The sequence below is a fragment of the Symbioplanes lichenis genome (genome assembly GCF_030709675.1).
Classification (GTDB): Bacteria; Actinomycetota; Actinomycetes; order Mycobacteriales; family Micromonosporaceae; genus Actinoplanes; species Actinoplanes lichenis.
In genome coordinates this window covers 54749-282004 of sequence record NZ_JAUZQD010000005.1, presented here as the reverse complement: position 1 = coordinate 282004, position 227256 = coordinate 54749, and the positions used below count along the sequence as shown (strand labels likewise).

The following is a 227256-nucleotide window of genomic DNA, read 5'->3' as shown; positions in this document are numbered from 1 at the left end:
CGCCTCCAGCCTGGCTCCGCGCCCGAGACACGCCTTCAGGCCAGCCCCGCGGCCGAGACTCGCGTGCAGCCGGCGGCCGGAGGTCGCCCGCAGACCGATCCGGCAGCCGAGACCCGGGTGCAGCCGGCTCCCCGCAAGCCGGCCGCCGCCACCACGACAGACCTGACGGCCACCAAGTCGAAGAAGCCGCCCGTCGCCGCGCCGGCCGCAGCGGCACCCGTCGCCGAGCCGGTCCCCGCGCCCGCGACGCCCACGCCCCCGGCCGCCCCCGAGGCATCGGCTGTCGCGGAGGCGCCGGCCGCCCCGGAGATCGCAGCCGCCCCGGACACGGCCATCCCGCCGACATCGCTGGTCCCGACCACAGCTGTCCCCTCGCCGACCACCGAGGGCAAGACGACGGCAAGCACAACGGCCGGAAGCCCCACAGCCGGAAGCGCCACAGCTGAAAGCACGACGGCTGGAAGCACCAAAGCCGGAAGCCCACCCGCCGAGAACGCGACAGCCGACGCTCCGGCGGGCGCAGTGGCCGACACTTCCGGCGCTGTCGACACGCCGAACGACGCCGCAGCAGCAGAAGGCGTCAGCGCAGAAGGTGTCCCCGCGGAAGTCGTCACCGCAGGAGATGCCACCGCAGAAGGCGCCGCAGCAACAGACGTCGCAGCAGGCGACGGCGCCGAGAGCAGCACCTCGTCCCAGGCGCAGTCGATCAAGCAAGCGCCTCCGGACGAGCAGGCGCCCTTGGACGAGCCAGTCGGCGCAGCCGCCACGTCCGAAGCGAATGCCGCCTCACCGGCCGCCAACGCAGACGCCGATGCATCCACCACGGACGCAGAAGCCACACCCACCGCAGCCGGTGAAGCCGCATCCACCACGGACGGTGGAACCGGTTCCACGGCGGACAGCTCGGCGGCGGAGGCCGCGTCCCCGAGCGGCACGGTCACGAGCGGCACGTCCACGAGCAGCACCTCCACGCCCGCTGCCGCCGAGGTGCCCGCGTCCGACACAGCCCTCGAAGATGAAGCCGCTACCGCACCCGCCGAAGACGCGTCGGCCGTCGCAGCCACGGTAGACGCCGACACCGCCCCCTCCCCGAGCGTGACGGCCCCGGACAGCGGGCAGACCGGCGACAGAGAGGCGAGCAACGGGTCGGCCGACTCCACCTCCGCGACCGGCAGCACCCCGGACGGCGTTGAGGCGGCATCGTCGCGCTCGGCGGCTACGGACGGCGCGCCCAGCACCGCCCTCCCGGAAGAGATGCCGGACGGGAAAGCGACCGAGGTAGCAGGCGAGAAGGCGAGCGACAAGCAGCTCGCCGGCACGTCAACGTCCGCCGAGCCGGCTGCCACGCCCGAGCCGACCGGCACAACCTCAGCGGCCAGCAGTGCGCCCGCGAGCAGCAAGCCCGAGCCGACCGGCGCGACTCCGGCGGCCAGCAGCGCATCCACGAGCGGCGCGCCTGCGGAGATCCAACCCGCAGACGTCAAGTCGACCGGCACCGGGCCGACCGACGCCAAGCCGGCGGACCCCAAGCCGGACGACGTCGCGCCGGCCGGGGCCAAGTCCCACGGCACGAATTCCGGGGCAGAGGTCGCCGACGCCACCGGCGCGAAGTCGTCGACCAGCTCCGTTGAGACCACCAGCAGCGCAAAGACCGGCGCCCCGAAGACCACCGGCACCGACTCGGCGGCGGGCGGGGGCAGGACCAGCGACACCCCGTCCCCGGCCGCCACCAGCAAGATCACTGGCGTTGACCCTTCGACCAGCGGGGTCATGCCGGGGGCGAACACGCCCAAGATCGCGGGGAGCCGGCCGCCGCGGCGGAATATCGCGGCGGCGGGGCTGGGGAGTGGCGGGCTCGCGGGGCGGGATGTGCCCGATGCGACCAGCAAGCTGCCGAATGCCACTCGGCCGATCTCCGGAGCGCCGGGGCTGGCGCCTTCGAACAGGCCGGCCTGGCAGCCGATGAACCTGCGTGAGCCGTCGGCCGGGCGCCGGGGGCTGACGGTTTTCGGGGTCACGCTGACGCGTCGGCAGACCGCGATCGGGATCGGGATCCTGGCCGTACTCCTGGTGCTTCTGATTGTTCTGATCCCGCAGCTGTTCGGGGGCGACGATGACAACGCCGCCGCGCCTGTGACCAGCGCGGCCCCGCAGCAGCAGCAGCCGGCGGCGGGCGGCGGGCAGAAGGGCGGCGGCAGCCCCGCCCCCGCGACGAGTGCGGCCGCCACGAAGCCCGCGAGCAGCGCACCGCCCAGCAGCCCGGCGGCGACGGGGTTCAAGCTTCCGGCCGGCTGGCAGATGTACGGGGGCGCGAGCACCGGCTTCTCCGTCCCGCTCCCCAAGGGTGTGACCGGGGACCCGCGCGGCAGCGGAGAGATCTACTTCGAGTTCGACAACCGGCTCCTGATCATCGCGCAGACCGACAAGCCGAAGCCGGACGCGCTCAAGGACTGGCAGGAGCAGGAGCGGAACAAGAACTACAGCCAGTATGAGCTGGTCCGGCTGGCCGCGGTGAAGTATCCGATCGCCACGTCGGCGGCCGACTGGGAGTTCTTCTACACGACGACGACCGGCAACCGGCAGCACGCGGTCAAGCGCAACTTCATCACCGGGCCGAAGCGGGCGTTCAGCATCAACTGGTACGTGTCGCCGGGCGACTGGAACGCCGCGAAGAAGGATCTTCAGGTCATCTACGACGGGTTCAAGCCGATGTGAGCATGGGATCACCGTCCACCGGGTACTGATCGGTGACCACGGATGGAGGTGCCCCATGATCCGACGACCCGGACGCAAGCCGACGCTGGCCCTGTGGATGCTCGTCGCCCTCGCCGACGTGGCCGTCCTCGTGGCCGCCCGTCCGGTGCCGGCCCTGCTCGCCCTGGTCGCAGCCGCCCTGCTCGCCGCCACCGTCGCCGTGCTGGCCGCCCGCACACCGGCCCCCGACGTCGCCCTGGCCGGCAGCCCGAGCACACCTGACCTGCCGACCACCCCATAGCCAAGAGCCGCGCCGGCCCGACGCGCCCCGGCAAGACCGAACCGACAGCGAAGCGCCCGGAGCCGGAAGCTCACCGCACGCTACGAGCGAACAACCGAGCAGCCCACACCACGGCCAGCACCGCCAGCACCGCCATGATCACCAGCCCCTGCCACACCGCCGGCGCCCCGAGATCGCCCCGGAACAAAGCCCGCACCCCGTCCACGGCCCACGAGAACGGGTTCCAGTCCGCGATCCCCTGCAGCCACCCCGGCGCGAACGTCAGCGGCAACAGGATCCCGGACAACAGCAGCACCGGCTGGGCGACCGTGTTCATCATCGGCGCCAGGACGTCCTCGGTCTTGACGGCCAGCGCCACCCCGTACGACACGGCCGACGTCATGAGCGAGATGAGCGCCAGCATCAGGTACGCCAGCAGCAGATTGCCCAGGAACACGCGCAGGTCGAACACCAGGGCGAGCAGCGTGATGATGACGGCTTGAGCGAGCAGTGACACGGTGTCCCGCAGCGACCGCCCCAGCAGCAGCGCCAGACGGCTCACCGGCGTAACGCGGGAGCGCTCGATGACGCCGGCCCGCAACTCGGCGATGAGACCGAACCCCTGGAACAGCCCGCCGAAGATCGCGAGCAGCACGAGCAGGCCCGGGACGAAGATCTCGTACGCCTCGGCGTTGGTCCGCACCCCGAGGGCCGGCTTGAGCAGCGGCGCGAAGAGCAGCAGGTACATGACCGGCTGGAACACGCCGACGATGATCCACACGGGGTTGCGCAGCAGCGCCCGCATCTGGTGCCAGAAGATCAGATAAGTGTCGCGCAGCAGCTTCACGGCTCAGCTCTCCCGCAGCGATCGACCGGTTTTGATCAGGAACACGTCGTCCAGGCTCGGGCGGTGCAGCTCCACCTTGGTCAGCTCGACCCCGGCGGCGTCGAGGGACCGGAGCACCTGCGGGATCGCGGTCGCGGCGTCGTCGACGTACAGGCGGATGCCGTCCTCCTGAGTCTCCAGCTTGCGCACGAAGTCGGCCGAGCCCAGGGCCTCGGCGGCCCGCGCGGGCGACGGCGCTCCGATGCGTACGACATCGCCGGAGATCTCGCGTTTGAGGGCCGCCGGCGTACCGGAGGCGACCAGGTCTCCATGATCCATGATGGAGACGCGGTCGCAGAGCGCGTCGGCCTCCTCCAGATAGTGCGTGGTGATGAACACAGTCATGCCGTCCGCGCGCAGCCGGCGGATCTCGTCCCACATGTGAGCGCGGCTCTGCGGGTCGAGGCCGGTGGTCGGCTCGTCGAGGAAGACCACCCGCGGCTGGTGGATGATGCCCAGCGCGATGTCGACCCGCCGCCGCTGACCGCCCGAGTAGGTCTTGCACTTGCGGTCGGCGAACTCCGACAACTGAAAAGCTTCCAGCGTACGGGCGGTGCGCGCGACCGCCTCCGCTTTGGACGCGCCGTAGAGCCGCGCCTGGAGCACCAGCTCCTCCCGCGCGATGGATTCGTCCTGGGTGCTGCCGCCCTGAGCCACGTAACCGATGCGGCGCCGCACCTCGCCCGGGTCCCGGCGCAGGTCGGCGCCCGCGATGACGGCGTCACCCCCGTCCGGCTCGATGAGCGTCGCGAGCATCCGCAGCGTCGTGGTCTTGCCGGCCCCGTTGGGGCCCAGGAAGCCGAAGATCTCACCCTCGTCGACGGTGAGATCGACGCCGCGTACGGCCTCGACGGTCTTCTTCTCCCGGCCCTGTCTCGTGATGAACGTCTTGCGCAGTCCTCTGGTCTCGATCATGTCGCTCCCCGTAGTCGGCGCGCTCGTGCGCAGCATAGGTCGTCCACGCGCTTTTGTCGGGGGGTGCCGTTAAGCTCAGGCCGTGCGCAAGGTATTGATCGCCAACCGTGGTGAGATCGCCGTCCGCGTCATCCGGGCCTGCCGGGACGCGGGGCTGACCAGCGTCGCTGTCTATGCCGACAGCGACCGTGACGCCCCGCCCGCGCGGCTGGCCGACGAGGCGTGGGCGCTCGACGGCGAGACCGCCGCCGACACCTATCTGCGCATCGACAAGCTGCTCGACATCGCGGCGCGCAGCGGCGCCGACGCCGTCCACCCCGGCTACGGCTTTCTCAGTGAGAATGCCGACTTCGCCCAGGCGGTGCTCGACGCCGGCCTGACCTGGATCGGCCCGACCCCGGCGGCAATCCGCGACCTCGGCGACAAGGTCACGGCCCGCCACATCGCCCAGCGCGCCGGGGCGCCCCTGGTCCCGGGCACGGCCGAGCCGGCCGCCGACGCGGAGGAGATCGTCGCCTTCGCCCGCGAGCACGGCCTGCCCGTCGCGATCAAGGCGGCCTTCGGCGGCGGCGGCCGCGGCCTCAAGGTCGCCCGCACGCTCGAGGAGATCCCCGCCCTCTTCGAGTCGGCCACCCGCGAGGCGATCGCGGCCTTCGGGCGCGGCGAGTGCTTCGTGGAGCGCTATCTCGACCGGCCCCGCCACGTCGAGGCACAGGTTCTGGCCGACACCCACGGCAACGTCATCGTGGTCGGCACCCGCGACTGCTCCCTGCAGCGCCGCCACCAGAAGCTCGTCGAGGAGGCCCCCGCGCCCTTCCTCACCGACGAGCAGCGCGCCCGCATCCACGAGAGCGCCAAGGCCATCTGCCGGGGCGCCGGCTATCACGGCGCCGGCACGGTCGAATACCTCGTCGGGCAGGACGGCACCATCTCGTTCCTCGAGGTCAACACCCGGCTCCAGGTCGAGCACCCGGTCAGCGAGGAGACGGCCGGCCTCGACCTGGTCCGCGAGCAGTTCCGCATCGCCGCCGGCGAGCCCCTCGCGCTGACCGACGACCCGCAGCCCCGCGGGCACGCCATCGAGTTCCGCATCAACGGCGAGGACGCCGGCCGCGGCTTCCTCCCGGCGCCCGGCTCGGTCACCGCGCTGACCTGGCCCTCCGGCCCCGGCGTCCGGGTCGACGCGGGCGTGGAGACGGGCAGCGTCATCGGCGGCAACTTCGACTCGATGCTCGCCAAGATCATTGTCACCGGCGCCACCCGCGCCGAGGCCCTCGAGCGCGCCCGCCGCGTCCTCGACGAGACGATCATCGAGGGCATCGCCACCGTGCTGCCCTTCCACCGCCTCGTCGTGCGCGACCCGGCCTTCACCACCGAGCCGTTCACCGTCCACACGCGCTGGATCGAGACCGAGTGGGCGGGCGGCGTCCCCGCCTTCACCGCGCCGGCCGCCGCCGCGCCCGAGACCCCCGAGCGGGAAACGGTGGTGGTCGAGGTCGGCGGCAAGCGCCTGGAGGTGCGCCTCCCGGCCGGTCTCACTTCCTCGGGTACGCCCACCAGCGCGCCGGTCCGTCCGAAGTCCCGCCGCACGGGCGCCCGGTCGGCCACCGCCGCGACGGCAGGCGCCGCCGCCCTGACCGCCCCGATGCAGGGCACCATCGTCAAGGTGGCCGCCGCCGACGGCGACACCGTGGCCGAGGGCGACGTCATCGTGGTCGTGGAAGCCATGAAAATGGAACAACCCCTCCACGCCCACCGCGCCGGCACCATCCACGGCCTGTCCGCCGAAGTGGGCGCCACCATCACCGCCGGCACCACCATCTGCACCATCGACGACTGACCCGCCCGCCCCGCAAGCCACCACACCCGGCCCGGCCTTGGACGCCGCGAGCCACCGGGCCCGCTCGCCTTGCAAGCCACGAGCCACGCACCCGGCCCAGCCCCGGACGCCACGAGCCACCGCACCCGGCCCAGCCCCGGACGCCACGAGCCACCGCACGCGCCCGTCCCGCAGGCCATGGAGCTACCGGGCCCGCTCCGACAGAACCGCGAGCCACCGCACCCGGCCCGCAAGCCATCAGCCCGACAGCGCCGTAAGGCACCGGACCCGCCCGCCGAAGTGAGCTCTGCCATCACCATTCGCGCCATCGACGCATAAGCCCGAGCGGCGGGGCGCGGCGCGTCAGGTGAGCTTGGCCATGACCGCGCGGGCGGTGTCGTCCGGGGATGCCGGGCAGGCCGGGAGGGCGCCGCCGTTCCAGAGGGTCGCCAGCCCGTGCGCGGCCGACCACAACGCCAGCCCGGCGGTCTCGGGGTTCGTGGCGGTGTCGGTCGCCGGGTTTGTGCCGAGGTGGAGCGCGCGGGTCACCCGGCCGCGGGCGTTGAGGAGACTCCGGTCGGTCGCGTGGCACAGGTCCGGGTGGAACATGACCTCGAAGTGGGCCCGGTGTCCCACGGCGTACCGGACGTAGGTGACGCCCAGCTCGAGCCGGCTCCGGTCGCGTACCCAGGAATCTTCGAGAGCCGCCGCCAGCCCTGTGAAGCCCTCCGCCGCCAGGGCCGTGAGCAGCCCTTTCTTGTCGCCGAAGTGATGGGTGGGCGCTGCGTGGGAGACCTCGGCGCGCCGGGCGATGTCGCGCAGGCTCAGGGCGGCGGGGCCCGCCTCCTCGATCGCGCGGGCGGCCTCGGCCAGCAGGACACGCCGCAGGTCGCCGTGGTGGTAGGTGTCCCTCACCATGGGCCGACCCTAACTAGGCAGTGGCTGGTCAACCAGCGCGAACGCACGGTCCCGGGCGCGTCGGCCCCGCCAGAGCCCCGCCGCCCCGCCGCCCCGGGCTCATCGTCCACCGCCGCCCTCGGGAGCCGTGCCGCCATCATCGGCGACGAGCACGCGCGGTCGCGCCCCGACGGGCAAGGAGCGTGCGCTTTGGGACACGTCATCGTAGGAGTGACGTGTTGCACAAATGGGCGCGTAGGTATCAGCTTGGTAAAGACGGGCCGTCGGTACGGGACCTACCGACGGCCCGGGCGCTCCAAGCCCGGTTGCACCAGGTGGGCGCCTTTCGCCCGACACCAGGAACGGGGGACCCGGTGTGCGTGGCAGCTACCAAGGTACGCGCGCGGCGGCCGCACCAGAAGCGGGGCAGCACCCGGCGGCACGGTGTGAGACAGTCGTCGCCTGGTGTCGCGTCTTGGACCCCCGGTGGCCGGCGAAGGACGTAGCGTGTCGGGCATCACCGTCAGCTGGGCCTGATCAGGGCGCATGCTGTACTCAGCCCATTCTCAGGTGCGCCCGCGGACAATGCCGTGGACCCTGGAGCCCGTGAGGTGACCGACCCGATGACGGACCTGTTGACCATTCTGGCAACACCGGCGTGGGCCTACCTTGCCATTTTCGGGTTCATCGCCGTCGACGCCATGGTCCCGGTCATGCCGATCCAGGCCATCATGATCACGTCGGGCGCCCTGACCGTCTACGGCAACCTCAACCTGCCGCTGGTCATCGCGGTGGGGGCGCTGGGCATGTTCGCGGGCGACTCGATCGCCTTCATGCTGGGCCGGGGCGCCGCGGGTCACAGCGGCGGCCGGTGGCTGAGCGGCAAGCTGGCCGCCATCCGCCGGCGTTTCTCCCCGAAGTCGGACGCGAAGCCGGAGGAAGGCGACAAGGAGTCGCGCACCAAGCGGGCCGCCGAGCGGTTCACCCGGGGCCTGCGCCGGCCGGGGCCGCTGGTGCTGCTGCTCTGCCGCTTCGTCCCGGGCGGCCGCATGGCGGCGGGGTGGCACGCCGGGCGCACCGGTTACCCCTTCAAGCTCTTCCTGCTGTACGACGGCGGGGCCGCCGTGGCCTGGGCGACCTACGGCGGCCTCGTGGGTCACGTCGGCGGCACGGCGATCACCCAGTCGGCCTGGCGGCTCTTCGCCATCGCGGCCACCGCGGCCGTGATCTTCGGCACGGCCGGCTGGATCCTGGCCCTCTTCGGCGGGCGCAAGGCGGTCGACGAGGAGCTCACGGAGGAGCTGGCCGAGGAGCTCGAAGCCGACGACGCCGCCACCGAGGACGAGCCCGTCCACGACGCCCCGTCCCTCCCCGACCGCCCCGCCCACCGCTGACCCGCCCGCACCGAAGATCGCCCGCCACCGCTGATCGCCCGGCCCGCTGCTGAACCCGGGGCGCCGAGCAGCAAAGCGCCGCGCCACCGAAAGGGCGCCGCACCGGGAAGAAGCCGGCGAAGGGCACCGCGCGGAAAAGGGCCGGCGAAGGGCGCCACGCGAAGAAGGACCGGCGAAGGGCACCGCGCGGAGAAGGGCCGGCGAACGGCACCACGCGGAAAAGGGCCGGCGAAGGGCACCATGGCGAGGCGGGCGGACACCGGGAATCAAGGGACGGCCCGGGACAGGGCGCCGCATCGAAACGTGCGACGCCCATGCCGTAGGCGCGGCGAGCCGGGCCGCGTTACTGCAGCTCGTGCTGCATCAGCTGCCGGGCCGCCTCGGCGATCGAGCCGGACAGCGACGGATAGATCGTGATGGTGTGCGCCAGCTGGTCGACGGTCAGGTTGTTCTCGACGGCCATGGTGATGGGAAGGATCAGCTCGCTGGCCTTCGGGGCGACGACCACGCCCCCGACGATCTGGCCCGTCGCCGGCCGGCAGAAGAGCTTGACGAAGCCGTCCTGCAGCCCCGCCATCTTCGCCCGGGCGTTGCCGGTCAGCGGGAGCATCACCTGCCGGGCCGGCACCTTGCCCTGGTCGACGTCGTTCTGGGAGACGCCGACGGTGGCCAGCTCGGGGTCGGTGAAGACGTTGGCGGAGACCGTGCGGAGGCGCAGCGGCGCGACCGCCTCGCCCATGGCGTGCCAGACGGCGATCCGGCCCTGCATCGCGGCGACGCTGGCCAGGGCGAGGACCCCCGTGCAGTCGCCGGCGGCATAGATCCCCGGCACGTTGGTGCGCGAGACCCGGTCGACGGTCACATAGCCGCCCGGGCCCAGGTCGACGCCGTACTCGCGGAGGCCCAGGTCGGCGGTGTTGGGCACCGCGCCGACCGTGATGAGGGCGTGGGAGCCCTCGACCGTACGCCCGTCGGACAGCGTGACCGTCACGCCGGAGCCGGTGTTGACGACCGAGTCGGCGCGGGACTGGTTGAGGATCTCCATGCCGCGCTCGCGGAAGACGCGCTCGATGGCCATGGCGGCGTCGGCGTCCTCGTGGGGCATGACGCGCTCGCGGCTGGAGACGAGCGTCACGCGGACGCCCATGGCGAGATAGGCGCTGGCGAACTCGGCGCCGGTCACGCCGGAGCCGATGACGACGAGGTGCTCGGGGAGCTCCTCGAGGTCGTAGACCTGACGCCAGTTGAGGATGCGCTCACCGTCCGGGACGGCGGTGGGCAGGACCCGCGGCGTGGCGCCGGTGGCGATCAGGACCGTGGTGGCGTCGACCGCGTACTCGTCGGCGCCGTGCGGGGTGATGAGCACCTGGTGGGTGTGGCCGAGGGTGTCCTCGCCGAGCCGGGCGGTGCCGTGCACGACGTCGACGCCGGCCTTGACCAGCTTGGCCTGGATGTCGCCGGACTGGGCCAGGGCGAGCTGCTTGACCCGCTTGTTCACCGCGGCGGCGTCGACCGAGACGGCGTCGAGGCCCGCCGACCGTACGCCGAAGCGGTCGTTGTGGCGGTAGCCGGTGACGATCTCCGAGCTGGCGATGAACGTCTTGGAGGGCACACAGTCGGAGAGCACGCACGCACCACCGGCCCCCTCGGCCTCGACGAGGGTCACGTCGGCGTCGAGCTGCGCGGCGACCAGCGCCGCCTCGTACCCGCCGGGGCCCCCACCGATGATCACGATGCGGCTCACGAGAAACAACCTCCAACGTCACGTACCGTAAGCTTCGTGCCGAAGAAGCTCGACACGCACGGCTTCTATTCTCCACCAACCATGAGTCGGGCTATCGTCATCGCCGTGGGTCATTACGCCGCGTACGGTGCAAACCTCGATCCGGCCCGGATGCGGGCCTATTGTCCGCACTCCCCGATGGTGGGGGTCGGCTGGGTCGAGGGCTGGCGGCTGACCTTCGCCGGCGAGGGCGAGCTGGGCTGGGAGGGCGCTGTCACCACGATCGTGCCGTCGCCCGGCGACCGGGTCTTCGTCGCGCTCTACGACGTGCACCAGTGGGACGCGGCCCAGCTCGAGGAGCTCGAGGGCGTCACCGCGGGCACCTATCAGAAGCTCACCGTGCGGGTGTCGACGCTGGAGGGTGACGTCAGCGCCGGGGTGTTCGTCTTCGACGGCTACGAGGGCGGCATGCCCACGGCGTGGTACCTCTCCGAGGTCGCCAACGCCGCCGAGAAGGCCGGCGCTCCCGACGACTATGTCCAGGAGCTGCGCCGCCGCCCGACCCGCACGTCGACGCCGGAGATCTAGACCGTCCGCTATGTCAGGACGTGCGGCCCCGCCCGGCCCGCACGTCGACGCCGGAGATCTGGACCGTCCGCTGATAGATGTCGGCCCGATAGAGCGGCGTCATGCCGACCCGGTGATAGAGCCGCGCGGCCCGGGTGGGATTCGCCATGTCCACGCCCAGCCCGGCCTTCGACCGCCCCTTGGCCGCATAGATCGCGAAGGCCCGCCGCAGCAGAGCTTCACCCACACCCCTCCGCCTGTACGCCCGGAGCACCGCCAGCGATCGCACCCACCCCTCGCCGTCGCCCGCCGACGAGTCCGACGACTGGAGCACGCCCGCCCATTCCCCGTCGACCAGCCCGACGAGCCACTCGTCCCACGACACGCTCGTCTCGGCGTGCACCCGGGCGAGCCACGTCTCGTAGTCGGTCGCGTGATGATCCGTGTCCCGGAACGCCTCCTCGATCGTCGCGTGGAAGCGCCGCAGCTCCGAAGGCAACACCGGGCGCACAGTCACGCCACCGGGCGACACGAAGCCCGCGGGCCCGGCCACCGTCCCCCCGTCGACCGCCGCGGGCCCGGCCACCTGGTCCCCGTCGACCGCCGCGGGCAGGGCATCGAGCGCCACCGTCATCCGCGCGTGCTGCTTGACGAAGCTGAACCCCGCGTCAGTCAGGGTCGCGATCCACGCCTGCTCGGTCGGGACCGCCCCCGCCCGTACGTGATAGGTGTCATGCCCGAAGGCGGCTCCCCGCTCGGCCGCCCGCGCGAGCAGCAGGTCGAGCAGCGGCCGCAGAGCGGGCTCCCCGCGCCCCGGCCACACGTAGACCTCGAGAAAATCCCGGTCGCCACGGTCCGCATTGCCCGGATAGCCCCAGCCCACGATGGCGCCGGCCGTGTCCAGCGCCACCCAGCAGTCCCGGCTCATGTCCGTGTTCGGCCCGGTCAAGCCCTCGCGAATGTCGTCGGGCGTGAAGTCCGGCTCCCCCACCGAGGCGAGGTCGCTGGCGTGGCAGAGCGCGAGCAGCTCATCGACATCGTCGAGCGTCGGCCGCCGCGTGCTCCACCCGGCGGGAAGAAACCCGGCGGGCAGAGACCCCGCGGGAGCAGCCCCGACGGGAAGCGACCCGGCGGGAAGAGGCCCCGCGGGAGGAGCCCCGACGGGAAGAGCCCCGGCGGAAAGGCCAGAGGGCGAAACCGCAGGCGAGGCGGGAGGCGCGACGGCAGGCGAGGCGGAGGACGCGACGGCAGGCGACGTGGAGGGAGAGCCGGAAGGCGAGGCGGGAGGTGAAGCGGAAGCCGAGGTGGAGGGCGAGACGGAGGGCCGGTCAGCGGGCACGCCGGAAGGCAGGTCGGAGGACACGCCGACAGCCTGCCTCAGGAGGTCAGCCGGTGCGACAGACTTTCGAGCAGCCCGCAGAACTCCACCCGCTCCGGCCCGTCGAGAGCCGCGTAGGCCTGCCCGCTCAACGAGTCCGCGATCGACTCGGCCCACATCCGGCGGCGCACGAGCGGCCCGGCCGGCGGATAGGGCGGCTGCCACCCGAACGCGACGGCCTCGGTCTCCCCGTCGGGCCCGGCGATGATCGCCTGCAGCGGTGTCATGCCGCTCGCCCGCACGGACACCACCTGCACGCCCAGCCGGTGCTCGTGCAGCAGGAACAGCAGGTGCGCCGCCTGCCCGCCCGGCGTCTCGGACGTCACGGGCACGGCTCGCCACGCCGCGAAGAGCGGCAGAGCGGAGATGTCCACGGCCGACACCACCCGACCGGCCAGCTCGGACAGACGCGCGAGCCGCGGGAAGGAGCCCAGCTCGGCGGCGCCCCACTGGCGGAGCTCGTGCAGGTGCCAGCCGGCCACCTCGGTGGGCGGGGTGACCTTGGCGGCGGCCTCCCAGCCGTCGTTGATCGCGTCGGGCGCGATGAAGCCGACGGCGGCGGCGACCGTCTCGGGGCGGACGTCGCCGAGGGCGCCCGCGCGGGCGGACACGTGGTAGGCCCAGCCGGACAGGCCCAGCAGCCGGGCGCGCTGCAGCGTGCGAGGCGACTCGGCGAACGCCCGGGCGACGGTCGCGAGCGCCGGACGGGCCTTGGCGGCTGCCTGTTCGGGGGTCACCGCCCGATTCTGCTCTTCATCCGGTGTTCAGGAAAACCGGCGGCTAGACCGGTTCATCGGCGTCCAGGTCTTCGATGGCTGCCTCGACGTCGCCCGTGCGCCGCCGGGCGGCCGATGCATCGCGTTCGGCGGAGCGTCGCGCCAGCTTGCGCCGGGACAGCTCGGCCTGCGCCACGATCCGCTGCCGTTCGAGCTCGGCGATCTGCTCCTCGATCTCATCGATGGAGTGGCCTGCGTCACTCTCAGCGCCGCGGGCCTGTTCCAGCGCGGCGGTCGCCTTCTCCTCCGCCCGCCGGGCCTGGGTCAGCTCCCGTTTCAGCTCCCGCCGCCGCGCCTCCCGCTCGGCCCGCGCCTTCTCCTCGGCCCGGCGACGCCGATCGTCCAGCGCCTTCTCCTCGGCCCGATGACGCCGCTCGTCCAGCTTGGAGACCGGCGCGGACCAGTCACCCAGCGCCGGATCCACATCGGGCTTGGCTGAGGAAGGCTCGGCCGACGCAGGCTCAGCGTCGGTGACCAGGCGCAACCGCGGCCGCGGCACCTCGCCGAACCCCGCGTACGTCGCCGCCTTCACCAACCGCCCGCTCCGCACCTGCGACGCGATCTCCGGCTCGGCCAGCGCGGCCGTCAGCGTCGCCTCCACCTCGCCGGTCGGCAGCTTGACCCGCTTCAACGCCGGATCCGAGGCCACGGCCAGCTTCTGCGCCTCGGCGACGAGCGACGACACCACCTGCCGCCGCTGCACCGACAACTCTCGCAGCTCGTCGCCCCGCAACCCACGCTGGGCGTCGCGCAGGGCCGTCGCCAGCTCCACGAGCTCGTCGATCAGCTCGGGCCGGCGCAGCGCGAGCAAGTTGACCAGCCACGCGGCCACGGTCGGCTTGCGCAGGGCAGCGATCTGCTTGGCCGCCTGCGGATCACCGGACTTCTTGGCGTCGGCCACGGCCGCGGAGCGTGCGGCGACGAAGCCGTCCGGCGGAGCCTCGTACAGCCGCCGGGCCAGCTCGTCCATGTCCACGACCACGCCTCAGCCCAGCGTGGTTTCCGGCGCCAGCTGCGCGTAGGACACTCCGCCGAGCCGCTCGAGGTGCCCGTTGGACACGCCGGCGCCGGTGGCCGTCAACAGAGCGTCGTGCAGCGCGTACGCCCGCCCGGGCTTGACCTTCCGCACGAAGTCGATCGCTTCGCTCAGTTTCATCCAGGGCGCGTTGAGCGGTACGAACAAAGTGTCCACATGCTCATCCGGCACCGTGAACGAGTCGCCCGGCGTGTAGACCGACTGAGCGCCGTCCGAGACCAGGAACCCGAGGTTGGCCACGCGCGGGATGTCCTCGTGGATCACGGCGTGCTGTCCCCCGTACGAGGAGATGGTGAAGCCGGCGGCCTCGAAGCGCGTGCCGGGCGGCACCGGGGTGACCACGTCGGAGAAGGCCGTCAGGGTGGGCAGCACGTCGGGGTGGGCGAAGACGCGCAGCCGCGGCCGGCGGGCGACAGCGTCGGCGAGCGCGTCCACGTCCAGGTGGTCCGCGTGCTCGTGGGTGATCAGCACGGCGTCGGCGTCGTTCAGCGCGGACCGCTCGCTCCACGCACCGGGATCGGCGACGAGCACCCCGTCGCCCTCGAAGCGCAGGCAGGAGTGGGTGTATTTCGTGATGCGCACAGGCTTCCTCCGCTGCCGAATCGTGACCACTAAGAGTGCAGTCTGCCGGAACCGCCCCGGGGGCGCCGCACGTCCCAGCGGGCAGACCGGAACGGGGAGCGGAGGAGCGATGCGCGGAACGACAATCGCAGCGGGACTGGCATTGGTGCTGGCGCTGGGGGCGTGCAGCAGTGGTGCCAGCGATCAGGCGGAGACGTCGGGAGCGGCCGGCGTGGCGGATCAGGCCGCGCCTCAGAAGGCCGAGGACCGACCCGCCAAGGCGCCCGACCTGAGCGTCGACCAGCGCGCGATCGTTTACACCGGATCCATCACCGTACGCGTGGACGACGTCAACGCCGCCGCCGCGCGCACCACCGGAATCGTCGCCGGGGCCAAGGGCTTCGTCGGCGGCGACCAGCGCACGAGCAACGGGGCCAACGGGTCGTCCGACGCCACGCTGACCCTGCGCGTGCCCGCGGCGAGCTTCGGCGGCGTCGTCGACCAGCTCGCCGGGCTGGGCACCGAGGAGAAGCGGGCGATCAGCACCGAGGACGTCACCGAGGAGTCCGTCGACCTGGACGCCCGGATCAAGACCCAGCAGGCCCGGGTCAACAGCGGGCGCACGCTGCTGGCCCGGGCCAAGGATCTCGAGGACCTGGTGATGCTGGAGCGCGAGGTGGCGACCCGCGAGTCCGACCTGGCGTCGTTGCAGGCCAAGCAGCGCCGGCTGGCCGACCTCACCGCGCTGTCCACGATCACGCTCGTCCTGCTCGACCCTTCGACGGAGACGGCCCCGGCGAGCGAATCAGGGCTGAGCAGCGGCTGGCACGGCTTTCTGACCTCGCTGAACGTGGTCGCAGTCGCGGTGGGCTTCCTGCTCCCGTGGCTGGTCATCCTCGCCATCCCCGTCGCCGTGATCGTCGTGCGCCGGAGAAAAGCCAAGACCGTCTAGAAGGCCGCCGTGGCGAGCGCGGCCAGCGCTGTGTGCACCATCACCCGCACCCCGTACCCGATGCAGCGCTCGTCCACGTCGAAGCCGCTCTGGTGCAGGTCCTGATGCTTCTCCGCGCCCGGCGTGCCGGTGCCGAGCCGGATCATCGCGCCCGGCACATGCTCCAGGTAGAACGCGAAGTCCTCGCCGCCCATGCTGATCTCGGCCTCGACGACGCGGTCGGCGCCGAGCGCGGCGCCCGCGGCCCCGGCGATGACGGCGGCGGCCATCCGGTCGTTGATCACCGGCGGGACGCCGCGGGTGTAGATGACCTCGGCCTCCGCGCCGGTCGCCGCGACCACGTCACGGATCAGGCGGGTGATCAGCTCGGGCGCCTCGCGCCAGGCCTCACGGTTGAGGATGCGGACCGTGCCGAGCACCTCGCCCTCGCCCGGGATCGCGTTGAACGCCTGGCCGGCGTGCACGGCGCCCCACACCATCGAGACGCCCGCGCGCGGGTCGACCCGGCGGCCCAGCAGCGACGGCACGTCGACGATCACCCGGCCGAGGGCGTGCACGAGGTCGGCGGTCAGGTGCGGGCGGGCGGTGTGGCCACCCGGCCCGGTCAGGCGGACCCTGACGGTGTCGGCGGCGGCGGTGAAGGGCCCCGACCGTACGCCCACGAGCCCGGCCGGCAACTGTGGGTAACAATGCAGCGCGTACACGGCGGCGACGTCCTTGAGCGCGCCGGCCTCGATCACGCTCGGGGCGCCCGAGGGCACCGCCTCCTCGGCCGGCTGGAAGATCAGGCGCACCCGGCCGGGCAGCTCGCCGGCCTCGTTGAGCTGAGCCAGCGCCAGGCCCAGCCCGAGCATCACCGTCGTGTGCACGTCGTGACCGCAGGCGTGGGTCACGTTGGGCACGGTCGAGCGGTAGGGCACGTCCTTGGTGTCCGGCAGCGGCAGCGCGTCGAGGTCCGCGCGGAAGGCGATGACCCGGTCACCCTCGCCGATGTCGCAGATCAGGCCGTTGCCGGCGGGCAGCAGCTCGGGGCGCAGCCCGGCCGCGGCGAGCTCCCGGGCGATCAGCTCGGCGGTCGCGAACTCGGAGTAGGACGGCTCCGGGTGGGCGTGGATGTGGCGGCGGATCGCCACCAGCTCCGTGCCGTGCGCGGTGAGCCAGCGGTCCAGCTGACCGGGCAGGGGTTCGGCTCCGGGGGGCGGGCCCGGGAACGGCGCCGCCGGGGCGCCCTCGGACGCCTTCACTGCACTCGACACGTGATGATCGCTTCCGTCGTCTCGTCTCTCCATGTTCCGCAACGCGCGACAGCTTAGACCCAAACTCGTAGCTGTCCGTTACGAATACCCTCGCAACGGATTTCCACCGCGTTCAGAAATGCTCTACCGGGTGATAGACGCCCCACACCCCGCGGAGGGTGTGGCAGACCTCTCCCACAGTGGCGCGGCGGCGCAACGCCTCGCGCATCGGCGGCAGGACGTTCTCCGTGCCCTCGGCGGCCTTGCGGAGATCGGCCAGGGCCGCCTCGACCGCGGCACCGTCCCGGTCGGAGCGCAGCGCGGCGAGCCGGGCGGCCTGGTCGGCCTCGATCTTCGGGTCCACCCGCAGCGGCTCGTAGTGCTCGTCGTCGTCGGAGACGAATCGGTTGACCCCGACGACCACGCGCTCCCCGCTGTCGATCTGCTGGGCGATCCGGTACGCCGACGACTCGATCTCCTGCTTCTGGAAGCCCTGCTCGATGGCCTCCACGGCGGACCCGTGGTCGAACACCCGCTCGATCAGGGCCGTGGCCGCCGCCTCCACCTCGTCGGTCATGGCCTCGATCACGTAGGAGCCGGCGAACGGGTCCACGGTCTCGACCAGCCCGCTCTCGTACGCGAGGACCTGCTGGGTGCGCAGCGCGAGCCGGGCCGCCTTCTCGGTGGGCAGGGCGATCGCTTCGTCGTACGAGTTGGTGTGCAGTGATTGCGTGCCGCCGGCGACCGCGCCCAGGGCTTGGACCGCGACCCGGACGAGGTTGACCTCGGGCTGCTGAGCCGTCAGCTGGACGCCGGCGGTCTGGGTGTGGAAGCGGAGCATGAGCGACTTCGGGTTGGTCGCGCCGAAGTCCTCGCGCATGATCCGGGCCCACATGCGGCGCGCGGCGCGGAACTTGGCGATCTCCTCCAGCAGCGTGGTGCGCGCCACGAAGAAGAACGAGAGCCGGGGTGCGAAGTCGTCGACCGCCAGGCCCGCGGCGACGGCGGCCCGGACGTACTCGATGCCGTTGGCCAGGGTGAAGGCGATCTCCTGCGCGGGCGTGGCCCCCGCCTCGGCCATGTGGTAGCCGGAGATCGAGATCGTGTTCCACCGCGGGATCTCGGTGCGGCAGTAGGCGAACGTGTCCGCGACCAGCCGCAGCGACGGCTTGGGCGGGAAGATGTACGTGCCCCGGGCGATGTATTCCTTGAGGATGTCGTTCTGGATCGTGCCCTGCAGGGCCGAGCCGGCGACGCCCTGCTCCTCGGCGACCAGCTGATAGAGCAGCAGGAGCACCGAGCCCGGCGCGTTGATCGTCATCGACGTCGACACCTGGTCGAGCGGGATGCCGTCGAAGAGGCGCCGCATGTCGTCGATCGAGTCGATGGCGACCCCGACCTTACCGACCTCGCCGTGGGCGATCGGGTCGTCGGAGTCGTACCCCATCTGGGTGGGCAGGTCGAAGGCCACGGAGAGGCCCATGGTCCCGGCCTTCAGCAGCTGGTGGTAACGCGCGTTGGACTCGGCCGCGGTGCCGAAGCCGGCGTACTGCCGCATCGTCCAGGGGCGCTTGGTGTACATCGTCGGATAGACGCCGCGGGTGTAGGGGTACTCACCCGGCCGCCCGAGCCGCTCCCCGACGTCGTCGGGGAGGTCGCCACTGTCATAGACCGGCTTGATCTCGAACCCAGACTCTGCGCTCACACCCGTGATCCTAAAGGGTGAGCCTTTTTGCACTCAGAGTCCGAAAAGTTCCACTCAATGCAACGAGACAATCACGCCCTGTCGAGCTTGTGCAAACAGTGGGCGACCGACTTCCGGAAACCGGGGGGTACCGGGCAAGATAGCGGGGTTGGCCGACCGCCCCTAAACCCCTTCGGTGGCATCTCTGTGACTCAGATCCCGACGTGGAGCAGTGGGAACACCGCTCCGACCAGCGGACGCGCAGCCCCGGGCACGCTCATCGGCGGGCGTTACACACTGCGGGCCGCGGTCGGCCACGGCGGCATGGGCACCGTGTGGCGGGCCGCCGACACGCTGCTCCGCCGCGACGTGGCGATCAAGGAGGTCATCCTCCCGCCCGGCCTGGCCCCCAGCGACCGCGACGCCATGTACGAGCGGACCATGCGCGAGGCCCGGGCCGCCGCCGCCCTGCAGCATCCCGCCGTCGTGCAGGTCTACGACGTCGTGCACGAGAACGGCCGGCCGTGGATCGTCATGGAGCTGCTCGAGGCGCGCAGCCTCGCGGACATGGTGATCGAGGACGGCCCGGTCAACCCGCGGGTCGTCGCCAAGATCGGCATCGCCCTGCTCGGCGCGCTCGAGGTCGCCCACGCGCACGGCGTGCTGCACCGCGACGTCAAGCCGGCCAACGTGCTGATCTGCACCGACGGCCGCTGCGTCCTGACCGACTTCGGCGTCGCCCGGATGCCCACCGACGTGCAGCTGACCACGCCCGGCATGGTGCTCGGCTCGCCGCACTTCATCTCGCCCGAGCGCGCGATGGGCAGCGACTTCGGCCCGCCCAGCGACCTCTTCTCACTCGGCGTGACACTCTTCACCGCGATCGAGGGCCGGCCGCCGTTCGACAAGGGCGACCCCATCGAGACCATGCACGCCGTCGTCGAGGACCCGCCGGCGCCCGCCGTCCGGGCCGGCTCGCTGGCCCCGGTGCTGATGGGCCTGCTCGAGAAGGACCCGGCGCGCCGCTTCGACGTGCAGACCGCGCGCACCATGCTCCGCCAGCAGCTGGCCGGCCCGCTGGCCAGCAAGGCCCCGCCGCACCTGCACACCGACCCTTACTCGGTGGTCCCGGCGCAGCGCCCGCCGGCGGCCGAGACCCAGCCGATCCCGCCCGCCCCGCCCAAGCCCAGCGGGCAGATCGGCGGCCGGGCCATGCTCGCGCCCGGCGAGTCGCTCTCCGGGCACCTGGCGAAGATCAAGAAGGGCGAGCGCCCCGCGTCCTCGCCGGCCCCGGCGACGCCGTCGGCCGACGTGAAGACCGGCGCCTACCCGCCGCCCCCGGCCCGCAGCGGCGACCGCACCTCGGTCATCCCGCCCGCCCCGGGCTCCGCCGACGCGACCGCCATGCTCCCGCCGCGCCGGCAGTGGGACGGCGCCCGGGCCGCCCGCGACCCGATGTCCCCCGCGCCCGGCGCGGGCGGCACCGTGGTGATGAGCCCCGGCGCCAAGCGCAAGCGGATGATCGACCAGACGGTCACCGCCGTGCGCGACACCTCCGCCAAGGCCGTCACCACGGTCAAGGGCTGGCCGCGCAACACCCAGATCATCGCCGCCAGCGCCGCCGCGCTCCTGGTGGTGCTGGTCATCGTGCTGGTCTCCACCGGCGGCGGCGACCCCGAGACCACCAACACCAGCGCACCCCAGGCCTCCGCGCCGGCCGCGGCCGCCGGGGCCACCCAGCAGTACAAGGGCCGGGGCACCTCGGTCGACGTGCCGCAGGGCTGGGAGAAGAAGACGGCCAGCGGCGCCACCTGGGTCGACTTCGTGGATCCGGACAACGACCGCAAGGTCCGGCTGCTGATCGAGGACGCCTCGTCCAAGGCCACGCCGCAGAGCTTCCTCAAGGTCGCCGAGAGCGGCCTGAAGAAGAAGGGCTCCAGCTGCCCGAAGCCCTACGCCCGGGTCGGCCTGGCCAACCAGGAGGTCAACGGGCAGCCGGGCGGAGTGCTGGAATACACCTGCTCCACCACCCGCCACGGGCTGTGGGGCGCGGTCATCCAGGACGGCAAGGCCTACTCGTTCTACATGACCAGCACCGAGGAGCAGTTCGCCGAGAGCCGGCCGGTCTTCGACGCCATGGTCAAGAGCTTCACCATCGGCTGAGCCGGGGGGCTTCGGCCCCTCGGCCGCGCCGGGTCCGCCGCCGTGCTATCCACAGAGCATGGCGACTGACGACCTCCGCACGCTGGCCACGACCTGGCTGGCCGACGACCCCGACCCGGCCGGCCGGGCCGAGCTGCAGGACCTGCTGGACCGGCTCCCGGCGACCGAGGCGGAGCTCGCCGACCGGTTCGCGGGCCCGCTCACCTTCGGCACCGCCGGGCTGCGCGGCCGGCTCCGGGCCGGGCCCAACGGCATGAACCTGGCCGTGGTCACCCGCGCCGCCGCCGGCCTGGTCGCCTGGCTCGCCGCCGGCGACGGCAAGGGCCCGCTGGTCATCGGCTACGACGCCCGCCACGGCTCCCGGGAGTTCGCCGAGCGGACCGCCCGGGTGGCCACCGGCGCCGGCCGGCCCGCGCTGCTACTCCCCCGCCCGCTGCCCACGCCGGTGCTGGCCTACGCCGTCCGGGAGCTCGGCGCGGTCGCGGGCGTCATGGTCACCGCGAGCCACAACCCGCCGCAGGACAACGGCTACAAGGTCTATCTGGGCGCGCAGCTCGGCGGACCGGCCGGGGCGGGCGCGCAGATCGTCCCGCCCGCCGACGCGGGCATCGAGGCCGCCATCCGGGCGGTCACCTCGGTCACCGAGGTGCCGCTGGGCGACCCCGGCGAGGTGCTGGGCGAAGAGCTCATCCAGGGGTACGCGACCAGCGCCGCCGCGGTCGCCGGGAGCGGCCCCCGGGAGCTCACTGTCGCGTACACGCCGCTGCACGGTGTCGGTGGCCCGGTGCTGACGGCGGCCTTCGCCGCGGCGGGGTTCAGCACTCCGGCGGTCGTGGCCGAGCAGGCGGAGCCCGACCCCGACTTCCCGACCGTCGCCTTCCCCAACCCCGAGGAGAAGGGCGCCATGGATCTGCTGCTGGCGCTGGCGGCCGAGACGGGCGCGGATCTCGCCATCGCCAATGACCCCGACGCGGACCGGTGCGCGGTGGCCGTACCCCTGGGGGAAAGCTGGCGCCCGCTCACCGGGGACGAGCTGGGAGTCCTCCTCGCGGATCACCTGATCCAGCGCGGCACCCCCGGCACCTACGCCACGACCATCGTCTCCTCCAGCCGCCTCGGCGCTCTCGCCCGGGCGCGCGGCGTGGCGTACGAGGAGACCCTCACCGGCTTCAAGTGGATCGTCCGGGCCGACGAGGACCTGGCCTTCGGCTACGAGGAGGCGCTCGGCTACTGCGTCGCCCCGGGCCTGGTCCGCGACAAGGACGGCATCACCGCGGCCCTCGTCGTCGCCGACCTCGCCGCGAGCCTCAAGGCCGCGGGCAAGACGCTGCTGAGCCGGCTCGACGAGCTCGACACCGAGTTCGGCGTCCACCGCACCGACCAGGTCTCCATCCGCGTCGACCGGCTCGACGAGATCGCCGCCATGATGGCCCACCTGCGCGCGAACCCGCCCAAGGAGCTGTCGGGCGAGCCGGTCACCGCCGTCGAGGACCGCGCGGCCGACAACGTGGTGACCCTGCGCACCGACCGCATCCGCGTGGTGGTCCGCCCGTCGGGCACCGAGCCGAAGCTCAAGGCCTACCTCGAGGTGATCGTCCCGGTCACCGGCAAGCTGATCAACGCCCAGTTCAAGGCGGGCGCCGAGATGGCCCAGCTGCGCGGCGAGGTCACCCGGGCCCTGGGCCGCTGACGCGGGCGCCCGGCGCGTCCTCCCCGCGCCGGGCCGCTCGCTTGCGGCGGGGGTCAGATGACCTTGGGGACGCCGAGGGCGGCGGTGATGGCCCGGCTCAGGGTGGCGACGACCAGGGCGACGCTCGGGCGGACGATCGAGTCCTCCAGGTTGCCGGTGCCCGAGAAGCCGGCGCCGCTGGCGATCTGCTCGAGGCGCTCGTGGGCCTTCACCGCCTCCTCCGGGGGCAGGCGCAGGGCGGGCTCCATGCGGGTGGCCACCAGCAGGGTGCAGAGGGCGGCCGTGCGCTCGTCCGGGATCTCGTTCGTGGTGAGCGCGTCGGCCAGCCGCTTGCGGATCTCCGCCTCGAAGGCCGGGTCGCAGGTCGGATAGCGGTGGACGTGGACGTAGCCGTCCATCTGGGTCTCGTCCACGTCCTGGACCACGCCGCGGGCGATGAGGTCGTCGAGCACGTGCTGGCGCAGGCGGTGCCGCAAACGCTGCACCCACTGGGCGGGGGTGTGCGGGTCGTCCGCGGCGGCCTTCTCGAGGATCCGGTCGGCGATCGGGTCGCCCGTCGGGGTGGGGTCGTTGACGACGAGGTTCCCGGCCACGTACGCGACCCGACCGGCCAGCGCGAGGTCGACCAGCACCGCCGCGGCCATGCCGAGGTCGAGTCCGATGCGGGAACCGGTCGCCTTGCCGGTCCGGTCGTCATACGCGAGGAGGAGGAGTTCCTCAGCGAGCGCGATGGAGGTCATGTCGCAAACGATAGTGGCCGGTGTCACCGGCGCAATGGCCGGAGGTCGGGGATCGGACTACTTGCGGACCACCTCGAGCGCTTCGGGCCAGGCGCCGCCCGCGAACACGTTTGCCCAGCTCTCGCTGATATGCCCCATGTCGACCGCCCAGCGGCCGCGCTGCGCGAGCCACGCGGCGACGAGCGTTCCGCACGGTCCGAGAGCGAGGAGATACAGCCTGTCGGGATCGTGGTCGCCGAGCTTGTCCAGAAGACGCGGCAGGTCCGAGTACGCATCCTTCGCCGCCGAGTACACGAAGTCGATCGACTTGGTGTTGCCGAAGAGCGCCGGCTCGAGGTGGAAGCGCGAGCCCTCCCCGGTGACGATCACGACCTGCTGCCCGTCCCACACGTCCCGCCACAACTGGGCGCCCCGGTGGCCGAGATGCGAGAAGTAGATCGGCCGGGACACGTGCGCGGTCCCGTACTGGACGTGCGGGTTGAGCAACGGCTTGACCTCGGGCCAGATGTCGAGCCAGACGGAGGTCCAGTGCGCGTCGCGGAAGGTGTACGGGAAGCCGACCAGCAACCGCTCCGGGTCGTACCCGTCCATCTCGAGCACCGCCCGCAGGTCCCCGGCCAACCCGGCCGACCACGGCTGGAAGCGCAGGTTGTACTGCGGCCGGAGCATGATCTTCAGCTCGCCGTCGCCGAAGCGGGCCAGGCTCACCCGGTCGTGCGCGACGCGGCGCATGGTGTCCTCGAAGCCCAGCTGCTGCGCCTCGGTGAACTCGCGGATCTCGGCGAACATCGCGGTGGACGCGAAGGCGCGGAACGCCTCGAGATATTTGCGCTGCTCCTTGAGCTCCCAGCGGATGTCGTAGAGCAGGGAGTTCGTCTGCTCGGCCGCCTTCAGCAGGCGCGGATCGGGCTCGAGCCGGCTCTTGATGACCTTCTTTGTCCGGCGCCAGACGCTCATCGGGCGGCCCCCAGCATCCGGTCGGCCAGCCGCGCGGCCGCGTGCCCGTCGTCGAGGTCGCTGGCCTTCGCGGCGAACGCGGCGTACCGGTCGGCGTAGCGCCCGGCCACGACGTCGATGTCCCGGACGGCGTCCACCACCTCGGCCGACGTGGCGAGCAGCGGGCCCGGCGCCTCGGCCTCGAAGTCGAAGTAGAAGCCGCGCAGCTCGTCGCGGTAGTAGGCGAGGTCGTACGTGAAGAAGAGCATGGGCCGTCCCGTGCTGGCGAAGTCGAACATCACCGACGAGTAGTCCGTGACGAGGATGTCGGCCGCGGCCAGCAGGTCGGCCATGTCCGGATAGCCCGACACGTCGTGGACGAAGCCGTCACCGGCGCCCGGGATCTCGTCGATCACGTTGGGGTGGCGGCGCACCAGCAGCACGTGGTCGGCCCCGAGGCGCGCCTCGGCGTCGGCCAGGTCGAGCTGCAGGCTCATCCGGTACGCGCCGCCGGCGTACTCGTCGTCGCGCCACGTGGGGGCGTACAGGATGATCTTGCGGCCGGGCGGGAGGCCGACGGCGGCCCGGACCCGCTCGGTGATTTCGGACCGGTCCTCGAAGAGCACGTCGTTGCGGGGGTAACCGATCTCCAAAATCTCCCCGCCGAACCGGAAGGCGCGGCGCAGCAACGGTGTGCTGAAGGTGTTCGGTGACACGAGGAAGCTCCAGTTCGGCGCCTCCTCGGTCAGCTTCTCCAGGTAACGACGATCGGTGAACTGCACGTCCTCGATGTCGAAGCCGATGCGCTTGAGCGGTGTCCCGTGCCACGTCTGCACGACCACCTGACCGTCCCGGCGGCGGAACCACTCGGGGAGATGCTGATTGGTGACGATGTAGCGGGACGTGGCCAGGGACTCGTACCAGCGCTTGCTCCACAGGGCCACGGGCTCGGCGCTGTGCGGCAGCGGCGCCTGGCCGTCGACGGACACCCATTGGTGCTCGAGCGGCAGGCTGCGGGCGAGGAGCTCGCGGTGGACAGCGCGGGGGCTGTCGGAGTACTGGCGGCCGGTGAAGCTGTTGTAGAGGACGACCTCGCGCAGGGGCTGCTTGCGGGTCGCCGGGTAGTGCCGCGTGCGGAGCTCGGCCTGGTGATGCTTGCCACGCTCCTCGTCCGCGAGCGCCGACCGGATGCGGAGCACCACGCGCTCGTCGCCCAGCCATTCGAGGGAGGTGCGCGGGGCGTCCCCGGCGAGCGGCAGGGGCAGGGCGGCGATGGCGGTCGCCGTGGCGGGCAGCGGTTCGGCCGGGCCCGTACCGGTGCGGCACAGGACCTGCCACGTGCCCGCGCGCATGCGGACCGCCGCCCCGAAGGCCGGGATCGCGACCGGGTCGACCTCGACGGCCCACGAGTCGCCGTCCGGGGTGACCGGGAAGGCTTTCAGGTCGCGGCCGTTGCCCGTACGCAGGATCAGCTGGAAGCCCTCCGCGGACCGGCCGTGCAGGCGGCCGCTGAACCGGAACCGGCGCCCCTCGGACGAGAGACCCGTCAGCACCGGACCGGTCGGCAGCGCGATCAGCACCGCCTCGCCGGTGCGCGACGCATGCAGGTGCATGGTGCGTCTCCGCATCTCGACGGGAGCGACCTCGCCCGCCATGGCGCACGCCCCGATGGTCCAGCGATCGGCCGGCTCACCGACTCGAAGCGCCGGCACCGCGCAACTAAGATCCGACGCGGGGATGCGGAAGTGGAAGCGCTCTCCCTCGCCCTCAGCCTGATAGCGGCGCCACACGACGCCCGGCACCCGGGACAGCGTGATTTCCCTCATGGCGCCCGTGCCCTCCACCACGAGGTCGTCCCCGTCGGCGCGCAGCCCGGTCACCCACGCCCGCACCCGCTCGACCCGCAGCCGCAGCCGCCCCTCGGCAATGTGCGGGACGATCCGCACGTCCCCGCGGTCCAGCGGCGTCAGCGCGACCGGCTGCGCGGGCTGCCCGATCTCCAGCGCGCCCTTGCTCTTGCGGCCCAGCCCGACCACGCCGACGACCACGGTCCAGTCCCCGTCGCGCCACTCGCCCCCGTCGGTGCGCAGGGCCTCGGGATCCAGAAGAGCTTCGAAGCCCGACCAGTCGTACGCGGTCCGTACCGAACCGTGGTCCGCCGTCGCATCGACGCACCGCCGCGTGACCAGCGGGATCCGGCGCGTGGTGCGGCCGCCGCCCACCTGTTTCATCCAGATCAGCCGCGACGTGCTGAACGGCAGGTTCGCGGGCTGGCCGGGAATGAAGGCGTGCCCGCGGATGCGCAGCTTGCCGTCGTCCCACGTGACGTCGTGCACCTTGCTGCGCGGGCGGGGAGTGCCGGCGAGGAACATCTCGGGCGGTAGCTGGGGCAGCTTGGCGTGCAGCAGGTCCATGTCGTGGTAGCGGCGCAGTCCCCGGCGGGCGATGCGGCGCTGGCGGCGTAGCTCGGGGACCATGTCGAGCAGCTGCGGAAGCATGCGGTTGCGGACCAATGTCCACAGCACGCGCTCGACGGCCGGCAGCTCCAGGATCGCTTCGGCGTCGATCGTGTCGAGGTAGGCATTGGTACGTTCGAGGAACACCTCGCGGTACTCGGCGTCGACCCGCGGGAGCACTCGGAGGAAGAGCATCAGGTCGCTGCGCAGGACCGACTCGTCGTACCGGCGCTTGAGGCCGTGGTGACCCGCCTCGCCGAGCACGCGGCTGACCTGCCAGCAGTTGGTCAGCCGGTCGATGAAGGCGGGCAGCTCCTCCCGGCGCTGGGTGATCGACTTGTCCGGGCCCTCGCGCTCGCGCCAGTAGTAGACCGGCGCCGCCAGCACGTCGACCGCTCGGGCCAGCACGTGCGCGGGCACGGTCACCGGGATGTCCTCGTAGAGCACGCCCTCGGGGAACCGGAAGCCGTGCGCGTCCCAGAACGTGCGGCGAAACACCTTGTTCCACGCCGTACGGTCGCCCAGCAGCACCGGCATCCGGCTGACGTGCGTGCTGAGGGCCGTCACGGCGAAGGGCGCCCGGTGCATCGGCGACTGGCTCAGCCCTCGGGTCGTCAGCCGCAGCACATTGGCGCAGGAGAAGTCGGAGCCCGTCTGCTCCAAACTGCCGACGAGCAGCTCCGCGGCGTACGGGGCCAGGACGTCGTCGCTGTCGGCGAACATCAGGAACTCGCCCGTCGCCTGAGCCGTGCCCGCGTTCCGGGCCGCTCCGAGGCCGGCGTTCGCCTGGCGGATCAGCTGGAACCGGCTGTCCCCGGCGACGAAGCGCTCGGCGATCGCGGCGCTCCCGTCGGTCGACCCGTCGTCGACCACGATGACTTCCAGCGCGTCGCGGTACTGCCCGGCCAGTGACGCCAGGCACTCCTCCAGATAGGGCGCCACGTTGTAGACGGGCACGACGACGCTGAGCACCGAACTCATTACGACAGGTTATGGCCCGGTCGTGGCTCGTTGCGGTGATTTGCCGGGTTCTACACTCAGCCGTGCAATCGATCCTGGCGACGCTCGGTTATGTGCTCTCGGCGGACGGCAAGCAGGTGCTGATGATCCGGCGGGACGCCCGCCCGGACGACCAGCACTTCGGGTACTACAACGGGCTCGGCGGCAAGCTGGAGCCGGACGAGGACGTGGTCGCCGGGATGCGCCGGGAGATCCTCGAGGAGTCGGGGCTGACCTGCGACGTCGTCGATTTCGCGGGCACGGTCTCGTGGCCGGGCTTCGGGCGTGACGGGGCGAACTGGTTCGGCTTCCTCTTCCGCGTGCCGGCGTGGAGCGGGACGCCGCTGACCGGGAACGACGAGGGCAGCCTGCACTGGGTGGACGTGTCCGCCGTGCTGGCCGGGGAGCTGCCGATGTGGGAGTCGGACCGGCACTTCCTGCCGCTGGTCTTCGCTTCGGAGCCGCGGCCGTTCCACGGGGTGATGCCCTTCGCGAACGGCCGAGCCCAATCCTGGTCGTTTTCTGCTTAGAAGCGGCGATGTCCGCCGAACTGGCGGTCGCCGGCGTCGCCGAGGCCCGGGACGATGTACATCTTCTCGTTCAGGCCCTCGTCGATGCTGGCCGTGACCAGGCGCAACGGCAGGCCCGAGTCGCGCAGCCGCGCGATGCCCTCGGGAGCGGCCAGCACGCAGCCGATGATGATGTCGGTGCAGCCGCGGTCGACCAGCAGCTGACAGCAGTGGATCAGCGAGCCGCCCGTCGCCACCATCGGGTCGAGCACCAGCACCGGCTGGCCGGAGAGGTCGGCCGGCAGCGACTCCATGTAGGCCCGCGGCTCGAAGGTCTGCTCGTCGCGGGCCAGGCCCACGAAGCCCATCGACGACTCGGGGATCAGCGCCAGCGCGGAGTCCGCCATGCCGAGGCCGGCGCGGAGCACGGGCACGATCAGCGGCGGGTTGGCCAGGCGGCTGCCCTGCGTCGGCGCGACCGGCGTCTCGATCGGGTAGCTCTCGGTGGCGAACGTGCGCGCGGCCTCGTAGACCACCATCGTCGTCAGCTCGTGCAGGGCCGCCCGGAAGACCCCGGGGTCGGTCTCGGCCTTGCGCATCGCGGTGAGTCGGGTCTGAGCCAGCGGGTGATCTACGACGAGTACGTCCACGCCGACAACCTACCGGGGTTCACCAAGATCAACTGTCGGTGGGCCGCGTAGAATTCCTCTCATGACTGTGACGACTCCGGCCGGACTCGATCTCCGGTCCCTCCTGCACGGGCTGCCCGGGGTCGACAAGGTCGGCCTGGAGTCCCGCGCCGCCGCGCTCGGCACCCGCTCGGTGAAGACGACCGCCAAGGCCGCCGCCATCGACCTGGCGATCCGGATGGTCGACCTGACCACGCTCGAGGGCGCCGACACCCCCGGCAAGGTGCAGGCTCTGGCCGCCAAGGCGCTGCGCCCCGACCCGGCCGACGCGTCCTGCCCACCGGTCGCCGCCGTCTGCGTCTATCCGGCCATGGTTCCGCCCGCGGCGGAGGTGCTGGCCGGCAGCGGAGTGCACCTGGCCAGCGTCGCGACCGCGTTCCCGTCCGGGCAGGCGCCGCTCGACGTCAAGCTCGCCGACACCCGCGACGCCGTCGCCGCCGGGGCCGACGAGATCGACATGGTCATCAGCCGCGGCGAGTTCCTGGCCGGGCACTACGACAAGGTCTTCGAGGAGATCGTCGCCGTCAAGGAGGCCTGCGGCGCCGCGCATCTCAAGGTCATCCTCGAGACGGGCGAGCTGGGCACCTACGACAACGTGCGCCGCGCCTCCTGGCTGGCCATGCTGGCCGGCGCCGACTTCATCAAGACCTCCACGGGCAAGGTGCCGCTGGCGGCCACGCTGCCCGTGACGCTGGTCATGCTCGAGGCGGTGCGGGACTTCCGGGCGAAAACGGGACGTCAGGTGGGTGTGAAGCCGGCCGGCGGCATCCGGACGACCAAGGACGCCGTCAAATACCTGGTGATGATCCACGAGACGGCGGGCGACGACTGGCTCGATCCCGACTGGTTCCGCTTCGGCGCGTCGTCCCTGCTCAACGATCTGCTCATGCAGCGCACCAAGCTCACGACCGGCCACTACGCCGGCCCCGACTACTTCACGCTGGACTGAGGCGCCATGTTCGAGTACGCCCCCGCTCCCGAGTCCCGGTCGGTCGTCGACATCGCCGGGTCGTACGGGCTCTTCATCGACGGTTCCTTCCGCGAGTCGGCCGCCGGCTCCTTCAAGACGGTCAATCCGGCCACCGAGGAGGTGCTGGCCGAGGTCGCGTCGGCCGGAGTCGAGGAGATCGACCTCGCCGTGGCCGCCGCCCGCCGCGCCTTCGGGCCGTGGTCCGCGCTGCCCGGCTCGGAGCGCGCCAAATACCTCTTCCGGATCGCCCGGATCATCCAGGAGCGCTCCCGCGAGCTGGCCGTACTCGAGTCGCTCGACAACGGCAAGCCGATCAAGGAGTCGCGCGACGTCGACCTGCCGCTGGTCGCCGCGCACTTCTTCCACTACGCGGGCTGGGCCGACAAGCTGAAATACGCGGGCTTCGGCGCCGACCCGCGCCCGCTCGGCGTGGCCGCGCAGGTCATCCCGTGGAACTTCCCGCTGCTCATGCTCGCGTGGAAGGTCGCCCCGGCGCTGGCCACCGGCAACACGGTCGTGCTCAAGCCGGCCGAGACCACGCCGCTGTCGGCGCTCTTCTTCGCCGACATCTGCCGCCAGGCCGACCTGCCGCCCGGCGTCGTGAACATCGTCACGGGCGCGGGCGACACCGGCCGCGCGCTGGTCGAGCACCCGGGCGTCGACAAGGTCGCCTTCACCGGCTCGACCGAGGTCGGCCGGCAGATCGCCCGCTCGGTCGCCGGCACCCGCAAGCGCCTCACGCTGGAGCTGGGCGGCAAGGCGGCCAACATCGTCTTCGACGACGCGCCGATCGACCAGGCCGTCGAGGGCATCGTCAACGGCATCTTCTTCAACCAGGGCCACGTGTGCTGCGCCGGCTCGCGGCTGCTGGTGCAGGAGTCGATCCGCGACGAGCTGCTCGAGTCGCTCAAGCGCCGGATGGCCACCCTGCGCGTCGGCGACCCCTTGGACAAGAACACTGACATCGGCGCGATCAACTCGGCCGAGCAGCTCGACCGCATCCGCACATTGGCCGACGCCGGCTCCGCGGAGGGCGCCGAGCGCTGGTCGCCGCCGTGCGAGCTGCCGGGTCAAGGCTTCTGGTTCGCGCCGACGATCTTCACCGGGGTCACGCAGGCGCACCGGATCGCCCGGGAGGAGATCTTCGGGCCGGTGCTGTCCGTGCTGACCTTCCGCACCCCGGCCGAGGCGATCGAGAAGGCCAACAACACGCCGTACGGGTTGTCGGCCGGCATCTGGTCCGACAAGGGCTCGCTGATCCTGGCCGTCGCCGACCAGCTGCGGGCCGGCGTGGTGTGGGCCAACACGTTCAACAAGTTCGACCCCGCGTCGCCGTTCGGTGGCTACAAGGAGTCCGGTTACGGCCGTGAAGGCGGTCGCCACGGCCTGGAGGCCTACCTTGCCTAAGAAGTCCTCTTCCGTCGCTGCCTCGCGGGCCGCCGCGTCCTCCAGCGGTTCGCCGGACGCACCCGCCGCGGCGTCTCCGGCTGCCTTGTCGCCGGCCGCCGCTTCTTCGACCGCCGACTTGTCGCCGGCTGCCGCCTCTTCGACCGCCGACTTGTCGCCGGCTGCCGCCTCTTCGACGGCCCCGGGTGCCGGGACTTCCGCGCGGCTCGCGGTGCGGAAGACGTACAAGCTGTTCATCGGCGGGGCGTTCCCCCGCAGTGAGTCGGGACGGACCTATCTCGTGGACGGCGACAACGTGGCGCTCGCCTCGCGCAAGGACGCCCGCGACGCCGTGACCGCGGCGCGCAAGGCCCAGCCGAAGTGGGCCGCCGCCACCGCCTACAACCGGGGCCAGGTGCTCTATCGCGTCGCCGAGATGCTGGAGGCCCGGCGCGCGGAGTTCGCCGCGGTGGGCGTCCCGGCGGCCGAGGTGGACGCCGCCGTCGACCGCTGGGTCTGGTACGCGGGCTGGTCCGACAAGATCACGCAGGTGCACGGCAGCGCCAACCCCGTCGCCGGGCCCTACTTCAACATCTCCGCGCCCGAGCCGACCGGCGTCGTCGCCGTGGTCGCGCCGGCGTCGTTCCTGGGACTGGTCAGCGTCGTCGCCCCGGCGATCGTCACGGGCAACACGGTGGTGGTGCTCGCCGGTGCCCCGCAGGCCGCGATCACGCTGGCCGAGGTGCTGGCCACGTCGGACGTACCCGGCGGGGTGGTGAACCTCCTGACCGGCGATCCCGCCGAGACCGCGCCGTGGCTGGCGTCGCACGACGACGTCAACGGGCTCGACCTCACCGGGGTCAGCGACACGGCGCTCGCCACCGAGCTCGAGCGGACCGCGGCGGGCAGCCTCAAGCGGGTGCGCCGGCCCGCCGGGACCGAGATCGATTTCTTCGCCGATCCCGGGGTAAAGGCGATGACGGCGTTCCTGGAGATCAAGACGGTCTGGCACACGAAGGGCTTCTGAGCCGTTCCGGCGGCGGTTCGTGACCGCGGTCGGGCGGCTCACAGGACAGGCCACTAAGGTGTGTGCCCAGACTCACCCGTCCGAACAGCTCGAGAGAACCAACCCGGAGGTCAGCGTGGCCAGCCAGACGCCCGAAGAGGCCGCGGAGGCGGCGGTGGAGGAGAGCGCGTCCAGCCCCTCCGGTCGTGAGCTGTGGGACGAGGTGCGCATCACCCCGGTCGAGATCGCGATGCCCGGTGGCGTGGCGCTGACCCTCCGGGCTTACCGGAAGGCCTCCGAGCTCACGCCCACCGAGATCGAGGCGGACGAGGACGACCCCTTCGAGGCCCGGGAGCGCGCGGCCGCCGCGCGCGCCGCCGAGGAGGAAGAGGTCTTCGTCGACGACGAGTTCGCGGCGCTGGTGGCCGAGGGCGAGGCCGACGCCAAGGGCAAGAAGTCGTCCGGCACCGAGCTGCGCAACGAGGACGGCGAGCTGGTCGAGGAGCCCGACCCCGAGGACTTCAAGGACGACGAGCCCGAGGCCGAGGCGGCCGAGGAGGCGTCGGACGAGGAAGTTCCGATGTTCCTCAGCCACCGCGGCAAGCTCCTCGCCTTCAAGACGCCCGAGTCGCTGGTGTCGTTCCTCCGTTCGGGCGCGCCGCACGACCTGGCCCAGCTCGACACCTGGCCGATCGTCGCCGAGCGGGTACAGTCGTCGGACATCGACCCGGCGGCGGACGACCGCTACGAGCTCGACCTCGTGGTGGAAAACCTGCGCGGCGGGCACGACACGTGGGATCTGCCGCTGCTCATCGGGGCGGGCGAGGTCGCCCGTGATCTGGGTCACGCACTCCGCCTCAAGCCGGTGATCCTGGCCCTCGCGCCCGGGTCACCGCTGGACGACCTCGACGAGTCCCTGCGGTCGGCCGAGAGTGGCGGAATGGGCGGTTTCTTCGGTCGCCGCAAGCTCCGTAAAATCGGGGCACAGCAGGCGAGTCTGGGGTGGCGTTCGGTGATCGGCAAGATCTCCGCGGCCGTGGACTGGCGCGACTGACCCCTCACCAGGGACCATCGGTCCTTGGCCTGACATTCGCAGTCCCGGGGAGGAGGACGACGCCGTGGCGCTCGTGCGCGTTTACTGCGGTCTGGCGTCGGCTGATGAGAGGGTGCGAGCGGCCTCGGCCGGTTCCGCACTGACCATCGCCGTGGTGGACGACGCGGGCCGGCTGCTCGGGGTCCACGAGATCAGCGACGACCCGGCGGGCTATGCCCAGCTGGGCACGCTGCTCGTGGAAAGGACGAGCGGCTTCGCCGAGTCCGCGGTGGCCGCCGACAGCGACGACCACATGGTCACCTCGCTGCTGACCGCCGCCGGGCGTCCTCTCGTGGTCGCGGACGACGACTCCGCCGACAAGTTCGCGGAGCGCTTCGCCGACGACGACTCCCCGGAGGAGCGGGCCGCGCCCCCGGCCGCCCGGCGCGCCGTGGGCCTGGCCCGGGCCCTGCAGGCGGGCGCCATCGCCGCCGTCACCATCCCGGCGCCGCGCGAGCTCACCAGCTACAAGCCGGTGCTCGCCGCCCACGTGGCCATGCTCAACGGCCGCCACGCCGCCGCCCTGGCGCTGCGCGAGGTGCTGCGCGAGCTCTATCCGGCGGCGCTGCGGGCCTACCCCGACCCGTCCCACCCGCTCGCCCTGGCCGTCCTCGACGCGCTGCCCGAGCCCGGCCGGCTCACCACCAACGGCAACCCCGAGCGGGTCGCCGAGGAGGTCGCCGCCGAGCTCACCCGGGCCGGCGCCGGCACCGAGGACCAGGTCGTCGCCGCCCTGACCGCGCTGGTCGTGGCGGTCAGCGAGTCCCCGCGCCGCGGCGGCGTCAACAAGTCGCTCGCCCCGGCCGCGGCCGACACCGTCCGCCACGCCATCGGCGCCGTCAAGTCGTGCGACGCTGCCTGCGAGGCCCTCGTCGGCACGCTCGCCGCCCGCGTCAGCCAGCAGGCGGCCGGTCTCGCCCCCGGGCGCCGCCAGGCGGGCTCCCGCCGGGCCGCCGACCCGGCTTCGACCGGCATCCAGTCGCTGCAGTCGATGCGCGCCGGCGACACCGGCACACGCCTGCGCCGCACCCGCCCCGAGCCGGCCGCCGCGAGTGGTGGACCCATCTCCCCCCACCCGCTGAACGCGCCGCCGCTCGCCCCCGACCCGCTCAACACGCCGCCCCTGGCGCCGCGCCCGCTCGCCTCGCCGCCCGGCATGCCCGCGGCCCCGGCGGCGAGCCTGCCCACGCGCCCGACCAGCAGCATGCCGACCCGGCCGACCAGTGGCCTGCCGACGCGTCCGACGAGCAGCATGCCGACGCGGCCCACCAGCAGCATGCCGTCCCGGCCCACCAGTGGTGGCCCGGAGGGTGGCCTGCCGACCCGGCCGACGAGCGGCACGCCCAGCCGGCCGGTCTCCGTGCCGCCGCCCCCGCCGGGCATGACGCCGATCACCCCGGGCACCCGCCCCGGCTCGGTGCCCCCGGCCGACGCCGGCGAGCCCTTCCGCCCGACCCTGACCAACGCCGCGCTCAACAGCGCCCGCGCCGAGCGTCAGCGCTCGGTCATCCCGCCGCGCCCGAACACCCGCCCCGGCGTCTCCCCCGCGGCCACCGGCGCGACCGACTTCTCGCTGCCCATGCCCACCCAGCGGGCCGCCGCCGAGCCGTCCGAGCCCGGCTCCCGCGCCAACTGGCCCCTGCTCAACCAGGGCGACGACGCCCCCGCCGCGCCGCCGGCCGAGGGCCGCGTCAAGCCCCCGTGGCAGGACATGCCCAAGGAGCCGGCGGCCCTGCGTCTGGTCGACGGGGTCAACGGCTTCGGCGACCCCGGCCCGGCCAGCGCCGACCCCCCGTCGCTCCGCCTCGTGGAGGGCCGCAACGGCCGCGCCCAGGCCCGCCGCACCCCCACCCTCACGGCCCTCGACCGCAGCACCACTCCGCCGGTCGCGGCCAACGAGGGCGACGGCGACCTGCTGATCTTCGCCGCCGCCCGCTCGGCCTGGTTCACCGGCCACAGCGACCCGTCCTCCGACAACGTCGAGTGGACCAGCCCGATGGACAGCGGCTGGCGCGCCGCGGAAAAGGCCGCCGCCCCCGAGATCTCCGAGGAGACCCCGGCCGGCCTGCCCAAGCGCGTCCCCCGGGCCAACCTGGTCCCCGGCTCCCCGCAGCGCGAGGAGCAGCGCCCCCTCCGCATCGTCCGCGACGCCGCCAGCATCGCCGCCCACACCACGGGCTACTTCCGGGGCTGGCGCCGGGGCCAGGAGATCGGCGGCTACGCCATCGGCGGCCGCCCGGGCCGCGAGTCGGCGGGCGGCTGGGACTTCAGCCGCGACGGCCAGCCCGAGGACGACGTCCGCAACGCGGGCTTCCCGAGCCGCTGACCCGCCCGCCCCACGACGCCACAGTCCCCTACGTCGCACGACCACGGCGTAGCAGCCCGCGGCGTCGCACGACCACGGCGTAACAGCCCGCGGGTCGCTCGTCTCGTAGCCCGGCATTCACCAAGTGCCGGGCTGCTGACTCTCTGGACCGCGCACCGGAGGGCCCGCGCCACCGAGCCCGCCACGGTGGATGTGCTCAGGTGGCGCTCGGCGTTGCCGATGGTGCGGCCCGTGGAAAGTACAGCGCTGCCGATGACGACCGTGGCGCCCAGCACGGCAGAGCTGATCAAGGCGTCTGTGCCGCACTGGGCGAGGGCAGCCGACGACGTGGACGCCTTTCGCACGGCGCTCGAGCTCGGGACAGTTGCCGACCGGTCCGCTGACGGAGACGGGACCCCGCTTGTCCTGGCCCGCCTTCTGCTGCTCGCCGGGCGTCCGCGAGACGCGTTGACGCTGCTGGCGCAGCAGCACATCACGCAGCTTCCGGCCGAGCCGATGGCGTCTTGGCCGCATCTGCTTCTGGCTGCGTGCCGAGCTGCCGACGGCGACCTTGGCGCCTACCGATGGTTACTTTCCGCGGTCGCTGCGCTACCGGGGTCCTGGGAGCTGCTGTATCTCGTCGGTGCCGCAGCCGAGCAGCGTGGAGACTACGGCCCGGCCGACCAGGCTTGGACCACGCTGGTGCAGGGGCACCAGATCGTCACGCGGTTCACCTTGGCCCGATATTGTGCCGCTGTTGTCGCGCGGCGCGACCCGAAGGAGCCCGCGTCAGCGGCGCAAACCCTGATCGACGTGGTCGAGGAGTTCCTGGCCCGTGATCCCGACCTGACCGAGTACCCGCAGCCCGTTCTGTCCGCCGCCGCGCACCTCCGGCGACGCGGGGACAACGCCGGTTCAGCTCTGCTCCTTCATGCTGCGTCTCAGCGACTCCCGCAAGCTCCAGCGCTGAAGGCCGCCGTGCAGGCCGTTGTTTCCCGGGTGGCGATGCGCTGCTACCGGCGCCGCAAGACGCTACTCGCGTGGGTCCACCTGCCCCTGTTGGCCCTGGCCGCGGCCGCTGCGGTGTGGTCCGACCTTCCGCCGCTGGTCCTGATCGGGATGGTGCCGGTGCTGCTGGTCCATCGCCTTGCCGCGGCCTCCGTGCCCGGATTCACTACGGCGGACAGCGCCGCGTGGCGTGCGGGTTCGCGACTTCGGCAGGGCCCTGCGGCTCGGTTACTGGATACCGAACAACGTTTCGCCTGCGCGATCGTGGTAGCAGCGGTGTTGACCGCGACAGTGCCGATCGCCGGCGCGCTGGCCGGAGCCGTGGTCGGCCGCGCCGACGCCATCGCCCGCACCGCATCCCACGCTGTCGTCAGCGGCGGCCTCTTCGCCGTACTGACCGCTGTGCTGACCGCGATCGGTTCAGGCCTGATGGCCATCATGCGGCGGCACAACTGGCAGTCCGCACGCCGCGTACGACACGAGGCGGACCGCCGCCGCCTCTCCGACGCCGGCGACTGCCGATGCTGGCGGACGAGCGCACTCGTCGGCAGCTATGCCGCCGCCTATCTGAACCGCCATCTGACATCCTCCGCCCCGGCCACCTGGGACAACGAACGATTCCCCGACGCCACCCTCGCCCGCTGCCCCGCCACCGGCACGCTGTGGCTGGCAACGACGGCCGGCGCGCAAGGAGAACTCCTGCTGCTCCGGGGCACCGACCGGGCAAGCACGGACTTCCCCGTTCCCGCACCGGCCACCGGCGGATACCTTTGACATCCCCGCCGCCCGGATCCGGGAAATGACTTCCGCTCACCTCGGCCAAGCCTGGCCAGATCGCGCCGCCCGGGTGGGGCCGAGCGGAACCGCCGAAATCAAACGCCGCCGCGCGAAGCTCGGCCGACGGAAAGCCCTCAGGCGGCGCCAGAGCCGCTGTGGCCCTATGACGCTCGCCGGGTGCGGGTTTGACCGTTCACGCCCGGAGAGGCCAACTGAGCCCCTTTTCGGAGTCGCCGGGCACCATCCCGGTAGGCGAGCGGTTCAGGTCGGCACGACCCGATCGGCGCCCGGTCACTGCTACGGCTCGGGGCGGTAGCACCAAGAGCGCCCGGCCAAGAGGGTGGCGCCGTGAGCGACCGGCCCTTGGCGGCCGGCGCGAGGAGCGGCCGGCCAAAGGCGGGCAGCAGCCGCTCGACGACGGCCGGCAGGAGCAGCGCGCCCGCGGGCCGACGGCGGGCAGCACGAACGCACGGCCGTCCCGGAACGGCCGTGAAGCATCCGCCGGCACCCCGGCGGGCACGCAAAAGTCCCGCTCTGTCGCCAGAGCGGGACCCGCGACGAACTGTCAGGCCGGCGCGACCGCGCGCGAGCGACGCATCGTCAGAACGTACTCGACCAGCGAGATCAGCACGTTCTTCGTCGACTCGCGGTTGCGGGCGTCGCAGCTCACGACCGGGACGTCGGACGAGATCGCGAGCGCGTCCCGCACGTCCTGGGCGTTGTGATACTGCATGCCGTCGAAGCAGTTTATGGCGACCAGGTACGGCAGCCGGCGGTGCTCGAAGAAGTCGATGGCGGCGAAGCAGTCGGCGAGCCGACGCGTGTCCACCATGACGACCGCCCCGATGGCACCGCGCACCAGCTCGTCCCACATGAACCAGAAGCGCGTCTGGCCCGGCGTTCCGAACAGGTACAGGATCAGGTCCCGGTCGATGCTGATGCGGCCGAAGTCCATGGCCACCGTGGTTGTCGTCTTCCCCGGCACCTGCCGGTTGTCGTCGACACCCACGCCGGCGGACGTCATGATGGCCTCGGTGGTCAGCGGAGTGATCTCCGAGACCGACCCCACCAGCGTCGTCTTACCGACACCGAACCCACCGGCAATCACGATCTTGGCCGAGGTCACGCGCCCGGCTGTCGGCCGGCGCGACATGTCAGAGCCTGCGAAGTCCACTCAGCACCCTTTCCAGCAGTTCCGTACCCACCGCATCGGTCTCATCGTCGAGCGATGTGGGCTCGTAGACCGCCACCAGCCCGTCATGGGCCATGTCGGCGACGATCACCCGGGCCACCCCGAGCGGTAGTTGCATGCGTGCGGCGATCTCTGCCAGCGACTGAACACGGCCGCCGTCACACATCGCTGCGATGTACTGGTGTTCGCTCCCGCCGCGGCCCGTACCGGTGCTCCGGCCACGAACGGTGGTCTCGACGAGCGCTTCCAGCGCTATCTCCAGCTTGGGCCGGGTACGGCCACGGGTCACGGCATACGGCCTGACCAGCGCGCCGGTCGGCTCATCACGTTCAGGCATCGTCACCGCTCACCTCATCCCTCGGCCCATAGAAGTTTCTCGCGTTGTCAAGGTTTTGGACAGATACCGGACGGATCCGGATCTTCACCCGTTCAGCCGAGGACCCCGGCGGCCGATCGCGGCGCCGGCGTCAAGGCCTCACCCACGCGGTCGACCAGCAGGGCCATCTCGTAGCCCACCTGGCCCACGTCGCAGCTGCGAGCGGCGAGGACGGCGAACGACGAACCGTCGGAGATCGACATCAGGAAGAGGAACCCGTTGTCCATCTCGACGACCGTCTGGAGCACCGCGCCGCCCTCGAAGCAGCGGGCGGCGCCCTGGGTCAGGCTGACCAGGCCGGAGGCGATGGCCGCCAGCTGGTCAGCACGGTCGCGGGGAAGGTCCCGCGAGGCCGCGAGCAGCAGACCGTCGGCGGAGACCGCGATCGCGTGCGCCACCCCGGGAACGCGGTCGGCAAAGTTGGCGAGGAGCCAACCAAGATCCTGCGTACTTGTCATGCCTCATGCTCCTTGCCAGCCTGCGAGGACTGCTGCCCTCCCGGAGAAAGCTCCGGGTTGGTCGTTTCCTTCGTGCGACCCCGTTGCACACCGCGGTGGTAGGCGGACAGGAGCCCGCGAACCGCCTCGGGAGTGCGGCGCTGCACCGAGGTCTCGGCCCGGTCGACGCCACCCGGCACGAGCTGTGCCATCGGCGTGCGGCGCGGGAGACCGGCGCCCGTCGTGGTGTCGACGGGCATCTCGGCCGCCTTGCGGGCCGCCGACCAGCCGTCGTCGGCCGCCGTGCGCCACGGGTTGTTGGCGTCGGCGCCCCCACCGGCAGCGCCGTTCATGCCGCCACCGTTGAGGCCACCACTCGACGCTACCGCGCCCACGGGCTCCGGGTCCCGGGCGGCGAAGACCTGCTCCTGGACGACCGGGGCGGCCGGGACGACCGGCGCCTGGACGACCGGGGCGGGCGGCGCCTGGACCACCGGCGCCGGCTCCGGCTGAGGGGCCGGGGCGGCGGGCGGAGGCGTGCGGACCGGCTCGCCGGTCGGAATCCGCTGGGCCGACAGGACCGACTCGTCCGAGGGGCCGGCCTGCGGCTCGGTCTCGGGCGCGGTCTTCGGCTTGGCCGGCTTCGCCGTCATGAACCAGGCCGACTCGAGCTCCCGGAAGATCGGCAGCTCCATCGTCTCGTCCGCGAACTGCGTCTCGACGTCACCCGCGGCGCGCTGACGAGCGGCGGCCTGGGCGGCGGCGATCTGCGCGGCCGCACTGGTCTGCTGCGGCGCCGTGACCGGCGCCACGGGGGTGCCGTTCTGCGGGACGCCGGGCGGCGCGACCTGTGGCTGCGGGCCCGTGCCGTTCGGCCGGTAGCGCGGCAGCTCGGCCGTCATGTCCAGGGCGGCCGCGAGGCTCTCCGGGACGTGCGGGGCGTTCTGGTCGCGCTCCGCCGACACCGGCGGCCAGGCCGGCGGCGCGGAGGGCACGGGCGGGGCCGACTGCGGCCGGGCCGGGCTCACGGGCTGCCCGAAGGCGGGCTGACCCGAGGTCGGCGGGGCCGACTGCGGCCGGACGGGCGGCGCCGAGATCGGCTGACCCGGGGCGGGCGGGGCCGAGGCCGGGCCGGCGAACGCGGAGGGCGCGGGCGGCGCGGAGATCGGCGGCACCGGGGGCGCCGAGACCGGCGGCACGAAGGGCGGACGGCCCTGCGTCTCCGGGCTGGGCGGCAGCTGACGCGGGATCGTGTGCCCGAAGGACACGGTCTCGTCCGGCCGCATGTTCTCGCCGTTGCGACGCTGCGGCAGGTTGTCGAAGCCCTGCGGTCCGGTCTGCGGCAGCGGCGGGATCGGCTCGTTGCTGCGCGGGCCGTGGAAGCCGTTGGCCCCCTGCGAGCCGTTGCTGCCGCCGCCGAAGCCGTTGGCGCCGCCGAACCCGTTGGCGCCGCCGCCGTTGACCCCGGCGAAGCCGTTGCTGCCGTTGGCGCCGCCGAAGCCGTTGCCGCCGCCACCGAAGCCGGTGGGGGCGTCGAAGCTGCCGGTCGGCGCGCCGGTGAGGTCAGACCACGCCGGCACCGAGCGGCCGGCGCCGGCCCCGATCATGCCGCCGTTGGGTCCGGGCGACTGCGGCTCGAACGGACGGCCGCCGCCGAACCCACCCCGGCCGTTGCCGCTCTCGAGCGCCAGCGGCGGCTCGGCGAAGGCGGGACGAGGCTGGTCGTCGGGCACGAAGCCGCTCTCGGCGGACGGCAGGCGGCCGGCCGCGCTGGACACCACGAGCACGCTCACGGGCAGGCCGACGTCGGCCACCGTGCCGCGCTCGCTGTCGGCCGGGCGCAGCTCGACCCGCACGCCGTGGCGGTTGGCCAGGCGGGCGACCACGACGAGGCCCATCATGCGGGAGACGGCGACGTCCACCATCGGCGGGTTGGCGAGCCGCTCGTTGAGATCGCGGAGCTGCTCGCGGCTGATGCCGATGCCGCGGTCCTCGACCGAGAGCACCGCGCCGTCGCCCAGGCGGCGCGCCTCGACGATGACGTGGCTGTTCGGCGGGGAGAACGCGGTCGCGTTGTCGAAGAGCTCGGCGACCAGGTGGACCATGTCGTTGACCGCGTGGGCGGCCACCTCGATGTCCCGGTCGATCGTGCCGAACTCGATGCGGGTGTAGTGCTCGACCTCGGACTGGGCGGCACGGAGCACGTCGATGAGGGCGGCGGGCTCGCGCTGCACGCGGGTCGAGTCGGCACCGGCGAGCACCAGGAGGTTTTCGTCGTTGCGGCGCATCCGGGTCGCCAGGTGGTCGAGCTGGAAGAGCTCGGCCAGGCGGTCCGGGTCCTCCTCGCCGCGCTCCAGCCGGTCGAGGTGACCGATGAGCCGGTCGACCAGGATCTGGGAGCGGCGGGCGAGGTTGACGAACATCGTCGCGACGGAGGCCCGCAGGGCGGCCTGCTCGGCCGCGGTGCGCACCGCCTCGAGGTGAACCGCGTTGAACGCCTCGGTCACCTGCCCGAACTCGTCCCGGCTGCGTACTGGGAGGGGCTCGGCGACCTGGTCGGCGACCTGGGCCGGGGTGAGCGAGCCGCTCAGCGCCGGGTCCCGCAGCCGCTCGACCGCCTGGGGCAGGCCGAACTGGGCGACGTTGAGGGCACCCTGGCGCAGCTCGCGCAGCGAGCGGGCCATCGACCGGGCGACGAGCCACGCGAACGCGATGGCCAGCAGCAGCATGCCCAGCAGCAGGCTGGACTCGATGATGACCTGGCGCTGCACGTCGTTTCGCAGGGTGGTGGCCTGGTCGACGATCTGGGCGTCGAGCCTGTTCTCCACACTGCGGAACAGGTCGTTGTAGCCGATCATCGCGGTTTCCCACGTGTCCCGGTTGAACGGGATCTTCTTCGTGTTGTCACCGCTGAGGCCGTCGAGCGGCTGGGTCAGGTTGGTGGCGGCCCGCTCGGCCGGACCGCTGATGACCTTGTCGATCAGGTTGAGGTCGTCGGTCGTCGCGACCTGGCGCATCGTCGAGTCGGCGATGTCGTAGCCGGCCACCGTCGTCAGGTACTTCTTGCGCATGGTGGCGTTGAAGTCACCGGCGCCGAGGGTCATGTGGCCCACGTCGCGCTGCTGCGAGATGTAGTCCTTGGCCCGGGCGACCGCGGCGACGACCCGGAGGCGGCCACCCAGGTCGGTGTCGTTGGCCTGCTGGGCGGCGACGTCACGCACGGTCAGCAGGTCGTCGATCAGCGGGCGGTAGGCGGTCTCGACGTCGTCGGCACCGAGGTCGCCGTTCGCCGCCTGGCTGCGGATGGAGGGCAGCTCCTCGAGGTTGCGGTCGAGGCGGGTCAGCAGAATCTGGGCCTGCTCGGGCAGGTCCTTGAGCGTGCTCTTCTGCTGCGAGTAGTTCTTCTTCGCCTCGTCGACCTTCGCGTGCTCGCGGCCGTAGGACGTGCCTGCGGACGTACGGTCGGCACTGCTCTTCGGGGTGGTCGCGATCTCCACGCCGAATGCGCGCTCGTTCTGCAGGTGGTCGACAAGTCCACCGGCGGCCTGCGAGAGCACGGACAGCGTGCGGGCGTTCTCGGCGTTGTCCGCCTCGTCGATGTGGTCGATGAGCCCGTTGGTGCCGACGATGATCGTCGCCAACGTCGGCACGAGCATGATCAGCCCGAGCTTCGACCAGATCGGTAGATCCCGCAACCGGCCGGCCGGCCGGCGGAGACGCGACATGACCGCGTTCGCCGTCTCAGGGCGCTTGCTCACGTCACCGTCCTCCTGATTCGGACCCGGCTTTCGGATCACCGGGCACCGCACACGGCCGACACACCGGGTCGGGCCCCCGAGATTCCATCACGACGAGTGTCAAAGAGAAAGAGCAGCCTGACCCGGACCGTTTGTGTGATGCGAAGTCGCGTCCCAAGGGAAGGACCTCGCCGGTGGATCATCACTGCTCGTATATTGGTGCTTCTCTAAGCGTCACTCTTTCGGGCGGGCCTTGCGGGGTCCCCACGATGGCCTCTCCGGCCGGATCGATCTGCGATCGCGGCAGCACAGACGATGGCTCGCGGGGACGCCGACGGCAAGGCAAGATGCCGGATTGTGCAGTGTTTGTAGGGACGAGACTGACCGAACGGCTGATCCGGCTGACCGAATCGCCAGTTTCGCCGGACGAAAGTACGCCCGTGTCGCTAATGCCCTGTCAATCCGGACATCACTGGACCAACTTCCCGTACGCCGGCTTGATCACGTCGTTGATGAGCGCGAGCCGCTCGTCGTACGGGATGAAGGCGGATTTCATCGCATTGATCGTGAGCCACTGCAGCTCACTCCAGCCCCATCCGAACGCCTCGGACAGCAGCGCCATCTCCCGCGACATGGAAGTGCCGCTCATGAGCCGGTTGTCCGTGTTGACCGTGACCCGGAACCGGAGGTCGTGCAGCAGCTTGATCGGGTGCGTCGCGATCGACTCGGCCGCCCCGGTCTGCACGTTGGAGGAGGGGCACAGCTCCAGGGGGATGCGCTTGTCCCGGACGTAGGACGCCAGCCGGCCCAGCTTCCCGCCGGTGACGTCGTCCACGATGCGCACACCGTGGCCCAGCCGGTCCGCCCCGCACCACTGGATCGCCTGCCAGATCGACGGCAGCCCGAAGGCCTCGCCCGCGTGGATGGTGAAGTGGAAGTTCTCCCGCTGCAGGTACTCGAAGGCGTCGAGGTGCCGGGTGGGCGGGAAGCCCGCCTCCGCCCCGGCGATGTCGAAGCCCACCACGCCGGTGTCCCGATAGCGCACGGCCAGCTCGGCGATCTCCTGCGAGCGCGCGGCGTGCCGCATGGCGGTCAGCAGGGTGCCGACCCGGATGCGGTGCCCGGCCGCGGCCGCCTCGGCGCATCCCTCCTGGAAGCCCGCGTGCACGGCGTCGACGACCGCGTCGAGGGTCAGGCCGCGCTCGAGGTGCTGCTCCGGGGCGTACCGGATCTCGGCGTAGACCACGCCGTCGGCGGCCAGGTCGAGCGCGCACTCCTTGGCCACGCGGTGCAGGCCCTCCTCGGTCTGCATCACCGCGACCGTGTGCGCGAAGGTCTCCAGGTAGCGTTCCAGCGACCCGGAGTCCGCCGCGGCGACGAACCACTCCCCGAGGCGCGCCGGGTCGGTCTCGGGCAGCTCGTGCCCGACGGCCTCCGCCAGCTCCACGATCGTGGCCGGCCGCAGCCCGCCGTCGAGGTGGTCGTGGAGGAGGGCCTTCGGCGCCTGCACGATGTCGGCGTGGGAAATGACAGCCATCACCAGATGCTAGAGGTAAGTACCGAATGATCGATGGAGCCTTGCCGTATTTGCGGTGCCCCGTGTGCGGCGACACATTGGCCCGCCCGGACCCGGCGATCCTGCGCTGCCCCCGGCGGCATTCCTTCGACATCGCGCGGCAGGGCTACGTGAACCTCACCACCGGCCGCTCCCCGCACGACGGCGACTCGGCCGAGATGGTGGCGGACCGGGTGGCCTTCCTGGGCGCGGGTCACTACGACTTCATCACCGAAGCCCTGATCTCCCAGGTACGCCCGGCGGGGCTGATCCTCGACGCGGGCACGGGCACGGGCCACTATCTCGCCCGGCTCCTCGACGCGTGGGAGAACACCACGGGACTCGGGCTCGACGTCTCCAAGCCGGCCCTGCGCCGGGCCGCCCGCGCGCATCCCCGGGCCGCCGCGGCGCTCGCCGACCTGTGGCGCCCATGGCCCGTCGCCGACGCGTCAGCCGCGCTGGTGCTCAATGTCTTCGCCCCGCGCAACGGCCCCGAGTTCCGCCGGGTGCTGCGCGCGGGCGGGACATTGATCGTGGTCACCCCGGCCCAGGATCATCTGGGCGAGCTGATCGCCGCGCACGACCTGATCCGCGTCGATCCCGGCAAGGCGGAACGCGTCGCCGGGTCGCTCGGCGGCGATTTCGCAACAAAGAGCACGAGCACCCACCGCCGGCTGCTCGACCTCACCGCCGCCGAGGCGCGCACCCTGGTCGGGATGACGCCGAGCGCCCGGCACGTACACCGGGACGAGATCGCCGGCCTGACCACAACGGCGGCCGTGGAAATAACCGTTTATCAGGCGATCTAGACCGACAGGTCGACTTCTTCCCACTCCGGCGGACCCTCGTGGTACGGACCGGTGAAGATCACTGCCCATTCGAGAGCCCACCGCCGCTGTCCGATGGCATTGCTGTCCACCTCGCCGGGCAGCGGCGCCCCGGTCCGCTCCGCCTCCTGGAACGCCCAGTCCAGGCAGTAGTAGAGGTCGAGCAGCACCGCCGCGTCGACCGCGTCCCGGGGCGCCGGCAGCACCCGGGACCGCCAGTCGTTGAAGAGCTCGTTGCCCGGCAGGTCCGGCATCCGGGTCATCATCTGCGGCTCGGGCGGCGCGGTGGGGTCGAGGTGCCGGCTCAGCCCGAGCAGCCAGGCCAGCGCGAAGACCGCGTCGTGGTGCAGCACGAACGACCGGTGGTCCCCCACGTCCCCGGCGACGAACTGCCACTCGGGCGGGGTGACCCAGTCGACGATCTTCGAGTTGAGCAGCCAGCTCATCGCGGCCTCGGTGGGGAAGCCGAAGCAGCAGGCGACGACCACGTGCAGCACCGCCGCCCGCGCCTCCAGCTCCGCCACGGGCCGCAGCTCGATGCCGTCGCCGGGCTCCCACACCAGCGGGAAGCTCGGCGGCGGCAACGGCAGGCCCAGTCGCTCCAGCTCGTCGAGGCTGGCGTCGCGGACCGCGCGGGGATCGGGGGCGGCCTTCATGACGGGTCAGGCTATGCGGTCGATCAGCAGCCGCTCACGGGTGGGCGCGCCCGGCGCCACGGTCACCGCCGCCCGCGCGTCGGCCAGCGCCGCCGGGATCCGGGCGGCCTCGTCCGTACGCAACTCCAGCAGCACATCCCCCGCCCGCACCGCGTCGCCGGGGCGTTTGTGCAGCACCACGCCCGCGCCGAAGCTCACCGGGTCCTCCTTGCGGGCCCGTCCCGCCCCGAGCCGCCACGCCGCCAGTCCGGTGCCGAGCGCGTCCACCGTGGCGACGACACCGTCCTCGGCCGCCCGCAGGACTTCCGTCTCCCGGGCGACGGGCAGCGCCGCCGCCGGGTCGCCGCCCTGCGCCCGGATCATGGCGTTCCAGGTGTCCATGGCCTTGCCGGACGCGAGCACCCGCGCCGGATCGGCGTCGATCCCGGCCGCGTCGAGCATCTCGCGGGCCAGCGCCACGGTGAGCTCCACCACGTCGGCGGGCCCGCCACCGGCCAGCACCTCGACCGACTCGGCCACCTCGACGGCGTTGCCGATCGTCAGGCCCAGCGGCGTGTTCATGTCGGTGAGCAGGGCGACGGTCTTCACACCGTGCGCCTTGCCGAGCTCCACCATCGTGCGGGCAAGCTCCCGGGCGTCGGCCTCGTCCTTCATGAACGCGCCGGTGCCCACCTTCACGTCGAGGACCAGGGCGCCCGTACCCTCGGCGATCTTCTTGCTCATGATCGAGCTGGCGATGAGCGGGATGGCCTCGACCGTGCCGGTGACGTCGCGCAGGGCGTAGAGCTTGCGGTCGGCCGGGGCGAGCCCCTCCCCCGCGGCGCAGATCACCGCGCCCACGTCGCTGAGCTGCCCGACGAACTCCTCGTTGCTCAGCCGGGCGCGCCAGCCGGGGATCGACTCCAGCTTGTCGAGCGTCCCGCCCGTGTGCCCGAGCCCGCGCCCGGACAGCTGCGGTACGGCCGCCCCGCACGCCGCCACGAGCGGGGTCAGCGGCAGCGTGATCTTGTCACCGACGCCACCCGTGGAGTGCTTGTCCACGGTCGGCCGGGGAACGGCGGAGAGGTCCAGCCGCTCCCCGCTCGCGATCATCGCCGCCGTCCACCGGGCGATCTCGCCGCCCGACATCCCGCGCAGCAGGATCGCCATGGCCAGCGCCGACATCTGCTCGTCGGCCACCACACCCCGGGTGTACGCGTCGACGACCCAGTCGATCTGCGCGTCGGACAGCGCGTGCCCGTCCCGTTTCGCCCGGATGACGTCGACCGCCGCGAATTCCCCGCTCACTCTTCCCACCTCGTACCGATGCCCTCGGGTGCCTCGCCCTCGCCGGCCCAGAACAGGCCACCCTCGGCGTCCACGACGACGATCCGGGAGGTCCGGATGCGCCCCCACGTGACCGCCTCGGCCGCGCTGGCGAAGTTCGGGCCCTCCTCGAGGACGCCCTTCTCGGCGTCGCTCTCCTCGGGGCTGCCGCCGGACCGCTCCCAGTAGCCGGTCCAGACCTGCGCGCCGCCGGAGAGGTCCGGGTGCACGAACACCGTCCCGCGCCCGCGCCACTTGGCCAGCTGCACCGGCACGTCCGGCACCGCCGCCGGCCCGTTGACCTTCTCCAGGTCGTCCGGCCCGAAGGCGTGTGGCAGCAGCTCGGCCATCGTCAGCGGCCGGGGCAGCGCCTCGACGAGCATGTCCTTGCCCCCGTGCTCGTAGAGCAGCTGCCGGCAGCGCCCGCACGGCATCAGCGGCTGGCCGTTGGCGTCGACGCACGACATCGCCACCAGCCGCCCGCCCCCCGTGGCGTGCAGCGAGCTGACCAGCCCGCACTCGGCGCAGAGGCCGACACCGTACGACGCGTTCTCCACGTTGCACCCGACGATCACGCGGCCGTCGTCCACCAGGGCGGCGACTCCCACGGGAAAGTCGGAGTAGGGCGCGTACGCATGCCGCATCGCCTCGACGGCCGCGGCCCGCAATGCTCCCCAGTCGATCTCCATGACGCCGATTCTGCCAGGTCAGCTCTTCACGTAGGGCTGGCCGTCGGCGGCCGGCGCCCGCACCCGCCCGACGAGCCCGGCGACCGCCACGATCGTCGCCAGATAGGGCAGCATGTTGAGGAACTGGCTCGGCACCGGGCTGCCGACCGCGCTCAGATAGGTCGCCAGCTTCTGCGCGAAGCCGAAGAAGAGCGCCGCGCCCAACGCCCCGAAGGGTGTCCACCGGCCGAAGATGAGGGCGGCCAGGGCGATGAAGCCGGCGCCGGCCGTCATGTTCTTGTTGAAGCTGCCCGTGGCCACGAGCGTGAAGTAGGCACCGCCCGCGCCCGCGATGAGCCCGCCGAGCAGCACGTTCAGGTAGCGCAGGCCGCGCACCCGGATGCCGACCGTGTCCGCCGCCGTGGGGTGCTCGCCGACCGCGCGGGTGCGCAGGCCCCAGCGGGTCCGGGTCAGGGCGAAGTGCACGACGAAGACCAGGATCAGCGCGAGCCACACCAGCAGGTTGGTGTCGAAGAGGACCGGGCCGACGACCGGGATGTCGGCCAGGCCGGGGATGCGCCACTCGGGCATCTTGGGCGGCTGGTTGTAGGACTGGGCGTTCGGCTGCATGAGCCGCTCGTAGAGGAAGCCGGTCACGCCCAGCGCCAGCAGGTTGAGCACGATGCCGACGACGGTCTGGTCGACCAGGTAGCGGATGGCCAGCACGGCGAGGATGCCCGCGATGATCACGCCGCCCACGGCCGCGCTGAACAGGCCGGCCCACACGCTGGTGGCCATCGTGCCGACCAGCGCCGCGAAGAAGGCGCCCATGAGGAACTGGCCCTCGATGGCCACGTTGATCACGCCGGAGCGCTCGCCCAGGACGCCCGCGAGGGCGCCCAGGATCAGCGGCACGGCCAGCTCGAGCGTGCCGCTGACGGTGTCGACGAGCGGCAGGAACTTGCCCGCCACCTGCCAGCACAGGAAGGACAGCACGAAGGCGAGGATGCCTAGCGACAGCATGCTCGTCTGGAAGCGGCGCCACAGGCCGGCCAGCAGCACCCCGCCGGCGGCCAGCGCGATCACGCCGAAGAGGATCGCGCCGAGCTGACCGTTGATGCTGAACGCGGCGCCCTCGGCGTCGTCGCTCAGGGTGAAGCGGGCGGTCTCCGACGGCGCGAGCGCCCCGAAGAGCACGACGGCGAGCAGGCCGATGACGACCACGCCGACGCCCAGCCGGCGCTGCCGGTCCCAGAACGGGGCCGCGGCCGAGGTCTCCGGCCGTTCCACGGTTGCGGTGGACACCCCGGTCACCAGCCCTTCGCGATCGAGGTTCCGAGCCGCGCGGCACGGGCGGCGCGGAGGTGGAAGATGGCCTTCACCAGCGCGGGGGCGGCGATGAAGATGACGATGAGGGCCTGGAGCACGGTCACCAGCTCCAGCGAGATGCCGGAGAAGGACTGCATGCGGTTACCGCCCGCGCGCAGCGCGCCGAAGAGCAGCGCCGCCCACAGCGTGCCCCACGGCCGGTTGCGGCCGAGCAGCGCGACGAGCAGGCCGTCGAAGCCGATGTTGCCCGCGACCGCCGGGGTCAGCGCATAGGCGGTGCCCAGCACCTGCGTCGCGCCGCCCAGGCCGGCCAGGGCGCCGGCCACGACCATGAGCAGGGTGTACGTCTTGGCGACGCTGATGCCCGCCGTCCGCGCGGCGTGCGAGTTGGCGCCCACCGCCCGCAGCTCGAAGCCGAAGGCCGAGCGGTTCAGCAGCCACGCGACCCCGGCCGTGGCCAGGACGGCAAGCACGATGCCGAGGTTGGCCCGCAGCTCGCCGCCGAACGACGGGAGCTGGGCCGAGCCCTTCACCGTCTCGCTGATCGCGTCGGAGCGGCCCTCCTGCTGCACGCCCTTCTGCAGGATCAGCCAGCCCAGGAAGAGGTTGGCCGTGTAGTTGAGCATGATGCAGACGATGACCTCGTGGGCGCCGGTCCGGGCCTTGAGGATGCCCGGCACGAAGCCCCAGAGCGCCCCGCCGATCGCGCCGGCCAGCAGCGCGGCGATCAGGTGGATGACCGGGGGCAGCGGCAGCGCGAAGCCCGCCACGCCCGCCAGGACCGTGCCCATGATCGCCTGACCCTGGCCGCCGATGTTGAACAGGCCGCCGCGGAACGCCAGGGCCACCGACAGGCCGGTGAAGACGAGCGGGGCCGCGTACGTCAGGGTCTCGGAGATCGGGAAGAACACCTGCTTCCAGGTGCCGCTGCCGTCCGCCGCCGCGGAGATCGCCGCCGGGTCGAGGATCGCACCCTTGAAGAGATCGGCGTACGCGTTGCTGACGATGTCCCAGCTGGCGGTGAGCGCGTCACTGGGCCGGGCGGTGAAGTAGCTGAACGTGTTGAGCACGTTCTCGTCGGAGACGATGATCAGCACCGCACCGATGATCATGGCCAGCACGATCGACAGCACCGTCACGGTGACCGTGTTCGCCGCCCACAGGTTGTGCAGGAAGTGGCTGAGGAAGGAATCCTCGCGCTTCTCCTCCGCCGGGGGCGCGGCCTTTTCCTCGGTGGTCACTCTGTCCCCTCATCAGCGGAAGCGGGCGAATCGCCGGCCTCGAAAACCGGCGCGGCCGGCGCGTCGCCGGTGATCCCGGCCATCAGCAGGCCGAGCTTGTCGCGCGGAGTGTCCGGCGGCACGATCGCCAGCACCTTGCCGCGGTACATCACGGCGATCCGGTCGGCGAGCCCCACGACCTCGTCCAGCTCGCTCGAGACCACCAGCACCGCGGTGCCCACGTCCCGCTCGCGCACGATGCGGCCGTGGATGAACTCGATCGAGCCGACGTCCACGCCGCGGGTCGGCTGGCTGGCGATGAAGAGCCGCAGCGGCCGCGACATCTCCCGGGCCACGACGACCTTCTGCTGGTTGCCGCCGGAGAGCGTGCCGACCGCGGTGCCCGTCGACGAGGCGCGGATGTCGAACTCGTCGACCAGCTCGCGCGCCTTGGTGCCGACCGCTGCCGAGTCCAGGCGCAGGGCGTTCCCGTACGGCTCCCGGTCGTACTGGTCGAGCACCAGGTTCTCCGCGACGGTGAACTCCTTGACCACCCCGTCGAGGCTGCGGTCCTCGGGCACGTAGCCGACGCCGGAGCGCAGGATCTGCTTGGTGCTCATGGCGGTGAGGTCCTCGTTGTCGACCTGGATCGACCCGGTGCGCACCGGGCGCAGCCCCATGACCGCCTCGACGAGCTCGGTCTGCCCGTTGCCCTGGACGCCCGCGATGCCGAGCACCTCGCCGGCCCGTACGGTCAGGTCGACGCCGTCGACGGCGCGCACGCCCCGGTCGTCGTCCACGACCAGGCCGGTGATGCTGAGCACCTCGCGGCCGGGCTCGGCGGGCTCCTTGGCCACCTCGAGCGAGACCGCCCGGCCGACCATGAGGGCCGCGAGCTCGTCCTCGGGGGTGTCCGGGGTGGCCGTGCCGACGGTCTGCCCGCGCCGGATCACGGTGATCCGGTCGGCGATGGCCTTGACCTCTTTGAGCTTGTGGGTGATGAAGACGATCGACTTGCCGGCCGCGCAGAGCCCGCGCATGACCGTGAGCAGCTCCTCGGTCTCCTGCGGGGTGAGCACCGCCGTCGGCTCGTCGAGGATGAGCAGGTCGACGTCGCGGGTGAGGGCCTTGACGATCTCGACCCGCTGCTGGGCGCCGACGGGGAGGTTCTCGACCAGGGCGTCGGGGTCGCAGGGCAGGCCGTAGCGCTCGGAGACCTCGAGCACCTCGCGGCGGGCCCGGCGCCGGTCGAGGAAGCCGAGGCGGGTCCGTTCGGAGCCGAGCGCGATGTTCTCCGCCACGGTGAAGACGGGGACCAGCATGAAGTGCTGGTGGACCATGCCGATGCCGGCGGCGATGGCGTCACGGGGGCTGCGGAAGGTCCGCGCCTCGCCGTCGACCAGGATCTCGCCCTCGTCCGGCTGCAGCAGGCCGTAGAGCTGGTTCATCAGGGTGGACTTGCCGGCACCGTTCTCGCCGAGGAGGGCGTGGACCTCGCCGGGCTCGACGGTCAGGTCGATGTGGTCGTTGGCCACCAGGTCGCCGAAGCGCTTGGTGATGCCACGCAGCTCGAGTCTCAGCGGGATCTCCTGGGGGCGAGGTGCCGATGCGTAACGCGAGGGACGTTATAACAGCCGGAGCAGAGCCGCCGCGCAGGTCGGGGAGGATGTGCCTCCCGCGACCCGCACGGCGGCGGGAACTACTGGTGGAGCAGCGTCACTTGGGCGCGTTGGGCGACTCGACCTTCACGGTGCCCGCGATGATGTCGGCCTTGAGCTTCTCGACCTCGGACTTGAGGGTCGCGTCGACCTTGCTGTCGAACTGGTTGTACGGCGCGAGGCCGACCCCGTCGTTCTTCAGGTCGCCCAGGTAGCCCGGGGTCGCGTTGAGGGCCTGGCCCTGCGCGCCCTGCGCCACGGCCTCCTTGACGGCCTCGTTGATGTTCTTGACGACGGTGGTCAGGAACACGTCGCAGTACTGCTCGGCGCTCTTGCAGCCGTCCTGGTCGACCCAGATGACCGTGGTCTTGCCGCCGGACGCCTTGGCGACGTCCGCGGTGCCCAGGCCGGTGCCGCCGGCGACCGGCATGATCACGTCGGCGCCCTGGGCGACGAACGTGTTGGTGATCGCCTTGCCCTTGTTCTGGTCGCCGAAGTTCTCGGCGAAGGTGCCGTTCTGCTTGGCCTTGTCCCAGCCGAGCACCTGGACGCTCTTGCTCTTCTGCTGGTTGAAGTACGCCACGCCGTCGGCGAAGCCGTCCATGAAGACGGTGACCGGCGGGATCTTCAGACCGCCGTAGGTCGCGACCTTGCCCGACTTCGAGTAACCCGCGGCGAGGTAGCCGGCGAGGAACGCGGCCTGGTCGGTGCGGAACTGCATCGGGTAGACGTTCTTGGCGTCCGCGATGGCGCTGTCCACGATGCCGAACTGCTGGTTGGCGTTCTCCGTGGCGACCTTCTTGGTGGCGTCGCCCATGAGGCCGCCGACCGAGAGGATGAAGTTGCACTTCTGCGTCACGAACTGGCGCAGGTTGGGCTCGTAGTCGGCCTCGGCGGTCGACGCGACGTACTTGGGGTCGACGTTGCTCGCCGACTCCTTGGCGGCCTGCAGGCCGGCCCACGCCGAGGCGTTGAAGGACCGGTCGTCGATGCCGCCGGTGTCGGTGACCATGCAGGCCTTGTAGGCCGCGGCGGCGCTCGCGCCGGAACCGGACGGGGAGTCCTCAGGGGCGTCGCCACAGGCCGCGGCGGCGAGCGTCAGCCCACCCGCCGCGAGAATCGCAACGATTCGCTTGGCACGTACTGGGCGCAACACGCCCTCCTTCCACAGCGCACCGCCGCTCGCGGTGCGTCACAGGACGGGAGCGTAGCCGCAGGCCAGGGCGACGGCAGGAAATCCGGCCGTACTGTTGGCGCACCGTTACCTGTCCGCAATCGCCGGTCCGATCCGGACTGTCCGGCGTTGCAGAAGGCACCAAATCGTCCGTTTTTCGCGTAACACGCCGTTAATCTTTCGGCGCACCGGCCCCAACGACCGACGAATCGTCGGTGACGCGCGGGCGGGGCCGGGCCGCTCGCCAGCCGCGGACACCGAGCACGCCGACCACGGTCCCGATGATCAGCGACGCCCCGATGAGGAGCGCGTGGATCGTCAGGAACGCGGTCGGCGATCCGTCGGTGAACGACCGCTCGTCGCGCCAGATCGCCAGGCCGAAGCGGGGCCAGATGAGCCAGGTCCACACGCCGACCGCGATCAGGAAGGCGGACCACCGCCGGGAGAGCATCACCGCTGAAGTATGCGCCGTCAGGCCGCCGGCACCGGCTGCGGCGTCGCCTCCGGCGTCTTGCCCGCGAGGCCCCGCGAGGCCAGGTCCGTGCCGCGGCGCCCGGCCGCGACGAGCAGCAGACCACCGAGGGCGTACGCCCCCAGCACCGCGAAGGCCAGGCCGGCCCCCGCCCCGTCGAAGTACGCGACCGCCCGCACGACGCTCGACCCCGCACCGATCGGCAGGTACTGCCCGACCGCGCCCCACGGCTGAGGCAGCAACTCGGGAGCCGCCGTCACCCCGGACAGCGGGTTGCCGATCAGGAAGATCGTGACCGCGGCGAGGGCGGCGCCGGGGCGATCGGCCACCGCACCGAGCCCGCACACCGTGGCCGCGACGGCCAGCGCGAACAACGCGAGTCCCCCGGCGACCGCGAAGTAGTTGCCGGGCAGGACGTCGAGCCAGAACTGCTGCACCGCGGCACCGGCCAGGCCCGCGCCGGTCGCGAAGAGGGTGACCGCCAGCAACCGCGCCGCCCGCCGCCGGACGAGCAGGAAGGCGAGCAGCCCGGCGACCAGGCTCGTCATCGCCAGGGGCAGGAACGCCGCGCCGAAGCCGGCACCCCGGGGGTCGGCGGCCATGGTCGGCACCACGTCGGTGACCGGCCGCCCGGGCGCGAGCTCGGCCGCCGCCTGGGTGAGCAGCGTCGCCACGGCGGGACTGGCGGCGGATGCGATGTGCATCTCCGGGCCGGCCGCGCCGAGGACGATCGACCCGTACACCTCGTGATCGCGCAGCGCGGCGTCGCCGTCCGGCACGATCCTGATGTCGAAGGCGCCGGGCCGGGCCGCCTCGAGGCGCGCGGCGAGCTGTCCGGCGGCGGGCTGCGGACCGGCGACGGCGAGCGGCAGGTCACGCGGGGCGAGATGGGTGGCCGGGCCGGCGAACAGGGGCACCAGCAGGGCTTGCACGGCGACGACGGCGACAGCGAGCAGCACGGCCAGCGTGACCGGCCGTCGGGTGGCGGACATGGCGATCTCCTTAAAACGAACGCTCGTTCTCTTGCGGAGAGCATGCGCCCCGGCGTCGCCCGCTGTCAACGAACGAGCGTTCGTTTTAAAGTTGGCGCATGCCCCGCGTCTCCGAGGACCACATGAACGCCCGCCGCGAGCAGATCCTCGCCGCGGCCCGCACCTGCTTCCTGCGCAACGGGATCCACAACACGTCGATGCAGGACCTGATCCAGGAGGCGGGGCTCTCGGTCGGCGCGGTCTACCGCTACTTCAAGTCGAAGACGGAGATCATCAACGCGATCTCGCAGACGTTCACCGGCGGCATCACCACCGGCCTCACCCAGGTGTCGGAGGACCCGGAGCTGGGTCTGCTGGATGCCATGAGCCAGGCCCTCGATCTGGTCGAGGCGCAGGTCGGCCCGGGCGGCATGTTCCCGCTGGGCATCCAGGTCTGGGGCGAGGCCATGCGCGACCCGGCCATCGCCGAGATCGTCAAGGCGCGCTACGGCGAGATGCGCACGCCTTTCGTGGCCGTCGCCCGGCGCGCCGTCGAGCGCGGTGAGCTGCCGGCGGGCACCGATCCCGAGGCGGTCGCGTCCGTACTGTTCGGCTCACTGCCCGGATTCGCCCTGCAACGCACGCTCATCGGCACGCCGGACAAGGCCACCTACCTCGCCGGACTCCACGCGCTGCTCGCTCGTTAGCCGCCGGACAGCTGGGCGGCGATGCGGGCGAAGCCCTCGCGGACCTCGGCCTCCGACGGCGGCCGGCCGGGCGTGGTGTGCCGGGGCTCCTCGTCGCCGAAGCTCTCCGCCTCGAGATCGTCGGGCTGCCCGGTCTTGGCCAGCGCCACCTCCTTGCGGATGGCCTCGGCGTCGGCGAGCGGCAGCAGCGGCTCGACGACGGCCATCAGCTCCTCGTCCGCGACGACGGCCTGCGCGAGGGCGAGCGCGTGCGGGCGCTCGTAGGGGCCGCAGACCAGCGGCTCCCACTCCTCGTCGTCGTTCAGCGCGCCGATGGTGATGATCCACGGCAGGTGCGCCACCGGTGAGTCCGGCGGCAGGTGCAGCGTCACGAGTGTGCCCACGGGCCTCATCATTCCGGGCGGTTGTGCCGAATCCAGGTATTTTGTCCCACCGGGGCAGTTTTATCGTCCGCCGAGAGGTCGACCACGCGACCGTGCGGACTGGTCGCTGCCCACGACGCCCCGAAGAGCAGCAACTGGTTGAAGACGTACAGGTAGACCAGCACGCCGACGGCGCTGGCCACCAGACCGTACGCCGGGTTGCGCTGGATCAGGCCGACGAAGGACTTGCCGACCGTGTTGAGCAGGTAGATGCCGATGCCGACCTGCAGGACCGGGGGCGCCATGCGGCGTACGGTCATCCGCAGCCGGGGCACCGCGGCCAGCAACGCCGCCGCCAGCAGCATGTCGATGCCCAGGGTGAGCAGCGTGCTGATCACCGACAGCACCGTGCCCGCCCGGCCGTCGGCCACCCAGGTCAGCAGCGTCTCCAGCCCGTAGACCGCGCCCACCGAGACGATGAGCAGCAGCAGGATGCCGACCAGCACCAGCAGGTCGACGGCCTGCCGGACGCCGATGTAGCCGGGCTGCTCGTTGAGCCGCCAGATCAGCCGCTGCGACGAGCGGATCGCCTCGATCCAGCCGATGCCGGTGAAGACCAGGCCGACCAGGCCCACGATGCCGACGGTCTTGCCGCTGTCGAGGATGGCCTGGATGTCGAGGAACGGCAGGTTCTCGCGCAGGAAGCGCTGCACGATGTCGAAGAGCCCGACGTTGGAGTCGATCAGGAAGCCGAAGACCGAGTAGCCGATCAGCGCCAGCGCGAAGACCGCGAAGAACCCGTAGTAGGCGATCGCCGCGGCGAGCCGCCCGCCGAGCACCTCGTCGTAGCGCAGGACGGCCCGCGCGAAGTGGTCGAAGTACGGCGAGCGGTGCCGCAGAGCGAGGATGCGCTGCTCGACCGCCGCGTACGCCCGGTCGATGGCGTTCACGCGCCCGACCGTACCGAAAGATCCACTAAGGGTGGCGCAGGCCACCCAATGTGTACTCGCGGCGGCGCTGCCACGGGCGCTCGCCGTCCGTGAGGTCGTGCGAGAACAGCGTGAACCCCGGCACCTCGAACCGCGCTTCGAACTCGGCGAGGTCGTCGAAGACCGCGTCCAGCGCCGCGCTCGGCACGTCCTGGGCCACGGTCACGTGCGGGTGATAGGGGAACCGGGAGTCGCGGTGCACCTCCTCGGCCGCCACGATCGCCTCGGCGAGCAGCTCGCACTCGCTGATGCCGGCGGCCAGGGTCACGAAGACCACCTCGGTGACCGGCCGGAACGTACCGGTGCCGCGCAGGTGGATTGTGAACGGCCGGTGCTCGGTCGCCACCGCCTCGAGGTGCTTCTCGATCCGGGGCAGCGCCTCGGGCTCGATCTCCGTGGGACCGAGCAGCGTGACGTGCGCCGGGGTCCAGGCCGCCTGCGGGTCACCGGCCTCCGCCCGGCGCCGGGTGAGCAGCGGCCCCCACGGCTCCGGGATGTCGATCGCCACCCCGATGCGGGTGACGGCCGGGTCGAGCGGGCCCACCGGCCTCAGGCCCCGCGCGCCGGCGCGAGGAAGCCGACGTTCTGATAGGCCTTGGCCAGGGTCGCCGCGGAGACGGCCCGCGCCTTCTCGGCCCCGATGGTGAGCACCTTGTCGAGGTGCGACGGGTCCTCGAGGTAGGCCCGGGTGCGCTCCTGGATCGGCTTGACGAACTCGACGACGATCTCGGCGAGGTCCTTCTTGAGATCGCCGTAACCGCGGCCGTCGTACGCCTCGAGCAGATCGTCTATGGTCCGCCCGGTGAGCGCCGCGTAGATCGTCAGCAGGTTGCTGATGCCCGGCTTGTTCACCTCGTCGTAGAGGATCTCGCGCCCGGTGTCGGTGACCGCCGACTTGATCTTCTTGGCCGACCGGCCGGGCTCCTCGAGCAGCTCGATGATGCCGTTGGGCGACGACGCCGACTTGCTCATCTTCGAGGTCGGGTCCTGCAGGTCGACGATCTTCGCGGTGTCCTTGACGATGTACGCCTCGGGCTGCGTGAAGGTCTTGCCGAACCGGCTGTTGAAGCGCTGCGCCAGGTCGCGTGTGAGCTCGAGGTGCTGCCGCTGATCCTCGCCGACCGGCACCGCGTCGGCCTGGTAGAGCAGGATGTCCGCCGCCTGCAGGATCGGGTAGGTGAAGAGGCCGACGCTGGCGCTGTCGGTGCCCTGCTTGGCCGACTTGTCCTTGAACTGCACCATGCGGCCGGCCTCGCCGAAGCCGGTGATGCAGCTCAGCACCCAGGCGAGCTGCGCGTGCTCGGGGACGTGCGACTGCACGAAGAGGGTGCAGCGCTCGGGGTCGAGCCCGACGGCGAGCAGCTGGGCGACCGAGAGACGCGTCCTGTTCCGCAGGGCCACGGGGTCGTGCCCGGCCGTGATGGCGTGCAGGTCGACCACGCAGTAGAACGCGTCGGCCGTCTCCTGCATCGCGACCCAGTTGCGCACCGCGCCCAGATAGTTGCCGAGGTGGAACGAGTCGGCGGTGGGCTGGATGCCGGAGAGCACCCGGGGACGGTGAGCGGCGTCGGACATGAGCGCCATCATTGCACTTTTCCCTCAGTCGGGGCTCGCCGGGCTTTGCGTGCCGGGCAATGTTCAACCATGTTGACTTCTGATCGATTTTGGTGGAATCTCGAACACAGGGTTCCCCGGGTGGGAGCACAGCAGGCCCGCCTACGCTGGGCGTGGCTGGTGTGGCGTGAACCGGAGGTCAATGTCGTGAAACTGCTCGTCACCGGAGGCGCCGGCTATGTCGGCAGCGTCACCAGCCGGCTGTTGCTGGAGGCCGGGCACGAGGTCACCGTCCTGGACAACCTCAGCAACGGGCACCGCGAGGCCGTCGCCCCGGGCGCGACCTTCGTCGAGGCGGACATCAAGGACGCGGCCACCGTGCTCACCCCCGGCGCCGGCTTCGACGCGGTGCTGCACTTCGCCGGGCTGATCCAGGCCGGCGAGTCGATGCACAAGCCGGAGCTCTACTGGGACCACAACGTCAAGCGCTCCCTGGCGCTGCTCGACGCGGTCCGGGCGGCCGGCGTCCGCCGCTTCGTCTTCTCCTCCACCGCCGCGGTCTACGGCAACCCCAGCGAGAATCCGATCACCGAGGGCGCGGCCAAGGCCCCGACCAACACGTACGGGGCCACGAAGCTCGCCTTCGACTACGCGCTCACCTCCGAGGCCTTCGCGCACGGGCTCGCCGCGGTGTCGCTGCGCTACTTCAACGTCGCCGGGGCCCTGATCCGCGAGGACGGCACCCAGGTCGGCGAGCGGCACGACCCCGAGACGCACATCATCCCGATCACCCTGCAGGTCGCCGCGGGCCGGCGGGACAAGCTGCAGCTCTTCGGCGACGACTACCCGACCGCCGACGGCACGTGCGTCCGCGACTACATCCACGTCCAGGACCTCGCCCGCGCCCACCTGCTGGCCCTCGACGCGGCCACTGCCGGCGAGCACAAGATCTACAACCTGGGCAACGGCAACGGCTTCTCCAACCGCCAGGTCGTCGAGGCGGCCCGCGAGGTCACCGGCGCGGAGATTCCGCTCGAGATCGCCCCGCCCCGCGAGGGCGACCCGGCCACCCTGGTCGCCTCGTCGCAGCGGGCCCGCGACGAGCTGGGCTGGGTCCCGGAGAAGAACACCCTGGCCGACATGATCGGGGACGCCTGGGCGTTCTACCGGTCGCACAACCTGGCGTGATGGGATCAAGCACATGACAGTCGCGTCCTCGGCCGCAGCGGCCTTCACCTCGACCTACGGCACCGAGCCGGCCGCGCTCTACGCGGCGCCCGGGCGGGTCAACCTGATCGGTGAGCACACCGACTACAACGACGGCTTCGTGCTGCCCTTCGCGCTGCCCCAGCAGGTCGTGGCCGCCGCGGCCCGGCACGACGAGCCCGGCTGGACCGTGTGCTCCGACTTCGCCGACGCCCCGGTCAGCTTCGGTGTGACCGAGCCGGGCGAGGTCAAGGACTGGGCCGCCTACATCGCCGGCGTCGTCTGGGCGCTGGGCGAAGCCGGATTCGACGTGCCGCCGGCGCGCATCGCGCTGTCGTCGGACGTACCCCTGGGGGCCGGTGTCTCCTCCTCCGCCGCGCTCGAGTCGGCCGTGCTGACCGCCCTGGTGGACCTCGGCGGCATCGACCTGCCCGTCGACAAGCGGCCCGCGGTGGCCCAGCGCGCGGAGAACGTCTACGTCGGCGCCCCGACCGGGATCATGGACCAGTCGGCTTCCATCCGCTGCCAGGAAGGCAAGGCGCTCTTCCTGGACTGCCGCTCCGAGGAGGTCGAGCAGATCCCGTTCGACCTGGCGGCCGCGGGGCTGGCCATGCTGATCATCAACAGCAACGCGCCGCACCAGCACGTCGACGGCGAGTACGGCGCCCGGCGCAAGTCGTGCGAGGAGGGCGCCCGCCTGCTCGGCGTCCCCGCCCTGCGCGACGTCGCGATCGGCGACCTGGAGGCCGCGCTGGCCCGGCTCGACGACGACGTGATCAAGCGCCGGGTCCGGCACATCGTCACCGAGAACCAGCGGGTGCTCGACACCGTGGCCCTGCTGCGCGAGGGCCGGGTCCGCGAGATCGGCCCCCTGCTCACCGCCTCCCACGCCTCCATGCGCGACGACTTCGAGATCACCGTCGCCCAGGTCGACGTGGCGGTCGAGGCGGCGCTGGCGGCGGGGGCCTACGGGGCGCGGATGACCGGCGGCGGCTTCGGCGGATGCGTGCTGGCGCTGGTCGACGCGGACCAGGCCGCTTCGACGACGGCGGCGGTCGAGCGGGCGTACGCGGAGAAGGGGTTCACCGCCCCCACCGTCTGGTCGGCTACGCCGGGGCCGGGTGCGCGCAAGCTCTGAGTTCTTTCCCCGCGGCCGGCATTCTCTCCGAGGGTGCCGGCCGCTGCCTTTCGCCATCCTTTTGTACGGCCCGGCGCTTTCGGCGCTTCGCGCGTGGCGGCGCTTTCGGCGCTTTGTGCGGGCCGGCGCTTTCACGGGTGGCGGATGGCGGCGTCGCATAGCGGGGGCTGGGCGTGGGTATGCGACGGTCATGACTGATCAGCGGGAAGAGAACCAGCCCAACGAGTTCGGCTTCGCGGGCGACGGCACCGCGCCCGAGCCGCAGCCGACCCGGGACCACAACAAGCAGCTGCACGACGAGGCCGAGAGCATCGCCGTGCCCGCCGGGGACATCACCGGGTCGGTCTCCGAGGCGATCGAGGAAGCTACCGAGCGAGACCGCTGAACCGCAGGTAGTCGAAGGAAGCCGTGACGGGCGGAGTGGCGCCGCCGTGCGCCACGAGCCCGATGCGCGGCTGCGGGCCCGCCGGCAGCGTCCACACGCCGCCCCACGTCCAGGTGCGGCCGTCGCGGCTCACCCCGGCGCGGTACTCGTGCTCGCCGTTGCGCGGATCGACCCGGTGGGCCAGGCGCAGCCACGTGGTGGTCAGGCCCGGCGGGCCGGCGATCGTGCCGCCGTACGAGGTCGTGCCCGCATAGGGGATCTCGTGACCGAATTCGACCTGCCGCGTGTTCCCGATCGCGACCGCGGACAGCCGGGCGAAGAGATCGTCGCCGGCATAGGCGATCAGGCCCGCCTGCTGATAGTTGCGGACGCTGTCCTCGCCCAATGGCAGCGTGAGCCTGGTCTCGGCGAGCCAGTCGCCGGGCGGCGCTGACCGGAGCAGCACCCCGGCGTCGTTCGAGTCACCGGTCAGGTCGGCATCCTGCACGGGCCACCGCAGCTGCCCTCCGGCAATCCCGACCGCGGGATCCGGGCGGACGAAGCTCCAGCCCCTCAACCGGCTCGAGAATTCGTCGGACCAGGCGGGCAGGGGGCGGCCGGGGCGCGGCTCGTGGGCGCTTCCCGAGTCACGGCCGTCGGAAGCCCCGGCACCGCCCCGTACGGTCGGCCAGCCCCCGATCCAGTCCAGCCGGTCGATCAGCATGGGCCGCTCGTTGATCCCGAACGGCTCGTCCAGGTACGGGTCCCCGCGGTCGATGGCGTGATAGACGAACCAATCCCGGTGTCCGTCACTGATCACCGCGTTGTGCCCGGTGCCGACCCAGCGGTTGCCGTTCGGCGCGACGACCGGGGTGCCGCCGGCGCGGGAGGTGTTCAACGGGCGGCCGAGCTTGTCCGCGAACGGGCCACGCGGGTCACGCGACCGCCCCACGGACACCGAGTAGCCCGTGGTGGGCCCGGCGCAGCAGTTGGCCGACGAGGCGAACAGGTAGTACCAGCCGGCGCGCCGGACGACGAATGAGCCCTCGAACTTGTTGTCGATCGCGACGCGGGTGGGCGTACCGGTGAGGTGCAGGCCGTCCGCGGTGAGCTCGCTGGTCCAGACACCGCCGAAGTAGCTGCCGTAGTAGAGAAACCGGCGTCCGTCCGGAGTGGTCACCTGCGCCGGGTCGAAGGTCCACCACCAGCCGCCGTCGCCGCTGGGCCGGGGCGCGACGACCGGCTCGTCCACGAAGGTCCACGGACCGGCCGGGGTGGGCGCGGTCGCCGCCCCGATGGCCGAGGCGCCGGGGGCGGTGGTCGTCTCGGTGACGGTGACGTACATGACCCAGCGGCCACCGATCCGGCGCACGTCCGGCGCCCAGTAGGACGCGGTGGCGGCGGCGTAAGAGGGCCGCTGGTCCGGGGTGAAGGCATCCCCCGCGTACGCCCAGGTCGTCAGGTTCTTCGAGCGGGCGATCGGGATGCGGTGCGGGGTGCGCTCGCCCTCCCGTAGCGGATCGGTGGTCCCGTAGGCATAGAACCAGCCGTCGCCGCCGCGCACGACCATCGGGTCGGCGAACGTGTCCGCGAAGCTCGCCGACACCGGGTTGTGCCCCGCCCCCGCCGGCCCCACGCCACCCGTTCCACGCAGCGCGGCGCCCTCCTCGCGCGGCTCAGTCTCCTCACCCTGCGGCGCGGCGCTCTCTCCACGCGGAGGGAGGGTCGCAGCGTTCGCCGCAGCCGGGGTGAGCAGCACGAGCATCGCGATGACCACAACCGGGAACCGTCGCATGTCCCGAGCCTGCTACACCCCAGGTGATCGACACCAGCCGATGCCCGCTATGTCCGGACACGACGGCGCCCGCCCCGCGACGAGCGGGACGGGCGCCGGGCGACGCGGAAGGGTCAGGCGGCCTCGATGATCATGCCGGCCCCGACCGTACGGTTGGTGGCCTCGTCGATCAGGATGAAGCCGCCGGTCGTGCGGTTGCGCCGGTATTCGTCGGCGAGCAGCGGCACCGTCGTGCGCAGCCGGACCCGGCCGATCTCGTTGAGCTTGAGCTCGGGCGCGTCCTCGTCGCGGTGCAGCGTGTTGACGTCCAGCTTGTACTGCAGGCCGCGGACGACCGTGCGGGCCGTGCGAGTGGTGTGCTTGATCGTGTACTTGCCGCCGACGCGCAACGGGGCGGTCTCGTCCATCCAGCAGACCATCGCCTCGATGTCCTGCGCGACCGCCGGGGCATTGTGCGGCCGGCAGATCATGTCGCCGCGCGAGATGTCGATCTCGTCGGTCAGCCGGACGGTCACCGACATGGGCGGGAAGGCCTCGTCGACCGGCCCGTCCGCGGTGTCGATCGCCGCGATCTTGCTGGTCATGCCCGAAGGCAGCACGAGCACGTCGTCGCCGGGCTTGAGCACGCCGGAGGCGACCTGACCCGCGTAGCCCCGGTAGTCGGTGACCGTGGTGGACTGCGGCCGGATCACGTATTGCACCGGGAAACGCACGTCGACCAGGTTGCGGTCGGAGGCGATGTGCACGTGCTCCAGGTGGTGCAGCAGCGACGGGCCCTCGTACCAGGGGCTCTTCTCGGAGCGAGAGGCGATGTTGTCGCCCTCGAGCGCGGAGATCGGGATGATCGTCAGGTCGGTGATGTCCAGCTTCGCCGCGAACGAGGTGAACTCGTCGGCGATCCGGTCGTACACCTCCTTGTCCCAGCCCACGAGGTCCATCTTGTTGATGCACAGCACCAGGTGCGGCACGCGCAGCAGGCTGGTGAGGAACGCGTGGCGGCGGGACTGCTCGACCAGGCCCTTGCGCGCGTCGACCAGGATCAGCGCCAGGTCGGCGGTGGAGGCGCCGGTGACCATGTTCCGGGTGTACTGGATGTGCCCCGGGGTGTCGGCGATGATGAACTTGCGCCGCGGCGTCGCGAAGTAGCGGTAGGCCACGTCGATGGTGATGCCCTGCTCCCGCTCGGCCCGCAGGCCGTCGGTGAGCAGCGCGAGGTTGGTGTATTCGTCGCCGCGCGAGGCGCTCGCGGCCTCGACCGCCTCGAGCTGGTCGGCGAAGATCGTCTTGGTGTCGTAGAGCAGCCGGCCGATCAAGGTCGACTTGCCGTCGTCGACGCTGCCCGCGGTGGCGAACCGCAGGATGTCCATGTTGCGGGCCGCCGCGGCCTCGGGCTCCAGCACTGACTGGCTCATCAGAAGTAACCTTCCCGCTTGCGGTCTTCCATGGCGGCCTCGCTGACCTTGTCGTCGCCCCGGGTCGCGCCGCGCTCGGTGATCCGGGTCGCGGCCACCTCGTCGATGACCTTCTCGACGGTGTCCGCGTCGGAGAGCACGGCGGCCGTCTGGGAGGCGTCGCCGACCGTGCGGTAGCGCACGCGGCGGGTCTCCACGGTCTCGCCGTCACGCGGCACGATGAACTCGTTGACCGCGTAGAACATGCCGTTGCGCTCCACGACGTCGCGGTCGTGGGCGTAATAGATGCTGGGGAGCTCGATGCGCTCCTTGGCGATGTAGTGCCAGACGTCCAGCTCGGTCCAGTTGGAGAGCGGGAAGACCCGGATCGACTCGCCGGGGTGGTGCCGCCCGTTGTAGAGCGACCACAGCTCGGGGCGCTGGTTCTTGGGGTCCCACTGGCCGAACTCGTCGCGGAAGCTGAACATCCGCTCCTTGGCCCGGGCCTTCTCCTCGTCGCGCCGGGCGCCGCCGAAGAGCGCGTCGAAGCGGTATTTCTCCACCGCCGCGAGCAGCACCGGGGTCTGGATCCGGTTGCGCGTGCCGTCGGGCAGCTCACGCACCGTGCCGGAGTCGATCGCCTCCTGCACGCTGGCGATCACCAGGTTGAGGCCGAGCTGGGCGACCCGCGCGTCCCGGTAGTCGAGGACCTCGGGGAAGTTGTGCCCGGTGTCCACGTGCATGACCGGGAACGGGATGCGCGCCGGCGAGAAGGCCTTCTCCGCCAGCCGCAGCATGACGATCGAGTCCTTGCCGCCGGAGAAGAGCAGCACCGGCCGCTCGAACTCGGCCATGACCTCGCGCATCACGAAGATGCTCTCAGCCTCGAGAGCGTCGAGATGGGAGACGCGATAGGGCTTCGCCTGGCTCACAGGTTCCCCAGCCTTTCGATTTCCGTGGCAGCTCAGGTTACGGGAGGTGGCGCTGCAGCGCTGCGAGCAACCGAGGAGCGAGATCCTTACGGCAGACCACCAGGTCGGGCAGCTTCGGGTCGGCCTGGTTGTATTCCAGTGCGCTGCCGTCGATCCGGGAAGCGTGCAGCCCTGTGGCGAGCGCCACAGCGACCGGGGCGGCGCTGTCCCACTCGTACTGGCCGCCGGCGTGGATGTAGGCGTCCGCCTCCCCGCTGACCACCGCGGCGATCTTGACCCCGGCCGATCCCATGGGGACCAGCTCGGCGCCGAGCTCCTCGGCCAGCGCGGTCACGAAGGCGGGCGGGCGGGTGCGGCTGGCGGCGATGCGGATCGGTCCCCCGGTCGCGGCGGCCAGCGGCAGCGGCGGATAGGCCGGCGGGTGGTCGGTGGCGAGCGTGCGGTGCTGGGCGGGCATCGCCACGGCGCCCGCGGCGAGACAGCTCGCACTCCCGCACTCCGCCGTCCAGAGCGCCACGTGCACGGCCCAGTCGGCCCGGCCCTCCTCGGAGAACTCGCGGGTGCCGTCGAGCGGGTCGACGATCCAGACGCGCGAGGCGTCGAGCCGGTCGGGGCGTACGACATCCTGGCCGTCGGCCCACGCGAGGCGGGACTGGTCGTCCTCCTCCGACAGCACGGCGTCGGCGGGGCGCCAGCGGGCGAGCTCAGCCCGGAGCAGGTCGTGGGCCGCCTTGTCGCCGGCCGTCTTCAGCGCCTTGCCGTCCGCGTGGCCCAGCTCCGCGCGGACCTGCAGCAGCACCTGACCGGCCCGGTCGGCCAGCCAGCGGGCGAAGGCCGAGTCGTTGACCGGCGGCGTGCCACCGGACTCGGGCTCACGCTGCCCCGCTATGCGCGCCGACGTCCCTGTCCGCTCGCTCATCGTCTCGCCTCGCCTCTCATGCCTAGTACGCCCCGGAGGACCGGACCACCGCGGTCATCGTCCGCAAAAGGATCACCAGATCCAAACTGAGCGACCAGTTCTCCACATAGCGCAGGTCCAGCCGGACCGCTTCCTCCCACGACAGGTCCGATCGTCCCGACACCTGCCACAGGCCCGTCATGCCCGGTTTGACCGCCAGCCGGCGCCGCACGTCGTCGGCATAGGCGGCGACCTCCGCGGGCAACGGCGGCCGCGGGCCGACCAGCGACATCTGGCCCAGCACGACATTGAGCAGCTGCGGCAGCTCGTCCAGCGAGAACCGGCGCAGCCACCGGCCGACCGGGGTCACACGCGGGTCGTCACGGATCTTGAAGAGCACGCCGTCGTGCTCGTTGAGGTGCCGGAGCTCGGCGAGCCGCGCCTCGGCGTCCACGTACATGCTGCGGAACTTGAAGATGCGGAACTCACTGCCGTCCCGCCCGACCCGAACCTGCCGAAAGAGTACCGGGCCCCGGGAGGTGAGCATCACACAGAGTGCGACGGTTAACAGGACAGGGCCGAAGAGCACGAGCAATGCCAGGGCCCCGAGCCGGTCGACCAGATCCTTGATCATCCGGGCGCCGCCGTGCAGCCGCGGGTGCTCGACGTGCAGCATCGGCAGGCCGTCGAAGGGCCGGATCGTGGTGCGGGCACCGGCGACGTCGATCAGCGTGCTCGCCACGATGAGATCGACCTCGTCGCGCTCCAGCCGCCAGGCCAGCCGGCGCAGCGCCACGCCGTCCAGCTCCGGACAGCTCAGCACCACCACGGTGTCCGCGTCGGCGGCGTCCACCGCGTCGGCCACGTCGTCGAACGTCCCGTACACGGGAAGGTCCACCACGCCGTCGTGCCGCGGCGGCAGACATGCGCCCACGACCTCCAGACCGTGATAACGCTCACGCCGGAGCTGACGCGTGATGCCGATGACGGACAGTTCGTGGCCGACCACGAGGACGCGGCGGAGGCTGGCGCCCCGTTCCCGTTCCAGGTGCAGATGCTTGCGCAGGGCGAACCGGAACACGACCGCCGAAACGACGGCCGTGGGTAGCGCCGCGAGGACATAGGAGCGGGCCAGGTCCAGTTCGAGGGCGTACGAGACAACGGCCGCGCCCGCGATCAGGCCCACGCCGCCCCGGATCACCCGCTGGTACTCGTCCGTGCCGACGAAGAGGAAGCGGCGCTCGTACGCCCGGCTGCCGATCAGCACCGCGAGCAGCGCGACCGGCAGCAGCGCCGAGAGCAGGAGATACCCCCGGTTGTACGCGGTCACCTCGTCGCCGAAGCGTACGGCGAACGTCATCGCGCCGGCCGCCACTCCGGCCAGCAGGTCACTGAGCACCAGCGAGCGCACGTACCGGCGCTCCCACCGCTGCCGGCGGGACATCGCCGCGTGCTTGCCCCGCACCCGCACGAACGGCCGGGTGGCCGGGCGGGCCGCCATCGACCGGTTCTGCCGCTCGGACCAGTGCCGGTCGACCGCCCGGTTGCGGGTCCGCTCGACCTCCGAGGTCCGGGGCGCCGCGTTGGGGTCGGCCGCCTCGCGGGACGCCGGGATCTTGTTGTTGCGCGCCCGGTCCCGGTGCGGCACCGACCGGTGCGGCCGGTGGTTCGCCGGCGGATGGTTCGCCGGGCCGTGGGTCTCCGGAACGTCCTGCCCGCGATCCGCCGTGCGCTTCTGCACAGTCGGCAGCGTCACGGTCGGCTCGTCGAGCGCGGTCTCCCGCCCCTCCGTCATCTCGCACCTCCCCTGCGCCGCCGATGATCACGCACCATCCGGGCGCTATGTGACCAACGCGCCAACCAAGTGCGGCGACACGGGAGTGCAGAAGGGCAAAACGGGCGAATTAATCTATTCGTTCCGCGGGTGATTCGTCACGTTCCGTGGTATTTGTTCTGCGCCCACTCGACGCCCTCGAGGATCACGGCCTCCGTCACGTCGGCCGCCCGATCCACGAGAAAGTCCAGCTCCTTGCGCTCGGTCGAGGAGAAGTCGGCCAGCACGAAGTCGGCCGCGTCCTGCCGGCCCGGCGGCCGCCCGATGCCGACCCGCACCCGGGCGTAGTCCTTGCTGCCGAGCGACTTCGACATCGACCGCAGCCCGTTGTGACCACCCTCACCGCCGCCACGCTTCGCGCGCACCTGCCCGTACGGCACGTCGAGCTCGTCGTGCACGGCGATGATGTGCTCCAGCGGCACCTTGAAGAACTGCGCCAGCGCCGACACGGGGGCGCCGGACAGGTTCATGTAGGTGAGCGGCTTCACGAGGATCAGCTTGGGGCCGCCGAACCCGAGCCGGCCCTCGGCCACCTCGGCGACGGCCCGCTTGTGCCGGCCGAACTTGCCGCTGACCCGGCTCGCCAGCAGGTCGGCCACCATGAAGCCGACGTTGTGCCGGTTGCCCGCGTACTCCCGGCCCGGATTGCCCAGCCCGGCCACCAGCCACGGCGCGTCGTCGGTCATGACCTGCTCTCTCCTCATACGGAAACAGGGAAAGTGCCGCGTGGCACTTTCCCTGTCGTGATCTTCCGGCAGCCCGGGGGCTCAGGCCGGCCTTTCTGTGCCTGGTGGGGCTCAGATCAGCTGGCGGATTCCTCGGTGGCCTCGGCCTCGGTGGCCTCACCCTCGCCGGCCTCGCCGCCCTCGAGCTGCTCGGCGGTCTGCGCCTGCGAGATGATCGCGAGCACGAAGTCGGGCTCGACGGCCAGCTCGGTGCCCTGCGGCAGGGTGACGTCGCCCGCGGTGACCTGCGAGCCGGCCTCGAGGCCCTCGATGGACACCTCGAGCTCGGCCGGCAGGTGCATGGCCTCGGCGGTGACGGCGAGCGTGTTGCTCTCGTTCACCACGAGCGTGTTGCGCGCGGCCTCGCCGGTCAGCGTCACGGGGACGTCGACCTGGACCTTTTCGCCACGCTTGACGATCAGCAGGTCCACGTGCTCGAACGTGTCCTTGATCGGGTCGCGCTGGATCGCCTTCGGCAGCGCCAGGATGGCGGAACCACCGGCGACGTCGAGGGTGAACACCTGGTTGAGACCGCCGTGCCGGATCGCGGCCGCGAACTCCCGCGCCGGCAGAGCGATGTGCTGCGGGGCCTCGCCGTGGCCGTAGAGCACGGCGGGCACGAGGCCGGCCCGGCGCGTGCGGCGGGCACCACCCTTGCCGAACTCGGTACGGGGCTCGGCGCTGATCTTTACCTCGGACACGGGGAAACTCCTGAAAATCTGATCGGGCTGCGTCTAAGTCGGCGGGCTGCGGGCTGTGTTCGGCGGGGCCGAGCGTGGGGTGGTGCTCATCTGCTCGGCAAGGGGCGCACGGGCACAGGCCCGGAACACCGCGTCGATCACGGTGCCTCAAGCGAACTCCGCTAACCTGCCGCAGACCGCGTGGCACCCTCGCCGTGGCAACCGCACCAGCTTACCTGCCCCGCGCGCACGACGACCGGCGGGTCCCGTCAGCTCGCTCTTCCCGCGAAAAGTTCACCCGCCCGATGCAAGATGCACGGTACCGGCCGGAGCGGTGCGGCAACACCCCGTGAACCGGCATGTCTCCCCTTAACCGCCCAGCGGGTCACAAAACTCCGGCACCGTGCCACCTTCGGCCGGCACCGGATCGAGACCGCCGTCGTCCGATCCACGCACCGCTGCCCATCCACTTTGCGCACCGACAGCCGCAGAGAAGAGCGTGGAAACGACGCTCGGGGTGGCGATGCCCGGGCCCCGCGCCTCTTACCGGAAGCGCCAGCCGCAGGAACGCAGGCCGACCAGCAGGAACCCGCGCCCCGCCGCCGGAATCAACGCCAGCCGCGGGAAGGGTAAGCCGCGCGGGAAGGGTAAGCCGCGCGGAGAAGGATCAGCCGCGCGGGAAAGGTCAGCCGCGCGGAAAGGTCAGCTCAGCCCGCCGAACAGCGTCGTCACCGAGCCGTCGTCGAACACCTCGCGGATGGCCCGCGCCAGCAGCGGGGCGATCGACAGGACCGTGATCTTGTCGAGGCGCTTCTCCGGGGGGAGCGGGAGCGTGTTGGTCACGACCAGCTCGGAGATGCGGCTGTTCTTGAGGCGCTCGGTCGCCGGGTCCGACAGGAGGGCGTGCGTGGAGGCGACGATCACATCGGCCGCGCCCGAGTCGAAGAGGATGTCGGCGGCCTTGGTGATGGTGCCGCCGGTGTCGATCATGTCGTCGACGATCAGGCACACGCGACCCTCGACCTCGCCGACCACGCGGTTGGCGACGACCTGGTTGGGCTTGAGCGGGTCGCGGGTCTTGTGGATGAAGGCCAGCGGGCATCCGCCCAGCCGGTCGGTCCAGCGCTCCGCCACCCGCACCCGGCCCGAGTCGGGCGCGACGACGGTCAGCGGCCGGCCCTCGAACTTGCGCTGCACGTGCTCGGCGAGGATGTCCATCGCGAAGAGGTGGTCGACCGGGCCGTCGAAGAAGCCCTGGATCTGCGCGGTGTGCAGGTCGACCGTGAGAATGCGGTTGGCGCCCGCCGTCTTGAGCAGGTCGGCGACCAGCCGGGCCGAGATCGGCTCGCGGCCGCGGTGCTTCTTGTCCTGCCGTGAGTAGGGGTAGAAGGGCATCACGACGGTGATCCGCTTGGCCGACCCCCGCTTGAGGGCGTCGATCATGATCAGGGTCTCCATGACCCAGCGGTTGATGCCCTCGGTCATCGACTGGACGACGAAGGCGTCGGATCCGCGCACCGAGTCGCGGTATCGGACGAAGATCTCACCGTTGGCGAACTCGTAGGAGTCGGACGGCGTCGGCGCGACGCCCAGCACCTGGCCGATCTCCTCGGCCAGCTCCGGGAAACCACGGCCGGAGAAAAGCATCAAACTCTTACGGTTCTCCGCGACGATGCTGCCCATGGGCTCGTCCGCTCCCGTGCAATCGAGGGGGTGTGTCACCTGAAGTATGACCCGAGGACGGCTGCCCGCCATATGCCGGAGGCCTCGCGTGGGATGCCTCACCCCAGCTTGCGCGCCCCCGGCCCGGCTGACCTCAATCCCGTTCCATCGATGACAGTAGATCAGGCCGCCGCCCGGCCCTCACGCACCGTCGCCGGGCTCCTCCGCCGCCTGCCCGGCCCGCTCCGCCGCCTCGGCCGACACCGTGCCCGGGCGCTTGCGCGCGACCCAGCCGTCGACCGATCGCTGCGGCGCCCGGGTCACGCCCAGGCTGCCCGGCGGCACGTCCTGGCCGATGGCACTGCCCGCGGCGACGTAGGCCCCCGGGCCGATCTCCACCGGCGCGATCAGCACCGTGTCGCTGCCCACGAAGGCCGCCTCGCCGACCGTGGTGTGGCTCTTGGTGACCCCGTCGTAGTTGGCGAAGATCGTGCCCGCCCCGATGTTCGCCTTGGGGCCGATCGTGGCGTCGCCCACATATGAGAGATGCGGCACCTTCGCGCCGGCGCCGAGCTCGGCGTTCTTGGTCTCGACGAACCCGCCGACCTTGGCCTTGCGGCCCAGCCGCGTGCCCGGCCGCAGATAGGAGAAGGGGCCGACCGTCGCGTCCGGCCCGACCTCGGCCCCGATCGCGTGCGTGCGCAGCACCGTCGCACCCTCGGCCACCACCGTGTCGGTCAGCGTCGTGTCCGGCCCGACCACGGCCCGGGCGCCGACGGCCGTCGCCCCCTGCAGCTGCGAGTTCTGGTCGATGACGGCGTCCGGCTCGAGCGTCACCGTGACATCGATCCAGGTGGTCGCCGGGTCGAGGATCGAGACGCCCGCCTTGAGCCAGGCGGTGTTGATCCGGTCGCGGAGCAGGCTCCGGAGCCGCGCCAGCTCGGCCCGGTCGTTGCAGCCCAGCGTCTCGAGCGCGTCCGCGGCCACGTGCACGCCCACCGGGTGGCCCACGGCGGCGAGCAGCCCGAACACGTCGGTGAGGTATTCCTCACCCTGATCGTTGTCGGTGGTCAGCTTGCCGAGCGCCTCGCGCAGCAGCGTGGCGTCGAAGACGTAGATCCCGGCGTTGATCTCCCGGATCGCCTTGATCTCCGGCGCCGCGTCCCGCTCCTCGACGATCCGCTCGAGGTCGCCCGCGGCGTCGCGCACGATGCGGCCCAGCCCGGTCGGATCGGTGACCTCGGCGGCCAGCACGGTCGCGCCGCGCTGCCCCGACTCGTGCGCGGCGACGAGCGCGTCGACCGTCTCCGGGCGCAGCAGCGGCACGTCGGCGTTGAGCACGACCACGGTGCCGGTGGCCTCGGGAATCGCGTCGAGCGCGATGCGCACCGCGTGCCCGGTGCCATTCTGCTCGGCCTGGAGCACCGGCGTCGCGCCCGGCGAGATCTCGGCGAGGTGCGCGCGCACCTGGTCGGCCTTGTGCCCGACCACCACGACCGTCCGGGAGGCCCGCACCGCCTCGGCGGCGTGCAGCACGTGGCCCAGCAGCGTCCGCCCGAGCAGCGGATGCAACATCTTCGGCGTCGCGGACTTCATCCGCTTGCCCTCACCGGCGGCGAGGACGACGACGGTACGGCTCGGAGACTGGCTCACGCATAACTCCAGGGGTCGCAGTGGTGCGATGTCGAAGAAGGCGGCGACGACTCAGCCGCGGAGAAAAGGCTCCCGGAAGAGGATTCGAACCCCTATAAACGGCACCAAAAGCCGCGGTCCTACCATTAGACGATCCGGGAGTGCAGAGCGGACATTCCGGCCGGGGCAATGCACGCGGCTCACATAGTAGCGTCCCCCGCGCCACGCCGCGGAAAGCCGACCCCTCGCATCCCACTCCCGTTCGTCCGGACGTCTCCGGTAAGCATCCCGCACGTACGCGCCGGCGGTGGACGCCTTGTGCGTCTTTCCCCCACCGAGCGGAGGAGTCCCCCCGGGCGGAGGAGTCCCCCCGGGCGGAGGAGTCCGATGGTGCAGGCCCCGCATGAACGACCGGTGAAGCCCGAGCAGACGCGAGCCGAGCACTGACACCGGCGCCGAAAGAACGCGACGCCGACGGCGGAGGGACGCGACACCGGACCCACCGGAGCAGCCCCCCGACCGGACCGGCGGGACTGGCAGGATGGCCAAGTGAGCGAGCAGACCGCGCCGGGCGAGCGCACCCCCCGCGTACGCATGTCCGCCACCCAGCGCCGCGAACAGCTGATCACCATCGGCCGCCGCCTCTTCGCCGAGCGCGGATTCGAAGCCACCTCGGTCGAGGAGGTCGCCACCCGGGCCGAGGTGTCCAAGCCGGTCGTCTACGAGCACTTCGGCGGCAAGGAGGGCCTCTACGCGGTCGTCGTCGACCGGGAGGTACGCGCCCTGCTCGACCGGATCGTCGCGGCGCTGACCGCGGGACATCCCCGGGAGCTGCTGGAGCAGGCGGCGCTGGCGCTGCTGGACTACATCGAGGAGGAGCCGCACGGGTTTCGCGTACTCGTCCGGCAATCGCCCTTGCTGCAGCAAGCGGGCAGCTTCTCGAGCGTCATGAGCGACGTGGCGCACCGGGTGGAGCACATCCTCGGCGCCGAGTTCGCGAGCCGCGGGCTGGAGCCGGGCTTCGCCGAGCTCTACTCGCAGGCGCTGGTCGGGATGGTCGCCCTGGTCGGCCAGTGGTGGCCGGAGGCGCCGGGGCCGCGCAAGGAGGAGGTGGCCGCGCAGCTGGTGAACCTCGCCTGGAACGGCCTGTCCCATCTGGAGGCGAGGCCCACCCTGCTGACGCGAGAGATGCCCTAGGTGCTGCTGAGCGTGCTCTCCTGCTCGGCGTGCTGCTGCTCCTCGCTGCCGACCTGCCCGTAGAGAGCGGCGGTCAGGACCACGAGCCCCAGCACGGTCCACACGACGACGGTTGCGACGGAGAAGCCGAGCACGTCGGCGTCCGTCCGCAGCATGGCCAGCATGACCATGGCGACGGCGAGCATGACCCAGCCCAGCACCAGGTTGACCCGGTGGTGCAGGTTGCCGCCGCGGACGGCGACCGCGAGCACGAGCAGCCCGACCAGCGTGGACACCCAGGCGCCGGCCGGGCTCAGGAGCTGACCCAGCGCCCGCTCGGCACCGGCGTGTCCGAAGAACTCGTTGCCCGCGGTCGCGATGATGCCGATCACGCCGGTGATCGCGACGAAGAGGCCCGACGCCGCGGCCAGCGCCCGGTAGGGCTGGCGCAGCTGGTGGTTGATCGGATAGTGAGCCATCAGGCCGAACGCGCCTCGCGCACCTGACGCGGGGCGCCCTGGCGCTCCTCGGGGGCGACCTTGCTGTAGAGGCCCGCGGTGATGAGGACGAGCGCCACCAGGTAGGTCACGATGACCGTGGCGATGCCGAAGTTGAGGAAGTTGGCGTCCGTGCGGCTCACGGCCAGGCAGTAGCTGCCGACGCCGACCAGGCCCCAGCCGAAGTACTTGTCGACCTCGACGTCCGCGTTCTTCCCGATCACCGCGGCGATCAGGACGATCGCGCCGATCAGCAGCGAGACGATCGACCAGAAGAGGTTGGAGCGCTGCCCCAGCACGAGGTCGTCGGGGTTGCCGAAGAGGCCGTCGCCGCCGGTGATGATGAGGCCGATGACGCCGAAGACGATCAGGTAGACCCCGGCCGCCGCGCCCAGGGCACGGTAGAGCGGCCGCAGGGGGTGATTCACCGGAGTGTGCGCCATGGTTCCGTCTCCAAGCTCGTTATGCGTCAGCAAGATTCTCGCGCATCGCGCCTGCGATCGCAGGAGCACCCCCGGATCTACGCGTCCCCGACCTGCTCGGCCAGCTCCAGCCAGGCCTCCTCGACCTGCGCCCGCTCGCCCTGCACGGCCTTGAGCTGCGCGTCCAGCTCCATGATCTTGTCGTAGTCGCTGCCGTGCTGCGCCAGCTGCTCGTTGATCTTGACGATCCGCTCCTCGAGCTTGCCGAGCTGCCGTTCCAACCGGTTCAGGTCCTTCTTCGCCGTCCGCAGGTCAGCCGCGGACAGGCCGGGGGCCTTTCTCGGGGCCGGGCCCGCGGCGACCGTCGCCCGGGGCATGCCGACCGCGCGGGCGAGGTATTCGTCGATACCGCCGGGCAGGTGCACCAGCCGGCCGTCGCCGAGCATCCCGTACGCCGTGTCGGTCACCCGCTCGACCAGATAGCGGTCGTGGCTGGCGACGATCATCGTGCCCGGCCAGGAGTCGAGCAGGTCCTCGAGCGACGCGAGGGTGTCGGTGTCCAGGTCGTTCGTCGGCTCGTCGAGCAGCAGGACGTTGGGCTCGGTGGCGAGCAGGCGCAGCAGCTGGAGCCGCCGCCGCTCGCCGCCGGACAGGTCGCTGACCGGGGTCCAGATGCGCTTGTCGGTGAAGCCGAACACCTCGGCGAGCTGGCCCGCGGAGAGCTCCCGGTCGCCGAGCTTGACCCGCTTGGCGACCTCCTCCACCGCCTCGAGCAGCCGCAACTCGCCCGGCAGCTCCTTGAGCTCCTGCGACAGGAACGCCGGCTTGACCGTCGATCCGGTCACCAGGCGGCCGCCGTCCGGGGTGGTGACCCCGGCGAGCAGGCGCAGCAGCGTGGTCTTGCCGGCCCCGTTGGCGCCCAGGATCGCGATCCGGTCGCCCGGGCCCACCTGCCACGTGAGGTCACCGAGGATGGTCTTGTCGCCGGCGCGCAGCGTGACGTTCTCCAGGTCGTACACCTGCTTGCCGAGCCGGGTCGTCGCCAGCCGCTGCAAGCTGACCGTGTCGCGCACCGGGGGCACGTCGGCGATCAGCGCGTTGGCGGCGTCGATGCGGAACTGCGGCTTCGAGGTGCGCGCGGGCGGGCCGCGGCGCAGCCAGGCGATCTCCTTGCGGAGCAGGTTCTGCCGGCGGGCCTCGACGGCGGCGGCCACGCGGAGCCGCTCGGCCCGGGCGAGGGTCCAGGCCGCATAGCCCCCCTCGTACGCGTACACCTGCTGGTCGACGACCTCCCAGGTGAGCGTGCAGACGGCGTCGAGGAACCATCGGTCGTGCGTGACGACGACCAGCGCGCCGCGCCGCCCGAGCAGGTAGCGGGCGAGCCAGTCCACGCCGGCGACGTCGAGGTGGTTCGTCGGCTCGTCGAGGATGAGCAGGTCGGACTCGCGGACGAGCAGGGCGGCCAGCGCCACCCGGCGGCGCTCGCCTCCGGACATCGGCCCGACCGGCGTGTCGAGGCCCAGGTGGGCCATGCCGAGACCGTCGAGGATCTCGCGCACCCCGGCGTCACCGGCCCACTCGTGCTCGGCGCCCATGCCCTCGGCGAGCCACGCGGTGCCCAGCACCACGTCGCGCACGGTGGCTTCCGCGGCGAGCGAGAAGGTCTGCGGGAGGGCGGCGACGCGCAGGTCCCGCCGGTGGGTGACCCGGCCGGAGTCGGGCTCCTCGAGCTTGGCGAGCATCCGGAGCAGCGTCGACTTGCCGGCGCCGTTGAGGCCGACGATGCCGACCCGGGCGTCGTCGTCGAGTCCGAGGGAGACGTCGGTGAGCAGTTGGCCGGCAGCGCCGTACCCCTTGTTCACCCGGTCGAGATTCACAATGTTGGCCACGATGCCGTCCAGCGTAGGTCAGACGGCGCGGGCACCGGGCATGGGTCCACGTGCGGTCACCGCGGTCCGGCAGACCCCGGAGGCCGACAGCTCCTGCGCCAGCTTCTCGGCGTGCGCGCCGTCCCGGGCCAGGAAGACACACGTCGGCCCGGACCCCGACACGATCCCGGCGACCGCTCCGGCCGCCTGACCAGCCTTGAGTACGTCCGCCAGCCCCGGCCGCAACGACAGAGCCGCCGCCTGCAGATCGTTCCCCAGCACCGCCCCGAGCACCTCGGGCCTGCGCTGCCGCAGGGCCGTCATCAGCGCGTCGGCGCTCTCCAGCGGCGTGGGACCGTCGGGAGCAGCCCGCAGCCGGTCGAGCTCTCGATAGACCGCCGGCGTCGACAACCCGCCGTCCGCCAGCGCGACGACCCAGTGCCAGGTGACCGGCCGGGCCAGGATCGGGCTGACCGCCTCGCCGTGCCCGGTGCCGAGCGCGGTGCCCCCGTGCAGCAGGAAGGGCACGTCCGAGCCGAGCTCCGCCCCGATCTCCGCCAGCTCGTCCTTGCTGTAGCCGGTGCCCCACAGCAGGTCGCAGGCAATCAGCGTGGCGGCCGCGTCGGCACTCCCGCCGGCCAGCCCGCCCGCGAGCGGGATCGCCTTGCGCAGGTGCAGCCGCGCGTGGGCCGGCACCCGCGCCTTCCGCGCCAGCGCCCGCGCCGCCCGGATGATCAGATTGTCCTCACCCAGCTCCAGCTCCCCGGCGCCCTCACCCTCCATGGTGAGCGCCAGGGTGTCCCCGCGCCGGGCCGTCAGCTCGTCGAACAGGCTGATCGCGTGATAGACGGTGTTCAGCTCATGAAACCCGTCGGACCGCAGCGGCCCCACGCCCAGATGCAGATTGATCTTCGCCGGCACCCGCACCCGCACGGGCCCGGCGAACCGCCGCGGCTTGTCGTCGTCCGGCCCCCACGCCTCCGTCACGGAGCGATGTCCCGCACCGGCAGCCGCATCTCGAACGGCGCGCTCAACATCAGCACATCCTCCAGCTCTGCCTTTGCGACCTGAACGTAACCGCCGTCGACAAGGTCGTGGGCAAGCACCTGGAGGGGCTGCTGCTCGACCAGCCAGAAATGCGGAATGCCCACCGACGCGTAGTCAGCGGGCTTGCGGAGCCGATCACGCTCCTCAGTGCCGGGCGACACCACCTCAACCGCGATCTGGACCTGTTCCGGCCGCACGAAGTGATTGTCCTTCCCGACCGGCACCTGGAGCACCATCACGTCGGGCTCGAACGTGTCTCGGAGGCCGGCTGCCAATCCGATCCGCGTGACGGCGGTGAAGCCCTCCGGCGCATTGTGGCGGAAGAACAACCACAGCAGCGCGGCCGTCTGCTGATGGCCGGCATTCGGGCGCGGGAGCGGCGATGCGACACCATGCCGCAGCTCAACGCGGGGAGCGCTGTCCGGCAGCAGGAGGACATCATCGAGGAAGTAACTGCTGTCGCGTTGCCTGACAGGATCGGGCGCCCACGCGTAGGCGAGACCCGTCATGGGTTCACCTCCTCGTGCTGCCTGCCGGACGGGCTCAGCCTACCGCCGAGGCCACGCTCCGCGGCGGCAGCAGCGACGGCGGCGAATTGCTCCACGGTCAGGGACTCGCCGCGGGCCTGGGGGCTGATGCCCGCCGCCACCAGGATCTCCTCCGCCTGGGCGGCGCCACCGGCCCACCCGGCCAGTGCTGCCCGCAACGTCTTGCGCCGCTGGGCGAAGGCCGCGTCGACCACCTGGAAGACGGCGGCGCGCGGGACGTCGGCGACCGGATCCCGGCGGGTGAAGGCCACCAGACCGGAGTCGACGTTGGGGACGGGCCAGAACACCGCCGGGGGTACGCGTCCCGCGGCGCGCGCCTCGGAGTACCACGCGAGCTTCACCGACGGGACGCCGTAGACCTTGGAGCCGGGGCCGGCGACGAGCCGGTCGGCGACCTCCTTCTGCACCATGACCAGCCCGCCGCGCAGGGTCGGCAGGGTGGCCAGCAGGTGCAGCACCACGGGGACGGCCACGTTGTAGGGCAGGTTGGCCACGAGCATCGTCGGCGCCGGGGTGAACCGGTCCGCGGCGACCTTGAGGGCGTCGTCGAGGTGCACGGACAGCCGGGCCGGGTCAGCGCGCTCGGCGACCGTGCCGGGGAGCGCGGCGGCGAGCACCGGGTCGATCTCGACGGCGTGCACGTGGGCGGCGGCGCCGAGCAGTCCGAGGGTGAGCGAGCCGAGGCCCGGCCCGACCTCCAGCACCACGTCGTCGGCGCGCAGCCCGGCGGCCGCCACGATGCGCCGGATGGTGTTGGGGTCGTGCAGGAAGTTCTGGCCGAGCTTCTTCGTGGGCGCGACCCCGAGGCGGGCGGCCAGCTCCCGGATCTCCGCCGGGCCGAGCAGTGCGTCAGCCATGACGCCACAGCCTACGGCGCCCCCGGCGGGCCGGTCCGCGGAGGGGAAAAGCTCCGGAAAGCCCGGCCTGCGCACCTGGGACAGCAGGAGGTGGCGCGGGCAGGGTAGAACCGACCCATGACCGAGCTGCTCGAGCTCCGGGGTGTGGTCGAGGCATCGCCCGACGAGGTGGCCGCCGTGCTGCTCGACGCACGGCCGGGCGGCCGGTCGCCGATCGCGGCCACCGGCACGGCCCGGCCGCAGCGGGGGGACGAGTTCACCGTCACCCGCGACGGCAGCGTGCTGACCGTGACGATCGACCGGGCGGCCCGGTCGATCGCGCAGCAGGGCGAGTGGTGGTACCGCGGCGTGACCAGCGTCGAGCCCGAGGATCGCGGCTCGCTGGTCGTCCACCGCATCTTCAACGTGGCGTCGGGCAACCGCTGGGCGGTGCGCTTCGTGTCGCGGGGGCCGATCAACGCCGCCCCGACCACGTTCACCAAGCTGCTCAGCGGCCTGGGCGACCAGCTCGACTGCGCGGCCTATCTGCTCGCGCCGTGACCAGGGGCCGGAAGACACAGGTCAGGACCAGGGGCCGAAGACCCGCTCCCCGTTCGCGGAGACGGCCGCGCAGAGCTCGTCCAGGTCGCGCCCGGTCGTCGCGGCCAGCGCCCGCATGGTGACAGGGATCAGGTACGACGCGTTGGGCCGCCCCCGCAGCGGCGCCGGCGTCAGATAGGGCGCATCCGTCTCCACGAGCATCTGCGACGACGGCGTCAGGGCCGCGGCCTCGCGCAGGTTGCCCGCGCTGCCGAAGGTCACCGTGCCGGCGAACGACAGCCAGTAGCCCCGCCGTACGCACTCGGCCGCAAACTCGGCGTCGCCGGAGAAGCAGTGCAGGACGACGACGTCCGGGGCGCCCTCCTCGTCGAGAACCCGGAGGACATCCTGATGGGCGTCGCGGTCGTGGATGATGAGCGGCTTGCCGTACCGCTTGGCGATCGCGATGTGCGCCCGGAAGCTGCGCTCCTGGGCCGCGCGCCCGTCCTCGCCGGTCCGGAAGGTGTCCAGGCCCGTCTCCCCCAGCCCGCGCACCCTCGGCTCGGCGGCCAGGGCTTCGATCTCGCGCAAGGCTTCGTCGAGGTCGGCCAGGCGCGGCGCCTCGTTCGGGTGCAGAGCCACGGCCGCCAGTACGGCCGGATGCCGCGCGGCCAGGGCGGCGCCCCACCGCGACGAGGCGACGTCGACGCCCACCTGCACCAGACGGTCCACGCCGGACTTGGCGGCGGCGCTGATCAGAGCCTCGACCGGGTCGGACGCGTCACCGGGCACGCCGGCCTCGTGGATGGTGATGTCGAGATGGGTGTGGCTGTCGAAGACCGGCACGGCCAGCGGCTCGGGCGGGGGCGGGAACTCCCCCGATCGGCGGGCCGCCTTGGCCGCGCGCTTCGCGGAAGGCTGTTCGGTGGTCATCGCTCCAAGGATCACACATCACGAATTCCGCCCCGGCGATGTGAGTAACCTTCCGTTAACCAGCTACCACTACGTTGCCGCGTGTGACCGTGACCGGGGATGCCCAGGTGGACGTCGATCCACTGGAACCACCTCTGATGGCACCACTACGCCGCGACTTCTCCTGGGAACGGGTCCAGGAGCTGAGTCAGTCCGCCGGGCACCAGCAGGATCCGGTGCTGCAGGGAATCCGGGCCACCGCTGCCGTGCACCGCGGCACCCGCATGATGAAACTGCTCTCGGCCGCCCAGCTGGCCGGGCATCTGGCCGGCTGGCTGCCGTACGGCTTCTGTTATCGGGCCTGTGACATCGCGCACCTGCGGACGCCCGACGAGCTCGCCATCCTCCGCACCGACGGCGTGCCCGAGGGCGATTCCGTCGCCTACGCCCTGCGCTGGCGGGCCACCGACCCGAGCGACTTTGAGATCCCCATGGGCGCGACCCAGGCCGGCCTCGCCGCGATCCCCGCGCACTCCCGGGTCGGCTCGATGGTGCTCGGGACCGGCTTCACGCCCAGCAGCGACGACCTGATCCCGGAGTTCGTGACCGCGGGCTTCGCCGATCTGCCCACGCCGGCCAACGCGCAACTGGTCGCCTATCCGGGCACCGGCGACGAGGTGGTCCTCTACACCTATCAGCCGGAGCAGCACGGCTGGCTGCGGCTGGCCGGCCCGCGCTGGCGGCACCTGCTCGAGGGCATCCCGGGCGTCAGTCCCGACCGCGAGTACGTGCCCTGCACCGACGCCGGCTCGGCCCGCCTGATCGGCCGGATCAAGGAGCACGAGTACCAGGCGGTCGCCGACCCGCCGTCCGAGTTCCGCGTCCGGGCGCTGACCCGGGCCGCCCGCTATCCGGTGGAGACGCTGAGCCGCCGGGCCGAGCTGGCCCGCTGGCGCACTGTCCCGGCCTGGGTGCTGCAGCGCGACGACAACTGGGCGCGGCTCCGGCTGACCCACCCGGACGCGGACACGATCGCCGCGGTGGGTGCCCGCTGTTACGAACGCGGCGTGTACGAGGTGTGGGCCCCCGTGCGTGAGCTGGCCGACCACCACATCGCCGAGTTCGCGTACGCCATCTGACCCGGAACACGAAAAAGGCCCGGCGCTCGCCGGGCCTTCCTCGTGCCGCTCGTCCGTCAGGACTTGCTGATCTTGCCCTTCACGGACGACCACTTGCTCTGGTGGTCGGCCCAGTCCCAGGTGATGGCGTCGACGTAGATCGTGCCGCCCTTGGGCAGGCTGCTCAGCTTGACCGACCACTTGCCCTTGCTGGGCTTGATCGACAGGCCGGCGCAGTTGTTGTACTGCTCCTGCGTGTAGACCCGCTTCCACTTCTTCTGCGGGGTGTAGCAGTAGACCTTGCTGCCGACGATCCGGCTGACCCACACATAGACGTACGGGGTGCCGGAGCCCTTGTCGGCGACGGTGCCCTTGACGGTCCGCCACGCCTTGGCGCTGGTCGACTTGGCCGGCTTGGTGACCTTGACGGTCGGCTTCCACGAGTCGGTCTTGACGTTGATCTGCGTCACGTAGAGCGCCGACGACGCGCCGTACTTGTTGTAGAACGTGGCCCGGACGGTGACCTTGCCCTTGATCAGGCCGCCGTTGAGCCGGTGGTAGTAGTAGCCCGAGATCGTCTGGTTCTTCCCGGCGATCCAGCCCTTGTAGCCGTCGCCCCAGTCGAACCAGATCTTCTGGGTGCCGGCCGGCACGCCGGTCAGCTTGAAGCTGAGCTTCTGGCCCGGCCACACGTTGTACGCGCTCGGCTTCCAGGTGCCCGGCTTGGTGACCTTGACCGTCTTGCTGGTGTAGCTGGAGTTGCCGGCCTTGTCGGTGACCGTGAACTTGATCGTGTAGGTCTTCGCCACCGTGTACTGCTTGTTGATCGGCGCCTGGCCCGCCTTGAGCGTGCTCGTGGTGCCGTCACCCCAGCTGACGACGCGCTTGACGTCGGTCACCGGGTTGTTGTCCTTGATGGTGCCCTGGGTCAGCGTGACCCGCTGACCCATCCAGATGGCGCCGGTGTTCAGCGTGAACGAGCCGGTCGGCTTCTGGGTGTCCGGCGCGGGCGGCGGCGTGGTCGTCGGCGGCGTGCTCGGCTCCTCGGACGCCGGCGGCGTGGTGGAGTCGGTCGGCTCCGGCGTCGGCGAGGTGACGGAGGGCTCCGGCGACGCGGGCGTCGTCGTCTCGCCCGGCGCGGGCTCGCTCGGCACCGGGTCGGTCGGCGTCGGCTCCGGCGAGGTGGTGTCGGAGGGGTCCGGCGTCGGGCTCTCGGCGGGCGGCGGCGTCGGGCTGGCCGGGTCGCTCGGCGTGGGCTCGTCGGCGAGGATCGAAGCCACGTCGGTGGCCGAGTCCCGCTCGTCGGCGAAGGCCGGCGTGCCGACGGCGAGACCGCCGGCCAGCAGCGCGCCACTGACCACCACGGCCAGCAGCGGGCGCTTCAGTCGTGCGTTCAAGGAAACTCCTTCGTGAGGGGTGACCTTGGACGGTGGAAGCGCCTCAATCGGTCAGGACGGACGAAACGCGCCCGTACCGATGAAACGCAACCGTTCCCCCGTGGTCGGCGCTGAACGTACTAGATCCGAGCCACCCTCATCAATCCCGTTCCGCGGCGCCCACGACAAAGCCCGCCGGCGCCTTCCGGCACCAGCGGGCTGACGTGCGTAAATACGTGACCGCGGCGGGCTCGGCCCACAGCTTGGCCACAGAAACCAGCCGTTCGGCCGAGGCCAGACAACCGCGCGGAGGAGCGAGCCGAGGCCGCGCGATCGCGCGGAAGAGGGGATCAGGAGCCGAGCCGCTCCAGCTCCTCCTCGATCACCGACGGGTCCAGCTTGCGGAAGACCGGCTTCGGCGCGGCCAGCGGCGTCCCGGCCACCAGCGGCACCGACTCCCAGCGCGCGCCCCCGGCATAGTCGCCGGTCAGCACCGGATAGGCCGGCCCTCCGTCCAGGTCCTCGACCTCCTCGATGCGCGGCATCGGGGCGTGCACTCCGGTGCCGCCGAGCAGCTCGTGCACCTTCTGCGCGGAGTGCGGCAGGAACGGCGTCAGCAGCGTGTTGGCGTCCCGCACCACCTGCAGGGCGACGTGCAGGATCGTGCCCATGCGCGGCTTCGAGGCCTCGTCCTTGAGCTTCCACGGCGCCTGGTCGGACAGGTACTTGTTGGCCTCGGCGACCACACGCATGGCCTCGCCGATCGCGGCCTTCTGCCGGTGCTTGCCGATGAGGTCGCCGACCGTCGCGAAGCCCGCCCGGGCCACCTCGAGCAGCGCCCGGTCGTCGTCGGTCAGGTCGACGGCCTCGGGGATGGCGCCGAAGTTCTTCGCGGCCATCGAGATCGACCGGTTGACCAGGTTGCCCCAGCCGGCCACCAGCTCGTCGTTGTTGCGCCGGACGAACTCGGCCCAGGTGAAGTCGGTGTCGTTGGACTCCGGACCGGCCGCCGCGATGAAGTAGCGCAGGGCGTCGGCGTCGTAGCGCTCGAGGAAGTCGCGGACGTAGATGACGACCTTGCGCGACGAGGAGAACTTCTTGCCCTCCATCGTCAGGTACTCGCTGGAGACCACCTCGGTCGGCAGGTTGAGCTCGCCCAGCGACCCCGGCTTGCCGCCCTTGTCGCCCTCGCCCGAATAGCCGAGCAGCAGGGCCGGCCAGATCACCGAGTGGAAGACGATGTTGTCCTTGCCCATGAAGTAGTAGCCGAGCGACTCCGGCCGCTGCCACCACTGGCGCCACGCGTCGGGGTCGCCGGAGCGCCGGGCCCACTCGATCGACGCCGACAGGTAGCCGGTGACCGCGTCGAACCACACGTAGATGCGCTTGTCGTTGCGGTCCTGCCAGCCCTCGAGCGGGATGGGGATGCCCCACTCCAGGTCGCGGGTGATCGCCCGGGGCTGGAGGTCCTCGAGGAGGTTGCGCGAGAACTTGAGGACGTTGGGCCGCCAGCCCTGCCGCGTGTCGAGCCACCGGCCGAGCGCCTCGGCGAAGGCGGGCAGGTCGAGGAAGAAGTGCTCGGTCTCGACGAACTTCGGTGTCTCGCCGTTGATCCGCGACCTCGGGTTGATCAGTTGCTCGGGGTCGAGCTGGTTGCCGCAGTTGTCGCACTGGTCGCCGCGTGCGCTCGCGTAGCCGCAGATGGGGCACGTGCCCTCGATGTAGCGGTCGGGCAGCGTACGCCCGGTGGAGGGCGAGATCGCACCCAGCGTGGTCTTGGCGACGATGTAGCCGTTGTCGTGCAGGCCCTTGAAGAGCTCCTGCACCACCGCGTAGTGGTTGCGGGTGGTCGTGCGCGTGAAGAGGTCGTAGGAGAGCCCGAGCCCGTGCAGATCCTCGACGATCACGCGGTTGTAGCGGTCGGCGAGCTCGCGCGCGGTGACCCCCTCCGCGTCGGCCTGGACCTGGATCGGGGTGCCGTGCTCGTCGGTGCCCGAGACCATGAGCACGTCGTGACCCGCCATGCGCATGTACCGGCTGAAAACGTCGGAGGGCACCCCGAAGCCGGAGACATGACCGATGTGGCGCGGGCCGTTGGCATAGGGCCAGGCGACCGCGGCGAGAACGTGACTCATGGACAACAAGCGTAGTGACTCTCGCGAACCGCCGGGCGCTCACCCTTTTTGTCCGACACGCCGTTTATGTCCGTGGATGGTGGCGAGCCCCGTAGTCCAATGGACCACATGACGGGAGACGCGCCTCAACCTGGGGAAACGTCACGCAGCCACGGCAATCCGTGGACCTGGTCCGACCCGGCCACCGGCGCGTGGTGGCGCGGCGACAGCGGCCCGGCCACGCTCACGCCCCCGAAGCCGGCCGAGCACAGCGGTCCGGCCGGCGTGGCGCACGAGGCCGGCATGGAGGACACCGCGGCCGCCCTCACCGGCAAGCCCGCGGAACCCAAGCCGAAACGCGCCCCCCGGGTACGCCGGACCGACGGGCCCAGAGACGTCGAGCACCCGCACGACGAGGTCGGCGCCGAGCGCTTCAACCCGGGCGGGACGGCCACGGCCTACCAGCCCCGGAGCCGGCCCGAGCCGCCGGTCACCGATCAGCCCGAGCCCACGATCGTGGACCTGCTCGCCGCGCTCCCGGTCGAAGACGCGCGGCCGGCCGAGGGCGCCCGGCCGCCCCGGCCCGCGGACGTGACGATCGACGGCGACGCGGTGGACGTACAGGAGGTGATGGTCTTGCCCGAGCCCGACCGCAACCGGCCGACGGTGCCCCTGGACCGCGGCCCGGTGCCCGGCCAGGCCCCGCCGAGCCGTCCGCGTCCCGGCCGGGCCCGCGAGGACGCGGCCCGGGCGGACCAGGCCCTGCAGGAGCGGGTACGCGCCGAGCGCACCGCCGCCCTGCTGGAGACCTCCCCGTTCTGGCTCTCCGAGGAGGAACGGGCCAAGCGGGCCGCCACTACCACGCCGCAGGAACGGGCCGCCCCGCGTCCGCCACGGCGCAAGATCCGGGACCCGCGCCGGCCGGCCACCGGGCTCGTGGCCCTGCTCGCCCTCGCGCTGGTCGCGGCGTTCTTCTCCTGGGTCAGCGCCGAGCCGTTCTGGCTCGCGGTCGGTCACGGACGCACCGGTACGGCCACCGTGGCCCGATGCGTCGGCGAAGGCGTCTCCCAGCGGTGCGCCGGCACTTTCACGCCCGCGGGCAGCGCCACCGCCGTCGAGGGCGTCGCCCTGCTCGGCGTCGGGTCCGCTCAGCGCGCCGGGGGCACCGCGACGCCCGCGCGCATGGTGAGCACGTCGAGCCGGCAGGCGTACGTGGGCGACACCGGCCTGCTCATGCACCTGCGCTGGACGCTGGGCTTCCTGCTGGTGCTGCTCTGCGGTCTCGGCATCGCGCTGCTCACCGGGACGGGCCGCCTGGAGACCGCCCGGGCCCGGCGCAACGCGCTGCTCATGAGCCTGGCCGGCCCGTTGCTGCTGCTCGGCGGGTTCCTTTTCGTGACCTACTGAGCCGCGTCGGCCTACCGGGCGTGGACCAGCTCGTAGACCTCGCGCTTGCGGAGCCCGTACGCGTCGGCGACGGCCTGGATCGCGTCCCGGCGGGAGACGCCGGCGGCCTCGCGCTCCGCCACGGCCGCGCGCAGCTCCTCGTCGGCCGGCCGCTCGGCCGGACCGGCGGGCGCACCCGCCACCACGACGGTGATCTCCCCGCGCGGCTCGCTCTCGGCGGCCCACGCCGCCAGCTCACCGAGGGGCCCGCGGCGGATCTCCTCGTACGTCTTCGTCAGCTCGCGGCACACGGCGGCCTCCCGCTCCGCGCCGAAGACCGCGCCGGCGTCCTGCAGCATGCCGGTGATCCGGTGCGGCGCCTCGAAGAACACCAGCGTGCGCGGCTCCTTGGCCAGCTCACGGAGCCGGGAGCGGCGGCCGGACCCGCTGCGCGGCAGGAAGCCCTCGAAGCAGAAGCGGTCGCTGGGCAGCCCGGACAGGGCCAGCGCCGTGGTCACCGCGCTCGGGCCGGGCGCGGCGGACACCGGGAAGCCGGCGTCCAGCGCGGCGCGGACCAGCCGGTAGCCCGGGTCGGACACGCTGGGCATGCCGCCGTCCGTGACCACCGCGACGACCGCGCCCTCGCGCAGCGCCTGGACGAGGTCGGGCGTGCGGCGCTCCTCGTTGCCCTCGAAGTAGGAGACGATCCGCCCGGCCACGGTGATGTCCAGATCCTTCGTGAGCCGGGCCAGCCGACGGGTGTCCTCGGCCGCCACGACGTCGGCGGACGCGAGGATCTCGCGCATCCGCGCCGACGCGTCGCCGATGTTGCCCAGCGGGGCTCCGACCAGTACGACTCGTCCCGGCTCACCATGGTCCACGCCCTGAGTCCATCACACCGCGCGGCGTGGACGTGCCGGGCGGTGCGATGGACGGGCCGCCTACGATCGCGGGGTGACTTCGGCGACAGCGGAGACTGACACCCCGGGCCCGCCCGCGGACGAGAGCCCGGACGCGACGGCGGCCACGGGCGTGCGCGGCGTGCCCGAGGCCGTGCGCCGGCGGCTGACCACGCTCGACAACTGGCTGAACCCCTACTCGTGGCTCGTCACGGGCGTGATCGTGGCGATCGCCACGGTGCTGCGGCTCGTCGGCATCACTCACCCCAAGGGGTACATCTTCGACGAGGTGTACTACCCGACCGACGCCTGGGACATGCTGCAGCACGGCGTCGAGTGGGACGAGAAGGTCAACGGCCCGGCCTACGTCGTGCATCCGCCGCTGGGCAAGTGGCTCATCGCGTTCGGCGAGAAGGCGTTCGGCAACAACGAGCTCGGCTGGCGCTTCCCGGCCGCGATCGCCGGCGTACTCATGATCCTGATCCTGATCCGGGTCGCCTACCGGATGTTCCGCTCGATCGTCCTGGCCGGCGCCGCGGGCCTGCTCATGACCCTCGACGGCTTCCAGTTCGTGCTGTCGCGCACCTCGCTGCTCGACATCTTCCTCGGCCTGTTCATCCTGATGACCTTCGCCGCGATGGTCCTCGACCGCGACCACTACCGCCGCCGGCTGTTGCGCGCGCTCGACGAGGGCTGGAGCCCGGAGCACAAGCGCCCGCTGGTCGTGCCGTGGTGGCTGCTCGTCTCCGGCGTCACCTTCGGCCTGGCCTGCGGCGTGAAGTGGAGTGCACTGTTCTTCGCGCCCTTCTTCGCCGCGCTCGTGGTCGTCTGGCGCATGCAGGCCCGCCGCTCCGCCGGGGTCCGCCGCTGGGCCCGCTCCGGGCTGCTCGGCGACCTCGGCTGGCTGATTCTCAGCTTCGCGCTCACCGTGCTCACCTACCTGGCCACGTGGACGGGCTGGTTCGTCACGAACGACGGCTACTTCCGGCACTACCGCGAGGCCAACGGCATGAGCGAGCCGCCGATCGTCGGCGCCCTGCTCAACCTGATCCACTACCACCACGAGGCGTACACCTTCCACAGCGGCCTGACCGACCGCCACGTCTACCAGTCATGGCCGTGGCAATGGCTGCTGCTGGGCCGCCCCGTCGCCTTCTCCTGGAGCAACAGCGGCAACTGCGGCTCGTCCAGCTGCGCCGCCGAGGTGCTGCTGCTCGGCACTCCCCTGCTGTGGTGGTCGTTCCTGCCCGCGCTCGCCGCGCTGGTCTGGTTCGGCATCGCCCGCCGCGACTGGCGCGCCCTCGCCATCGGTACGGGCGTCATGGCCGGCCTGCTCCCGTGGTTCTACTTCGCCGTCGCCGACGGGCGCACGATGTTCTCCTTCTACGCCCTGCCCGCCCTGCCCTTCCTGATCCTCGCCGTCGTCTACGTCCTCGGCGCCATCATGACGCCCCCGGGCGGCACGGCGGCCGGAGCGGCCCGCAGCGACCGCCAGATGATCGGCTCGATCGTCGCCGGGGTCTACCTGCTGCTGGTCGCACTCTGCTTCGCCTACTTCTATCCCATCTTCGTGGGGCAGCTGATCCCCTACGACGACTGGTCGTCCCGGATGTGGCTGGGCGGCCGCTGGATCTGACCGGCCGGCCGCATCACGACAGCTCGGATCCTCGGGAGAAAGCAGCGCCGGAGCGGCATCGGCCTGTGGTCCGGCCCCGCGCCGCCCGTCCCCCGCGGACCCGGCAACCGCCGTCGCCGGGGTCGCCGTCGGCTTGGTGAGCCGGGAGGCGAGGCGCGAGCGCTCGGTGGGGGCGGACCAGAATGCCGGTAAAGTGCGGGATCGTCCGGCCGGAGAAATAGGCAACGCCCCGATCGCCTGCCACGGGGGAAGCGGGCGATAGGGGCGCGCACCTCGAAGCTTAACGAGCGTCCTGGGCGGACACAACAAGTGGACTTACTCAGTTGTCGATACTTCACCTGGTCACGCACCCTGAGCGACGGTGCGGCCACGGCGTGCGAGACACGGGTCAATCCGGACAAAAGCCCTCGAAGGCCATAATAAGCATTGTGAAATTGATTCGCGGAATGGTTGCGGGGCAGTCGGGGATATGACAGCAACTTTCTGGCCCCGAAAGCGTAACCTCTGACCGGGCGGGCCATTCTTCCCTGCTCAGGGCGAGCCGCCCGGATGATGGATCACAGGGCGATGATCAGGTCAAACCCGGGACGTCACCGTTTCGGTCGAAGTCACCCCGCATTTTGGTCGTCATCCTTTCCGGTGACGCCAATCATGATCTCAATAGATGTTTCTAAGCTCGCCGCGTGACATTGCAGGAGCATGGAAAAGCGCCCTCCGACGCCGACGGCCCCGACACCACCGAGGTGATCGTCGTCGCTCAGCCCTCGCCGGTGTTCGTGGACTCGACCGGCCGTCGTCGGCGGCTGCTGCGCCGGGCCGCGTACGGCTTCGGTGCCCTCTGCATGGTCTACGGGGGACTGATCAGCGTCAGCCTGGCCGGCGGTCCGGTCAGCTCGAACGTCGTGCTGCCCCTCCCGGACCTCGTGCGCGGCGGCGACAAGACCGTCGTGGCCAAGCCGACGCCGACCCCGGCCCCGGTCAGCGCGACGCCGAGCGCCCGGCCGGTGCTGGAGTCGTTCCCGCAGCGGGCGGCGCCGGCCGTGCGGGACACGGCGGGGTCGCGTCCGAGCTCCCGCAGTGCCTCCGCGGCACCGCGCCGGACCACCGCGGCCGTTCCGACGCCGCGGCCGACGACGAAGGCGCCCACGCCGACGCCGAGCGCGCGGCCGATCGAGTCGAGCACGACCAAGCCGCCCGTCTCGTCGTCGCCGAGCACGTCGACGCCGCCGGCCTCGCAGCCGCCCGTCGTCGTGCCCCCGGCCCCGCCGGGCGGCGGTGACACAGGCGGCGAAACAAGCGGCGGCGGTGGCGGCGGAGGCGACACCAGCGGCGGCGACACCAGCGGCGGCGGCGGAGGCGACACCAGCGGCGGCGCTGACACCAGCGGTAGCGACGACACGAGCGGCGGTGGCGGCGGCTCCGGCTCGGTCGACATCCCGCCCGCGCCCGCCCCGCCGAAGGACACCGACAGCAGCGACGACGGTGCCGGCAGCGGAGACGACAGCGGCAACGCGGACGACAGCAGCAGCGGAGACGACGGCGGCAACGCGGACGACAGCGGCAGCGGAGACGAGGACAGCGACTCCGCCCTGATCGACATCGACATCGAGGTCGCCCTGTGACGACCCGGCGCAACCGCAACCGCAGCCGGTCCCGCCGCCGCGTCCTGCCCCAGCCCCGCGTCATGCTCGGCGTCCTGCTGCTGGTGCTCTTCGTCGGCGTGCTGGTCGTGCAGGCGTACATCAACGCGGAGTTCAAGGGCGACCACAAGGACTCCGAGGTCGGCGATCAGGCCGGCGTGCCCAAGGCGATCCGCGAGGGCGGCCCGATCATCAACACCACGGGCGGCCAGGCGAGCTCGAGCCGGCTGCCCGACAAGACGATCGCGCTGACCTTCGACGACGGCCCCGATCCGGTGTGGACGCCGAAGGTGCTCGAGGTGCTGCGGGAGTTCGACGCGCACGGGACCTTCTTCGTCGTCGGTTCCGAGGTGGCCCGGCACCCCGAGCTCACCAAGCGGATCACCGACGAGGGCAACGAGCTGGGGCTGCACACGTTCACGCACCCCAACCTGCAGCGCATCGCCCCGTGGCGGCGCAGCCTCGAGCTGTCGCAGACGCAGGTGGCCATCGCGCGGGCGGCGAACGTACGGACCAATCTGGCCCGCTTCCCGTACTCGTCCAAGCCGGACGCCATCGACGACGTCAACTGGCAGATCGTCAAGGCCGCCGGCCGCGACGGCTATCTCGTCGTCGTCAACGACACGGACAGCGAGGACTGGCAGCGCCCGGGCGTCGACCGGATCATCGCCAACGCGACGCCACGGGGCGACGCCGGCGCGGTCACGCTCTTCCACGACGCCGGTGGCGAGCGCGCGCAGACCGTCGCGGCGCTGCGGAAGTTCATTCCGATGATGCAGGCGCGGGGCTGGCGCTTCACCACGGTCACCGAGGGCATGAACCTCGGCATCGAACAGCAGGCCAAGCAGGCCCGCGTGCCCCTGCTGGCCGAGAACCCGGCGGCGGAGGGCACCGACCGCTGGCGGGGCACGGCACTGATCTGGACCGTACGCCTGGCCGACGGCATGGTGTGGCTGATCGCGGGCCTGTTCCTGGTCGTGGGGCTGCTGACGATCGGTCGTACGGCGCTGTTGCTGGCGCTCGCCACCCGGCACGCCCGGCAGCGCCGCAAGAAGACCTTCAGCTGGGGCCCGCCCGTCAGCGAGCCGGTCTCCGTCATCGTGCCCGCCTACAACGAGAAGGAGGGCATCGAGGCCGCGGTCCGCTCGCTGGCCGGCGGCGACTACCCGGACATCGAGGTGGTCGTCGTGGACGACGGCTCGACCGACGGCACGGCCGCGATCGTGGAGCGGATGCACCTGCCGAACGTACGGGTGATCCGGGTCCCCAACGGCGGCAAGCCGAACGCCCTCAACACCGGCGTCGCCCTGGCCCGGCACGACCTCATCGTCATGGTGGACGGCGACACGATCTTCGAGCCGGACTCGATCCGGATGCTCGTGCAGCCCTTCGCCGACCCGTCCGTCGGCGCGGTCGCCGGCAACGTCAAGGTCGGCAACCGCGACAAGATGGTCGCCGGCTGGCAGCACATCGAGTACGTGATCGGCTTCAACCTCGACCGCCGGCTCTACGAGGTGCTCAACTGCATGCCGACCGTGCCCGGGGCGATCGGCGCGTTCCGGCGCGAGGCCCTGGCCGGGGTCGGCGGCGTCAGCGACGAGACGCTCGCCGAGGACACCGACGTGACCATGGCGATGTGCCGGCAGGGCTGGCGGGTCGTCTACGAGGAGCGGGCCAAGGCGTGGACCGAGGCGCCGGCGACGCTGGAGCAGCTCTACCGCCAGCGCTACCGGTGGAGCTACGGCACCATGCAGGCGATGTGGAAGCACCGGCACGCGCTGCGCGACTCCGGGCCGTCCGGCCGGTTCGGGCGCGTGGGACTGCCGTTCCTCGCCCTCTTCGGGGTGGCGCTGCCGATGCTGGCGCCGGTCGTCGACATCATGCTGCTCTACGGCATCGTCTTCTGGGAGCTCAGCGCGACTCTCCAGGCGTGGCTGGCCATGCTCGCCCTGCAGCTGTTCACCGCCGCCGTGGCGTTCCGCTTCGACCGCGAGTCGATGGTGCCGCTGTGGCGACTCCCGCTGCAGCAGTTCGCGTACCGGCAATTGATGTATCTGGTCTTGATCCAGTCGGCGGTGACCGCACTCACCGGTGGCCGGCTGCGCTGGCACAAGCTGCACCGCGTGGGCCTCAACGGCGTGCGCTCGGCCCCGGTCGTGGAGAGCCCGCGACCGGTGCTGCCGCAGCAGTCCGTCGCGCCGCCGATCGACACGTGGCCGCCGAGCCGCGACCAGATGAGCGCGACCGCGGTGTTCCCGCCGACGGGCCGGGCCACGGCGCGGCCACCGGTCCCGATCCAGTACGAGGGTCACGACAGCTACCCCCAGGCCGGCTCGCCCCCGGCCGGGGAGTCCGGTCCCGCGTACACGCGCGGGGCCTGACCAGGGGGCCCGTCCCGCCCGATCTGCAGCCGGGCGCGGGCGGGCCCCTTCGGTCACACGCCCACCAGCTCCAGCTCGTTCTCCGCGAACGGGAACACGACGTGCAGCGACGTGCCGTCACCGGGCCGGTCGGAGAGGGCCACCGTGGCGTGGTGCGCGTCGAGGATCCGCTTGGCCACCGCCAGGCCCCGGTCGGGCCCCGGCACGACGGCCGGGTTGGCGATGGCGCCGTAGTAGAGATGCGGGAACAGGTCGGGCCGCAGGCCGTCGGGCATGTCCATGTCGTCCAGCCGCACGGTCGGCCCCGACTCGATCTCGGTGCCGACGCGCACCCGGCCACCCTCGGGGGTGTACTTCACGGCCGCGAAGAGCAGCTGCATGAGGACCTGCTCCAGGCGTACGGGATCGGCGATGATCGGCAGCGCCGGCCCGTCGGCGTGGTTGAGGATCCAGATGTGCTTGGTGGCGGCGATCGGCCGCACCGACTCGACCGCCCGCTGCGTCAGCTTGGTGAGGTCGATCTGCCGCATGTGCAGGCTGTCGGAGCCGTGGCCCGCGTCGGCGAGCGACTGCAGGTGGTCGAGCAGATCGGTCAGCCCGCGCACGTGCGCGGCCGTCGCGCGGCCGACCAGATCGGCCAGCGCGAGGTCGTGGGTGCCGGTCTCCCCGAGTTCCTGCAGGTACGTCCGCATGAGCTTGAGCGGCGCCCGCAACTTCCCGCCCACGAGGCCGGCCAGGTCGTCCTTGCGGCGTTCCAGCTCCTGCAGCCGGGCCGTGGTGTTGGCCAGCGCGACGGCGTAGCGCCGGAGCTCGAGCTGGGACGTCACCTGCCGCGCCAGGGCCCGCAACGCCTGCAGCTGCTCGACGTCGAGCCGGCGCGGCGCGGAATCGACGACGCAGAGCGAGCCCAGCGCGAACCCGTCCGTGGTGATCAGCGGCGCCCCGGCGTAGAAGCGGATGCCGGTCTCGCCGGACACCAGAGGGTTCCCGGCGAAGCGGGTGTCCTGGGTGGCGTCCGGCACGACCAGGAGGTCCTTGCCGAGGATGGCGTGCGAGCAGAACGAGATGTCCCGCGACGTCTCGGTCAGGTCCGTGCCCCGCCGCGCCTTGAACCACTGTCGGTCGGCGTCGACCAGGCTGACCAGCGACATCGGGACACCGCACACGGCCGAGGCCAGCGCGACGATGTCGTCGAAGTCCTTCTCCGGGGCGGTGTCGAGGATGTCGAGCTCGTAGAGCGCGGCGAGCCGGTCGGTCTCGTTCGCGGGCAGGGGTGCGGGCATGGCGGCCACCTCTCCGAAGGTTGACTTCAGAGATACCACCCGAAAGTAGCTATGCTGGCATTTCAGACAGGACGCTGGCAGACGGCCTCGATGTTGTTGCCGTCGGCGTCGAAGGCGTAGGCCGCGTAATAGTTCTCGTGGTAATGCGCCCGCAGCCCCGGCGGCCCGTTGTCCACCCCGCCGGCGTGCAGCGCGGCCGCGTGGAACGCGTCGACGGCGGCCCGGTCCGGCGCGGTGAAGGCCACGTGCACCCGGTGGGTGGCCTCCCGCACGGCGAGCCAGAAGAAGGGGCGCCCGCTGTCGTCGCCGAAGCCGATCAGCTCGGGCTCCTCGGCGATCACCTTCACACCCAGCGGGCGCAGCGCGTGCTCGTAGAAATGCCGGCTCTCGTCGAGGTGGTGCACCCCGAGGATCACATGGTCGAGCATCGTCGTCCCCTTCCCACTGGCGGACATCGACCGTACAGCGGGGGAAGGGGTTGATTGATGATCTCTGCGCCGAGCGGTGGTCAGTATGCGCCGAGCAGCGCCCCAGCGTGACTGACCTGTACTGTATGCGTCACGCAATCGGGGTCGTCCAGCAGGTGCAGCAGGAAGCCGGTGGGCTCCGCGACATAGCCGGGCGGGGCGTCCGAGTTGAGCAGCAGACCCGACTGCCGCCAGGTGCTCGGCGACACGGTCACGACGGTCCCGGCGAAGCCCGCGGTGATCGGCCGGTGCACGTGACCGGCCATGATCCGGGCGACATTGCCCCGGTCGGCCACGATCTCGCGCAGCTCCTCGCCGTCCAGCAGGCGCATCCCGTCGAGGAAGGGGATGCCGATCGGCAGCGGCGGGTGGTGCAGACCCACCATCACGGGTACGCCCGGCCGCGCCGCCAGCACCCGGTCGAGCCACGCGAGCTGCTCCGGGCCGAGCCGTCCGGCCGGCGAACCGGGAATGAGCGAGTCGAGCCCGACCACCGAGAACCCCGCGTAGTCCACCACGTAGAACGGCTCGCCGCCGAACGCCTTGATCATGGCTTCGCGGTCGTCGTGGTTGCCCGTCGTGAGGTGCAGCGGCAGGGGGAACTCGCCGATGACCTGCTGGAGGGCTTCGTACTCCTCCTCCAGACCGTGGTCGGTGAGGTCGCCGGTGACGACGACACAGTCGGGGCGCGGATCGAGCGCCATGACGCGCGCGAGGGCGAGCTGGAGGCCCGCGGCGGGGCCGTGACCCAGCACGCCGGCGGTGAGGTGGGGGTCGCTGAGCTGAGCGATGAAGGAGGCCATGCCGTCATGATCCGGCGCTGGGGGGTCGGGTCAACCGAACGGTCGTATGCCTGTCACCGACGGTTACAGGACATCGCGCGCTTTCTGTATCACGACTGCGCGTTGCGGCGCCTCTCGATGACCAGCTCAAGTTCCTCGACCAATCGGCGAGGCGACAGCGGCTTCGGCAGGTAGCCGTCGGCCCCGCTGCTCAGCCCGGCGTTGATGTCGTGCAGGTGCGCGTTCGCCGACACCATGAGAACGGCGGCGTTGCTGACCTCGGGGTTGCCGCGCACCAGCCGGCACAGCTCCATGCCGTTCAGCGCGGGCATGCGTACGTCGGTGACGATCCCCACCGGCCGCGCGACCTGCACGATCCGCGCCGCGGTGTGCCCGTCCTTCGCCCCGACCGCCGTGTACCCGGCCCGCTCGAGCGCGAACGTCAGCATGTCCCGCAGATCCGAGTCGTCCTCGGCCACGACGATCAGCTTCTCGTTCATGTTGGTCATGCTCGTGGGGATCGGCCCGGCCGCGGCGTTTCCGAGCCGGACCAAGGTTGCATCCGGGGAGCGAACCCACATATCGATACAGCTAAGAGTCGTGTCCCCGGCTGCCCCTCCCGCCCCGGCGCGGGCAGACTGCACGGATGCTGGGACGCAACTCGAGGCACTTCTGGGGCGTAGTGCTGGAGACACCCGACCCTCTCGCCCTGGCCGAGTTCTACGCCAAGCTCATGGACTGGAAAATCGTCAAGCAGGACCCCGACTTCGTCGCCCTCTCCCCGCTGGGCGACCACATCGAGTACATGGCCTTCCAGCGCTCCCCCGACTACGAGCAGCCCACCTGGCCCAACAAGTCCCACAAGCAGCAGATGATGATGCACCTCGACATCGAGGTCCCCGACCTCCCGGCCGCCGTCCGCGCCGCCACCCGCGCCGGCGCCACCGAGGCCGGCCACCAGCCCCAGGAATCCGTCCGCGTCATGCTCGACCCGGACGGCCACCCCTTCTGCCTCTACGTCGACGCCCCGCTCTGACTTCTTCCTCCCCCAGCCGTTTGCGCGACCTGGCCATCGACGCGCGACGCGGCCCGTTACGCGCGGCGCCTTTTGCACGACCTGGCTCGTCGCGCGCCGGCCCGCCGCGTGACCGGCCTTACTCGGCCTGTCCGGCGGCGACGGCTCGGGCGCGGGCGAGCCAGCGCGGCGGCAGCGGCTGCGGCTCGCCGAATTTCCGCAGGTACGGGCGCCGGTAGCGGGCCTGCTCGGTCTCCTGCCACAGGTCGACGGCTCGCTCCAGCGCTCCCGCCAGCCCGATGGCCGCCGCGGCCACGGGTGAGGCGGCGGCCCGGAGCTGCGGCGTCAGCTCACCGCGCGGGTCCGCCGGAAGCTCCCGGGCCCACGCGAGCGGCGCGATCTTCGACTTGGTGGTCGCCCGATGCGCCTCGACCGCGTCCTCGTAGCGCCGCCGGTGCTCAGCGGTCTCCGCGAGCAGGTCGGGAATCACCACAACACTGTCGGCCAGCGCCTTCGCCGACTCTGCGGGCAACCGGTCCAGCACCGCGAGCGGCTCGTCCGCCGTCCACCCGACCAGGCACCGCCCCTGCTGCGCCGCGATCACGCGTACGAGAAAGTCGGTGTCCTCCAGCGCAACCACCCACGACCCGCCGGCGCGCCCCGAAGGCCCCAGCTTCCACACCGCAACCGACTCCCGCCCGTCGGCATCGGCCCCGACCGCCAGCACGCAGTGGCCCCGCACCCCGGGCACATAATCGACGGAAATCGCGAGCTCGGCATCAAGCTCCGCCTCAACGGTCATGCGGTCCTCACAGTGGTCAGCGAAAGAAAGAAGCCACGCTAGCCACCGCCGCGCCCGGACACAGTGGACACATCAGCCGAACTTCTCCACCCGAAGATCCGAACGCCCCCCGAGCGACCCTCACCACATCGGCCACGGCGCGTTCGCTGTCTCTCGCGAGCAGACGAGCCCCTGCCCGCTCACAAGACGCCACCCGCAGTGCGGTCAGCGGGTTTCTCACTCACCGCCGAGCGCGACCGGACGGTCTAGTCGCATGCACCGCACGGTGGAACCTCCGAGGGCTCGGCGCCCGCCGCGGGAATGACGTGAGGCGAACACACTTCTTGGCCGAGATCAGCGCTGATTCATTCCCGCAGCGCGACCAGGGGCCAGCGGTCAGCGGTCACGCCAAGACAAGGGCGACAGAACGAGAGCTGCCTCTGCGATTCGACGGGCGGTCTCAGTGTGCAGATTCTTACGGCCTGAATCGATCCATCCGTCTACCCGCTTCAAGCCGACATCGCGATATTCCACCGCTTGCAGCAACATCTCCAGCTTGTCCGCGTCTTTTGCGCACCAGGCTTCCAGCGTCTCGCGGGCCTCATACTCGTCGACGGCTCCGCGCACCATTTCACGTGACCGTTCAGGCATTTTTACCGTCTGATCGGCGGTGATGTGACGAGGATCGGGCTTCGTCAAATACGGCGTAGCGGTATGGGGCAGGTCGCCGGTTCTCGTCTCTTGGCTGTCATGCCAGAGCGCGAGGAATGCGGCGCGGTCAGGATCGGCTCCTTCTTCTGCCGCGATCAAGGCGGCCAGTTGAGCGGCACGCATGGTGTGCTCTGCTACCGATTCTGGGTCGCGTACGCCTGCGTGCCACCAGCCGGATCGGCGGATGCGCTTCAACAGGCCGAGTTCGTAGCCGAATTCGGCGAGCCCTTCGGCATCCCCTGACATCTGTGGCCTCCTCTACCGATCAGCAATGCGTACTGCGTACTGGAGCCCTGCGAGCTGGCCGCGCCCGGTGCCTGTCAGCGTGTCGCTGGAGGCGAGCCTATCGAGCACACGAGTGATCGATGCGCGTGCGTTTGGCCGGCCGCTCAGCAAGGAGGGACGCGAGGCCACAAGAGCGTGCAGGGTCGAGAGGTTCAAGGGCAGGTGCGGCGAAGCGGGGTCCAGGCGTTGAAGGAGGTGTTCCAGCATCCGGTGGCCTGTCCACGAACGGGTGTCGGCGCTCAACATGAAGGAGTCGCTTGCTTGTTCGTCGCTCAGCTCTCCTATCCAGTAAGCCCAGTAGTTGAGGTTCGCTCTCTCTTCGGACTGATCTGTCATGTGGTCCACAAAGTCGTGCAGGTGGGTACTGTCGCCCGCCATGGCAAGGGCCACGGAGGCAGAACGAGCCTCCAAGAGCTCCGTGATGTTGCCGCTTGTCGGCCGGCGGCGGCCGGCGCGCGTCCACTCGTTCCTGAGCCAGTCGACCGCTGCTTGTCTGCCGTCGAACCCAAGTAGGTAGACGGCCTGACGGCGGAGCAAAGCCTCATCAGCGTGCTTGGCTCGCTCGGCAACAGTGAGCAGATGGTCGAGGAAGCGGGTGCGCTCTTCGTAGCTGAGCGAGGGCTGGGCGGGTGCAGGGCCACGCCGGGGCGTCCGAGGCACGAACTCCTGCAGGTGCCGTGGCGTCTTGCCGAGGATCGGCCACAGGATCAGGTTGGTGGTTGTCCAGCGATGCACGCTGGCCGCCAAGGGGTGACTGTCCGGATTCACCCATGCATCACCAGCGGTGATTCCCACGGCCAACACTTGATCCGCTTCAATTGCCTCACGCAGGTGACGCCTCGTGGAGGCGGGGGCTCCCATGCGGGACAGGCGTCCGCACAGTTGGAAGAAGTCGCCGGCGCCGATGGCGGGGAGCGGCCGACGTCCGGATTCCCATCCCTGGATGGTGCTGACGTCGACGGCAAGCTCTTCGGCGAATCTCTCTTGCGTCATTGCTGTCGACCGCCGCGCCAGCCGTAGTACGGAGCCCGAGACAAGGCCCGACGCACGTGAACCCTGACTGCCAGTCGGGGTAGCGATTCCGCGTGGCATGAGACCCCTCCCCAAATGCTGGTCTCTTGACTTTTACTCGTACTGGTCGTCAGTTCTACGCCTTTGCGGTTGATCGTACCGTGATTGCATCAAAGGAAAGGGATGTCGCTTGGAGTGCGAGCCGCTGAGGCCGCGCTGGCGGCGGGGGAGTGCCGTGGCGATCTTTTCGAGGAGCTTACGCCAGCCGGCGCGTCACCCAGGGCGAGCCGGTCCGAGCTGATCAACGTCCGGCGCGTGAGTCAAGACCCGCTTCCGTTGGCGAGTTGAAACAGCGCGCCATCGATCCGTTGCATCGGGATTTGACCGGCATCTCTGGTTCCCATATGTGCCCCATCAAAGGAAGGAAGGCCGATGACCCTCGCCTTCGGTGTACGTCAGGCAGTTCCGGCTCAGCCGATGCCGGTCGACATGGCAGCGATCCGGTTCGACCCGGATCGGCAGATCAACATGATCTCGGCCAAGGGTGTGCCTGTCCCCGCGCTGAGGCACTCCACGGGCCGGACGTCCACCAGCACGGTGACGCAGGACAACAAGGGCGGCGCCGACGCCGACCAAGACCAGACCGAGGACTGACCGGCAATGGGCGGGCGGACGGTAGCAGTCTTCACCGGCGATCTCGACGTGACCGCCGATGCGGTGATCATGGAACTGCACCGCCGGGACGTGCCGGTGGTGCGCTGCGACCCTGCTACGTTCCCCGCTGAGATAATGCTAGGTGCCCGCTTCTGCTCCGGCTGGACCGGGCACCTGCGCACCGGGTCACGCACGCTGAACCTGAGCGACGTGGCGTGCGCCTGGTGGCGGCGGCCGACACCGATCACGATCCCAGGCGATGTGCCTGAAGCGACATGGGTGAGGCGAGAAGCCGTCGCTGGGCTGCGGGGTGTGTTGTCGGCGCTACCGTGGCTGAATCACCCGGATGACATCCGGGCGGCGGACCACAAACCGCTGCAACTCGCGGTGGCGGCAGCTGCTGGGTTGCGAGTGCCGGCAACCCTGGTGACCAACGTTCCCGCCGAGGCGCGTGCTTTCGCGGAAGATTGCGGGCCGGTTGTCTATAAGCCCTTCACGGCGGGCATCTTGGACAGTGGTCACGTCATCTATGCCAGCGCTGTCGACCCGCGCACGTTGGATGACTCGATATCCGTCACCGCGCACCTGTTTCAGCAGCAGATCCCGAAGGCGTACGAGCTGCGCGTCACCGCGGTCGATGGTCACCTCTTCACGGCTCGCATTGATGCGACCACCGATAAGGGGCGTACGGATTGGCGGTCGGACTACCACAACTTGCGTTACAGCACGTACGACTTGCCTGTCGACGTCGCCGCGAAGCTGCGGACGGTGCTGCGGCGCCTGCGGTTGCGGTTCGGCGCCTTCGACCTGATCGCGACTCCTGGCGGCGAGTACGTGTTTCTGGAGGTGAACCCGAACGGGCAATGGGCGTGGATCGAAGACGAGACAGGGCTACCGATCGCGTCGGCGCTGGCTGACGCTCTCGAGAAGGAGAAGTGATGACGGATCAGCGGGCGGCTGACGTACGCCGCTATGTGCAGGAGCTGCAGAGCACCGGGCACCTGTCCGATCCTGCGTGGCGTGAGGCGTTCGCTCGGGTGCCCCGGCACTTCTTCCTTCCCGGGTTCTTCGAGCGCCTGCCCGACGGAAAGTGGCAGCCGGTCGGCCCGGCCGACGCCCGGTACTGGGATCAGGTCTACTCCGACACGACCTTGGCCACCCAGCTCGACGGGCACGTGAGCCCCGACCCGGACGCGTGGCCGCTCAGTGGCCAGGCCACATCGAGCTCGACCCAACCGAGCCTGATGGCGCTGATGCTCGACGCCTTGCACCTGCAGGGCACCGAGCGGGTGCTGGAAATCGGCACCGGCACCGGGTACAACGCCGCGCTGCTATGCCACCGCCTGGGAGACGATCACGTGACTACCGTCGAGGTTGACAAGACGGTGAGCGACCTGGCCGCACGACACCTGGTCAATGCCGGCCACCTGCCGACGTTGATCGTGGGAGACGGTGAGCGGGGCTGGCCGGGCGGCGCTCCGTACGACCGGGTGATCGCCACCGTGTCCGTGCCGCGCATCCCGCCGGCTTGGCTGGCCCAAGTGCGCGACGGCGGCAGCATCGTGGCGAGCCTGTGGCGTGACCTCGGCGGCGGCCCGCTTGTGCGCTTGGAGGTTGCCCGCAACACGGCACAAGGCTTCTTTCTGCCGAGCTACGCCGGCTTCATGCCGGTGCGCTCGGCCGGCATCGCCGCGCAACGACTCGGCGCAGCCGTGAAGCAGACCGGCCAGAGCCGCACAGCCACTGTTGCCAGCTCGGTTCTGCATGAACCTGACGCGGGTCTGTGGATCGCGCTTCAGGTACCGGGAGTCACTGGTCTCGGGTTCACGCCCGAGGGCGGCGTGGAGCAACTGTGGCTGTTCGCCGACGATGGATCCTGGGCCATGGTCGAGGATGCCACCGTCCGAGTGGAGCAGTACGGCCCGCGCCGCCTATGGGACGACGTGGAGGCCGCTTACGACCAGTGGGCCGGCGCAGGAAACCCCACCCGTGACCGTCTCGGGCTCACCGTCACCGTGGCTGGAGCACACCGGTTCTGGCTCGACGTTCCCGGCAACCTGCAGTGGGAGGAGCAGCCGGTATCCAGCCACTAGACGTGGCGGGCGGTTAGCAGGCACACGGCCTTCGAAGGCCGGCCTGGCTCACCGTTTGCCACCCCACTCACCCGCTCAGCGCAACCACAACGGGGTCGTCCACTCACCCGCCCAGCGCAACCACCGGAGGTAACCGCAAGCACCGCACCGTGGGGCGTCCGGGGGCTCGGCCCCCGGAGCAGAAATGACGTGAGGCCCATGTCCGCGCTTTCCGCGGACACAGGCCACCGACTCACGTGGAGCTGTGGGGATTTGAACCCCATAGACCCTGCGGCCCGGGGAAACGTGAGCAGTCGGACACATAGATCGTCTGACCTGGCCGGGAGCTTCCGACGCCTGACAGCGTTTGCTGGTGCTGTACGTGCTCTGTTGTGCCGAGCTTGTGCCCGACGATCATGCAGGGCGGGCTTCGGAGGCAGCTCCTCTCCATGCCGGCCTCCTGTTGTAGCCGCGAGCTGGGTCGTTCGACTGCAAGGAGTTGATGTACTCGATCTCGATGCGTCTAACCTCAGCGTCTGATGCAGTGTCGGACTCCCAAAGGATCTCTTTACGGATGACGAAATCACGCCGCTCGTCAGGCGTGAAGTCAGGCTCGATGAGCCTGCTGTCGGCGCTGCCGAAGTAGTTGAGCGTCCCTGTCAGGTCACTGCCGACGTAGATCTTCCCGTTCGGATACGTGATCTTGTAGACGTTCTTCATCCCCCAACCCTCCCCCAAGCGACCGCCAGCCACCTTGCCACACGTCGATGAGCAACGGAGTCCGCGGTTGAACAGGCTCGCCTTGACGCCTGGTGTGCATCGACCCTGTATCTATGGATTCGCGGCAGCACGGTCCGGCTCACACCCATGTGCAGATCAGCCCATTGATCCGGACGGGCTCGGCTTGTTGCGGCCTGGTTCGTTGCTGTACTCCGCTGCTGTACCCCCCACACCTCGCACCCCGGCGCCACAGCTCAGGTCAGAAGAACACGGACGGGGGAATGAATGAATCTCACTCACGGTAGATGCCATGCAACCCCTTCGTTACTGTCACCTTCATGAATCTCCGGGCACCGGCTGTCTCGCTGACGGCCGCCGCCATGCTGTCGCTCTTGGCATGCACGGCCTCCTACGACGAGCGCATGAAGTTCCTGGATGACATGTCCGCCAAGGGCATCACGTATCGGCAACAGCTACAGAATCAGGGCACCGACCCGAGCGAGGACGCCTGCGGAAAGGGCTGGGTGCTACTAAAGGCGTCCATTCCGTCAGACGACAGCGGGTACGTTTCTGATGAATGGCGCGCACAGGCGGAGGAGGCATACGTCAAGAGCTGCCTCACCGGCTCGGCACGGCCGAAGCCCGATCCGTCTGGGGTCGAGGCGGTCACGCCAGTACCTTTCGGGTCGGAGAAGCCCGCGCCATCGACGTCGCGCTAACGCCCCCGGCCATCCCGTCGGCCTTCGTCCACACATCGTGGTGCGGGCAGGGCCTGCCTGGGCAAGGTGGAGCACCCTACGTCTGACCGACCTTGCCCAGGCAGGCCCTGTCTGCTCGGCTTCGCCTGGACGAAGGTTGACGGGATGGCACCACCCATCCCAGAGGTCAGAGACCCCCGCCGGAGGCAGAACCGGCTCACGTACCTCGATCGAACTGAAGCCCTTGGACTGATGCCGGCCTTTCGGCGGTCCAAGGACTTCTTCGTATGTCGCGCCTGCCGCAGGGCTGGAACCGCCGGGTAGGCGCCCAGCGAAGCGGCCGGGCGCCGTGGCCGAGCGGCGCGCGTAGCGCGGCCCTGCTCAGACGGCGCGTGCGGCCTGCGAAGCGGGCCGCCTTGAACCCGTATAGAAAGTTCTCACAAGGAACGCTTCCGCAGGGGAACTTATGAGGATTATTCAGTGCGGCCCGGCCAGGCGTCTGGCCTGTGGGTTCATTATAGTCGTGGGATCGACCCCAGATCATTCCGCCGTTGAGTTCGGCGTCGGGAAAGGCGCCCTTACTCCGGTCCTCCTATGATTGGACCTGCCTCGCTTAGCGGGAACCGCAGCAGACTTAAGGAGATACGATGCCTGAGAAAAACTTCTGGACCGACGACGGATCGGCGCTTAAGGCCGCCCGCCTCCTCCTCGCAGCTATCGATGATGCAGAAGGGCGCGGTCAAGATGATGATGATGAGTTTGAACTCCTGAACCCGATCGAGCAGGGCCGAACACTTGTCGGCTTGGTCGAGCTTTCTATTTACCTGGCATATAAAGCGTACGGTTCGAATGCTCGAAGTGAAATCGCGGGCGTGGCCAGCCTGATTGAGGCAGTAGGAGTTCGGACACCGCCACAGGATTAAGCGAGACTTGTGAGAGTATGTCGCCTGGCGGTAGAAGGCTGAAACCTGCCGCCTCGACTCGCGAACGAAGTAGCAGGCAGGCTTCCGGCTGTCAGGAGCGGTCGAACTGTCACTCGTGGGACAGGACCGCGTAGAGCAGAGAGTCTCTCCACGCGCCATTGGTGTGGACGTGATCCCTGATCCGGCCCTCGTATTGCATCCCTAGACATTCCACAACGGCTATGGAGGCATGGTTGTCAGGTCCGATAGCGGCCGAGATGCGGTGCAGCCCCAACTCGTTGAACCCGAAGTCCACCATCGTGCGCGCCGCATCGGTGGCGTAGCCCTTGCCCCAGTGGTCGGCACCGATGGCGTAGCCCAGCTTCGCGGCTTTCACGCCGTTGAAACCGAGGCGGCAGAAACCGGCGAGTACGCCCTGCACCTCGACGGCGAGGTAGTACTCAGAGCGGGACTCGAGGACGGCGCGCTCAAGAATCCCGTTGAGCATCTGTGCTGCGCCGACTGCGTCTCGGTTTGTCGAAGGACAGCCACTGAGTGACTCGTGTGTCACCGACTACGGACAAAGAAGCGGCCGCGTCGTCCTCCCGGAATTCCCGGAGTCGGACGGCGCGGCCGGCGAGTTCTACAGGGTGCATGACCCCGATCTTGCCCTACCTGGGTAGTGCCTTCAGCGGTGTGGCGGTGAAGTCTTCGATGCGCTCGATGAGGTCCTGGGCGCCACCGGCCAGTCCTGCTCAGCTCACGGCCTGGTGGACCCGCTGAACGGAGTTCACGATGCCGTTGATGCGCTGGGAAGGCTCCAGCGACAGGACTGGGGACAACGCCTCCTCGGCGCCCTCGACGTCGCGAGATGCGATCCGGGCGACGGCCAGGTCTGAGTGTGAGCCTGCCTGGTCGCCGAAGGCCCAAGAGGGCTCGTGGGGGTCGGCATAGGCATTGACCGCGCGGGAGGCATAGCCGATGGCCTGCTCAGTCTCGCTCGGCAGCCACGCAAGAGCATCAGCCGCGTAGTACAGCGTCCGCGGCTGGTTGAACGTGCAGATGCCGCCGAGCTCGTCCATCTCATCCGGTTCGACGTGGCTCCACGCCTCTTCAGCTGCTCGGATGGCGCTGATCGTCTTCTCACCGTTGCCGAGTGCCGCGTAGGCGCGGGCGGCACTGACCGGAAGCCACACCGACGTCGTGCCGTTGCTGCGAAAAGCGAAGTCGCTGCCCATCTCGGCGTACCGGACGGCCTCTGCGTAGCGGCCTGAGCAGTACGCAACGAGGGACTGGAGACCGCGAAGCCAGGCCCGTAGGCCGTTGTGATCGGCCTGGTCGGCGCAGAGGACAGCGGTACGCGCTTGGAGCATCGCCGCATGCGGGTCTGCCAGGTCATGGGACGCTTTGGCGAGAAGGCCGCTGGTCACACTGGCGAGGAAGTGCAACTGACGGGCTTGCTGCGGGCTCTGCCGCCGCTCCAGAAGCGTGAACAAGGTGTCCTGCGTCTCCACGAGGTCCCCGAGCAGCTCGGTCAGAGGCCGCTGCGGGTACGCCAGAGCGAGACGCTGCACGTCGTCTCGTAGCTGGTCAACCGCTTCACGGTCGTACTCTCAGAGGTCAGCAGTGCGAAACGTCGGGCTCGATCGGCTGCCATGGCGAGGATGCTCCTTTCGTTGCCGGTGACGGCAGCACCAATGAGCCGTCGGTAGCCGGCGCGGCTATTCCGGAGTCCAGGACGTATGGGCGAAGCAGATCCTCCAGCGACATGCCGAACATCGTCTGGAGTGCGCGACGAGTGGCAGGGGTAGCCCCTGTAGATCCACGTTCCCCCCGAGCAAGCCGACCGAGGTGCCGTGCGCTGATCGTCGCAGACGTGCAGAAAGCGTTACGGCACGCCAGCCTGCGCACAACGCTGGAGACCTACGTCCACTGGTGGCCGAATAAGAACCGGTGTCGCAACCTCATCGGCTCGGCGCTGGCTGAGGCTAGGATCGGCGGTTCGCGGTGAAGGCCCGTCCGGCTTTGAGCTGTGCCGACTTTGTGCCCAACGAACTCCGGCCAGCGTTTCCGCTGGCCAGAGTGTGTATGGGTGGAGCTGTGGGGATTTGAACCCCAGACCCCCTCGATGCGAACGAGGTGCGCTACCAGACTGCGCCACAGCCCCCCGGCCCCGCAGGACCAGAGATAATCTAACAGGTCCCCGGCACGCCTCGCGAATCGCCTCCCCCCGAGCGCGTCGCACCCCCGCTGACCAGGCAATCAGGCCGAGTAGGAGCCCCCACGCCCGCCCGCCTCGTAGGCGCGGCCTCGAAGACCTCCGGCCCGGCGGTAGGAGACCGAGGCGCCGTTGACGGCGACGGGGAGGTCGTCGTTCGGGTCGCGGTCGAGGCCCATGGCCGTACGGCGGACGGCTTCCTTCTGTGCGGCGAGGCGGCGCTGGGCTTCGCGGCGGGCGGCGGCGCGGCGGGCCTGTTCGCGGCGGACCTCGGCCTGGCGGGCGGCGAGCCAGGCGGCTTCGCGGGCTTCGAAGCGGCGGCGGCGCCGGTCGGCGACGGCGCGGTTGCGCAGGTGCACGAGGTAGACGGCGAGGAGGGTGGCGGTCACCGCGAAGCTGATCCAGAAGCCCGGGCCGACCGCGAGGATGCCCACCAGCTCGATCAGGTTGAGGAGGAGGAGGGCGGCGAAGACGCGGCGGCGGCGGACGACGGCCGGGGTCTGGCGGCGTACGGGTGGACGGCGGCGGGCCGGGCGGCGGGAAGTGACCACCCGCAGCCGGCGCTCGCCGGTCGGCGCGGGTGAGACCGGTGCCGCGGAGACCGGGGCGGTGGCGGCGGGCGTGGATTCACCCGTTAGGGTCCGCGACGTAACCATGTACCGGCGTCCGGGGTTGACCGGTCGGCGTCCGGGCACAGTACGGAGCCGACGGCGGCGCTGCAGCACCCGAGCCGTCGACGACGCCCGCTCCGCCGCGAGGCGCTCGGTGGCGTCGTACCGGCGGACGAGGGCCGGTGCGAGGGCGAGCAACCCGGCGGCGGCGAGGACAGCGAGGAGCACCGAGGTCGGCACCCTCACCCCTCCCGTCAGCCTCTGAGCGTGCCGGGCAGTGGGCACCCGGTCACGAAAAAGTCGCAATCTCCCCGAGATTACGGGCGCGAGCAGCGGATATCGGCGCGGCGCGCCGACATGTCGGTCATCACATGATCAAATCCGGGACTTCCGGACGTGCGGGGCCGGTCAGGTCGCGGCGGTACGCAGCCGGCGCCACCGGGCCAGCAGGCCGCCCTCGGCCGCCACTTCCTCGCTGGTCATCGCGTAGCCGAGATGGTCCCGCCACGCGCCGTCGATGTGCATGTAGCGCGGGTGGTAAGCCTCTTCGCGGAAGCCGAGCTTCTCCACCACGCGGCGGCTGGGCCCGTTCTCGGGGCGGATGTTGACCTCGACCCGGTGCAGCCCGCCCGGCCCGAAGGCGTGGTCGACCGCGAGCGCGAGCGCCGTCGGGATCACCCCGCGGCCCGCGACCCGGGCATCAACCCAATAGCCCACGTACGCCGATGCGAACGCGCGCCGCACGATGCTGCCCAGGTTCAGGTGGCCGACGAGCCGTTCGCCGCCGTTCTCGCGCAGGCACACCGCGAAGGGCATGCTGTCGCCGCGGCCGGCCGCACGTTTCATGTCGCGATAGACGTACAGGTAGGCGCGGGTGGAATTCATCTCGGCCCACGGTCCCGGGGGCGCCGACTCCCAGGGGCTGAGCCACTTCTGGTTGGCGATGCGGACCTCGGACCAGGCCCGGGCGTCACCGCGCCGATAGGGCCGGAGCAGCACGGGCCCGTCGGCCAGGACGGCTGGCCATCCGGGCGTGGACCCCCACATCATCGCCTCCGGTCGAGCAGCATCACGTCCACGGTCGACCCGGCGGCTGCCGCGGTGACCCGCTCGCCGAGCACCAACAGGCCGTTGGCTTCGGCGAGGCCCGACAGAGTGTACGGCCCCCCGGCGAGTGGCTGCACTGTGTAGCCACCGCCGCGCCGCTCAGCGACGTGCGCGGGCCGGAACTCGCGCAGGCCGCCCGGGGACGAGACGGTCTCGAGCAGGTGGGCCTTCACCGCCGGGCGGAAGACCGGTTCGGCCCCCGCGAGCAGCTGGATGATCGGCCACGCGAGCACCTCGAAGCCGATCAGCGCGGCGCCCGGCTCCCCGGGCAGGCACACCACCGGAACTTCCTCGCCGCCGACCGTACCGAATCCGAGGGTCGCCCCGGGGCACAACGCCACATCGGTGAACTCGACCGCGCCGCCCCGGCCGTGGTCGCGCCGCGAGAGCACCCGGCGCAACATGTCGCCCGGGCCCGTACCGGTGCCGCCGGTCGTGATGATCAGATCGGCCCGCAGCGTCTGGTCCTCGAGCAATCCGCGCAGGCTTTCCGGGTCGTCGTCGCAGATCCCGATCCGGTACGCCAGCGCGCCCGCCTCCACCGCGGCGGCCGTCAAAGCGTGCGAGTTCGCGTCGACGATCTGGCCCGGCTGGCTGGGCCGGCCCACGTCGACCAGCTCATCGCCCGTGGCCACGACCACCACCCGGGGACTGGGGCGCACGACGACGTGCCCGATGCCCGACGCGGCGAACACGGCGACCATGGCCGGGGTCACGTACGAGCCGGCCGGCGCCAGCACCCGCCCCACCGGCAGCTCGTCGCCCGCGCGCCGGACGCCGGAGCCGCGCTTCGGGGCGTACATGATCTCGACCGCCGCCATGCCCTGATCCGTCCAGTGCACGGGCACGACGACGTCGGCGCCGAGCGGCAGCGGCGCCCCGGCCGCCACCGAGAAACAGGTCCCCGGGGTGAGCCGCACCGGGCGCCAGCTGGCCGCGCCGAGGTCGCCCACGACGTTGAGGCGCACCGGCCGCGGCCCGGCATCGAACGTCCCGAAGGACGGGTGCGAACCCAGGCGCCCGGCCGCGGCGATGTCCTCCCAGCGGGCGGCGTACCCGTCGATCGCCGCCTGGTCGAAGGCCGGGTAGGGGTGCGGCGCCAGCACGTCGTGCGCGAGCACGTTGCCGTGCGCCTGGGTCAGGTCGAGGTCGAGCGGAGGCAGCGCCCGCAACCTGCGCAGCACGCTGCCCAGGTATTCGGCGAGAGGCATCAGCTCGTTGGCGGCCGCCTCGGGATCGGCCGTGGCCGTCATCCCTTCGCACCGCCGCCGACGAAGTCGGCCAGCCATTCCTTGAACTGCGGACCGAGGTCGGGGCGCTTGACCGCCAGCTCGACGACCGTCTGCAGGTAGCCGAGCGGCATGCCCGTGTCGTAGCGGTGGCCGCGGTAGACGATGCCGTGCACCGGCGTCCCCTCGGCCAGGAGCTGGGCCATCGCGTCGGTCAGCTGGATCTCCCCGCCGCTGCCGGGCTTGGTCTCGGCGATCGCCTCGAAGATCTTCCCCGGCAGCACATAGCGCCCCACGACCGCGAGGTTGCTGGGCGCCTCCTCGGGCGCCGGCTTCTCGACGAGCCCGGTGACCTCGACGATGTCCTCGCCGTGCTCGGAGGGCCGCACCGACGCGATGCCGTAGCGGCTGGTCTCCTCGGGCGCTACCTCGATGAAGGCGAGCACGATGCCCCCGGTCTGCGCCTGCAGGTCGAGCATCTGCGGAAGGAGCGGATTGTCCTCCTCCACGAACTCATCACCCAGCAGTACGGCGAAAGCGTTGTCCCCCACGTGCGAGGCGGCCGTGCCGACCGCGTGCCCGAGTCCGAGCGGCTCGCCCTGCCGGCAGGTGTAGATGTCCGCGAGGTCGCTCGTCCGGCGTACCGCTTCGAGCCGCGCCGTGTCGCCCTTCTCCTCGAGCCGCTGCTCGATGTCGGGCCGGCGGTCGAAGTGGTCGACCATCGACGTCTTGCCCCGGCCGGTCACCAGGAGCACGTCGGTGATCCCGGCGGCCGCGGCCTCCTCGACGATGTACTGGAGCACCGGGCGGTCCACGACCGGCAGCAGTTCCTTGGGCACCGCCTTGGTCGCCGGAAGGAAACGGGTGGCGAGCCCGGCGGCCGGAATGACGGCCTTGACGGCTCGACGGCCAGTCGCCTGCGCCTGCGTGGTCATCTGAGGGTCACCGTTCCTTCGCTCAATTCGTGCCCGGACATGCGGCGAGACTATCGGCCCCGGGCCTGTCTCGGCGGCTGTGGCCCGCCGGACGCGCCCGACGTGGATCCCTGGTGATCGAAATGCCCCTCCGGCACTCCCTCCGAAACCAGCGGATCGGTCACACCACCGGCCGGTAACGGCACCGCCTCAGCCAGTCGATAAGTGTCCCGACCTGCGGCTTTCGCGGCGTAGAGGGCATCATCGGCCGCATCCAGCACCTGCTGGGCGGTATGTCCGTGTTCGGGATAAACGGCGATACCGATCGACACGCTGATCCTCACCCGATCTACGACCGTGCCCTCCCGCGGCGACCGCTCGCCTTCCGCCCGCCCCCGCCGCGGATCGACACCCACCTCCACCCGCCGCGGGTCGATCCGCACCGGAAGATCCCGAACCGCCGCCCCCAGCCGCTCCGCCACGATGACCCCACCGAAGGCGTCGGTCTCCGGCAACAGCACCACGAACTCCTCGCCGCCCTGCCGGAACGCCACGTCCACCTCCCGCAGCCCGGCCCGGATCCGCCGCGCGAACTCCCCGAGCACCACGTCCCCCGCCGCATGCCCGTATGTGTCGTTGACCTGCTTGAAGTGATCGAGGTCGAGCACGAGCACCGTGAGCATCCGCCCGAATCGACTGGCCCGCTCGACCTCCCGCCGCAACGACTCACGCAGGTACCGGTAGTTCCACAGCCCCGTCAGCGGATCGGTCAACGACAGCCGCTGCGCCTCCTCGTGCACCCGCACGTTGTGCACCGCGACGCCCGCCTGCCCGGCGAAGGTCCGCAGCGTCAGCAGATCGGCATCGTCGAACTCGTCCGCACCGAGCCGGTCGTACAGCGCCAGCACCCCGAGCGTCGCCGGCTTCCCCGCCAACGTCACCGGCTCGCCGCCGCCCTCCAGCCCGCCGCCCTCCGGCCCACCGCGCCCAAGGCCACCGTGCTCTGAGCCCTGGCCCTCCGAGCCGCTGCGCCCCACGCCATCGCGCCCCGCACTGTCACGCCCCACGCCATCGCGCCCCACGCCGTCACGCCCCGCACTGTCACGCCCCACGCCATCGCGCCCCACGCCGTCACGCCCCGCACTGTCATGTCCGGGTCTGTCGCTCCCGAAGCTGTTGTCCGCCCCGAGGCTGGTGTCCGCAGGAACGAGCGGATCGCCGACCATCGCGGGCGCGCAGATCGGCACGGCCACGTACGTCCGGCAGACCGGCTCGTCCACCGGCCCTCCCCCGACCCCGCAGACGCCCCGGCTCGGCTCGCCGCTGGCCGCGACCGCACCCAGAACGCCCTGGCCCACCGGCACCCGCAGCGACGGCAGATCCTCCTCGGGCACGTCCCACCGCCCGGTCAGCCCCTCGGCGCACCGGGCCACGAGCCGCCCCTCCGCCTGATCGATGAGCAGCACGACACCCGCCCGCGCGCCGGTCGCCGACAACGCGGTCTGCAGAATCACCTGGAGGATCCGATGCAGGTCATGGGTGCTCGACAGCGTGTCGCCCAGGATCGCCAGGTGACCACGCAACTGGTCCCGGCTGGCAGTCAGCGCCTGCACGTACGCCTGGAGCTCCCGCGTCATCCGGTTGAACGTCCCGGCGAGCTGGCCGATCTCGTCGTCCCGCCCGACCGGAACACGCACCCCGAGTTCGCCGCTCGCCACCTTGCCGGCCGCCCACGCCAGCTTCTCCAGTGGCCGGGTCGTGGACCGCGCCAGCCACCTCGCGGCCGCCACGGCCAGGCCCGCCACGGCCGCCACCCCGGCGGCGAGGGAGATGTAGAGCAGAGTCGGCTGCTTGTCCTCCACGGAGACGGTGAGCGGGAGTGGCTGCCCCGGCTCCATGGTCAGCTGCCGCTCGTACACGTCCTTCTTGCGCGCGACGGCCTGACTCACCCCGGAGCCGAGCCGCACCTCGGCGCCGCTGGTCCCGCCCAGTCGCCGCACCAGGGCGGCGTCGACCCGCTCCAGGGCGACCACGGTGGTGTCGCCCTGGACGGCCTGCGCCACCAGGCCCGAGATCCGCCCGCCTCCCGCCGCGAGGGTGGTGCAGTCGCGCTCCCCCAGCCGGAACTCGCTCGGCGGCGATCCCGACACGCGCACCTCGGAAGCAAGACCGCGCGCCACCATCTGATCGGCGGCGACCCGATGATCGTCGGCCGGCGAGACCGCGACCGCGTCCGCCACCGCCTGGAGCTGCCGGCACATGGCGCCTATCGCCGCCCGTACCGTGGTGACGGCATGATCAAGTCGCTCGGCCGTCCGATCCCGACTGACCGTGGAGACAGTCAGCCCCACGAAGAAGGAGCCGAGGAGCACCGGGCCGAGCACGACCGCCAGAAATGCTGTGGTCAGTCGGCCACGCAGAGTCACAGGTCCTCCCTGAAGTGGCCTTCTCTGGACCGATGCTGACATAGTGCACACCGTTTGACGGTGCTCCTGAGGGGGTGTTGCATGCCGGATTCAGCCCCGGACGCGGGGAACTTCGTCACCAAGAAGTTTGCGCTTCGCACACAACTGCTCGCGGAGCGTGCATCAAAGACGCCCGGTGAGCTGGCCGATGCCGCGCGGGCAGTCCAAGACACGCTCGTCACCGTGCTCACCGCCCTCTCACCTCGCGTCGTGGCCGCCTACGTGCCACTCGGCTCGGAGCCGGGCGGCGCCGACCTGGCTGATGTGCTGCTCCGCGGTGTCGCACCCGAACTCCTCCTTCTTCCGGTCCTCTTGCCTGACGGTGATCTCGACTGGGCCCGCTATAACGGCCCTTCCTCGTTGCGGCCGGGCCGGCTGGGCCTGAGGGAGCCGGCCGGGCCCGGGCTGGGCGTGTTCTCGATCGCCGAGGCCGACATCGTGGTGGTGCCGGCTCTGGCCGTGGACCGGACGGGACTGCGCATGGGCCGGGGCGGCGGCTCCTACGACCGCGCCCTGGCCCGCGTGACACCCGCCGCCCGGACTCTGGCGTTGCTGCACGACGGTGAGCTGCTCGACTCCGTGCCCGCCGAGCCGCACGATCGCCGCGTAGGGGCGGTGATCACTCCCGGGGAGGGGCTCAGTGCGCTGCCGGACTGGACGAAATAAACTCCGATGACGCAGCATTGGCACTCTTGGACGGCGAGTGCCAAGACCCTGAACAGCGACGCGGAGGACCAGTGCCCACGTACCAGTACGCCTGCACCGAGTGTGGAGAGCAGCTCGAGCGGGTGCAGTCTTTCTCGGATCCGGCCCTGACCGAGTGCCCCAACTGCGGCGGCAAGCTCCGCAAGGTCTTCAACTCGGTCGGCATCGTCTTCAAGGGCTCCGGCTTCTATCGGAACGACTCCCGCTCCGGCTCCGTGAGCGCCGAGAAGTCGTCGTCCTCGGACAGCAAGTCCTCGGACACCAAGTCGGACTCGTCCGCGAGCTCGACCACCAGCTCGTCGTCATCGGCGTCTTCCTCCTCGTCCTCGACCTCGTCGACCTCGTCGACCACCCCGTCGACGACCTCGGCGTCGTCGACCTCCTGACCGCTGTGGGCCGCGGGCAGGTCACCCTGCCCGCGCCGACCGCCTGAGGCCTGACCAGTACGTGAACATCGCGCACCGGTCGTCCGTGAAGCGGGCGGCGCATCAGTTCTACCGCCCCGGTCCGACAAGATCCGGAGTTATCCACAGGGCGCCGTTGTCCACAGGGGCTCCTCCCCCGACAACGAGAAACGCCTACCTTTCGGCGCGTGCTCACACCGCGACGAAACTCAGATCCCGCGCTCAGACCCGTCCGCTGGTCCCGCCCCCGGGCCACTTCACCGTGGCGCCTGATCGTGGTGGCGGCTCTGCTGACAATGGCGGCTCTGCTGGTGTGGTCCGGGCCGGCTTCCTGCCCGTCCAGCCTGGCGCCCCACGACAACCGGCCGCCAATGGTCACCGCTCCGCAAGATCGCCTGCTGCCCGTCGCCGCTCTAGACGATGTCCCGACGAGCAGCGCCGCTTCGGACGATCTTCTGACCAGCAGCGCCGCTCCGAACGACCTCCTGACGAGTGGCGCCGCTCCGCCGGGCGGCATTGCGCCGGGCAGATCTCCGTCGGCGAGAAGATCGAGGGGCTTGGCGCCGGAGGGCTTGGGTGCGCGTCCGGCTGAATCCGAGGTCGCGCCTCTCGGTCGCTGCGGACGCGCCTACGCCGACAGCTCAGCCCCGAGTCGAGCCGCCGTTCCCGTTCAAGTGAGGGCCACCGCGCCGCCAGGCGCCCGCCCCCGAGCGGTTGCCATAGCCCCGGAGAACTCCGACACATCGCCTTCGTGCGGCTCATCGCGCCACAGACCACCACCCGATCGGATGCCCTCTTGTGGGAGCGACGTGTTCCTGTGGGGCGGGCGGGTGTCCCCCGTACGAGAGCCGGCGCTCTGGAAGGTGGGCGATACGAAAGAGCCCGCGCAACCTTCGGCAAGCTCGCTGGGAGGCGGCTCACGAAAAGGCGGCGCGGGCGGGCCGGGGTCAGCCCCAGTGCGGCGGGCGGTCCTCGAGGAGGCGATCGTCGTTCGAGTCCTCGCTGCTGCGGTAGCCCCAGCCCCGGTCGGTGTCGTCACGGGTCTGGTCGGCCAGGATCGGCGTGTCTTCGGTTTCGAAATCGACCGTGCGCTCGGCGTCGGCGTCACGGTCGGGCTGGTCGAGGATGTCCACGCTATGAGGGTAGGCCGCGTCGCGCGCGCTGTCGGCACCCGTGGGATGTAGCGTCGATGAACGTGAGCACCCCCACCGGATCAGATGACGACGCGTACTGGAAGCGGCCCGAGTCCGGTGCGGATGGGTTCGGTGAGCGGCCGGCGCCGGAGCCGGAGCAACGTCCCGCCTACGATGGCCCGCCCCGGCCCGCTCCCGCGTCGCCCCACTGGCGGCCGCCCGTCGTGTCCCACCCGCCGCCGCCCCGGTCGATGCCCGCCCAGGACGCGCGAGCCCTGGACGAGGCGGAGGGCAGTGCACGCACGATGACGTACGGCGTGGGCCTCGTGGCCGGGGCCGTCGCCATCATCCTCATGTGCCTGCTCTGCGCCCGCATCATCTTCTGACCGCGAGCCGCCCCGCCGCGCGGATCCCACGACCCGCACGGACCCCGGCGGCCACCCCGCCCGGGACGCACCGCGAGCTGAGCCGCCCGGCCGGCCAGGACGGACCGCGAGCTGAGCCATCACGTCCCGGCCGCCACCCCGGCCGGGACGTGCCGCGAGGTCAGCTGCCCCAGACCGCCTGAGCGCCCGTGTCCCCGGTCATGAACACGAAATACCCCGCCGTGGCGGCCAGCACGACCATGACCACAGCGAACGCGATGTCGCCGATCAGCGGCAGGCGCCTGGTCGGCCTGCGCAGCGTCAGAATGGCCATGACCAGGGTCACCACACCGAGGGCGATCGCCAGGATGAGCGTCAGCCGCCCGTAGCCCATGTGGTCGTCGATCTTCTCCAGCGCCGGGCCCTGCATGCCCATGCCGACGAGGCGGTCCCGCAGCTCGCCGCCCGAGGCCACGGCCGCATAGGTGGACAGCGGCGCCACGACGGCCAGGAAGATGGCGGCCCAGCCCAGCTTTGATCGCCAGCGGGGCACGAGCGCGTAGACGATCGCCGCCAGCGCCAGCAGCGGCACGAAGACGACGGCGGCGTGCAGCACGAGCGCGTGCACCGGCAGGCCGTTTATCTGGTCGAACACGGTCATCCTCCTAGGTTCCAGGGGCGGATTTATGTTGACGACGCAACCTTCCCCTGGTTGCGCTTACGCGCGTTCGGGCGATCTGGTTCACCGGTACGACGGACGTTGTCCGAAGCGTGCCCCAACCGCGCCGACGGCGTGCGCCGAACGCGCAGCGGGAGTCCGTACGCGACCGAAAACGGACACCGCCCGGGGCGCCCGAGCCGACCCGGGCACTCGGGGACGGGCGGCGATCACGGACCGTTCGGTGATCATGAGGTTGAACCGTCACGTTTCACGTGTTGTCATGGACTGATGACGCCGGAGGAGTTGCTGCGCGGCCAGGGGTTGCGGGTGACCCGGCCCCGGCTCGCCGTGCTGGACGTACTGACTCAGGGTGGTCATCTTGAGGTCGAGGAGATCACCCGGCAGGTCCGCGAGCGGCTCGACTCGGTGTCGACCCAGGCGGTGTACGACGTTCTCGGCGCCCTGTCGCGGGCCGGTCTCGCCCGGCGGATCGAGCCGGCGGGCAGCCCGGCCCGGTTCGAGGCGCGGGTCGGCGACAACCATCATCACATCGTGTGCCGCAGCTGCGGAACGATCGAGGACATCGACTGCGTCGTCGGTGAGCGGCCCTGTCTGCGCCCGAGCGACGGGCACGGCTTCCAGGTGGACGAGGCCGAGGTCACCTTCTGGGGTCTCTGCCCGGCCTGCCAGCGCAAACGCTTCGAGGACTGATCCGCCCGGCGGCGTGGCACGCTTGGATGATGGACAGCTCCCGCGACAACGGGCTCTTCGGTCCCGGCTCGGTCACCTGGAAGGTCCACCAGGAGCCGATCGTCACCGTCGGCGGCCTCCGCTCGCTTTATCTGCAGGCTCTGCACCCGCGCGCCGTGGCGGGCGTGGCGCAGAATTCCGGCTACCGCGCCGACCCGTGGGGCCGCTTCGAGCGCACGTCGGCCTTCGTGCAGACCGTTCTGTACGGCACCCGGGCCGAGGTGGAGCAGGCAGCGTCGAGGATCCGGCGCCTGCACGCCCGCATGACCGCGACCGACCCGCGTACGGGTGAAGTCTTCCGCATCGACGAGCCGGAGCTGCTGCTCTGGGTTCACGTCGCCGAGGTCGAGTCCTTCCTGACCACCGCCCGTCGCGCCGGCCTCGAGCTGACGGACGACGAGGTCGACGCCTACTACACCGAGCAGCTCCGGGCCGCCGAGCTGATGGGGCTCGACCCCGCCACGGTGCCCGCGACCGCCGCCGAGGTGGCCGACTATTACGAACGCATGCAGCCGGAGCTCGGAATGACCCGGGACAGCGCCGAGACGGCCGTCTTCCTGACGGTCCCGCCGGTGCCCGCCTCGTTCGGCTCCCTGCCGCTGCGGCTCAGCCTGTCGCTGGGCCCGGCCCGCTGGGCTTACCTCGGCGTCGCCGGCACGGCGGTCGCCCTCCTGCCACCCTGGGCCCGCAAGATGTACGGCGGCCTCGGCTGGCCGACCACGGACCGCTCGGCGGATCTCTCCGTACGCGGCCTGCGCCTGCTCATGCGCGCAGCCCTCGCCGCCGCCCCGGCCGAATACCGCATGGCCCCGATGCGCCGAGCCGCCCTCGAACGCGCCGGCCTGGCCACCGCCGCCTGACCACCGATCAGAGCGCCGGCCTGACCACCGCCGCCTGACCACCGATCAGAGCGCCGGCCTGGCCACCGCCGCCTGACCAGCGATCAGGCCGCCGGCCTGGCCGCCGCCGCTTGACCACCGATCAGGGCGCCGGCCGCTCCAAGTGCTCGACCGCCGCCCACGGCTCCTTCGCCACCGCCTCGCGGCCGGCCGGGCACGACTTCCGGAAATCGCACCAGCCGCACAGCGACCCCGGATTGGTCGGGAACTCGTCATCGGGATCGGCGCCCGCCGCCACCGCCTTCTCGGCGGCCATGATGTCGCGGGCGGTGTCCTCGGCTCGGCGAACCTGCCGCTCCAGGCTCTCGTCGGTGTGCTCGTGGGCCGCGACCGTGCCGCTCGGCAGGTGGTGCAGCTCGACGCGGCGGCACGGGCGGCGGAAGACGCGCTGGGCGGCATAGGCATAGAGCGCCAGAGCCTGGGAGCCTCGGGCGTCGTCGGGGCTCAGCCCGCTGCGGCCGGTCTTGTAGTCGACGATGACCGCCTCGCCGTCGCGGCCGTCGATGCGGTCGGCGCGGCCGTTGAGGGCGAGGACGGAGGTCTTGGTGGCGACCACGCGCTCGACGCCCAGCGGCTCCTCGGCCGGGTCGAGGCCGGCGACATAGGTGTCGAGCCAGTCGAGCGCCTTGCGGTAGGCGATCCGCTCCTGGTCGACATCGCGGTAGCCCTCGCGGACCCAGGTGGCCTTGAGGAGCTTGGGCAGCTCGGCGTCGGCACGGCGGGCGGCCGGAACCGCGTACCAGTTCTTGAGGGCCGTGTGCACGCTGGCGCCCAGCGAGTTGTGCGCCCAGGGCGGGCCCTTGGGCGGCGACGGGCGGTCGACATAGGCGTAGCGGTAGCGCCTCGGGCAGTCGGCATAGCTGCCGAGCTTGCTCGGCGTGCAGACGAAGAGGCGCTCGGGCATGCCGTCGAAACCCAGCTGCTCGGGCACGACGGCCGATCGGGGGGAGGTCCTGGGCACCCTTGAATCCTGCCAGCACCCCACGACAAAAACCTCAGCCCGCCGAGTACATCTCCACGAAAGCATCAGTGGCGTCCGCCACCAGTTGCACGGCGATCGCGGCGAGCAGCAGGCCGGCGATGCGGGTCAGGACCTCGATGCCCGCGGGCCGCAGCAGCCGGACGAGCGCGCCGGAGAAGCGCAGGACCAGCCACACGGTCGCCATCACGGCGAGGATGCCGAGCCCGATGACGGAGTAGTCGGCGAAGCCGTCCGCCCGCTGCACGAACAGCATGGTGGCGACGATCGCGCCGGGACCGGCCAGCAGCGGGGTGCCGATCGGGACGAGGGCGACGTTGGTCGTGCCGCCCTGCTCGGACGGCTCGTCGGTCTTGCCCGTGAGCAGCTGCAACGCCACCAGCAGGAGGAGCAGGCCGCCCGCGCCCTGCAGGGCCGGGAGCTGCACGTGCAGATAGTCGAGGAGCGTCTGACCGGCGACCGCGAAGATCACGATCACGCCCAGCGCGAGCAGCACGGCCTGGGTGCCGGCGCGGGTGCGCTCCTTGGCGGGCAGGGTGCCGGTCAGCGCCAGGAAGACGGGCACCATGCCGGGCGGGTCGACGATCACCAGCAAGGTCACGAAGAACTCGCCGAACAGCTTGAGATCCACGCGAACAACCTAGGGCGCGACGCTTCCGCGCGCCCTGAACTGCGAGGACCGTCACCCCAGGACGGGCACCCCGGTCGCGGCGGCGGCGATTTTCGCGTACGCGGCGAAGTCTGTCGTGAACGCACCCAGCTGGACCGATTTGTGCGTGCCGTGGAAGTCGGACGATCCGGTGACGATCAACCCGAGCCCCTCGGCGAGGGTGCGCACGTGCGCGCGCTGCTCGGGCGAGTGGTCCTCGTGGTCGGCCTCTAGTCCGAAAAGGCCCGCTTCGGCCAGCTCGACGAGCAGCCGGTCCGGCACGACGCGCCCCCGCACCGTCGCGTTGGGGTGAGCGAAGACACTGACGCCGCCCGCCGCGGTGACCGCCTGCACGGCTTCGAAAACATCAAGATCCGATTTAGGTACGTAGTAACGGGCGCCCAGCCATCGCGACGCGAACGCCTCGCTGGTCGTCCGGGCCAGTCCCGCCCTGATCAGGGCCTGCGCGATGTGGGGCCGCCCGACCGACCCGCCCGCGGCGTAGTCCCGCACCTCGGGCCAGCTGATGTCCACGCCGTCCGCGCGCAGCAGCTCGACGATCCGCTCGGCCCGGTGCTCGCGGTCGTCCCGCAGGCGTGCCATGTCGGCGGCCAGCCGCGGCTCGGCGGGATCGAAGAGGTACGCCAGCAGGTGCAGCGAGATCGCCGGCTCGGCGCCGTGCCAGCGACAGGACAGCTCCGCCCCGCGTACGAGCGTGAGTCCCGCGGGCCGAGCAGCCGCCGCATCTTCCCACCCGCCCGTCGTGTCGTGGTCGGTGATGGCCATCACGTCGAGCCCTGCCGCCGCCCCCGCACGCACCAACTCGGACGGGGTCAGCGTGCCGTCGCTCGCGGTCGAGTGACAGTGCAGGTCGATTCTGGTCACCCGACGACGTTACCGGGCGCGGGCGACACGGCCTGCTCACGCCCGGACACATTGATCCGTCGCGAGCGGACGTCAGGCGTCGTCGCCCCCGTCGCCGTCCTTGCCCAGCCGGGCCTCGACGGCCTGCGGCTCGTACATCTCCTCGACGACGCGCAGGTAGAGCTCGTTGGGGTTGGGCAGGTGCTTGACCTCGCGCAACGCCTGGTCCTGGCCGGCCGACTCGAGCACGAACGTGCCGTAGCTCAGCATGCGGCCGAGCGCGCTCTGCTCGTACTTCATGTCGGTGACCCGCAGCAGGGGCATCATGGCGACCTTGCGGGTGATGATGCCGTTGACCACCATGACCCGCTTGTTGGTCAGGATGAACCGGTCGAAGTACCAGTCGCCGACCTTCCAGGCGACCCAGCCCATCACGCCGAGCCAGATCAGCACGGCCGCCGTCACCAGCCCGCCGATGTCCTGCCGGGTCAGGAAGCCGGCCAGATAGCCGAGCAGGAGCGTGGCGCCGATGCCGACGAGCAGCGGTGTGGACAGGTGGATCCAGTGCCGCTTCCACTCGCCGCGATAGCGCTCGGTCGGGAAGAGATAGCGCGAGACCAGAGTGGTCGGCTCGTCCTCGAGCGGCAGGACACGCCGGGTGCCGCCGGGGACCGGCCCGTCGCCGCCGAGGCCCTTGAGCTCCTCCTCGGTGAAGACGGGCGACTCGAACTCCTCGGGCTCCCGGTAGCGCGGCTGCTCCCGGGTCTCGAAGTCGTCGGCGTAGCCGGCGCTCGTCGCGTACTCGGGACCGTCCGCATAGGCCGCACTGCGGCTGTATTCCGGATTGGCCTGCCCCCGGGCGTACTGCGGGCCGTCGTCCCGCACCGCGGGATCGTCGTACCCGAAGTACTCGTCGTCGTCCTGAGGGCGGCGCGCACCCTCACCTTCAGGCTGTCGCGGCTCACCAGGACCCATGGGCCGATGTTAAGCGACGAGGTTCGTGAAGAACTGTCCGAAACCGCGGGCGATGTCGCCGATGGTGTCACCGAGCGACTCGAAGACGGCCGCGGCCGAGTTCGGGTTGAACGCAATGAAGAAGATCAAGAATGCGATGCCAAGCCAGGTGAGGACCTTCTTGATCATGGCGGGCCTGCTCCTCCGTTGCGGGTACGGTCGACGCCGCGGCAATACTGACGGTATCAGCTTCAATGCTGTGTGTGAACAATGTACCCGGAAAGCCGATACCTTCCCGCAGGTCACAGACCTTTCAGGCCCGGCCGTGCAGGTAGGGCGACGGCGCTCCGTACACAAGCTCGGGCATCACCCCGTCGGACAGGTCGTGCAGCACGACATGCTCGGCGAGGAAGTAGCCCGCGCTTGCCGGCCACGCTACCGCATAGAGCCACATTCCTTTGGCTTCACTCACATAGGCGCTGCGGTCCTCAGGGGACTTGACGCACCACAGTGGAGTCGGGTGCCCGCCGGCCCGGATCTTGGCATGGGGACCCGGGCGGTTCGCGGCCCCGGCGAGCGCCTCGGCGATCAGGTAACCCGGGTCGATCCCCGGGATCCCGGCGAAGCGCGTGCCCAGCCCGACACCGGGCTGCTCCGCGATCAAGACCAGATCGGCCGGGCCCCCGCCGAGCGGCTCCGGGCCCGTGCAGGACAGGGCGGTTGCCCGTACGCCCGAGCGGTCGTCGCCCGCCCACCCGACCCCGGTCACCATCCAGCCGGGCGGGAGCGGCCACGGACACCACAGTGGCGTGCGCTCGGCGGTCGGCGCGACGTGGCGCCGGACGCTCTCGATGATCTCGGGACTGATGTGCTCCGCGACGTGGAACGGATGGACATCGCCACAGTTGTCGCAACGCCAATCACTGTGCATCAGGTCCGGCGGCCGGACCTGCGCAGCACAACGGGGGCAACTCACCGTGACACCCACCCCTTAACGGTGGGGTGCCACAGGCTGCCCGTCAAGCGAATCGGCAGAACCGGGGCGGTTCGGGTCAAGGGCGTCAGGCGAGGGGCGGGGCGGCGTGGGCGCGTACCCACGAATGCATCGCGATCCCGCTGGCCACGCCCGCGTTGATCGACCGCGTGGACCCGTACTGGGCGATGGAGAAGAGCTCGCTGCACGCCGCGCGGGCGGCGGCAGAGAGCCCGGGTCCCTCCTGGCCGAAAATGAGCACGCATTCACGCGGCAGAGTGACGCTCTCCATCGGGCGTGAGCCGGGCAGGTTGTCGATGCCGATGATCGGCAGGCCGGCCTCCGCGGCCCAAGCCGTGAACTCGTCGATCCCCGGATGGTGCCGGACGTGCTGATAACGGTCGGTGACCATGGCGCCGCGCCTGTTCCAGCGGCGGAGTCCGACGATGTGCACCTCGGCCGCGAGGAAGGCGTTCGCGTTGCGGACGACCGTGCCGATGTTGAAGTCGTGCTGCCAGTTCTCGATGGCGACATGGAAGGGATGGCGCCGCAGGTCGAGGTCCGCGACGACGGCCTCCCGGCGCCAGTAGCGGTAGCGGTCGACCACGTTGCGGCGATCGCCGTGTTCGAGCAGCTCGGGATCGTAGTGGTCGCCGTCCGGCCAGGGGCCCGGCCAGGGTCCGACACCGACCTCGCCGGCCTGCGACTCCCCGGGGATCTGCTCCCCGGCGGTCTGCGGCTCCTCGGACACCTCGTCGGCTCTCACGGAGGTGGAGGGTAGCCGCGGCGACTCGGCCGCCGGCCGGAGGGAGACGCAATGAGCGGCGGGGCCCTCCCCGGCACCCGCCGCCCACGCTCTGTTGCCGATGAGTCTGCCTCACCCTGCGTATCCATGTGAAGAGTTCTCAGAAGTGAGGCGGATCACTTTCCTGTCGGTTATGTATCTGTTATCCGGCCTGGTCATCTCCGACATGGGTGCCTGTATGCCGCCGACCGGACAGCGATTCCCGCAACAAGTGTGACCGTCGTCCTCACATCCCGTTACTATGGGTAGCGTCCGGGCGTTCCACGGGAGTGCTGTAGACCACGTGTCGCGCGGCACCACGAGGGAATTGCCGAGGTGGACCGGCGGTTTACATGCACGTAAGCCAATTCCCGTGGACGGAGAGACCATGGCTACCACTGCGCTGACCACAGAAAACTTCGATGAGGTGACCGGCAAGGACGGCATCGTGCTGGTCGACTTCTGGGCCGGCTGGTGCGGACCGTGTCTGCGCTTCGCCCCGACCTACGAGCGCTCCTCGGAGAAGCACCCGGACATCACCTTCGGCAAGGTCGACACCGAGGACCAGCAGGAGCTCGCCGCGAAGTTCGGGATCAGCTCGATCCCGACGATCATGGCGGTCCGCGACGGCGTCCTCGTCTTCTCGCAGCCCGGCGCGCTTCCCGAGTCGGCCCTCGAGTCGCTGATCGACCAGGTCGAGAAGCTCGACATGGACGAGGTGCGCGCCAAGCTCGCGGAGCACGCGCACACCAAGTGACCTGGGTTTTCCCAGCATTCTTCGCGCCGCGGACCGGTTCGGTCCGCGGCGCGAGTGCGTTCGGCGGCCTCTTTCGGGTCCACCGTGGAGATCGAGTGGACAGCCGGTCGAACATGTGTTCGAATTATCGTCATGCGATGGTCTCACCTGTCGGCGCCGTCCGACGACGCCTCGCTCCCGAACGCAGCGCCGGCGGCCTCACCCCTGCCGCTGGCGCTGCCCGGGGCGACCGTCCGCACCTTCGACACCCCCGGCTTCGCGGGCATGACGTTCTACGAGGTCCGGGCCAAGTCGATCATCAACCGGGTGCCGGGCGCCTCCCGTGTGCCCTTCCGGTGGACCGTCAATCCCTACCGCGGCTGCTCGCACGCCTGTTCCTACTGCCTGGGCGGCGACACCCCGGTGCTGATGGCCGACGGCTCGACCCGGGCGCTCTCGCAGCTGCGGGTGGGTGACGCGGTCCTCGGCACGATGGGCGCCGGTCCCCACCGGCGCTATGTGCCGACCACGGTGCTCGACCACTGGCGCACCTCCAAGCCCGCCTTCCGGGTCACGCTGGCCGACGGCACCCGGCTCGTGGCGAGCGGCGACCATCGCTTCCTGACCGACCGGGGCTGGCGGCACGTGAGCCCCGGCGAGGCCGGCCTGCCCGCGCTGGCCGTCGGCGACCGCATGTCCGGGGTCGGCCACTTCGCCGATCCGCCGAAGGAGTCGCCGGACTACCGGGCCGGCTATCTCTGCGGCCTGATCCGGGGCGACGCCGGCGCCCCGCCCACCGCCGTCCCGCGCGAGGGTGACGCCTGGGTCCGCGCCGACGGCTATCTCGAAGAAATCCCGATGGAGGAGGCGCTCCGCTGGCCGGAGCAGCCCGGCGACGGCTGGTTCAGGGGCTTCCTGGCGGGAGCGTTCGGCGCCACGGGGGCGGCCGAGCGGCTCGCGGTCGTCTTCACCAGCCGCGACCAGGGCTTCCTCGATCACGTGACGGAGGCGCTGACCCGTCTCGGGCTGCCCAGCCGGCGCCCGCCGCACCCGCAGCTCGGGGGCGTGCACTCGGTCGAGATCACCCGCGACCTGTGGGCCGCCCTGCGCTTCCGCCACCTCACCGGGGTCAGCGACGCCCCGCTCGACGCCGCCGGCATCGGGGTGCGCAGCGAGCCCGAGCTGACCGTGGCCGACATCGAGGAGCTGGGGCTCACGCTGCCGCTCTTCGACATCACCACCGGCACGGGCGACTTCGTCGCCGACGGGGTGGTGAGCCACAACTGCTTCGCCCGCAACACCCACACCTACCTCGACCTCGACGCCGGCCACGACTTCGACACCAAGGTCATCGTCAAGGTCAACGCGGGCGAGCTGGTGCGCCGCGAGCTGGCCGCGCCCCGATGGCGCGGCGAGCACATCGCCATGGGCACCAACGTCGACGTCTACCAGCGGGCCGAGGGCCGCTACCGGCTCATGCCCGAGATCCTGGCGGCGCTGCGCGACCACGCCAACCCCTTCTCGATCCTCACCAAGGGCACGCTGATCCTGCGCGACCTCGAGCTGCTCGAGCAGGCCGCCGAGGTCACCGACGTCGGTCTCTCCTTCTCGGTCGGCTTCGTCGACGAGACCGTGTGGCGCGCGGTCGAGTCCGGCACGCCCAGCCCCCGTCGCCGCCTCGACGCGGTGCGCCGGCTCACCGACGCCGGCTTCCGGGTCAACGTCCTGATGGCGCCGATCCTCCCCGGCCTCACCGACACCGACGAGTCGATCGACGAGACGGTGGCCGCCATCGCCCGCTCCGGTGCGGTCGCGGTGACCCCGCTGGCGCTGCATCTGCGCCCCGGCGCCCGCGAGTGGTACGCGGCCTGGCTCACCCGGGAGCACCCGGAGCTGGCGCCGCGCTACCGCGAGCTGTTCCGGGGCGGGTCCTACCTGCCGCAGGCCTTCCAGCACGAGATCACCGCCCGGGTCCGGCTGGCCGCCCGCCGCCACGGCCTGCACCGCGCGGCCCCGGGCGAGGCCCGCCAGCCGCCGTGGACCGACGACGACGGCACGGCGAGCACGCGGGAGGAGGCCGAGGCCCGGGCGCCGGAGCCGCAGCAGCTGACCCTGCTGTGACCGGCCACCGAGTTATCCACAGGCGCGACTTTTCGGGAGGGGGCCGGACGTGGCGATCGATAGAGTCGACAGCATGAGAAGCGCAGCGCAGATCCTGGCCGACGCCGACGTCATCGCCGTGGTGGGAGCCTCCCGCGACCCCGGCAAGCCGGCCCACTCCGTGCCGCTGCAGATGCTCCGGCACGGCTGGAAGATCATCCCGGTCAACCCGTTCGTGTCCGAGGTCTTCGGCGTGCCGACGGTCCCGACGCTCGCCGACCTCCCCGAGCCGGTCGACCTGGTCAACATCTTCCGGCCCGCCGCCGACGCGGTCGAGATCGTCCGCCAGGCCGCGGCCATCAAGGCGCCCGCGGTCTGGCTGCAGTCGGGCATCGTGTCGGCCGAGGCCCGGCGCATCGCGACCGAGGCGGGCATGGACTACCTGGAGGACCGGTGCCTCGTGGTCGAGCGGGCGGTGGCCAACCTGTCCAAGGTCGCCTGAGCCCCGGCGCGGCGATCCACAGGCACTCGTGCGCCCGGCGCGGCGATCCGCCCCGGGCCGCCGATCCGCGGGTGTGGATCCGTTCGGGGGATCCTGGGGCGGCCGACCGGCCGGGTGTCGTCGGCGGTTCGGGCCCTCAGCAGGGCCGTTGTGCCGGGTGGGAGGGGCGGACACGCAGCGGCGGGGTGCCCCGATCTCCCCTCCGGCTAGTACGGTGCCGGGGGAACAGGAGGACCTATCTCATGACTTACCCGCCGCCGGGTGGAACGCCGGACCCATATCAGCCCCAGCAGCCGTACGGGCAACAGCCGCCCTCGTACGACCCCACCGCGCCCTACGGGCAGGACCCCTACGCCCAGCCGTCCAGCGGGGCGCCGTCCAGCGGGCAGCCGTACGGCCAGCAGCCGCCCTACGGGGCCCCGTCGAGCGGCCAGCCCTACGGCGCGCCCTCGAGCGGCCAGCCCTACGGCGCGCCGTCGAGCGGCGGTCCCGGTTACGGGCAGCCCTACCAGCAGCCGTACCAGCCGGTCGGCGCGCCCACGAACACCATGGCCATCCTGAGCCTGGTGTTCGCCTTCGTCTTCCCGATCGCCGGCATCATCATGGGCCACGTCGCGAAGAAGCAGATGCGCACCACCGGGGAGTCCGGCGACGGCCTCGCCACGGCCGGCTTGTGGCTGAGCTACATCTTCACGGCGCTGGGTGCGCTCTGGTGCGCCGGCGTCGTCGTCCTCGCCATCGTGGGCGGCACCAGCACCTCGCCCTGAGCGGCGACCGGCCCCGGCGGGCGGCACGTTGACGCGGCCCGGGGCTTGAACGCACGGCGCCCGGTGGACATGATCCGCCGGGCGCCGTTTCGCGTTGATGGAGGTCAACTTCAGCGCCGCGGGGGTCGAAAATGTCTCTCGGCGCCGTTTCCGGTCAGCGGAACTCGGCCTCGCGGACGCTGTTGCCGCCGTCGACGACCAGCATCTGGCCGGTGATGTAGGAGGCGGCCGGCGAGCAGAGGAAAGCGATGGCCGCGGCGACCTCGTCGGGGGTGCCGGGGCGGCCGATCGGGGTGCCGAGGCCCTGCTTGATCTCGGTGACCGTCGAGGCGGCGGTGTAGATGGTGCCCGGGGCGACGCAGTTGACGTTGATGCCGTCGGCGACGAGTTCCATGGCGAGGGCCCGGGTGAGGCCGACCACGCCGGACTTGGCCGCCGCGTAGGCCGCTTCGGTCGGGAGGGCGTTGATCGGACCCGCCGTGGCGGCCAGGTTGACGATGCGGCCCCAGCCCGCTTCGGACATGCCGCCGACGAAGGCGCGGCTGCACAGGAAGGCCGTGCTCAGGTTGCGGTCGATCTCGGCGCGCCACTCGTCATAAGTGAGCTGGGCGACGGGGCGGAGGATCTCGGGGCTCGTGCGGCTGGCCAGGCCGGCGTTGTTGACGAGCACCTGGACGTCGCCCAGGACGTCGGCGACGGCGTCGGCCAAGGCACCGACCTCGGCCTCGTCGGTCAGGTCGGCGACGAAGCCGGTGACGCCGAGCTCGGTGGCGCGCTCGTGGATGCGGCGGGTGGTGGAGACGATCGCCACCCGGGCGCCGAGGTCGCGGAGGCGGCGGGCGGTCGCGTACCCGATGCCGTCCGGGCTGCCCGCGCCCGTGACCAGCGCGACCTTGCCGTCCAGGCGCAGGGTCACGGGCGCCTCGTCCGCCTGCTCGGCCGGGTCCGGCGCGACGTCGGTGAGGCGCGAGGCAGCGTCCTGCGAGATGCCGGAGAGGCGGGTGACGGCGTCGGCGAGGCCCGTCGCGGCGGCGGCCGGGCCCACAGCGGTGTCCGGCTCGGGGGCGGCGAGACCGCGCGTGGACTCGGTACGGGCGTCGTAGACCATGCGGCGATCCTCCCCAATACCGGGCGGCGGGGCAAACATCGGCCGGACGTGGCGGCCCGCCGATGACGGCGTCTTCTACGCTGGAAGGCCGGAACAGCTGCGGAAGGAGACTCCGTGACCCATCCGCCGACCCCCGACGAGCAGGGCACTTACCCGCCCCCGCCGGACCCGCCGATCCAGGCCTACCAGCCTCCGGCCCAGCCGCAGCCGCCCTACGGCACGACCTCGCAGCCGCCCTACGGCCCCACAGCACAGCCGCCGTACGGCACGACACCACAGCCGCCGTACGGCATGACATCGCAGCCGCTCTACGGCACGACGCCGCGGCCGCCGCAAGGCACGACACCGCACCAGTCGCCGTACGGAAGCCCGCCACCGACGCCCTACCCGCTGCCGCCGGCGTTCCAGGAGCAGCCACCTCCGCAGCCGTACGCCGCCTACTCCCCGTTCCACCAGCCGCGCGCGACGAACGGCATGGCCGTCGCCTCGCTCGTCGTCTCGTGCCTGGCGGTCGCGGGGCTGTGCGTGTGGGGCTTCGGCGGGCTGTTCGGCGTCATCGGGGCGGTCCTCGGGCACCTGGCCCGCAAGCGGATCCGGGTCTCGGGCGAGACCGGCGCCGGACTCGCCCTGGCCGGGATCATCGTCGGCTGGATCGTCGCCGGCCTGGCCCTCATCCTCGGCGTCGCCCTGGCGGCCGTGGTAGCCACCGACCCGACGATCTAAGAGGGCAGCGGCCGCACCGGTCCTTCGGTCACGAAGATCAGCGGAGCCGCCGACCCGTAGCGCTCCAGCAGCTCCCGCCGCACCCGCTCGACGTCCGGGGCGCCGACCTCGACCCCCGCGCCGTCGTGCCGGGCGGCGACCGTGCTGATCGCAACGCCGTGGGCGGTCCAGCCGGGCAGGTCGCCGACCAGCCGATCGTGCCAGGTGGCGAGCTCCCGGAGGCTGTGGCGGGCGTCGCGGACCACGACGCATGTCTCCCCGGCGACCTGCCGCACGAAGTCGTCGAACGCGGCGTCGGGCACCCGGTGGACGATCGCCCGGACGTTCGCCTGGTCCACTTCGAGGCCCGCGTAGCTGCCGGCGTGCTCGGCGCGGCCGCCCGCGTCCAAGCGGGCCATGACGGCTTCGAGGTCGGGCGGGGTGGCGGGGAGCTCGTGCCGGCCCATGGTCACGGTGGCCGGGGTGCGCGCGAACTCACAGCCCGGCGTCGACCAGCCGCCGGTCACGAGCGCGGCTCCGAGAGAGCGCCCAGCCCCAAGAGAGAGCCCGGTCCCGGGAGAAAGCCCGGCCCCGGGAGAAAGCCCGGCCCCGAGAGAAAGCCCAGCCCCGAGAGAAAGCGGGGCTCCGAGAGAGAGCCCGGCCCCGAGAGGGTCGCCCGGGGATCGACACCAGTGCATCGCATCTCCCCTCTCTACCGTGCGGAGCGGCCGCACGCCAGGGATCAAGCGGGTTCGGGCACCGGCGCCGGTCGGCGGGCCGCGGCGAGGATCACCACGAGCACGCCGGCGACCAGCAGGGCGAGACCGGGCAGCGCCGACGCGCGCGGCTCCTGCCCGAGCCACAGCCAGGCGAGCAGCGCCGCGCCCGGCACCTCGAGCAGGATCAGCACGCTCACGGTCGTCGCGGGCACCCGGTGCAGCGCGTAGTTGAACATCGAGTGCCCGAGCAGCTGCGCCCCGGCGACGATCGCCAGGATGGCCAGCCAGGTGTGGCCGTCGTAGCCGGTGAGCGGCACGCCGGCGGCCAGGCAGACCACGAGCAGCAGCACGGCGCAGGTGCCGTAGCAGACCCAGGTGTACGTGGTCGTGCTCAGCCGGGCGCGCGCCCGCTCCCCGAAGAGGGTGTAGACGGCGGCCGCCATCGCCCCGGCCAGCGCGAGCGCGTCGGCGAGGACCGCCCGGGCGGAGACTCCCACGTCGGCGCCGGTGGCCCAGGCGACCCCGGCGACCGCGAGGGCGATGCCGATCCAGCCGAGGCGGGTGGGCGTACCCGTGCGGGCCTTGGTCATGATCGCCAGCAGGCCCTGCCAGACCGGCTGCGTCGCGACCAGGGCGGTGGCGGTGGCGACCGAGCCCAGCTGCACGCTCGGCATCCAGGTGGCGAAGTGCACGGCCAGGGCCACCCCCGCGAGTACGGCGAACCGCCCGGCCGGACCCCGCAACGCACCCAGCTCGTGGCGGCGCGGGCCGGCCGTGATCGGCGACAGCGCCGCGAAGGCGATGCCGTTGCGCCAGAACGCCACGGCCAGGGCCGGAGCCGCCGCGAAGGCGATCAGCGGCGCCGACGAGGAGACGGCCAGCACGGCGACAGCCAGGGCGCCCGTCGTCAGAACTACGGGCGTTGAGCGCATATTCATCCCTCGCCGTCGCTTGTTGCGCATATGTACGTCACAGTTTGTTGGCCTGGGTTGAGCGGAAAGTAAGCATGTCGTTACGCTCGCCGTCGATACCCGTTCGTCAATGCCCCTGGAGGGTGAATCCGTGTTGCCCGCGTACCAAGCGGTGCTCTTCGACTTCTTCGGCACGCTGACCCGGTCCGTCCGGCGCGGGCCGCAGCATGCCGAGATCGCCCGGGCCCTGGGGTGCGACCCCCAGGCCGTGCTCAACGTGCTCGACCGCACCTTCGCGGTCCGGGCCCGCGGCCAGTTCGGCTCCGCGGAGGCCACCCTACGATGGGTCACCGAGCAGGCCGGGGGCAGCCCGCGCCCGGCTCAGCTGCAGGCCGCGGTGCCCGCCCGGGTCGACGCCCTCAAGGCGGACACCGAGCTGCGGGCCGACGCGGAGCCGGTGCTGCGCGAGCTCAAGCGCCGCGGCCTGCGTACGGCCGTCATCAGCGACTGCACCCACGAACTCCCGGCGTTCCTGCCCAGCCTGCCGATCGCGCCGCTGCTGGACGAGAAAGTCTTTTCGGTCGAGGTCGGGCGGTGCAAGCCGGACCCGGAGATCTATCTCGAGGCCTGCTGGCGGCTGCGCGTGGCGCCGGAGGACTGCCTCTACGTCGGCGACGGCGGCAGTCACGAGCTGACCGGCGCCGCCGCGGTCGGCATGACCCCGGTCCGCCTGGCCGCCCCGGACCTCACCGACCACCTGGTCTTCGACCGCGACGACGACTTCGCCGGCCTCGGCGTCCCGTCCCTGAGCGCGCTGCTCGAGCTGCTGGACCGGGTGCCCGCCTTGAACTGAGCGGGCGAGCTGCGAGGATGGGGGCGTGACGACCGAGCTGGTGGCCGAGGCGATCAAGAAGGCCGGCATCGCGTGGATCGGCGTGGGCGACGCGCCCGCGCGCGGCCTGTGGGTGCTGCCGCTCGACGGCTCGCTGCTCGTGCTGAGCGGGCCGGGCGAGCAGGCGGCGCCGGGGCTCGCCGAGGCCACGACGGCCCAGGTGCGGCTGCGCGGCGACCACGGCGGCCTGATCGTGATCCTCGACACGCGGGTCGAGCGGCTCGCCCCGGGCACCGACGCCTGGGCGGAGGCCGCCCCACAGCTGGCGGCCAAGCGGCTCAACGCGCACGGCTCGGCCGAGGAGCAGGTCGCCCGCTGGGTCGAGACGGGCTGCGCCGTGGTGCGTCTCACTCCCGTCGAGCAGCCGCCCGTCGCGGGGGCCGACCTGCCGGACGAGTCGCAGGCCGCGCCGCCCCGCGAGACCCCGGCGCGGGTCCAGGTGCGTCGTCCCTTCCGCCTGCATCGCGTACGGAAGAAGAAGCGCTAGCCCACGAAGGGCGGCACGAGGATCTCGCCCCGGGCGATCGGCACCACGTGCCCGGCGACCGTGGCCGACCGGGCCACCCCCGACGCCGCCGTCACCGTGCACGTGAGCAGCGACGGGCGGTGGATCTCGTACCCCTGGTGGACGGTGTAATCGCTCGTCCCGCCGGCCGGGAGCAAGCCGTTCGCCACCAGCCACACGCCGAGGCCGAGCGCCGCCGAGCCGGTCGCCGGGTCCTCGGTCACGCCGGACCCGGGCGCGAAGACCCGGGCATAGGCCGTCCGGGTCCCCTCGTCCCAGGCGAAGACGCTCAGGTCACCGAGGCCGGCGGCGGCAGCCCGGCCCGGGTCGACGGTCGCGCGGGCGAGCGCCCGGCGATGCACCCGGAGGTACGCGAACTCGAGCCCGCACCCCGCGAACCCCGGCGTGGTGCCGGACCCCGCGTAGTCGTCGCCGGCCAGCCCGGCCACCTCGAGCAGCGCCTCGGGGTCGAGCTCGTCGCCGAGCGTGGGAGTGCCGCCGGTCAGCGTCGCCGAGTCGTCGTCCCGGACCGCGATCGGCAACAGGCCCGCCCCGCACTCCTGGACGACTGTGCCCGTGGCGGCGAGCCCCCGGCGTACATAGGTGACGGCCGCGCCGACGCTGGGGTGACCGGCGAACGGCAGCTCCGCCGCGGGGGTGAAGATGCGCGCCCGATAGGTGGCCTCGATGTCCGTGGGCGGCAGGACGAACACCGTCTCGGAGAGGTTGAACTCGCGCGCCAGCGCCTGCATCTGGTCCCCGGCCAGGGCCTCGGCGCCGAAGACGACGGCGAGCGGGTTGCCCGCGAACGGGCGGTCGGTGAAGACGTCCACTATCTCGTACGCCACGGTAGACATGCCCCGAACCTAGCGGCCGCCTACGCTTGGGGCGTGACCATGGGGACGAGGGTTTTCTTGGCGCGGCTGGCCGCGCTTCCGGTGTTCGACCCCAACGGCGACCGGGTGGGCCGGGTCCGCGACGCCGTGGTTCGGCTGCGCACCACCAACAGACCCCCGCAGGTGGTGGGCCTGGTCGCGGAGATGGCGCTGCGCCGGCGCATCTTCCTGCCCATCGGCCGGGTCACGTCAATGGACGCCGAGGCGGTCGTGCTCAGCACCGGCACCCTCAACCTGCGCCGCTTCGAGAAGCGCCCCAACGAGCTGCTCGTGCTCGAGGACCTGCTGGACCGGCGGGTCACCGTCGAGCCGGAGGACGGCGAGGCGCCGGCCAAGGGCGGCATGATCGTCGACCTCGGCATGGACCTCAACCGCAACAACGAGTGGCTGATCACCCGGGTCGCCGTCCGCGACATCAGCGGGCGGCTGGGCCGGCGCGGGCACACCTACCAGGTCGACTACGACCGGGTGCGGGGGATGGTCGGGCCCACCGACACCCAGGGCAACGCCAACCTGGTCGCGCTGCTGGAGCAGATGCGCCCGGCCGACATGGCGAACGCCCTGCAGGACCTGCCGGACGCGCGGCGCAACCAGGTGGCCGCCGAGCTGAGCGACCGGACGCTGGCCGACGTGCTCGAGGAGCTGCCCGAGCACGACCAGGTCGAGATCCTCGTCCAACTCGACCGCGAGCGCGCCGCCGACGTCCTCGAGCGGATGGACCCGGACGACGCCGCCGACCTGCTGGCCGAGCTGCCCAAGGCGGAGCAGGCGATCCTGCTCGACCTGATGGAGCCTGAGGAGGCGGCCCCGGTCCGCCAGCTGATGAGCTACACCCCGGGCACGGCCGGCTCGGTCATGACCTCGGAACCGGTGATCATGACGCCGGACAGCACGGTGGCCGAGGCGCTGGCCCGCATCCGCGAGCCGGAGCTGTCGCCTGTGATCGCCGCCCAAGTTTTCGTCGCCCGTGCGCCCTCGGCCACCCCGAGCGGGAAGTATCTGGGCATGGTCCACTTCCAGCGCCTTCTGCGCGAGCCACCCGCCTCGATCCTGGGCGGCCTCATCGAGAAGGACATCGACCCGTTGCGGCCGGAGACCGGGCTGACCGAGATCACCCGGCGGATGGCGACCTACGACATGGTGGCGATGCCGGTGGTCGACAGCACCTACCGGCTGGTGGGGGCGGTCACGGTCGACGACGTGCTCGACCACAGCCTGCCCCGCGACTGGCGCGACCGGGACGTCGCCGACGAGGACCCGGTCGGCATCCTGCCGGGGGCGGAGCGATGACCGAGCTGCGCCGCGAGCGGGTGGAGCGGCTCGACCGCCTGGACCAGCCGGTCGAGCCCGGACGGGTCCGGCTGCCCCGCTTCGACCCCGAGGCCTTCGGGCAGTGGTCGGAGAACATCGCCCGCTACATGGGCACGGCCAAGTTCATCGTCTACATGACGATCGTCATCGGCGCCTGGTTCGCGTGGAACACCTTGGCGCCGGCCAATCTGCGCTTCGACCCGTACACCTTCACGTTCCTGACCTTGATCTTGTCCCTGCAGGCGTCCTACGCCGCGCCGCTCATCCTGCTCGCGCAGAACAGGCAGACCGACCGGGACAGGCTGGGCATGGAGGAGGACCGGCGCCGGGCCGCCATGCAGAAGGCCGACACCGAATATCTGACCCGCGAGATCGCCGCCCTGCGCATCGCCCTGGGCGAGGTCGCGACCCGCGACTTCATCCGCTCCGAGCTGGCCCGGGTGGCCGACGAGCTGGACGAGGCGGCCGGTCGCCGGCAGAAGCTGGAGCGGAAGGAGTGGGAGGAGGACCACTCCTGACTCCGGCGTAGGCTGGATCTCATGTCCGCTCCTGCCCCCACCGTTGAGGACGCGATCCAGGCCGCCCTCGCCACGGTCGACGATCCCGAGATCCGCCGGCCGATCACCGAGCTCGGCATGGTCAAGGGCTTCGCCGTCGCCGCCGGCAAGGTCAACGTCGAGCTGCTGCTCACCGTGGCCGGCTGTCCGCTGCGCGACAAGCTCACCACCGACATCACCGCCGCCCTCACCGCGATCCCGGGCATCGAGGCCGTGACCATCGACTTCGGCGTCATGACCGAGGAGCAGCGCAAGGCCCTGCAGGCGCAGCTGCGCGGCGGCGGCCAGAGCGCCGAGCCGGTCATCCCCTTCGCCCAGCCCGGCTCCAAGACCCGGGTCTATGCGGTGGCCAGCGGCAAGGGCGGCGTCGGCAAGTCCAGCGTCACCGTCAACCTGGCCGCGGCGCTGGCCAAGCGCGGCCTGAGCGTCGGCGTGGTCGACGCCGACATCTACGGCCACTCGGTCCCCCGCATGCTCGGCGTCGACGGCCGCCCCACCCGCGTCGAGGAAATGATCATGCCGCCGCAGTCGCACGGCGTGAAGGTCATCTCGATCGGCATGTTCACCGCGGGCAACGCCGCCGTCGTCTGGCGCGGCCCGATGCTGCACCGGGCGCTGCAGCAGTTCCTCGCGGACGTCTTCTGGGGCGACCTCGACGTGCTGCTCCTCGACCTCCCGCCGGGCACCGGCGACGTGGCCATCTCGCTGGCCCAGCTCCTGCCCAACGCCGAGATCCTCGTGGTCACCACCCCGCAGATGGCGGCGGCCGAGGTCGCCGAGCGGGCCGGCGCCATCGCCATGCAGACCCACCAGCGCCTGGTCGGCGTCGTCGAGAACATGAGCTGGATGGAGCTGCCCGACGGCACCCGCATGGAGGTTTTCGGCTCGGGCGGCGGCCAGACCGTCGCCGAGTCGCTGACCCAGACCGTGGGCGCCCGGGTGCCGCTGCTCGGCCAGATCCCGCTCGACACCCGCGTCCGCGAGGCCGGCGACGCGGGCACCCCGATCGTGCTGGCCGACCCGACCGCCCCGGCGGCCGCCGCCCTCGACGCCGTCGCCGACCGGCTGGCCGTGCGGCGTGAGTCCCTGGTCGGCAAGCCTTTGGGGCTGAGTGTCACCACCCGCCGCTGACCCACCCGCACGGCGAACGGGCGTCAACCCCTCTCGGGGTCGGCGCCCGAACTCGTGAGGATCAGGTGGCGTCCATATCGATCGCCCGCGGCGCCGGGGCCGCGGGCGCGGCGGAGGGCGCGGGCTTGGGAGCCGGCTTGGCGGCCTCGGTGAGGTTCGACTTCACGCCGTTGAGGTCGGTCTTGACCCCGTTGAGGTCGGTCTTCACGTCCTCGAAGAGCCCCTGCAGCGGCTTGCGGAGCGCGGCCTCGTCGTCCTCGGACAGGACGTGCTTGCGGATGAACGCCTTCGGGTGCAGGTCCTGGAGCTGGATGTCGGTGCCGAGCTCGCGGCTGAGGTCGGTCGTCGCGTTCTGGGCCATCTGGCGCAGGCTGCGGAGCATGCGCAGGCCGTCGCCGATGACCTTGGGCAGGCGCTCGCCGAAGATCAGCAGTGCGAGCATCAGCAGGGCAGCGATCTCCCACCAGTTCAGGTTCTCGAACACGGCCGCCGCCTTCCTCGCCCGTGAGGGCTTCTCACTTCGCGTCGGCTGCCAAGGTTACTGACGCTGTCTGTGTCTTGGTACCTCGGCGGTACTCGATCGGCACGGTGGCGCCCGGCGCATACTTGCGGACCAGCGCGATGAGCCCCACGCCGTCGTCGAGCACGTGGTTGTCGAACTTCGTGACGACGTCGCCGCTCTTGAGCCCGGCCGCGGCGGCCGGACCGGCGGCCTGGACCGAGCGGAGCCGGGCGCCCGTGCCGCTGCTCGCCCCCGCGGTGCTGCCGCCGGTCGCCACTTCGGCGCCGATGACCGTACGCCGGGCCTTGCCGGTGTCGATGATGTCCTCGGCGATGCGGCGGGCCTGGTTGATCGGGATGGCAAAGGCCAGGCCGATGTTGCCGGCCTCGCTCTCGGCCGTGCCGAGCGAGCGGATGACCGAGTTGACGCCGATGACCCGGCCGTCGCCGTCGACCAGCGGGCCGCCCGAGTTGCCCTGGTTGACGGCGGCGTCGGTCTGGATGGCCGCGTAGTAGCGGGTGGTGCCGTCCGTGTCGGGCGCCTGCAGGGTGCGGTCGAGCGCACTGACGATGCCCTCGGTGACGGTGTTGACCAGATTGAGCGGCGAACCGAACGCGAACACCGGGTCACCCACGGCGATGGCGTCCGAGTCGCCCAGCTGGATGGCCGTCACATCATCGCGAGAGACTTTGATCACTGCGATGTCCGACTCGGGCTCGCGGCCGACGAGCGTCGCCGGGGCGGTGGTGCCGTCGCTGAAGAGCACCGACATGGTGTCGCCGCCGTTGGCCACGACGTGATCGTTGGTGATCACGTAGCCCTCCTGGCTCACCACGAAGCCGGACCCGATGGCGCCCGAGACCCGGACCGTGACCACGCTCGGGGCGACCTTCTGCACCACGCCGGCGTTGGACTCAGGGGCGCGCTGGGCCGCGCTGGGCGCCGCGACCGGGGCGCCGCCGAGCTGCGTGCCGCCGCCCCCGACGCCGCTGCGGGCCGCGAAGACATAGCCCAGGGTGCCGCCCAGGCCGCCGGCCAGCAGGGCCGTGACCAGGCAGATCAGCAGGATCGGAGTCAGCGCGCGCGGCCGGTCGCGGGGGTCGCTCACCGGCTCGGGCTCGGGGCCCGTGCTCTGCGGCGCGCTCGGAACGACGACGGCGGACGGCGCATAAGGGTCGCGCCACGGGTCGGCCAGGGCGTCGGACCACCAGGGGGACCCGGGGCCACCCGGCGGCGGCGCGGCCGGTGGCGTCGGGGACTGGCGCCAGCTCCAGCCGTCGGTCACGTCGGGCCCTCCAGATCGTCGTCCGCGCGGGCCGGGCACCCCGGAGGGCTCCGGCTCCGCCTCCAGAATGACACGGATCGGCGTCGGTCATCCGCTCAGTAGGCGCCTCGACGACCCAACCGCCGCTTTCCACCGGCGAAGTCCCGATGCGCGAAGGGAGAGCATCGCTCTACGCTCATACCCGATGTGCACCGTTTCCGGGCCGCACGGCTCGCGGCCGGCACGTCGTGAGAGCCCGGAGGTCGTCATCGTCACCGCAGCCCGCCAGCTCGGCACCCCCAGTGCCCAGTCGGTCCAGTTCGCCGAGGCCTACGCCGCCGAGGACGTCGTGCTGCAGACCGCCCGCAGCCTGGCCCTCGAGGTCGGGCTCGCCGCCGTCTCCCCCGGCGCGGGGTCCGTGCTCAGCCTGCTGGCCGCCGCGGGGAGCGCCAAGGCGGTCGTCGAGATCGGCACCGGTACGGGCGTCAGCGGCGTCTGGCTCCTGCGCGGCATGCGGGCCGACGGCGTCCTCACGACCATCGACGTCGAAAACGAGCACCAGCGCATCGCCCGCCGGATCTTCCAGGAGGCCGGCTTCGCCTCGTCCCGCACCCGGATCATCACCGGCCGCGCCCTGGACGTGCTGCCGCGCCTGGCCGACGGGGTCTACGACCTGGTCTTCGTCGACGCCGACGCCACCGAGTTCGGGGCGTGCGCCGACGCCGCCCTGCGCCTGCTGCGCCCGGGCGGCATCCTCGTGGTCAACGGCGCGCTGGCGGGCGGCCGGATCAGCGACCCGGCGGCCCGCGACGCCGACACCATCACGATCCGCGAGACGGTCAAGAGCATCCGCGAGTCCGAGGAGTGGACGCCGGCCATCATCCCGACGGGCGGCGGCCTCCTCGCCGCGGTCAAGCGCTGACCGCACCGCTCGCCCGACGAAGCGCTGCGGTCAAGCGCTGACCGCGGCGCTCCCCGGGCGCAGCGCTGCGATCATGCGCTGATCTCCGACAAATACCGCAGGAGGGTCCGCGTGCCCCAGCCGGTCGCGCCCTGCGGCAGGTCGCCGTCGGGCTTCTCGGACCAGCTCGGGGCGGACATGTCGAGGTGCGCCCAGCTGCCCACCTTGTCGCCCAGGAACTCGCCGAGATAGAGCGCGGCGACGACCGAGCCGGCTCCGCGCGTCGGCGAGCTGTGCCGGTCGGCCATGTCGCTGGCCAGGTACTCCTTGTACTCGTCCGGGAGCGGCAGGCGCCACATCCGCTCGCCCGCTGCCTCGCCGGCCGCGAAGAGGGCCGCCGCGAGCTCGTCGTCGTGGCTGTAGAGGGCGGCCGTGCGCTTGCCCAGGGCCACCGCGTTCGCGCCGGTCAGCGTGGCGAGGTCGATCACCACGTCGGGCTCGAGCGTGCCGACGGCGTAACCAAGGGCGTCGGCCAGGACCAGGCGGCCCTCGGCGTCGGAGTTGGTGCTCTCCGACGTCGTGCCGTCCCAGTGCGTGATGATGTCGCCGGGACGGTAGGCGGAGCCGCTGACCGCGTTCTCGGCGAGGGGCGCGAGGGCGGTGACGCGTACCGGAAGGCGCAGGTCGGCCGCGCCCAGGACCGCGCCGATGATCGCGGCCGCGCCGCCCATGTCCTTCTTCATGAGCTTCATGCCCTCGCGGGGCTTGATCGTGAGACCGCCCGTGTCGAAGGTGATGCCCTTGCCGACCAGCACCACGTGCTTGGTGGCGCCCTCGGGCCGCCAGCTGGCCTCGACCAGCCGCGGCGGGGTGGCCGAGCCGCCGCCGACCGCGAGCAGGCCGCCGAAGCCCTCGGCCCGCAACTGGTCGGTCTCGCGGACCACGACGGTCAGGCCCTCGCGGCGAGCAGCCTCCGCGACGACTTGCGACGCGAACCACTCCGGGTTCTTCAGGGAGGCCGGCGTGTTGGTCAGGTCGCGGGCGAGCCACGTCGCCTCGGCGGTCGCGCGGGCCACGGCGAGGCTCTCCGCGTACGCGTCAGGGGTGGAAGTTTGCAGGGTGACCTCGACGGACCGCGGGCCGGAGACGGCGTCGCGGAACCGGTAGCCGGCGAACCACAGGCCCTCGGCGAGCGCGCGCACGGCGGCGGGCTCGGCGTCGGCGGGCAGCACGACGTGCAGGGGTTCGTCGGCGGGCACGGCCCGCAGGGCGGCGGCACCGGCGGCGCGCCAGCCGGCCTCGTCACCCGCGCCGATGCCGGCGATCAGCAGCTTGGCCGGGGTGCGCAGCGGGCGGGGGAAGACCTGGACGGCGCCCGCGCGGCCCGGCTCGTCGGCCGTCCGCAGCAGCTCCGCGGTCTCTTCGTCACCGCCTGCCAGCACCCGGGAGGAATCGGCCGGCAGGACATGGGTCCCGGGGCCGGACGTGGTGACGAGGCGAATCGCGAACACTGGAGGATGACCTTTCCCGAAGACATGGAAAGCCCGCCGGTACGGCAGGTACCGTACCGGCGGGCCACGTGAGACGTCAGCCGGCGATCGCCTTCAACGCGTCACCCAGCGCGCTGGCCTCGTCCGGAGTCATCTCAACGACGAGACGGCCACCACCCTCCAGCGGGACGCGCATGACGATGCCCCGACCTTCCTTGGTGACCTCCAGCGGACCATCGCCCGTCCGCGGCTTCATCGCCGCCATCTTGTCTCCCCTCAGACCTACATCAGGGTCATCAGTGCACCGTGCTCAGCCCCACGGCGCGCCCAACCTCGTATCCGACCGGCGGAGTCGCCCTCGCTGGACCGACCCGAGACCGCAGCGCTGCGGACCCGCCAACAGTCACAAGGCGTGGCCCACCGTGCCGATCAAACATTTTCCCTGATGAACACCGGCGATCCCAAACCCAGCCCAAGCTGATGTGACAGCGTCTAGCATATCGTCTTTCGGACTGTCACAATGTGCGGTCATGCAGGCGCGGTCGGCACTCTTCGACCTCTACGGCGACTACCTGCGCCCCCGCGGCGGGCGCGCACCGGTCGCCGCGCTGGTCAAGCTGCTGGCGCCGCTCGGAATCGCCCCGCCCGCGGTCCGCACGGCGGTGTCCCGGATGGTGCGCCAGGGCTGGCTCCATCCGTTACGCCTCGTGTCGGGACCAGGCTATCTGCTCACCCCGAAAGCCGCGCGCCGGCTCGACGAGGCGTCGTCGCGGATCTACCGCACCGGGCGCGGCGGCTGGGACGGGCGGTTCGACCTCATCGTCCCCACGGCCCCGCTGGCCCGCCGCGACGCCCGCAAGCTCGCCTTCCTGGGGTACGGGATGCTGAGTGAGCACGCGTGGGTGGCCCCGCGCGCCGCCGACGAGGTGGACGCCGTGCTCGCCGAGGCCGGGATCGCGTACGAGCGGTTCAGCGCGGCCCACGCGGCCGGCTCGCCGGGAGCCGTGGACGTGGTCGGGCGCGCCTGGGATCTGACCGAGATCGGTCAGGCCTACGAGGACTTCGTCACCACCCAGCGCCCCGCCGTCACCGCGGTCAACGCGCGCAGCTCGGACGAGGAGGCGTACGCGGCGCGGTTCCAGCTGGTCCACGCCTGGCGCTCGTTCCTCTTCCGCGACCCGCAGCTGCCGCCGTCCCTGCTGCCCCCACGCTGGCCGGGCACCACCGCGGCGGCGTTCTTCGACCGGCACGCCACCCGGCTGCGCCCGAGCGCCGACCGCTTCGTGGACCGTTGCCTCGCCTCGGCCTCGAGGGGCGCGCGTATGGGATTCTCGGAGCCATGACCGACTCGCTGCTCGTCGACCGCACCGACGCCGTCGTCACGCTGACCCTCAACCGCCCGGAAGCCATGAACGCCCTCGACGTGGACCTCAAGGAGGCGCTGCGCGACACCCTGGCGCAGATCGAGGGCGACCGCGGCGTCCGGGCGGTGGTGCTGGCGGGCGCGGGCAAGGCCTTCTGCGTGGGGCAGGACCTGCGCGAGCACGCTCAGACGCTCGGCCGCGGCTCGACCGACCTCGACACCGTCCGCGCGCACTACAACCCGATCGCCCAGCGGCTCGCGTCCCTGCCCAAGCCGGTCGTCGCGGCCGTGCGCGGCAACGCGGCCGGAGCGGGGGCGTCGCTGGCGCTGCTGGCCGACTTCCGGATCGGCGGGCCGTCCACGATGTTCCTCATGGCGTTCGCCAACGTCGCCCTGGCCGGCGACACCGGGATCTCGTGGTCGCTGCCGCACATCGTCGGCCGCGCGCGGGCCCTGGAGCTGCTGCTGCTCGCCCAGCCGGTCCGCTCCCGCGAGTGCTTCGAGTACGGCCTCCTGACGTCCCTGGCCGACGAGGACGAGCAGGTGCTCCCGGCCGCCCAGGAGCTCGCCGCCCGCCTCGCCGCCGGACCCACGGTCGCCTATGCCGCGATCAAGCGCGAGTTGTCGATCGGCACCGCCGGGACGCTCTCCGACGCGCTGGCCGCCGAGGCGCAGGCCCAGGCCATCTGCGGGGCGACAGCGGACCACAAGAACGCCGTCGAGTCCTTCGTGAACAAGCAGAAGCCGGTCTTCGAGGGCCGCTGATATTACTCATTCGGGATAGCCGAATTCACGGGCGTTGATGTTTGACTCCCCTCACAGCGACAAACCGCTTGGGGAGGTCCGGATGGTCAGGTTCCGCAGGATTCTGGGCGTGGTGGCGGCCGCGCTCACGGCTGCCTCGATGGGAACGGTGCTCAACGCGCAGTCCGCCGCGGCCGCCGGCAAGGGCCCGGACAAGGTGGTCGGCGGCACGACCGCCACCCAGGGCGAGTTCCCGTTCATGGTCCGCCTGTCGATGGGCTGCGGCGGCGCGCTCTACAGCACCACGCTGGTCCTGACCGCGGCGCACTGCGTGAACGGAACCGGCACCAACACGTCGATCACGGCGACCCTGGGCACGGTCGACCTGCAGTCGTCGAGCCGGATCACGCGGAAGTCGAACTACGTCTACCGCGCGCCCGGCTACAACGGCAACGGCGACGACTGGGCGCTCATCCGCCTGGCCAGCCCGGTGACCGGCCTCGCCACGCTGCCGATCGCGACCAGCAGCACGTACGACACCGGCACGTTCACCATCGCCGGCTGGGGTGCGGCCACCGAGGGCGGCGGCCAGCAGCGCTACCTGCGCAAGGCGACCGTCCCGTTCGTCAGCGACTCGACCTGCAACTCCTCGGCCATGTACGGCGGCGACGTCATCGCCGCCGAGGAGATCTGCGCCGGCTACACCGCCGGTGGCGTCGACACCTGCCAGGGCGACTCCGGCGGCCCGATGTTCCGCCGCGACTCGGCCAACGCCTGGATCCAGGTCGGCATCGTGAGCTGGGGCGACGGGTGCGCCCGCCCGAACAAGCCGGGCGTCTACACGCAGGTCAGCTACTTCTCGTCGGCGATCCGCTCGGCGGCGACGAGCCTCGGCGGCTGATCGTCCGCTGTGACACGAGGGGCCCCATCACCGATGGGGCCCCTTTTGATCACTCGTCCTCGTCCTCTTCCGGGTCCAGGTTCGCTTCCTCGCCGAGGACGAAGGCCTGCATGGCCAGCTCGTCCCCCGACGGCGACACGAAGGTCGGCAGCTCCGCCGGCCCCAGCTCCAGCACGTACGACCAGAACTGCCGCACCGCCTCCGGCGCGCTCGCCGCCTCGATCGGCAGGTCGAGGCTGACCAGCCAGGTCTGCTTGTCGCGGTCGCCGCCGAGCCGGGCCGCCAGGGTGCGGAACACGGTCTCGTCGACGGGCACCACGCCCTCGCCGAGCGTCAGCCCCTCGGCCGGCACCGGGTCGTCGAACGAGCGCCGCGTGTAGGCCACCTCGATCTCCGGCACGCCGTGCGCGCCGCGCCGGGCCCGCTCCTGGTTCGCCACGACCCCGAGCCCGACCACGACCGGCGTCTCCTCGCCGGCGACCAGCAGCACCTCGTCCCCCGCCGCGGGTTCGACCTCTTTCGACCCCGCCACCGACAAGGTGTCGTGATGGAACAACCGCTCGGTCGCCCACCTGTCCGCCGGAATGATCACCGCCCACTGAGCCATGCGCACTATGACATCACGACCGGCACTCAGAGAATCGTCCAGGTGTCGCCGGAGTGGAGCAGGCCGGTGAGCATCTCCTCGGGCGTCCCCGTCGCCTGGGCCTTGGCGTCGGCCAGCTGCTTGGTGATCAGCTCGTCGTACGAGGGCCGGGTCACGTCGCGGAACACGCCGATCGGCGTCGTGGACAGGTCCGATCCCGACAAACGGGACAGCGCGAACGCGTACGCGGGATCATCGACCGTGGCATCGTGGCGCAGCGGGGTGCCGCCCTCCTGGACCCGCAGGCCGAAGCTGCCCTCGGGATGGACGACCGACCATCGGCCCTCGGGACCGAAAGTGATCGGCTCGCCCTGCTCCAGCCGGATCAGGTGGTCGTCGCGCGTGCCCGGATCCTTGATGAGCTCGAAGGCGCCGTCGTTGAAGATGTTGCAGTTCTGATAGATCTCGACGAACGCGGACCCCTCGTGCTCGGCCGCCGCGCGCAGCACCGACTGCAGGTGTTTGCGGTCGGAGTCGATGGTGCGGGCGACGAAGGTGGCCTCCGCGCCCAGCGCCAGCGAGAGGGGGTTGAAGGGCGAGTCCGCCGAGCCGACCGGGGTCGACTTGGTGATCTTGCCGAGCTCGGACGTCGGCGAATACTGCCCCTTGGTCAGCCCGTAGATCCGGTTGTTGAAGAGCAGGATCTTGAGGTTGACGTTGCGGCGCAGGGCGTGGATCAGGTGGTTGCCGCCGATGGACAGCGCGTCGCCGTCGCCGGTGACGACCCACACACTCAGGTCGGGGCGCGAGGTGGACAGCCCGGTCGCGATCGCCGGGGCGCGGCCGTGGATGGAGTGCATGCCGTAGGTGTTCATGTAGTACGGGAAGCGCGACGAGCAGCCGATCCCCGAGACGAACACAATATTTTCCCGGGGGATCCCGAGCTCCGGCATGAAGCTCTGCACCGCGGCGAGAATCGCATAGTCACCGCACCCGGGGCACCAGCGCACCTCCTGGTCGGACTTGAAGTCCTTGACGGTCAGGGGCAGCAGCGTCTTACCCATTCTTGACCACGTCCTCGAGCATGCTCTCCAGCGTCGCGGCGGTGAAGGGCAGACCGCTGACCTGGTTGAAGGGGATAGCGTCGACCAGATAGCGGGCCCGGACGACGTGAGCCAGCTGGCCCAGGTTCATCTCGGGGATCACCACCTTGTCGTACGCGGCCAGCACCGCACCGAGGTTCGCCGGCAGCGGTGACAGATGTCGCAGATGGGCCTGGGCGATCGGGAGACCACGCTGGCGCAGCGTGCGGCAGGCGGCGCCGATCGGCCCGTACGTCGAGCCCCACCCGAGCACGAGGACCCGCGCGTTGTCGTCCGGATCGTCGACCTCGACATCGGGCACGGGGATGCCCTCGATGCGGGCGGCGCGGGTGCGGACCATGAAGTCGTGGTTCGCGGGGTCGTACGAGATGTCGCCGGTCTTGTCGGCCTTCTCCAGCCCGCCGATGCGGTGCTCGAGACCGGGCGTGCCCGGGATCGCCCACGGGCGGGCCATGGTCTCCGGATCGCGCAGGTAGGGCAGGAAGCGCCCGTCCGCGTCGTTCGGCTCGCGGGCGAACTCGACCCGCAGGTCCGGCAGCTCCGACACCTCGGGCAGCAGCCACGGCTCCGAGCCGTTGGCCACGTAGTTGTCCGAGAGCAGGATCACCGGGGTGCGGTAGGTCAGCGCGATGCGGGCCGCCTCGAGCGCGGCGTGGAAGCAGTCCGACGGGGACTTCGGGGCGATCACGGCCAGCGGCGCCTCGCCGTGCCGGCCGTAGAGCGCCATGTTGAGGTCGGCCTGCTCGGTCTTGGTCGGCATGCCCGTCGACGGCCCGGCCCGCTGCACGTCGACGATCACCAGCGGCAGCTCCAGCGCGATCGCGAGGGAGATCGTCTCGCCCTTGAGCGCGACGCCCGGCCCGCTGGTCGTGGTGACACCCAGGCTTCCCCCGTACGCGGCCCCGAGCGCCGCCCCGACCGCCGCGATCTCGTCCTCGGCCTGCATCGTGGTGACGCCGAAGCGCTTGTGCTTGCTCAGCTCGTGGAGGATGTCCGAGGCCGGCGTGATCGGATAGGCGCCCAGGAAGACAGGCAACCCCGAGCGCACCCCGGCCGCGACCAGCCCCAGGGCCAGGGCCGCGTTGCCGGTGATGTTGCGATAGGTGCCCGGCAGCATCCGGGCCGGCTTGACCTCGTAGCGCACCGAGAACGTCTCGGTCGTCTCGCCGAAGTTCCAGCCCGCGGTGAAGGCAGCCTTGTTCGCCGCGACCAGCTCGGGGCGCTTGGCGAACTTGCGCTCCAGGAACCGCAGCGTCGACTCGTAGGGCCGCGAGTACATCCAGGACAACAGCCCGAGCGCGAACATGTTCTTGGCCCGCTCGGCGTCCTTCTTCGACAGCCCCGAACCCTCCAGCGCGGCGACGGTCATCGAGGTCAGCGCGACCGGATGAACCGACCACTGTTCGAGCGAGCCGTCCTCGAGCGGGCTCGCGGCATAGCCGACCTTGGTCAGGTTGCGCTTGGTGAACTCGTCGGTGTTGACGATGACGTCCGCGCCGGCCGGGAGGTCGGCGAGGTTGGCCTTGAGCGCGGCCGGGTTCATCGCCACCAGCACGTTCGGGGCGTCGCCCGGCGTGAGGATGTCGTAGTCGGCGAAGTGCACCTGAAAACTCGACACGCCGGGCAAGGTGCCTGCCGGGGCGCGGATCTCCGCGGGAAAGTTGGGCAACGTCGAGATGTCGTTGCCCAGCTGCGCGGTCTCGGATGTGAAACGGTCACCGGTGAGCTGCATGCCGTCACCGGAGTCGCCCGCGAACCGGATCACCACCCGGTCCAGCTGCTCGACCCGCTTCGTCGGAGCGGACACGATCCAACCTCCTGAACCTGCGGGCCCGCTCGGCGTCACGTCATGAGCCAGGCTCGCTGCCGTTACTTCCAGCCTACGTCGGCGCCCCTTACCGCCCAGGTTCTGTCAACAGGCCGACGCCCACAGTAACGATCTGACGTGACCTGGGCCACTTGTGTCCAATCCGTGGTTCGTTACGCTGCGCGGGTGGACGGCTATCTCGGTTCGTACGCCCTGCTGGGTCTCCTGCTGGCCGCCGGCGTCCTCGTCTTCGTCGGCGCGTTCGGGGCGAACAGGCTGCTCAGACCGGCCCGGCCGGCCGAGCCCGCGGGCAAGCGCATCGCGTACGAGAGCGGGATCGACCCGGTCGGCGGCGACTGGGCGCAGGCGCAGATCCGCTACTACGTGTACGCGTACCTCTATGTGCTCTTCGCCGTCGAAGCCGTCTTCTTGTTTCCGTGGGCTGTCATCTTCGACCGGCCGGGGTTCGGCGGGGTGACCATCGCGGAGATGGGGATCTTCGTCGCGGTGCTGGCCCTGGGCATCGTCTACGCCTGGCGCAAGAAGATCCTGACCTGGACCTAGGCCCCGTCCGACCACCCCGCCGCCACCCTCTGACCGGACTGAGGACTGCTATCGGGGTGGCGGGCTCGCCACGCCGCGGCGCGCATGCCACGATCGTGCCCATGGGTCAGCTTCTCCTCTTCATCGTCGTGGCCCTCGTGGTCGCGGCGATCGTCTTCGGCGTCACCGTGATGGTGAGCGGCGGGGACCCCGGCCTGACGCCGGTCGAGCCCGACGGCAAGGCGCTCCCGCTCCCGGTCGACCGGCCGCTGGTGGAGGAGGACGTCACGCACTCCCGCTTCGACATGGTGTTCCGGGGCTATCGCATGGCTCAGGTCGACCAGGCGCTGCAGCGGGCGGCCTACGACATCGGCTACAAGAACGAGCTGATCGGCGTGCTCGAGGCGGAGGTCACGGCGCTGCGGGAGGGTCGGGCCGCGGATGCCGACACGCTGCGGCGGGCTCGGGAGGCGTCGGCTGCTCCCGCGGTGGCGGCTGCGCCTGTCATTGATTTGGACAAATCGCCCTCGCCCGAGAAGGGGGACGAGTCGGCGACTCAGGTGGTGGCTTCTTCCCCGTCTTCCTCCACCTCCTCTGCCGTCTCCTCCTCTGCCGCTTCCACCTCCGACGGCTCGGCCTCTGACGGCTCTGCTTCCACTGGCTCCGACTCCGCTTCCGCTGACTCGGCTTCCGCCTCCGCTTCCGCCTCCGCCGATGCTGCTGACGAAGAGCCGGCGGAGCGTCGATGAGCGACAACGGAACAGTCGGGGGTCTCGGCGACGCCGCCCGCCCCGGCACCGGTGAGGTCACTGCCACCGTCATCGTGAACGCGCCCGCGCCCCGGGTCTTCGCGGCCTTCACGGCCTGGGAGAAGCAAGGCGAGTGGATCCCCTTCACCAAGGTGCGCGTCGTCGAGGGGGACGGCGGCGAGGGCAGCCTGATCGAGGCGGTCACGGCCCTGGGCCCGGCGGCGCTGCGGGACGAGATGCGGGTGGTGCGGGTCGACCATCCGTACGAGGTGCGCGTGGTCCACTGCGGCAAGGTCCTGCGCGGCCCGGGGTCGATGCGCTGCACGGCCATGGGCGGCGACCGCACCCAGGTGGTCATGCACGAGTGGTTCCACCTGCCCGGAGGCGCGGCGGCCAAGCTGGCGTGGCCGATCGTGTGGCCGGGCTCCAAACTGAGCCTCAAGGGTGCGCTGAAGAAGTTCGGGCGGCTCGTCGAGGAGGGCAAGCTGCCGTAGTTTTGTCAGGGGGTCCGTCTACGGTCTACGGCATGAGTGAGGACCTACCCCTGTCCGCCGCGCCGGCGCCCGGTGCCGCGCTGTCCGACACGCCGGCTCACGGTGCCACGTCGTCCGGCGCGGCGGCTTCCGGTGTCGGGCCGGGCGAGTTGCTGGCTGCAGGGCTGGTGCTGGGCGAGGACGGGCGGCCGCGCTGCTTCTGGGGCGGGAGCACGCCCGACTACGTGGCCTATCACGACACCGAGTGGGGCCGGCCGCTGCACGGTGACGACGCGCTCTTCGAGCGGATGTGCCTGGAGGCCTTCCAGTCGGGGCTGGCCTGGATCACGATCCTGCGCAAGCGGCCGGCCTTCCGGGCGGCGTTCGCCGGGTTCGCGATCGACAAGGTGGCCGCCTTCGACGCCACGGACGCCGACCGGCTCATGGCCGACCCGGGCATCGTGCGCAATCGCATGAAGATCGACGCCGCCCTCCACAACGCCCGCGTCGCCGCCGACCTCCCGACCGGCCTGAGCGAGCTGCTCTGGTCCTACGCCCCACCGGCCCGCCCGCGCCCCGCCACGCGCGCCGACGTGCCCGCCACGACCCCCGAGTCGAAGGCGATGGCCAAGGACCTGAAAAAGCGCGGCTTCAAGTTCGTGGGGCCCACGACGGCTTACGCCCTGATGCAGGCGACCGGCATGGTCGACGATCACCTGGCGGGCTGCTTCGTTCCGGCCCGGTGAGCAAGCGGCCGTTCGCGCCCCGTGCGCCGCGGCGCTGCGTTGCTTCGCCGGCGCTGACGCTCGACCGGCGCTGCGCTCACTTCGCCGGGGCTTGGCTCGTCTCCGCCGGCCGGGCGAGCGCGGCTGGGGAGATGGCCGCTGTGACGGGCGGCGGGCTCGCGGGCGGCTGGGTTGCGGGCGGCGCAGTCGCGGGGAGGCGGTCGCGGAAGACCCACCAGCGGGACGCCGAATAGGTGAAGACGGCCACGATGGCCGACGCGGCGACCCGGCCGACGGCGAAGGGCAGGCCCGCCGCGGCCAGGCCGGTCGAGGCGCCCACCGTGATGAGGTAGTCGCCGGCGATCACCACGGCATAGCGGGCAGCCTGGGGGCCGGCCGGGGCGTGGGATCGGAAGTTGACTGTTCGGTTGAGGACGAAGTTCAGGGCGAAGGCGACCACGTAGGCGATCGACACCGCGACGGGCAGGGGCAGCGGGGTCCAGGCCCGGAGCGCGGCCAGCAAGGCGAGATCGACGGCGAAGGTGAAGGCCCCGAGCTCGGCGAAGCCTGCCATGTCGCGCGTGACTATTCGGCGTACGCGGGAAGGCAGCTTGTCGACCCAGGCGGTGAGAAAGTCGCCGGCCCGCTCGGACCGGCTCGGCGCGGTCAAAGGCTCAGCCCGACCTTCTCCTCGTCGCGGATGTAGATGAGCATGTCGCCGGTCTCGATGGTGACCGTCTGCTCGCCGCCGAGCGGCACCACCTTGCCCCGCCGGATCAGGGCCACCACCAGCGTCTGCAGCTCGCGGGGGTTACGGCCGACCTCGGCGCGCTCGGCCGAGCGCATGGCGAGCGCCATCCCCTGGCCGGGCGTGAGCAGATCCTCGACCACGTCGATGAGCGGCGGCGTGGTCGTGGTGAGCCCGAGCAGGCGGCCGGCGGTCGCGGAGGAGACGATCACGTGGTGGGCGCCGCTCTGCTTGAGGAGCGCGGCGTTCTCCTGCTCGCGGACCGAGGCGATGATGCGCACCTGCCCGGCCGTGAGCTGGCGGACCGTCAGCGAGATGAGCACGGACGCCTCGTCGCTGTCGGTGGCGATGATGACGCTCTTGGCGTTCTTGACGTCCGCCTGGTCGAGGACGGCGGAGCGAGTGGCGTTGCCCTCGATCACCGCGAGCCCGGCCGCGGCGGCCTGACGTACACCCTCCTCGCGATTTTCCACGATGACGATGCGGGACTTGTCGTAGCCGGTCTCGACGAGCGCGGCCACCGCGGCGCGGCCCTTGGTGCCGTAGCCGCAGACGATGATGTGGTCCTTCAACTTTCGCCTCCACCGGCTCACCCGGAGGGTGTTCCGGTACTGGTCGGTCAGCACCTCGAGGGTCGTGCCGACCAGAATGATCAGGAAGAGCACGCGGGCGGGGGTGATGAACACGATATTGATCAGCCGGGCGCCGGGGGTCACCGGCGTGATGTCGCCGTAGCCGGTGGTCGAGAGCGTGACGACCGCATAGTAGAAGCAGTCGAGGAGGGTGAGACCGTCCTCGTTGACATCACGGTAGCCGCCGCGGTCGGCGTAGATGATCGCGACCGTGACCAGCACGAGCGTGATCGCGGCCCCCAGGCGGATGCCCAAGGCCCGGAGCGGTCCCTGCCGGACCAGCGGTAAGTGGATCACTGGGCTGCCGCCTGCACGTTCACACCATAGCCGCAGGCCCCCACACCGCTTTTCATGACATCACGGTGCCGGGCGACAATGGAATACCGGGGAGTAAGTTGAGTCATCGTTCAGGAAAAGTCCATTGATGCCGTTGTATGCGGAAAGAACCGCCCCCGAGACTGGCGCCATGGTGCTCCGCCGAACCCTCGCCACCGTCCTCACCGCCGCCGCCCTCCTCCTCGCCCCGGCCGCCGCCGGGGCCGCCGCCCCGACCAAGGCCCAGGTGCTGCTGAGCTGGACGCAGACCACCGCCACCAGCACCCAGGCCTGGAACGCCGCCCGGCTCGACCGCGGGCCCTGGGAGTCCTACGGCTTCGACTGGACGACGGACTACTGCTCGTCGAGCCCGGACAACCCGCTCGGCTTCGACTTCACCCTCTCCTGCTGGCACCACGACTTCGGCTACCGCAACTACAAGGACCTCGGCACGTTCGACGCCAACAAGGCCCGGCTGGACGACATGTTCTATGCCGACCTCAAGCGCGAGTGCGCGACGTACTCGGTGTCGGTGCAGGCCGCCTGTTACAGCCTGGCCTGGATCTACTACCAGGCGGTGAGCATCTTCGGGTCGCTCGAGGCGGTGAACCCGTCCGACGTGGACCGCACCCGCGCCCTGGTCGGATAGCTCACCCCATCGTCTGAGCGAACCGCGCCGAGCCGCGCTCGAGATCCGGGTGCTCGACGGCGAGCGCGGTGGCCACGGCGCGCTGGAAGCCCTGCTCGGCCCCTTCCGCGTACGCGCTGTCGAACGCGCAGTCGCCGAGCTCCCGGCGCAACAACGCCTGCTGGGCCGACCAGAACGCCCCGAACTGGACGGCCCGGCGGGCACCGAGCACCGATTCCGCGCCCCCGAAGAGGACAGCCGCCGTCGCCGGATCGCCACCGGCCGCGCAGCGCACCGCGATCGCGGCGACAGCGTCGGCGGCGGCGCCCCGGAAGCCGTGCCGCAGCCGCGAGCGGAGGGCCACGACCAGATGGTCGTGCGCCGCGACCAGGTCACCGCGGCGCAACGCGACCATACCGAGGAGCCAGTCGACCGTACGGCGGCCGCGGTCCTCGGGCCGGCCGGCCTCCATCAACCGGGCGCCCCCCAGCACCTCGGCCGCCTCGTCCAGCGCGTCGCGCCGCCAGAGCAGTTCGGCGAGCGCCACGATCGAGGGCAGCGCGGCGGCCGGGACCCCGAACCGCTCCGCCTGCACGATCACGTCCCGGCAGAACTGCTCCGCGTCCGCCAGCCGACCGGCTTCGATCAGCGACACGCGGCGGCCGGCCTGGGCGCGTACGAGCAGGGCGGGGTGGGCCGCCTCCCGCGCCAGGACCTCGGCCCGCTGCAGGAAGCGGGTGCGCTCCTCGCGGTCGGGGGACAGACCGGCATGCACCAGGTACGCCTCGGCGAGCTCGACGTCGGCGACGCGCTCGCCGGTCGACTCCAGCCGGGCGTACAGGCGGTGGAGCAGCTCACGGCCCGTCCGCGCACCACCGTGCTCCCGCCACCACGGGTCGAGCGCGCCCGCCAGCCGCAGGCCCGGCCGGGCGCTGCCCCCGGAGAGGCTCCAGCGCAGGGCGGCTTCCCATTCCTTCACGTACGGGGACAGTTCCGTCAGTGACATCGTCCGCGGCTGCCCGTCGGTGTCCACCGCGACGGCCTCGAGCGTGTGCAGCGACCAGGCGACATGTCCGTCCCGGGCGGCCCGCTCCTCCCCGGCGGCCGAGAGGCGCCGGGCGGCGTACGACCGGACCTGCCCGGACAGCTGATAACGCGGCCCGACCACCACGTCGACCAGCGACCGGTCGGCCAGCTCGGTCAGCGCGCCGAACGCGTCCTCGCCGGACCACTCCACCGCGGACAGCTCCACCGGCCCCGCGAAGACCGCGAGACGCCGCAGCAGGCCGGCCGCGGGGGCGGAGAGCGCACGGTACGACCAGTCGAGGTTGCCGGTGAGCGAGTCGTGCCGGGCGAGCGGATCCTCGTCCCTGTCGTCTTTCGCGGCGTCTTCCGTGCTGTCCTTCGCGGCGTCTTCAGCGGCGCCTTTCGTGCCGCTCTGCAGGCCGCCTTTCATGCCGTCGAGGGCGGCGATGGGGTCGTCGAGGCGGGCGGCGAGCTGTGCGGCGGAGAGCAGGCGGAGGCGGTTCGCGGCGAGCTCGATCGCGAGCGGGTGCCCGTCCAGCCGCGCGGCGACCCGGCCCAGGTCGGCGGTCTCGTCCGCATCATTGACCAGCAGGTTCCTGGCCCCGCTCGGTCCGCAGGGTCCGCTCATCCCGCCGGATCCGCCCGGCCCGCCAGACCCACTCATCCCGCCCGGTCCGCTCAATCCGCCGGACCCACTCATCCCGGCGGGTCCGCTCATCCCGGCGGGTCCGCTCATCCCGGCGGGCCTGCTCATCCCGGCGGTTCCGCTCGCACCTCCGACGGGGCGGCCGCGAGCTGCTTCGGCCCGCGCGACCAGCAGCGCATAGGCGTCCGCGGGCGCCAGCGGCGGGATCCGCCGGACCAACTCCCCGGGTACGCCGATCGGAACCCGCGACGTCGCCAGCACATCGAGCCGCGGGCAGGCGGCGACCAGCCGGCGGACCAGCCGCTTGACCTCCACCGGCCGGGCGTCACAGGTGTCGAGCACCAGCAGGACCCGGTCGCCGCCGCAGCGCTCCACGACGGACTCGATGATCGGACGCCCGGGCTCGGACCGCACGCCCATCGCCGCCGCCACGGCCCGGTGCAGGTCACCCGCGTCGGCGACATCGACGAACCAGACCCCGCCCGGGTACGCCCCCCGCACCTCACCGGCGGCCATCAGCGCCAGGCGACTCTTGCCCGTCCCACCGCCACCGGCCACAGTCACCAGACGGTGACGTCCGATCAGGTCACGCAGTTCGGCCAGCTCGGGCTGCCGGCCCACGAACGGGGTCAGCGCCGACGGGAGGTTGTCCTTGGGGGCTCCGGGCGTACGGGGGCGGGGGAAAGATCGTTCCAGCCCGGGCGCGACGATCTGGAAGAGCCGCTCGGAGTCGTCGAAGCCGCGCAGGATGTGCGGGCCGAGATCGAGGAAGTCGAGCGGCGGGTCCATGACACCGATGGCAGCCGGTCGCGCTGCCGCCGCTTGCCGGGCGCCGGCTCTTTCGCTTCGCCAGGCGTCCGCCTCCCCGGTCTGCCTGGCGTCTGCCTCGCCACTTAGCCCGGTATCCGCCCCTCCTGCTCGCCGGGCATCCGCCTCCTCAGGTCGCCGGGCGTCGGCCTTTTCGGTCTCGCGCCGCCCCGGCTGCAGCTCCCGTGACCACGTGGTGACGGCCAGCGCGGTCGCCTCCGAGCACAAGATCTGACCACCGTGCGCAGCGGCGGCGACCCTCGCGGCTCGGTGGACCTCAGTGCTCGCGTACTCATTGCCGCGCGGCCGAGCCCACCCGGTGTGCAGCCCCATGCGCACGCGCGGTGCCGCATCGTCGCTCGGCCATGGGTACGCCGCGAGTGCGCGCTGTGACGCCACACAGGCGGACACAGCATCGGCCGCATCGCTGAACGCAACGAAGAAGGAGTCACCCTCGGTAAGAAGCTCCACACCGGAGTAGTTACTCAGCGCTGCACGAAGCAGATCACGATGGGCATTGAGCACGCCGCCGTAGTCGTCGCCGAGCATCCGGGCCAGCCTCGTCGACCCCTCGATGTCGGTGAACACGAAGGTCACCAGCCCGCTCGGCAGCTCGGTCCGTCCCGACACGGTGAGAACCTCCGCCCCCTTGGGAAGTCGCGTCTCATGCTGCCGCACTGCAATCACGCGGCATATCGTAGAAACGGACGGTAACTGTCCACCCGCCACGGCCGACCCCGGAAGGGCGACCCTCCGCCGAGTCATCGACGCCGACGCACGGCACTACGCGTGACGTAACGAAGCGGTTCACGATCCAGTCACGCCACGGGACGGTCATTTCCACCGACCCGAAAGGATGTCCCCACAAGAGTCACTTTGTGCGACTGCGCCCCGTCACACCACCATCACCGCCAGAGATCACCCGCCCGGCCGCGCCGTGACCCGAAACAGTCAAAGGCCTCCGGCCCTGAGCCCCGCCCCGGACCGGCCCCCGCCCAACCCACCGACGACCCCAACCCGCAGGGCCTCCGACCGCGCGCCCGTCCTCACCCGACGACAGCCCGCCACCCGCAACGGCCCGCAATCCACGGCTGCCTACAACCCGCACCGCATGGCCCATCACAACCGGTAACGCGCAGAAGCGGGACGCCACATCACGGCGCCGACCTCAGCACCCCTACGACACTCGAGATGCCGAACAACCCGCCCCGCGACCAGTCGCAGCAATGCCCCGGCGCCGGCGGAAGGCAGCGGCCCACGCATGCTGCTCGCGGCTCTTCACCCGCCGACCCGCCGAGGCAACGCGCTCCGCCGAATCGCATGGCGCCGTTCGCATCCCCGCCCCGGCCCGCTGCAGCTGCCCGGTAGCCCACGGCCGCCCGGAAGAATCCGCAAGCCGCTCGACCGCGCCGCACCGCCTCCACCACGGACGCGTCCAACCCACCCGCAGTCCCGGCCCTACGCAGCCTCGCCCGCCGACCTCGGAGGAATCTCGGTCACCCGAGCGCAGCCCGCCGACCCGGAGAAGTCACGATCACCCGAACGCAGCCCGCCGACCCTCGCCCTCCTCGCACCCACCGCGCAGCCGGGCCGAGGAAAGCAGCTGGCCGGGGTAAGAGGTAACGCGCAAGGCGATGCCTCTCCGCACCCGCCGAACCTCTCCCCGCGGCGCAGTCCCGCAGTCCGCAAGCCGTGGCCCGCACAACGCGATCAGCAGCCGCAGGCGCCTCCGCAACAGCCGCCGCCCCCGCCCCCGGCGGCCGGAGCCGGCGACGCCGTCGAGCCGCCGCGGCCCATGACCGCAACGGTGGACAGCAGCTTGACGGTGTCGGCGTGCCCCTGCGGACAGAGCGCTGGAGCGGCGGACTCGGCCATGGGACGATTCATCTCGAACGTGTCGCCGCACGCGCGGCAACGGAAGTCGTAACGCGGCATCCGCCCAGGGTAAGTGCTCACCGGATGATCCGCTGCAACGCAAGTGCGCAGTTGTCCGCCGGGCATCGACCAAGATCCATAGCCACCGTCCTGGCCCCCGGCCGGTACTCTCTTTCGAGTGGTTGACGGGCAGAACACACCCTCGCAACGCCCCGCGGCACCGCACCTCGGCGGCCCCCTGGGCAGCTCCGGCGCGGCCCCCGAACAGACCCCGGGCCCACCGTCCGACCAGAGCGCGCCCTCTCCGCAGGACGCCGCCGCTCCCCAGTCCGAGCCAGCCCAGGATCCGAACTCCACCCCGAGCCCGATCCCCCACCAGCGCAAGGCCCCCGACCTGGAGAAGGAAACCCTCCCCCGGCAGGACCAGAAGACCCCGCCGGAAGCCCGCAGCACTTCTCCCGAGGCGGCCGACACGACCCCTCCGCCAGCGAGCAAGCCAGACGCAACGAAGCCCGAGCCGAACAAGCCCGAGGCGGACAAGCCCGAGGCCACCAAGCCCGAGCCGGGCAAGCCCGAAGCCACCAAGCCCGAGCCGCCCACCACCAGCAAGTCCGCGACGGAGCCGGCCACCGCCAAGGGCAAGAAGGACAAGCCCGACCGCGAGCCGCCCGCCCCCTCGGTCACCGCCATGGCCCTCGCCTCGCGCAGCCGCCCGCCCACCCGCAAGCTCCGCAAGGCCGGCCCCGGAGCCGTCGCCCGCAACACCGCCGAGTGGGCCCACCGCCCCAGCGGCCGGCTGATCCTGCCCGCCATCCTGGCCGTGGTGCTCATCGGCGCCGCCGGGACAGCGGGCGCCTACCTCGTACCTCAGGCTCTGCAGTCCTCCCCCGCACCCAGCGCGACCCCGGCCTTCGGCGCTGGCACCGCAGGCGCCGGCACCACAGGAGCTGGCACAGCAGGAGCGGGCAGCGCGGTGACATCGGCCCAGCCTGGTGGCACCCTGCCCGGCGCCGTCCCCGGTGGCACGCAGCCCGGCGCAACGCCCGGCATCTCCGTGCCCCCCGGCGTACTGCCCAGTGTCAGCTCCGCGCCCACCGTCGGCGGGGTGCCCAGCACGGCGGTCGCCCTGCCGGGCGGCGTGACCCAGACCCGGCCGGCCGATGCGCTGGCGACCTGGGCCCAGCAGGCCGGGACCAGGGCCGGGATCCCGGTCGTCGCGGTCCAGGCCTACGGCTATGCGGAGCTCGTCGCCGCCCGCACCACCCCCGGCTGCCACCTCAGCTGGACCACGCTCGCCGCCATCGGCAAGGTCGAGTCCAGCCACGGCAGCTTCAACGGCTCGATCCTCAACACGGACGGCACCGTGACGCCTCCGATCTACGGCCTGCCGCTCGACGGTCAGGGCGGGCGACAAGTGATTCGTGACACCGATCAGGGCGTTCTCGACAAGGACACCACGTACGACCGGGCCATCGGTCCTATGCAGTTCATCCCACAAACCTGGAACGCGCTCGCGGTGGGTAACGCTGTGGACGCCGACGGAAACGGGGTGCCGGACCCCAACGACATCGACGACGCGGCGCTCGCGGCGGCGCTCTACCTGTGCAAAGGCGGACGGGATATGTCCAGGCCGGACGCTTGGTGGGAGGCGATTCTGTCCTACAACGCCGTCCGGCCCTACGCCCAGAAGGTTTTCGAGGCGGCGAACCAGTACGGCACGCTGAGCCAGGGCTGACCAGCCACCCACAGTAACTGGTCGCACACAATTGACCGCCGGGCACTTCCCTGGAGGTCGAGATACCGGCAAGCTGTACGAGTGAGGGTGCGTGAATGGGATCCCCGGTCGGCGTCGGATGAGGAGATCCGGTCGCTCGTGGAGACGGTGAACCATGTCCTTGCGGCCGACCTTCCCGATGATCCACCGTGGCAGGACGTTCAGGTCCGCGAGTATCTGGCCGAGACCATGCCCGGCGAGCGCCGGATCAGCTGGGTGGCCGAGGACGACCGGCTGCCCGAGGGCGAGGGCAAGGTCTTCGGGCACGTGACCCTGCTGCTGCTCGGTGACACCGGCGTCCTGGAAGTGATCGTGCACCCCGAGCTGCGCCGCCGTGGGCTGGGCCAGCAGCTGGTCGCGGTCGCCGCGCGCCGGGCCTATCTCGAGGGCTTCTCGTCGATCGGCGTCGAGGCGATCGGCGGCACGGGGGCGATCGGCTTCTACGAGGCGCTCGGCTTCGAGCGGGACTATGTCGAGACGCGCAGCGTGCTCTCTCTTTCCAGCGTGGACTGGAGCGCCCTGAGCGGCATGGCGGGCGGCATCAGCACGGGCTATCGCGTGGAATATCACCCGGGCGGCCCGCCGGCGGAGCTGCTGGAGGCCTATGCGCAGGCCAAACTGGAGGCTCAGGACGACGACGAGGACGATCCGGACGCCCGCCCGAGCTCGTCGGACCCGCAGCGGCTGCGCGACAGCCTGGACACCCTGCACCGCCGGGGCCTGAAGCCTTACATCGTGCTCGCCATCCACGAGGAGACGGGCGAGGTCGCCGGTCTCACCGAGCTGGTCGTGCCGGCGCAGCACCCCGAGCGGGCCGACCAGTACGACACGATCGTCGTCCGCAAGCACCGCGGCTATGGCATCGACCGCGCTATCAAGGCCCGGATGCTCTTCGAGCTGCGCACCGCCGAGCCGGAGCTGCGCGAGGTGCAGACCTGGAACGCCCAGCACAACGAGTCGATGCTGAAGGTGAACGCGGAGCTGGGCTATCAGTCCGACCGCGACTGGTACGAATACATCGCCGACGTCGCCCAGCTGGTGCACCGCCTGGAGCCGACCGACTGACCCGCGCTGCCGCCGATCGAGCGCACGCCCCGACCCGAGCCTGATGTCGCGGTCATCGAGACGACGATCGCGGGCGGGGGCGCCACGGCTCGGGCAGGTAACAGGTACGGGTGTGAGCACGCGCCCGACCCTGCCGGAAATTCACCAGCGCCGCCCGCCGTCCTGTGGACAGAGCCGCATTGTGGATAACCCGCTTACCGGCTCGCGGACTGGGTAGCGTGCTCCGCATGACAGACGAGCCCCTGCCGGAGGAGTCCGGTAACCCGCCGACCGACAACGACGAGCACCGCGAGCAGAAGGGCTCACCGGAGCAACCGTGGAGCCCCGGTGAGCAGCCCTACAGCGACCGCCCCGAGCAGGGCGGCGAGACCCCTGGCCCGGTGACCGTCGAGCCACCGGACTGATCGCGAAGGGTCAGAAGCGCTCGCGCAGCAGCTGGGCCGCCTCGGTCGCCCAGTAGGTCAGGATGATCTGAGCACCCGCACGCTTGATCGACGTGAGGGTCTCCAGCATGACGCCCTGCCGGTCGATCCAGCCGTTGGCCGCGGCCGCCTCGACCATCGCGTACTCCCCGGACACCTGATAGGCAGCGACCGGGACAGTCACGCGATCGCGCACGGCCGCGAGCACGTCGAGGTAGGGCAGGGCCGGCTTGACCATGACCAAGTCCGCACCCTCGGCGACGTCCAGGTCCACCTCACGCAGCGCCTCCCGGATGTTGCCGGGGCTCTGCTGATAGGTGCGGCGATCGCCCTGCAGCGTCGACTCGACGGCCTCACGGAAGGGGCCGTAGAAGGCGCCCGCGTACTTCGCGGCGTAGGCGAGCACCGAGACGTCCTGGTGGCCCGCCTGGTCCAGGGCCCGCCGGATCACGCCGACCTGGCCGTCCATCATGCCTGAGGGGCCGACGACGTGGGCGCCCGCCTCGGCCTGGGCCACGCCCATCTTGGCGTAGATCTCCAGGGTGGCGTCGTTGTCCACCGTGCCGGCGCCCGTCAGCACACCGCAGTGACCGTGGGAGGTGAATTCGTCCAGGCACAGATCACTCATCACGACCGTCGCGTCGCCGACCTCGGCGATCACGTCACGGATGGCCACGTTGAGGATGCCGTCCGGGTCGAGACCGGCCGAGCCCGTCTCGTCCTTGCTCTCGTTCGCGGGGACGCCGAAGAGCATGATGCCGCCGACACCGGCCGACACCGCCTCGTGGGCCGCCTTGCGCAGCGACTCCCGCGAGTGCTGGACGACGCCGGGCAACGACGAGATGGCCCGCGCCTCGGTCAGGCCTTCCTTGACGAAGACCGGCAGGATCAGCTCCGACGGGGCGACGCGCGTCTCCTCCACGAGACGCCGCATGGCCGCCGTACGCCGCAGCCGGCGCGGGCGGATGTCGGGGTACGACACGTTTGCTCCCTCAGCCAAGCCGGCCACCGGGGTCGGCCGAAACGAAGCCCGCCGCAAAGACCGGCGAAGCCGCCCGCGAACGGCCGGCCCAGCCGACCGCAAACGACCGGCGAACAAAGAAAGCCGACAGCAACCGCCCGCAAGCGGAGACAGGAGTCAGCAGTCAGCCACGAAAACCAGAAAGGCTCTCCCGACGAGCATATGCCGGAGAGAGCCCCACAGCCCCGGGCCGGCAGGCACACCCACCAGCCCGGGAGGAGAAGGTCAGCGGAACCGCAGCGCCGTCGGGCCCTGGACCTTGGAGCCGCGCCGCTGCTTGGCCGGCATGGCGGCGAGCTTCTCGCGGAGCTCGACCGCGTAGGAGGCCAGCGCCTCGACCAGGTCCGGCACGGACGCGTGCTGGGGCTGGACGTCGACGCGGAGGCCGAACTCCGTGGCGGTCTCGGCGGTCTTGGGGCCGATCACGGCGACGACCGTGCGGGCGTGCGGCTTGCCCGCGATGCCGACCAGGTTGCGGACCGTCGAGGACGAGGTGAAGAGCACCGCGTCGAAGCCGCCCGACTTGATGGCGTCGCGGATGTCGGCGGGCGGCGGGGCGGCGCGGACCGTGCGGTAGGCTGTGACGTCGTCCACCTCCCAGCCGCGCTCGATGAGGCCGGCGGCGAGCGTCTCGGTGGCGATGTCGGCCCGCGGGAGCAGCACGCGACCCACCGGGTCGAGGATCTCGTCGTGCGGCGAGAACTCGGCGAGCAGGCCCTCGCTGGACTGGTCGCCGGCCGGGATGAGCTCGGGCTGGATGCCGAAGGCGCGGACCGCGTCGGCCGTCGCCTCGCCGATGCAGGCGATCTTCACGCCGCCGAAGTGGCGGGCGTCGAGGCCGTGCTCGCCGAACTTCTCCCAGACCGCGCGGACCGCGTTGACCGAGGTGAAGACCACCCAGGCGTAGCGGCCGTCGACCAGCCCCTTGACCGCCCGCTCCATCTGGGCGGGCGTGCGGGGCGGCTCCACGGCGATGGTCGGCACCTCGCACGGGATCGCACCGTAGGCACGCAGCCGGGCGCTCATGGCCCCCGCCTGCTCCTTGGTGCGGGGCACGAGGACCTTCCAGCCGTAGAGCGGGCGGTTCTCCCACCAGCTCAGCTTGTCGCGCTCGGCCACGTCGCCGCCCACGGTCAGCACGACGCGGCCGGTGAAGCCGAGCGCCGCGGCGACGAAGCTGTCGACGGTCGAAGTCGTGGTGTATTGCGTCTCGCCCGTGCCGTCGCCGGTCACACCGACCGGGGTGCCCGGCTCGACGCCCGAGGCGAGCAGGCCGTCGCGGACGGCGGCCAGGTCGCCGGCGTCCACGGCCACGGCGAAGGAGCCCTTGAGGGCCGCCGCGGCGAGGGCGTCGAAGTCGAGGGCGGACACGTCGTCGACGTCGGCGACGGTGCGGACGGCCGGCAGCGGGACGCCCGCGTAGGTCGCGACGCCCTCCGCCTGGCCGAGGCCCGGAACCACCTCGAAGTGCACCGCCGTGCGGGCGACCGCCTGCACCTCGTGGACGACCGACTCATGCCCGAACGGGTCGCCGGCGACGAGGTGGACGGCGGACAGGCCGGACTTGGCCGCGGAGAGCAGCACCTTGGCGACGTCGCCGGGCGCGCCCTCGGCCGGGCTGAACTGCGTGTCCTCCGGGGCCTCCGCCTTGATCGCCGCGAGCAGCGACTCGGGGACGCCGCGGTCGTAGACGACCTGGTCGGCCTCGGCGAGGGTGTCGTGGGCCCGGCGCGTCAGCAGGCCCGGGTCTCCGGGTCCGGCGCCGACGAACGCGATGCGTCCGGCGCGGTTGCGGGCGGTGCGGGTGGTCATTCTGTGCTCCCCATCAGGGTGTCGGCGCCGGCCTCGAGGAGATCGGCGGCGAGCGCCTTGCCGATCTCCGCCGCGCCGGCGGGCGTACCGGTGCGCGACAGCCGGACAGCTCGGGCCCCGTCCGGGCTGATCACCGCACCGCGCAGGTAGATCTCGTCGCCGTGCTCGCCTTCGGCGAACTCGGCGTGTGCCGCGACCGGGGCGGAGCACCCGGCCTCGAGCGTTGCGAGCATCGCCCGTTCCGCCGTGACGGCGGCCCGGGACGGTGCGTGGTCGAGAGCCCCCAGGAGCTCGACCAGGTCTGACTGGCCGTCCCGGCACTCCACGGCCAGCGCACCCTGGGCCGGGGCGGGCAACATGAGCATCGGGTCCAGCGTCTCCGTGATCTCGGCGGCCCGGCCGATCCGGCTGACGCCGGCCCGGGCCAGGACGACGGCGTCGAGGTCGGCCTCGGGGCCGAGCACTCGGGCCATGCGGGTGTCGATGTTGCCGCGAATCGGCGTGACCTGCAACTCTAGGCCCAAGGCCCGCAATTGCGCGATTCGGCGCACCGCGCCGGTGCCCACGGTGGCACCCGGAGGCAGCTCGGCCAGGGTGCGGCCGCCGCGGGCGATGAGCACGTCCCGCGGGTCCTCACGCTCCGGCACCGCGGCGATGTGCAGGCCGGCGTGCGGCAGCGAGGGCAGGTCCTTGTAGCTGTGGACGGCGAAGTCGACCTCGTCGCGGAGCAGGGCCTCGCGCAGCGCGGTGACGAAGACGCCCACCCCGAGCTGGGTGACGGGCGCGCTGGACTTGTCGCCCGCGGTGACGACGCGCACGAGCTCGACGGGCCGGCCGGTGCGCCGGGTCAGCTCGTCGGCGACCAGCTGGCTCTGGGTCAGGGCGAGCTTGCTGCCTCGGGTGCCGAGGCGCAGGGGCGTGGTCACGCTTGTCCTCCGATCTCGGGCACGGCGGCGGCCGGGGTGGCGTGCGGGACGTCGAGGTCGAACAGCTCCCGCAACAGGGCCGCATATTGGTCGCCGCCGGGCTCGGCCGCAAGTTGGCGCACCCGCACGGTCGGCGAGTGCAGCAGCTGCTGGACGACGCGGTGCAGCGTGCGGGCGACGTCGGCGCGCTGGTCGTCGGTGAAGTCGGGCCGGCGCGCGTTGAGCTTGCCCAGCTCCGCGGCGACCACGTCCTCGGCCCGGGTGCGCAGGGCGGCCACCGTGGGGGCGATCTCGGCGCCGCGCATCCAGCCGAGGAAGTTGTCGACCTCGGACGCGACGATCTGCTCGACGGCGGCGGTCTCCGCGGCGGCGGGCAGGGTGCGGCGGGCGGCGGCGAGGCCGTCGATGTCGACGACGGTGACGTTCGGCAGGTCGGCGACCTCGGGCGCGACGTCGCGCGGCACGGCCAGGTCGAGCACGACCAGCGGGCGCTCGCGGCCGGCGAGGCGCTCGGCGGTGAGCACGGGCTCGGTCGAGGCGGTGGCGCTGACCACCAGGTCGGCCTCGGCCAGGGCGGCGTCGAGGGAGTCGAAGGGCACCGCTGTCGCGCCGTAGGCCTCGGCGAGCCGGGCCGCCCGCTCGGCGCCCCGGTTGGTGATCCGCAGCGGGCCGACGCCCGAGCGGGTGAGGGTGGCCACGGACAGGGCGCCCATGGCACCGGCCCCGATGACCAGGCCCGGACGGCCGGTGAGGTCGCCGCCGAGCACGTCCGCGGCGACGTCGAGCGCGGCGGTGACCACACTCTGCCCGGCGCGGTCGATGCCCGTCTCGGCGTGGGCGCGCTTGCCCACCCGCAGCGCCTGCTGCATCAGCTCGTGGAGCAGCCGGCCGGCCGAGTCGGCCTCCGTGGCGGCGTGGTAAGCGTCACGCAGCTGTCCCAGGATCTGGGCCTCGCCGACCACCATCGAGTCGAGACCGGACGACACCCGGAACGAGTGCCGCACCGCCGCCTCGTCGTAGTGCACGTAGAGGTGGCCGGCGAGCTCGTTGGCGCCGATGCCGGACTCCTCGGCGAGCACGTTGCAGACGTCGCCGAGACCGCCGTGGAAGCCGGTGACCGCCGCGAAGACCTCGACGCGGTTGCAGGTGGAGAGGACCACGGCCTCCCGCACGTAGGGCTGGGCGACGAGCTTCTGCAGGACGGCCGGGATGTCCGGGCCGGGGATCGAGAGTTGCTCGAGGGTGCCCACCCGGGCGGTCCGGTACGACGCTCCGACGCTGAGCAGGTTCACGACCCGACCGCCTCCTGGTTTTCGCCGTCCTCCTCCGCCGTCCGTCCGCCGGGCAGAGCGGTCAGGGAGGCCTTGCGGTGCTCGTGGAAAGAAAGGATCTGCAGCTCGATGGCCAGGTCGACCTTGCGGACGTCGACCCCGGCCGGGACCGAGAGCACGCACGGCGCGAAATTGAGGATGCTGGTGACCCCCGCGGTCACCAGCTCGTCCGCGACGCCCTGCGCGGCGGTCGGCGGGGTCGCGATGACCCCGATGGTGATGCCCTCGTCGACGACGGCCCGGCCGAGCTCGCCGACGTGCCGCACGGTGAGCCCGTGGATCCGCTTGCCGACCTGGTCGTGGTCGGCGTCGAAGAGGGCGACGATGCGGAACCCGCGACTGGCGAACCCGGCATAGCCGGCCAGCGCGTGCCCGAGGTTGCCCAGCCCCACCAGGGCGACGTTGCGCCGCTGGTCGAGCCCGAGAATGTATTCGATCTGGTCGATCAGCAGGGTGACGTCGTAACCGACGCCCCGGGTGCCGTAGGACCCGAGGTGCGACAGGTCCTTGCGCAGCTTGGCCGAGTTGACCCCGGCCGCCGCGGCGAGACCCTCGCTGGAGACGGTGTCCGCCCCGGCCTCGGAGAGGTGGTGCAGTGCCCGGAGGTATTCGGGCAGTCGCGCGATAGTGGCCTCGGGGAGATCCGGGAAAGCAGGCACCCCGCCGGCGTTGCCGGACGTGTTTCCATGACGCTGCTGACTCATAAGACTCCGTGCCGACAAGGTGGCGAACCTGCGGTGAGCCCTCTGTGGCCTGGATGGACCGGCTGTGGTAGCGGGGCTCGTCGGAGTCACAGAGTAAGCGCTTGTGAAGGCGTGCACAAATCGCGATCTTGATAGCGTAACTGGACAAAGATCGAGTCTACGTGTTATTCGCACGCGGACTCCTGTCCGAGTATTACCGCTTCTCGTCGCGAACGGCCACCAACGTCGCCATCCCGACGACGAGTATCACAGTGGCTTGCGCAATGCCCCCGTGGCGTGACCTAAAGAGCGGCGGCGAGGGTCACGGCCTCGAGCAGCGTGTCGGCCACCGGGATGCCGGTCGCCCGCAGCCGCACCGGGTCCGTGAAGCCACCGGTGTAGAGCACGGCCGCCGCCCCCACCGAGGCCGCCGCGTCCGCGTCGTCCACCGAGTCGCCGATCAGCACGCACTGCGAGCCTGGGATCCCCAGCTGCCCGAGGTGCCGCGCGAGGTGGCCGGCCTTGAGACCGCCGTCGACCTCGGTGGGCCGCCCGTCCACGCGCGCGAAGACGCCGGCCAGGCCGCGCGACTCGACCGCCGGGATCAGCTCGTCGTGGAACCACATGGAGAGCAGGGACTGCGTACCGGACCAGGCCTTGATCGCCGCCTCGGCGTCGGCCGCCAGCGGGATCGTGGTGAGGCCCAGCCGGTAGGCGTCGTGGAAGATCCGGTCGAGCTCCTCGAACTCCTCGTCCGAGATGGCCCGCTCGAGGATCTCGGCATAGAACTCGGAGACCGGCCGCCGGAAGCGGCGCCGGTGCTCGTCGGAGTCGACGCTGCGCCCGCCGATGGAGGCGAAGGTCTGATTGGTCGACGCGACCACCAGCGTCAGGTCGTCGAGCAGCGTGCCGTTCCAGTCCCAGACAAGATGAGTGCGAGCCACGGCGAGAATCTACAGCCGCGGGGCCCCCGGAGGTCGAGCCATATCCCGAAGCAGGCGTTCTTCCTCCACGCGCCAGTAACCGTGCTCCTTGCCGTCGAGCAGCACCACCGGCACCCGATCGCCGTAGTCCCGCTCCAGCTCGATCGAGTCCGCGACCTCCACCCGCGTCCATCCGCCGGGCGCGATCCGCTCCAGCACGGCCTCCGCCTCCTCGCACAGATGACACCCGGTCCGGCTGATCAACGTCAGGCGCGTCACCCTTTTCCCTCCCCACGAGAGCAAACCCAAAAGCCCAGAAAGCGGAACCTACGCACGACCGGCTCCCCCACCCGCAGACCCCGCCGCCCGGTGGGTCCGGCGTGGCCAATGGTCAGGTCTGAAAGCCCCCGCACCGAAACTACCCGTGGTCCCGGCACTGACCTCTCGAGCCCCGCCGCCAGAAAACGCCCCGACGACGCACAGCCTGTGCGCACCCGATCGCGCACGGTCAGGCATCGTGACAGATACGTTCAGTGCCGCTTCTGTGCCCCTTCGTACACTTTTTCCGTGACGCACACATTGTGCGACTCCTCGTGCTCAGATGCCGCAATACTTCGCGTCTGTGTAACGGAGTCCACATCCGTGGGTGAGGCAGGTCCCTCCGTGAGGACCGCTTCACCCCGTTTTGTTGTGGGCGCTTCTCGGTCACCCCCTCATCGACGGCCCGCCGGGTCAAGGAGGCGCAGTGAGTCATGTGTACGCCGGCGATCCGTACAGCCGCGACGCGTTCGCGGTCCAACCGTCGCTCCCGGAGGGGTTGAGAACTCTCCGCGCGGGCGTCGCCAACGCCATCCGCGGCGACGGCCCGAAGCGGACGCGCAACCGGCCGCACCCCAACGAGTCGCCCAGCCGGCACCTGCCGTCGACCGGCAACTCGAAGACCGGCAGCCGGATCGCCCCGGGACGCCCGCAGCCCCCGCAGCAGCCCGGCCCCGACCGACGGGAGACCGGCAGCGACCCGACCGTCGTCGTCCCGTCGCAGAGCACCGGCTCGCCCGAGCCGCCGAAGTACCCGGCCCGCCCCGACCCCACCGACGCCGCCGCCGAGGTCTGGGCGCTGGTCGAACGCGCGCAGGCCGGCGACTCGGCCGCGTTCGGGCTCATCTACGACCGGTACGTCGACACGGTCTTCCGCTTCGTCTACTTCCGCGTGGGCAACCGCCAGCTCGCCGAGGACCTGACCTCCGACACGTTCCTGCGCGCCCTCAAGCGCATCGGCAGCTTCACGTGGCAGGGCCGGGACCTGGGCGCCTGGCTCGTCACGATCGCCCGCAACCTGGTCGCCGACCACTTCAAGTCGGGCCGCTACCGGCTCGAGGTCACCACCGGTGACGTCCTGGACGCCGACCGCGAGGACCGTGGCCCCGAGGGCAGCCCCGAGGCGGCCGTCGTCGACCACATCACCAACGTGGCCCTGCTCACCGCGGTCAAGCAGCTCAATCCCGAGCAGCAGGAGTGCATCGTGCTGCGCTTCCTGCAGGGCTTCTCGGTGGCCGAGACCGCGCAGACCATGGGCAAGAACGAGGGCGCCATCAAGGCCCTGCAGTACCGGGCGGTGCGGGCCCTGGCCCGGCTCCTGCCCGAAGGGTTCCAGTGGTGACCACGGGTTATTCGTTGTCGATCTTTCCCGGCCCGCGGACGCCGGACCCCCGCCCGCGAACGTCGATCTTTCCCGGCGCGCGAGCGCAGCTCGCACCCGTAACCGCGCCCCCGGCTCGTGCGTTTGTCCGGGTGCGACCCGAGGTGGACCAACGGTCCGCCGGATCCGTCGCGCCCGCCGGCAGCTTCGCCGGCGTTTCAGTCACGAGCGAAGGGAGGTGCCCACGGTGAGACTCGACTTCTTCGATCGCCGGAGCGCCGAGCGCTTCGCGGAGCTTCTCGACACCACCGATGCCGGCCGCGGCCAGCACGCCCGCGGCCAGGCCGACGACCAGCTCGCCGAGCTGGTCGCCATCGCGCACAGCCTCTCCGCGGCGCGCCCCGGGGCCCAGGTGGACCCGGAGTTCCGGACGGGCCTGCGTGCCATGCTGGTCGCCGCGGCCGAGCGGGACGGGATCGGGGCCACGGCCCCTGCCGCGGACGAGGAGTCCGAGGCCGCCGCCCCCGTCCGGAAGCTGTTCGGCCGGACCGGGCGCCGCATCCGGGCCCGCGGGGTGATCGTCATCGGCGTCGCCGCCAGTGCGATGGCCGTCTCGGGAATCTCCGCCGCGAGCGAGAGTGCCGCACCGGGCGACGCCCTCTACGGCGTCAAGCGTTCCACCGAACGAGCCCAGCTGGCCATGGCCGGCTCGGACATCACCCGCGGGCAGCTGTCGCTGACGTTCGCCCGCAACCGGCTCGCCGAGGCGGCCGCGATGCGGGGGGACGACGTGAAGTTCCGCGACGCCCTGGACGACATGGACGCCGACACCAAGCAGGGTGTCAAGCTCCTCACGTCCGGGGCCGTCACGCGGAAGGAGACGACCGGCCTGGCGTCGGTCGACTCGTTCGTGGACAGCCAGCGCCGGCTGCTCACGCCGGCCGTGGACCGGCTCGGACCGGTCAACCAGGAGCGGGCGCAGAAGTCGCTGTCGCTGCTCGACGCCGTCGAGAAGCGCTCGAAGACCCTGCGCGAGCGGCTCGGCTGCTCCCCGGTGCCCGCCGTCTCCGGCAGCGACGCGCTCGGGCCGAAGCTGGGCCAGTGCGAGACCCGGGGCAGCACCAAGTCCTCCGGGGGCACCGAGAAGCACCAGGGCCGGCGGGACCAGGACGACCAGAAGTCCGCCACGTCCGAGAAGGACACGAAGACGACGAAGGACGGGACCGACGAGGAGCCCCGCCCGGGCAAGTCGTCGCCGCAGCCCGGCTCGTCGAGCAAGACGGCCGGCCCGTCCGGCGACGAGGACGACCAGGGTGACGCCGGCGCGGACGACATCAGCGACATGAGCACGACGTCGCCGACGGACCCCGCCGACGAGGACAGCCCCGAGCCGGTCATCTCCGTCGACCCGGCGAACCCGCCGACCGACGCGGAGAAGGGCCTGCTGGGCGGGCTGCTCGGCAACCTCTTCGGGAACAAGTAGCGCACAGGCAGGACATGGCGAGGGGCGGTGCCGGTGTGAAACCGGGGCCGCCCCTCACTGTCCATGGTGACCAGAAACCGCCCCGGACGCAACGCCGAAAACGCCCCCGTCCGCGCCGGAAAACGCGCCGGGCTCAGCGTCCGAACGGGTCCGGCCGCTTCTCCAGCAGCGTGTAGAGCGTCGCTTGGATCGTCTCGCGCACCTGGTCGGCGAGGTTGTAGACGACCATCGGATCGTCGGCGTATTCGGTCAGGTGCGCGGTCGGGATCGGCTCGCAGAACTCGATCAGCCACTTGCTCGGCAACGGCACGAGCCCCAGCGGCCCCAGCCACGGGAACGTGGGCGTGACCGGGAAGTAGGGGATGCCCAGCAACCGGGCGAGCGGCTTGAGGTCGGCCAGGATGGGATAGATCTCCTCGGCCCCGACGATGGCGACGGGCACGATGGGCGTACCCGTGCGCAGTGCGGCCGACACGAACCCACCGCGACCGAAACGCTGCAGTTTGTAGCGGTCGGCATAGCGTTTGCCGATGCCCTTGAAGCCCTCGGGGAAGACGCCGACCAGCTCGCCCTCGCTCATCAGACGCTCGGCGTCGGGGTTGCAGGCCACTGTCGCGCCGGCCTTGCGGGCCAGCTCGGACAGCACCGGCACCCGGAAGACCAGGTCGGCGCCGAGCAGCCGGAGCCAGCGCTCGGCCGGATGGGTGTCGCGAAGGGCGGTCGACAGCATCAGCGCGTCGAGGGCCAGGGTGCCCGAGTGGTTGCCCACGATCAGGCCGCCGCCGTTGTCGGGGACGTGCTCGATGCCGTACACCTCGGTGCGGAACCAGTCGCGGTAGAGCACGCGCAGCATGGGGTGGAAGACGGTGTCGCTGAGCTCGGGGTCGAAGCCGAACTCGTCGACCTGGTACGCCCCGGCGAGCCGCCGCCGCAGGAAGGCCAGCCCGCGCGCCACCCGCTGATCCCAGATGTCCACCGGATCCGGCTCCTCGGGCAGAGGAATGGGCCGCCTGCCGTTCAACTGCTTCGGCGCGGCCGGCTGCGGCAGCACGAAGTCGGCGTGACCGGGCAGCGCGGTGTGGAAGTCGTCCTGGGTCACGGCGCCACCGAGGCCCGGACCCGGCGGATGCCGTCGAGGATGGCATTTTCCGCCGCGGTGAGCCGGTCGGCGGTCAGCGACGAGCCGTTCCGGTGCCCGGCGATGAACTCGTCGAAGGCGGCCGCGGTCGTGCGCGGGGTGAAGCCGAACTCCTTGACCAGCCGGCTCGTGTCGACCACCCGGCCGTGCACGAACAGGTCGATCTGGTCCAGCCCGATCTGCCCGATGCCCACGGCGCGGGCGACGCCGCTCAGCGAGGAGAGCGTGCCCTCGGGCACGGCGACGGAGATGCGCCCGGCCCGGCGCACGGCCTGAGAGAGCGCGAGGACGCCCGCGCCGGCGACGTTGAACGTGCCGGGGTGGTCCTCGATCACCGAGCGGTGCAGCACCTCGAGCGCGTCGTCGACGTGCACGAACTGCAGCCGGGCGTCGCGGCCGAAGACCGTCGGCACCACCGGCTGGGCGAAGTAGCGGGTGAGCGTCGTCTCGGCGGTCTCGCTGATCATCGGCGCGAAGCGCAGCACGGTGGCCGCGACCTCGGGCCGGCGCCGGCGGAAGCCCCGGACGTAGCCCTCGATGTCGAGGATGTCGCGCGCGAACGAGCCCCGGGGCACCGCGCGCGGCTCGGTCTCCTCGGTGAAGACCGCGGGGTCGCGGAAGGAAGCGCCGTAGGCCGCCGTGGACGAGCGCACGACGAGCTTGCGCAGGGCGGGAGCGCCCTGCGCGGCGGCGAGCAGCTGCATCGTGCCGATGACGTTCTGCTCTTTCATCGCCGCCCGGCCGCCGTGGTGCGGGTCGGGGGCACCGGTGACGGCCATGTGCACCACGGCCTCGGCGCCGAGATCGGCGACCACGCCGGAGGCGGCACGCGCGTCGGCCTGGATCAGCTCGACATCCTCCAGCAGACCCGCGAGGGCCGGTGGAGCGTCGTGCGGATCCAGGCCGATGACACGCTCGACCCGGGGGTCGGCCGCCAGCCGGGACGCCACGCGGGCGCCGAGATAGCGACTGACCCCGGTGACCACGACGATGCGCGGCGGGGCCGCGGCTTCAGAGGACACCACGGGCGCGCCCCTCACGTGCGGCGGAGTCGGGAACGGCAAGCACGCGGGCCGGGCAGAGCGCCCGGCCGGGCGTCACTTGCCGAGACGGCGACGCTGGACGCGGGTCTTGCGCAGCAGCTTACGGTGCTTCTTCTTCGCCATACGCTTGCGGCGCTTCTTGACCACGGAGCCCATACGTCATGCCTCTCGAAACCATGTGGGGCCGGCCACGACGCACAGCAGCACGCGCCGACCGGACTGACAGCGGTTGCCCGTCGACCGCGGCGGCACCGAGCCGCACACAGGTATCACAGGGCGAACCGGTCCAGCGTAGCCGCCGCGCCGCGCAGGGACCAACACGACCCCCTAGGCGGTCTGTGAGAAGGCTCCCCGCAGGTACGTGTGCACGGCGTGCTCGGGCACCCGGAACGACCGGCCCACGCGGACCGCGCTGAGCTCCCCGCCGTGCACGAGCCGGTAGACGGTCATCTTGGAGACCCGCATGAGCGACGCGACCTCGGCGACCGTGAGGAACCGCACCTCGGCGAGGCGCTCCTCGGTCTGCGTCTGGGCTGGACCTGTCATCTGTCCGCACCGATCCTTTCGCAGGCGCCCGCCGGGCTGAGGTGGCGGGCGCGCGTGTCACCAGAACGGTAGCGAGGGACACGTGATCAGGGCGCTACGTTCCGTGAAATCGGAGGGTAAAAGTCAAGCCGACACGCCCGGAATCGCCGTTTGTCGCCCGTTCGGGGGGCTACTTGCGAGAGGTGAGCGCTTTGCCGAAGAACGCGACGTTCGCCGGGCGCTCGGCCAGGCGGCGCATGAGATAGCCGTACCACTGCTCGCCGTAGGGCACGTACACCCGGACGGTGTGCCCCGCCCCGGCCAGCCGCGTCTGCTCCTCCGGCCGCACCCCGAAGAGCATCTGGAACTCGAACTCGTCGGCCTGCCGGTCGAACCACCGCGCCCGGTCCTCGGCGATCGCGATCAGCCGCGGGTCGTGCGTCGCGACCATGGGATAGCCGTCGCCCGACATGAGGATGTTGAGACAGCGCACGTACGCCTTGTCCACGTCGAGCGTCGACTGGTAGGCCACCGACTCCGGCTCCGCGTAGGCGCCCTTGCACAGCCGCACCCGCGACCCGGCCGTCGCCAGCTCGCGGCAGTCGCCCTCGGTGCGCCGCAGATAGGCCTGGAGGACGGCGCCCGTGGCCGGGAAGTCCTTGCGCAGATCGGCCAGGATCTCCAGCGTCGAGTCGGTCAGCGTGTGATCCTCGGCGTCGAGCGTCACGGTCGTGCCCGCCTCGGCCGCCGCCGCGCAGATCGCGCGCGCGTGGTCGTACGCCATCCGCTCGTCGATCTTCTGCCCCACCGCCGAGAGCTTCAGGCTCACCTCGGCCGCCGGCGTGAGCCCGGCGGTCTTGAGCCGCTCGAGCAGCAGCACATATTGCTCGCGCGTCGCGGTCGCCTGCTCCGCGGTCAGCGTGTCCTCGCCGAGATGGTCGAAACTGACCGCCAGCCCGTCATCGGCGAGCGCCCGCCCGGCCCGCAACGCGTCGTCGGCCCCCGCCCCTGCGACGAAGCGCCGGACAACCCCTTTGCTGACCGGGACGGAGGACACCAGCCGCTCCAGGCGGGACGACCCGGCGGCGGCGAGAAAGACGGATCGGAGCATGAGGCGAGCGTATCGCCCGAACCGGAGAGGGTCGCGTCAACCGCCGCCGCGCAGGCGTGTGCAGGGGGTCGGCGGGAGGCTACGGTTGTCGGGTGAACTTCGATGCGTACGCGCGCACCGCCGTCGAGCTGGTCAACGCCGGCCTCACGGACCTCGAGCAGGCGAAGGGCCTCTTCGGCGACGAGCTCGGCTGGATGGCCGCCGAGGTCACCGAGAAGGATCTCACCGTCCTGCGCCGCGCCCAGCGCCGCCTGCGCGACGTCTTCGAACACGGCACCGGCGGCCGCGACCACGACGCGGTGGCCGAGCTCAACCTGCTCCTGGCGGCCTACCCCGTCCAGCCCCGCATCTCCGGCCATGACACCTCCGACTGGCACATGCACGTCACCGGCCGAGGCGCCTCCGTCAGCGCCGAATACCTCGCCGGCGCGGTCTGGGGCCTCTCCGTCTGGCTCTGCGAATACGGCAGCGCCCGCTTCGGCATCTGCGCCGACGACCGCTGCGGCAACGTCTACCTCGACACCTCCTCCAACAACTGCCGCCGCTTCTGCTCCGAACGCTGCGCGACGCGCTCGCACGTGGCCGCCCACCGAGCCCGCAAGCGCGCTGCCACCCTCACCCCGGCCTGACCCGGGTTATCCACAACGGCGCTCTGTCCACAGGCCTCTCCCCCGGCGCACGCCTTTTCCGCCACACTGATCCAGGGTGGCTTCCCCCTGGGAGGGCGGGCTTGCGGCCGGCGGACGCGCGGTCGCTACAGGGTCACCCCGAAGAGCGCGATTTCCCAGGTACGCGCGGCACGTCACCGCAACGCCCGGGCTCGACCGGCGGCATTATTTCGAGTTGCCGGCGGCCGCGATGCACGCTCAGCCGCGAGATCGGTCGTCACTCGCGGCCGGCCAGCACCCGAAGCCAGTGGCACGTGGCGCGCGAGACGATCTACCAGGCCTCGACGTCCAGGCCGCGTCAGCCTGCGCCGGGATCTGGCCGCCGCTCTGCGCAGCGGCTGGGCCGTGCGACGCCCGCACCGCGAACCGGGACGACGCTCGCAACGCTTCTCCAGCCCCATAGGCATGATCAGTGACCGGCCGGGCACGGATGACCCTCGGCTGGGAAACCCTCACCGAGGGCGGGCTTGCGGCCGGCGGACGCGCGGTCGCTGCGGGGGTCACCCCGAAGAGCGAATTCCCCAGGTACGGGCGGCACGTCACCGCAACGCCCGGGGCTCGACTGGCGGCCGCCGCGCGTGTGCCGTCCCGGCCCGATCACGCGGCCGCCGCCCGGGTCGGTGGTCACTCCCGCCCTGAGTCACGGGCTCGACCGCTGAGGTTCCACAGCACGGCATAGATCAGCAGGCCCACCGCGACGCCCGACATGCCACCCGTCACCACCTGACGCATCGCGGCCGCCGAGTGAACAGCCTCGGAGATGCCGATATCGCGCCACACCATCTTCAGGGCCACGCCGGCCAGGCCCGCGAGCACCACCAGGGTCGATGCCCACAAGCGCCCGGCTGTCCCGAGCGTGGTGCGTGACGGGACGGGACGACGGGGAGTGCGGCGGAGCCAGTTTCCCAGCCAGGCGGCGATGACCAGCGCTCCGGCGAGGGTGCTGCCCCACCAGAGTGCCTCGGTGACCGCCGGCGAATCCGGCAGAGGCGACCATGTGACGGAGCCGTTCTCGTGGACGAGCGCGTCCCACAACAGGTGGGTCAGCACTCCTATTACCGCGGAGACGACGACCCACGCCGTCTGCGCGGCCGGGGACCAGCGGAAGTCGTCCGCGACCTCGGACAAGCGCCCCGCTGCCGACTCCGGCAGCAAGGCGAGGAGGGGTCGCTTGAGCACCTGATGGAACAGCACGAGCAGGAGCAGCGTGATGACGGTCCCGGCCACCAGCCCGGTGCCGAGCTGGTGGGTGTAGGTCAGGTTGAAGTCGCTGTACGGTCCCCAGTCGGCCGACGTGGCCTGCGGCAGCAGATAGGGCAGGTCCGGAGCCAGCGCCCCGGCGACCAGGGCCGACGCACGAACGGGCGGCGGCTGAGCACCAGGATCGCGGCGGGATGGCTGAGAGTGAAGGGCATCAGGCGGCTCCGGGTCGCGGTCGATCGTGGTCAGGAGCCTACTGAGCTGGGGCGATGGACCGCGGGCGGTCAGGCGTGCGTGGTCGCCGGGGTGTTGGTGCCGGCCGGGGTCAGGTGGCGGCGGGCGAACTCCAGGGACTCGCGAAGATCACGTTCGCGGACGTCGCGGCTTGTCACCTTACGAGTGGAGACTTCCAGAGCGACCGAGCCCGTGAAGCCGCGGCCCGCGAGGGAGCGGAGCAGCTCGGCGCACGGCTGGTTGCCGCGGCCCGGGACCAGGTGCTCGTCGCGGCCCTCGCCGCTGCCGTCGCCGAGGTGGACGTGCTTGAGGCCGGCGCCCATCCGGTCGGCCAGGGCCAGGGCGTCGGTGCGGGCGGCGGAGCAGTGGGAGAGGTCCAGCGTGTACGCGTCGAAGCCGGTCTCGGTCGGGTCCCAGCCGGGCTGGTAGGGGACGAAGGTGCGGCCGGCCATGCGTACCGGGAACATGTTCTCGATCGCGAAGGTGATGTCCGGGTGCTTGGCCTGCACCTTGGCCAGCCCGGGGACGAAATTGCGGGCATAGTCGCGCTGCCAGGTGAAGGGCGGGTGCACGACGACGGTCGGGGCGCCCAGGGTCTCGGCGAGCTCGGCCGCCTTGGCGAGGCGCTCCCAGGGGTCGGGGCTCCACACCCGCTGGGTCACGAGCAGGCACGGGGCGTGCACCGAGAGGACCGGCACGCCGTAGTGCTGGGACAGCCCCTGCAGGGCGCCGGCGTCCTGGCTCACGGCGTCGGTCCACACCATGACCTCGACGCCGTCGTAGCCGACCGCGGCCGCCATTTCGAACGCGGCCGCGGTCGGCTCGGGGAAGACCGAGGAGCTGGACAGGAGTACCGGGACACTCGAGCTCACGCCTCAAGGGTAGTCCGGCCGCACACCGCTGCCAGTCGCGTCCGCCGTGAAAGGAGCAACCGCCGCGAAAGGAGCAACCGCCGCCGTGGACAGGAAGGCCGTGGACAGGAAGCAGGCCGGGGAGAACAGCTCGCGAGCGGCCCGCCGCCGGGTGACTTCACGGGTACGCGCGTACGCTGTCGCAGGTGAGTCGCCGTACCCAGGTCCGCATCGTCATGGACGACGCGGCCGCCGCCCGTGCCCGCGAGGTCGAGCTCGACTTCCCCCGCGAGTGGATCGAGTTCACCGATCCGGCCGACGACCAGCATGTCGTCCGGGCCGACCTGACGTGGTTGCTGTCCCGCTGGACCTGCGTCTTCGGCTCGGCCTGCCACGGCATCATCGCCGGGCGCGCGCAGGAGGGCTGCTGCTCGCACGGGGCGTTCTTCACCGACGCCGACGACGAGAACAGGACGAAGGCCGCCGCGGCGAAGCTGACGCCGGAGAATTGGCAGCACTATCGCAAGGGTTTCAAGAACTACACGGAGCTGGACACGATCGACGGGTCGAAGCCGGCCCGGCGGACGGCCACCCAGGCGGGTGACGGCCCGTGCGTGTTCCTCAACGACGCCGACTTCGCCGGGGGCGGCGGCTGCGCTCTGCACGCCCAGGCGTTGCGCGACGGCGTGCACCCGCTGACGTACAAGCCGGATGTGTGCTGGCAGTTGCCCGTACGCCGGGAGCAGGACTGGACGAAGCGGCCGGACGGCACGAAGTATCTGCTCTCCACGCTGACCGAGTTCGATCGGCGCGGCTGGGGGCCGGGCGGGCACGACCTCGACTGGTGGTGCACCTCGTCGCCGGACGCGCACGTGGGCACCGAGCCGATGTACAAGTCCTACGGTCCGGAGCTCATCGCCCTCATCGGGCAGGACGCCTACGACGAGCTGGCCCGCCTCTGCGACCAGCGGCTCGCCCTCGGCATCGTCGCCGTGCACCCGGCGACGGCCGCGGCGATGCCGCCGCGGCAGCAGGGCGGCCGTGAACCGGCCACCCCGCCGCAGGAGTGAGCGGGCCGATCAGGGCTCGAACTTGTAGCCCAGACCCCGCACGGTCACGATGTAGCGCGGCGCCGACGGCTCGGGCTCGACCTTCGAGCGCAGCCGCTTGACGTGCACGTCCAGCGTCTTGGTGTCGCCCACATAGTCGGCGCCCCAGACCCGGTCGATCAGCTGGCCGCGGGTGAGCACCCGGCCGGCGTTGCGCAGCAGCAGCTCGAGCAGCTCGAACTCCTTGAGCGGCAGCTGCACGCCGCTGCCGTCCACGGTGACGACGTGGCGCTCGACGTCCATCCGGACCGGCCCGGCGGCCAGGGTGGGGGTGGTGACCTCGGGGGCCTCCGCGCCCTGGCGGCGCAGCACGGCCCGGATCCGCGCGACGAGCTCGCGCGGCGAGTAGGGCTTGGTGACGTAGTCGTCGGCACCGATCTCGAGGCCGACGACCTTGTCGATCTCACTGTCGCGGGCCGTCACCATGATGATGGGGACGGCGGAGCGCTGCCGCAGCTGCCGGCACACCTCGGTGCCGGACATCTCGGGCAGCATGAGGTCGAGCAGGACGATGTCGGCACCGGTCCGGTCGAACTGGGTCAGCGCCGAGGTGCCGGTCGCTGCGACCGAGACCTCGAAGCCCTCCTTGCGGAGCATGTACGACAGGGCGTCGGAGAACGACTCCTCATCCTCGACCACGAGCACGCGAGCCAATGGAGGCTTCCTTTCCTGGTCCGCCGGCCGTCAGGCCGAGGGAAGTCCGGCCGCGCCGGACTCGATCTCAATCGCGGCCGGTAACGGCAGCGGGGTTTCCGGGGGTCGCGCCGGTAGGCGCAAGGTGAACGTCGAGCCACCGCCGAGCTTGCTGGACACCTCGACGCGGCCGCCGTGGTTGGTGGCGATGTGCTTGACGATGGCGAGGCCGAGGCCGGTGCCGCCGGTGGAGCGGGATCGCGCCTGGTCGGCCCGGTAGAACCGCTCGAAGATGCGGTCGACGTCGTGCGGGGCGATGCCGATGCCCTGGTCGGTCACGTCGATCTCGATGAAGTCGTCGTCCTGGCGCATGGTCAGGGACACCCGCGTGTCCTCGCCCGAGTACGCGATGGCGTTCTCCACGAGGTTGGTCACCGCGGTGGCGATCTGGCTGTCGCTGCCGTAGACCGTCGCGCCCTTGGGCCCGGCGTAGGAGACCTCGATGTTCTTCGCCGAGGACGTGGTGCGGGTGCGGTCGATGACCTCGGCGATGACCCAGTCGAGGGCGACCGGCTCGGGGGTGGGCAGCGGCTCGGCGCCCTGCAGGCGGGTCAGCTCGAGCAGCTCGTTGACGAGCCGGCCCATCCGGGCGGACTCGTGGTGGATGCGGTCGGCGAAGCGCCGGGCGGCGATCAGGTCCTCGGACTGCTCGCCGAGCTCGGCGGAGGGCAGCTCGGTGGCGTCGAGCAGCGCCTCGGCCAGCAGCTGCAGGGCGCCGATCGGGGTCTTGAGCTCATGGCTCACGTTGGCCACGAAGTCGCGCCGCACCCGGGCCAGCCGGTGCGACTCGGTCACGTCGGCCGCCTCGACGGCCACGTGGGTCGAGTTCAGCGCCACCGCCCGCAGGTGCAGGCCGAGCGGCGCGCTGGCGCTGCCGGCCCGGCCGCGGGGCAGATCAAGTTCCACTTCCCGGCGTACGCCGGTGCGCCGCACCTGGCCCGCGAGCGTGCGCAGGATGGGGTGCGCCGCGATCGTGCCGGGCGCCCCACCGGAGCGCAGCAGGCCCATCGCCCGGGCGGCCGGGTTGACCAGGACGGGCTCGTCGTCGCCGTCGAGGACGACCACGCCGACCCGCAGTGAGTCCAGGCTCTTGCGACCGAGGCCCTTGAGCCCGGTCTTGCCCGGCCCCTCGTCCGTGTCGATCTTGCGACCCCCCTCGCTCGGTCCGGCCGCGGAGGGGCCGGACGAGATGCCAGCTCCGGACGACCGGCGACGGGACACCAGGAACCCCGCCACCACGCCGACGGCGAGGCCGATGAGGAGGAGAAGGATGCCGGTCACCGTGTCCACGCAGCGATCGTAGGGTCATTGTTTACCTGGACCCTAAGGCTAAACGGACATATCCGGCGCGCTTCGAGGAATGTTCATCACTCGGTCCGGCGTCGTTCACCGGCGTTCACGCCGAGGCCGCCGGGCACTCCTACCGTAGCCCTGGCAAGCTTGCTCATCACGGCTGCCGGCGAGAAGGTGCGGCGGCCCTACCAACCCGGGACGTAATCATGCGCGAAGGATTTCAGGCGGACCTCGACGAGGTCAGCCGCCTGCTGGTGACCATGGCGGAGGCCGTCCGTGCCGCGCTGCGCAAGGCGACGAGCGCCCTGCTGACCGCCGACCGGGAAGCCGCCGAGGGGGTGCTCGCCCGCGACGCCGAGGTCGACGAGATCTACAGCCAGGTCGAGCTGAAGGTCGCCGACACCATTGCCCGCCAGGCCCCGGTGGCCTCCGACCTGCGGATGGTCATCACCGCCCTGCACATCTCCGCCGACATCGAGCGCATGGGCGACCTCGCCGAGCACGTCGCCAAGACGGCCCTGCGCCGCCACCCGTCGCCGGCCGTCCCGGCCGAGCTGCGCCCGGTCTTCCAGCAGATGGCCGAGGTCGCCGACCGGATGGCCGACAAAATGATCACCGTCCTGGCCAACCCCAGCGCCGAGCTCGCCGCGGAGCTGGAGAAGGACGACGACGCCATGGACGACCTCGAGCGCGATCTCTTCAAGATCATGCTCGCGGACGACTGGCCCTACGGCGCCGAGACCGCCATCGACGGCGCCCTGCTCGGCCGCTTCTACGAGCGCTACGCCGACCACGCCGTCAACTCCGGCGAGCAGATGATCTACCTGATCACGGGCACGCCGGTCGACCTGCAGGACTGAGCCGCACGCACTTCTCAGGGGTGAGGAGAAGGCCGGGATGCCACGGGGGCATCCCGGCCTTTTCGCCGACTCGCCCAGCCCGCCCTCCGTGGTTTCAGAGGGGCGTTGCACCAGCGTCTTGGTCGAGGAGTTCAACCAGGCGTTCGGCGGGGGTTCCCAGCCGAGGGTGATCCGTGGCCGGCCGTTGAGTTCGGCGGCCGCGGCAGCGAGGTGTTCAGGGCTGGGGAGCAGGGCGTCTCGCACGCAGCCACGACCCGGCCGGGCGGCCGGTGGATGACCGCCCGGTGTGGATGACGTCGTGGGTCAGCGGCCCTGGTTGGCGACCGCGGCGGCGGCTTCCTTGGCCGTTTCGGGGTCGAGGTAGGCGCCGCCGGGGGTGGTGGGGGTGAGGTTGTCGTCGAGGTCGTAGCGCAGCGGGATGCCCGTGGGGACGTTCAGCTTGGCGATGGCCTCGTCGGAGATCTGGTCCAGGTGCTTGATGATGGCGCGCAGCGAGTTGCCGTGGGCGGCGACGAGGACCGTCTTGCCGGCGCGCAGGTCCGGGACGATCTGGTCGTACCAGTAGGGCAGGGCGCGCAGCAGGACGTCCTTGAGGCACTCGGAGCGCGGCTTCAGCTCCGGCGGCAGGGCGGCGTAGCGCGCGTCGGTGAACTGGGAGTATTCGTCGTTGTCGTCGATCGGGGGCGGCGGGACGTCGTAGGACCGGCGCCAGAGCATGAACTGCTCCTCGCCGAACTCCTCGAGGGTCTGCTTCTTGTCCTTGCCCTGCAGGGCACCGTAGTGGCGCTCGTTGAGGCGCCAGTGCCGCTTGACCGGGATCCAGTGCCGGTCGGCGGTGTGCAGGGCGATCTCGCTGGTGCGGATCGCGCGGCGCAGCACGCTGGTGTGCACGACGTCGGGCAGCAGCCCGTGCTCCTTCAGCAGCTCACCGCCGCGCCGGGCCTCTGTCTCCCCCTTGGCGTTGAGGTCGACGTCGACCCAGCCGGTGAAGAGGTTCTTGGCGTTCCACTCGCTCTCGCCGTGGCGCAGCAGCACAAGGGTCCCAGTCATGACCCCATCCTGCCCCAGCCCGGGCCCGGACGTCCGCCGACCCCGCGGCCCGGACCACACCGTGGAAAGGCGGCCGCGAGGGTGGCGTCCGACACGTTGACATCCCGATGCGCCGCGCCCGGGCGGTCCCCTAGGTTGTAAGTGCGGCGGACATGATCAGTGCTTACACATGGGGGCGGAAGCGTGCGCGGGTGGTTGCGGGAGGCGGCGGGCGGTCTGCCCCGGCAGTTCTGGTTCCTCTGGGGCGGCACGCTGATCAATCGGCTGGGCTCGTTCGTCCTCATCTACCTGGCGATCTATCTGACCCAGGACGTCGGCCTGAGCACCAGCAAGGCCGGCCTGGTGATCGGCGCGTGGGGCGTCGGCGGCGGCCTGGGCACGCTGGCCGGCGGGGTGCTCTCGGACCGCTGGGGGCGCCGGCCGACCATGCTGACCGCGCAGTTCGGGGCGGCGGCGCTGATGCTGACGCTCGGCTTCGCGCACGGCTTCTGGCAGCTGCTGGTCTGCACGCTGCTGCTGGGCATGTTCGCCGAGGGGGTCCGCCCGGCCTTCCAGGCGATGATGATCGACGTGGTGCCCGACCGCGACCGGGTCCGGGCGTTCTCGCTGAACTACTGGGCGGTCAACCTCGGGTTCGCCGCCTCGGCCGTGCTCGCGGGCGTCGCCGCGCAGGCCGACTATCTGCTGCTCTTCGTGATCGACGCGGGCACGACGCTGGTCACCGCCGTCGTGACCCTGGTCTTCCTGCGTGAGACGCGGCCTGCCGTACGCGCCCGGAAGGCCCGGAGAAACGGCCCGGGCCTCGGTACGGTCTTCCGCGACCGCGTGTTCGTCAGCTTCCTGGCGCTGAACTTCCTCATCGTCCTGGTCGTCATGCAGCACCAGACGACGCTGCCCATCGCGATGGCCGAGGACGGCCTCGGCGCGGCGACCTTCGGCTGGGTGATCGCGGTCAACGGGCTGATGATCGTCGCCGGGCAGCTGTTCGTCCCGAAGCTCATCGAGGGCTACGACCGGTCGCGCGTGCTGGCGCTGGCGACGCTGATCCTCGGGATCGGCTTCGGTCTCAACGCCTTCGCGGGCGGCTCGGTGGGCTTCTACGTCTTCACGGTGGTCGTGTGGACCTTGGGCGAGATGCTGCAGAGCCCGTCCAACTCGGCGCTGGTCGCGGAGCTGTCCCCGTCGCTGCTGCGCGGCCGCTACCAGGGCGTCAGCTCGCTGTCGTGGTCGGCGGGCGGTGCGCTCGCCCCGGTCGTGGGCGGGTTCGCCCAGGAGCACGCGGGCAGCACGGTGCTCTGGCTGTCGTGCGCGGTGCTCGGCGTGATCGTGGCGGCCGGCCAGCTGATCTCCGGCCCGGCCCGCGAGCGAAGAGCGTCCGAGCTGCGCGTGTCCCCGACGCTCACCAAGTCGCCGACGTCGACCGAGACACGGCACGACGAGGACGTCACGCCACCGACAGCTCCGCGGCGGCCAGCGCGCTGAGGTCGATGTTCGGCAGCAGCCGCCCCTGAGCCTCGGAGCCGATCTTCACCAGCGGGCCCCGCTGCAGCAGCGCGCCCGGGTCGCCGGTGTCCTCGCGGTCGCTCTCCTCCCAGACCGAGTCCTCGATCGCGTGCAGGGCCGGCACGACGAAGCCGAGCAGCTCGCCGCTGGGCGCGTCGATCAGCAGCACCCGCGCGGTCGCCGGATCGGGCGCGTCGTGGATGCCGAGCAGCGCCGGCAGCGAGAGCAGCGGCACGGACAGCTTGCGGTGGGTGAAGACGCCGAGCAGCGCACCCCCGCTGTCCAGCCCGATCGCGTGCTGCGGATAGGGCAGGATCTCGGTGATCTGCGCCAGCGGCGTCGCCGCCTCCATCCCCACGCTGTAGGTCAGGAACTTGCGCACGCTGGGCACGACCCGCCGGCCCTCCGGCCCGGTGACCTTCTCCCGGGAGGCGGCGGCCACCGACGCGGGCGGTGGGGCAGACCCCGCCAGAGGTACGCCCAGACTGCCGAGCGTGTCCAGCTCGGCGTCCGCCCGCAACGCCTCCCCGTCGAGCAACAGGTGCTGGTCACCTTCCGCGGTCCGGAGCACGCCGGTGAGGAACCCGTCCTTGCGCATGCCGACGGGAGGCAACGGCAGAACCTCCCCCACCGGTACGGACGTGATGTCCGCGATGTCCGACACGGTCAGCACCACGAGGCCCCGGGGCATGGCGATCACGAGCCCGCGCAGGTTCCCGTCGTCCGGCACCGAGCCCAGCCCGAGCAGCTTCAACGGGTCGACGGCCGGCACCGCCTTGTCGTGCAGGTGCACCACGCCCCGGCAGGTGACCCCGTCCAGCGGCGACGGGTGGAGGGTGAGTTGCGGGATCACCGAGTAGACGTGGCCGACGTCGATGCACAGTCCGATCGGGCCGCAACGCAACAGGAGGACCGTACGCCGGGAATTGTCCTTGGTGTTCTCCCCCGCGCCGGTGATCGCCGTGCGGCTGACGGTGTCGCGCACGACTGGTACGCCCGGCAGCTCGGTGATCGCGTGGGCGTCGAGCAGCGACACCACCTCGCCGTCCTCGGGGCGCTCGAACGTGTGCGAGAACAGCGCCGGCCGGCCGCCGGCGACCGTGGTCTGCTGCAGCGCCTCCCGCGGGATCTTCGCGACGCCCTCGATCTCCTCGGCCAGCAGCCCGAACATCTGCTCGCCCTGGCCGAGGCCGACGATGACGATGACCTTGCCGTTCCGGTCGTCGTCGTTCGCGTAGCCCGCGAGCCGGCACAGGTCGAGCACCGGGATGACGATGTGGCGCAGGTTGACCGCCCCGAGCAGCCCTTCGGCCGTGGTGGGCAGCTTGCTGAAGCTCGGCGGCCGCATGATGACCTCACGCAGCTCGTCGAGCGGCAGCGCCACCCGCACGTGCCCGGTGTGGAAGACCCCGTAGAGCGCTTCGGTGCTCACCGGGCGCTGCCGCCCTCCGGCGCCATGGCGGCGTCGGTGCCGATGAGGTCGTTGATCAGCTGGTTGACCGAGCGGGACGCGGACTGCTGGAGCTGGGTCGAGTCGGCGATGCGCTTGATCGACTCGCTGGTCGACGCGACGCTCTTGAGGATCTGCCCGAAGGCCGCCTGGGCCCGGTGCGAGACGGTCGACCCCTGCCCGACCCGCTGCGCCGACTCGTGGATCAGCGTGGTGATCTCGCGGGCCGCCTCGCTCGAGCGCTCGGCCAGCTTGCGCACCTCGCCCGCCACGACCGAGAAGCCGACGCCGTGCTCACCGGCCCGCGCCGCCTCGATCGAGGCGTTGAAGGCGAGCAGGTTGGTCTGGCTGGCGATCTCGCCGATGACGTTGACGATAGCCGCGATCTGGTCCGACGACTTCTCGATCAGGTCGATCGCCTCGATGGACTTGCGCAGCTCCTCGTAGCCCTCCTGGGCGTTCTGCTGGGTCTCGCCGGCCAGGCTGCTGGCCTGCTGGGCGCTCACCACGATCTCGTCGATCGACCCGGTCAGCGAGTTGATCGAGTCGCTCATCTCCCGGGTCTTCTTGGAGAGCAGCTGCTCCAGCTGGACCTGGTCGGTGATGTCGTGGGCGTACTTGACGACCTTGAAGGGCCGGCCCTGCATGTCGAAGATCGGGTTGTACGTGGCCTGGATCCACACGTCGCGTCCGAACTTGCCGATCCGGTGGAACCGGCCGGTGAGGTACTCGCCCTTGCGCAGCCGCAGCCAGAAGTCCCTGTACTCGGCCGACGTCACGTAGTCGCCGGAGCAGAGCATGCTGTGGTGCTGGCCGATCAGCTCGCGGGCGGAGTAGCCGACCGTACGCTGGAAGTTCTCGTTCACCGAGAGGATGGTGCCCTCGAGGTCGAACTCGATGACCGCCTGCGCCCGGTTGATGGCCTGGTCCTTGCCCTCGTACTCGGCGTTGCGCAGCTTGGCGGCGGTGATGTCGGAGGCGTACTTGACGACCTTGTAGGGCCGCCCGTCCAGATCGAGGATCGGGTTGTAGGTCGCCTGCAGATAGATCTCCCGGCCGCCCTTGGCCACCCGCTTGTACTCCCCGGCGTCGAACTCGCCGCGGGACAGCTTCTCCCAGAAGGCGAGATAATCGGTGCTGCTCGCCTCCTCCTTGGTGACGAACATGCGGTGGTGCTGGCCCTTGACCTCCTCCAGCGGATAGCCGACGGCGTCGAGGAAGTTGCGGTTGGCGCTGAGCACCCGGCCCTGCAGGTCGAACTCCACGACCGCCTGCGCCCGGCCGATCGCGGACACCTTGCCCTCGTACTCGGCGTTGCGCAGCTTGCCCTCGGTGACGTCGGTGGCGTACTTGACGACCTTGAACGGCCGGCCGTCCATGTCGAAGATCGGGTTGTAGGAGGCGAGCAGCCACACCTCCTTGCCGCCCTTGCCGATCCGCTTGTACTCGCCGGACTCGTACTCGCCGCGGCTCAGGCGCTCCCAGAAGCGCGCGTACTCGGGGCTCCGGGCCGCCTCCGCCTCCATGAAGATGCGGTGGTGCTGGCCGCGTACCTCGTCGAGCTTGTACCCCACGACCTCGAGGAAATTGTCATTGGCGTCGAGGATCCGGCCGTCGAGGTCGAACTCCACGACCGCCTGCGCCCGGCCGATCGCGGTGACCTTGCCGACGTACTCGGCGCTGCGCGACTTGGCCTCGGTGATCTCGGTGGCGTACTTGACGATCTTGTACGGCCGGCCGTCCAGGTCGAAGATCGGGTTGTACGTGGCCTGCAGCCAGATCTCCCGGCCACCCTTCGCCACGCGCTTGTACTCGCCGGACTCGTACTCGCCGCGGGACAGCGCCTGCCAGAAGTTGCGGTACTGGGCGCCGCGCGCCTCGTTCTCCTCCACGAACATCCGGTGGTGCTGCCCGATCACCTCGTCGAGCGTGTAGCCCATCGTGTTGAGGAAGTTCTGGTTGGCGTTGAGGATCAGGCCCGACAGGTCGAACTCGATGACCGCCTGCGACCGGCCGATGGCGTTGACCTTGCCCTCGTACTCGGCGTTGCGCAGCTTGGTCTCGGTGACGTCCATCGCGTACTTGACGATCTTGTACGGCCGGCCGTCCAGGTTGAAGATCGGGTTGTACGTGGCCCGGATCCACACCTCGCGCCCGCCCCGCCCGAGCCGCTTGAACTCGCCGGTCTCGGCCTCGCCGACGCGCAGCCGCTCCCAGAACTGGGCGTACTCCTGGCTCTCGGCGTAGCGCTCCTCGCACAGGATCCGGTGGTGCTGGCCGACCAGGTCGCCGAGGGCGTAGCCCATCAGCTCCAGGAAGTTCTCGTTGGCCGAGAGGATGACGCCCTCGAGGTCGAACTCGATCACGGCCTGCGAGCGGTCGATGGCCGCGTACTTGCCCTTGAGCTCGGTGACCTGCCGCCGGTCCTCGGTGATGTTGTAGCCGGTCACCAGGACGACGTAGCCCTCGGCCGCGTCGGTCGGAACGGGCCCGCAGTTGAGCCGCAGCCACTTGTGCCGGTCGGCGCTGTCGATGATCTCGACGACCTGCTCGAGGTACTCGCCACCGCGGGCGGCATCCAGCAACCGGTCGATCGCCGCGGCGGAGGTGTTCCAGATCTCACTCAGCCGCTTCCCGATCACGTCGGCCTTGTCCCGGCCGATCAGGTCGAAGAAGCGTTCGTTCGCCGAGAGCACGTTGCCCGTACGGGCATTGACCGTCGCGAGGATCCGCTCGTGCAGCAGCAGCTCCAGCGAGGCCCGGGCCAGTGCGGGTTCCATCTCGAACGAGCTGGCGGGCTGGGCCATACGAATCCTCCGGCTGTCGTTCGGGCCTTCAGACCCCCTGTTCGGCCGGTTCCGTCACTTCCTGAGCCAGCCTTGAGGTTCGCCCGGAATTGGCCTTCCGGGCGAGTTCGCCCTCATCCGTGAGGCCGAAGTTGCCGCCTGTGACGGTTCAGACAGATGGCAGACAGGCAAGTGGCTTGTAAGGCTTGACTACCCCAACTAGCGTGGTCGATGGACGCCGAGCCGTCAGTTCGGGGAACGGGTGGGCCCCCTCGCGGGGCCGCCGCGGACCGGCGTCCGGGGACGGGTGGCATCAGCCGTTGGGGGACGGCGCGACCCGAGACCGGCGGTTCAGGCGGGCGACGCCTATGGGGATGGGTGTCGTCCGCCGCCGCCGGTGCCAATCACCCTTCTTTCCCGGGCCGGCCCGGCCACCAGGTGCAGCACGGCTCCGGCCAGGCCCACTCCGGCGACGATCAGCCAGTGGCCCGCGCCGAAGGCCTGCAGCCCGGCGCCGCCGAGGGCCGGGGCCAGGAAGGACGCCGCGGGGAAGGTCAGGAAGAAGACCGCCTGATAGCGCCCGCGCAGCTCGGCCGGGGCCAGCTCCGAGTTGATCTCGGCGTTGGGCGGGGCGGCGAGCATCGAGCCCACCGTCCAGACCGCCGCCGCCACGAGATAGAGGACGGCGCCGTCGGCCCAGGTCACGAGCGCGAAGCCGGCCGCCATGACGGCGAGCGCCGCGGCGAGCACCCGGTCCTTGCGCCGGCCGTCGATCAGTCTCGGCACGAGGAGCTGCCCGACCGCGATCATCGTGCCGCTCAGGGCGGTGACCAGGCCGTACACCCTCGGGTCGAGCCCGTCCGCGGCGATGGCCAGCGGGATGATCGTGTTCGTCTGGCTGTAGAGCAGCGCCTGCAGCAGGGTCAGGCCGACGAAGACGAGGAAGATCCGGTCGGTGAGCGGGACGCTCAACCCCTTCGCCATCGGTGCCCGCGCCGGGCGCCGGGTTTCCCGCACCTTCCACAGCAGGAGGAGGGCGGTCACCAGCGTCGAGCCGGCGTCCAGCAGGAACATGCCGGAATAGCTCCAGCTCGCCAGCAGCCCGGCGAGCAGCGACGCCCCGGCCAGCCCCAGGTTGAACGCCCAGAACTGCAGGTTGAACGCGCGCGACCGGAGCTCGGGCGGCACCACGTCGATGATCGCCGCCACGAACGCGGGCTGCGGCGCGGCGTGGACGACGCCGAGCAGCAGTGTCAGGCCCGCGATGACCGGCAGGCTGGTGGTCAGCGCCAGGGCCACCAGCAGGGCCGCCGCACCGAAGTGGGCGGCGAGCAGCGTCGGGCGGCGGCCCCACCGGTCGGTGAGGACGCCGCCCAGCAGCGTGCCGCCCACGCCCCCGATGCCGTACGCGCCGGCGATCAACCCGGCGAGCGCGGGACTCGCCCCGCGCTGCGCCGTGAGATAGAGGGACAGGAACAGGACCGCGAACCCGCCGAGCCGGTTGATCAGCAGCCCGGTCCACAGGTACCAGTACGTGGCGGGTAGGGCCGCCTCCTTATTGATAACTACCCTTACAGTCCTACCGGTCCCAGATCCAGTTGTCGCGGTGATAGAGGTCACGCAGCCCGAGTCGCCGCATGTTGTCCAGCGACGGGTTGTTCGTGCCCTCCGCCGGCAGTCCCGTCTCGGTGAAGATCCAGGGGCACCCGAGCTCTCGCGCCTTGGCGGCCCGGACGCCGATCAGGGCCGACTGAGCACCGCGGCCACGGAAGCCGGGATGGGTGGCGCCGGTGTTCAGCGAGGCCACGCCGTCGTGGACGTACAGGTTTCCCGCCCCGACGAGTCGATCGCCGTCCCAGGCGCCGAAGGGGTGGAAGCCGGGATCGTCGAACGACCCGATCAACATCTCGGTCAGGGGGCCGAGCGGCATCCCGAACGCTCCCAGCACCAGCTCCGCCCAGGCCCGGGCGTGCTCGGCGGTCGCCGGGCCGACCCGCAGGCCGGTCGGTGCCGTTCCCACCTCCTCGGGCCGGGCGCCGAGCTTGACCCAGGTGGCGCCGCGCCGCAGCCCGTGCCGCCGGGCGATCTCGTCCCAGTCCGCCGGCAGCAGCGCCGGCGCGATCTGGATCACCGCGCGGTCGTTGCCGTGCTCCCGGTAGTGCTCGACCAGCTCGCCGACGAGCTTGTCGGTGACCGGTTCGGTGACGCCGAAGCCGAGCGCCTTGCTCCAGTAGCCGGTGGGATCGTGCCGCATGGCCAGGGCGACGCCCCCGCCGAGGCGCCGGGTGGTGATTCCCAGCTCCGCCGCGGCGCTCGCCGGGGTGCCGGACTCGTAGGCTTCCATGAACCCGGCCTCGATGCTCTCGCACGGGCCGGTGAGGTGATCGGCAGAAATGCTCATGCCGTCACGATGCGGCGGCGCCGGAAAAGGTTCGCTCGCGCTGATGAAAAATTCGCAGCCGGCTCATCCGGCCGCCCGAGACGGTGTGCATCCAGACGATCGTGGGCGGGCAATGCTCCGGGTCGTCCGGCGGATTCACCGCCTCGGCCTCCCAGATCAGCAGCCCGGGCGCTGCGGCGACACCGGTCACGAACTGCCGGACGCCGTCCGACAGGTCCCGGTCCATGATCTCCACCAGGGGCGCGACGCCGCTGCGGCGCTTGCCGGTGGGCCAGAAGCTCTCGACCGCCGGGGCGTAGAACTCCCGGAAGGCCCGGCTGCCGCGGCCCGCCCGGATCTCCCCGAAGAACTGCTCCGCCTCGGTGCGCCGGGCCGCGCGCTGCCCGGCGTGGTCGTCGTGCGTGGTGTCGGCGGTCGCGGTCAGGGCCTCGGCCAGCTTGGCCCGGGCCTGGCTCAGCCGGCTGCGGACGGTGCCGACGGGCAGGCCGCAGATCGCCGCTATGTCGTCGTAGCGGGTGACGCCGGTGAAGTGGCGCAGCAGCACGACCTCGCGCAGGGCCGGGCTCAACCGGCCCACGGCCTGCCACACCCAGTCGCCGAGCGCGAGCCGGTCCAGCTGCTCCTCGGGCCCGGGACGGCCGTCCGGCAGCGGCGGAAGCTCGGCGGGCACCGGCGACGGGCGGCGCAGCTGGGCGCGGCAGACGTTGCGGGTGACGGCCTTGAGCCACGGGCCGGCGGCGGCGTTGTCGCGCAGGTCACCTATGCGGCGTACGGCGATCAGGGCGGCTTCCTGCACCGCGTCCTCGGCGTCGTGGGGGCGGCCGAGCAGGCTCAGCGCGACGGCGTACATGGCCGGGCGGTGCCGGGCCAGCAGCAGGCCCAGCGCGGAGATGTCGCCGGCCTGGGCGTCGCGCGCGAGGACCGCGTCCACGTCAGACCGCTTCTCCGCCTTCGTCGCCTTTGTCCCCCGCCGCCGGATCGGCGAAGTGGGCGAAGGCCTGGAGGTTGGCCAGGGACTCGCCCCGCTTGGCCCGCCACTCCCACTCGCGCCGGATCGCCGTGCCGAAGCCGATCTCCAGCAGCTGGTCGAAGGACTCGTCGGCATAGGTGAGCACCGAGCCGAGCAGCCGGTCGAGCTCGTCCTCGTCGAGCCCGGCGAGGCGGACCCGGCCCGTGAGATAGATGTCGCCGGCCGTGTCGATCGAGAACGCGACCCCGTACATACGGGCGTTGCGCCGCAGCAGCCAGGCCCACACGTCCTCACGGCGCTCGTCGGGGTGGCGCATGACGAACGCCTCGACGCGCAGGGCGTGCTCGCCGACGATGAGGTTGCAGGCGGTCTTGAGCTTGTGCGTGCCCGGCAGCGTGACGACCCACGACGAGTCGCCGGTCGCCTCGCACGGCAGCTCGCGCTCCGCGCACACCCGCTCGATCAGGGCGCCGATCTCCGTCACCATGAGTACGATCCTGCCAGCCGGGAGGCGATGAGAGCCCGATGCTCCGCGACCGCCTCGGTGTAGACGGCCAGCAGACTGTCGGCCGTCCGGTCCCAGGAGAAGTTCGCGGCGTGCCGGACAGCGCCCTGCGCGAGCCGCAGCCGGCGTCCCGGATCGTCGAGCAGGCACCCGAGCGCCCGCGCCCACCGCGCCGGGTCGTGCCCGTCGACCAGCAGGCCGCTCACCCCGTCGGTGACCGCCGTGACCAGCCCGCCGACCGCCGCCGCGACCACCGGGGTGCCGCACGCCTGCGCCTCGACCGCGACCAGGCCGAACGACTCGTTGTGCGAGGGCACCGCGACCAGATCCGCGGCCCGGTAGAGCGCCGGGAGCGCCCCGCCGGTCTGCGGGGGCAGGAACCGCACCTTCTCCGAGACGCCGAGCGAGGCGGCCAGCTCGATCAGGGACGTGGGCCGGTCGAGCCCGCTGCCGCTCGGACCGCCGCAGATGACGACCGTGACGTCCGCGTCGCGCAGGGGCTCGGCGGCCAGCGCGCGGATCAGCACGTCGGGGCCCTTGAGCGGCTGGATGCGGCCGACGAAGGCGACGATCTGCCCGTGCTCGGGGAGGCCGAGGCGGCGGCGGTCCTGCCGCTTGTCGCCCCGAGGCTGGAACCGGCCGAGATCCACCCCGGGCTGGACCACCGTCAGGCGGGTGGGGTCGGCGTCGTAGCAGGTGACGAGGTCCTGCGCCTCGAAGCGGGTGTTGGCCACGAGCCGGTCCGACTCGGCGATCACCTGCTCCTCGCCGATGACGCGGGCCTTGGGCTCGGGCCGGTCGCCCGCGGCGATGAACCTGTTCTTCACCTTGGCCAGAGTGTGCGCGGTGTGCACGTGCGGCACGCCCCAGCGCTCCCGGGCCAGCCAGCCGACCTGACCGGACATCCAGTAGTGGGAGTGGATCACGTCGTACCAGCCCGGCGGGTGGACGGCCTCCGCGCGCAGCACGCCGTTGGTGAAGGCGCACAGCTGCGAAGGCAGCTCCTCCTTCGACAGGCCCTCGAACGGCCCCGCGGTGACATGCCGCACGGTGACTCCGGGCGCCATCTCGACGCACGGCGGCAGCTCGCTCGATGTGGCCCGGGTGAAGATCTCGACCTCGACCCCGCGCTCGGCCAGCCGCTTGGAGACCTCGACGATGTAGACATTCATGCCGCCGGCGTCGCCCGTGCCCGGTTGCTCCAGCGGGGAGGTGTGCACCGAGAGGGTGGCGAGACGCCGCGGAGTGGGCCAGCGGAGCTCTGCCACCTGATGATCCCTTCGCTGCCGGCAAAAACGTAACGTGCAACTTTTACGCCGTCGTTCATCTTCCCCGTCGAACGGTTCCGAATCCCCATCCGGAGCCGCCGGGGTGACTCACGTCATGAGGCAGGATTCAGGGCATGGTGCAGAAGAGGATCGCCGTGGTCACGGGCGCGTCGAGCGGAATCGGGGCGGCCACCGCGCGGCGCCTGGTCACAGAGGGTTTCCACGTGATTGCGGCCGCTCGGCGTACGGATCGGCTCGAAGCCTTCGTCAAGGAAGTGGGCGCTTCGAGTGCCACCGCCGTCGCGTGTGATGTGACGTCCGACTCATCGGTGGCTTCGCTGGCCGTCGCCATCGACGGTCCGGTCTCGTTGCTGGTCAACAACGCGGGCGGCGCCCGTGGGATGGACCCGGTGGCGAGCGGATCGGTCGCCGACTGGCAGTGGATGTACGACGTCAATGTCCTCGGCACCCTGCGCGTCACCCAGGCCCTGCTCCCGGCGCTCGAGGCGAGCGGCGCGGGCACGGTGATCACGGTCGGGTCGACGGCCGCGTTCACGGCCTACGAGGGCGGCGGCGGTTATGTGGCCGCCAAGCACGGCCAGACCGCCCTGGTCGGCACGCTGCGGCTCGAGCTCGCGGGCAAGCCGGTCCGGGTCGTCGAGATCGACCCCGGCATGGTGCACACCGAGGAGTTCTCCCTCAACCGCTTCGGCGACCAGGCCAAGGCCGACGCCGTCTACGCGGGCGTCGCCGAGCCGCTGGTCGCCGACGACATCGCGGACTGCATCGCCTGGGCCGCCACCCGCCCCCAGCACGTCAACATCGACCGGCTCGTGGTCCGCCCGATCGCCCAGGCGGCCCAGCACAAGGTCATCCGCTCCGCATGAGACCGGTCGGCTCGATCACACGCGGCACCACGAACCCCAACCGCCTGCGACGAGTCGACAACTACATCGCGTACCGCTGCGGCGACCTTCTGCGATCGTCCGACCGGCCGCTGGTCGTGGACCTGGGCTACGGCGCGACGCCGATCACGGCGATCGAGCTGCGGTCCCGGCTCGCGGCCGCGGTCCGGTCCGACATCGCGGTGGCCGGCCTCGAGATCGATCCCGTACGGGTGGCAGCCGCGCAGCCCCACGCCGACCCGCCGCTGCTCACCTTCCACCGGGGCGGCTTCGAGCTGGCCGGCCTCGCCCCGGACGTGGTCCGCGCCTTCAACGTCCTCCGCCAGTACGACGAAACCTCCGTCGCCGACGCCTGGCGCACCATGACGGCGACCGGCGCCCTGCTGATCGAGGGCACGTGCGACGAACTGGGCCGCATCGCCACGTGGGCAGTCGTGACACCGTCGGGCCCATCGTCACTCACCCTGTCGGCCCGCCTCGCGGCGCTCGACCACCCCGCGACCTTCGCGGAGCGGCTGCCCAAGGCGCTGATCCACCACAACGTGCCCGGGTCACGAGTGTACGAGCTGCTCACGACGCTGGGCGCGGCCTGGGACGCGAGCGCGACGCCCTTCGGGGTGCGCCAGCGGTGGCTCGCCACGGTCGACCGCTTCCGCGCGTCATGGCCGGTGCTGGACGGCCCGGCCCGCTGGCGCCGCGGCGAGCTGACGGTGCCCTGGTCCTCGGTGGAGTGAAGGCCAGGGCGCCTGGCTCTACTTGAGGGTCACGTTGAAGATCGGGTCGGCGGCCAGCTGCTTGAAGGCGGCCAGGCTGGCGGGGGAGCTGTTGACCGAGATGTCGCGGTCGCCCTCGTCGTCGCTGGCGGTGTCGAAGTAGACGATGGCCTTGACCTTGGGGTGGGCCTTGAGCTCGGGGAGGACCGAGGCGAAGGCGGCCGACTTGTCGGTGACCACGGCGCGGCGGTGGTACATGCCCCACTCGGCGACCATGATGGGCTTGGCCGGGTGGGTGGTGGTGGCCCAGTCGTACCAGCCGAGGCCGCCGCCGGTGGGCCGCCGGTCGAGGATGTCGCCCATGTCGCCGTAGTGGTAGTAGCCCTTCTCGACGCTGACGTAGGAGTCGAGGCCGATCCAGTCGACGACGTCGTCGCCCGGGTAGAGGTCCTTCCACCAGGACTGGGCCATCCACTTCTCGTTGCCCATGTAGGCGAGGACGTTCACCGCGTTGGTCACGCCGTTGGCGCGCAGGCGGGTGATGACGTGGCGGTACATGGCCGCGTAGTCCTTGGCGGTCATGCCGGAGCCGGCCGTCGCGTCGACGTCGTTCTCGGGCTCGTGGTGCAGGGCGAGGAAGAACTTCTGCGTGCCGTAGTTCTTCTTCACGTACGCGGACCAGGTGTCGATGCGCTTGTCCTGCTCGCCGGCGGCGACCTTGGCCCAGGTCGAGTTGTACGCGACCTTCCAGTTGAGGAGCAGCACCCGGGGCCTGGCCGGGTCCTGGGTCATCGCGATCTCGGCCTTGGTCGGGAACTGCTCATCACCCTTGTGGTACGTGTGGTAGATCGCCGCCGTCCGGCCGGTGAGCGTCTCCCAGTCCTTGAGCGCCTGGTCACGCGGCGTGTCGGTGAAGCCGCCCGCCGCCGCGCCCCACAGCACGCCACAGGTCGGCACCAGCAGCGCGCCCGTCGTGCAAGCCGCCGGCGCCGAAGTGGTCGGCGCCGACGAGGGAGAAGAAGAAGGCGCAGTGGTGGGGGCCTTGGTCGGCGTCGATGAGGGAGAAGAAGGCGCGGAGGTGGGCGCCTTGGTGGGCGCGGTGGTAGGAGCCGACGAGGGCGACGAAGAAGGCGCCTTGGTGGGGACGGCGCGGCGGACGGTCAGGCGCAACTCGGGCCCGCCGGACTTCGCGTCCCCGTACTCCAGCGCCCGGATGCGCGTCACCGCCGACGTCGACGCCGACTTGAGCGCGAACGCGTACGTCCCGCCCTTCGTCACGACCTTCGACAGATCGAACGTCAGCGCGGTGTCACTGGCCTTCGGCTTGATCGAGCCGACGGCTTTGCCCAGCGCCGGCGCGTTCGCCGCGGTGATCGTCTTCTGGGTCCAGGCGCCCGGCACGGCGTAGAGGGTCAGCGCCGACTCGGCCGGCTTGCTGTCCAGCGGCAGGCGCAGCTCGGCCCCCGTCACCGTGGCGCCGGCGGCGAGCTTCGGCGCGAACTTCACATAGGACAGCCGCGTCTCCCCCGACTCCTTGCCGACGACGAGCTTGTCGGCCGAGCCGAAGTTGACGGTCTTGCGCGTGCTCGACGTGTACGCGTCGTCGCTGCTCGCCACGCTCACGGTCTCGGACGTCGTGGCCGCGTGGGCCGTACCGGTGAGGGTCAACCCCGCGCCGGCCGCGACGACACCCGTCAGCGCGACTCCGATCTTCCCCCGCTTGCCCCTCACCCGATTCTCCCCGCATGTCAGTGGATTGCTGTCTGACATTCAGGTTCTTGAGCGGCGGGTGCGACGGCGGAGCACGTTGAGGTGCACTTGAGGTGCCGCCACGGAAAGGGCGCGGGAGACGGAAGGCACGGATGGTGCGAAGACAACAGAACGCCGCCGGGTAAAGACCCGGCGGCGTTCGGAGAAGAGAGCGGAAAGCTATTCGGAAAGGACCAGCCGCAGCGCGTCGAGCAGCAGGTCGGAGGTGAACGGCTTCTTCACCAGCAGGGCGTCCTCGGTGATCAGGCCCTTGGTCACCGCGATGTCCTTGGGCAGCCCCGAGATGTAGATGATGCCCAGGTCCGGCCGCAGGTCGGCGGCCCCGCGGGCGAGGTCGCCCCCGGAGACGCCGGGCAGACCGAGATCGGTGACCAGCACGTCGATCGGGCCGGCGTGGTCCCGGCACAGGCCCACGGCCTCCTCGGCGTCGCCGGCCACCAGGGTCGAGAAGCCCCGGCGTTCCAGCATCCGCCGCATGATGTCCCGCAGGTCCTCCTCGTCGTCGACGACGAGGACTGTCGGGCGTTCCGCCTGCGCTGCCTCCGGCATGAGTCCCTCCCCCGGCGGTATGACGTTTCGCGACTCACGCTAACGGCGGTTTCCGCCGCGCGAGGCGGTTCGCGGGGATCAGAGGGTCAGCTTCCACTTGTCCAGGGTGCCGGTGGTGGTGCCGTAGGTGTCCTTGACCGTCAGTGTCCACTTTCCGTTGCGGGACACCCCGGACAGGTTGATCGGCAGGGTCTGCGAGAAGTTGGCCGCCTTGTCCGACTTGCTGGCCTTCTTGAGGACGTGCGCCTTCCCGGCCGGGTCGATCAGCGTGACCACGAGCGAACCCCGGTAGCCGTGCTTGACCGTGATCGTCACGGAGGACGTGGCGGAGGCCGTGCCGGTGCAGCCGGTCACCTTCTTGGCGCTGGTGGCCGTACCCTTCTTGGCGATCTTCTTGTCGGTGCCCACGGTGAACGGCCCGCAGTGCGTGGTCGTGCCGGCCGACTCGGTGTTGAGGAAGCCGGTCCAGAGCAGCTTGTTCACGGACCCGCTGCCCGGGCTCTTGACCTTGCTCGGGGTGGCGTTGGCGAGCAGCGCCGCGGTGATCTGGGCCGGCGTCCAGCCCGGGTGGGCCGCGGCGACCAGGGCGGCCGCGCCGGCGACGTGCGGGGTGGCCATGGAGGTGCCGCTCATCACGGCCGTGGCCGTGTCGGACTTGTAGCCGGCCGAGGTGATCTTCACGCCGGGCGCGAAGATGTCCAGGCACTTGCCGTAGTTGGAGAAGGAGGCGCGGGTGTCGGCGCTGTCGGTGGCCCCGACCGTGATCGCGTCGGCCGCGGAGGCCGGCGAGTAGCCGCACGCGTTCTTGTTGTCGTTGCCCGCGGCGACCGCGTAGGTGACGCCGGCGGCGATGGACTTGGCCACGGCGGCGTTCAGGGCCGAGCTGGCCGTGCCGCCCACGCTCATGTTGGCCACGGCGGGCAGCATGGCGTTCCTGGTCACCCAGTCGATGCCCGCGATGATCGCCGAGTACGAGCCGACGCCCTCGCAGTCCAGCACCCGGACGGCGACGAGCTTGACGTCCTTGGCGACGCCGTAGGTCTTGCCGCCGATCGTCCCGGCGACGTGCGTACCGTGGCCGTTGCAGTCCTGGGCGACGGCGTCGTTGTCGATGAAGTCCCGGCCGTTCGAGGCCCGCCCGCCGAACTCGCTGTGCGAGATCCGGATGCCGGTGTCCAGCACGTACGCCGTGACGTCCGACGCCGGCCGGTAGGTGTAGGTCTTCGACAGCGGCAGCGTCTTCTGGTCGATCCGGTCGAGGCCCCACGTCGGGTTCTCCTGGGTCGACAGGTCGGCGAGACGCACGGTCGCGTCCTGCTCGACATAGGCGACCTCGGGGCTGGCGGCCAGCCGGCGCGCCTCCAGGGCCGTCATGCCGGCCTGGAAGCCGCGGACCGTCGCGGAGAAGCCCTGCGCCACCTCGCCGCCGTAGTGGTCGGTCAACGCCTCGGCGGTCGCGGGCACCTCGGCGGGCGCGGCCGACTTCAGCACGACGATGTAACTGTCGGTGATGGCTCCCGCGCTCGCCGCCCGGACGGTGCCGAGAGGCAGCGCACCGGGGGTGCCGGCGAAGGCCGTGCCGGAAACTCCGGTCACCGCCGCCACCGTGGCGATCCCGGCGGTCAGCGCGAGGCGCGCAGCGCGGCGCCGGCCGTCGTTGTGGGTCGTCATCGGAAAGGGTTCCTCCTCGTCGGGGCCACCGGCGACGAACATCACCCGGGGGCCCGGGCATGTCGGTGGCTTCGAGGGGAAACAATGGGGTCGGCACAGAGCCACACCGGGACCGCAACGGTTGCGCCTGGGTTGCAGGGCCCCCGATCGGGGGCACGATGCCTAAGTCGCCTCCTGGCGGGGCCGAACTACCCTCCGTCAGGAACGCCGCACCGCCACGGAGCAAGGAGAGCGCCATGACCAGCCTGCTGTCGCCCGAGATCGTCACCGCGGACTCGCTGACCGAGCGCTGCGACAGCTGCGGTGCGGCCGCCAAGCTGGAGCTCACCCTCGCCAGCGGGGGCAGCCTGGCCTTCTGCGGGCACCACGCCAACAAGCACGCCGCGCCGCTCGCCTCGGTGGCCACCAAGGTCACCATGGAAGAGGGCTTCGAGTGGGCGGGCCAGACCCACCCGGCCTGACCCCTTCCCCCGCCCCGGTCACCGCGCCGAAAAGGGACTGAAGGCGGCGGATTTTCCCTTATGCTCGGAATTGAGGATTTCGAGCACAACAGGGGACCTGGGTGCAGATCGCGGCACGTGATGCGGGCAGACTCTCGCGGATCCTCGCCGTCTGCGCCGGCGTCACCGTCGTCACGCTGGGCCTCCTCGCCCGTCCGGATCTTCGCAGCCCGGCTGCCGCGCTCGCGGCCGCCGGGCCCGCTTTGTTGCTGCTGATCCCGCCGGGCCCGGCCCGGGTGCGGCGCGGCATCACGTACGTGCTGGCCGCCGCGGCCTTCGTGCTCGGCGCCGTGACCCTGCCCGGGCTCCCGGCGACCGGCGTGGCGATCATGCTCTCCGCCCTGGCCCTCGCCGGCCTCGATGTCCGCGTGCACCGCCCCGGCGACCGCGTGCGCTATCGCGTGGCCGATCCGCTGCTGGCCGGCACCGCGATCATCGCCCTGGTGGCGCTGGTGCCACGCCTGTTCGCCCCGACGTTCCCCGAGGGCCGCGGGCCGGGCAGCGTCATGCCGCCCTACTACGCGTGCGCGCTGCTGATCCTCGCCGTCGGCATGCTGCTGGCCCGGCCCGAGACGGGACCGCTGCGCACCGACGCCCGCCCCACGCCGGGGGTCAAGGTGCGGCGGGCGCTGCCGGTGGTGGTCGCGCTGCCCGTGCTGGCCGCACTGGTCAGCGCGCTGGCCGTGCGTACGGGCATCAGCCGCCCCGCCGCCGCGATCAGCACCGGTGTCGTCCTCACCGCGCTCGCCCTACTGGGTCTGATCGGTTTTCTCGTACGCTCGCTGGACGGGGCCGACCAGCAGCAACGGGAGCTGCTGACCGAGCTGCGCGACCGCCGCGACTTCGCCGACACGCTGCTGCAGTCGATGCACGAGGCCGTCCTGGTGCTCGACGCCAACCACCGCGTGATCGACGCGAACCGGCGCTGGCGCGAGCTGGCCGGCGACACCTCGCCCGGCGACACCCCGGTCCTGCCCCCGCCGGGCACGGGCGACTGGACGGTACGCCGCGCCGACGGGACCGACGTGCCGGTGCTCGCCACGATGGCCGCCATCCCCGACGCCGTCGGCCGCCCCCGGGGCTACGTGGCGACCTACGTCGACATCACCGACCGCAAGCGCACCGAGGACGAGCTCAGTGCCCGGGCGGCCGAGCTGGTGGCCGGAAACGCCGCGCTGCGCGAGGCCAACACCCGGCTCGAGGCGGCGCTGGCCTTCAAGAACGACCTCACCTCGATGCTGACCCATGACGTCGCCCAGCCGATCAGCTCGATCGCCAGCCTGGCCGAGCTGCTGCACGCCGACTGGGCGGACCTGCCCGACGACATCCGGCTCGAGCTGGCCACGAAGATCGACAAGAACACCCGCCGGCTCATCAAGATGATGAACGACCTGCAGCTGCTCTTCCGCCTGGACACCGGCGCGGTCACCGCCCGGCGGGCCCCGGTGCCGCTGCTGGAGGTCGCCCGGGACGCCTCCTGCGACGTCAACCCGAGCGCCGGCGTCGAGTTCCGGATCGGCGAGGAGATCTCCGCGCTCGCCGACCGGCAACATGTCTGGCACGTGGTCCGCAACCTGGTGGCCAACGCCCTGGCGTACGGGGAAGGCCCGGTCGTGGTGGAGGCCGAGCGCCACGGCGACATAGTCACGCTGACCGTCGAGGACAGCGGGCCGGGCATCCCGGAGGAGCTCGTGCCCAGCCTCTTCGACCGGTTCATGCGGGGCGCCGGCCTCGGGCTGTTCATCGTCCGGCACCTGGTGGAAGCGAACGGGGGCTCGGTCCGCTACGAGCGGTCCGAGCCCCACGGTGCCCGGCTGATCACCACGTGGGAGGACGCCTCCCCGCGGGGCCGGGTGCTGACCGACCGGATCGGACCGGTCGGCCAGTGACGCTCCAGATCAGGCGCTGCCGCGCTCGTGCTCGTTGATGATGCCGTCGCCCCGGGCGTCCCGGACGCTGGTCGCGCGGCTGCCCATCCGGGCGGAGGCCGTCGACTGACGGGTGCCCGGGGCGCCCCCGATGTGCCGCCCGGGGGCCAGCACGTCGTCGAGGTCGTGCACGCTCGTGATGCCCGGCGCGGAGGTGATGTCGACGTTGGTGCCGGCGTTGGGCGTACCCAGGGTGGCGGTGTCGGCGTTGGGCCGCAGCTTGCCGAGTCCGTCCGGGTTGGCGTTGCTGAACTCGCCGGCGCTCGTGCCCCAGCCGGCGCCGGGCTGCGGGCGGCCGCTCCGGGCCCGCGTGGCGACCGAGGCCGGCGAGGCGAAGCCGCCGCCGAGCCGCTTGGAGCTGGCGCCGCCCAGGGTGCCGCCGAGCTTGCCGGTCTCGATGAGGCCCTTGAAGGTGTCGAGGTCGGCGCGCAGCCGCTTGCTCAGCGTCTCCGGGCCGTGCCGGTCGCTGGGGAGCAGGAAGGCGACGTCGGCCTCCAGCTGGGCGACGAGCTGGGTCCGGGTCTCGCCCACCGGCCGCAGCGTGAGGGTCTCGGCGAGCCGCGGGCCCTCCGTCGTCGACCACGACACCCGCTCGTCGAGGGAGCGCTCGGTGATCTGCGCGTCGAACTCGCGGCGGCGCCCCTCGACGTCCATGACCCAGTGGGTCTGGTCGTGGCCGATCGGGCGGACCTCCTGGACCCCGGTCATGAAGCGCGGGTAGTTCTCGACGTTCGCGAGCTGCTCGTACACGGTGTGCAGCGGTGCGCTGATCTCGACGGCCTGCTGAACCATACTCATCGCATCTCTCCCATGCTGAAGTGCTGGCATGACCGAGAGTACGGATGCGACTACGATCCGCGTTCGGATTCCCGCGTTCTCACAGGCGGCGCAGGTACTGCCAGTGGCCGACCTCGGCGGCGTACCGGGCGTCGCTAGCGGCCAGCAGCGGCACGCCGGACTCCCGCAGCAGCGCGACGACACGTGGCGACGGGCTGCGCCACGCCTCGCTGACCTCGACGGCCGTCCCGGTGGCGCGACAGGCGGCGGCAAGCTCGCCGATCAGGCCCGCGCCGATCGCCGCGTCGTCGATGCCGACCTGGGCGAGCAGGCTGAGCGGGCGGGCCAGCTGCACGGGGGCATAGCGGGAGGCGCGCTCGATGCCCTTGACGGTCGTCGCGACCACGGTCTCGGCCACCTGGTCCGGGGTGAGCCGGCCGGCGGCGAGCAGGGCGCGCACCTCGCGCGGGGCGGCCGGGCCGTCGGCCAGCGGCAGCTTGGAGACGGCCACCGAGACCACCTCGAGGGTGCCCAGGTCGGCCGGCCAGGCCAGCCACCCGTCGGCCTGGCTCACCTCGACCTCGGCCCCGACGCGCAGGGTCAGCTCGGTCCGGCGGCTGGCCCGGCGCACCGAGTCGGCATAGGCGGGCAGCCAGGTCGTGTCGGGGCCGACCTGGTCGGCGAAGGTCAGCGCGCTCAGCCCGGCGCGGTCCGCGGCCGAGACCACCATGCCGACACTGTCGCGGCCGGCGGCGAAGCCGGTGTGCACGTGCGCGTCGGACCGCAGATCCAGGCCGGCCGCGATGGTGGTGCCGTCCATGACCGTCTCGCGCTCTGCACCCACGATGTCTCCCCGACGTTGCGACGGACGAGCTCCTCTCGTCCTGGGGATACAGTGCGGCCCCGGTGTTGTGGACCGGGGCCGGGCGAGGTGCAGTCCGGTTTAAAGCCGGAAGGCGCCCACGAGCGTGCGCAGCTCCTCCGCCGTGCGGGCCACCTCGTCGCTGGCCTGCCGCGTCTGCGTGACGCCCTCCAGAGAGGTGGCGCCGGCCGCCGAGACCTCGGAGATGTTGCTGGCGATCCGGCTGCTGCCCGCCGCCACCTCGCCGATGCTGCGCGACATCTCGCCGGTCGTGGCGGTCTGCTCCTCGACGGCGCTGGCGATCGTCGTCTGGAAGTCGTTGATCTGCGCGATGACGTCGCTGATCCGGTTGATGACCTCGACCGCCCCCTGGGTGTCGGCCTGGATCGCGGTGACCCGGGTGCCGATGTCCTCGGTCGCCCGGGCGGTCTCCTGGGCCAGATCCTTGACCTCGGAGGCGACCACGGCGAAGCCCTTGCCGGCGTCCCCGGCCCGGGCCGCCTCGATGGTGGCGTTCAGGGCGAGCAGGTTGGTCTGCTCGGCGATCGAGGTGATCAGCTTGATGACGTTGCCGATCTCGGCCGAGGACTCCCCCAGTTGCCGGATCGTCTCGGTGGCGCGGGCCGCCTCGGACACCGCGGAGGCGGCGATCTGCGCGGCCTCGTTGGTGTTGCGCGAGATCTCCCGGATGCTCAGCCCCATCTCCTCGGAGCCCGCCGCGACCGTCTGCACGTTGCGCGAGATCTCGTCCGCCTCGGTCGACGCGGAGGTCGTCCGCAGGTCCGTGTCGCTGGCCGCGGTGGCGATCTGGCCGGCCACGGCGGACAGCTCGGTGGCGGCGCTGGCGAGCGTGTCAGAGTTCTGGCCGATCCGGGTCATGGACTGACGGATCGAGTCGAGCGCGGCGTCCATGCCCGCGGCCATCCGGCCCACCTCGTCGCGGCCGGTGATCCCCGTACGCCGGGTCAGGTCACCCTGCGCGAGCGCGGCGACCACCTCGGCCAGGCGCCCCACCGGCCGGGTGATCGACCGGGTCAGCGGCACGGCCAGCCCGATCAGCAGGGCCAGGCAGACCACCACGATGACGACCGTCGCCCAGTGCGCCGAGGCGACCGCAGCGTCCATGTCCGCCCGTTCCTGGTCCGCCGCGGCGACGACCTTCTCGTTCAGGGCGCCCAGCTTGTCGTCCACGGCGCTGTTGCGCTCGGCGATCTGGGCGGTGTCACCGGGCGTTCCGCTCAGCGACTGGGTGACGTACTGGCTGATGAAGGTGCCGAAGTCGGCGACGTCAGCCTTGATCCCCGCGAACTCGGCCTCGAGGTCGGCGGGCAGGTCCACCGCCTCGACCGCCGCCACCGCCTCGTTGGCCGAGGTCACGTCGTCCGACACGTCCTGGGACACGTCCTGCTTGAGCGCGGAGCGGTAGGCGTCGACCTTGAGCTCGCTCTGCCGGGTGTCGAGGTGGTTGAGCGCGGCCAGGCCCGCCTCGAGATTGCGCAACCGGTCGGCCTGGTCGGAGAGCTGGACCTGCGACACCCACGAGCCCACCGCCAGCACGAGCAGCCCGAGAGTCCCGCAGAGCACGATGAGACCCAGCCGCTTCGCGACTCCCAGTTGCATCAGTCGTGACATGCCTTCATCTTCGCGGCTTTTACGGACATTGTCCGGCAGTTCTCCGCAAAGCGACGGGCCGGTCCCCGCGAGGGGGCCGGCCCGGTCAGGACTGCTTCTTCTCTTCCAACATCTCGGTCAGTGCGCGAACCGCCGCGTCGTCGGGCGAGGCTGCCTCGCGGTTGACGTCGCGGAGCTCCCGATAGACCTCTTCGCGGTGCACCTGCACGTCGCGTGGCGCCTGGATGCCCAGGCGGATCACGTCGCCGCGCGCCTCGAGAACGGTGATGACGACGTCGTCACCGATCATCACGCTCTCGCCGGCCCTCCTGGTCAGCACGAGCATCTAGCGCCCCCCTCCATCCGTGGACAGGACACCGCGCGCTCCGGCCGTCAGAAGGCCTTGCGCATGATGGCCCGCACCGGCATGTTGCTGCCGGTCAGCACCACCTGCATGGCCCGGTGCGCGTCGCGGTCGACGATGATCGGCGCGAGCAGGTTGGCGGTGGTCTCGTCCACGCCGGCGGTGATGACGACCATGACCAACAGGCGATCGGGATCCTGGGTGTTCAGCGCGGCGAACACCTCGTTCTCGATCTCCGGCGCGTAGTCCGGGAAGAACGGCTCCGGCGGCGCGACGAGGAACCGCAGCGAGGGGTCCTCGATGGACGTGAACGCGTAGAGCAGACCCTCATCGTTCAGCCGGACCAGCACGAACTCCCGGTGCGCCGGGAAGCCGGGCATGGGGACGGCCATGTGAATGGTCGGCAGGTCCAGCTCGGTGTCGGTCATGGTGGCCCCAATCGGTCGGGACTCGGTGCGAATACTCATGGTCACCTCAGAAAGTCGATGAGCGAGGGCTGAATCACCTTTGCCGAAGCGGCCAGAGCCGCTTGGTACGAGGTCTGCTGAAGCTGCATTTCCATGATCGTCTTCGGCAGGTCGACGTCCTCGACCTCGGAGAGCTGAGACGTCACGTCCAGCAGCCGATCCTCCGCAGATGACTTCATCTGCGTAATCCGATTGTATCGGGCGCCAACGTCCGAAAGAGAGTTTTTCACGTTATTGGCGGCAGCATCGAGCCGTTCCAGGCCCTTGCCCACGGCGTCCATGTCGTTGTTCTTCAACGCCGTCGAAATGTCGTCCAGGACCTTGAAGACCGACGCGTCACCTTCGCCGAACGCGGACACCCCGTCCATGTCGACGCGCACCTGCGAGTTCGGGCCGACCGTGCGCTGGACGGCGTCCCGGTTGCCGATGAACTGGCCGTCCTCACCGAACGCCTTGGTGCCGGTCGTCGTGCCGCCGAACACCGGACGGTCCAGGTAGGTCGTGTTCGCGTACCCGAGGATGGTGGTCTTGATCTGGTCCAGCTCCTGGCTGATCGCGGCCTGCGACTCGCCGCTGCCGGCGCCGGCGTTGAGGCCCTGGACGGTGAGCGACCGGGCCTTCTGCAGGATCGTCGAGGTGCTGCTCAGCGTGCCGTCGAGCGTGCTCAGCCAGCCCAGCCCGTCGCCCGAGCTGCGCAGATATTGCGAGTTGGCGCGCGACTCGCCGCGCAGCTGCATCGACTGCAGCGTGCCGTTCGGCGAGTCGGACGGGCGGTTGAGCTGCTTGCCGCTGGACAGCTGCTCCTGGATCTTCTCGCCCTTCTGGATGTTGCGCTGGAGGTTGGCGAGGACCCGGGTGGAGATGCTGCTGTCGGTGACTCTGTTGACCATTGTCCGTCTTCCTTACCTTCCGACCAGACCGGTGCGGTTGATGAGCTGATCGAGCATCGAGTCGATCGTGGTGAGCACGCGCGAGGCGGCCTCGTAACCGCGCTGGTACGTGAGCAGGTTGGTCATCTCCTCGTCGAGGTTGACCCCGGACTCCGCCTCGCGGGCCGCGTCCACCTGCTCGGTGACGTTCTGCTGGATCTCGCTGCGCCGCGTCGAGGTCTGCGCGTTGACCCCGAGGTCGGCGATCATGTCCTGGTAGTTCCGGTCCGGGCTGCCGGCCTTCGTCGCGGTCGCCGACAGCGCGGTGGCGACCGAGCCGTCGTTGGTGCCGACCGGGTTGCCGCCCGCGTCGAGCTTCGGCGTCCCGTCGGCGTTCGTCTCGTTCTTGCCCGACACCGCGATGTCGGCCGGATTCGTGATCGCGACCTTCATGTTCTTCGCGTAGCGCCCGGTGCTGAAGTCGCCGGAGTAGAAGTCCTGGCCCGGCGACCCGTCCGTCTTGTACGAGCTCGCCATCGCCGAGTTCACCGTGGTCACCAGGGCCTTGGCGACGGTGTCGAGCTTCTGCGCCATGCCGGGCAGCAGATTGGTCATCGTGTCGACCATCGAGCCCATGGTCCCGCCCGCCGTCACCACGTCACCGGTGTCGGCCCAGGTCAGCCCGGCCGGCTTGGTCCCGGTCGGCATGGTGCCCTCGTTGAGCGCGAGCTGGGCGTCCATCGTGGCGACGCCGGCGTTGGCCGACATCTTGCGGGTCGTGTTGTAGTTGACCAGCAGCGAGTTGCCGACGAACACGTCCATCGAGCCGTTCTCGCGCAGCTGCGCCGTGGCGCCGGTGAGCTCGGAGAGCTTCATGACGGCCAGGTCGCGGCGGTCCTCCAGCTCGTTGACCGTGACGCCGGTGGCCTTGGCCTTGACGATCGAGTCGTTGAGCTGGGCGATGGTGCCGGCCGTGGTGTTGACCTCCTCGGCGTACTTGCCGAGCTGCTGGTAGTTCGAGCTCCACTGGCCGTCGATCGCGGCGTACGCGCTGTTGATGCCGTCGGAGACCACCCGGCTCTGCTGCAGCAGCGCCGAGCGGGCCGCGGTGCTGCTCGGCTCGTCGCCGACGTCGCCCCAGGCCGCCCACTGGTCGTGCAGCTGGGCCTGCAGCGCGGTGTCACCGGGCTCGGCGAAGGTGTCCTCCAGCGACCCGTACGCGGCGGCCTGGTTGGTCAGGTACGCGTTGTTGCCGTGCTCGGTGCGCCCGCGGTTCTCCAGGTACTGGTCGCGCAGCCGCTGGACGTCCGTGACCTCGACCCCGGTGCCGAGCCCGTCGGTCGTGGCCCAGCGCACCGGGACCACCGAGCCGACCGCGGCCTGCATGTTGACCCGCTGCCGGGTGTAGCCCTCGGTGCCCGCGTTCGCGATGTTCTGCCCCGCGACGTCCAGGCCGCGGCGCTGCGCGTACAGGGAGGTCAGGGCGGTGTTGATACTGCCGAAGCTGCTGGCCATCAGATCGCCTCATCCACCAGGCTCGGGCGGCGGACCCCGCCGCTGACTGTCTTGCCCGCCGCGGAATACGTTTCCACGGTTCCCGCGAACGCGAGCATGGTTTCGCGAGCCGCGCGCTGACCGGCGGTGAGCAGCTCCCGGTTCGCGTCGGCCATCGTGCTGATCTCGCTCGTGAGCGTGAGGAAGGCCTTACGGTGCTGGTGCAGCAGATCGGACCAGGGCGCCGGCGCCGCGTCCGCGAGCTGGCCCAGTGAGGCCTCAACGGGCAGACCCAGTTCAAGAGCCACTGCTTGCGCGTACGCCGCCCGCGCCACCTCGGTCTGCCGGATCTGATCGAGCACGACCTCGACCTCGCGCGTCGCGTGGGCGAGCCAGCGGGAGCGGTTCGCGGCGAGCAGCAGCTGCTCCTCCTCGAGCTTGAACAGCAGGAGCTCCAGCAGCTCACGCGCTCGCCACAGGACGCTGGACAGGTCGGTCAGGCTCACCCGGTCCCCCACCTTCCTCTTTCCGTTCCGAATCGCTCATCCGGACAGGTCGGCATCAGTAGTTGGTCTCTGAGGGGTTTCCGGCCGGTAGCAGGAGCGGTTTTGGGCTTTCACCCGAAAAGCCCGAGATTTTTTCGCACACTTCTCATGACCGGCGGACGGCCGCCGATCAGACCGGCGCAACGCCAACGGTTCACGGATGAGCCGGTACGGACCCGAATCAAGGAGGAAAACACCATGGGTCTTCGCATCAACCAGAACATCGCCGCCCAGAACGCCTACCGGAACCTGTCCGTCACGGACAACCAGATGTCGAAGTCGCTGGAGAAGCTGTCCAGTGGTTTCCGCATCAACCGGGCGGCGGACGACGCGGCCGGCCTCTCGATCTCCGAGGGCCTGCGCTCCCAGGTGGGTGGCCTCAAGCAGGCCGTCCGCAACGCTCAGGACGGCATCTCGGTCGCGCAGACCGCTGAGGGTGCGCTGAACGAGACCACCTCGATCCTGCAGCGCATGCGTGACCTGTCGGTGCAGGCCGCGAACGGTGGCTCCAACGACGCCGAGGCCAAGGCCGCGGCGCAGAAGGAGTTCGGCCAGCTCAACGAGGAGCTCGACCGGATCAGCAACACGACCTCGTTCGGCAAGTCGAAGCTGCTCGACGGCTCCTTCGGCAACGGCAACAAGGTCGGCGACGGCACCAAGGTCACCTCGATGCCGACCGGCGCCGTCTCGTTCACGATCGACAAGGTCGGCGACAAGGACATGTCGGCCAACCCGATCACGGTGAACGCGAACATCCCGGCCGGCGCGAGCGCCAAGGACGTCGCGGACACCATGAACAAGGCCATCAAGGCCGCGCTGACCGACCAGACGGCGGGCGGCCCGGCGGCCGGCCAGGGCTTCACCGGCAACGAGGTCAGCGTCAGCGCCGAGGTGGCCGCGGACGGCACCGGTGCCTCGTTCTCGCTGTCCGGCTCGAAGGGCTTCACGGTCGGCGGCGACCTGTCCGGCATCGGCGTCACCACCGGGGCGAGCACCGCGGACCCGAAGGCCAACAGCGGCCAGTTCCAGGTCGGCGCGAACAGCGGCGAGACGATGAACATCTCCATCGGCTCGGTCAGCTCGAAGTCGCTGGGCACCAACACGCTCGACCTCACCGCCGAGGGCGGCGCGGCCAAGGCGATCGAGGCGCTCGACAAGGCGATCACGTCGGTTTCGGACACCCGGGCGACCCTCGGTGCGTACCAGAACCGGTTCGAGCACACGATCAACAACCTGAACGTCTCGGTCGAGAACCTGTCCGCGTCGGAGTCGCGCATCCGTGACACCGACATGGCGCAGGAGATGGTCTCCTTCACCCGGAACCAGATCCTGACCCAGGCCGGCACCTCGATGCTGTCGCAGGCCAACCAGGCCTCGCAGAACGTTCTGTCGCTGCTGCGCTAACCGAACCGCAACCGGTAGTTCCTAACCGAAGAACGCTGACAACCGAATAGTCGGGGGTAGCTGGCCGACGGCGCCGGCTACCCCCGCTTCACTGTGCAGGAAAGCAGGTGACCCGTGACCAGTTCCGTCTCCGGACTCGCCAGTGGGCTCGACACGACCAACATCATCAGTCAGCTGATGAAGGTGGAGGGCTCCACCCAGACCCGGCTCAAGAACAAGGTCGCCGACGCCGAGACCGTCATCTCGTCGTACCAGTCGGTCAACACCAAGCTCGTGGGGCTCAAGAACGCCGCGGCCGACGTGAGCGCCCTGTCGACCTGGCGTGGGGTCAAGCCCACCACCAACACCGCGTCGGTCACGGCGACCGCCGTCGGCGGCACCAACACCGCGACCGGCAGCATGACCTTCGACGTCGTCGAGCTGGCCAAGGGTCAGTCCACAACGGCCCGGGTCAGCAAGACCGACGCCATCACCGACGCCGACGAGATCACCGTCAAGGTGGGCGCCGGCGACCCGGTCACGGTCAAGCTGACCGACAAGACCGCCAAGGGCGTCGCCGACGCGCTGAACGGCGCCGGCCTGGGCGTCAAGGCCTCCGTCGTCACGACCGGCGGCGAACAGAACATCCTGCAGTTCGTCAGCTCGAAGACGGGCACCGAGAACGCGTTCACGATCGACGGCCTGGGGTCCGGCGTCACGCTCGCGACGAGCGCCGCCACCGATGCCAAGCTGCAGGTCGGCGGGTCCGAGGCCGAGGGTGGCTACAGCGTCACCAGCGGCACGAACACCTTCACCGGGCTGATGGCCGGCGTGACCCTGACGGTCAGCAAGAAGGAAACCGGCGTCACGCTCAACTCCGAGTCCGACGTCTCCGGCATGGCCGCCAAGTTCAAGGCGCTGGTCGACGCGGCCAACTCGGCGCTGACCGAGGTCAGCAACCAGACCAAGTACGACCCGGCGACCAAGGCCAGCTCCCCGCTGACCGGCGACTTCATGGTCCGGCAGATGAGCCAGACCATCCTCAGCGCCGTCAGCCAGGGCCTGACCTACCGCAAGGACGGCGCGCCCGCCGCCCCGGACAAGACCGCCGACGCCGCGACGATCGCCGCCGACAAGGCCGCGAACGTGGTCAACTTCGGCTCGCTCAGCAAGTTCGGCATCGAGCTGGACCGCAGCGGCCAGCTGACCTTCGACGAGACCAAGTTCACCGCCTCGTACAACGCGGATCCGGCCGCGATCAAGCAGGCCGGCATCGCGCTGGGCGACACCTTCCGGGGCGTCGCCAACAAGCAGATCGAGAACGTCACCAACAGCATCACCGGCCGCAAGAACAACATCGACTCGCTCAACATCCAGATCGACAACTGGGACGTCCGGCTCGCCGCCAAGAAGGTGGCCCTGACCAAGCAGTACTCGGACCTGGAGACCGCCCTCGGCAAGCTCCAGTCGCAGGGGACCTGGCTCTCGGGCCAGATCGCCAGCCTGGGCTGAGGCCGGGGAAGCTGATCCGGGGTGCGGACCGCCCGCTGCAACCGGATCGCACTCAACGAACGGTTCGACGGACCGAAGAGACCAGTAGGACCCGGGCCGGCACCGCCGCCGGCCCGGCGCACCACCCGACCTGACAGCCCATGGAATCCGCCCGTTCCTGGACGAAAAGGGAGCACATGACCTCTCCGCTGAACCGTTACCTGCAGGACTCCGTCGCCACCGCGTCGCCCGGCAAGCTCCTGGTGATGCTCTACGACCGTCTCGTGATGGATCTGACCCAAGGCGAGGACGCCCTGCGCAACGGCAGCCGCGAGCTGGCCAACGACAAGCTCAACCACGCGCAGGAGATCATCCTCGAACTGCGCACCAGCCTGAACGTGGAAGCCTGGTCCGGCGCCCCCGGCCTGGCCAACCTCTACGGCTACCTGCTCACCGAGCTCATCGGGGCGAACATCGCCCGCGACCCGGAGCGGGTGAAGGTCTGCCGGGGCTTCGTCGAGCCGCTGCGCGACGCGTGGCGGGAAGCCGCGGCCCTGGCCGCCGCGGGCCCGGCGCCCGTGGCATAAACCAACCTGAGGGGACAGCGTGACCGGAGAGTGGCGTGACGCCTGGACGGCCGCGCTCGACGAGCTCGAGATGGACGTGGCCGCGGTCGAGATGATGCTCGCGGACGAGCGCCGGATGAGCGAGACGCCGGCCGCCGATCCGTGGCAACCGCCGCAGGATCTCGGTGCGCTGCCGCTCGAGCTCAAGCCCCGGGCCGACGAGATCCTCACCCGGCAGCTGGCCGCGGCGAAGGAAATCGCCCGGCGGCTCACGGCGACCCGCACTCAACAGGTCATGACCGGCCGGATAGAGACCGGCGAGGCCGTCAAACGCCCCGTCTATCTGGACTGCGCAATGTGAAACCCGGGACTCCCTCGAAGGGGGTCCCGGGTTTTTGCGTGCAACCGTCCGGCAACCGTCAGCGGCTCAGCGAAATCGTAACCAGGCCGAACCTGAGGGTACGAGCAACGGACTGCTCACGGGACCGCCACGGAACGGCGACCTGGCACCACCGGAAGGAACCCGTCGTGTTCGACGACGTCGCATCTTCTTCGCTCCGCGTCGCGGTCGCCGGCCTGTCCGCCCGGCAGAACGCCATCGCGAACAACATCTCCAACATCGAGACGCCCGGATACCAGGCCCGTAAGGTCAAGTTCGAGGAGGCGCTGAGCAGCGCCGTCGCGCACGGACAGTCGCCGGCCGGGGTCACGCCCAGCGTGCAGAACTCGCTGGAGCCGACCCGGCTGAACGGCAGCAACGTCAACCTCGACGAGGAGACGCTCTCCCACATCGACACGACGATGCGCTACCAGCTGACGATCCGCGCGCTGGACGGCAAGTACAGCCTCATCCGCGACGCCATCAAGGGGGCCTGATGAGCACGTTCAACGCGATCGGGGTGGCCGGCAGCGGCGTCACCGTCTACCGCAAGTGGCTCGACGCGGTCTCCGACAACATCGCCAACATCGACAACGTCAGCCGGACCTCCGAGAGCGCCTTCCAGGCCCGGTATGTCGTGGCCCAGGAGGCCCAGGACGGCAACGGCGCCCAGGTCGGCGGCATCGCCTACGGCAGCGCCGAGGGCCAGCTCGCCTACGAGCCGGACAACCCGCTGGCCGACACCGAGGGCTACGTGCGCCGCCCGGACATCGACCTCGGCAGCCAGATGGCCCAGCTCATGATGGCCCAGCGCGCGTACCAGGCGAACCTGTCGGTCGTCGACCGGGCGCGCGAGTCCTACCAGGCCGCCATCAACCTCGGGAAGGCCTGATCATGACCTCTCCCATCAGCGGCATCAGCGGGCTCAGCGCGGTCAGCGGTCTGAGCGCGGTCCAGGGTCTCAGCGGCGTCTCCGGCGCGTCGGCCGCCACCGGCGCCGAGGCGGCGACCGGCCCCAACGGCGACTTCGCCAGCATGCTGTCCAAGGGTCTCGAAAGCGTCCAGGCCTCCCAGTCGAAGGCCGGCGACCTGGCCGTCCAGGTGGCCAACGGCACGCTGCAGGACCCGGCGCAGTACACCATGGCTTCCACCGAGGCCGCCCTCGGCCTCCAGCTCACCATGGCCATCCGGAACAAGGCCGTCGAGGCGTTCCAGGAGATCATGAGGATGCAGGCGTAACATGACGGACCGTCTCCCCGCGCCGGTCCGCAAGGTCGGCGACACGTTCAAGTCCTTCACCCCCGGCCAGAAGACCGTCACGATCGCGGCCATCCTCGCGCTCGCCATCGGCGGTTACTTCTTCGCGACCTGGGCCGCCAAGCCGTCGTACGCGCCGCTCTTCAGCAACCTGTCGAGCAAGGACGCCAGCGCGATCGTCGAGTCGCTGCAGAAGACCGGCACGCCCTACGAGCTGGCGAACGGCGGCGGCACGATCATGGTGCCGCAGGACCAGGTGTACGACCTCCGGCTGCAGCTGTCCGGCGAGGGCCTGCCCGGCGAGTCCGACACGGGCTACGCGCTGCTCGACCAGCAGGGCATCACCACGAGCGACTTCATGCAGCACACCAACTATCAGCGGGCCCTCGAGGGCGAGCTGTCCAACACCATCAAGTCGATCGACGGCGTCGAGGCGGCGACCGTGCACCTGGTCATGCCCCAGAAGGACGTCTTCGCCGACGACCAGAACAAGACCACCGCGTCCGTGCTGGTGCAATCCTCGGCCAGCCAGCCGCTGAGCAACGAGCAGGTGCAGGCGATCGTCAACCTGGTCGCCTCGAGCGTCGAGGGGCTCGACCCCACGCAGGTGACCGTGGCGGGCGCGGACGGCAAGATCCTGTCGGCCGGCGGCGGTCAGGCCGTGGCGAGCAGCGGCGGCAGCGGCGACGACTCGCCGACCGTGCAGTTCCAGAACCGGCTCAACTCCTCGTTGCAGAACATGCTGGACGCCGTGGTGGGCCCGGGTCACTCGGTCGTCACGACCACCGCCCAGCTGGACTTCGACCAGACGCAGACGACCACGAAGAGCTACTCGTCGGACCCGTCCGTCGCCGCCCTCGCCGAGAGCATCAGCCGCGAGGCATACAACGGCAACGGCAACGGCAGCGGGGGCGTGCTCGGCCCGGACAACATCCAGGTGCCCAACGGCACCACCAGCTCCTCGGGGACCGGCCAGTACGAGAACACCAGCACCACGCGCAACAACGCGGTCAACGAGACCACCGAGACGCGCAACGCGGCCCCGGGCAGCATCGAGCGGCTCAGCGTCTCCGTGCTGCTCGACGCCACGACCGCCGGCGCGGTGAACCAGGCTGACGTGCAGCAGCTGGTCAGCGCCGCGGCCGGCATCGACGCGACCCGGGGCGACACCATCGCCGTCAGCGCGATGCCCTTCGACACCAGCGCCGCCACGGCCGCGAAGGACGCGCTCGCCCAGGCGACCGCCGCGGAGACCGCCGCCAAGCAGACCTCGCTGATCAAGACGGCGGCCATGGCCCTGGTCGTGCTCTTCCTGATCTTCCTGGCCTGGCGCTGGAGCCGGAAGCAGAAGAAGCGCAAGTCGCTGACCCCGGCCGAGCTCCAGCACCTGGAGGAGATGCAGTCGGCCCTGGAGCAGCAGCGGCTGGCCCAGCTCAACGCGGCCATCCCCAACCCCGCGATCGAGGCGGCGAACGCCACCCACGAGGCCCTCGAGGAGCGGCAGCGCGAGATCGAGCAGATGGTCGAGGACCAGCCCGAGGAGATGGCCGCCCTGCTGCGCGGCTGGCTCGGCGCCGGCCGCTAGTCGGCTTTCCCATGTAGGAACAGGTTCAGGGAGGAACCGCATTGACCACCCCGGCACTCAGCACGGGCTCCATGACCGGCCTGCGGAAAGCCGCCATCCTGCTGGTCCGGATGGGCAAGGAGTACTCGACCCGGGTCCTCGCCAACATGAGCGAGACCGAGGTCGAGGAGCTGTCGGCGGAGATCGCCCGCCTCGGCAAGCTCGAGCCGGAGGTCGTGGTCGACGTCATCGACGAGTTCTACGCGCTGGCGACGACCAAGCACGCCGGCGCGGGCGGCATGGCCTATGCCCGCGAGCTGCTCGAGGCGTCGCTGGGCACCGAGCGGGCCCAGCTGATCCTCGACCGGCTGCAGGCGTCGATGACGGACATGCCGTTCAACTTCCTGAGCCACGCCGACCCCCGGCAACTGCTCTCGTACGTGCAGTACGAGCACCCGCAGACGATCGCGCTGGTCCTCGCCCACATCCCGTCGGCCCTGGCGTCGTCGATCCTGTCCGGGCTCGCCCCCGAGGTGCAGTCGGACGTCGCGCACCGGATCGCGGTCATGGACCGTACGTCGCCGGACGTCATCCGGCAGGTCGAGCTGGCCCTGCAGCGCAAGCTGTCGACCGTCCTGCAGCCCGACGAGCTGTCCACGGTCGGCGGCCTCGACCCGCTGGTGGACATCATCAACCGGGCCGACCGCACCACCGAGCGCCTCATCCTCGAGGCCCTGGAGGCGCGCAACCCGGAGATCGCCGAGGAGATCCGGCGCCGGATGTTCATGTTCGAGGACATCACCAGCCTCGAGGACCGCGCCATCCAGCTGGTGCTGCGCCAGGTCGAGCCGTCCGACCTCGCCCTCGCCCTCAAGGGCGTCGGCGAGGAGGTGCGCGACAAGGTCACCAAGAACCTGTCCGAGCGCGGCCGCGAGAACCTCATCGAGGAGATGGACCTCATGGGCCCGGTCAAGGTCAAGATGGTCGAGGAGGCCCAGCAGAAGGTCGTGTCGGTCATCCGCTCGCTGGAGGACTCCGGCCAGATCGAGATCCAGCGCGGTGGCGAGGCCGATGAGCTCGTCGCCTGAGGAACGGCCCGAGCGGCCGGTGCTGCGGGGCTCGGTGGCGCAGTCGGCCACCGCGGTCTCGTTCGGCGTCGACCTGCGCCGCGGCGTCCCCGTCGACAGCGCGCCGGTCGAGCGGGCCAAGCAGGAGGCGCGTACCGCCGGCTATGCCGAGGGGTGGGCCCAGGGCCAGCGCGCGGCCGCCATCGAGGCGGAAGCCGCCGCCGAGCGCGTGCGGGCCGTGGAACACGCGCACGAGCAGCGCCGGGCCACCGCGCTCGCGCAGTCGATCAACGCGCTCGGCCGGGCCGTGACCGGGCTCGAGTCCCAGCTCATGCCGACCCTGCACGAGCTGCAGGAGGCCGTGCTCGCGCACGCGTTCGAGCTGGCGGAGGCCATCATCGGCCGGGCCTTGGACGACGCCGAGGGCCGGGCCGCGGCGGCGCTGCGCCGGGCGATGAACGCGGCGCCGGAGCAGGGCGAGATCGTGGTCAGCCTGCACCCGGACGACTTCCGCAACCTGGTCGGTGCGGCGGGCGACGCCGACTACGACTACGAAGGACGGCCGGTGCACCTGCGCCCCGACCCGGGCCTGCGCCCGGGTGACGCCGTCGCCGAGACCGGCACGACGACCGTGGACGCGTCCATCGCCGCCGCCGTGCAGCGAGCGAAGGAAGCACTGCGACTGTGACCGACGTCTTCCGCAACCGCATCAACGCCGCGCTGGCCGCCGCCCAGCCGCTGAGCCGGGGCAAGGTCACCGGGGCGGTCGGCCTGCGGGTCACCGTGAGCGGCCTGGACGCCCGGGTCGGCGATCTGCTGCAGATGGGCGAGGGCGAGGACGCCGTACTGGCGGAGGTGGCCGCCCTTGACGGCGAGCGCCTCTCCTGCCTGCCGCTGGGGCCGATCGCCGGCCTCGGTACGGGCACCCCGGTCACCTCCACCGGCGGGCCGCTGCGCGTCGCCGTCGGCCCCGACCTGCGCGGGCGCATCCTCGACGGGCTGGGCCGGCCGATGGACGGCGGGCCGCCCCTGCGCGGCGAGATGGTCAGCATCGAGGCCGCCCCGCCGTCGGCCATGGAACGCCAGCTGGTCGACGCGCCGATGCCCTTGGGCGTACGGGTGCTGGACACGCTCGTCCCGTGCGGCCGCGGCCAGCGCATCGGCATCTTCGCCGGCTCGGGTGTCGGCAAGTCCACCCTGATGTCGATGATCACGCGCGGCACCACGGCGGAGCTCAACGTCGTCGCCCTGGTCGGCGAGCGCGGCCGGGAGGTCCGCGAGTTCATCGAGCACGACCTGGGTCCCGAGGGCCTGGCCCGCTCGGTGGTGGTGATCGCCACCTCGGACACCCCGCCGCTGGTCCGGCTGCGGGCGCCGATCGTGGCCACGCGCATCGCCGAGTACTTCCGCGACGAGGGTCAGGACGTCCTCATGCTGATGGACAGCGTCACCCGCGCCGCCATGGCCCAGCGCGAGGTCGGCCTGTCAGTCGGCGAGCCCCCGGCCACCCGCGGCTATCCGCCGTCGGTCTTCGCCATGCTGGCGTCGCTGCTGGAGCGGGCCGGGCCCGGCGCCCGGGGCAGCATCACCGGTCTCTACACCGTGCTGGTCGAGGGCGACGACCACAACGAGCCCATCGCCGACGCGGCGCGCTCCATCCTGGACGGTCACATCGTGCTGGACCGCAAGCTGGCCACGGCCGGCCACTTCCCCAGCATCCAGGCCCTCGACTCGATCTCCCGGGTGGCCAACAAGATCACCACGAAGGAGCAGAAGGCGGACGCGACCGAGCTGCGCCGGATGATGGCCGCGCACCGGGAGGTGCGCGAGCTGGTGGAGATCGGCGCGTACGTGCCGGGGACCAACCCCGAGGCGGACCGCGCGACGGCCGTCTGGCCCCAGATCCTCGCGTTCCTGCAGCAGGGGCTGGACGAGAAGGTCTCCGCCGAGCAGGCCTGGGCCCAGCTGCGGCAACTGATCGCGAGCGCCTGAGTCCCCGGCCGGCTAACCGGTCGGGGACTCCTTGCCGTCGGGGTCGACGGGCTCCGGCGTGACCGGGATGCCCGGCTCCTCCTTCTTGCCATATCCCGCCGTCACGAAGCGCAGCCCCGCCAGCAGGATCGCCGCGACCGGCACCGCGATCAGGAAGCGGATCAGCACCTGGGTGATGTCGATCTCGTCGAGCACGTACCGGTAGAGCGCCGGCGCGGTGATCAGCAGCGCGAAGAGCAGGACGGACGGGCGGATCACGGGTCACCCCCGGCGCGGCCGGCGGGGCAGGGCGGGCATCGGGGCGACGTCGGCCGCGATCCGGGCGCAGAGCATGGCGGCCCAGGAGTGCGGGCTGGCCGGCTTGCCGTCCAGCGAGACGATCGGATAGTCGAGGCCGAGCACGGTCGCCGGGTCCGACGTGATGTCCACGTTGTGCACGACCAGGGCCTCGACGTCGCCGAGCGTCCGCAGGTGACGGGCGGTGTCCGCGGTCTTGCGGGTGGCGTCCACCACCGCCCACAGCGCGGTCGCGCCGAGCGCCGCGCACATGTCCTCGATCTTGATCGGGTCGGTGCGGCCCACCGTGGCGTCCACGAGCACGATCCAGGCGTGGTCGGCGTTCTGCAGCTTCTCGGCCTTCGCCTTCGCCGCCTCCGGGTCGCCCAGGATCCGCGACGAGTGCAGACCGGTGCCGGCCGCGCTCGGGCCGCCGAGCAGCAGGTGCGACTGGTCCATGCCGGCCTGCTCACAGAGCTTGCGGCCGATCGGCAACGCGTGGTCGAGATCCCCGGCGAGGACCAGGATCTCGCCGGGTGCGTCCGGCACGGCGGGAGCGGAGGGCTTGGCGGCGAGCACGCTCAGCACGCCGGCGTACGTGTCACCGCCGGTGATCTGCGCGGCGAGCTCCTCCGGCATGCCGACTCGCAGGAGGTTCTGCTGGACCTGGTCCCACTGGTGCGGCATCCCGGGCATCGGCGGGTGCGGCATCGGCGTGGTCACGAGCGGACCGGCCGGCGTGGGCGGGGCAGGCCGGTCCAGACCCAGACCGCCGAGCTGCTCGACCAGGCTGGCCGCGGGCGCGGGCGAGGTCGGCGCCAGCCCGTACGCCGCGGCGGGCGACCGCGGCGGGGCCGGGTTCTGCGCCGCCCGGGCCGCGGCCGGGGGCGGCGGGGCGGCGGACTCGTCCACGCCCAGACCCCCCATCAGCTCCGCCAGCGACGGTACGGGCGGCAGCGGCTTGGCCTTCCCGTTGCTCCCCCCGTTGACGGGGGCGCCGGTCGCCTGCGCGGGCCGGAACGGCCGCACCTTCGGCTCGTCGTCCTCGGGCGGAGCCTGCGCCCGCAACGCCGGCCCGATGTTCGCCTCGGCCCGGTCCAGGTTGGCCATGAGCTCGGCGAAGGCCGACTGAGGATCGGCCAGCCCGCGCTCGGGGCCGGCGCCGGGGCCGGGACCGCCGAGGCCCGCCGGCCGTCCGGTGACCGCCGCCGCGGTGTCGTCGAGTCCGGCGCCCCGGCCCGTGGCCCGGTCGGCGGCGTCGTCGGGGGCGATGTGGTCGCGGGACTCCGCGCGCGCCAGCAACTGCTCCAGCGTCTGCGGCCCGTCGTCGGCGGCGGGCGGCTTGGGTGCGGGGCGCGCGCCCAGCCCCGGGCCCGCGGCCGGGCGAGCGGCCGGGGCGGGACGCTCGTCGGCGTCCGGCACCTCGACCGACAGCTCGTAGTGTTGCTTCGCGAAGAACCCGCCGAAGCCCCCGGTCCGGACCTTGTCCGCCGAGATGATCCGCACCGAGGAGCCGTACTCGTCGCGCACCTGCGCCAGCAACGGCTCGATGGCCGGCCCCTCAAGCAGCACCCGCGTAGGCACCGTTCACCACCCCCATGGTTTCTATCTGTGCGGTGGACCCGGAGATCTCCGAGTAGGACAGCACCTGCACCCGGCGGGAGCCGGCGCGCAGGAGACGCATCAGTGGCAGCCGCAGCTGCGGGGAGCAGGCCAGCACCGGGGTGATGCCGGACTGCTCGGCGGCCTCGACGAGCCGGCCGGCTTCGCTCACGATCGCCTCGGCCCGCATCCCGTCGATCGCCATGAAGGCACCGGTCTCGCTGGGGCGCAGCGACTCGAGCAGCCCCTGCTCCAGCATCGGGTCGAGGGTGATCACGGTCAGCCGGCCCTGGGCCGCGTACTGGGCGGCGATGGCCGGGCCCAGCGCCGAGCGAGCCGCCTCGACCAGGCCGTCGTGGTCGACCGACACCTTCGCGCGCAGCGACAGCGACTCGAAGATGCGGACCAGGTCGCGGATCGGGACGCCCTCGTCGAGCAGCGCCTGCAGGACCTTCTGCACCTGACCCAGGCTGAGCAGGCTCGGGGTCAGCTCCTCCACCACGACCGGGTGGGTGCGCTTGACCATCTCGGTCAGGTTCCGGACGTCCTCGCGGCCGAGGAGGCGGCTGGCGTTCTGCCGGACGATCTCGGCCAGGTGCGTGATGATCACCGAGGCCCGGTCGACGACCGTGGCCCCGCTCAGCTCCGCCTGGTAGTGCAGCTCGGCCGGCACCCACTTGCCGGCCAGGCCGAACACCGGCTCGACGCCGGCCCGCCCCGGCAACGCCTGGAGGCTGTCGCCGATCGCCAGCACCGTGCCGGGCGGCGCCTGACCGCTGCCGGCATCGACGCCGGAGATGCGGATCGCGTACGAGGACAGGGGCAGGTCCAGGTCGTCGCGGGTGCGGACGGGCGGCATGATGATGCCCAGCTCCAGGGCCATCTTGCGGCGCAGGGCGCGTACGCGGTCGAGCAGGTCGCCGCCGTTGGTGTCGACGAGGTCCACCAAGTCCGGCGACAGCGCGAGCTCCAGCGGGTCGACCCGCATCTCGCCCAGCAGCTGCTCCGGCGAGTCGGGCGCCGGCCGCTCCGGCTCGGGCACGCCCGCCGCCCCGGCCGCCTCCTCGGGCAGGGGGTCCTTGATCTTCTGCGCGATCAGCAGCACGGTCGCGCCGATGATCAGGAACGGCACCTTGGGCAGTCCGGGGATGACGCAGAGCCCGAGGGCCGCGCCGCCGGCGATGCGCAGGGCGAGCTTGTTCTGCCCGAGCTGGGCGGTGACGCTCGTACCCATGTCGCCGGAGGTGGCCGAGCGGGTCGTGATCAGACCGGTCGCCACCGACAGCAGCAGCGCCGGGATCTGCGACACCAGGCCGTCGCCGATGGTCAGCAGACTGTAGAGGTTCATCGCCTCGGCCGGCGCCATGCCTTGCTGCAGGATGCCGACCGCGAAGCCGCCCACCAGGTTGATGACCGTGATGATGATGGCCGCGATGGCGTCGCCCTTGACGAACTTGGACCCGCCGTCCATGGCGCCGTAGAAGTCGGCCTCGGCGGCCACGTCGGCCCGGCGCTTCTTGGCCTCGGCCTCGTCGATGAGACCGGCGTTGAGGTCGGCGTCGATGGCCATCTGCTTGCCGGGCATCGCGTCGAGGGTGAAGCGCGCGCCCACCTCGGCCACGCGCTCGGCACCCTTGGTCACGACGACCATCTGCACGATGACCAGGATCAGGAAGATCACCAGGCCGATGACCAGCGAGCCGCCGACCACGAAGTCACCGAACGCGTGGATCACCTTGCCGGCGTCGCCGTCGCGCAGCACCAGCCGCGTCGCGCTGATGTTGAGGGCGAGCCGGAAAAGAGTCAGGACCAGCAGCAGGGCCGGGAAGACGGCGAAGTCCAGGGGCCGCTCCACGAACATCGCGGTCAGCAGGACCAGGAGGGCGATCGTGATGTTGAGCGCGATCAGCAGGTCGAGCAGGAAGGTCGGCAACGGCACGACCATCATGACGATGATGCCGATGACCCCGACGGGCACGGCGAATCTGCTGAGGTTGCGGTTTTTCACGGCCCCCCTTTCCCATCCGATACTCCCGCAGCATCTGCCCCGACGTGAGGGGAATTCCGGATCTCCGGCTTCTGACCGGCTATGGGTGCATCTCGGGTGCAAGACTCAGGGCGTCGCGGGTGCGGGCCGACCGGGAACTCGTAGGGCGTTTGTCAGGGGGTTACGCGTGAACAGGCTTTTCCGGCTCGGACCCGTGCTCCGGGCCCGCAAGGCTCAGGAGGACGCCGCCCGCGGCGCGCTCATCCAGTCCCGTCAGGAGATCCGCGAGGCGCAGCAGCTCGTCAAGCGGCGTGCGCTGGACCTGGCCGGGGCGGACGCCCCGAGCGAGGGCACCGCCCGGGCCATGGTGGCGTCGATGGTGGCCCGGCAGTCGCTGGCCGCCACGCTCTCCGGGGCGCACAAGCTGGTGGACGAGGCCGAGGAGCGTACGCGGGAGAAGGTCGCCGAGCTCGCCGACGCCGCCAAGCGCCGCCGGGCCGTGGAGATGCTCTCCGAGCGGCACGCCGAGACGGTCAAGAAGCACGACGCGGTCGTCGAGCAGAACAACATCGACGAGATCGCGATCACGACGAAGGCGCGCAACGCGGCGCGGGGGGTCGATGCCACGTCGGAGGAGCGGGCCAATCCGCTGCGGACGGGCGGAGGCTCGGTCGCGGACCGGTTGAGCGCCGCCGAGCGGGAGGAGATCGCCCGGGACACCGCCAACTCGGTCGCGGCGCAGCGGCCGATGATCGACCTGGCCGACGCGCGAGTGGCGATCGACGAGGCTCGGGCGCGGCTGTCGCTTGACGCTAAGCGGTCGGAGGACTCCGCCGAAGACGAGAGCGAGGGGACCGACGACGACGGGAGCCGGGCATGAGGGGCGTTGACGGTGTACTGAGCCGGATGTCGGAGCTGCGCTCGCAGCTCGGCCTGGCCGGCACGCAGGTCAGCACCGCCGCCACGACGCAGGCTTCCGGCGCCAAGTTCGCCGCCGCGCTCGCCGGGGCGACCGGGGGTGCGGCCACTCCCGGCGTGACCGGGCAGTCCGTCGTCGACGCCGCGAAGAAGTACCTCGGCACGAAGTACGTCTTCGGCAGCACCGACCCGGCCAAGGGGCTCGACTGCTCGGCGCTCGTCCAGCGGGCATACAAGGACCTTGGAGTGGACCTGCCCCGCACCTCGGGCGAGCAGGCCAAGGTGGGCACCAAGGTGAACGGGCTGGCCAACGCGCGACCCGGCGACATCCTGGCCTTCGACACGCCGGTCGACCACGTCGCCATCTATCTGGGCAACAACAAGATGATCGCCGCGCCGAAGCCGGGCGACCACGTCAAGATCCAATCGGTGTACGAGACCCCGACGCACATCCGCCGCGTGGTCGGCACCGCTCCGGCGGAGGCGGCGGGGGCCACGGCGGCGGCCGCGGCGATCCGGCCCGCCAGCTTGCAGAACTCCGGCTCGCTGGCCGGGGTCCCGTACGGCGACATGTTCGTCAAGGCCGGCGCCAAGTACGGCGTCTCCCCGAAGCTCCTCGCCGCCGTGGCGAAGGTCGAGTCCGGTTACAACCCGCAAGCCGTCAGCAAGGCGGGCGCGCAGGGGCTGATGCAGCTCATGCCCGCGACCGCCCGGGGCCTCGGCGTGGACAACTCCTTCGACCCGCAGCAGGCCATCAACGGCGCGGCGAAGCTGCTCTCGAGCCACCTCAAGGAGTTCAAGTCGCTCCCCCTGGCCCTGGCCGCCTACAACGCCGGCGGCGGCAACGTGCACAAGTACGGCGGCATCCCGCCGTTCTCCGAGACCCAGGCCTACGTCCCCAAGGTGCAGAAGGCACTCAAAGCGCTCGGCGGCTGACCCCGTCGAGCCGGCCGCGAGCGCTCTGTCGCTGCCGTCGCCCGAGAGGTACCCATGACCACATCCGTCACCGGGCCCGACCGCAGGCCGGTCGCCGACCCGTCCTTCCGGGCACCCGCGCGCGGGCAGGACGGCGCCGCGGCCTTCGGCTCGGCACTGTCGGCCGAACTCGACCGCGACGACCGGCCCGCGCCGCCGCCGGATGTCGCCCGCTCTTCGCACGATGCCGGTCGCGGCTCGCACGATGCGGACCGGGGCTCACTCGATGCGGGCCGCGGCTCGGCTCATTCGCTGCAGGACGCGGCCCGGCAGCGGGCTTTTCAACGGCTGACGAACAACCGGCTGCAGCTGCGGGCCGCTCAGCAGCAGGCTACGCAGGACCGGGTGCGGCAGGAGGCCGCCGCTGCCTCTCGTAAAGAACCGCACGACCAGCGTCCCGCGCACCTCGACGGGTCGCGCCGGCCCTCGTCCTCATCCCCTGCGCGCTCGTCTTCCTCGTCGCCCTCGTCCTCATCTGCGTCTTCGTCTTCGTCTTCGCCGGTTGAGCGTTCGGACTCCGAGCGTGAGGTGGTCGCGCCTCAGCCGCCGCCGCTGCACCTTCTGCCGATCAACGCACCGACGCTGTCGGAGGCCACGGCGACATCAGCGGACACAGAGGCGACCGCACCACCTGGCCCTGCGATCCCTGGCTCTGCGACTCTGCAAAATCCGACGGCGGCCGCTGCCGCTCAGACTCAGGCGCCGATTCTGGATGCCGGTGCCGCACAGGCCGCCGCCTGGACCCGCGCCGAGACCATGGCGGCCGGACTCGCCGCCGCCGCGCCCGCCCCGGCAATTGCTCTGGCGCCGAGCAATGCCGCTCAAGGCGCCGCCGTGCAGGCCGATGTCGCCGCTCAGACGGCCGCGTTGAGCAGCGCGAACGGACAGGCCACGGCCGTCGGCCCGGAGGTTGCCCGGGCTGTCGCCGACGGGGTGGGGCACGGGACGTCCGCGCCGGGCGTACCGTTCGGTCCCGCCGTGGCCGCGGCTACCGCGTCCACCGCATCCGCTGATCTCGCTGCTACCGCCGAGGCTGCCCTTGCCGGTGGGCCGACGGCTGCTGCCCCGGCCGGCACTCCCACGACTGGTGCTCCCGCTGCTGGTGCTCCGACGACTGGCGGGCTTGCAACTGGCGGGCTCGCGACTGGCGGGCTCGCGACCGGCGGGCTCGCGACCGGCGGGCTTCCGACCGGCGGGCTTCCGGCCGGCGGGCTTCCGACTGGTGGCGCGGCTGCTGGTCCGGCCGGGGCCGACGCGGCTGCTTCCGCAGCGGGCGCTGGTCTCACACCTCCCACTGCCGAGCCAGCGGCCACCGCCGCCGGCACCTTTGCTGCTCAGACGGCCGAGGCCACTGCCACCGCCGCGTCGGCCGCGCCCGCTGCCGACATCACCGCCGAGCCGCTGAGCAACACCGACGCGACTCCTGGGGTCGGCGACCAGCCGCCGGCGGGCGAGGGTCAGGCCGGAGGCGACGGTACGGCCGGCAACGGCCAGAACTCCGGCGGCCAGTCCGGTGCCTTCCCCGCGCCCCCGGCCGGCCCGGCGCCCACCACTGCTCCGGGCGGCGGGCTGCCCCTGGGCGTCCAAGCGGCTGCCCCCGTGGGCCCGGCCGCGCCCGCCGCACCAGTGTCCGACATCGCCCCGCCGCCCGCGCCGCCGCTGCCCGGGCCGGTCGCCCACCAGCTCGCCACCCGGATCACGCCACTACGGCTGGACGCCGACGGGGTGCACCGGCTCACCGTCAACCTGCACCCGGTCGACCTCGGGCCGGTGCAGGTCGTCGCCGAGATCCGCAACGGCGAGATCAACCTCCAGTTGTCCAGCTCGACCGAGGCGGGCCACGACTCGCTGCGGGACGCCCTCGACGAGCTGCGCCGGGACCTGCAGGACTCCGGCTTCACGAACGCGAACCTCGACCTGCGGCAGGGCGGGGGCGACCAGGCGCGGCAGCAGTTCGCGTTCATGAACCAGGGGCAGGGAGGCGGGGGGCGTACCGGAGGAGGGTCTGCGGCCGGGACCACCGCGCCGGCCGAGACCGCGCCGCCGGAGCCCGCCCGCGTCGTCGAGGACGGCCGCCTGGACACCCAGGCCTGACGCCCGCGCCCGGCGGCGGCGCTGCCGCCCGAGCAGAGCGGGCGGAGTCCCTCGCGCGAGTGGAGCGGGCGGGGCAACGGTGAGCGGGACTGAGCAAAATCGGGCTCGAAAGATCTGGCGCTAAGCGAATCGGCGGTCCGGCCGAACCTGATGGTCGAGGGCCACCAACCGCGAGGGAGACCGGCCGATGACTTCTCCGATCAACGGGTTCGTGAGCAACACGTACGACAACAAGGCCGCCAAGGCGACGTCGACGTACACCAACGGGACCACCACGAACGCCGGCGCGAGCAAGTCCGTCGCGGACCAGGACACCTTTCTCAAGCTGCTGGTGGCCCAGCTGAAGTACCAGGATCCGTCCAACCCGGCCGACTCGACCCAGTTCCTGGCCCAGACGGCCCAGTTCACGCAGGTCGAGAAGCTCGGCCAGATCGCCGAGATGATGCAGGCCCAGCAGCTGATCGGCGCGAGCGCGCTGGTCGGCCGGACGGTCACCTACCAGGACGCCGAGGGCAACTCGCAGACCGGCGTCGTCACCCGCACGAAGCTCAACGGAGACAGCGAACCGACCCTCGTGGTCGGGAACATGGATGTGCAGCTGTCCAAGGTCACGGAAGTCCAGCAGGCAGGGACCGCGCAGTCCGCGGCCACCGCCACCCCGGCCGCGGCAACTCCTGCCGCACCGGCCACCCCGGCAGCGGCAGCTCCTGCCGCGCCCGCCGCCGCACCGGCTGCGGCTGCACCGGCTGCGGCCGCACCGGGCAAGGCGCCGGAAGCCGCCGGGGACACCGCTGGGGAGACCGAGAACACCGCCTCCGATGATCCCGCTACTCCGAAGGAAATCTGACCTATGCTGCGTTCCCTCTTCTCCGGCATCAGCGGTCTCCGCGCGCACCAGCAGATGATGGATGTCACGGGCAACAACATCGCCAACGTGAACACCACCGGTTACAAGTCGAGCCAGGCCGTCTTCCAGGACACCCTGTCGCAGATGGTCAACGCCGCGGGCGCCCCGCAGAACGGCTCCGGCGGCACCAACCCGGCGCAGGTCGGCCTCGGTGTGCGTACGGCGAGCATCAACGCCAACTTCAGCCAGGGCGCCGCGCAGACCACGGGCAAGTCCGGCGACATGATGATCCAGGGTGACGGCTTCTTCGTCGTGAAGAGCGGCGGGGAGTCGGTCTACACCCGGGCCGGCTCGTTCACCTTCGACGCCAACGGCTCGCTGACCACCCCGAACGGCCAGATCGTGCAGGGCTGGTCGGCCGACGGCGACGGCAACGTCAACACCGCGGGCGCCCCGGGCGACATCAAGCTGCCCATCGGCATCAGCCTGGCGCCCGAGGAGACCACGAAGTTCACGCTGACCGGCAACCTGTCCTTCGAGGCGCCGGTCAACACCGCGGCGGCCGGGGCCACGCCCACCCCGGGCAGCTCCAAGGTGATCCCGATCCCGGTCGTCGACGAGAACGGCGCCTCGAGCACGCTCAACGTGACGATGACCAAGACCGCCGCGGACAAGTGGACCGTGACGACGCCGGGCGGCGGCTCCGAGGAGCTCACGTTCGTCAACGGCAAGCCGGTCGACGCCTCCGGCAACCAGGTGACCAGCATCAACCTGACCGACAGCGGCAAGACGTACGCGGTCGACATCACCGACATCACGCACTACTCCGGCAACACGGAGGCCCGGGTCAGCGCCTCGGACGGGTCGGCGGCGGGCATCCTGAGCTCGTACACGGTGTCGAACACCGGTCAGATCGTCGGCGTCTTCTCCAACGGCCTCAAGCAGTCCCTCGGCCAGCTGGCCCTGGCGAACTTCAACAACGTCAACGGTCTCGAGAAGATCGGCGACTCGATGTTCCGCAGCACGGTCAACTCGGGTCTCGCCCAGGTCGGCGCGGCCGGCTCGGCGGGTCTCGGCCTGATCACCAGCGGCGCGCTGGAGATGTCGAACGTCGACCTCGCACAGGAGTTCACCAACCTGGTCATCGCCCAGCGGGGCTTCCAGGCCAACAGCCGCATCATCACGACCTCCGACGAGATCCTCCAGGAACTCGTCAACCTCAAGCGGTAGGACCACCAGCACCGGCGGAGGCCGGGACGGGCTGTGCGCCCGCCCCGGCCTCCGTGTTTTCCGAGCTTTTCCGGGCGCTCGCACCCGAACAGCGACCGTCCCGCGCTCATCGGCAACCGGCCTCGGGCCGAACAGCCTACTGACGGGCCACGGATGGCCCACCAGCCCAGCCAAACCAAGGACGGACTACTCGTGATCCTCGTAACCCGCTTGAACGGCAGCGTGTTCGCGCTCAACCCGGACCTCGTCGAGCGCGCCGACTGCACGCCCGACACGGTCATCACGCTGGTGGACGGCACCAAGTACGTCATCGCCGAGTCCGTGCCCGAGTTCATCGACTCGGTGCGCCACTACCGCGCTTCCCTGATCGCCCAGGCCAGCAACCTCGAGGCCGCTCCGCCCGCCGCCGACCTGACCGACGACGAGCTCAGCCGCCCCGCCGGCAACGTGCTCCCGCTGCACCGGAAGGACCGCTGACCATGGATCTCGCCTCCATCATCGGCGTAGTCGTTGCCCTGATCATCGTCTTCGTCGTCCAGGCGCTCGAGGGTGGTCACGCCGGCTCCATCATCCTGATCCCCTCGATGCTGCTCGTCTTCGGCGGCGCCTTCTGTGCCGCCATGGCCGGCGCGATCCTCAAGGACGCGCTCAGCGTCGGCAAGCTGTTCCAGAAGGTCTTCCTGGCCAAGGTCGCCCCGCCCACCAAGCTGGTCGACGACGTGGTCAAGCTGGCCGAGCGCGCCCGCCGCGAGGGCCTGCTGGCCCTCGAGGACGCGGTCAAGACGGTCGA

216 protein-coding genes and 2 tRNA genes (2 of these 218 only partly in view) are annotated in these 227256 nt (G+C 71.3%); 88 read left to right on the top strand and 130 right to left on the bottom strand.

What is annotated here, in order from left to right:
* Together RAN62_RS41360 and RAN62_RS14165 are read left to right on the top strand one after the other, a co-directional pair.
* Nucleotides 1-2715, top strand: the 3' portion of a protein-coding gene (locus tag RAN62_RS41360; protein WP_305785052.1) for a serine/threonine-protein kinase. Its footprint begins 1782 nt before the window's first position; the window shows 2715 of its 4497 coding nt (coding positions 1783-4497); its start codon lies off the left edge, out of view; its stop codon occupies nucleotides 2713-2715.
* A gap of 55 nt (nucleotides 2716-2770) precedes the next feature.
* Nucleotides 2771-2995: a hypothetical protein gene (locus RAN62_RS14165; RefSeq protein WP_305785051.1), complete on the top strand. Its 225-nt coding sequence runs from the start codon at nucleotides 2771-2773 to the stop codon at nucleotides 2993-2995.
* Nucleotides 2996-3065: 70 nt separating this feature from the next.
* On the opposite strand, the gene RAN62_RS14160 is transcribed toward RAN62_RS14165, so the two are convergent.
* Nucleotides 3066-3821: an ABC transporter permease gene (locus RAN62_RS14160; RefSeq protein ID WP_305785050.1), complete on the bottom strand. Its 756-nt coding sequence runs from the start codon at nucleotides 3819-3821 to the stop codon at nucleotides 3066-3068.
* 3 nt (nucleotides 3822-3824) lie between these two features.
* Nucleotides 3825-4775: an ATP-binding cassette domain-containing protein gene (locus RAN62_RS14155; protein WP_305785049.1), complete on the bottom strand. Its 951-nt coding sequence runs from the start codon at nucleotides 4773-4775 to the stop codon at nucleotides 3825-3827.
* An 82-nt stretch (nucleotides 4776-4857) separates the two neighbouring features.
* Here RAN62_RS14155 and RAN62_RS14150 point away from each other — a divergent pair, with 82 nt between their 5' ends.
* A complete protein-coding gene (locus RAN62_RS14150; protein ID WP_305785048.1) occupies nucleotides 4858-6615 on the top strand; it encodes an acetyl/propionyl/methylcrotonyl-CoA carboxylase subunit alpha in 1758 nt (585 codons plus the stop codon).
* Nucleotides 6616-6957: 342 nt separating this feature from the next.
* On the opposite strand, the gene RAN62_RS14145 is transcribed toward RAN62_RS14150, so the two are convergent.
* Nucleotides 6958-7512: a TetR/AcrR family transcriptional regulator gene (locus RAN62_RS14145; RefSeq protein ID WP_305785047.1), complete on the bottom strand. Its 555-nt coding sequence runs from the start codon at nucleotides 7510-7512 to the stop codon at nucleotides 6958-6960.
* Nucleotides 7513-8114: 602 nt separating this feature from the next.
* Here RAN62_RS14145 and RAN62_RS14140 point away from each other — a divergent pair.
* Entirely contained in the window at nucleotides 8115-8885 is a 771-nt protein-coding gene (locus tag RAN62_RS14140) for a DedA family protein (protein ID WP_305785046.1), read from the top strand.
* A 343-nt stretch (nucleotides 8886-9228) separates the two neighbouring features.
* Here the strand turns inward: RAN62_RS14140 and RAN62_RS14135 are convergent, their stop codons facing one another.
* On the bottom strand, nucleotides 9229-10629 hold the full coding sequence (locus RAN62_RS14135) for an NAD(P)H-quinone dehydrogenase (protein ID WP_305785045.1): 1401 nt from the start codon (nucleotides 10627-10629) through the stop codon (nucleotides 9229-9231).
* Nucleotides 10630-10734: 105 nt separating this feature from the next.
* Between RAN62_RS14135 and RAN62_RS14130 the strand changes: the two genes are divergently transcribed.
* Nucleotides 10735-11196 (top strand): gamma-glutamylcyclotransferase, encoded by a 462-nt coding sequence (locus RAN62_RS14130; RefSeq protein ID WP_305785044.1) that lies wholly within the window; start codon nucleotides 10735-10737, stop codon nucleotides 11194-11196.
* 13 nt (nucleotides 11197-11209) lie between these two features.
* Here RAN62_RS14130 and RAN62_RS14125 read toward each other — a convergent pair whose 3' ends face one another.
* The 4 genes from RAN62_RS14125 to RAN62_RS14110 all read right to left on the bottom strand — a co-directional run bounded on the left by RAN62_RS14125 (nucleotide 11210) and on the right by RAN62_RS14110 (nucleotide 14947).
* Nucleotides 11210-12166, bottom strand: a complete 957-nt coding sequence (locus RAN62_RS14125; protein WP_305785043.1) for a GNAT family N-acetyltransferase — start codon at nucleotides 12164-12166, stop codon at nucleotides 11210-11212.
* Between the two features lie 386 nt (nucleotides 12167-12552).
* Nucleotides 12553-13290, bottom strand: coding sequence for an SCO6745 family protein (locus tag RAN62_RS14120; protein WP_305785042.1), 738 nt, complete (start codon nucleotides 13288-13290; stop codon nucleotides 12553-12555).
* A gap of 43 nt (nucleotides 13291-13333) precedes the next feature.
* The gene (locus tag RAN62_RS14115; protein WP_305785300.1) at nucleotides 13334-14299 is read right to left on the bottom strand and encodes a hypothetical protein; all 966 of its coding nucleotides are present in this window, start codon (nucleotides 14297-14299) and stop codon (nucleotides 13334-13336) included.
* 15 nt (nucleotides 14300-14314) lie between these two features.
* Nucleotides 14315-14947: an MBL fold metallo-hydrolase gene (locus RAN62_RS14110; RefSeq protein WP_305785041.1), complete on the bottom strand. Its 633-nt coding sequence runs from the start codon at nucleotides 14945-14947 to the stop codon at nucleotides 14315-14317.
* Nucleotides 14948-15056: 109 nt separating this feature from the next.
* Between RAN62_RS14110 and RAN62_RS14105 the strand changes: the two genes are divergently transcribed.
* Nucleotides 15057-15878, top strand: coding sequence for a DUF4349 domain-containing protein (locus tag RAN62_RS14105; RefSeq protein ID WP_305785040.1), 822 nt, complete (start codon nucleotides 15057-15059; stop codon nucleotides 15876-15878).
* Here the strand turns inward: RAN62_RS14105 and RAN62_RS14100 are convergent.
* Nucleotides 15875-17134 (bottom strand): amidohydrolase, encoded by a 1260-nt coding sequence (locus RAN62_RS14100; protein ID WP_305785039.1) that lies wholly within the window; start codon nucleotides 17132-17134, stop codon nucleotides 15875-15877. The two genes, RAN62_RS14105 and RAN62_RS14100, sit on opposite strands and share 4 nt — an antisense overlap.
* Before the next feature lie 112 nt (nucleotides 17135-17246).
* Complete coding sequence (locus RAN62_RS14095) at nucleotides 17247-18818, bottom strand: acyl-CoA mutase large subunit family protein (RefSeq protein WP_305785038.1); 1572 nt, start codon at nucleotides 18816-18818, stop codon at nucleotides 17247-17249.
* Between the two features lie 186 nt (nucleotides 18819-19004).
* On the opposite strand from RAN62_RS14095, the gene RAN62_RS14090 reads away from it, so the two are divergent.
* Both RAN62_RS14090 and RAN62_RS14085 read left to right on the top strand, forming a co-directional pair.
* Nucleotides 19005-20960 (top strand): serine/threonine-protein kinase, encoded by a 1956-nt coding sequence (locus RAN62_RS14090; protein WP_305785037.1) that lies wholly within the window; start codon nucleotides 19005-19007, stop codon nucleotides 20958-20960.
* 58 nt (nucleotides 20961-21018) lie between these two features.
* Nucleotides 21019-22650 (top strand): phospho-sugar mutase, encoded by a 1632-nt coding sequence (locus RAN62_RS14085; RefSeq protein ID WP_305785036.1) that lies wholly within the window; start codon nucleotides 21019-21021, stop codon nucleotides 22648-22650.
* A gap of 53 nt (nucleotides 22651-22703) precedes the next feature.
* Here the strand turns inward: RAN62_RS14085 and RAN62_RS14080 are convergent, their stop codons facing one another.
* From RAN62_RS14080 to RAN62_RS14070, 3 genes are read right to left on the bottom strand one after another with little or no spacing between them, the layout of a single operon-like run.
* Complete coding sequence (locus RAN62_RS14080; RefSeq protein ID WP_305785035.1) at nucleotides 22704-23390, bottom strand: GOLPH3/VPS74 family protein; 687 nt, start codon at nucleotides 23388-23390, stop codon at nucleotides 22704-22706.
* 57 nt (nucleotides 23391-23447) lie between these two features.
* Nucleotides 23448-24347 (bottom strand): GT-D fold domain-containing glycosyltransferase, encoded by a 900-nt coding sequence (locus RAN62_RS14075; RefSeq protein ID WP_305785034.1) that lies wholly within the window; start codon nucleotides 24345-24347, stop codon nucleotides 23448-23450.
* Complete coding sequence (locus RAN62_RS14070) at nucleotides 24344-27763, bottom strand: bifunctional glycosyltransferase/CDP-glycerol:glycerophosphate glycerophosphotransferase (RefSeq protein WP_305785033.1); 3420 nt, start codon at nucleotides 27761-27763, stop codon at nucleotides 24344-24346. Before RAN62_RS14070 ends, RAN62_RS14075 begins: the two co-directional genes overlap by 4 nt.
* A gap of 62 nt (nucleotides 27764-27825) precedes the next feature.
* Here RAN62_RS14070 and RAN62_RS14065 point away from each other — a divergent pair, with 62 nt between their 5' ends.
* Nucleotides 27826-28311 carry an NUDIX hydrolase gene (locus RAN62_RS14065; protein ID WP_305785032.1) on the top strand — a complete coding sequence of 162 codons (486 nt, stop codon included), beginning with the start codon at nucleotides 27826-27828 and terminating at the stop codon, nucleotides 28309-28311.
* Here RAN62_RS14065 and upp read toward each other — a convergent pair.
* Nucleotides 28308-28940, bottom strand: coding sequence for a uracil phosphoribosyltransferase (gene upp, locus RAN62_RS14060; protein ID WP_305785031.1), 633 nt, complete (start codon nucleotides 28938-28940; stop codon nucleotides 28308-28310). The two genes, RAN62_RS14065 and upp, sit on opposite strands and share 4 nt — an antisense overlap.
* Before the next feature lie 61 nt (nucleotides 28941-29001).
* Between upp and deoC the strand changes: the two genes are divergently transcribed.
* From deoC to RAN62_RS14030, 6 genes are all read left to right on the top strand, one after another.
* Nucleotides 29002-29928, top strand: a complete 927-nt coding sequence (deoC, locus tag RAN62_RS14055; protein WP_305785030.1) for a deoxyribose-phosphate aldolase — start codon at nucleotides 29002-29004, stop codon at nucleotides 29926-29928.
* A 6-nt stretch (nucleotides 29929-29934) separates the two neighbouring features.
* Nucleotides 29935-31356, top strand: coding sequence for an aldehyde dehydrogenase family protein (locus RAN62_RS14050; protein ID WP_305785029.1), 1422 nt, complete (start codon nucleotides 29935-29937; stop codon nucleotides 31354-31356).
* A gap of 151 nt (nucleotides 31357-31507) precedes the next feature.
* Nucleotides 31508-32362, top strand: a complete 855-nt coding sequence (locus RAN62_RS14045; protein ID WP_305785028.1) for an aldehyde dehydrogenase family protein — start codon at nucleotides 31508-31510, stop codon at nucleotides 32360-32362.
* A 115-nt stretch (nucleotides 32363-32477) separates the two neighbouring features.
* Nucleotides 32478-33395 (top strand): SatS C-terminal domain-containing protein, encoded by a 918-nt coding sequence (locus RAN62_RS14040; RefSeq protein ID WP_305785027.1) that lies wholly within the window; start codon nucleotides 32478-32480, stop codon nucleotides 33393-33395.
* A 34-nt stretch (nucleotides 33396-33429) separates the two neighbouring features.
* Complete coding sequence (locus RAN62_RS14035) at nucleotides 33430-35760, top strand: transposase (protein WP_305785299.1); 2331 nt, start codon at nucleotides 33430-33432, stop codon at nucleotides 35758-35760.
* 231 nt (nucleotides 35761-35991) lie between these two features.
* Entirely contained in the window at nucleotides 35992-37521 is a 1530-nt protein-coding gene (locus RAN62_RS14030) for a hypothetical protein (RefSeq protein WP_305785026.1), read from the top strand.
* 568 nt (nucleotides 37522-38089) lie between these two features.
* Here the strand turns inward: RAN62_RS14030 and RAN62_RS14025 are convergent.
* The 5 genes from RAN62_RS14025 to RAN62_RS14005 all read right to left on the bottom strand — a co-directional run bounded on the left by RAN62_RS14025 (nucleotide 38090) and on the right by RAN62_RS14005 (nucleotide 44803).
* Complete coding sequence (locus RAN62_RS14025; RefSeq protein ID WP_041832917.1) at nucleotides 38090-38677, bottom strand: GTP-binding protein; 588 nt, start codon at nucleotides 38675-38677, stop codon at nucleotides 38090-38092.
* A gap of 1 nt (nucleotide 38678) precedes the next feature.
* The gene (locus tag RAN62_RS14020) at nucleotides 38679-39053 is read right to left on the bottom strand and encodes a DUF742 domain-containing protein (RefSeq protein ID WP_041834455.1); all 375 of its coding nucleotides are present in this window, start codon (nucleotides 39051-39053) and stop codon (nucleotides 38679-38681) included.
* A 92-nt stretch (nucleotides 39054-39145) separates the two neighbouring features.
* Entirely contained in the window at nucleotides 39146-39550 is a 405-nt protein-coding gene (locus RAN62_RS14015; protein WP_014447580.1) for a roadblock/LC7 domain-containing protein, read from the bottom strand.
* Nucleotides 39547-43254, bottom strand: a complete 3708-nt coding sequence (locus RAN62_RS14010; RefSeq protein WP_438874508.1) for a sensor histidine kinase — start codon at nucleotides 43252-43254, stop codon at nucleotides 39547-39549. The genes RAN62_RS14015 and RAN62_RS14010 overlap by 4 nt, the downstream gene beginning before the upstream one ends.
* 481 nt (nucleotides 43255-43735) lie before the next feature.
* Nucleotides 43736-44803: an adenosine deaminase gene (locus tag RAN62_RS14005; RefSeq protein WP_305785024.1), complete on the bottom strand. Its 1068-nt coding sequence runs from the start codon at nucleotides 44801-44803 to the stop codon at nucleotides 43736-43738.
* Nucleotides 44804-44829: 26 nt separating this feature from the next.
* Between RAN62_RS14005 and RAN62_RS14000 the strand changes: the two genes are divergently transcribed.
* Complete coding sequence (locus RAN62_RS14000; RefSeq protein WP_305785023.1) at nucleotides 44830-45630, top strand: putative RNA methyltransferase; 801 nt, start codon at nucleotides 44830-44832, stop codon at nucleotides 45628-45630.
* On the opposite strand, the gene RAN62_RS13995 is transcribed toward RAN62_RS14000, so the two are convergent.
* From RAN62_RS13995 to RAN62_RS13955, 9 genes are all read right to left on the bottom strand, one after another.
* Nucleotides 45627-46304, bottom strand: a complete 678-nt coding sequence (locus RAN62_RS13995; protein WP_305785022.1) for a DUF4272 domain-containing protein — start codon at nucleotides 46302-46304, stop codon at nucleotides 45627-45629. The genes RAN62_RS14000 and RAN62_RS13995 overlap by 4 nt on opposite strands.
* Nucleotides 46305-46310: 6 nt before the next feature.
* Nucleotides 46311-47591: a thymidine phosphorylase gene (locus RAN62_RS13990; protein WP_305785021.1), complete on the bottom strand. Its 1281-nt coding sequence runs from the start codon at nucleotides 47589-47591 to the stop codon at nucleotides 46311-46313.
* Nucleotides 47588-48298 (bottom strand): cytidine deaminase, encoded by a 711-nt coding sequence (locus RAN62_RS13985; protein ID WP_305785020.1) that lies wholly within the window; start codon nucleotides 48296-48298, stop codon nucleotides 47588-47590. Before RAN62_RS13985 ends, RAN62_RS13990 begins: the two co-directional genes overlap by 4 nt.
* Nucleotides 48299-48316: 18 nt before the next feature.
* Nucleotides 48317-49582, bottom strand: coding sequence for an ABC transporter permease (locus RAN62_RS13980; RefSeq protein ID WP_305785019.1), 1266 nt, complete (start codon nucleotides 49580-49582; stop codon nucleotides 48317-48319).
* A gap of 5 nt (nucleotides 49583-49587) precedes the next feature.
* The gene (locus RAN62_RS13975; RefSeq protein ID WP_438874501.1) at nucleotides 49588-50847 is read right to left on the bottom strand and encodes an ABC transporter permease; all 1260 of its coding nucleotides are present in this window, start codon (nucleotides 50845-50847) and stop codon (nucleotides 49588-49590) included.
* Complete coding sequence (locus RAN62_RS13970; protein ID WP_369077167.1) at nucleotides 50844-52361, bottom strand: ABC transporter ATP-binding protein; 1518 nt, start codon at nucleotides 52359-52361, stop codon at nucleotides 50844-50846. Before RAN62_RS13970 ends, RAN62_RS13975 begins: the two co-directional genes overlap by 4 nt.
* A 181-nt stretch (nucleotides 52362-52542) precedes the next feature.
* On the bottom strand, nucleotides 52543-53637 hold the full coding sequence (locus tag RAN62_RS13965; RefSeq protein ID WP_305785018.1) for a BMP family lipoprotein: 1095 nt from the start codon (nucleotides 53635-53637) through the stop codon (nucleotides 52543-52545).
* A gap of 193 nt (nucleotides 53638-53830) precedes the next feature.
* Nucleotides 53831-54109 (bottom strand): SCO4848 family membrane protein, encoded by a 279-nt coding sequence (locus RAN62_RS13960; protein ID WP_305785296.1) that lies wholly within the window; start codon nucleotides 54107-54109, stop codon nucleotides 53831-53833.
* A 20-nt stretch (nucleotides 54110-54129) separates the two neighbouring features.
* Nucleotides 54130-55122: a hypothetical protein gene (locus tag RAN62_RS13955; protein ID WP_305785017.1), complete on the bottom strand. Its 993-nt coding sequence runs from the start codon at nucleotides 55120-55122 to the stop codon at nucleotides 54130-54132.
* 98 nt (nucleotides 55123-55220) lie between these two features.
* Between RAN62_RS13955 and RAN62_RS13950 the strand changes: the two genes are divergently transcribed.
* The gene (locus RAN62_RS13950) at nucleotides 55221-55808 is read left to right on the top strand and encodes a TetR/AcrR family transcriptional regulator (protein WP_305785016.1); all 588 of its coding nucleotides are present in this window, start codon (nucleotides 55221-55223) and stop codon (nucleotides 55806-55808) included.
* Here the strand turns inward: RAN62_RS13950 and RAN62_RS13945 are convergent.
* The 4 genes from RAN62_RS13945 to trpS are packed head-to-tail and all read right to left on the bottom strand — an operon-like array spanning nucleotide 55805 to nucleotide 58734.
* Nucleotides 55805-56191, bottom strand: coding sequence for a hypothetical protein (locus RAN62_RS13945; protein WP_305785015.1), 387 nt, complete (start codon nucleotides 56189-56191; stop codon nucleotides 55805-55807). The two genes, RAN62_RS13950 and RAN62_RS13945, sit on opposite strands and share 4 nt — an antisense overlap.
* An 8-nt stretch (nucleotides 56192-56199) precedes the next feature.
* Complete coding sequence (locus RAN62_RS13940) at nucleotides 56200-57120, bottom strand: YihY/virulence factor BrkB family protein (RefSeq protein WP_305785014.1); 921 nt, start codon at nucleotides 57118-57120, stop codon at nucleotides 56200-56202.
* 25 nt (nucleotides 57121-57145) lie between these two features.
* Complete coding sequence (locus tag RAN62_RS13935) at nucleotides 57146-57703, bottom strand: 2'-5' RNA ligase family protein (protein ID WP_305785013.1); 558 nt, start codon at nucleotides 57701-57703, stop codon at nucleotides 57146-57148.
* Nucleotides 57704-57708: 5 nt separating this feature from the next.
* Complete coding sequence (trpS, locus tag RAN62_RS13930; protein ID WP_305785012.1) at nucleotides 57709-58734, bottom strand: tryptophan--tRNA ligase; 1026 nt, start codon at nucleotides 58732-58734, stop codon at nucleotides 57709-57711.
* 159 nt (nucleotides 58735-58893) lie between these two features.
* On the opposite strand from trpS, the gene galE reads away from it, so the two are divergent.
* From galE to RAN62_RS13915, 3 genes are all read left to right on the top strand, one after another.
* Nucleotides 58894-59901, top strand: a complete 1008-nt coding sequence (galE, locus tag RAN62_RS13925; protein WP_305785295.1) for a UDP-glucose 4-epimerase GalE — start codon at nucleotides 58894-58896, stop codon at nucleotides 59899-59901.
* 13 nt (nucleotides 59902-59914) lie between these two features.
* Nucleotides 59915-61057, top strand: coding sequence for a galactokinase (galK, locus tag RAN62_RS13920; protein WP_305785011.1), 1143 nt, complete (start codon nucleotides 59915-59917; stop codon nucleotides 61055-61057).
* A gap of 190 nt (nucleotides 61058-61247) precedes the next feature.
* The gene (locus tag RAN62_RS13915) at nucleotides 61248-61442 is read left to right on the top strand and encodes a hypothetical protein (protein WP_305785010.1); all 195 of its coding nucleotides are present in this window, start codon (nucleotides 61248-61250) and stop codon (nucleotides 61440-61442) included.
* On the opposite strand, the gene RAN62_RS13910 is transcribed toward RAN62_RS13915, so the two are convergent.
* The 10 genes from RAN62_RS13910 to RAN62_RS13865 all read right to left on the bottom strand — a co-directional run bounded on the left by RAN62_RS13910 (nucleotide 61423) and on the right by RAN62_RS13865 (nucleotide 73131).
* Complete coding sequence (locus tag RAN62_RS13910; protein WP_305785009.1) at nucleotides 61423-63216, bottom strand: glycoside hydrolase family 43 protein; 1794 nt, start codon at nucleotides 63214-63216, stop codon at nucleotides 61423-61425. The genes RAN62_RS13915 and RAN62_RS13910 overlap by 20 nt on opposite strands.
* A gap of 113 nt (nucleotides 63217-63329) precedes the next feature.
* On the bottom strand, nucleotides 63330-64628 hold the full coding sequence (gene cysN / locus RAN62_RS13905; protein WP_305785008.1) for a sulfate adenylyltransferase subunit CysN: 1299 nt from the start codon (nucleotides 64626-64628) through the stop codon (nucleotides 63330-63332).
* Nucleotides 64628-65539 (bottom strand): sulfate adenylyltransferase subunit CysD, encoded by a 912-nt coding sequence (gene cysD, locus RAN62_RS13900; RefSeq protein ID WP_305785007.1) that lies wholly within the window; start codon nucleotides 65537-65539, stop codon nucleotides 64628-64630. The genes cysN and cysD overlap by 1 nt, the downstream gene beginning before the upstream one ends.
* Before the next feature lie 37 nt (nucleotides 65540-65576).
* Complete coding sequence (locus tag RAN62_RS13895) at nucleotides 65577-66458, bottom strand: 3'(2'),5'-bisphosphate nucleotidase CysQ (RefSeq protein ID WP_305785006.1); 882 nt, start codon at nucleotides 66456-66458, stop codon at nucleotides 65577-65579.
* A 22-nt stretch (nucleotides 66459-66480) separates the two neighbouring features.
* Complete coding sequence (locus RAN62_RS13890; protein ID WP_305785005.1) at nucleotides 66481-68232, bottom strand: sugar transferase; 1752 nt, start codon at nucleotides 68230-68232, stop codon at nucleotides 66481-66483.
* A gap of 137 nt (nucleotides 68233-68369) precedes the next feature.
* Nucleotides 68370-68957 (bottom strand): aminoacyl-tRNA hydrolase, encoded by a 588-nt coding sequence (gene pth / locus RAN62_RS13885; RefSeq protein WP_305785004.1) that lies wholly within the window; start codon nucleotides 68955-68957, stop codon nucleotides 68370-68372.
* A 116-nt stretch (nucleotides 68958-69073) separates the two neighbouring features.
* On the bottom strand, nucleotides 69074-69697 hold the full coding sequence (locus RAN62_RS13880; protein ID WP_305785003.1) for a 50S ribosomal protein L25/general stress protein Ctc: 624 nt from the start codon (nucleotides 69695-69697) through the stop codon (nucleotides 69074-69076).
* Between the two features lie 681 nt (nucleotides 69698-70378).
* A complete protein-coding gene (locus tag RAN62_RS13875; RefSeq protein WP_305785002.1) occupies nucleotides 70379-71359 on the bottom strand; it encodes a ribose-phosphate diphosphokinase in 981 nt (326 codons plus the stop codon).
* Nucleotides 71360-71539: 180 nt separating this feature from the next.
* A complete protein-coding gene (gene glmU, locus RAN62_RS13870) occupies nucleotides 71540-72991 on the bottom strand; it encodes a bifunctional UDP-N-acetylglucosamine diphosphorylase/glucosamine-1-phosphate N-acetyltransferase GlmU (protein WP_305785001.1) in 1452 nt (483 codons plus the stop codon).
* Nucleotides 72992-73060: 69 nt separating this feature from the next.
* Nucleotides 73061-73131: transfer RNA gene (locus RAN62_RS13865), tRNA-Gln, on the bottom strand.
* A 433-nt stretch (nucleotides 73132-73564) separates the two neighbouring features.
* Between RAN62_RS13865 and RAN62_RS13860 the strand changes: the two genes are divergently transcribed.
* A complete protein-coding gene (locus RAN62_RS13860) occupies nucleotides 73565-74167 on the top strand; it encodes a TetR/AcrR family transcriptional regulator (RefSeq protein WP_305785294.1) in 603 nt (200 codons plus the stop codon).
* On the opposite strand, the gene RAN62_RS13855 is transcribed toward RAN62_RS13860, so the two are convergent.
* From RAN62_RS13855 to rsmA, 6 genes are all read right to left on the bottom strand, one after another.
* Entirely contained in the window at nucleotides 74164-74625 is a 462-nt protein-coding gene (locus tag RAN62_RS13855) for a DUF4383 domain-containing protein (RefSeq protein ID WP_305785000.1), read from the bottom strand. The genes RAN62_RS13860 and RAN62_RS13855 overlap by 4 nt on opposite strands.
* Nucleotides 74625-75086: a DUF4383 domain-containing protein gene (locus tag RAN62_RS13850; protein ID WP_305784999.1), complete on the bottom strand. Its 462-nt coding sequence runs from the start codon at nucleotides 75084-75086 to the stop codon at nucleotides 74625-74627. The genes RAN62_RS13855 and RAN62_RS13850 overlap by 1 nt, the downstream gene beginning before the upstream one ends.
* Nucleotides 75087-75163: 77 nt before the next feature.
* Nucleotides 75164-76954 (bottom strand): ABC-F family ATP-binding cassette domain-containing protein, encoded by a 1791-nt coding sequence (locus tag RAN62_RS13845; RefSeq protein WP_305784998.1) that lies wholly within the window; start codon nucleotides 76952-76954, stop codon nucleotides 75164-75166.
* 18 nt (nucleotides 76955-76972) lie between these two features.
* Nucleotides 76973-77920: a 4-(cytidine 5'-diphospho)-2-C-methyl-D-erythritol kinase gene (locus RAN62_RS13840; protein ID WP_305784997.1), complete on the bottom strand. Its 948-nt coding sequence runs from the start codon at nucleotides 77918-77920 to the stop codon at nucleotides 76973-76975.
* Nucleotides 77917-78489 (bottom strand): Uma2 family endonuclease, encoded by a 573-nt coding sequence (locus RAN62_RS13835; RefSeq protein ID WP_305784996.1) that lies wholly within the window; start codon nucleotides 78487-78489, stop codon nucleotides 77917-77919. Before RAN62_RS13835 ends, RAN62_RS13840 begins: the two co-directional genes overlap by 4 nt.
* Nucleotides 78486-79385 (bottom strand): 16S rRNA (adenine(1518)-N(6)/adenine(1519)-N(6))-dimethyltransferase RsmA, encoded by a 900-nt coding sequence (gene rsmA / locus RAN62_RS13830; RefSeq protein WP_305784995.1) that lies wholly within the window; start codon nucleotides 79383-79385, stop codon nucleotides 78486-78488. Before rsmA ends, RAN62_RS13835 begins: the two co-directional genes overlap by 4 nt.
* 117 nt (nucleotides 79386-79502) lie before the next feature.
* On the opposite strand from rsmA, the gene RAN62_RS13825 reads away from it, so the two are divergent.
* Nucleotides 79503-79925, top strand: a complete 423-nt coding sequence (locus tag RAN62_RS13825; protein WP_305784994.1) for a hypothetical protein — start codon at nucleotides 79503-79505, stop codon at nucleotides 79923-79925.
* A gap of 21 nt (nucleotides 79926-79946) precedes the next feature.
* Here RAN62_RS13825 and RAN62_RS13820 read toward each other — a convergent pair whose 3' ends face one another.
* Complete coding sequence (locus RAN62_RS13820; RefSeq protein ID WP_305784993.1) at nucleotides 79947-80837, bottom strand: TatD family hydrolase; 891 nt, start codon at nucleotides 80835-80837, stop codon at nucleotides 79947-79949.
* Nucleotides 80838-80920: 83 nt separating this feature from the next.
* Here RAN62_RS13820 and RAN62_RS13815 point away from each other — a divergent pair, with 83 nt between their 5' ends.
* Complete coding sequence (locus RAN62_RS13815; protein ID WP_305784992.1) at nucleotides 80921-81955, top strand: hypothetical protein; 1035 nt, start codon at nucleotides 80921-80923, stop codon at nucleotides 81953-81955.
* 56 nt (nucleotides 81956-82011) lie between these two features.
* Here RAN62_RS13815 and RAN62_RS13810 read toward each other — a convergent pair whose 3' ends face one another.
* Both RAN62_RS13810 and metG read right to left on the bottom strand, forming a co-directional pair.
* On the bottom strand, nucleotides 82012-83331 hold the full coding sequence (locus RAN62_RS13810; RefSeq protein ID WP_305784991.1) for a hypothetical protein: 1320 nt from the start codon (nucleotides 83329-83331) through the stop codon (nucleotides 82012-82014).
* A gap of 329 nt (nucleotides 83332-83660) precedes the next feature.
* Nucleotides 83661-85445, bottom strand: coding sequence for a methionine--tRNA ligase (gene metG / locus RAN62_RS13805; RefSeq protein WP_305784990.1), 1785 nt, complete (start codon nucleotides 85443-85445; stop codon nucleotides 83661-83663).
* Nucleotides 85446-85553: 108 nt separating this feature from the next.
* Between metG and RAN62_RS13800 the strand changes: the two genes are divergently transcribed.
* Nucleotides 85554-86831 (top strand): hypothetical protein, encoded by a 1278-nt coding sequence (locus tag RAN62_RS13800; protein WP_305784989.1) that lies wholly within the window; start codon nucleotides 85554-85556, stop codon nucleotides 86829-86831.
* Nucleotides 86832-86842: 11 nt separating this feature from the next.
* On the opposite strand, the gene rsmI is transcribed toward RAN62_RS13800, so the two are convergent.
* Nucleotides 86843-87691 (bottom strand): 16S rRNA (cytidine(1402)-2'-O)-methyltransferase, encoded by an 849-nt coding sequence (gene rsmI, locus RAN62_RS13795; protein WP_305784988.1) that lies wholly within the window; start codon nucleotides 87689-87691, stop codon nucleotides 86843-86845.
* A 73-nt stretch (nucleotides 87692-87764) separates the two neighbouring features.
* Here rsmI and RAN62_RS13790 point away from each other — a divergent pair, with 73 nt between their 5' ends.
* From RAN62_RS13790 to RAN62_RS13780, 3 genes are all read left to right on the top strand, one after another.
* Nucleotides 87765-89345 (top strand): dolichyl-phosphate-mannose--protein mannosyltransferase, encoded by a 1581-nt coding sequence (locus RAN62_RS13790; RefSeq protein WP_305784987.1) that lies wholly within the window; start codon nucleotides 87765-87767, stop codon nucleotides 89343-89345.
* Between the two features lie 683 nt (nucleotides 89346-90028).
* On the top strand, nucleotides 90029-90967 hold the full coding sequence (locus tag RAN62_RS13785; RefSeq protein ID WP_305784986.1) for a hypothetical protein: 939 nt from the start codon (nucleotides 90029-90031) through the stop codon (nucleotides 90965-90967).
* On the top strand, nucleotides 90964-93366 hold the full coding sequence (locus tag RAN62_RS13780) for a bifunctional polysaccharide deacetylase/glycosyltransferase family 2 protein (protein ID WP_498371878.1): 2403 nt from the start codon (nucleotides 90964-90966) through the stop codon (nucleotides 93364-93366). The genes RAN62_RS13785 and RAN62_RS13780 overlap by 4 nt, the downstream gene beginning before the upstream one ends.
* Nucleotides 93367-93419: 53 nt before the next feature.
* Here RAN62_RS13780 and RAN62_RS13775 read toward each other — a convergent pair whose 3' ends face one another.
* From RAN62_RS13775 to RAN62_RS13760, 4 genes are all read right to left on the bottom strand, one after another.
* Nucleotides 93420-94649, bottom strand: coding sequence for a GAF domain-containing sensor histidine kinase (locus RAN62_RS13775; RefSeq protein WP_305784985.1), 1230 nt, complete (start codon nucleotides 94647-94649; stop codon nucleotides 93420-93422).
* A gap of 62 nt (nucleotides 94650-94711) precedes the next feature.
* Nucleotides 94712-95077, bottom strand: coding sequence for a VOC family protein (locus tag RAN62_RS13770; RefSeq protein ID WP_305784984.1), 366 nt, complete (start codon nucleotides 95075-95077; stop codon nucleotides 94712-94714).
* Nucleotides 95078-95157: 80 nt separating this feature from the next.
* Complete coding sequence (locus RAN62_RS13765; protein ID WP_305784983.1) at nucleotides 95158-95919, bottom strand: phosphodiesterase; 762 nt, start codon at nucleotides 95917-95919, stop codon at nucleotides 95158-95160.
* Nucleotides 95920-96008: 89 nt separating this feature from the next.
* A complete protein-coding gene (locus RAN62_RS13760; protein WP_305784982.1) occupies nucleotides 96009-96398 on the bottom strand; it encodes a response regulator transcription factor in 390 nt (129 codons plus the stop codon).
* Between the two features lie 146 nt (nucleotides 96399-96544).
* On the opposite strand from RAN62_RS13760, the gene RAN62_RS13755 reads away from it, so the two are divergent.
* Nucleotides 96545-96934 (top strand): VOC family protein, encoded by a 390-nt coding sequence (locus RAN62_RS13755; RefSeq protein ID WP_305784981.1) that lies wholly within the window; start codon nucleotides 96545-96547, stop codon nucleotides 96932-96934.
* A 118-nt stretch (nucleotides 96935-97052) separates the two neighbouring features.
* On the opposite strand, the gene RAN62_RS13750 is transcribed toward RAN62_RS13755, so the two are convergent.
* The 3 genes from RAN62_RS13750 to RAN62_RS13740 all read right to left on the bottom strand — a co-directional run bounded on the left by RAN62_RS13750 (nucleotide 97053) and on the right by RAN62_RS13740 (nucleotide 99683).
* Entirely contained in the window at nucleotides 97053-97715 is a 663-nt protein-coding gene (locus tag RAN62_RS13750) for a DUF6218 family protein (protein ID WP_305784980.1), read from the bottom strand.
* Nucleotides 97716-98090: 375 nt separating this feature from the next.
* Nucleotides 98091-98651 carry an HD domain-containing protein gene (locus RAN62_RS13745; protein WP_305784979.1) on the bottom strand — a complete coding sequence of 187 codons (561 nt, stop codon included), beginning with the start codon at nucleotides 98649-98651 and terminating at the stop codon, nucleotides 98091-98093.
* Between the two features lie 12 nt (nucleotides 98652-98663).
* Complete coding sequence (locus RAN62_RS13740) at nucleotides 98664-99683, bottom strand: helix-turn-helix domain-containing protein (protein WP_305784978.1); 1020 nt, start codon at nucleotides 99681-99683, stop codon at nucleotides 98664-98666.
* Nucleotides 99684-100133: 450 nt separating this feature from the next.
* On the opposite strand from RAN62_RS13740, the gene tgmA reads away from it, so the two are divergent.
* Genes tgmA through tgmC form a run of 3 tightly spaced genes read left to right on the top strand, consistent with a single transcriptional unit; the run spans nucleotide 100134 to nucleotide 102448 of the window.
* The gene (gene tgmA, locus RAN62_RS13735) at nucleotides 100134-100355 is read left to right on the top strand and encodes a putative ATP-grasp-modified RiPP (RefSeq protein ID WP_305784977.1); all 222 of its coding nucleotides are present in this window, start codon (nucleotides 100134-100136) and stop codon (nucleotides 100353-100355) included.
* Nucleotides 100356-100361: 6 nt separating this feature from the next.
* The gene (tgmB, locus tag RAN62_RS13730) at nucleotides 100362-101294 is read left to right on the top strand and encodes an ATP-grasp ribosomal peptide maturase (protein ID WP_305784976.1); all 933 of its coding nucleotides are present in this window, start codon (nucleotides 100362-100364) and stop codon (nucleotides 101292-101294) included.
* The gene (tgmC, locus tag RAN62_RS13725; RefSeq protein ID WP_305784975.1) at nucleotides 101294-102448 is read left to right on the top strand and encodes an ATP-grasp peptide maturase system methyltransferase; all 1155 of its coding nucleotides are present in this window, start codon (nucleotides 101294-101296) and stop codon (nucleotides 102446-102448) included. Before tgmB ends, tgmC begins: the two co-directional genes overlap by 1 nt.
* A 393-nt stretch (nucleotides 102449-102841) precedes the next feature.
* On the opposite strand, the gene RAN62_RS13720 is transcribed toward tgmC, so the two are convergent.
* Nucleotides 102842-103147 carry a GIY-YIG nuclease family protein gene (locus tag RAN62_RS13720; RefSeq protein WP_305784974.1) on the bottom strand — a complete coding sequence of 102 codons (306 nt, stop codon included), beginning with the start codon at nucleotides 103145-103147 and terminating at the stop codon, nucleotides 102842-102844.
* 338 nt (nucleotides 103148-103485) lie between these two features.
* Here RAN62_RS13720 and RAN62_RS13715 point away from each other — a divergent pair, with 338 nt between their 5' ends.
* The gene (locus tag RAN62_RS13715) at nucleotides 103486-103866 is read left to right on the top strand and encodes a hypothetical protein (RefSeq protein ID WP_305784973.1); all 381 of its coding nucleotides are present in this window, start codon (nucleotides 103486-103488) and stop codon (nucleotides 103864-103866) included.
* A gap of 626 nt (nucleotides 103867-104492) precedes the next feature.
* Nucleotides 104493-104768 carry a hypothetical protein gene (locus RAN62_RS13710; RefSeq protein ID WP_305784972.1) on the top strand — a complete coding sequence of 92 codons (276 nt, stop codon included), beginning with the start codon at nucleotides 104493-104495 and terminating at the stop codon, nucleotides 104766-104768.
* A 109-nt stretch (nucleotides 104769-104877) separates the two neighbouring features.
* Here RAN62_RS13710 and RAN62_RS13705 read toward each other — a convergent pair whose 3' ends face one another.
* From RAN62_RS13705 to RAN62_RS13670, 8 genes are all read right to left on the bottom strand, one after another.
* Nucleotides 104878-105255 (bottom strand): GNAT family N-acetyltransferase, encoded by a 378-nt coding sequence (locus tag RAN62_RS13705; protein ID WP_305784971.1) that lies wholly within the window; start codon nucleotides 105253-105255, stop codon nucleotides 104878-104880.
* A gap of 247 nt (nucleotides 105256-105502) precedes the next feature.
* A complete protein-coding gene (locus RAN62_RS13700; protein WP_305784970.1) occupies nucleotides 105503-106321 on the bottom strand; it encodes an NsdA family TPR-like regulatory protein in 819 nt (272 codons plus the stop codon).
* Between the two features lie 519 nt (nucleotides 106322-106840).
* Nucleotides 106841-106914: transfer RNA gene (locus RAN62_RS13695), tRNA-Ala, on the bottom strand.
* Between the two features lie 95 nt (nucleotides 106915-107009).
* Nucleotides 107010-107822: a divisome protein SepX/GlpR gene (gene sepX, locus RAN62_RS13690; protein ID WP_305784969.1), complete on the bottom strand. Its 813-nt coding sequence runs from the start codon at nucleotides 107820-107822 to the stop codon at nucleotides 107010-107012.
* A 162-nt stretch (nucleotides 107823-107984) separates the two neighbouring features.
* Nucleotides 107985-108623, bottom strand: coding sequence for a GNAT family N-acetyltransferase (locus tag RAN62_RS13685; protein WP_305785292.1), 639 nt, complete (start codon nucleotides 108621-108623; stop codon nucleotides 107985-107987).
* Nucleotides 108623-109936, bottom strand: a complete 1314-nt coding sequence (locus tag RAN62_RS13680) for a molybdopterin molybdotransferase MoeA (RefSeq protein ID WP_305784968.1) — start codon at nucleotides 109934-109936, stop codon at nucleotides 108623-108625. The genes RAN62_RS13685 and RAN62_RS13680 overlap by 1 nt, the downstream gene beginning before the upstream one ends.
* Complete coding sequence (locus RAN62_RS13675; protein ID WP_305784967.1) at nucleotides 109933-110847, bottom strand: UTP--glucose-1-phosphate uridylyltransferase; 915 nt, start codon at nucleotides 110845-110847, stop codon at nucleotides 109933-109935. The genes RAN62_RS13680 and RAN62_RS13675 overlap by 4 nt, the downstream gene beginning before the upstream one ends.
* Before the next feature lie 50 nt (nucleotides 110848-110897).
* Entirely contained in the window at nucleotides 110898-113252 is a 2355-nt protein-coding gene (locus tag RAN62_RS13670) for a diguanylate cyclase (RefSeq protein ID WP_305784966.1), read from the bottom strand.
* Nucleotides 113253-113333: 81 nt separating this feature from the next.
* Here RAN62_RS13670 and RAN62_RS13665 point away from each other — a divergent pair, with 81 nt between their 5' ends.
* A complete protein-coding gene (locus RAN62_RS13665) occupies nucleotides 113334-113957 on the top strand; it encodes a 5-formyltetrahydrofolate cyclo-ligase (protein WP_305784965.1) in 624 nt (207 codons plus the stop codon).
* Nucleotides 113958-114028: 71 nt separating this feature from the next.
* Nucleotides 114029-114382 (top strand): FmdB family zinc ribbon protein, encoded by a 354-nt coding sequence (locus RAN62_RS13660; RefSeq protein WP_305784964.1) that lies wholly within the window; start codon nucleotides 114029-114031, stop codon nucleotides 114380-114382.
* Between the two features lie 965 nt (nucleotides 114383-115347).
* Here RAN62_RS13660 and RAN62_RS13655 read toward each other — a convergent pair.
* Nucleotides 115348-115533: a hypothetical protein gene (locus RAN62_RS13655; RefSeq protein WP_305784963.1), complete on the bottom strand. Its 186-nt coding sequence runs from the start codon at nucleotides 115531-115533 to the stop codon at nucleotides 115348-115350.
* 56 nt (nucleotides 115534-115589) lie between these two features.
* Here RAN62_RS13655 and RAN62_RS13650 point away from each other — a divergent pair, with 56 nt between their 5' ends.
* A complete protein-coding gene (locus RAN62_RS13650; protein WP_305784962.1) occupies nucleotides 115590-115919 on the top strand; it encodes a translation initiation factor 2 in 330 nt (109 codons plus the stop codon).
* Between the two features lie 160 nt (nucleotides 115920-116079).
* On the opposite strand, the gene RAN62_RS13645 is transcribed toward RAN62_RS13650, so the two are convergent.
* A complete protein-coding gene (locus tag RAN62_RS13645) occupies nucleotides 116080-116553 on the bottom strand; it encodes a DUF2231 domain-containing protein (RefSeq protein ID WP_305784961.1) in 474 nt (157 codons plus the stop codon).
* Between the two features lie 291 nt (nucleotides 116554-116844).
* Here RAN62_RS13645 and RAN62_RS13640 point away from each other — a divergent pair, with 291 nt between their 5' ends.
* Complete coding sequence (locus tag RAN62_RS13640) at nucleotides 116845-117270, top strand: Fur family transcriptional regulator (protein WP_305785291.1); 426 nt, start codon at nucleotides 116845-116847, stop codon at nucleotides 117268-117270.
* Nucleotides 117271-117299: 29 nt separating this feature from the next.
* A complete protein-coding gene (locus tag RAN62_RS13635) occupies nucleotides 117300-118169 on the top strand; it encodes an oxygenase MpaB family protein (RefSeq protein ID WP_305784960.1) in 870 nt (289 codons plus the stop codon).
* Nucleotides 118170-118290: 121 nt separating this feature from the next.
* Here RAN62_RS13635 and RAN62_RS13630 read toward each other — a convergent pair whose 3' ends face one another.
* The 7 genes from RAN62_RS13630 to RAN62_RS13600 form a co-directional block, all read right to left on the bottom strand.
* Nucleotides 118291-119112 (bottom strand): RecB family exonuclease, encoded by an 822-nt coding sequence (locus RAN62_RS13630; RefSeq protein WP_305785290.1) that lies wholly within the window; start codon nucleotides 119110-119112, stop codon nucleotides 118291-118293.
* A 91-nt stretch (nucleotides 119113-119203) separates the two neighbouring features.
* Entirely contained in the window at nucleotides 119204-119818 is a 615-nt protein-coding gene (locus RAN62_RS13625) for a MarC family protein (protein WP_305784959.1), read from the bottom strand.
* 51 nt (nucleotides 119819-119869) lie between these two features.
* Nucleotides 119870-120721 carry a PHP domain-containing protein gene (locus RAN62_RS13620; protein ID WP_305784958.1) on the bottom strand — a complete coding sequence of 284 codons (852 nt, stop codon included), beginning with the start codon at nucleotides 120719-120721 and terminating at the stop codon, nucleotides 119870-119872.
* Between the two features lie 72 nt (nucleotides 120722-120793).
* Nucleotides 120794-121675, bottom strand: coding sequence for a PH domain-containing protein (locus RAN62_RS13615; RefSeq protein ID WP_305784957.1), 882 nt, complete (start codon nucleotides 121673-121675; stop codon nucleotides 120794-120796).
* 9 nt (nucleotides 121676-121684) lie between these two features.
* Complete coding sequence (locus RAN62_RS13610) at nucleotides 121685-121843, bottom strand: hypothetical protein (protein ID WP_305784956.1); 159 nt, start codon at nucleotides 121841-121843, stop codon at nucleotides 121685-121687.
* 124 nt (nucleotides 121844-121967) lie between these two features.
* Nucleotides 121968-122642 carry a DUF6758 family protein gene (locus RAN62_RS13605; RefSeq protein WP_369077166.1) on the bottom strand — a complete coding sequence of 225 codons (675 nt, stop codon included), beginning with the start codon at nucleotides 122640-122642 and terminating at the stop codon, nucleotides 121968-121970.
* Nucleotides 122643-122715: 73 nt separating this feature from the next.
* The gene (locus tag RAN62_RS13600) at nucleotides 122716-123345 is read right to left on the bottom strand and encodes a TrmH family RNA methyltransferase (RefSeq protein ID WP_305785288.1); all 630 of its coding nucleotides are present in this window, start codon (nucleotides 123343-123345) and stop codon (nucleotides 122716-122718) included.
* Between the two features lie 454 nt (nucleotides 123346-123799).
* On the opposite strand from RAN62_RS13600, the gene trxA reads away from it, so the two are divergent.
* The 4 genes from trxA (at nucleotide 123800) to RAN62_RS13580 (ending at nucleotide 127516) form a co-directional block, all read left to right on the top strand.
* Nucleotides 123800-124168: a thioredoxin gene (gene trxA, locus RAN62_RS13595; protein WP_305784955.1), complete on the top strand. Its 369-nt coding sequence runs from the start codon at nucleotides 123800-123802 to the stop codon at nucleotides 124166-124168.
* 132 nt (nucleotides 124169-124300) lie between these two features.
* Nucleotides 124301-126268, top strand: a complete 1968-nt coding sequence (locus RAN62_RS13590) for an intein-containing Rv2578c family radical SAM protein (RefSeq protein ID WP_305784954.1) — start codon at nucleotides 124301-124303, stop codon at nucleotides 126266-126268.
* Nucleotides 126269-126341: 73 nt separating this feature from the next.
* Nucleotides 126342-126749: a CoA-binding protein gene (locus RAN62_RS13585; protein WP_305784953.1), complete on the top strand. Its 408-nt coding sequence runs from the start codon at nucleotides 126342-126344 to the stop codon at nucleotides 126747-126749.
* A 242-nt stretch (nucleotides 126750-126991) separates the two neighbouring features.
* Nucleotides 126992-127516, top strand: a complete 525-nt coding sequence (locus RAN62_RS13580; protein WP_305784952.1) for a DUF4190 domain-containing protein — start codon at nucleotides 126992-126994, stop codon at nucleotides 127514-127516.
* A 154-nt stretch (nucleotides 127517-127670) separates the two neighbouring features.
* Here the strand turns inward: RAN62_RS13580 and RAN62_RS13575 are convergent, their stop codons facing one another.
* A complete protein-coding gene (locus tag RAN62_RS13575; RefSeq protein WP_305784951.1) occupies nucleotides 127671-128624 on the bottom strand; it encodes an SDR family NAD(P)-dependent oxidoreductase in 954 nt (317 codons plus the stop codon).
* A 114-nt stretch (nucleotides 128625-128738) separates the two neighbouring features.
* On the opposite strand from RAN62_RS13575, the gene RAN62_RS13570 reads away from it, so the two are divergent.
* On the top strand, nucleotides 128739-129347 hold the full coding sequence (locus tag RAN62_RS13570) for a DUF4190 domain-containing protein (RefSeq protein WP_305784950.1): 609 nt from the start codon (nucleotides 128739-128741) through the stop codon (nucleotides 129345-129347).
* Here RAN62_RS13570 and RAN62_RS13565 read toward each other — a convergent pair.
* Together RAN62_RS13565 and RAN62_RS13560 are read right to left on the bottom strand one after the other, a co-directional pair.
* Nucleotides 129344-129853, bottom strand: coding sequence for a hypothetical protein (locus tag RAN62_RS13565; RefSeq protein WP_305784949.1), 510 nt, complete (start codon nucleotides 129851-129853; stop codon nucleotides 129344-129346). The genes RAN62_RS13570 and RAN62_RS13565 overlap by 4 nt on opposite strands.
* 215 nt (nucleotides 129854-130068) lie before the next feature.
* Nucleotides 130069-130977, bottom strand: coding sequence for a DMT family transporter (locus RAN62_RS13560; RefSeq protein WP_438874500.1), 909 nt, complete (start codon nucleotides 130975-130977; stop codon nucleotides 130069-130071).
* A gap of 133 nt (nucleotides 130978-131110) precedes the next feature.
* On the opposite strand from RAN62_RS13560, the gene RAN62_RS13555 reads away from it, so the two are divergent.
* Nucleotides 131111-131809: an HAD family hydrolase gene (locus tag RAN62_RS13555; RefSeq protein ID WP_305785287.1), complete on the top strand. Its 699-nt coding sequence runs from the start codon at nucleotides 131111-131113 to the stop codon at nucleotides 131807-131809.
* Between the two features lie 25 nt (nucleotides 131810-131834).
* Nucleotides 131835-132335, top strand: coding sequence for a hypothetical protein (locus RAN62_RS13550; RefSeq protein ID WP_305784947.1), 501 nt, complete (start codon nucleotides 131835-131837; stop codon nucleotides 132333-132335).
* Here RAN62_RS13550 and RAN62_RS13545 read toward each other — a convergent pair.
* Nucleotides 132332-133210, bottom strand: a complete 879-nt coding sequence (locus tag RAN62_RS13545; RefSeq protein ID WP_305784946.1) for a PhzF family phenazine biosynthesis protein — start codon at nucleotides 133208-133210, stop codon at nucleotides 132332-132334. The two genes, RAN62_RS13550 and RAN62_RS13545, sit on opposite strands and share 4 nt — an antisense overlap.
* Nucleotides 133211-133243: 33 nt before the next feature.
* Between RAN62_RS13545 and RAN62_RS13540 the strand changes: the two genes are divergently transcribed.
* From RAN62_RS13540 to RAN62_RS13530, 3 genes are read left to right on the top strand one after another with little or no spacing between them, the layout of a single operon-like run.
* Complete coding sequence (locus tag RAN62_RS13540; RefSeq protein WP_305784945.1) at nucleotides 133244-134539, top strand: magnesium transporter MgtE N-terminal domain-containing protein; 1296 nt, start codon at nucleotides 133244-133246, stop codon at nucleotides 134537-134539.
* Nucleotides 134536-135078, top strand: a complete 543-nt coding sequence (locus RAN62_RS13535) for a DUF1003 domain-containing protein (protein WP_305784944.1) — start codon at nucleotides 134536-134538, stop codon at nucleotides 135076-135078. The genes RAN62_RS13540 and RAN62_RS13535 overlap by 4 nt, the downstream gene beginning before the upstream one ends.
* 21 nt (nucleotides 135079-135099) lie before the next feature.
* Nucleotides 135100-136248, top strand: coding sequence for an Mrp/NBP35 family ATP-binding protein (locus tag RAN62_RS13530; RefSeq protein WP_305784943.1), 1149 nt, complete (start codon nucleotides 135100-135102; stop codon nucleotides 136246-136248).
* 61 nt (nucleotides 136249-136309) lie between these two features.
* Here the strand turns inward: RAN62_RS13530 and RAN62_RS13525 are convergent, their stop codons facing one another.
* Nucleotides 136310-136732 (bottom strand): twin-arginine translocase TatA/TatE family subunit, encoded by a 423-nt coding sequence (locus tag RAN62_RS13525; protein ID WP_305784942.1) that lies wholly within the window; start codon nucleotides 136730-136732, stop codon nucleotides 136310-136312.
* Between the two features lie 31 nt (nucleotides 136733-136763).
* Nucleotides 136764-138035, bottom strand: a complete 1272-nt coding sequence (locus RAN62_RS13520; RefSeq protein WP_305784941.1) for a S1C family serine protease — start codon at nucleotides 138033-138035, stop codon at nucleotides 136764-136766.
* Between the two features lie 328 nt (nucleotides 138036-138363).
* On the opposite strand from RAN62_RS13520, the gene RAN62_RS13515 reads away from it, so the two are divergent.
* Complete coding sequence (locus RAN62_RS13515) at nucleotides 138364-138936, top strand: O-methyltransferase (RefSeq protein ID WP_305785286.1); 573 nt, start codon at nucleotides 138364-138366, stop codon at nucleotides 138934-138936.
* 71 nt (nucleotides 138937-139007) lie between these two features.
* On the opposite strand, the gene RAN62_RS13510 is transcribed toward RAN62_RS13515, so the two are convergent.
* Nucleotides 139008-140426, bottom strand: coding sequence for a leucyl aminopeptidase family protein (locus tag RAN62_RS13510; RefSeq protein ID WP_305784940.1), 1419 nt, complete (start codon nucleotides 140424-140426; stop codon nucleotides 139008-139010).
* A gap of 76 nt (nucleotides 140427-140502) precedes the next feature.
* The gene (locus RAN62_RS13505) at nucleotides 140503-140670 is read right to left on the bottom strand and encodes a DUF3117 domain-containing protein (protein ID WP_305784939.1); all 168 of its coding nucleotides are present in this window, start codon (nucleotides 140668-140670) and stop codon (nucleotides 140503-140505) included.
* Between the two features lie 265 nt (nucleotides 140671-140935).
* Between RAN62_RS13505 and RAN62_RS13500 the strand changes: the two genes are divergently transcribed.
* The 3 genes from RAN62_RS13500 to RAN62_RS13490 all read left to right on the top strand — a co-directional run bounded on the left by RAN62_RS13500 (nucleotide 140936) and on the right by RAN62_RS13490 (nucleotide 143413).
* Entirely contained in the window at nucleotides 140936-141748 is an 813-nt protein-coding gene (locus RAN62_RS13500) for a PaaX family transcriptional regulator (RefSeq protein WP_305784938.1), read from the top strand.
* A complete protein-coding gene (locus RAN62_RS13495) occupies nucleotides 141745-142533 on the top strand; it encodes an enoyl-CoA hydratase-related protein (protein WP_305784937.1) in 789 nt (262 codons plus the stop codon). Before RAN62_RS13500 ends, RAN62_RS13495 begins: the two co-directional genes overlap by 4 nt.
* A gap of 82 nt (nucleotides 142534-142615) precedes the next feature.
* Entirely contained in the window at nucleotides 142616-143413 is a 798-nt protein-coding gene (locus tag RAN62_RS13490) for a S1 family peptidase (protein ID WP_305784936.1), read from the top strand.
* Nucleotides 143414-143462: 49 nt separating this feature from the next.
* Here RAN62_RS13490 and RAN62_RS13485 read toward each other — a convergent pair whose 3' ends face one another.
* Genes RAN62_RS13485 through RAN62_RS13475 form a run of 3 tightly spaced genes read right to left on the bottom strand, consistent with a single transcriptional unit; the run spans nucleotide 143463 to nucleotide 146909 of the window.
* Complete coding sequence (locus RAN62_RS13485) at nucleotides 143463-144020, bottom strand: hypothetical protein (RefSeq protein WP_305784935.1); 558 nt, start codon at nucleotides 144018-144020, stop codon at nucleotides 143463-143465.
* 26 nt (nucleotides 144021-144046) lie between these two features.
* The gene (locus tag RAN62_RS13480; RefSeq protein WP_305784934.1) at nucleotides 144047-145063 is read right to left on the bottom strand and encodes a 2-oxoacid:ferredoxin oxidoreductase subunit beta; all 1017 of its coding nucleotides are present in this window, start codon (nucleotides 145061-145063) and stop codon (nucleotides 144047-144049) included.
* Nucleotides 145056-146909 (bottom strand): 2-oxoacid:acceptor oxidoreductase subunit alpha, encoded by a 1854-nt coding sequence (locus RAN62_RS13475; protein WP_305784933.1) that lies wholly within the window; start codon nucleotides 146907-146909, stop codon nucleotides 145056-145058. The genes RAN62_RS13480 and RAN62_RS13475 overlap by 8 nt, the downstream gene beginning before the upstream one ends.
* Before the next feature lie 186 nt (nucleotides 146910-147095).
* Between RAN62_RS13475 and ndhC the strand changes: the two genes are divergently transcribed.
* From ndhC to RAN62_RS13455, 4 genes are all read left to right on the top strand, one after another.
* Nucleotides 147096-147473: an NADH-quinone oxidoreductase subunit A gene (gene ndhC, locus RAN62_RS13470; protein WP_305785285.1), complete on the top strand. Its 378-nt coding sequence runs from the start codon at nucleotides 147096-147098 to the stop codon at nucleotides 147471-147473.
* A 101-nt stretch (nucleotides 147474-147574) separates the two neighbouring features.
* A complete protein-coding gene (locus RAN62_RS13465) occupies nucleotides 147575-148201 on the top strand; it encodes a DivIVA domain-containing protein (protein ID WP_305784932.1) in 627 nt (208 codons plus the stop codon).
* A complete protein-coding gene (locus RAN62_RS13460; RefSeq protein WP_305784931.1) occupies nucleotides 148198-148695 on the top strand; it encodes an SRPBCC family protein in 498 nt (165 codons plus the stop codon). The genes RAN62_RS13465 and RAN62_RS13460 overlap by 4 nt, the downstream gene beginning before the upstream one ends.
* 167 nt (nucleotides 148696-148862) lie before the next feature.
* Nucleotides 148863-149420, top strand: a complete 558-nt coding sequence (locus RAN62_RS13455; protein ID WP_305785284.1) for a DNA-3-methyladenine glycosylase I — start codon at nucleotides 148863-148865, stop codon at nucleotides 149418-149420.
* A gap of 76 nt (nucleotides 149421-149496) precedes the next feature.
* Here RAN62_RS13455 and RAN62_RS13450 read toward each other — a convergent pair whose 3' ends face one another.
* Together RAN62_RS13450 and RAN62_RS13445 are read right to left on the bottom strand one after the other, a co-directional pair.
* A complete protein-coding gene (locus RAN62_RS13450) occupies nucleotides 149497-150069 on the bottom strand; it encodes a GtrA family protein (RefSeq protein ID WP_305784930.1) in 573 nt (190 codons plus the stop codon).
* Nucleotides 150066-151076 (bottom strand): potassium channel family protein, encoded by a 1011-nt coding sequence (locus tag RAN62_RS13445; protein WP_305784929.1) that lies wholly within the window; start codon nucleotides 151074-151076, stop codon nucleotides 150066-150068. Before RAN62_RS13445 ends, RAN62_RS13450 begins: the two co-directional genes overlap by 4 nt.
* Before the next feature lie 169 nt (nucleotides 151077-151245).
* On the opposite strand from RAN62_RS13445, the gene RAN62_RS13440 reads away from it, so the two are divergent.
* Nucleotides 151246-151743, top strand: a complete 498-nt coding sequence (locus RAN62_RS13440; RefSeq protein ID WP_305784928.1) for a phospholipase — start codon at nucleotides 151246-151248, stop codon at nucleotides 151741-151743.
* Nucleotide 151744: 1 nt separating this feature from the next.
* On the opposite strand, the gene RAN62_RS13435 is transcribed toward RAN62_RS13440, so the two are convergent.
* Both RAN62_RS13435 and RAN62_RS13430 read right to left on the bottom strand, forming a co-directional pair.
* Nucleotides 151745-154831 carry a winged helix-turn-helix domain-containing protein gene (locus tag RAN62_RS13435; RefSeq protein WP_369077169.1) on the bottom strand — a complete coding sequence of 1029 codons (3087 nt, stop codon included), beginning with the start codon at nucleotides 154829-154831 and terminating at the stop codon, nucleotides 151745-151747.
* A gap of 1080 nt (nucleotides 154832-155911) precedes the next feature.
* Nucleotides 155912-156136, bottom strand: coding sequence for an FmdB family zinc ribbon protein (locus RAN62_RS13430; RefSeq protein ID WP_305784927.1), 225 nt, complete (start codon nucleotides 156134-156136; stop codon nucleotides 155912-155914).
* A 118-nt stretch (nucleotides 156137-156254) separates the two neighbouring features.
* Here RAN62_RS13430 and RAN62_RS13425 point away from each other — a divergent pair, with 118 nt between their 5' ends.
* From RAN62_RS13425 to RAN62_RS13415, 3 genes are all read left to right on the top strand, one after another.
* Complete coding sequence (locus RAN62_RS13425; protein WP_305784926.1) at nucleotides 156255-157811, top strand: lysozyme family protein; 1557 nt, start codon at nucleotides 156255-156257, stop codon at nucleotides 157809-157811.
* 81 nt (nucleotides 157812-157892) lie between these two features.
* On the top strand, nucleotides 157893-158915 hold the full coding sequence (locus tag RAN62_RS13420; RefSeq protein WP_305784925.1) for a GNAT family N-acetyltransferase: 1023 nt from the start codon (nucleotides 157893-157895) through the stop codon (nucleotides 158913-158915).
* Nucleotides 158916-159142: 227 nt separating this feature from the next.
* Nucleotides 159143-159319, top strand: coding sequence for a hypothetical protein (locus RAN62_RS13415; protein WP_305784924.1), 177 nt, complete (start codon nucleotides 159143-159145; stop codon nucleotides 159317-159319).
* A gap of 10 nt (nucleotides 159320-159329) precedes the next feature.
* Here the strand turns inward: RAN62_RS13415 and hemB are convergent, their stop codons facing one another.
* From hemB to RAN62_RS13380, 7 genes are all read right to left on the bottom strand, one after another.
* Nucleotides 159330-160319 (bottom strand): porphobilinogen synthase, encoded by a 990-nt coding sequence (hemB, locus tag RAN62_RS13410; RefSeq protein ID WP_305784923.1) that lies wholly within the window; start codon nucleotides 160317-160319, stop codon nucleotides 159330-159332.
* A gap of 264 nt (nucleotides 160320-160583) precedes the next feature.
* Nucleotides 160584-162170, bottom strand: coding sequence for a bifunctional uroporphyrinogen-III C-methyltransferase/uroporphyrinogen-III synthase (locus RAN62_RS13405; protein WP_305784922.1), 1587 nt, complete (start codon nucleotides 162168-162170; stop codon nucleotides 160584-160586).
* Complete coding sequence (gene hemC, locus RAN62_RS13400) at nucleotides 162167-163096, bottom strand: hydroxymethylbilane synthase (protein WP_305784921.1); 930 nt, start codon at nucleotides 163094-163096, stop codon at nucleotides 162167-162169. The genes RAN62_RS13405 and hemC overlap by 4 nt, the downstream gene beginning before the upstream one ends.
* Nucleotides 163093-164388 (bottom strand): glutamyl-tRNA reductase, encoded by a 1296-nt coding sequence (locus RAN62_RS13395; protein WP_305784920.1) that lies wholly within the window; start codon nucleotides 164386-164388, stop codon nucleotides 163093-163095. Before RAN62_RS13395 ends, hemC begins: the two co-directional genes overlap by 4 nt.
* Complete coding sequence (locus tag RAN62_RS13390) at nucleotides 164385-165131, bottom strand: redox-sensing transcriptional repressor Rex (RefSeq protein WP_305784919.1); 747 nt, start codon at nucleotides 165129-165131, stop codon at nucleotides 164385-164387. Before RAN62_RS13390 ends, RAN62_RS13395 begins: the two co-directional genes overlap by 4 nt.
* Before the next feature lie 281 nt (nucleotides 165132-165412).
* Nucleotides 165413-166054 carry an HAD family hydrolase gene (locus RAN62_RS13385; protein ID WP_305784918.1) on the bottom strand — a complete coding sequence of 214 codons (642 nt, stop codon included), beginning with the start codon at nucleotides 166052-166054 and terminating at the stop codon, nucleotides 165413-165415.
* A 9-nt stretch (nucleotides 166055-166063) separates the two neighbouring features.
* Nucleotides 166064-166312, bottom strand: a complete 249-nt coding sequence (locus RAN62_RS13380) for a glutaredoxin family protein (RefSeq protein ID WP_305784917.1) — start codon at nucleotides 166310-166312, stop codon at nucleotides 166064-166066.
* Nucleotides 166313-166778: 466 nt separating this feature from the next.
* Between RAN62_RS13380 and RAN62_RS13375 the strand changes: the two genes are divergently transcribed.
* Both RAN62_RS13375 and RAN62_RS13370 read left to right on the top strand, forming a co-directional pair.
* Nucleotides 166779-167693: an ECF subfamily RNA polymerase sigma factor, BldN family gene (locus RAN62_RS13375; protein WP_438874499.1), complete on the top strand. Its 915-nt coding sequence runs from the start codon at nucleotides 166779-166781 to the stop codon at nucleotides 167691-167693.
* 226 nt (nucleotides 167694-167919) lie between these two features.
* Nucleotides 167920-169155: a DUF5667 domain-containing protein gene (locus RAN62_RS13370; protein WP_305784916.1), complete on the top strand. Its 1236-nt coding sequence runs from the start codon at nucleotides 167920-167922 to the stop codon at nucleotides 169153-169155.
* A gap of 133 nt (nucleotides 169156-169288) precedes the next feature.
* On the opposite strand, the gene RAN62_RS13365 is transcribed toward RAN62_RS13370, so the two are convergent.
* From RAN62_RS13365 to RAN62_RS13345, 5 genes are all read right to left on the bottom strand, one after another.
* Nucleotides 169289-170254, bottom strand: coding sequence for a lysophospholipid acyltransferase family protein (locus tag RAN62_RS13365; protein WP_305784915.1), 966 nt, complete (start codon nucleotides 170252-170254; stop codon nucleotides 169289-169291).
* On the bottom strand, nucleotides 170251-171318 hold the full coding sequence (locus RAN62_RS13360) for an NAD-dependent epimerase/dehydratase family protein (protein ID WP_305784914.1): 1068 nt from the start codon (nucleotides 171316-171318) through the stop codon (nucleotides 170251-170253). The genes RAN62_RS13365 and RAN62_RS13360 overlap by 4 nt, the downstream gene beginning before the upstream one ends.
* Before the next feature lie 72 nt (nucleotides 171319-171390).
* Nucleotides 171391-171492 (bottom strand): 30S ribosomal protein bS22, encoded by a 102-nt coding sequence (locus RAN62_RS13355; RefSeq protein WP_007465623.1) that lies wholly within the window; start codon nucleotides 171490-171492, stop codon nucleotides 171391-171393.
* A 171-nt stretch (nucleotides 171493-171663) separates the two neighbouring features.
* Nucleotides 171664-171882, bottom strand: a complete 219-nt coding sequence (locus tag RAN62_RS13350) for a helix-turn-helix domain-containing protein (protein WP_305784913.1) — start codon at nucleotides 171880-171882, stop codon at nucleotides 171664-171666.
* Between the two features lie 169 nt (nucleotides 171883-172051).
* Nucleotides 172052-172972: a proline dehydrogenase family protein gene (locus tag RAN62_RS13345; protein WP_305784912.1), complete on the bottom strand. Its 921-nt coding sequence runs from the start codon at nucleotides 172970-172972 to the stop codon at nucleotides 172052-172054.
* A gap of 92 nt (nucleotides 172973-173064) precedes the next feature.
* Between RAN62_RS13345 and RAN62_RS13340 the strand changes: the two genes are divergently transcribed.
* The gene (locus RAN62_RS13340) at nucleotides 173065-173601 is read left to right on the top strand and encodes a CGNR zinc finger domain-containing protein (protein ID WP_305784911.1); all 537 of its coding nucleotides are present in this window, start codon (nucleotides 173065-173067) and stop codon (nucleotides 173599-173601) included.
* A 663-nt stretch (nucleotides 173602-174264) separates the two neighbouring features.
* Here RAN62_RS13340 and RAN62_RS13335 read toward each other — a convergent pair.
* Both RAN62_RS13335 and RAN62_RS13330 read right to left on the bottom strand, forming a co-directional pair.
* Entirely contained in the window at nucleotides 174265-175080 is an 816-nt protein-coding gene (locus tag RAN62_RS13335) for a DUF4184 family protein (protein ID WP_305785281.1), read from the bottom strand.
* A 44-nt stretch (nucleotides 175081-175124) separates the two neighbouring features.
* Entirely contained in the window at nucleotides 175125-175946 is an 822-nt protein-coding gene (locus RAN62_RS13330) for a sugar phosphate isomerase/epimerase family protein (protein ID WP_305784910.1), read from the bottom strand.
* A 215-nt stretch (nucleotides 175947-176161) separates the two neighbouring features.
* On the opposite strand from RAN62_RS13330, the gene RAN62_RS13325 reads away from it, so the two are divergent.
* On the top strand, nucleotides 176162-176995 hold the full coding sequence (locus tag RAN62_RS13325) for a DUF3109 family protein (RefSeq protein ID WP_438874507.1): 834 nt from the start codon (nucleotides 176162-176164) through the stop codon (nucleotides 176993-176995).
* Between the two features lie 9 nt (nucleotides 176996-177004).
* Here the strand turns inward: RAN62_RS13325 and RAN62_RS13320 are convergent, their stop codons facing one another.
* Both RAN62_RS13320 and RAN62_RS13315 read right to left on the bottom strand, forming a co-directional pair.
* Nucleotides 177005-177688, bottom strand: a complete 684-nt coding sequence (locus RAN62_RS13320; RefSeq protein WP_305784908.1) for a response regulator — start codon at nucleotides 177686-177688, stop codon at nucleotides 177005-177007.
* Between the two features lie 30 nt (nucleotides 177689-177718).
* Nucleotides 177719-179008, bottom strand: coding sequence for a sensor histidine kinase (locus tag RAN62_RS13315; RefSeq protein ID WP_305785280.1), 1290 nt, complete (start codon nucleotides 179006-179008; stop codon nucleotides 177719-177721).
* Between the two features lie 218 nt (nucleotides 179009-179226).
* Between RAN62_RS13315 and phoU the strand changes: the two genes are divergently transcribed.
* Nucleotides 179227-179880 (top strand): phosphate signaling complex protein PhoU, encoded by a 654-nt coding sequence (gene phoU / locus RAN62_RS13310; protein WP_305784907.1) that lies wholly within the window; start codon nucleotides 179227-179229, stop codon nucleotides 179878-179880.
* 303 nt (nucleotides 179881-180183) lie between these two features.
* Here the strand turns inward: phoU and RAN62_RS13305 are convergent, their stop codons facing one another.
* The gene (locus RAN62_RS13305) at nucleotides 180184-180930 is read right to left on the bottom strand and encodes a phosphoglyceromutase (protein ID WP_305784906.1); all 747 of its coding nucleotides are present in this window, start codon (nucleotides 180928-180930) and stop codon (nucleotides 180184-180186) included.
* 183 nt (nucleotides 180931-181113) lie between these two features.
* Between RAN62_RS13305 and RAN62_RS13300 the strand changes: the two genes are divergently transcribed.
* The gene (locus RAN62_RS13300; protein ID WP_305784905.1) at nucleotides 181114-182412 is read left to right on the top strand and encodes an MDR family MFS transporter; all 1299 of its coding nucleotides are present in this window, start codon (nucleotides 181114-181116) and stop codon (nucleotides 182410-182412) included.
* Here the strand turns inward: RAN62_RS13300 and RAN62_RS13295 are convergent.
* The 7 genes from RAN62_RS13295 to mshA all read right to left on the bottom strand — a co-directional run bounded on the left by RAN62_RS13295 (nucleotide 182375) and on the right by mshA (nucleotide 191813).
* On the bottom strand, nucleotides 182375-183865 hold the full coding sequence (locus RAN62_RS13295; RefSeq protein WP_305784904.1) for a chemotaxis protein CheW: 1491 nt from the start codon (nucleotides 183863-183865) through the stop codon (nucleotides 182375-182377). The two genes, RAN62_RS13300 and RAN62_RS13295, sit on opposite strands and share 38 nt — an antisense overlap.
* Nucleotides 183862-186690, bottom strand: coding sequence for a methyl-accepting chemotaxis protein (locus tag RAN62_RS13290; RefSeq protein ID WP_305784903.1), 2829 nt, complete (start codon nucleotides 186688-186690; stop codon nucleotides 183862-183864). The genes RAN62_RS13295 and RAN62_RS13290 overlap by 4 nt, the downstream gene beginning before the upstream one ends.
* A gap of 345 nt (nucleotides 186691-187035) precedes the next feature.
* On the bottom strand, nucleotides 187036-188289 hold the full coding sequence (locus RAN62_RS13285; RefSeq protein WP_369077165.1) for an MFS transporter: 1254 nt from the start codon (nucleotides 188287-188289) through the stop codon (nucleotides 187036-187038).
* Nucleotides 188249-189070 (bottom strand): GNAT family N-acetyltransferase, encoded by an 822-nt coding sequence (locus tag RAN62_RS13280; protein WP_305784902.1) that lies wholly within the window; start codon nucleotides 189068-189070, stop codon nucleotides 188249-188251. The genes RAN62_RS13285 and RAN62_RS13280 overlap by 41 nt, the downstream gene beginning before the upstream one ends.
* 4 nt (nucleotides 189071-189074) lie before the next feature.
* Complete coding sequence (locus RAN62_RS13275) at nucleotides 189075-190001, bottom strand: RNA polymerase sigma factor (protein WP_305784901.1); 927 nt, start codon at nucleotides 189999-190001, stop codon at nucleotides 189075-189077.
* A 1-nt stretch (nucleotide 190002) separates the two neighbouring features.
* A complete protein-coding gene (locus RAN62_RS13270; protein ID WP_305784900.1) occupies nucleotides 190003-190527 on the bottom strand; it encodes a type III secretion system chaperone family protein in 525 nt (174 codons plus the stop codon).
* On the bottom strand, nucleotides 190521-191813 hold the full coding sequence (gene mshA / locus RAN62_RS13265) for a D-inositol-3-phosphate glycosyltransferase (RefSeq protein WP_305784899.1): 1293 nt from the start codon (nucleotides 191811-191813) through the stop codon (nucleotides 190521-190523). Before mshA ends, RAN62_RS13270 begins: the two co-directional genes overlap by 7 nt.
* Nucleotides 191814-191947: 134 nt before the next feature.
* Here mshA and RAN62_RS13260 point away from each other — a divergent pair, with 134 nt between their 5' ends.
* Both RAN62_RS13260 and RAN62_RS13255 read left to right on the top strand, forming a co-directional pair.
* The gene (locus RAN62_RS13260) at nucleotides 191948-192700 is read left to right on the top strand and encodes an SDR family NAD(P)-dependent oxidoreductase (RefSeq protein WP_305784898.1); all 753 of its coding nucleotides are present in this window, start codon (nucleotides 191948-191950) and stop codon (nucleotides 192698-192700) included.
* A complete protein-coding gene (locus tag RAN62_RS13255; RefSeq protein ID WP_305784897.1) occupies nucleotides 192697-193452 on the top strand; it encodes a class I SAM-dependent methyltransferase in 756 nt (251 codons plus the stop codon). The genes RAN62_RS13260 and RAN62_RS13255 overlap by 4 nt, the downstream gene beginning before the upstream one ends.
* A gap of 18 nt (nucleotides 193453-193470) precedes the next feature.
* On the opposite strand, the gene RAN62_RS13250 is transcribed toward RAN62_RS13255, so the two are convergent.
* The 3 genes from RAN62_RS13250 to RAN62_RS13240 form a co-directional block, all read right to left on the bottom strand.
* Nucleotides 193471-195162, bottom strand: coding sequence for a CBM96 family carbohydrate-binding protein (locus RAN62_RS13250; RefSeq protein WP_305784896.1), 1692 nt, complete (start codon nucleotides 195160-195162; stop codon nucleotides 193471-193473).
* A 198-nt stretch (nucleotides 195163-195360) separates the two neighbouring features.
* Complete coding sequence (locus tag RAN62_RS13245; RefSeq protein ID WP_305784895.1) at nucleotides 195361-195750, bottom strand: response regulator; 390 nt, start codon at nucleotides 195748-195750, stop codon at nucleotides 195361-195363.
* Nucleotides 195751-195828: 78 nt separating this feature from the next.
* Nucleotides 195829-197421 (bottom strand): S8 family peptidase, encoded by a 1593-nt coding sequence (locus RAN62_RS13240; protein ID WP_305784894.1) that lies wholly within the window; start codon nucleotides 197419-197421, stop codon nucleotides 195829-195831.
* 236 nt (nucleotides 197422-197657) lie between these two features.
* Between RAN62_RS13240 and RAN62_RS13235 the strand changes: the two genes are divergently transcribed.
* A complete protein-coding gene (locus tag RAN62_RS13235; protein ID WP_305784893.1) occupies nucleotides 197658-197882 on the top strand; it encodes a DUF7455 domain-containing protein in 225 nt (74 codons plus the stop codon).
* Between the two features lie 101 nt (nucleotides 197883-197983).
* Nucleotides 197984-199810 carry a sensor histidine kinase gene (locus RAN62_RS13230; protein ID WP_305784892.1) on the top strand — a complete coding sequence of 609 codons (1827 nt, stop codon included), beginning with the start codon at nucleotides 197984-197986 and terminating at the stop codon, nucleotides 199808-199810.
* A gap of 9 nt (nucleotides 199811-199819) precedes the next feature.
* On the opposite strand, the gene RAN62_RS13225 is transcribed toward RAN62_RS13230, so the two are convergent.
* The 8 genes from RAN62_RS13225 to flgN all read right to left on the bottom strand — a co-directional run bounded on the left by RAN62_RS13225 (nucleotide 199820) and on the right by flgN (nucleotide 206799).
* Entirely contained in the window at nucleotides 199820-200647 is an 828-nt protein-coding gene (locus tag RAN62_RS13225) for an SRPBCC family protein (RefSeq protein ID WP_305784891.1), read from the bottom strand.
* A 79-nt stretch (nucleotides 200648-200726) separates the two neighbouring features.
* Nucleotides 200727-201470: a hydrolase gene (locus RAN62_RS13220; protein WP_305784890.1), complete on the bottom strand. Its 744-nt coding sequence runs from the start codon at nucleotides 201468-201470 to the stop codon at nucleotides 200727-200729.
* 99 nt (nucleotides 201471-201569) lie between these two features.
* Nucleotides 201570-203120: a methyl-accepting chemotaxis protein gene (locus RAN62_RS13215; RefSeq protein WP_305784889.1), complete on the bottom strand. Its 1551-nt coding sequence runs from the start codon at nucleotides 203118-203120 to the stop codon at nucleotides 201570-201572.
* An 85-nt stretch (nucleotides 203121-203205) separates the two neighbouring features.
* Nucleotides 203206-203445 (bottom strand): carbon storage regulator CsrA, encoded by a 240-nt coding sequence (csrA, locus tag RAN62_RS13210; protein ID WP_305784888.1) that lies wholly within the window; start codon nucleotides 203443-203445, stop codon nucleotides 203206-203208.
* Nucleotides 203446-203492: 47 nt separating this feature from the next.
* On the bottom strand, nucleotides 203493-203891 hold the full coding sequence (locus RAN62_RS13205; RefSeq protein ID WP_305784887.1) for a flagellar assembly protein FliW: 399 nt from the start codon (nucleotides 203889-203891) through the stop codon (nucleotides 203493-203495).
* Between the two features lie 41 nt (nucleotides 203892-203932).
* The gene (locus tag RAN62_RS13200) at nucleotides 203933-204820 is read right to left on the bottom strand and encodes a flagellin N-terminal helical domain-containing protein (RefSeq protein ID WP_305784886.1); all 888 of its coding nucleotides are present in this window, start codon (nucleotides 204818-204820) and stop codon (nucleotides 203933-203935) included.
* A gap of 12 nt (nucleotides 204821-204832) precedes the next feature.
* Nucleotides 204833-206314 (bottom strand): flagellar hook-associated protein FlgK, encoded by a 1482-nt coding sequence (flgK, locus tag RAN62_RS13195; protein WP_305784885.1) that lies wholly within the window; start codon nucleotides 206312-206314, stop codon nucleotides 204833-204835.
* Nucleotides 206314-206799, bottom strand: a complete 486-nt coding sequence (gene flgN / locus RAN62_RS13190; RefSeq protein WP_305784884.1) for a flagellar export chaperone FlgN — start codon at nucleotides 206797-206799, stop codon at nucleotides 206314-206316. Before flgN ends, flgK begins: the two co-directional genes overlap by 1 nt.
* 237 nt (nucleotides 206800-207036) lie before the next feature.
* Here flgN and RAN62_RS13185 point away from each other — a divergent pair, with 237 nt between their 5' ends.
* From RAN62_RS13185 to RAN62_RS13135, 11 genes are all read left to right on the top strand, one after another.
* The gene (locus tag RAN62_RS13185; protein WP_305784883.1) at nucleotides 207037-208242 is read left to right on the top strand and encodes a flagellin N-terminal helical domain-containing protein; all 1206 of its coding nucleotides are present in this window, start codon (nucleotides 207037-207039) and stop codon (nucleotides 208240-208242) included.
* 114 nt (nucleotides 208243-208356) lie between these two features.
* Nucleotides 208357-209733, top strand: coding sequence for a flagellar filament capping protein FliD (fliD, locus tag RAN62_RS13180; RefSeq protein ID WP_305784882.1), 1377 nt, complete (start codon nucleotides 208357-208359; stop codon nucleotides 209731-209733).
* 176 nt (nucleotides 209734-209909) lie between these two features.
* Nucleotides 209910-210299 (top strand): flagellar export chaperone FliS, encoded by a 390-nt coding sequence (gene fliS / locus RAN62_RS13175; protein WP_305784881.1) that lies wholly within the window; start codon nucleotides 209910-209912, stop codon nucleotides 210297-210299.
* Between the two features lie 19 nt (nucleotides 210300-210318).
* Nucleotides 210319-210639, top strand: a complete 321-nt coding sequence (locus tag RAN62_RS13170; RefSeq protein WP_305784880.1) for a hypothetical protein — start codon at nucleotides 210319-210321, stop codon at nucleotides 210637-210639.
* Nucleotides 210640-210806: 167 nt separating this feature from the next.
* Nucleotides 210807-211154, top strand: a complete 348-nt coding sequence (locus tag RAN62_RS13165; RefSeq protein WP_305784879.1) for a flagellar basal body rod protein FlgB — start codon at nucleotides 210807-210809, stop codon at nucleotides 211152-211154.
* Nucleotides 211154-211549: a flagellar basal body rod protein FlgC gene (locus RAN62_RS13160; protein ID WP_305784878.1), complete on the top strand. Its 396-nt coding sequence runs from the start codon at nucleotides 211154-211156 to the stop codon at nucleotides 211547-211549. The genes RAN62_RS13165 and RAN62_RS13160 overlap by 1 nt, the downstream gene beginning before the upstream one ends.
* A gap of 2 nt (nucleotides 211550-211551) precedes the next feature.
* Nucleotides 211552-211896, top strand: coding sequence for a flagellar hook-basal body complex protein FliE (gene fliE, locus RAN62_RS13155; protein WP_305784877.1), 345 nt, complete (start codon nucleotides 211552-211554; stop codon nucleotides 211894-211896).
* A gap of 1 nt (nucleotide 211897) precedes the next feature.
* Nucleotides 211898-213499 (top strand): flagellar basal-body MS-ring/collar protein FliF, encoded by a 1602-nt coding sequence (gene fliF / locus RAN62_RS13150; RefSeq protein WP_305784876.1) that lies wholly within the window; start codon nucleotides 211898-211900, stop codon nucleotides 213497-213499.
* A 41-nt stretch (nucleotides 213500-213540) separates the two neighbouring features.
* On the top strand, nucleotides 213541-214566 hold the full coding sequence (fliG, locus tag RAN62_RS13145; protein WP_305784875.1) for a flagellar motor switch protein FliG: 1026 nt from the start codon (nucleotides 213541-213543) through the stop codon (nucleotides 214564-214566).
* On the top strand, nucleotides 214550-215233 hold the full coding sequence (locus RAN62_RS13140) for a FliH/SctL family protein (protein ID WP_305784874.1): 684 nt from the start codon (nucleotides 214550-214552) through the stop codon (nucleotides 215231-215233). Before fliG ends, RAN62_RS13140 begins: the two co-directional genes overlap by 17 nt.
* Nucleotides 215230-216537: a FliI/YscN family ATPase gene (locus tag RAN62_RS13135; RefSeq protein ID WP_305784873.1), complete on the top strand. Its 1308-nt coding sequence runs from the start codon at nucleotides 215230-215232 to the stop codon at nucleotides 216535-216537. Before RAN62_RS13140 ends, RAN62_RS13135 begins: the two co-directional genes overlap by 4 nt.
* A gap of 12 nt (nucleotides 216538-216549) precedes the next feature.
* On the opposite strand, the gene RAN62_RS13130 is transcribed toward RAN62_RS13135, so the two are convergent.
* The 3 genes from RAN62_RS13130 to RAN62_RS13120 are packed head-to-tail and all read right to left on the bottom strand — an operon-like array spanning nucleotide 216550 to nucleotide 220423.
* A complete protein-coding gene (locus tag RAN62_RS13130; RefSeq protein ID WP_305784872.1) occupies nucleotides 216550-216795 on the bottom strand; it encodes a hypothetical protein in 246 nt (81 codons plus the stop codon).
* 3 nt (nucleotides 216796-216798) lie between these two features.
* Nucleotides 216799-218385 (bottom strand): hypothetical protein, encoded by a 1587-nt coding sequence (locus tag RAN62_RS13125; protein ID WP_305784871.1) that lies wholly within the window; start codon nucleotides 218383-218385, stop codon nucleotides 216799-216801.
* Nucleotides 218375-220423 carry a flagellar biosynthesis protein FlhA gene (locus tag RAN62_RS13120; RefSeq protein ID WP_305784870.1) on the bottom strand — a complete coding sequence of 683 codons (2049 nt, stop codon included), beginning with the start codon at nucleotides 220421-220423 and terminating at the stop codon, nucleotides 218375-218377. The genes RAN62_RS13125 and RAN62_RS13120 overlap by 11 nt, the downstream gene beginning before the upstream one ends.
* 166 nt (nucleotides 220424-220589) lie before the next feature.
* Here RAN62_RS13120 and RAN62_RS13115 point away from each other — a divergent pair, with 166 nt between their 5' ends.
* The 7 genes from RAN62_RS13115 to RAN62_RS13085 form a co-directional block, all read left to right on the top strand.
* Nucleotides 220590-221282 (top strand): flagellar export protein FliJ, encoded by a 693-nt coding sequence (locus RAN62_RS13115; protein WP_305784869.1) that lies wholly within the window; start codon nucleotides 220590-220592, stop codon nucleotides 221280-221282.
* Between the two features lie 26 nt (nucleotides 221283-221308).
* Nucleotides 221309-222256 (top strand): transglycosylase SLT domain-containing protein, encoded by a 948-nt coding sequence (locus RAN62_RS13110; RefSeq protein WP_305784868.1) that lies wholly within the window; start codon nucleotides 221309-221311, stop codon nucleotides 222254-222256.
* A 795-nt stretch (nucleotides 222257-223051) separates the two neighbouring features.
* Nucleotides 223052-224389 (top strand): flagellar hook-length control protein FliK, encoded by a 1338-nt coding sequence (locus tag RAN62_RS13105; protein ID WP_305784867.1) that lies wholly within the window; start codon nucleotides 223052-223054, stop codon nucleotides 224387-224389.
* Nucleotides 224390-224576: 187 nt separating this feature from the next.
* Nucleotides 224577-225236, top strand: coding sequence for a flagellar hook assembly protein FlgD (locus RAN62_RS13100; protein ID WP_305784866.1), 660 nt, complete (start codon nucleotides 224577-224579; stop codon nucleotides 225234-225236).
* Nucleotides 225237-225239: 3 nt separating this feature from the next.
* Nucleotides 225240-226466 carry a flagellar hook protein FlgE gene (locus RAN62_RS13095; protein WP_305784865.1) on the top strand — a complete coding sequence of 409 codons (1227 nt, stop codon included), beginning with the start codon at nucleotides 225240-225242 and terminating at the stop codon, nucleotides 226464-226466.
* A 192-nt stretch (nucleotides 226467-226658) separates the two neighbouring features.
* A complete protein-coding gene (locus tag RAN62_RS13090) occupies nucleotides 226659-226943 on the top strand; it encodes a flagellar FlbD family protein (RefSeq protein WP_305784864.1) in 285 nt (94 codons plus the stop codon).
* A 2-nt stretch (nucleotides 226944-226945) separates the two neighbouring features.
* Nucleotides 226946-227256: the 5' end (the start) of a flagellar motor protein gene (locus RAN62_RS13085; RefSeq protein WP_305784863.1), read on the top strand. Its footprint extends 478 nt past the window's final position; 311 of the gene's 789 nt are visible here — the first part of the coding sequence; the start codon lies at nucleotides 226946-226948; its stop codon lies beyond the right edge, outside the window.

What these genes read in the sequence shown, in the direction of transcription:
- RAN62_RS14165 (WP_305785051.1), top strand. Translation starts at nt 2,771, where the DNA reads ATGATCCGACGACCCGGACGCAAGCCGACGCTGGCCCTGTGGATGCTC.
- RAN62_RS14155 (WP_305785049.1), bottom strand. Translation starts at nt 4,775, where the DNA reads ATGATCGAGACCAGAGGACTGCGCAAGACGTTCATCACGAGACAGGGC.
- RAN62_RS14145 (WP_305785047.1), bottom strand. Translation starts at nt 7,512, where the DNA reads ATGGTGAGGGACACCTACCACCACGGCGACCTGCGGCGTGTCCTGCTG.
- RAN62_RS14140 (WP_305785046.1), top strand. Translation starts at nt 8,115, where the DNA reads ATGACGGACCTGTTGACCATTCTGGCAACACCGGCGTGGGCCTACCTT.
- RAN62_RS14115 (WP_305785300.1), bottom strand. Translation starts at nt 14,299, where the DNA reads ATGGACGAGCTGGCCCGGCGGCTGTACGAGGCTCCGCCGGACGGCTTC.
- RAN62_RS14105 (WP_305785040.1), top strand. Translation starts at nt 15,057, where the DNA reads ATGCGCGGAACGACAATCGCAGCGGGACTGGCATTGGTGCTGGCGCTG.
- RAN62_RS14085 (WP_305785036.1), top strand. Translation starts at nt 21,019, where the DNA reads ATGGCGACTGACGACCTCCGCACGCTGGCCACGACCTGGCTGGCCGAC.
- RAN62_RS14080 (WP_305785035.1), bottom strand. Translation starts at nt 23,390, where the DNA reads ATGACCTCCATCGCGCTCGCTGAGGAACTCCTCCTCCTCGCGTATGAC.
- RAN62_RS14075 (WP_305785034.1), bottom strand. Translation starts at nt 24,347, where the DNA reads ATGAGCGTCTGGCGCCGGACAAAGAAGGTCATCAAGAGCCGGCTCGAG.
- RAN62_RS14070 (WP_305785033.1), bottom strand. Translation starts at nt 27,763, where the DNA reads ATGAGTTCGGTGCTCAGCGTCGTCGTGCCCGTCTACAACGTGGCGCCC.
- deoC (WP_305785030.1), top strand. Translation starts at nt 29,002, where the DNA reads ATGACTGTGACGACTCCGGCCGGACTCGATCTCCGGTCCCTCCTGCAC.
- RAN62_RS14050 (WP_305785029.1), top strand. Translation starts at nt 29,935, where the DNA reads ATGTTCGAGTACGCCCCCGCTCCCGAGTCCCGGTCGGTCGTCGACATC.
- RAN62_RS14025 (WP_041832917.1), bottom strand. Translation starts at nt 38,677, where the DNA reads ATGTCGCGCCGGCCGACAGCCGGGCGCGTGACCTCGGCCAAGATCGTG.
- RAN62_RS14020 (WP_041834455.1), bottom strand. Translation starts at nt 39,053, where the DNA reads ATGCCTGAACGTGATGAGCCGACCGGCGCGCTGGTCAGGCCGTATGCC.
- RAN62_RS14015 (WP_014447580.1), bottom strand. Translation starts at nt 39,550, where the DNA reads ATGACAAGTACGCAGGATCTTGGTTGGCTCCTCGCCAACTTTGCCGAC.
- RAN62_RS14010 (WP_438874508.1), bottom strand. Translation starts at nt 43,254, where the DNA reads ATGTCGCGTCTCCGCCGGCCGGCCGGCCGGTTGCGGGATCTACCGATC.
- RAN62_RS14005 (WP_305785024.1), bottom strand. Translation starts at nt 44,803, where the DNA reads ATGGCTGTCATTTCCCACGCCGACATCGTGCAGGCGCCGAAGGCCCTC.
- RAN62_RS14000 (WP_305785023.1), top strand. Translation starts at nt 44,830, where the DNA reads ATGATCGATGGAGCCTTGCCGTATTTGCGGTGCCCCGTGTGCGGCGAC.
- RAN62_RS13995 (WP_305785022.1), bottom strand. Translation starts at nt 46,304, where the DNA reads ATGAAGGCCGCCCCCGATCCCCGCGCGGTCCGCGACGCCAGCCTCGAC.
- RAN62_RS13985 (WP_305785020.1), bottom strand. Translation starts at nt 48,298, where the DNA reads ATGGAGATCGACTGGGGAGCATTGCGGGCCGCGGCCGTCGAGGCGATG.
- RAN62_RS13960 (WP_305785296.1), bottom strand. Translation starts at nt 54,109, where the DNA reads ATGCTCTCCCGGCGGTGGTCCGCCTTCCTGATCGCGGTCGGCGTGTGG.
- RAN62_RS13955 (WP_305785017.1), bottom strand. Translation starts at nt 55,122, where the DNA reads ATGTCCGCCACCCGACGGCCGGTCACGCTGGCCGTGCTGCTCGCTGTC.
- RAN62_RS13950 (WP_305785016.1), top strand. Translation starts at nt 55,221, where the DNA reads ATGCCCCGCGTCTCCGAGGACCACATGAACGCCCGCCGCGAGCAGATC.
- trpS (WP_305785012.1), bottom strand. Translation starts at nt 58,734, where the DNA reads ATGTCCGACGCCGCTCACCGTCCCCGGGTGCTCTCCGGCATCCAGCCC.
- galK (WP_305785011.1), top strand. Translation starts at nt 59,915, where the DNA reads ATGACAGTCGCGTCCTCGGCCGCAGCGGCCTTCACCTCGACCTACGGC.
- RAN62_RS13915 (WP_305785010.1), top strand. Translation starts at nt 61,248, where the DNA reads ATGACTGATCAGCGGGAAGAGAACCAGCCCAACGAGTTCGGCTTCGCG.
- RAN62_RS13910 (WP_305785009.1), bottom strand. Translation starts at nt 63,216, where the DNA reads ATGCGACGGTTCCCGGTTGTGGTCATCGCGATGCTCGTGCTGCTCACC.
- cysN (WP_305785008.1), bottom strand. Translation starts at nt 64,628, where the DNA reads ATGAGCCAGTCAGTGCTGGAGCCCGAGGCCGCGGCGGCCCGCAACATG.
- RAN62_RS13895 (WP_305785006.1), bottom strand. Translation starts at nt 66,458, where the DNA reads ATGAGCGAGCGGACAGGGACGTCGGCGCGCATAGCGGGGCAGCGTGAG.
- RAN62_RS13890 (WP_305785005.1), bottom strand. Translation starts at nt 68,232, where the DNA reads ATGACGGAGGGGCGGGAGACCGCGCTCGACGAGCCGACCGTGACGCTG.
- pth (WP_305785004.1), bottom strand. Translation starts at nt 68,957, where the DNA reads ATGACCGACGACGCGCCGTGGCTGGTGGCCGGGCTGGGCAATCCGGGC.
- RAN62_RS13875 (WP_305785002.1), bottom strand. Translation starts at nt 71,359, where the DNA reads ATGGGCAGCATCGTCGCGGAGAACCGTAAGAGTTTGATGCTTTTCTCC.
- RAN62_RS13860 (WP_305785294.1), top strand. Translation starts at nt 73,565, where the DNA reads ATGTCCGCCACCCAGCGCCGCGAACAGCTGATCACCATCGGCCGCCGC.
- RAN62_RS13855 (WP_305785000.1), bottom strand. Translation starts at nt 74,625, where the DNA reads ATGGCTCACTATCCGATCAACCACCAGCTGCGCCAGCCCTACCGGGCG.
- RAN62_RS13850 (WP_305784999.1), bottom strand. Translation starts at nt 75,086, where the DNA reads ATGGCGCACACTCCGGTGAATCACCCCCTGCGGCCGCTCTACCGTGCC.
- RAN62_RS13835 (WP_305784996.1), bottom strand. Translation starts at nt 78,489, where the DNA reads ATGACGGGTCTCGCCTACGCGTGGGCGCCCGATCCTGTCAGGCAACGC.
- rsmA (WP_305784995.1), bottom strand. Translation starts at nt 79,385, where the DNA reads ATGGCTGACGCACTGCTCGGCCCGGCGGAGATCCGGGAGCTGGCCGCC.
- RAN62_RS13825 (WP_305784994.1), top strand. Translation starts at nt 79,503, where the DNA reads ATGACCGAGCTGCTCGAGCTCCGGGGTGTGGTCGAGGCATCGCCCGAC.
- RAN62_RS13820 (WP_305784993.1), bottom strand. Translation starts at nt 80,837, where the DNA reads ATGACCACCGAACAGCCTTCCGCGAAGCGCGCGGCCAAGGCGGCCCGC.
- metG (WP_305784990.1), bottom strand. Translation starts at nt 85,445, where the DNA reads ATGAGTCACGTTCTCGCCGCGGTCGCCTGGCCCTATGCCAACGGCCCG.
- RAN62_RS13800 (WP_305784989.1), top strand. Translation starts at nt 85,554, where the DNA reads ATGACGGGAGACGCGCCTCAACCTGGGGAAACGTCACGCAGCCACGGC.
- RAN62_RS13775 (WP_305784985.1), bottom strand. Translation starts at nt 94,649, where the DNA reads ATGCCCGCACCCCTGCCCGCGAACGAGACCGACCGGCTCGCCGCGCTC.
- RAN62_RS13770 (WP_305784984.1), bottom strand. Translation starts at nt 95,077, where the DNA reads ATGCTCGACCATGTGATCCTCGGGGTGCACCACCTCGACGAGAGCCGG.
- RAN62_RS13765 (WP_305784983.1), bottom strand. Translation starts at nt 95,919, where the DNA reads ATGGCCTCCTTCATCGCTCAGCTCAGCGACCCCCACCTCACCGCCGGC.
- RAN62_RS13760 (WP_305784982.1), bottom strand. Translation starts at nt 96,398, where the DNA reads ATGAACGAGAAGCTGATCGTCGTGGCCGAGGACGACTCGGATCTGCGG.
- RAN62_RS13755 (WP_305784981.1), top strand. Translation starts at nt 96,545, where the DNA reads ATGCTGGGACGCAACTCGAGGCACTTCTGGGGCGTAGTGCTGGAGACA.
- RAN62_RS13750 (WP_305784980.1), bottom strand. Translation starts at nt 97,715, where the DNA reads ATGACCGTTGAGGCGGAGCTTGATGCCGAGCTCGCGATTTCCGTCGAT.
- RAN62_RS13745 (WP_305784979.1), bottom strand. Translation starts at nt 98,651, where the DNA reads ATGTCAGGGGATGCCGAAGGGCTCGCCGAATTCGGCTACGAACTCGGC.
- RAN62_RS13740 (WP_305784978.1), bottom strand. Translation starts at nt 99,683, where the DNA reads ATGACGCAAGAGAGATTCGCCGAAGAGCTTGCCGTCGACGTCAGCACC.
- tgmA (WP_305784977.1), top strand. Translation starts at nt 100,134, where the DNA reads ATGACCCTCGCCTTCGGTGTACGTCAGGCAGTTCCGGCTCAGCCGATG.
- tgmB (WP_305784976.1), top strand. Translation starts at nt 100,362, where the DNA reads ATGGGCGGGCGGACGGTAGCAGTCTTCACCGGCGATCTCGACGTGACC.
- tgmC (WP_305784975.1), top strand. Translation starts at nt 101,294, where the DNA reads ATGACGGATCAGCGGGCGGCTGACGTACGCCGCTATGTGCAGGAGCTG.
- RAN62_RS13720 (WP_305784974.1), bottom strand. Translation starts at nt 103,147, where the DNA reads ATGAAGAACGTCTACAAGATCACGTATCCGAACGGGAAGATCTACGTC.
- RAN62_RS13715 (WP_305784973.1), top strand. Translation starts at nt 103,486, where the DNA reads ATGAATCTCCGGGCACCGGCTGTCTCGCTGACGGCCGCCGCCATGCTG.
- RAN62_RS13710 (WP_305784972.1), top strand. Translation starts at nt 104,493, where the DNA reads ATGCCTGAGAAAAACTTCTGGACCGACGACGGATCGGCGCTTAAGGCC.
- RAN62_RS13705 (WP_305784971.1), bottom strand. Translation starts at nt 105,255, where the DNA reads ATGCTCAACGGGATTCTTGAGCGCGCCGTCCTCGAGTCCCGCTCTGAG.
- RAN62_RS13685 (WP_305785292.1), bottom strand. Translation starts at nt 108,623, where the DNA reads ATGTGGGGGTCCACGCCCGGATGGCCAGCCGTCCTGGCCGACGGGCCC.
- RAN62_RS13680 (WP_305784968.1), bottom strand. Translation starts at nt 109,936, where the DNA reads ATGACGGCCACGGCCGATCCCGAGGCGGCCGCCAACGAGCTGATGCCT.
- RAN62_RS13675 (WP_305784967.1), bottom strand. Translation starts at nt 110,847, where the DNA reads ATGACCACGCAGGCGCAGGCGACTGGCCGTCGAGCCGTCAAGGCCGTC.
- RAN62_RS13665 (WP_305784965.1), top strand. Translation starts at nt 113,334, where the DNA reads ATGCCGGATTCAGCCCCGGACGCGGGGAACTTCGTCACCAAGAAGTTT.
- RAN62_RS13650 (WP_305784962.1), top strand. Translation starts at nt 115,590, where the DNA reads ATGAACGTGAGCACCCCCACCGGATCAGATGACGACGCGTACTGGAAG.
- RAN62_RS13635 (WP_305784960.1), top strand. Translation starts at nt 117,300, where the DNA reads ATGGACAGCTCCCGCGACAACGGGCTCTTCGGTCCCGGCTCGGTCACC.
- RAN62_RS13630 (WP_305785290.1), bottom strand. Translation starts at nt 119,112, where the DNA reads ATGCCCGAGCGCCTCTTCGTCTGCACGCCGAGCAAGCTCGGCAGCTAT.
- RAN62_RS13615 (WP_305784957.1), bottom strand. Translation starts at nt 121,675, where the DNA reads ATGGGTCCTGGTGAGCCGCGACAGCCTGAAGGTGAGGGTGCGCGCCGC.
- RAN62_RS13610 (WP_305784956.1), bottom strand. Translation starts at nt 121,843, where the DNA reads ATGATCAAGAAGGTCCTCACCTGGCTTGGCATCGCATTCTTGATCTTC.
- trxA (WP_305784955.1), top strand. Translation starts at nt 123,800, where the DNA reads ATGGCTACCACTGCGCTGACCACAGAAAACTTCGATGAGGTGACCGGC.
- RAN62_RS13590 (WP_305784954.1), top strand. Translation starts at nt 124,301, where the DNA reads ATGCGATGGTCTCACCTGTCGGCGCCGTCCGACGACGCCTCGCTCCCG.
- RAN62_RS13585 (WP_305784953.1), top strand. Translation starts at nt 126,342, where the DNA reads ATGAGAAGCGCAGCGCAGATCCTGGCCGACGCCGACGTCATCGCCGTG.
- RAN62_RS13580 (WP_305784952.1), top strand. Translation starts at nt 126,992, where the DNA reads ATGACTTACCCGCCGCCGGGTGGAACGCCGGACCCATATCAGCCCCAG.
- RAN62_RS13575 (WP_305784951.1), bottom strand. Translation starts at nt 128,624, where the DNA reads ATGGTCTACGACGCCCGTACCGAGTCCACGCGCGGTCTCGCCGCCCCC.
- RAN62_RS13560 (WP_438874500.1), bottom strand. Translation starts at nt 130,977, where the DNA reads ATGCGCTCAACGCCCGTAGTTCTGACGACGGGCGCCCTGGCTGTCGCC.
- RAN62_RS13545 (WP_305784946.1), bottom strand. Translation starts at nt 133,210, where the DNA reads ATGTCTACCGTGGCGTACGAGATAGTGGACGTCTTCACCGACCGCCCG.
- RAN62_RS13535 (WP_305784944.1), top strand. Translation starts at nt 134,536, where the DNA reads ATGACCGAGCTGCGCCGCGAGCGGGTGGAGCGGCTCGACCGCCTGGAC.
- RAN62_RS13530 (WP_305784943.1), top strand. Translation starts at nt 135,100, where the DNA reads ATGTCCGCTCCTGCCCCCACCGTTGAGGACGCGATCCAGGCCGCCCTC.
- RAN62_RS13505 (WP_305784939.1), bottom strand. Translation starts at nt 140,670, where the DNA reads ATGGCGGCGATGAAGCCGCGGACGGGCGATGGTCCGCTGGAGGTCACC.
- RAN62_RS13500 (WP_305784938.1), top strand. Translation starts at nt 140,936, where the DNA reads ATGCAGGCGCGGTCGGCACTCTTCGACCTCTACGGCGACTACCTGCGC.
- RAN62_RS13495 (WP_305784937.1), top strand. Translation starts at nt 141,745, where the DNA reads ATGACCGACTCGCTGCTCGTCGACCGCACCGACGCCGTCGTCACGCTG.
- RAN62_RS13490 (WP_305784936.1), top strand. Translation starts at nt 142,616, where the DNA reads ATGGTCAGGTTCCGCAGGATTCTGGGCGTGGTGGCGGCCGCGCTCACG.
- RAN62_RS13485 (WP_305784935.1), bottom strand. Translation starts at nt 144,020, where the DNA reads ATGGCTCAGTGGGCGGTGATCATTCCGGCGGACAGGTGGGCGACCGAG.
- RAN62_RS13480 (WP_305784934.1), bottom strand. Translation starts at nt 145,063, where the DNA reads ATGGGTAAGACGCTGCTGCCCCTGACCGTCAAGGACTTCAAGTCCGAC.
- RAN62_RS13465 (WP_305784932.1), top strand. Translation starts at nt 147,575, where the DNA reads ATGGGTCAGCTTCTCCTCTTCATCGTCGTGGCCCTCGTGGTCGCGGCG.
- RAN62_RS13460 (WP_305784931.1), top strand. Translation starts at nt 148,198, where the DNA reads ATGAGCGACAACGGAACAGTCGGGGGTCTCGGCGACGCCGCCCGCCCC.
- RAN62_RS13440 (WP_305784928.1), top strand. Translation starts at nt 151,246, where the DNA reads ATGGTGCTCCGCCGAACCCTCGCCACCGTCCTCACCGCCGCCGCCCTC.
- RAN62_RS13430 (WP_305784927.1), bottom strand. Translation starts at nt 156,136, where the DNA reads ATGCCGCGTTACGACTTCCGTTGCCGCGCGTGCGGCGACACGTTCGAG.
- RAN62_RS13415 (WP_305784924.1), top strand. Translation starts at nt 159,143, where the DNA reads ATGACAGACGAGCCCCTGCCGGAGGAGTCCGGTAACCCGCCGACCGAC.
- RAN62_RS13405 (WP_305784922.1), bottom strand. Translation starts at nt 162,170, where the DNA reads ATGACCACCCGCACCGCCCGCAACCGCGCCGGACGCATCGCGTTCGTC.
- RAN62_RS13390 (WP_305784919.1), bottom strand. Translation starts at nt 165,131, where the DNA reads ATGAGTCAGCAGCGTCATGGAAACACGTCCGGCAACGCCGGCGGGGTG.
- RAN62_RS13355 (WP_007465623.1), bottom strand. Translation starts at nt 171,492, where the DNA reads ATGGGCTCCGTGGTCAAGAAGCGCCGCAAGCGTATGGCGAAGAAGAAG.
- RAN62_RS13350 (WP_305784913.1), bottom strand. Translation starts at nt 171,882, where the DNA reads ATGACAGGTCCAGCCCAGACGCAGACCGAGGAGCGCCTCGCCGAGGTG.
- RAN62_RS13345 (WP_305784912.1), bottom strand. Translation starts at nt 172,972, where the DNA reads ATGCTCCGATCCGTCTTTCTCGCCGCCGCCGGGTCGTCCCGCCTGGAG.
- RAN62_RS13325 (WP_438874507.1), top strand. Translation starts at nt 176,162, where the DNA reads ATGGACGACGCGGCCGCCGCCCGTGCCCGCGAGGTCGAGCTCGACTTC.
- phoU (WP_305784907.1), top strand. Translation starts at nt 179,227, where the DNA reads ATGCGCGAAGGATTTCAGGCGGACCTCGACGAGGTCAGCCGCCTGCTG.
- RAN62_RS13305 (WP_305784906.1), bottom strand. Translation starts at nt 180,930, where the DNA reads ATGACTGGGACCCTTGTGCTGCTGCGCCACGGCGAGAGCGAGTGGAAC.
- RAN62_RS13290 (WP_305784903.1), bottom strand. Translation starts at nt 186,690, where the DNA reads ATGGCCCAGCCCGCCAGCTCGTTCGAGATGGAACCCGCACTGGCCCGG.
- RAN62_RS13280 (WP_305784902.1), bottom strand. Translation starts at nt 189,070, where the DNA reads ATGAGCATTTCTGCCGATCACCTCACCGGCCCGTGCGAGAGCATCGAG.
- RAN62_RS13270 (WP_305784900.1), bottom strand. Translation starts at nt 190,527, where the DNA reads ATGGTGACGGAGATCGGCGCCCTGATCGAGCGGGTGTGCGCGGAGCGC.
- RAN62_RS13260 (WP_305784898.1), top strand. Translation starts at nt 191,948, where the DNA reads ATGGTGCAGAAGAGGATCGCCGTGGTCACGGGCGCGTCGAGCGGAATC.
- RAN62_RS13255 (WP_305784897.1), top strand. Translation starts at nt 192,697, where the DNA reads ATGAGACCGGTCGGCTCGATCACACGCGGCACCACGAACCCCAACCGC.
- RAN62_RS13245 (WP_305784895.1), bottom strand. Translation starts at nt 195,750, where the DNA reads ATGCCGGAGGCAGCGCAGGCGGAACGCCCGACAGTCCTCGTCGTCGAC.
- RAN62_RS13240 (WP_305784894.1), bottom strand. Translation starts at nt 197,421, where the DNA reads ATGACGACCCACAACGACGGCCGGCGCCGCGCTGCGCGCCTCGCGCTG.
- RAN62_RS13235 (WP_305784893.1), top strand. Translation starts at nt 197,658, where the DNA reads ATGACCAGCCTGCTGTCGCCCGAGATCGTCACCGCGGACTCGCTGACC.
- RAN62_RS13225 (WP_305784891.1), bottom strand. Translation starts at nt 200,647, where the DNA reads ATGAGTATGGTTCAGCAGGCCGTCGAGATCAGCGCACCGCTGCACACC.
- RAN62_RS13215 (WP_305784889.1), bottom strand. Translation starts at nt 203,120, where the DNA reads ATGTCACGACTGATGCAACTGGGAGTCGCGAAGCGGCTGGGTCTCATC.
- csrA (WP_305784888.1), bottom strand. Translation starts at nt 203,445, where the DNA reads ATGCTCGTGCTGACCAGGAGGGCCGGCGAGAGCGTGATGATCGGTGAC.
- RAN62_RS13205 (WP_305784887.1), bottom strand. Translation starts at nt 203,891, where the DNA reads ATGACCGACACCGAGCTGGACCTGCCGACCATTCACATGGCCGTCCCC.
- RAN62_RS13200 (WP_305784886.1), bottom strand. Translation starts at nt 204,820, where the DNA reads ATGGTCAACAGAGTCACCGACAGCAGCATCTCCACCCGGGTCCTCGCC.
- flgK (WP_305784885.1), bottom strand. Translation starts at nt 206,314, where the DNA reads ATGGCCAGCAGCTTCGGCAGTATCAACACCGCCCTGACCTCCCTGTAC.
- RAN62_RS13185 (WP_305784883.1), top strand. Translation starts at nt 207,037, where the DNA reads ATGGGTCTTCGCATCAACCAGAACATCGCCGCCCAGAACGCCTACCGG.
- fliS (WP_305784881.1), top strand. Translation starts at nt 209,910, where the DNA reads ATGACCTCTCCGCTGAACCGTTACCTGCAGGACTCCGTCGCCACCGCG.
- RAN62_RS13160 (WP_305784878.1), top strand. Translation starts at nt 211,154, where the DNA reads ATGAGCACGTTCAACGCGATCGGGGTGGCCGGCAGCGGCGTCACCGTC.
- fliE (WP_305784877.1), top strand. Translation starts at nt 211,552, where the DNA reads ATGACCTCTCCCATCAGCGGCATCAGCGGGCTCAGCGCGGTCAGCGGT.
- fliF (WP_305784876.1), top strand. Translation starts at nt 211,898, where the DNA reads ATGACGGACCGTCTCCCCGCGCCGGTCCGCAAGGTCGGCGACACGTTC.
- RAN62_RS13140 (WP_305784874.1), top strand. Translation starts at nt 214,550, where the DNA reads ATGAGCTCGTCGCCTGAGGAACGGCCCGAGCGGCCGGTGCTGCGGGGC.
- RAN62_RS13110 (WP_305784868.1), top strand. Translation starts at nt 221,309, where the DNA reads ATGTCGGAGCTGCGCTCGCAGCTCGGCCTGGCCGGCACGCAGGTCAGC.
- RAN62_RS13105 (WP_305784867.1), top strand. Translation starts at nt 223,052, where the DNA reads ATGGCGGCCGGACTCGCCGCCGCCGCGCCCGCCCCGGCAATTGCTCTG.
- RAN62_RS13100 (WP_305784866.1), top strand. Translation starts at nt 224,577, where the DNA reads ATGACTTCTCCGATCAACGGGTTCGTGAGCAACACGTACGACAACAAG.
- RAN62_RS13095 (WP_305784865.1), top strand. Translation starts at nt 225,240, where the DNA reads ATGCTGCGTTCCCTCTTCTCCGGCATCAGCGGTCTCCGCGCGCACCAG.